General features: G+C 49.4%; 217 protein-coding genes, 2 tRNA genes, 7 pseudogenes and 1 riboswitch (2 of these 227 running past the window's edge). Of the genes and pseudogenes, 96 read left to right on the forward strand and 130 right to left on the reverse strand.

The window, feature by feature from the left end; translation table 11 throughout:
* Window positions 1-785, reverse strand: the beginning of a protein-coding gene (locus KNV97_RS12885) for a DNA internalization-related competence protein ComEC/Rec2 (RefSeq protein WP_218563290.1). Its footprint begins 1468 nt before the window's first position; 785 of the gene's 2253 nt are visible here — the first part of the coding sequence; it begins with the start codon at window positions 783-785; its stop codon lies off the left edge, out of view.
* Window positions 786-793: 8 nt separating this feature from the next.
* Here KNV97_RS12885 and KNV97_RS12890 point away from each other — a divergent pair, with 8 nt between their 5' ends.
* Complete coding sequence (locus tag KNV97_RS12890; protein ID WP_136484221.1) at window positions 794-1324, forward strand: DUF2062 domain-containing protein; 531 nt, start codon at window positions 794-796, stop codon at window positions 1322-1324.
* Between the two features lie 239 nt (window positions 1325-1563).
* On the opposite strand, the gene lolE is transcribed toward KNV97_RS12890, so the two are convergent.
* Genes lolE through lolC form a run of 3 tightly spaced genes read right to left on the reverse strand, consistent with a single transcriptional unit; the run spans window position 1564 to window position 4696 of the window.
* Window positions 1564-2808: a lipoprotein-releasing ABC transporter permease subunit LolE gene (gene lolE, locus KNV97_RS12895; RefSeq protein WP_218563291.1), complete on the reverse strand. Its 1245-nt coding sequence runs from the start codon at window positions 2806-2808 to the stop codon at window positions 1564-1566.
* Window positions 2809-3495 carry a lipoprotein-releasing ABC transporter ATP-binding protein LolD gene (gene lolD, locus KNV97_RS12900; protein ID WP_136484223.1) on the reverse strand — a complete coding sequence of 229 codons (687 nt, stop codon included), beginning with the start codon at window positions 3493-3495 and terminating at the stop codon, window positions 2809-2811.
* Entirely contained in the window at window positions 3488-4696 is a 1209-nt protein-coding gene (gene lolC / locus KNV97_RS12905) for a lipoprotein-releasing ABC transporter permease subunit LolC (protein WP_168796988.1), read from the reverse strand. Before lolC ends, lolD begins: the two co-directional genes overlap by 8 nt.
* A 175-nt stretch (window positions 4697-4871) precedes the next feature.
* On the opposite strand from lolC, the gene KNV97_RS12910 reads away from it, so the two are divergent.
* The 4 genes and pseudogenes from KNV97_RS12910 (at window position 4872) to KNV97_RS12925 (ending at window position 10360) form a co-directional block, all read left to right on the forward strand.
* Window positions 4872-5441 (forward strand): PilZ domain-containing protein, encoded by a 570-nt coding sequence (locus KNV97_RS12910; RefSeq protein ID WP_136484225.1) that lies wholly within the window; start codon window positions 4872-4874, stop codon window positions 5439-5441.
* Between the two features lie 8 nt (window positions 5442-5449).
* Window positions 5450-8912, forward strand: a pseudogene (mfd, locus tag KNV97_RS12915) (transcription-repair coupling factor).
* Between the two features lie 70 nt (window positions 8913-8982).
* On the forward strand, window positions 8983-9759 hold the full coding sequence (locus KNV97_RS12920; RefSeq protein WP_218563292.1) for a peptidoglycan binding protein CsiV: 777 nt from the start codon (window positions 8983-8985) through the stop codon (window positions 9757-9759).
* 63 nt (window positions 9760-9822) lie between these two features.
* Window positions 9823-10360 (forward strand): annotated as a pseudogene (locus KNV97_RS12925) (GNAT family N-acetyltransferase).
* A gap of 122 nt (window positions 10361-10482) precedes the next feature.
* Here the strand turns inward: KNV97_RS12925 and KNV97_RS12930 are convergent.
* From KNV97_RS12930 to hinT, 7 genes are all read right to left on the reverse strand, one after another.
* Entirely contained in the window at window positions 10483-11772 is a 1290-nt protein-coding gene (locus tag KNV97_RS12930) for an NAD(P)/FAD-dependent oxidoreductase (RefSeq protein WP_218563293.1), read from the reverse strand.
* A 362-nt stretch (window positions 11773-12134) separates the two neighbouring features.
* On the reverse strand, window positions 12135-12674 hold the full coding sequence (gene ycfP / locus KNV97_RS12935) for an alpha/beta hydrolase YcfP (RefSeq protein ID WP_136484230.1): 540 nt from the start codon (window positions 12672-12674) through the stop codon (window positions 12135-12137).
* Window positions 12675-12777: 103 nt separating this feature from the next.
* A complete protein-coding gene (locus KNV97_RS12940; protein ID WP_218563294.1) occupies window positions 12778-13629 on the reverse strand; it encodes a phosphotransferase in 852 nt (283 codons plus the stop codon).
* A gap of 40 nt (window positions 13630-13669) precedes the next feature.
* Window positions 13670-14260, reverse strand: a complete 591-nt coding sequence (gene lpoB / locus KNV97_RS12945; RefSeq protein WP_136484232.1) for a penicillin-binding protein activator LpoB — start codon at window positions 14258-14260, stop codon at window positions 13670-13672.
* Window positions 14261-14288: 28 nt separating this feature from the next.
* Window positions 14289-14678 carry a YcfL family protein gene (locus tag KNV97_RS12950; RefSeq protein ID WP_136484233.1) on the reverse strand — a complete coding sequence of 130 codons (390 nt, stop codon included), beginning with the start codon at window positions 14676-14678 and terminating at the stop codon, window positions 14289-14291.
* Window positions 14678-16027 carry a COG3014 family protein gene (locus KNV97_RS12955; protein ID WP_256612995.1) on the reverse strand — a complete coding sequence of 450 codons (1350 nt, stop codon included), beginning with the start codon at window positions 16025-16027 and terminating at the stop codon, window positions 14678-14680. Before KNV97_RS12955 ends, KNV97_RS12950 begins: the two co-directional genes overlap by 1 nt.
* A gap of 103 nt (window positions 16028-16130) precedes the next feature.
* Window positions 16131-16481 carry a purine nucleoside phosphoramidase gene (gene hinT, locus KNV97_RS12960; RefSeq protein ID WP_136484235.1) on the reverse strand — a complete coding sequence of 117 codons (351 nt, stop codon included), beginning with the start codon at window positions 16479-16481 and terminating at the stop codon, window positions 16131-16133.
* Window positions 16482-16734: 253 nt separating this feature from the next.
* Between hinT and KNV97_RS12965 the strand changes: the two genes are divergently transcribed.
* The gene (locus tag KNV97_RS12965; protein ID WP_218563296.1) at window positions 16735-18726 is read left to right on the forward strand and encodes a methyl-accepting chemotaxis protein; all 1992 of its coding nucleotides are present in this window, start codon (window positions 16735-16737) and stop codon (window positions 18724-18726) included.
* Window positions 18727-18901: 175 nt separating this feature from the next.
* Window positions 18902-20062: a DUF1887 family protein gene (locus KNV97_RS12970; protein ID WP_136484237.1), complete on the forward strand. Its 1161-nt coding sequence runs from the start codon at window positions 18902-18904 to the stop codon at window positions 20060-20062.
* Window positions 20063-20175: 113 nt separating this feature from the next.
* Here KNV97_RS12970 and fadR read toward each other — a convergent pair whose 3' ends face one another.
* Window positions 20176-21015 carry a fatty acid metabolism transcriptional regulator FadR gene (gene fadR / locus KNV97_RS12975; protein ID WP_218563297.1) on the reverse strand — a complete coding sequence of 280 codons (840 nt, stop codon included), beginning with the start codon at window positions 21013-21015 and terminating at the stop codon, window positions 20176-20178.
* A 667-nt stretch (window positions 21016-21682) separates the two neighbouring features.
* Here fadR and nhaB point away from each other — a divergent pair.
* Window positions 21683-23275, forward strand: a complete 1593-nt coding sequence (gene nhaB, locus KNV97_RS12980) for a Na(+)/H(+) antiporter NhaB (protein WP_136484239.1) — start codon at window positions 21683-21685, stop codon at window positions 23273-23275.
* Window positions 23276-23357: 82 nt separating this feature from the next.
* Window positions 23358-23879, forward strand: a complete 522-nt coding sequence (gene dsbB / locus KNV97_RS12985; protein WP_218563298.1) for a disulfide bond formation protein DsbB — start codon at window positions 23358-23360, stop codon at window positions 23877-23879.
* Between the two features lie 124 nt (window positions 23880-24003).
* On the opposite strand, the gene KNV97_RS12990 is transcribed toward dsbB, so the two are convergent.
* On the reverse strand, window positions 24004-27009 hold the full coding sequence (locus KNV97_RS12990; protein ID WP_218563299.1) for a DNA translocase FtsK: 3006 nt from the start codon (window positions 27007-27009) through the stop codon (window positions 24004-24006).
* Window positions 27010-27192: 183 nt separating this feature from the next.
* Window positions 27193-27687 (reverse strand): leucine-responsive transcriptional regulator Lrp, encoded by a 495-nt coding sequence (gene lrp, locus KNV97_RS12995; protein ID WP_004726475.1) that lies wholly within the window; start codon window positions 27685-27687, stop codon window positions 27193-27195.
* A 155-nt stretch (window positions 27688-27842) separates the two neighbouring features.
* Between lrp and ald the strand changes: the two genes are divergently transcribed.
* The gene (ald, locus tag KNV97_RS13000; RefSeq protein WP_136484242.1) at window positions 27843-28967 is read left to right on the forward strand and encodes an alanine dehydrogenase; all 1125 of its coding nucleotides are present in this window, start codon (window positions 27843-27845) and stop codon (window positions 28965-28967) included.
* A gap of 135 nt (window positions 28968-29102) precedes the next feature.
* On the opposite strand, the gene KNV97_RS13005 is transcribed toward ald, so the two are convergent.
* Window positions 29103-30290: a methyltransferase gene (locus tag KNV97_RS13005; protein WP_218563300.1), complete on the reverse strand. Its 1188-nt coding sequence runs from the start codon at window positions 30288-30290 to the stop codon at window positions 29103-29105.
* A 167-nt stretch (window positions 30291-30457) separates the two neighbouring features.
* Entirely contained in the window at window positions 30458-31432 is a 975-nt protein-coding gene (cysB, locus tag KNV97_RS13010; protein WP_136484244.1) for an HTH-type transcriptional regulator CysB, read from the reverse strand.
* 297 nt (window positions 31433-31729) lie between these two features.
* On the opposite strand from cysB, the gene KNV97_RS13015 reads away from it, so the two are divergent.
* Together KNV97_RS13015 and miaE are read left to right on the forward strand one after the other, a co-directional pair.
* On the forward strand, window positions 31730-32494 hold the full coding sequence (locus KNV97_RS13015; RefSeq protein WP_136484245.1) for a DNA repair protein: 765 nt from the start codon (window positions 31730-31732) through the stop codon (window positions 32492-32494).
* A gap of 71 nt (window positions 32495-32565) precedes the next feature.
* Window positions 32566-33342 carry a tRNA isopentenyl-2-thiomethyl-A-37 hydroxylase MiaE gene (gene miaE, locus KNV97_RS13020; protein ID WP_218563301.1) on the forward strand — a complete coding sequence of 259 codons (777 nt, stop codon included), beginning with the start codon at window positions 32566-32568 and terminating at the stop codon, window positions 33340-33342.
* Between the two features lie 140 nt (window positions 33343-33482).
* Here miaE and pyrF read toward each other — a convergent pair whose 3' ends face one another.
* The 13 genes from pyrF to tig all read right to left on the reverse strand — a co-directional run bounded on the left by pyrF (window position 33483) and on the right by tig (window position 48113).
* Window positions 33483-34178, reverse strand: a complete 696-nt coding sequence (gene pyrF / locus KNV97_RS13025) for an orotidine-5'-phosphate decarboxylase (protein ID WP_218563302.1) — start codon at window positions 34176-34178, stop codon at window positions 33483-33485.
* Between the two features lie 89 nt (window positions 34179-34267).
* Window positions 34268-35437, reverse strand: a complete 1170-nt coding sequence (gene lapB, locus KNV97_RS13030) for a lipopolysaccharide assembly protein LapB (RefSeq protein WP_218563303.1) — start codon at window positions 35435-35437, stop codon at window positions 34268-34270.
* 12 nt (window positions 35438-35449) lie between these two features.
* A complete protein-coding gene (locus KNV97_RS13035; RefSeq protein WP_136484249.1) occupies window positions 35450-35734 on the reverse strand; it encodes a LapA family protein in 285 nt (94 codons plus the stop codon).
* A 278-nt stretch (window positions 35735-36012) separates the two neighbouring features.
* A complete protein-coding gene (gene ihfB, locus KNV97_RS13040; protein WP_136484250.1) occupies window positions 36013-36297 on the reverse strand; it encodes an integration host factor subunit beta in 285 nt (94 codons plus the stop codon).
* Window positions 36298-36529: 232 nt separating this feature from the next.
* Window positions 36530-38200 (reverse strand): 30S ribosomal protein S1, encoded by a 1671-nt coding sequence (rpsA, locus tag KNV97_RS13045; protein WP_136484251.1) that lies wholly within the window; start codon window positions 38198-38200, stop codon window positions 36530-36532.
* A 104-nt stretch (window positions 38201-38304) separates the two neighbouring features.
* Window positions 38305-38985: a (d)CMP kinase gene (gene cmk / locus KNV97_RS13050; RefSeq protein ID WP_136484252.1), complete on the reverse strand. Its 681-nt coding sequence runs from the start codon at window positions 38983-38985 to the stop codon at window positions 38305-38307.
* 291 nt (window positions 38986-39276) lie between these two features.
* Window positions 39277-39588: a ComEA family DNA-binding protein gene (locus KNV97_RS13055; RefSeq protein WP_136484253.1), complete on the reverse strand. Its 312-nt coding sequence runs from the start codon at window positions 39586-39588 to the stop codon at window positions 39277-39279.
* Between the two features lie 135 nt (window positions 39589-39723).
* Window positions 39724-41583 carry a peptidylprolyl isomerase gene (gene ppiD, locus KNV97_RS13060; protein WP_218563304.1) on the reverse strand — a complete coding sequence of 620 codons (1860 nt, stop codon included), beginning with the start codon at window positions 41581-41583 and terminating at the stop codon, window positions 39724-39726.
* A 189-nt stretch (window positions 41584-41772) separates the two neighbouring features.
* On the reverse strand, window positions 41773-42045 hold the full coding sequence (locus KNV97_RS13065; protein WP_136484255.1) for an HU family DNA-binding protein: 273 nt from the start codon (window positions 42043-42045) through the stop codon (window positions 41773-41775).
* A gap of 190 nt (window positions 42046-42235) precedes the next feature.
* Window positions 42236-44590, reverse strand: coding sequence for an endopeptidase La (gene lon / locus KNV97_RS13070; protein ID WP_136484256.1), 2355 nt, complete (start codon window positions 44588-44590; stop codon window positions 42236-42238).
* A gap of 120 nt (window positions 44591-44710) precedes the next feature.
* The gene (gene clpX, locus KNV97_RS13075) at window positions 44711-45991 is read right to left on the reverse strand and encodes an ATP-dependent protease ATP-binding subunit ClpX (RefSeq protein ID WP_136484257.1); all 1281 of its coding nucleotides are present in this window, start codon (window positions 45989-45991) and stop codon (window positions 44711-44713) included.
* 83 nt (window positions 45992-46074) lie between these two features.
* Window positions 46075-46701, reverse strand: coding sequence for an ATP-dependent Clp endopeptidase proteolytic subunit ClpP (gene clpP / locus KNV97_RS13080; protein WP_136484258.1), 627 nt, complete (start codon window positions 46699-46701; stop codon window positions 46075-46077).
* A 107-nt stretch (window positions 46702-46808) separates the two neighbouring features.
* On the reverse strand, window positions 46809-48113 hold the full coding sequence (gene tig / locus KNV97_RS13085; protein ID WP_136484259.1) for a trigger factor: 1305 nt from the start codon (window positions 48111-48113) through the stop codon (window positions 46809-46811).
* Between the two features lie 514 nt (window positions 48114-48627).
* On the opposite strand from tig, the pseudogene KNV97_RS13090 reads away from it, so the two are divergent.
* From KNV97_RS13090 to KNV97_RS13100, 3 genes and pseudogenes are all read left to right on the forward strand, one after another.
* Window positions 48628-50480, forward strand: a pseudogene (locus KNV97_RS13090) (sensor histidine kinase).
* Entirely contained in the window at window positions 50473-51810 is a 1338-nt protein-coding gene (locus KNV97_RS13095) for a sigma-54-dependent transcriptional regulator (protein ID WP_136484261.1), read from the forward strand. Before KNV97_RS13090 ends, KNV97_RS13095 begins: the two are co-directional and overlap by 8 nt.
* Before the next feature lie 80 nt (window positions 51811-51890).
* A complete protein-coding gene (locus tag KNV97_RS13100; RefSeq protein ID WP_136484262.1) occupies window positions 51891-52070 on the forward strand; it encodes a hypothetical protein in 180 nt (59 codons plus the stop codon).
* 7 nt (window positions 52071-52077) lie between these two features.
* On the opposite strand, the gene KNV97_RS13105 is transcribed toward KNV97_RS13100, so the two are convergent.
* The 10 genes and pseudogenes from KNV97_RS13105 to KNV97_RS13150 form a co-directional block, all read right to left on the reverse strand.
* Window positions 52078-53439, reverse strand: a complete 1362-nt coding sequence (locus KNV97_RS13105; protein ID WP_218563305.1) for a TRAP transporter large permease — start codon at window positions 53437-53439, stop codon at window positions 52078-52080.
* 3 nt (window positions 53440-53442) lie between these two features.
* Entirely contained in the window at window positions 53443-54111 is a 669-nt protein-coding gene (locus KNV97_RS13110; protein WP_136484264.1) for a TRAP transporter small permease, read from the reverse strand.
* Window positions 54112-54180: 69 nt separating this feature from the next.
* A complete protein-coding gene (locus KNV97_RS13115) occupies window positions 54181-55179 on the reverse strand; it encodes a DctP family TRAP transporter solute-binding subunit (RefSeq protein ID WP_136484265.1) in 999 nt (332 codons plus the stop codon).
* Window positions 55180-55717: 538 nt separating this feature from the next.
* Window positions 55718-56830 (reverse strand): ABC transporter ATP-binding protein, encoded by a 1113-nt coding sequence (locus KNV97_RS13120; protein WP_136484266.1) that lies wholly within the window; start codon window positions 56828-56830, stop codon window positions 55718-55720.
* A gap of 5 nt (window positions 56831-56835) precedes the next feature.
* A pseudogene (locus KNV97_RS13125) lies at window positions 56836-57694 on the reverse strand (carbohydrate ABC transporter permease).
* Window positions 57691-58614, reverse strand: coding sequence for a carbohydrate ABC transporter permease (locus KNV97_RS13130; RefSeq protein ID WP_136484268.1), 924 nt, complete (start codon window positions 58612-58614; stop codon window positions 57691-57693). Before KNV97_RS13130 ends, KNV97_RS13125 begins: the two are co-directional and overlap by 4 nt.
* Window positions 58615-58711: 97 nt before the next feature.
* A complete protein-coding gene (locus KNV97_RS13135) occupies window positions 58712-59959 on the reverse strand; it encodes an ABC transporter substrate-binding protein (RefSeq protein WP_218563306.1) in 1248 nt (415 codons plus the stop codon).
* A 121-nt stretch (window positions 59960-60080) separates the two neighbouring features.
* Window positions 60081-61535: an ATP-binding protein gene (locus KNV97_RS13140; protein ID WP_218563307.1), complete on the reverse strand. Its 1455-nt coding sequence runs from the start codon at window positions 61533-61535 to the stop codon at window positions 60081-60083.
* Window positions 61536-61537: 2 nt separating this feature from the next.
* Window positions 61538-62263, reverse strand: coding sequence for a response regulator (locus tag KNV97_RS13145; protein ID WP_218563308.1), 726 nt, complete (start codon window positions 62261-62263; stop codon window positions 61538-61540).
* A gap of 118 nt (window positions 62264-62381) precedes the next feature.
* Window positions 62382-63851, reverse strand: a complete 1470-nt coding sequence (locus KNV97_RS13150; RefSeq protein ID WP_218563309.1) for a protein adenylyltransferase SelO — start codon at window positions 63849-63851, stop codon at window positions 62382-62384.
* Between the two features lie 612 nt (window positions 63852-64463).
* Here KNV97_RS13150 and KNV97_RS13155 point away from each other — a divergent pair.
* Window positions 64464-65831: an L-serine ammonia-lyase gene (locus KNV97_RS13155; protein ID WP_218563310.1), complete on the forward strand. Its 1368-nt coding sequence runs from the start codon at window positions 64464-64466 to the stop codon at window positions 65829-65831.
* Between the two features lie 5 nt (window positions 65832-65836).
* Here the strand turns inward: KNV97_RS13155 and KNV97_RS13160 are convergent, their stop codons facing one another.
* Entirely contained in the window at window positions 65837-66589 is a 753-nt protein-coding gene (locus KNV97_RS13160; RefSeq protein WP_218563311.1) for a hypothetical protein, read from the reverse strand.
* A gap of 252 nt (window positions 66590-66841) precedes the next feature.
* On the opposite strand from KNV97_RS13160, the gene KNV97_RS13165 reads away from it, so the two are divergent.
* The 3 genes from KNV97_RS13165 (at window position 66842) to KNV97_RS13175 (ending at window position 71135) form a co-directional block, all read left to right on the forward strand.
* The gene (locus KNV97_RS13165) at window positions 66842-68374 is read left to right on the forward strand and encodes a bifunctional GNAT family N-acetyltransferase/carbon-nitrogen hydrolase family protein (protein ID WP_136484275.1); all 1533 of its coding nucleotides are present in this window, start codon (window positions 66842-66844) and stop codon (window positions 68372-68374) included.
* Window positions 68375-68702: 328 nt separating this feature from the next.
* Window positions 68703-69185, forward strand: coding sequence for an oxidoreductase (locus KNV97_RS13170; protein ID WP_256612980.1), 483 nt, complete (start codon window positions 68703-68705; stop codon window positions 69183-69185).
* A 24-nt stretch (window positions 69186-69209) separates the two neighbouring features.
* Window positions 69210-71135 carry a putative bifunctional diguanylate cyclase/phosphodiesterase gene (locus KNV97_RS13175; protein WP_256612981.1) on the forward strand — a complete coding sequence of 642 codons (1926 nt, stop codon included), beginning with the start codon at window positions 69210-69212 and terminating at the stop codon, window positions 71133-71135.
* A gap of 102 nt (window positions 71136-71237) precedes the next feature.
* Here KNV97_RS13175 and KNV97_RS13180 read toward each other — a convergent pair whose 3' ends face one another.
* Window positions 71238-71993, reverse strand: coding sequence for a ferredoxin--NADP reductase (locus tag KNV97_RS13180; protein ID WP_218563434.1), 756 nt, complete (start codon window positions 71991-71993; stop codon window positions 71238-71240).
* Between the two features lie 172 nt (window positions 71994-72165).
* Between KNV97_RS13180 and KNV97_RS13185 the strand changes: the two genes are divergently transcribed.
* The 8 genes from KNV97_RS13185 (at window position 72166) to KNV97_RS13220 (ending at window position 82457) form a co-directional block, all read left to right on the forward strand.
* A complete protein-coding gene (locus KNV97_RS13185; protein ID WP_218563312.1) occupies window positions 72166-72645 on the forward strand; it encodes an acyl-CoA thioesterase in 480 nt (159 codons plus the stop codon).
* Window positions 72646-72740: 95 nt separating this feature from the next.
* On the forward strand, window positions 72741-73361 hold the full coding sequence (locus KNV97_RS13190) for a LysE family translocator (protein ID WP_218563313.1): 621 nt from the start codon (window positions 72741-72743) through the stop codon (window positions 73359-73361).
* 254 nt (window positions 73362-73615) lie between these two features.
* A complete protein-coding gene (locus KNV97_RS13195; protein ID WP_218563314.1) occupies window positions 73616-74248 on the forward strand; it encodes a recombinase family protein in 633 nt (210 codons plus the stop codon).
* A gap of 293 nt (window positions 74249-74541) precedes the next feature.
* Complete coding sequence (locus KNV97_RS13200; protein ID WP_218563315.1) at window positions 74542-76425, forward strand: beta-glucoside-specific PTS transporter subunit IIABC; 1884 nt, start codon at window positions 74542-74544, stop codon at window positions 76423-76425.
* Window positions 76426-76436: 11 nt separating this feature from the next.
* Window positions 76437-77876, forward strand: coding sequence for a 6-phospho-beta-glucosidase (locus KNV97_RS13205; protein ID WP_218563316.1), 1440 nt, complete (start codon window positions 76437-76439; stop codon window positions 77874-77876).
* Window positions 77877-78012: 136 nt separating this feature from the next.
* Window positions 78013-78999 carry a LacI family DNA-binding transcriptional regulator gene (locus tag KNV97_RS13210; RefSeq protein WP_218563435.1) on the forward strand — a complete coding sequence of 329 codons (987 nt, stop codon included), beginning with the start codon at window positions 78013-78015 and terminating at the stop codon, window positions 78997-78999.
* 195 nt (window positions 79000-79194) lie between these two features.
* A complete protein-coding gene (locus KNV97_RS13215; protein WP_218563317.1) occupies window positions 79195-80727 on the forward strand; it encodes a hypothetical protein in 1533 nt (510 codons plus the stop codon).
* Window positions 80728-81131: 404 nt separating this feature from the next.
* Window positions 81132-82457 (forward strand): tyrosine-type recombinase/integrase, encoded by a 1326-nt coding sequence (locus tag KNV97_RS13220; protein WP_074544455.1) that lies wholly within the window; start codon window positions 81132-81134, stop codon window positions 82455-82457.
* A gap of 193 nt (window positions 82458-82650) precedes the next feature.
* Here KNV97_RS13220 and KNV97_RS13225 read toward each other — a convergent pair whose 3' ends face one another.
* Window positions 82651-83979, reverse strand: a complete 1329-nt coding sequence (locus tag KNV97_RS13225) for a type II toxin-antitoxin system HipA family toxin (protein WP_072603483.1) — start codon at window positions 83977-83979, stop codon at window positions 82651-82653.
* Entirely contained in the window at window positions 83973-84212 is a 240-nt protein-coding gene (locus tag KNV97_RS13230; RefSeq protein WP_017788886.1) for a helix-turn-helix domain-containing protein, read from the reverse strand. Before KNV97_RS13230 ends, KNV97_RS13225 begins: the two co-directional genes overlap by 7 nt.
* Window positions 84213-84799: 587 nt before the next feature.
* Between KNV97_RS13230 and KNV97_RS13235 the strand changes: the two genes are divergently transcribed.
* From KNV97_RS13235 to KNV97_RS13245, 3 genes are all read left to right on the forward strand, one after another.
* Window positions 84800-86245 (forward strand): SIR2 family protein, encoded by a 1446-nt coding sequence (locus KNV97_RS13235; protein ID WP_218563318.1) that lies wholly within the window; start codon window positions 84800-84802, stop codon window positions 86243-86245.
* An 11-nt stretch (window positions 86246-86256) separates the two neighbouring features.
* The gene (locus KNV97_RS13240; RefSeq protein WP_218563319.1) at window positions 86257-86757 is read left to right on the forward strand and encodes a TIR domain-containing protein; all 501 of its coding nucleotides are present in this window, start codon (window positions 86257-86259) and stop codon (window positions 86755-86757) included.
* Between the two features lie 274 nt (window positions 86758-87031).
* Entirely contained in the window at window positions 87032-88015 is a 984-nt protein-coding gene (locus tag KNV97_RS13245) for a hypothetical protein (protein ID WP_218563320.1), read from the forward strand.
* 67 nt (window positions 88016-88082) lie between these two features.
* Here the strand turns inward: KNV97_RS13245 and KNV97_RS13250 are convergent.
* Window positions 88083-89194, reverse strand: a protein-coding gene (locus KNV97_RS13250) for an IS3 family transposase (protein WP_407701889.1) whose coding sequence is annotated in 2 segments (ribosomal slippage) — window positions 88083-88933 and window positions 88933-89194 — 1113 coding nt in all. Because the reading frame shifts where the segments join, the coding sequence is not laid out codon by codon here.
* Window positions 89195-89435: 241 nt separating this feature from the next.
* Window positions 89436-90338: a WYL domain-containing protein gene (locus tag KNV97_RS13255; RefSeq protein WP_218563321.1), complete on the reverse strand. Its 903-nt coding sequence runs from the start codon at window positions 90336-90338 to the stop codon at window positions 89436-89438.
* Window positions 90339-90511: 173 nt separating this feature from the next.
* Here KNV97_RS13255 and KNV97_RS13260 point away from each other — a divergent pair, with 173 nt between their 5' ends.
* From KNV97_RS13260 to KNV97_RS13275, 4 genes are all read left to right on the forward strand, one after another.
* On the forward strand, window positions 90512-91768 hold the full coding sequence (locus KNV97_RS13260; protein WP_218563322.1) for a nucleotidyltransferase domain-containing protein: 1257 nt from the start codon (window positions 90512-90514) through the stop codon (window positions 91766-91768).
* Between the two features lie 315 nt (window positions 91769-92083).
* Window positions 92084-92260 (forward strand): hypothetical protein, encoded by a 177-nt coding sequence (locus KNV97_RS22010; protein WP_013571341.1) that lies wholly within the window; start codon window positions 92084-92086, stop codon window positions 92258-92260.
* Entirely contained in the window at window positions 92260-93381 is a 1122-nt protein-coding gene (locus KNV97_RS13270; protein ID WP_218563323.1) for an SAVED domain-containing protein, read from the forward strand. The genes KNV97_RS22010 and KNV97_RS13270 overlap by 1 nt, the downstream gene beginning before the upstream one ends.
* An 11-nt stretch (window positions 93382-93392) precedes the next feature.
* On the forward strand, window positions 93393-94181 hold the full coding sequence (locus KNV97_RS13275; RefSeq protein ID WP_218563324.1) for a competence protein CoiA family protein: 789 nt from the start codon (window positions 93393-93395) through the stop codon (window positions 94179-94181).
* 197 nt (window positions 94182-94378) lie between these two features.
* Here the strand turns inward: KNV97_RS13275 and KNV97_RS13280 are convergent.
* Window positions 94379-94455 (reverse strand) — tRNA-Arg (locus KNV97_RS13280).
* Between the two features lie 202 nt (window positions 94456-94657).
* Between KNV97_RS13280 and folD the strand changes: the two genes are divergently transcribed.
* Complete coding sequence (folD, locus tag KNV97_RS13285; protein WP_136484282.1) at window positions 94658-95515, forward strand: bifunctional methylenetetrahydrofolate dehydrogenase/methenyltetrahydrofolate cyclohydrolase FolD; 858 nt, start codon at window positions 94658-94660, stop codon at window positions 95513-95515.
* Between the two features lie 110 nt (window positions 95516-95625).
* On the opposite strand, the pseudogene KNV97_RS13290 reads toward folD, so the two are convergent.
* The 4 genes and pseudogenes from KNV97_RS13290 to KNV97_RS13305 form a co-directional block, all read right to left on the reverse strand.
* Window positions 95626-96830: pseudogene (locus KNV97_RS13290) on the reverse strand (NupC/NupG family nucleoside CNT transporter).
* A gap of 316 nt (window positions 96831-97146) precedes the next feature.
* Window positions 97147-98085: a LysR family transcriptional regulator gene (locus KNV97_RS13295; RefSeq protein ID WP_136484284.1), complete on the reverse strand. Its 939-nt coding sequence runs from the start codon at window positions 98083-98085 to the stop codon at window positions 97147-97149.
* A gap of 96 nt (window positions 98086-98181) precedes the next feature.
* On the reverse strand, window positions 98182-99153 hold the full coding sequence (locus KNV97_RS13300; protein WP_136484285.1) for a lytic murein transglycosylase: 972 nt from the start codon (window positions 99151-99153) through the stop codon (window positions 98182-98184).
* Between the two features lie 24 nt (window positions 99154-99177).
* On the reverse strand, window positions 99178-99456 hold the full coding sequence (locus tag KNV97_RS13305; RefSeq protein ID WP_136484286.1) for a YcgL domain-containing protein: 279 nt from the start codon (window positions 99454-99456) through the stop codon (window positions 99178-99180).
* A 191-nt stretch (window positions 99457-99647) separates the two neighbouring features.
* Here KNV97_RS13305 and minC point away from each other — a divergent pair, with 191 nt between their 5' ends.
* Genes minC through minE form a run of 3 tightly spaced genes read left to right on the forward strand, consistent with a single transcriptional unit; the run spans window position 99648 to window position 101428 of the window.
* Window positions 99648-100310: a septum site-determining protein MinC gene (gene minC, locus KNV97_RS13310; protein WP_136484287.1), complete on the forward strand. Its 663-nt coding sequence runs from the start codon at window positions 99648-99650 to the stop codon at window positions 100308-100310.
* Window positions 100311-100345: 35 nt separating this feature from the next.
* Window positions 100346-101158, forward strand: a complete 813-nt coding sequence (minD, locus tag KNV97_RS13315; RefSeq protein WP_136484288.1) for a septum site-determining protein MinD — start codon at window positions 100346-100348, stop codon at window positions 101156-101158.
* A gap of 6 nt (window positions 101159-101164) precedes the next feature.
* A complete protein-coding gene (minE, locus tag KNV97_RS13320) occupies window positions 101165-101428 on the forward strand; it encodes a cell division topological specificity factor MinE (protein WP_136484289.1) in 264 nt (87 codons plus the stop codon).
* 49 nt (window positions 101429-101477) lie between these two features.
* On the opposite strand, the gene KNV97_RS13325 is transcribed toward minE, so the two are convergent.
* The 8 genes from KNV97_RS13325 to KNV97_RS13360 form a co-directional block, all read right to left on the reverse strand.
* Window positions 101478-103325, reverse strand: coding sequence for a M3 family metallopeptidase (locus KNV97_RS13325; RefSeq protein WP_218563325.1), 1848 nt, complete (start codon window positions 103323-103325; stop codon window positions 101478-101480).
* A 205-nt stretch (window positions 103326-103530) separates the two neighbouring features.
* Window positions 103531-104646, reverse strand: coding sequence for a ribonuclease D (gene rnd / locus KNV97_RS13330; RefSeq protein ID WP_136484291.1), 1116 nt, complete (start codon window positions 104644-104646; stop codon window positions 103531-103533).
* Between the two features lie 105 nt (window positions 104647-104751).
* Window positions 104752-106449: a long-chain-fatty-acid--CoA ligase FadD gene (fadD, locus tag KNV97_RS13335; protein ID WP_218563326.1), complete on the reverse strand. Its 1698-nt coding sequence runs from the start codon at window positions 106447-106449 to the stop codon at window positions 104752-104754.
* A gap of 107 nt (window positions 106450-106556) precedes the next feature.
* A complete protein-coding gene (locus KNV97_RS13340; RefSeq protein WP_136484293.1) occupies window positions 106557-107414 on the reverse strand; it encodes an alpha/beta fold hydrolase in 858 nt (285 codons plus the stop codon).
* 43 nt (window positions 107415-107457) lie between these two features.
* Window positions 107458-108018 (reverse strand): Slp family lipoprotein, encoded by a 561-nt coding sequence (locus KNV97_RS13345; RefSeq protein WP_136484294.1) that lies wholly within the window; start codon window positions 108016-108018, stop codon window positions 107458-107460.
* A gap of 38 nt (window positions 108019-108056) precedes the next feature.
* Window positions 108057-108356, reverse strand: a complete 300-nt coding sequence (locus KNV97_RS13350; protein ID WP_136484295.1) for a chromosome partitioning protein ParA — start codon at window positions 108354-108356, stop codon at window positions 108057-108059.
* A gap of 70 nt (window positions 108357-108426) precedes the next feature.
* Complete coding sequence (gene tsaB / locus KNV97_RS13355) at window positions 108427-109128, reverse strand: tRNA (adenosine(37)-N6)-threonylcarbamoyltransferase complex dimerization subunit type 1 TsaB (protein WP_136484296.1); 702 nt, start codon at window positions 109126-109128, stop codon at window positions 108427-108429.
* Between the two features lie 77 nt (window positions 109129-109205).
* The gene (locus KNV97_RS13360; RefSeq protein ID WP_218563327.1) at window positions 109206-111128 is read right to left on the reverse strand and encodes an ATP-dependent DNA helicase; all 1923 of its coding nucleotides are present in this window, start codon (window positions 111126-111128) and stop codon (window positions 109206-109208) included.
* Window positions 111129-111461: 333 nt separating this feature from the next.
* Between KNV97_RS13360 and purU the strand changes: the two genes are divergently transcribed.
* Window positions 111462-112295 (forward strand): formyltetrahydrofolate deformylase, encoded by an 834-nt coding sequence (gene purU / locus KNV97_RS13365; RefSeq protein WP_218563328.1) that lies wholly within the window; start codon window positions 111462-111464, stop codon window positions 112293-112295.
* Window positions 112296-112370: 75 nt separating this feature from the next.
* Here the strand turns inward: purU and KNV97_RS13370 are convergent, their stop codons facing one another.
* Window positions 112371-114374: an NADPH-dependent 2,4-dienoyl-CoA reductase gene (locus tag KNV97_RS13370; protein WP_218563436.1), complete on the reverse strand. Its 2004-nt coding sequence runs from the start codon at window positions 114372-114374 to the stop codon at window positions 112371-112373.
* Window positions 114375-114757: 383 nt separating this feature from the next.
* On the opposite strand from KNV97_RS13370, the gene sppA reads away from it, so the two are divergent.
* Together sppA and ansA are read left to right on the forward strand one after the other, a co-directional pair.
* Complete coding sequence (gene sppA / locus KNV97_RS13375) at window positions 114758-116608, forward strand: signal peptide peptidase SppA (protein WP_218563329.1); 1851 nt, start codon at window positions 114758-114760, stop codon at window positions 116606-116608.
* 152 nt (window positions 116609-116760) lie between these two features.
* The gene (gene ansA, locus KNV97_RS13380) at window positions 116761-117774 is read left to right on the forward strand and encodes an asparaginase (protein ID WP_136484300.1); all 1014 of its coding nucleotides are present in this window, start codon (window positions 116761-116763) and stop codon (window positions 117772-117774) included.
* A gap of 52 nt (window positions 117775-117826) precedes the next feature.
* Here ansA and KNV97_RS13385 read toward each other — a convergent pair whose 3' ends face one another.
* Entirely contained in the window at window positions 117827-118111 is a 285-nt protein-coding gene (locus KNV97_RS13385; protein WP_136484301.1) for a YeaC family protein, read from the reverse strand.
* 117 nt (window positions 118112-118228) lie between these two features.
* On the opposite strand from KNV97_RS13385, the gene KNV97_RS13390 reads away from it, so the two are divergent.
* Window positions 118229-119050, forward strand: a complete 822-nt coding sequence (locus KNV97_RS13390) for a DUF2989 domain-containing protein (RefSeq protein WP_218563330.1) — start codon at window positions 118229-118231, stop codon at window positions 119048-119050.
* 60 nt (window positions 119051-119110) lie between these two features.
* On the opposite strand, the gene msrB is transcribed toward KNV97_RS13390, so the two are convergent.
* Window positions 119111-119518: a peptide-methionine (R)-S-oxide reductase MsrB gene (msrB, locus tag KNV97_RS13395; protein WP_218563331.1), complete on the reverse strand. Its 408-nt coding sequence runs from the start codon at window positions 119516-119518 to the stop codon at window positions 119111-119113.
* A gap of 337 nt (window positions 119519-119855) precedes the next feature.
* On the opposite strand from msrB, the gene gap reads away from it, so the two are divergent.
* From gap to KNV97_RS13420, 5 genes are all read left to right on the forward strand, one after another.
* The gene (gene gap / locus KNV97_RS13400; protein ID WP_136484304.1) at window positions 119856-120851 is read left to right on the forward strand and encodes a type I glyceraldehyde-3-phosphate dehydrogenase; all 996 of its coding nucleotides are present in this window, start codon (window positions 119856-119858) and stop codon (window positions 120849-120851) included.
* 273 nt (window positions 120852-121124) lie between these two features.
* Complete coding sequence (locus KNV97_RS13405; protein ID WP_218563332.1) at window positions 121125-122009, forward strand: D-hexose-6-phosphate mutarotase; 885 nt, start codon at window positions 121125-121127, stop codon at window positions 122007-122009.
* A 195-nt stretch (window positions 122010-122204) separates the two neighbouring features.
* Window positions 122205-123029 (forward strand): 23S rRNA (guanine(745)-N(1))-methyltransferase, encoded by an 825-nt coding sequence (rlmA, locus tag KNV97_RS13410; protein ID WP_218563333.1) that lies wholly within the window; start codon window positions 122205-122207, stop codon window positions 123027-123029.
* 174 nt (window positions 123030-123203) lie between these two features.
* Window positions 123204-124124, forward strand: coding sequence for a ChaN family lipoprotein (locus KNV97_RS13415; protein ID WP_218563334.1), 921 nt, complete (start codon window positions 123204-123206; stop codon window positions 124122-124124).
* 168 nt (window positions 124125-124292) lie between these two features.
* Window positions 124293-124658, forward strand: coding sequence for a hypothetical protein (locus KNV97_RS13420; protein WP_136484308.1), 366 nt, complete (start codon window positions 124293-124295; stop codon window positions 124656-124658).
* Between the two features lie 68 nt (window positions 124659-124726).
* Here KNV97_RS13420 and KNV97_RS13425 read toward each other — a convergent pair whose 3' ends face one another.
* Complete coding sequence (locus KNV97_RS13425) at window positions 124727-125290, reverse strand: SOS response-associated peptidase (protein WP_218563335.1); 564 nt, start codon at window positions 125288-125290, stop codon at window positions 124727-124729.
* 549 nt (window positions 125291-125839) lie between these two features.
* On the opposite strand from KNV97_RS13425, the gene KNV97_RS13430 reads away from it, so the two are divergent.
* The 6 genes from KNV97_RS13430 (at window position 125840) to KNV97_RS13455 (ending at window position 130885) form a co-directional block, all read left to right on the forward strand.
* Complete coding sequence (locus KNV97_RS13430) at window positions 125840-126016, forward strand: DUF4223 family protein (protein ID WP_136484310.1); 177 nt, start codon at window positions 125840-125842, stop codon at window positions 126014-126016.
* A 250-nt stretch (window positions 126017-126266) separates the two neighbouring features.
* Window positions 126267-126794 (forward strand): cupin domain-containing protein, encoded by a 528-nt coding sequence (locus KNV97_RS13435; RefSeq protein ID WP_256612982.1) that lies wholly within the window; start codon window positions 126267-126269, stop codon window positions 126792-126794.
* Between the two features lie 641 nt (window positions 126795-127435).
* The gene (locus KNV97_RS13440; protein WP_218563336.1) at window positions 127436-127963 is read left to right on the forward strand and encodes a sorbitol dehydrogenase family protein; all 528 of its coding nucleotides are present in this window, start codon (window positions 127436-127438) and stop codon (window positions 127961-127963) included.
* Window positions 127963-129315, forward strand: a complete 1353-nt coding sequence (locus tag KNV97_RS13445; protein ID WP_218563337.1) for a GMC family oxidoreductase N-terminal domain-containing protein — start codon at window positions 127963-127965, stop codon at window positions 129313-129315. Before KNV97_RS13440 ends, KNV97_RS13445 begins: the two co-directional genes overlap by 1 nt.
* 55 nt (window positions 129316-129370) lie before the next feature.
* A complete protein-coding gene (locus KNV97_RS13450; protein WP_218563338.1) occupies window positions 129371-129544 on the forward strand; it encodes a GMC oxidoreductase in 174 nt (57 codons plus the stop codon).
* Window positions 129545-129547: 3 nt separating this feature from the next.
* Window positions 129548-130885, forward strand: a complete 1338-nt coding sequence (locus KNV97_RS13455) for a c-type cytochrome (RefSeq protein WP_218563339.1) — start codon at window positions 129548-129550, stop codon at window positions 130883-130885.
* A 115-nt stretch (window positions 130886-131000) separates the two neighbouring features.
* Here KNV97_RS13455 and KNV97_RS13460 read toward each other — a convergent pair whose 3' ends face one another.
* Together KNV97_RS13460 and KNV97_RS13465 are read right to left on the reverse strand one after the other, a co-directional pair.
* The gene (locus KNV97_RS13460; protein WP_218563340.1) at window positions 131001-132353 is read right to left on the reverse strand and encodes a sigma-54-dependent transcriptional regulator; all 1353 of its coding nucleotides are present in this window, start codon (window positions 132351-132353) and stop codon (window positions 131001-131003) included.
* A complete protein-coding gene (locus KNV97_RS13465; protein WP_218563341.1) occupies window positions 132350-133804 on the reverse strand; it encodes a sensor histidine kinase in 1455 nt (484 codons plus the stop codon). The genes KNV97_RS13460 and KNV97_RS13465 overlap by 4 nt, the downstream gene beginning before the upstream one ends.
* 363 nt (window positions 133805-134167) lie before the next feature.
* On the opposite strand from KNV97_RS13465, the gene KNV97_RS13470 reads away from it, so the two are divergent.
* From KNV97_RS13470 to KNV97_RS13515, 10 genes and pseudogenes are all read left to right on the forward strand, one after another.
* Entirely contained in the window at window positions 134168-134563 is a 396-nt protein-coding gene (locus KNV97_RS13470) for a DUF4168 domain-containing protein (protein ID WP_136484317.1), read from the forward strand.
* A gap of 226 nt (window positions 134564-134789) precedes the next feature.
* Entirely contained in the window at window positions 134790-134978 is a 189-nt protein-coding gene (locus KNV97_RS22015; protein WP_256612983.1) for a hypothetical protein, read from the forward strand.
* Window positions 134979-135012: 34 nt separating this feature from the next.
* Complete coding sequence (locus tag KNV97_RS13475) at window positions 135013-135555, forward strand: potassium channel family protein (RefSeq protein WP_256612984.1); 543 nt, start codon at window positions 135013-135015, stop codon at window positions 135553-135555.
* A gap of 354 nt (window positions 135556-135909) precedes the next feature.
* Window positions 135910-136647, forward strand: a complete 738-nt coding sequence (locus KNV97_RS13480; RefSeq protein WP_218563342.1) for a WYL domain-containing protein — start codon at window positions 135910-135912, stop codon at window positions 136645-136647.
* 195 nt (window positions 136648-136842) lie between these two features.
* Window positions 136843-137541 carry a DUF4145 domain-containing protein gene (locus KNV97_RS13490; protein ID WP_218563343.1) on the forward strand — a complete coding sequence of 233 codons (699 nt, stop codon included), beginning with the start codon at window positions 136843-136845 and terminating at the stop codon, window positions 137539-137541.
* A gap of 22 nt (window positions 137542-137563) precedes the next feature.
* Window positions 137564-137746 carry a hypothetical protein gene (locus KNV97_RS13495; RefSeq protein ID WP_218563344.1) on the forward strand — a complete coding sequence of 61 codons (183 nt, stop codon included), beginning with the start codon at window positions 137564-137566 and terminating at the stop codon, window positions 137744-137746.
* A gap of 29 nt (window positions 137747-137775) precedes the next feature.
* The gene (locus KNV97_RS13500) at window positions 137776-138714 is read left to right on the forward strand and encodes a DUF2971 domain-containing protein (protein WP_218563345.1); all 939 of its coding nucleotides are present in this window, start codon (window positions 137776-137778) and stop codon (window positions 138712-138714) included.
* A gap of 19 nt (window positions 138715-138733) precedes the next feature.
* Window positions 138734-138900 (forward strand): annotated as a pseudogene (locus tag KNV97_RS13505) (site-specific integrase); the annotation flags it as partial.
* A 19-nt stretch (window positions 138901-138919) separates the two neighbouring features.
* The gene (locus tag KNV97_RS13510; protein ID WP_218563346.1) at window positions 138920-140737 is read left to right on the forward strand and encodes an AAA family ATPase; all 1818 of its coding nucleotides are present in this window, start codon (window positions 138920-138922) and stop codon (window positions 140735-140737) included.
* 262 nt (window positions 140738-140999) lie between these two features.
* A complete protein-coding gene (locus KNV97_RS13515; protein WP_407701903.1) occupies window positions 141000-141362 on the forward strand; it encodes a phage integrase in 363 nt (120 codons plus the stop codon).
* A 1024-nt stretch (window positions 141363-142386) separates the two neighbouring features.
* Here the strand turns inward: KNV97_RS13515 and KNV97_RS13520 are convergent.
* The 23 genes from KNV97_RS13520 to KNV97_RS13630 all read right to left on the reverse strand — a co-directional run bounded on the left by KNV97_RS13520 (window position 142387) and on the right by KNV97_RS13630 (window position 159554).
* A complete protein-coding gene (locus KNV97_RS13520) occupies window positions 142387-142584 on the reverse strand; it encodes a hypothetical protein (protein ID WP_218563347.1) in 198 nt (65 codons plus the stop codon).
* Between the two features lie 2 nt (window positions 142585-142586).
* On the reverse strand, window positions 142587-143282 hold the full coding sequence (locus tag KNV97_RS13525; RefSeq protein ID WP_218563348.1) for a hypothetical protein: 696 nt from the start codon (window positions 143280-143282) through the stop codon (window positions 142587-142589).
* The gene (locus KNV97_RS13530; protein ID WP_218563349.1) at window positions 143273-143962 is read right to left on the reverse strand and encodes a hypothetical protein; all 690 of its coding nucleotides are present in this window, start codon (window positions 143960-143962) and stop codon (window positions 143273-143275) included. Before KNV97_RS13530 ends, KNV97_RS13525 begins: the two co-directional genes overlap by 10 nt.
* A 9-nt stretch (window positions 143963-143971) precedes the next feature.
* Window positions 143972-144508, reverse strand: coding sequence for a baseplate complex protein (locus KNV97_RS13535; protein ID WP_218563350.1), 537 nt, complete (start codon window positions 144506-144508; stop codon window positions 143972-143974).
* Window positions 144508-147669 (reverse strand): phage tail-collar fiber domain-containing protein, encoded by a 3162-nt coding sequence (locus tag KNV97_RS13540; protein WP_218563351.1) that lies wholly within the window; start codon window positions 147667-147669, stop codon window positions 144508-144510. Before KNV97_RS13540 ends, KNV97_RS13535 begins: the two co-directional genes overlap by 1 nt.
* A gap of 12 nt (window positions 147670-147681) precedes the next feature.
* Complete coding sequence (locus KNV97_RS13545) at window positions 147682-148284, reverse strand: phage tail protein (RefSeq protein ID WP_218563352.1); 603 nt, start codon at window positions 148282-148284, stop codon at window positions 147682-147684.
* The gene (locus tag KNV97_RS13550) at window positions 148271-149458 is read right to left on the reverse strand and encodes a baseplate J/gp47 family protein (RefSeq protein ID WP_218563353.1); all 1188 of its coding nucleotides are present in this window, start codon (window positions 149456-149458) and stop codon (window positions 148271-148273) included. The genes KNV97_RS13545 and KNV97_RS13550 overlap by 14 nt, the downstream gene beginning before the upstream one ends.
* Complete coding sequence (locus KNV97_RS13555; protein ID WP_218563354.1) at window positions 149451-149783, reverse strand: DUF2590 family protein; 333 nt, start codon at window positions 149781-149783, stop codon at window positions 149451-149453. Before KNV97_RS13555 ends, KNV97_RS13550 begins: the two co-directional genes overlap by 8 nt.
* Window positions 149783-151672 (reverse strand): phage tail tape measure protein, encoded by a 1890-nt coding sequence (locus tag KNV97_RS13560; protein ID WP_218563355.1) that lies wholly within the window; start codon window positions 151670-151672, stop codon window positions 149783-149785. Before KNV97_RS13560 ends, KNV97_RS13555 begins: the two co-directional genes overlap by 1 nt.
* Window positions 151673-151682: 10 nt before the next feature.
* Entirely contained in the window at window positions 151683-151826 is a 144-nt protein-coding gene (locus KNV97_RS13565) for a DUF6890 family protein (protein ID WP_218563356.1), read from the reverse strand.
* A 41-nt stretch (window positions 151827-151867) separates the two neighbouring features.
* On the reverse strand, window positions 151868-152131 hold the full coding sequence (locus tag KNV97_RS13570) for a putative phage tail assembly chaperone (protein ID WP_218563357.1): 264 nt from the start codon (window positions 152129-152131) through the stop codon (window positions 151868-151870).
* Window positions 152128-152406: a hypothetical protein gene (locus tag KNV97_RS13575; RefSeq protein ID WP_014205467.1), complete on the reverse strand. Its 279-nt coding sequence runs from the start codon at window positions 152404-152406 to the stop codon at window positions 152128-152130. Before KNV97_RS13575 ends, KNV97_RS13570 begins: the two co-directional genes overlap by 4 nt.
* A complete protein-coding gene (locus tag KNV97_RS13580; protein WP_218563358.1) occupies window positions 152407-152991 on the reverse strand; it encodes a 3TM-type holin in 585 nt (194 codons plus the stop codon).
* A 5-nt stretch (window positions 152992-152996) separates the two neighbouring features.
* On the reverse strand, window positions 152997-153419 hold the full coding sequence (locus tag KNV97_RS13585; protein WP_218563359.1) for a DUF5675 family protein: 423 nt from the start codon (window positions 153417-153419) through the stop codon (window positions 152997-152999).
* Between the two features lie 7 nt (window positions 153420-153426).
* Window positions 153427-153633: a TraR/DksA C4-type zinc finger protein gene (locus KNV97_RS13590; protein ID WP_218563360.1), complete on the reverse strand. Its 207-nt coding sequence runs from the start codon at window positions 153631-153633 to the stop codon at window positions 153427-153429.
* A 12-nt stretch (window positions 153634-153645) separates the two neighbouring features.
* On the reverse strand, window positions 153646-154101 hold the full coding sequence (locus KNV97_RS13595; protein WP_014205470.1) for a phage protein: 456 nt from the start codon (window positions 154099-154101) through the stop codon (window positions 153646-153648).
* Window positions 154102-154104: 3 nt separating this feature from the next.
* Window positions 154105-155226 (reverse strand): DUF2586 domain-containing protein, encoded by a 1122-nt coding sequence (locus KNV97_RS13600; RefSeq protein ID WP_218563361.1) that lies wholly within the window; start codon window positions 155224-155226, stop codon window positions 154105-154107.
* Between the two features lie 22 nt (window positions 155227-155248).
* On the reverse strand, window positions 155249-155917 hold the full coding sequence (locus tag KNV97_RS13605; RefSeq protein ID WP_218563362.1) for a hypothetical protein: 669 nt from the start codon (window positions 155915-155917) through the stop codon (window positions 155249-155251).
* A complete protein-coding gene (locus KNV97_RS13610; protein WP_218563363.1) occupies window positions 155907-156392 on the reverse strand; it encodes a phage tail protein in 486 nt (161 codons plus the stop codon). The genes KNV97_RS13605 and KNV97_RS13610 overlap by 11 nt, the downstream gene beginning before the upstream one ends.
* Window positions 156389-156808, reverse strand: a complete 420-nt coding sequence (locus tag KNV97_RS13615; protein WP_218563364.1) for a head completion/stabilization protein — start codon at window positions 156806-156808, stop codon at window positions 156389-156391. The genes KNV97_RS13610 and KNV97_RS13615 overlap by 4 nt, the downstream gene beginning before the upstream one ends.
* A gap of 115 nt (window positions 156809-156923) precedes the next feature.
* Window positions 156924-157634 carry a phage terminase small subunit gene (locus tag KNV97_RS13620; protein WP_218563365.1) on the reverse strand — a complete coding sequence of 237 codons (711 nt, stop codon included), beginning with the start codon at window positions 157632-157634 and terminating at the stop codon, window positions 156924-156926.
* Window positions 157635-157644: 10 nt separating this feature from the next.
* Window positions 157645-158652, reverse strand: a complete 1008-nt coding sequence (locus KNV97_RS13625) for a phage major capsid protein, P2 family (protein WP_218563366.1) — start codon at window positions 158650-158652, stop codon at window positions 157645-157647.
* Window positions 158652-159554, reverse strand: a complete 903-nt coding sequence (locus tag KNV97_RS13630; RefSeq protein ID WP_218563367.1) for a GPO family capsid scaffolding protein — start codon at window positions 159552-159554, stop codon at window positions 158652-158654. Before KNV97_RS13630 ends, KNV97_RS13625 begins: the two co-directional genes overlap by 1 nt.
* Window positions 159555-159725: 171 nt before the next feature.
* On the opposite strand from KNV97_RS13630, the gene KNV97_RS13635 reads away from it, so the two are divergent.
* Both KNV97_RS13635 and KNV97_RS13640 read left to right on the forward strand, forming a co-directional pair.
* On the forward strand, window positions 159726-161549 hold the full coding sequence (locus KNV97_RS13635; protein WP_218563368.1) for a terminase ATPase subunit family protein: 1824 nt from the start codon (window positions 159726-159728) through the stop codon (window positions 161547-161549).
* Window positions 161546-162577, forward strand: a complete 1032-nt coding sequence (locus KNV97_RS13640) for a phage portal protein (protein WP_218563369.1) — start codon at window positions 161546-161548, stop codon at window positions 162575-162577. The genes KNV97_RS13635 and KNV97_RS13640 overlap by 4 nt, the downstream gene beginning before the upstream one ends.
* Window positions 162578-162584: 7 nt before the next feature.
* Here KNV97_RS13640 and KNV97_RS13645 read toward each other — a convergent pair whose 3' ends face one another.
* Window positions 162585-163253, reverse strand: coding sequence for a hypothetical protein (locus tag KNV97_RS13645; protein WP_218563370.1), 669 nt, complete (start codon window positions 163251-163253; stop codon window positions 162585-162587).
* Window positions 163254-163331: 78 nt separating this feature from the next.
* Here KNV97_RS13645 and KNV97_RS13650 point away from each other — a divergent pair, with 78 nt between their 5' ends.
* Window positions 163332-163583 carry an ogr/Delta-like zinc finger family protein gene (locus KNV97_RS13650; RefSeq protein WP_218563371.1) on the forward strand — a complete coding sequence of 84 codons (252 nt, stop codon included), beginning with the start codon at window positions 163332-163334 and terminating at the stop codon, window positions 163581-163583.
* Here the strand turns inward: KNV97_RS13650 and KNV97_RS13655 are convergent.
* Both KNV97_RS13655 and KNV97_RS13660 read right to left on the reverse strand, forming a co-directional pair.
* Window positions 163578-163796, reverse strand: a complete 219-nt coding sequence (locus KNV97_RS13655; protein WP_218563372.1) for a hypothetical protein — start codon at window positions 163794-163796, stop codon at window positions 163578-163580. The genes KNV97_RS13650 and KNV97_RS13655 overlap by 6 nt on opposite strands.
* A 101-nt stretch (window positions 163797-163897) precedes the next feature.
* A complete protein-coding gene (locus tag KNV97_RS13660) occupies window positions 163898-164107 on the reverse strand; it encodes a hypothetical protein (RefSeq protein ID WP_218563373.1) in 210 nt (69 codons plus the stop codon).
* 799 nt (window positions 164108-164906) lie between these two features.
* Here KNV97_RS13660 and KNV97_RS13665 point away from each other — a divergent pair.
* Window positions 164907-165641 carry a DUF4760 domain-containing protein gene (locus KNV97_RS13665; protein WP_218563374.1) on the forward strand — a complete coding sequence of 245 codons (735 nt, stop codon included), beginning with the start codon at window positions 164907-164909 and terminating at the stop codon, window positions 165639-165641.
* 60 nt (window positions 165642-165701) lie between these two features.
* Here KNV97_RS13665 and KNV97_RS13670 read toward each other — a convergent pair whose 3' ends face one another.
* The 8 genes from KNV97_RS13670 to KNV97_RS13705 all read right to left on the reverse strand — a co-directional run bounded on the left by KNV97_RS13670 (window position 165702) and on the right by KNV97_RS13705 (window position 169980).
* Entirely contained in the window at window positions 165702-167828 is a 2127-nt protein-coding gene (locus tag KNV97_RS13670) for a rolling circle replication-associated protein (RefSeq protein ID WP_256612985.1), read from the reverse strand.
* Window positions 167815-168054, reverse strand: coding sequence for a hypothetical protein (locus KNV97_RS13675; protein WP_218563375.1), 240 nt, complete (start codon window positions 168052-168054; stop codon window positions 167815-167817). Before KNV97_RS13675 ends, KNV97_RS13670 begins: the two co-directional genes overlap by 14 nt.
* Complete coding sequence (locus KNV97_RS13680; protein WP_218563376.1) at window positions 168051-168278, reverse strand: hypothetical protein; 228 nt, start codon at window positions 168276-168278, stop codon at window positions 168051-168053. The genes KNV97_RS13675 and KNV97_RS13680 overlap by 4 nt, the downstream gene beginning before the upstream one ends.
* Window positions 168278-168478, reverse strand: a complete 201-nt coding sequence (locus KNV97_RS13685) for a hypothetical protein (protein WP_218563377.1) — start codon at window positions 168476-168478, stop codon at window positions 168278-168280. The genes KNV97_RS13680 and KNV97_RS13685 overlap by 1 nt, the downstream gene beginning before the upstream one ends.
* Entirely contained in the window at window positions 168475-168771 is a 297-nt protein-coding gene (locus KNV97_RS13690; protein WP_218563378.1) for a hypothetical protein, read from the reverse strand. Before KNV97_RS13690 ends, KNV97_RS13685 begins: the two co-directional genes overlap by 4 nt.
* A 73-nt stretch (window positions 168772-168844) precedes the next feature.
* Window positions 168845-169189 carry a hypothetical protein gene (locus KNV97_RS13695; RefSeq protein WP_218563379.1) on the reverse strand — a complete coding sequence of 115 codons (345 nt, stop codon included), beginning with the start codon at window positions 169187-169189 and terminating at the stop codon, window positions 168845-168847.
* A 9-nt stretch (window positions 169190-169198) separates the two neighbouring features.
* Complete coding sequence (locus KNV97_RS13700) at window positions 169199-169738, reverse strand: phage regulatory CII family protein (RefSeq protein WP_218563380.1); 540 nt, start codon at window positions 169736-169738, stop codon at window positions 169199-169201.
* A gap of 110 nt (window positions 169739-169848) precedes the next feature.
* Window positions 169849-169980, reverse strand: a complete 132-nt coding sequence (locus tag KNV97_RS13705; RefSeq protein ID WP_256612986.1) for a hypothetical protein — start codon at window positions 169978-169980, stop codon at window positions 169849-169851.
* A gap of 248 nt (window positions 169981-170228) precedes the next feature.
* On the opposite strand from KNV97_RS13705, the gene KNV97_RS13710 reads away from it, so the two are divergent.
* From KNV97_RS13710 to KNV97_RS13735, 6 genes are all read left to right on the forward strand, one after another.
* Window positions 170229-170831 (forward strand): helix-turn-helix domain-containing protein, encoded by a 603-nt coding sequence (locus tag KNV97_RS13710; RefSeq protein ID WP_322972741.1) that lies wholly within the window; start codon window positions 170229-170231, stop codon window positions 170829-170831.
* A 26-nt stretch (window positions 170832-170857) separates the two neighbouring features.
* Window positions 170858-171646 carry a WYL domain-containing protein gene (locus KNV97_RS13715; protein ID WP_218563381.1) on the forward strand — a complete coding sequence of 263 codons (789 nt, stop codon included), beginning with the start codon at window positions 170858-170860 and terminating at the stop codon, window positions 171644-171646.
* A gap of 41 nt (window positions 171647-171687) precedes the next feature.
* Window positions 171688-172431, forward strand: a complete 744-nt coding sequence (locus KNV97_RS13720; protein WP_218563382.1) for a hypothetical protein — start codon at window positions 171688-171690, stop codon at window positions 172429-172431.
* The gene (locus tag KNV97_RS13725) at window positions 172428-172832 is read left to right on the forward strand and encodes a hypothetical protein (protein ID WP_218563383.1); all 405 of its coding nucleotides are present in this window, start codon (window positions 172428-172430) and stop codon (window positions 172830-172832) included. The genes KNV97_RS13720 and KNV97_RS13725 overlap by 4 nt, the downstream gene beginning before the upstream one ends.
* Window positions 172833-172898: 66 nt before the next feature.
* Window positions 172899-173780, forward strand: coding sequence for an RES domain-containing protein (locus KNV97_RS13730; RefSeq protein ID WP_218563384.1), 882 nt, complete (start codon window positions 172899-172901; stop codon window positions 173778-173780).
* Between the two features lie 391 nt (window positions 173781-174171).
* Window positions 174172-175230, forward strand: coding sequence for a phage integrase (locus tag KNV97_RS13735; protein ID WP_218563385.1), 1059 nt, complete (start codon window positions 174172-174174; stop codon window positions 175228-175230).
* 118 nt (window positions 175231-175348) lie between these two features.
* Here the strand turns inward: KNV97_RS13735 and KNV97_RS13740 are convergent, their stop codons facing one another.
* On the reverse strand, window positions 175349-175789 hold the full coding sequence (locus KNV97_RS13740; protein WP_218563386.1) for a YcgN family cysteine cluster protein: 441 nt from the start codon (window positions 175787-175789) through the stop codon (window positions 175349-175351).
* Window positions 175790-175945: 156 nt separating this feature from the next.
* Between KNV97_RS13740 and KNV97_RS13745 the strand changes: the two genes are divergently transcribed.
* On the forward strand, window positions 175946-176194 hold the full coding sequence (locus KNV97_RS13745) for a YkgJ family cysteine cluster protein (RefSeq protein ID WP_136484402.1): 249 nt from the start codon (window positions 175946-175948) through the stop codon (window positions 176192-176194).
* Between the two features lie 66 nt (window positions 176195-176260).
* Here the strand turns inward: KNV97_RS13745 and recR are convergent, their stop codons facing one another.
* The 7 genes from recR to KNV97_RS13775 form a co-directional block, all read right to left on the reverse strand.
* Window positions 176261-176860 carry a recombination mediator RecR gene (gene recR / locus KNV97_RS13750; RefSeq protein WP_136484322.1) on the reverse strand — a complete coding sequence of 200 codons (600 nt, stop codon included), beginning with the start codon at window positions 176858-176860 and terminating at the stop codon, window positions 176261-176263.
* Window positions 176861-176875: 15 nt separating this feature from the next.
* Window positions 176876-177205 carry a YbaB/EbfC family nucleoid-associated protein gene (locus KNV97_RS13755; protein ID WP_136484323.1) on the reverse strand — a complete coding sequence of 110 codons (330 nt, stop codon included), beginning with the start codon at window positions 177203-177205 and terminating at the stop codon, window positions 176876-176878.
* Window positions 177206-177282: 77 nt separating this feature from the next.
* Window positions 177283-179358 (reverse strand): DNA polymerase III subunit gamma/tau, encoded by a 2076-nt coding sequence (dnaX, locus tag KNV97_RS13760; RefSeq protein WP_218563387.1) that lies wholly within the window; start codon window positions 179356-179358, stop codon window positions 177283-177285.
* Between the two features lie 13 nt (window positions 179359-179371).
* The gene (apt, locus tag KNV97_RS13765; protein ID WP_218563388.1) at window positions 179372-179917 is read right to left on the reverse strand and encodes an adenine phosphoribosyltransferase; all 546 of its coding nucleotides are present in this window, start codon (window positions 179915-179917) and stop codon (window positions 179372-179374) included.
* A gap of 135 nt (window positions 179918-180052) precedes the next feature.
* The gene (locus KNV97_RS13770; RefSeq protein ID WP_218563389.1) at window positions 180053-180457 is read right to left on the reverse strand and encodes a YbaN family protein; all 405 of its coding nucleotides are present in this window, start codon (window positions 180455-180457) and stop codon (window positions 180053-180055) included.
* A gap of 90 nt (window positions 180458-180547) precedes the next feature.
* Window positions 180548-180679, reverse strand: coding sequence for a hypothetical protein (locus KNV97_RS22025; protein ID WP_136484327.1), 132 nt, complete (start codon window positions 180677-180679; stop codon window positions 180548-180550).
* Window positions 180680-181146: 467 nt separating this feature from the next.
* Window positions 181147-182250, reverse strand: a complete 1104-nt coding sequence (locus KNV97_RS13775; RefSeq protein ID WP_136484328.1) for a response regulator — start codon at window positions 182248-182250, stop codon at window positions 181147-181149.
* Window positions 182251-182501: 251 nt separating this feature from the next.
* Between KNV97_RS13775 and KNV97_RS13780 the strand changes: the two genes are divergently transcribed.
* Complete coding sequence (locus KNV97_RS13780; protein WP_136484329.1) at window positions 182502-183377, forward strand: LysR family transcriptional regulator; 876 nt, start codon at window positions 182502-182504, stop codon at window positions 183375-183377.
* Window positions 183378-183475: 98 nt separating this feature from the next.
* Here KNV97_RS13780 and KNV97_RS13785 read toward each other — a convergent pair whose 3' ends face one another.
* From KNV97_RS13785 to fadI, 3 genes are all read right to left on the reverse strand, one after another.
* Complete coding sequence (locus tag KNV97_RS13785) at window positions 183476-184024, reverse strand: NAD(P)H nitroreductase (RefSeq protein ID WP_136484330.1); 549 nt, start codon at window positions 184022-184024, stop codon at window positions 183476-183478.
* A gap of 194 nt (window positions 184025-184218) precedes the next feature.
* Entirely contained in the window at window positions 184219-186357 is a 2139-nt protein-coding gene (gene fadJ / locus KNV97_RS13790) for a fatty acid oxidation complex subunit alpha FadJ (protein ID WP_218563390.1), read from the reverse strand.
* Window positions 186357-187664 carry an acetyl-CoA C-acyltransferase FadI gene (gene fadI / locus KNV97_RS13795; protein ID WP_218563391.1) on the reverse strand — a complete coding sequence of 436 codons (1308 nt, stop codon included), beginning with the start codon at window positions 187662-187664 and terminating at the stop codon, window positions 186357-186359. The genes fadJ and fadI overlap by 1 nt, the downstream gene beginning before the upstream one ends.
* A gap of 645 nt (window positions 187665-188309) precedes the next feature.
* On the opposite strand from fadI, the gene KNV97_RS13800 reads away from it, so the two are divergent.
* From KNV97_RS13800 to KNV97_RS13815, 4 genes are all read left to right on the forward strand, one after another.
* Window positions 188310-188816, forward strand: a complete 507-nt coding sequence (locus KNV97_RS13800; protein WP_240798158.1) for a sigma-70 family RNA polymerase sigma factor — start codon at window positions 188310-188312, stop codon at window positions 188814-188816.
* Entirely contained in the window at window positions 188809-189534 is a 726-nt protein-coding gene (locus tag KNV97_RS13805; RefSeq protein WP_136484334.1) for a DUF3379 domain-containing protein, read from the forward strand. Before KNV97_RS13800 ends, KNV97_RS13805 begins: the two co-directional genes overlap by 8 nt.
* 232 nt (window positions 189535-189766) lie before the next feature.
* Window positions 189767-191053: an outer membrane protein transport protein gene (locus KNV97_RS13810; RefSeq protein WP_136484335.1), complete on the forward strand. Its 1287-nt coding sequence runs from the start codon at window positions 189767-189769 to the stop codon at window positions 191051-191053.
* 300 nt (window positions 191054-191353) lie between these two features.
* Window positions 191354-192625 carry an outer membrane protein transport protein gene (locus tag KNV97_RS13815; protein WP_218563392.1) on the forward strand — a complete coding sequence of 424 codons (1272 nt, stop codon included), beginning with the start codon at window positions 191354-191356 and terminating at the stop codon, window positions 192623-192625.
* 114 nt (window positions 192626-192739) lie between these two features.
* Here the strand turns inward: KNV97_RS13815 and KNV97_RS13820 are convergent, their stop codons facing one another.
* Window positions 192740-193183: a low molecular weight protein-tyrosine-phosphatase gene (locus tag KNV97_RS13820; RefSeq protein WP_136484403.1), complete on the reverse strand. Its 444-nt coding sequence runs from the start codon at window positions 193181-193183 to the stop codon at window positions 192740-192742.
* A 265-nt stretch (window positions 193184-193448) separates the two neighbouring features.
* Between KNV97_RS13820 and KNV97_RS22160 the strand changes: the two genes are divergently transcribed.
* Both KNV97_RS22160 and cobO read left to right on the forward strand, forming a co-directional pair.
* A complete protein-coding gene (locus KNV97_RS22160) occupies window positions 193449-194747 on the forward strand; it encodes a methyl-accepting chemotaxis protein (protein ID WP_136484337.1) in 1299 nt (432 codons plus the stop codon).
* 256 nt (window positions 194748-195003) lie between these two features.
* Entirely contained in the window at window positions 195004-195609 is a 606-nt protein-coding gene (gene cobO / locus KNV97_RS13830; protein WP_218563393.1) for a cob(I)yrinic acid a,c-diamide adenosyltransferase, read from the forward strand.
* A 193-nt stretch (window positions 195610-195802) separates the two neighbouring features.
* Here cobO and KNV97_RS13835 read toward each other — a convergent pair whose 3' ends face one another.
* The 3 genes from KNV97_RS13835 to apbC form a co-directional block, all read right to left on the reverse strand.
* The gene (locus KNV97_RS13835) at window positions 195803-197929 is read right to left on the reverse strand and encodes an AsmA family protein (RefSeq protein ID WP_218563394.1); all 2127 of its coding nucleotides are present in this window, start codon (window positions 197927-197929) and stop codon (window positions 195803-195805) included.
* Window positions 197930-198062: 133 nt separating this feature from the next.
* A complete protein-coding gene (udk, locus tag KNV97_RS13840) occupies window positions 198063-198704 on the reverse strand; it encodes a uridine kinase (RefSeq protein WP_136484340.1) in 642 nt (213 codons plus the stop codon).
* Between the two features lie 175 nt (window positions 198705-198879).
* Window positions 198880-199956, reverse strand: coding sequence for an iron-sulfur cluster carrier protein ApbC (gene apbC, locus KNV97_RS13845; RefSeq protein WP_136484341.1), 1077 nt, complete (start codon window positions 199954-199956; stop codon window positions 198880-198882).
* Window positions 199957-200262: 306 nt separating this feature from the next.
* Between apbC and metG the strand changes: the two genes are divergently transcribed.
* Both metG and KNV97_RS13855 read left to right on the forward strand, forming a co-directional pair.
* Window positions 200263-202329, forward strand: coding sequence for a methionine--tRNA ligase (gene metG / locus KNV97_RS13850; RefSeq protein WP_218562141.1), 2067 nt, complete (start codon window positions 200263-200265; stop codon window positions 202327-202329).
* A gap of 217 nt (window positions 202330-202546) precedes the next feature.
* Window positions 202547-203353 carry a hypothetical protein gene (locus KNV97_RS13855; protein WP_136484343.1) on the forward strand — a complete coding sequence of 269 codons (807 nt, stop codon included), beginning with the start codon at window positions 202547-202549 and terminating at the stop codon, window positions 203351-203353.
* Window positions 203354-203476: 123 nt separating this feature from the next.
* On the opposite strand, the gene udp is transcribed toward KNV97_RS13855, so the two are convergent.
* From udp to moaA, 8 genes and pseudogenes are all read right to left on the reverse strand, one after another.
* Complete coding sequence (udp, locus tag KNV97_RS13860; RefSeq protein WP_218562142.1) at window positions 203477-204238, reverse strand: uridine phosphorylase; 762 nt, start codon at window positions 204236-204238, stop codon at window positions 203477-203479.
* A 278-nt stretch (window positions 204239-204516) separates the two neighbouring features.
* Window positions 204517-206901, reverse strand: a complete 2385-nt coding sequence (locus KNV97_RS13865; protein WP_218562143.1) for a zinc/cadmium/mercury/lead-transporting ATPase — start codon at window positions 206899-206901, stop codon at window positions 204517-204519.
* A gap of 410 nt (window positions 206902-207311) precedes the next feature.
* Window positions 207312-207728 (reverse strand): CBS domain-containing protein, encoded by a 417-nt coding sequence (locus tag KNV97_RS13870; RefSeq protein WP_136484346.1) that lies wholly within the window; start codon window positions 207726-207728, stop codon window positions 207312-207314.
* A 390-nt stretch (window positions 207729-208118) separates the two neighbouring features.
* Window positions 208119-208575: pseudogene (moaE, locus tag KNV97_RS13875) on the reverse strand (molybdopterin synthase catalytic subunit MoaE).
* 1 nt (window position 208576) lies between these two features.
* A complete protein-coding gene (gene moaD, locus KNV97_RS13880) occupies window positions 208577-208822 on the reverse strand; it encodes a molybdopterin synthase sulfur carrier subunit (protein WP_136484348.1) in 246 nt (81 codons plus the stop codon).
* A complete protein-coding gene (moaC, locus tag KNV97_RS13885; RefSeq protein ID WP_136484349.1) occupies window positions 208819-209298 on the reverse strand; it encodes a cyclic pyranopterin monophosphate synthase MoaC in 480 nt (159 codons plus the stop codon). The genes moaD and moaC overlap by 4 nt, the downstream gene beginning before the upstream one ends.
* A gap of 11 nt (window positions 209299-209309) precedes the next feature.
* Window positions 209310-209822, reverse strand: coding sequence for a molybdenum cofactor biosynthesis protein B (gene moaB, locus KNV97_RS13890; protein ID WP_136484350.1), 513 nt, complete (start codon window positions 209820-209822; stop codon window positions 209310-209312).
* 108 nt (window positions 209823-209930) lie between these two features.
* Window positions 209931-210920 carry a GTP 3',8-cyclase MoaA gene (moaA, locus tag KNV97_RS13895; RefSeq protein WP_136484351.1) on the reverse strand — a complete coding sequence of 330 codons (990 nt, stop codon included), beginning with the start codon at window positions 210918-210920 and terminating at the stop codon, window positions 209931-209933.
* A riboswitch (molybdenum cofactor riboswitch) is annotated at window positions 210909-211062 on the reverse strand. It overlaps the preceding gene by 12 nt.
* Before the next feature lie 188 nt (window positions 211063-211250).
* On the opposite strand from moaA, the gene KNV97_RS13900 reads away from it, so the two are divergent.
* Complete coding sequence (locus KNV97_RS13900; RefSeq protein ID WP_136484352.1) at window positions 211251-212156, forward strand: YvcK family protein; 906 nt, start codon at window positions 211251-211253, stop codon at window positions 212154-212156.
* Window positions 212157-212376: 220 nt separating this feature from the next.
* Here the strand turns inward: KNV97_RS13900 and luxU are convergent, their stop codons facing one another.
* The 3 genes from luxU to uvrB form a co-directional block, all read right to left on the reverse strand.
* Window positions 212377-212715, reverse strand: coding sequence for a quorum-sensing phosphorelay protein LuxU (gene luxU, locus KNV97_RS13905; protein ID WP_136484353.1), 339 nt, complete (start codon window positions 212713-212715; stop codon window positions 212377-212379).
* A gap of 6 nt (window positions 212716-212721) precedes the next feature.
* A complete protein-coding gene (gene luxO, locus KNV97_RS13910) occupies window positions 212722-214128 on the reverse strand; it encodes a quorum-sensing sigma-54 dependent transcriptional regulator LuxO (RefSeq protein ID WP_168796991.1) in 1407 nt (468 codons plus the stop codon).
* Between the two features lie 244 nt (window positions 214129-214372).
* Window positions 214373-216403: an excinuclease ABC subunit UvrB gene (uvrB, locus tag KNV97_RS13915; protein ID WP_218562144.1), complete on the reverse strand. Its 2031-nt coding sequence runs from the start codon at window positions 216401-216403 to the stop codon at window positions 214373-214375.
* A 576-nt stretch (window positions 216404-216979) separates the two neighbouring features.
* On the opposite strand from uvrB, the gene KNV97_RS13920 reads away from it, so the two are divergent.
* A tRNA-Asn gene (locus KNV97_RS13920) sits at window positions 216980-217055 on the forward strand.
* A 165-nt stretch (window positions 217056-217220) separates the two neighbouring features.
* Window positions 217221-217745 (forward strand): integrase arm-type DNA-binding domain-containing protein, encoded by a 525-nt coding sequence (locus KNV97_RS13925; protein ID WP_256611942.1) that lies wholly within the window; start codon window positions 217221-217223, stop codon window positions 217743-217745.
* Here the strand turns inward: KNV97_RS13925 and KNV97_RS13930 are convergent.
* Window positions 217734-219479 (reverse strand): EAL domain-containing protein, encoded by a 1746-nt coding sequence (locus KNV97_RS13930; protein WP_218562145.1) that lies wholly within the window; start codon window positions 219477-219479, stop codon window positions 217734-217736. The genes KNV97_RS13925 and KNV97_RS13930 overlap by 12 nt on opposite strands.
* Window positions 219480-220221: 742 nt before the next feature.
* Window positions 220222-221067, reverse strand: a complete 846-nt coding sequence (locus KNV97_RS13935) for a hypothetical protein (protein WP_218562146.1) — start codon at window positions 221065-221067, stop codon at window positions 220222-220224.
* Window positions 221068-221664: 597 nt separating this feature from the next.
* Between KNV97_RS13935 and KNV97_RS13940 the strand changes: the two genes are divergently transcribed.
* From KNV97_RS13940 to KNV97_RS13975, 8 genes are read left to right on the forward strand one after another with little or no spacing between them, the layout of a single operon-like run.
* Window positions 221665-222075: a DUF350 domain-containing protein gene (locus tag KNV97_RS13940; protein WP_240798153.1), complete on the forward strand. Its 411-nt coding sequence runs from the start codon at window positions 221665-221667 to the stop codon at window positions 222073-222075.
* A 10-nt stretch (window positions 222076-222085) separates the two neighbouring features.
* Window positions 222086-222673, forward strand: coding sequence for a DUF1190 domain-containing protein (locus tag KNV97_RS13945; RefSeq protein ID WP_218562147.1), 588 nt, complete (start codon window positions 222086-222088; stop codon window positions 222671-222673).
* The gene (locus KNV97_RS22265) at window positions 222651-222911 is read left to right on the forward strand and encodes a hypothetical protein (RefSeq protein WP_218562148.1); all 261 of its coding nucleotides are present in this window, start codon (window positions 222651-222653) and stop codon (window positions 222909-222911) included. The genes KNV97_RS13945 and KNV97_RS22265 overlap by 23 nt, the downstream gene beginning before the upstream one ends.
* A gap of 9 nt (window positions 222912-222920) precedes the next feature.
* The gene (locus tag KNV97_RS13955) at window positions 222921-224090 is read left to right on the forward strand and encodes a glutathionylspermidine synthase family protein (RefSeq protein ID WP_218562149.1); all 1170 of its coding nucleotides are present in this window, start codon (window positions 222921-222923) and stop codon (window positions 224088-224090) included.
* A gap of 12 nt (window positions 224091-224102) precedes the next feature.
* Entirely contained in the window at window positions 224103-224495 is a 393-nt protein-coding gene (locus KNV97_RS13960) for a DUF2170 family protein (RefSeq protein ID WP_136484360.1), read from the forward strand.
* A gap of 10 nt (window positions 224496-224505) precedes the next feature.
* The gene (locus KNV97_RS13965) at window positions 224506-225189 is read left to right on the forward strand and encodes a PspA/IM30 family protein (protein WP_136484361.1); all 684 of its coding nucleotides are present in this window, start codon (window positions 224506-224508) and stop codon (window positions 225187-225189) included.
* A gap of 54 nt (window positions 225190-225243) precedes the next feature.
* Complete coding sequence (locus KNV97_RS13970) at window positions 225244-225894, forward strand: DUF2491 family protein (protein ID WP_218562150.1); 651 nt, start codon at window positions 225244-225246, stop codon at window positions 225892-225894.
* 3 nt (window positions 225895-225897) lie between these two features.
* Window positions 225898-226935, forward strand: coding sequence for an ion channel (locus KNV97_RS13975; RefSeq protein WP_136484363.1), 1038 nt, complete (start codon window positions 225898-225900; stop codon window positions 226933-226935).
* Window positions 226936-226976: 41 nt separating this feature from the next.
* On the opposite strand, the gene KNV97_RS13980 is transcribed toward KNV97_RS13975, so the two are convergent.
* The 3 genes from KNV97_RS13980 to KNV97_RS13990 all read right to left on the reverse strand — a co-directional run bounded on the left by KNV97_RS13980 (window position 226977) and on the right by KNV97_RS13990 (window position 229132).
* Window positions 226977-228071, reverse strand: coding sequence for an AI-2E family transporter (locus tag KNV97_RS13980; RefSeq protein ID WP_218562151.1), 1095 nt, complete (start codon window positions 228069-228071; stop codon window positions 226977-226979).
* 305 nt (window positions 228072-228376) lie between these two features.
* Window positions 228377-228871 carry a phage holin family protein gene (locus KNV97_RS13985; protein WP_218562152.1) on the reverse strand — a complete coding sequence of 165 codons (495 nt, stop codon included), beginning with the start codon at window positions 228869-228871 and terminating at the stop codon, window positions 228377-228379.
* Window positions 228872-228883: 12 nt separating this feature from the next.
* On the reverse strand, window positions 228884-229132 hold the full coding sequence (locus KNV97_RS13990) for a hypothetical protein (protein ID WP_136484367.1): 249 nt from the start codon (window positions 229130-229132) through the stop codon (window positions 228884-228886).
* Window positions 229133-229539: 407 nt separating this feature from the next.
* Between KNV97_RS13990 and KNV97_RS13995 the strand changes: the two genes are divergently transcribed.
* Both KNV97_RS13995 and KNV97_RS14000 read left to right on the forward strand, forming a co-directional pair.
* Window positions 229540-229971 (forward strand): DUF2383 domain-containing protein, encoded by a 432-nt coding sequence (locus KNV97_RS13995; RefSeq protein ID WP_168796992.1) that lies wholly within the window; start codon window positions 229540-229542, stop codon window positions 229969-229971.
* 58 nt (window positions 229972-230029) lie between these two features.
* Complete coding sequence (locus KNV97_RS14000; RefSeq protein WP_218562153.1) at window positions 230030-230419, forward strand: hypothetical protein; 390 nt, start codon at window positions 230030-230032, stop codon at window positions 230417-230419.
* Window positions 230420-230563: 144 nt separating this feature from the next.
* Here KNV97_RS14000 and KNV97_RS14005 read toward each other — a convergent pair whose 3' ends face one another.
* Window positions 230564-230686: the end of a diacylglycerol kinase family protein gene (locus tag KNV97_RS14005; protein WP_218562154.1), read on the reverse strand. 1491 nt of this gene lie beyond the right edge of the window; the window shows 123 of its 1614 coding nt (coding positions 1492-1614); its start codon lies off the right edge, out of view; it ends in the stop codon at window positions 230564-230566.

The raw sequence follows: 230686 nt of genomic DNA on the forward strand, positions 1-230686 counted from the left end.
TGAATACGCATCAGCGTCAGGCCAAGCAGGTAACCGATGCCAAACGCCATACCGATATGCAGTCCGGAAATCGCCACCAGATGAATCAGGCCGCTGTCACGCAAAGAGAGCCACTGCTGGTCTGAAATCAGGTCACGCTCGCCAAATGTCAGTGCCAGCACCAGGCCCTTAGCCTGACTGTGCTCCATCCATTCCCGTACTTGCAGATAAAGCTCAGAGCGCCAACTGGCATTAGACACGATACGAAATGAGGATGCCCGTTGCACCGTTGCCCGGGCAACCCAACCCTGGCTCAAATAGAAAGATTCGAGGTCAAAACCGACCTGATTCAGGCGGCCGAACACAGGCTTTACCGTCACAGAAAATTCAAAATCATCGCCCGGATAAAGCAGCACGGGCGATATTAAGCGTATAGTTGGATATTGATACTCGGGCAGAGCTTGACCATTTATTGATCTGACTACCACACTTCCTTCATATCCGTAAGTAATTTGTTTAAAAAAGCTGTCAACTTCGCCTTTTATGGTAATATCTTGCCCTGCTTGAAAAATAGTGTTGGATTGAGATCTCACTAACTGTGCATGTGTTATGATAACCAGCACGGCGAACGCAATCCCTCCCACTCCTCTCAATCTGCCCGTCCATTGTGGCAGAGTAAGAGCAGCAAAGCACAATGCAAGGCATAAAAGTGCAACGCCCCATCCCGGCATCCACGGCCAGTAAGGCGCTGACAGTATGGTGAGCGAGAACGAAGCGAGCGTCCAGTAATTCGAAAAGAGAGTCATGTTCCCCGATGCCAAGAAAATACATTAAGCGGTTCATGCCTAACCCTGATGTCATCAGACGTCAAAAGGCATTAAAAGTTTTTGGCAATGTGCTGTATAACCCCAACCTGTGGTGTCTTAACCGACGCTCAGCGGCTGGTGCGTTTGCAGTTGGCCTGTTTATGGCGTTTGTGCCCCTTCCAAGCCAGATGATTATGTCCGCCGGACTTGCCATCGCCTGTGGCGTTAACCTGCCACTGTCTATCGCTCTGGTGTGGATCACAAACCCGATAACCATGCCGGTCATTTTTTATTTTGCGTATAAATTGGGGGCCTGGTTAATGAACGTACCACCCCAGCCGTTCCATTTTGAACTCAATTGGGACTTCATCATGCAACAGATGAGTACCATTGGACCTCCGTTTTTACTCGGCTGTGGTGTATGCGCTGTGGTGTCATCAATCATCGGCTACTTTGGTATCCGCGGTTTGTGGCGTTATTCTGTGGTGCGCAGCTGGCAAAAACGCCGCGTCACCAAACTGCCGCAAAATCTAACCTGATTTGCAGCTGGCTTGGCGTGATTTTGCCGGGGGTACGACCGAGCAGGCATTTTGCTCTGCAACGCTTGTTGAGAAAAACTTGCTGAACCAGACCTGTTAAGCGCGAACCGGTTAGGCAAATGGTATTCGCCATTACACAGTGAGCGGATATAACCAGCAGTCACTCCATTCAGCGCTGACTAACAGGCACAAAAAAAGGACCTTTCGGTCCTTTTTTGTGCCTGTTGACCCGTAAATAATTATTTACTGCTCAGTACACTGGCCGGATTGAGTTTGCTGGCCCGTTTCGCCGGATACCAGGTCGCAAGCAGACTGAGGACAATCGCCGTACCGGAAACCAGCAGCACATCGCCACTTTGTACCTGTGATGGCAGGAAATCGACGAAGTAAATGTCGCCGGACAGGAAGTGGTGACCAATCAGTGACTCCAGTCCTTTGATTAAAGTGGTCAGATTAAAGGCGACAAGTACCCCTAGGATACTGCCGACAATACTGCCCAGCACACCGGAAAAGACTCCCTGCCAGACAAAAATCCGTTTTACCAGGCCATCGGAAGCGCCCATGGTACGCAAAATCGCAATTTCTGCGGCCCGATCTTTGACCGCCATCATCAGCGTCGAAACAATATTGAAGCTCGCGACACCAATCACCAGCACCATGACCAGATACATGATGGTACGCACCATCTGAATATCGCGGTACAAGAAGCCGAATTTCTGTTGCCAGCTACGCAGATAGACATATTCGTTCAGGGTCTGACCGACATCGCGCACAATGCGGCTGGCATTGAGCACATCCGTAACTTTAATCGCCACTCCCGAGACAGCATCGCCAATCCGGGCATACTGCTGCGCATCTTGCAGCGGTAACAGAGCCAGACTGTGATCAATCTGACCATTGAGCGCCAACAAGCCACTGACCTGAACCCGCACCCGGCGCGGCGCCTGCACTCGGGCCGAGCCATCACTGGCGGGGATCATCAGAGTCAGATAATCACCGACACCGACACCAAGCTGATCGGCCACACCTTTACCGAGAATGACCTGCTGCTGTCCGGGAGCAAACTGCGCCCAGGCCTCATCAGTCACATACTCGGACAAACGAGACACCGCCCGCTCACGCTGCGGATCCACGCCGCGCACTTCGATCGCTTTAAGCTGAGTGCCTTTTTCCGCCAGCGCGGTAAATTTGACATAAGGCGCGGCGGCCACCACCTGCGGACTCTTGGTCGCCTGAGTCATCAGTGTCTGCCAGTCATTGATCGGGCCTTTCACGCCTTCAAATTCACCGTGCGGAATCACGGACAACACCCGGTTTTGCAGCTCACGTTCAAAGCCGTTCATCGCCGATAAGCCAATGATGATCACGGCAACACCGACTGCAATCCCAATCGTCGATGAGAGTGAGATAAACGACACCATCTTGTTACGCTGCTTGGCACGGCTAAAACGGCCACCGATAAACAGAGAGAGAGAACGAAACACTCACGCCCCCTCTGCATTGAGCAACAGACCATCTTGCATGTGCAACTGGCGATCCATTTTGGCCGCCAGCTCACCATCGTGAGTAACAACCAGAAATGCGGTGCCTGATTCGCGGTTCAGCTCGCGCATCAGATCGTAAATCGATAGCGCAGTTTTATGATCCAGATTACCGGTCGGCTCATCTGCCAGCACCAGGTCCGGCTTATTGACCAGCGCGCGCGCAATGGCAACACGCTGGCGTTCACCACCGGACAGCTCGGACGGGCGGTGCTCAAGACGATGTGACAAACCGACTCGGGCCAGCAGAGCTTCCGCTTCCTGTTTCGCGTGCGCCACTTTTTTACCACCGATCAGCAAAGGCATCGCGACATTTTCCAACGCAGTGAAATCAGCCAGCAGATGGTGAAACTGATAGACAAAACCCAGATGCTGGTTGCGAATTTTCGCCTGTTTGTTTGAACTCAGCGTACTAAGCTGCTGGTCAAGAAACTCGACCTGACCTTCGGACGCGTCATCCAGTGCGCCCAGAATGTGTAACAGGGTACTTTTACCCGAGCCGGATGAGCCGATAATCGACACCAGCTCGCCGCGCTTGAGTTCAAAACTGACCCCTTTCAGCACTTGCGTTGCCAGATCCCCTTCCTGATAGGTTTTGCAAACTTGGTGACAACGTAAAAGGTTATTCATAACGTAAAGCCTCGGCGGGTTTAACAGAAGATGCCCGGTAAGAAGGGAATAAGGTCGCCAGCAGGCTGAGACAGATCGCCAGCACCACCACGATACAGATTTGCAATGGATTAATCACCACCGGCAGTTCGCCTCCCATCGGGAACAGCGCAACCCCGGTCGATTCCATTACTGCGTTAAGATTTTTGGCCAGTAATACCCCAAGGGTACCGCCTACAATAGCGCCAATCACGCCGCTGCTGGCGCCCTGCACCATAAAGATGGTCAGCACCTGACGGTTCGTCATGCCCTGAGTTTTGAGAATCGCGACTTCAGACTGCTTTTCCATCACAACCATGATCAGTGCAGAAATGATGTTGAATGCGGCAACGCCAACGATAAGCCCCAGCATCAACCCCATCATGTTCTTTTCCATCCGTACCGCCTGGAACAGTTCACCTCGCTGATCACGCCAGTCGCTCCACTGCCAGCCCTCGGGTAAGGGTTGCTGGGCCAGATCGCCAACCACAAACGGGTCATCGAAGAACAAACGCCAACCGGAAACGGTGTGATCATCAAAGCGCAGCAATTTACCCGCGTCATGCAAATGTGCGATCATCAGCTGGGCATCCACATCGGAACCGGTATTAAAAATCCCGGCAACGGTGAAATTACGCTGGCTCGGAATGCGCCCAAGCGGTGTAAACTGACTGGCGCTGGTCACCATCAGGCGCACTTTATCGCCCACCGACACATCGAGGTTGCGTGCCAGCGTGTGACCGAGGAAAACCCGGTACTCACCTTCCTGCAACGCCGCCAGACGGCCTGCGATCAGGAAATCGCCAATCGGGTCGTCCTGGTCCGGTGCAATCCCGACCAGTAACCCGGCCGAGAGCTCAGACGCGCTCTGAATGACAGCTTCACTGCGTACCACAGGTTCGGGCTCGCGTTGCGTAGACAAGGTACGGATAAACTCAGGTGCCTGCTCAGTGAGCGCAGTTTTATCCTGCTGCTGCGAAATCACCGCCTGAGGCAGTACACCAAGAATACGGCTTTTCAACTGCGCTTCGAAGCCATTCATCACCGAAAGCACGGTCACTAAGGCCATCACGCCAATTGTAATACCGGCAGTGGACATGTAAGAAACGAATCGACTAAACCTGTCACCGGAGCGACCACGCAAATAACGCAGGCCGATAAAGGTCGAAATCGGATGAAACATAATTAAAACCAATCAAATAGGATGGCGCTACTGTAACGATAATCTGCGCAAGGTTGTAGTTTTTCTTTGCTAAATCTCTGTAAGAGCGCGCTTATTTCACACCAATAACAATGACATACCTTGATTAGTTGGACTGTATGACGATAATCAACACAGAGGTGAGAAGGAACCGACTATGACAGAACAAGAATATTTTACCGTACACCACGCACTGACAATCAATGTTGAGCCGTTAGCGGCTGACTATGACCTGCCTTCTCCCACCGATTTCGAAGCGGAAATTCCGGCACCTTTTGTTGTTGCCAGTGAATTCAGCCAGCTTGATCAACTCAGTGAAGCGGCGCGCCTGGAACTGAAAAACAGCGATTTCAAAAATGTCATCCAGTTACTGGAAACTCAGAACTCTAAACTCAATCTGTTGCTGAGTTTTATGCTGTCACAGCAGGATGACTCGCGCTTTCGTACTCATACTACCGGCTTTGGCGCCAGTCAGTTCACTTATAAGAGCCCTCAAGCCGTCAACCCGGGCCACTTGGTTCGTGCTAAGTTGTTTCTGGAATATCCGGCTGCCGCCATTTATTGTTATGGCCAGATAGTGACCTGCGAACCGGCTGACGACCACTTTATGGCAACGGTAAAATACACCCTGCTGCGCGACACGGACCAGGACCTGCTGATTAAAGCGGCCCTGCATCAACAACAGAAGCTGCTGCGTCAACGCTCCTTAGACCGAGAAAAATCATAACTGTTAACATGACTACACATACTCTTTTTTCTTTGCCGTCGGCCACTAGGGCGGGCGATAAAAAACACATTGGTAATCTGCACGGTGCCAGTCTGGCGCTGGCGATCGCGGAACTGGCCAACCAGCATCCGGGCCATACCCTGCTCGCAGTGCCTGATCCGCAAACAGCACTAAAACTGCAACAAGAAATCGAGCAATTCTGCCAGGCCGGTGTGGCGCTGTTCCCGGATTGGGAAACCCTGCCCTACGATAGTTTTTCTCCCCATCAGGAGATCATATCGGAGCGTATTTCTCGCCTGTACCAACTGCCGGGGCAAAGCTGTGGTATCACCATCGTTCCGGTCAGCACGTTATTGCAACGCCAGTCACCGCGTGATTTCCTGCTGCAACACACCCTGATGGTGAAACAGGGTGACCGTTTCTCGCTCGACAAACTGCGTGTGCAACTGGATAACTCCGGCTATCGCCATGTTGATCAGGTGTTCGGGCCGGGTGAATACGCCAGCCGCGGCTCAATCCTGGATCTGTTCCCGATGGGTAGCAGCGATCCATACCGGATCGACTTTTTCGATGACGAAATAGACACCATCCGCACCTTCGATCCGGAAAACCAGCGCTCGATCGAAGAGATCCGTGAGATTTGTCTGCTGCCGGCGCATGAGTTTCCATCCAACGAGCAGGCCATTGAAGAGTTTCGCACCCGCTGGCGCCAGCGTTTTGAGGCGCGCCGCGAACCCGAATCTGTCTACATGCAGGTATCGAAAGGCACCTGGCCGGCCGGTATCGAATACTGGCAGCCGCTGTTTTTCGAGCATACCGAAACCCTGTTCGATTACCTGCCCGAAGGCAGTCAGCTCATCACCGTCGGCGCGCTGGAACAGTCCGTGGATCACTTCCTCAACGATGTTGATTACCGCTACGATCAGCGCAAAATTGACCCACTGCGTCCGCTGTTACCGCCGCACGAACTGTGGCTGAAAAAAGACGAACTGTTTGCGCGCTTTAAAACCCTGCCGCAACTGACCGTTTCGGTTGATGTGGTGGAAGAGAAAGCGGGCCGGGTCAATCCGGATATCCGCCCGCTGCCGGATGTTGCCGTACAACATCAGCACAAAGAGCCGCTGGCTGCACTGCGTCAATTCAGTGAACAGTTTGCCGGCAAAATCATCTTCTCGGTTGAGTCGGAAGGTCGCCGCGAAGCTCTGCTGGAGCTGCTGCAACGTATCAAGCTACGCCCGATCAGCCAGCCTGATTTTGCCACGGCGTGCCATAGCGATGAAAAATTTGCCCTGATTCAGGGCTCGGCCGAACACGGCTTTATTTTCGGCGATCAGCAACTGGCGCTGATTTGCGAAAGCGACCTTCTCGGTGATCGCGTTGCCAAACGACGTAAAAAAGAGCGCAAAGCGACCAACAGCGATGCAGTCATCCGTAATCTGGCCGAACTTAAGCCTGGCCAGCCAGTGGTGCATATCGACCACGGTATCGGCCGTTACGTTGGTCTGCAGACACTGGAAGCGGGCGGCATGACCACCGAATACGTCACCCTCGAATATCAGAACGATGCCAAGTTGTATGTGCCGGTGTCATCGCTCAATCTCATCAGCCGCTACTCCGGCGGTGCAGAAGAAGGCTGCGCCGCTGCATAAACTGGGTGGCGAAGCCTGGGCTAAAGCGCGCCGTAAAGCGGCAGAGAAAGTACGCGATGTGGCCGCTGAACTGCTTGATGTCTACGCCAAACGCGAGCTCAAGCCAGGCTATAAATTCCAGCTTGACCGCGGCCAATACGCCACCTTCAAATCCGGCTTCCCGTTTGAAGAGACCGACGATCAGGCGATGGCGATCAACGCGGTGCTGTCAGATATGTGCCAACCAAAAGCGATGGATCGTCTGGTGTGTGGCGATGTCGGCTTTGGTAAAACCGAAGTGGCGATGCGCGCGGCTTTTGTCTCGACCGACAACAGCAAGCAGGTTGCGGTGTTAGTACCGACAACTCTGCTCGCCCAGCAACATTTTGAAAACTTCCGGGACCGCTTTGCGAACCTGCCCATCCGGGTTGAGGTGCTATCGCGTTTTAAATCGGCCAAAGAGCAGAAGCTCATTCTGCAGGATGTAGCCGATGGTAAAGTCGATATCCTGGTCGGTACCCATAAACTGCTCTCCAGCGAGATCAAATTTGCCGATTTGGGTTTGCTGATCGTGGATGAAGAACACCGGTTCGGCGTGCGCCAGAAGGAAAAAGTCAAAGCGATGCGCGCCGATGTCGATATTCTGACTCTGACCGCAACGCCGATCCCACGCACGCTGAATATGGCGATGAGCGGCATGCGCGATCTGTCTATCATTGCCACGCCGCCCGCGCGCCGCATGGCGATCAAGACCTTTGTCCGGGAAAGTGACGATAACGTCATCCGTGAAGCTGCACTGCGTGAAATCATGCGCGGCGGCCAGGTCTACTTCCTGCATAATCAGGTCGAGACGATTGAGAAAGTCGCCGCTGATCTGGAGAAGCTGATTCCGGAAGCGCGTATCACCATTGCCCACGGCCAGATGCGCGAGCGCGAGCTGGAACGGGTCATGAACGATTTTTACCACCAGCGCTTTAACTTGTTGGTGTGTACCACCATCATCGAGACCGGTATCGATGTTCCGACCGCCAACACCATCATCATGAATCGGGCGGATTCACTGGGCCTGGCGCAATTACACCAGTTGCGTGGACGGGTTGGCCGCTCGCATCACCAGGCGTACGCGTATCTGCTGACACCGCATCCGAAAGCGATGACCAAGGATGCGCAGAAACGCCTCGAAGCGATCGCCTCACTGGAAGATCTCGGTGCCGGTTTCACGCTCGCGACGCACGATTTGGAAATTCGTGGTGCCGGTGAACTGCTCGGCGATGAACAAAGCGGCCAGATTCAGTCGATCGGTTTCACGCTGTACATGGAAATGCTCGAACAAGCGGTTGAAGCGTTGAAGTCAGGCAAAGAGCCGTCGCTGGATGATTTGCTGCGTGAGCAAACCGAAGTGGAACTGCGCATCCCGGCCCTGCTGCCGGACGATTACATCCCGGACATCAACACGCGCCTGTCGATGTATAAACAGATCGCCAGCGTCGGCCACAGTGATGAACTGGCCGAGCTGAAAGTCGAGCTTATCGACCGTTTCGGTAAGTTACCTGATGCCGCAATGAATCTGCTCTCGGTTGCCGAATTGAAACTGGATGCAGCCACGCTGAAAATACGTAAAATTGAAGCACACGAGAAAGGCGGCTACATTGAGTTCTATCCGAATGCTGACATTAACCCGATGTTTTTGGTTAAACTATTGCAGTCTCAACCGAAACAATTTTCGATGGAAGGGCCGACCAAGTTCAAATTTGCCATACCTTTGGTCGATCGCCGAGAGCGAATTCAGTTCGTAGCAAATATGCTGGAAGAGTTTCAGCAAAATCTGCTACCAGCAGCTTAAACGTACCGGCGCAGCGCAAGCGCCGGACGCATAATGAACCAAGTGCGTTGCACTGAATGACGGAGTCATAATGAAAAAACTGATCCCACTACTGCTTTTGCTTGTCTCTATGCCAAGCTTGGCTCAACGACAGTTTGATATTGAAGTGATCATTTTCAAACGGGCAGTTGATGCAGAGAAAGTCAGTGAATCCTGGCCGGATGACCTGCCAGAAATTAGCATGAAACGTGCTGGCAGCTTTAACGACGCCAGTTATCGCCAGAGTAAAGGCGTGACCATGCTGCCTGCTTCGCAATATCAGCTTAATGATCAGGAACAGCGCCTGAAAAACCACGCCGGTTTTAAAGTGCTGATGCACACAGCATGGCGTCAGGGTGATGAAGGACGCTCCGCCGCACCGGTGTTTCATATCCGTGCTGGCCGCGACTATTCAGAACAGTTTCGCGCAGACGGCAGCCAGGCGGGACAAAGAAATGCGGCAATACCCGTTAATGATGTCATCGAACAGAGCGTCGCTAAACCTTTGTACGAACTCGATGGGACGCTGCAGATCTATGTTCAGCATTACTTGTACGCCGAAACCACTCTCGATCTGAAAGAGCCGAGTGTACGTGACGTTGTCATCAAAGACGCGCCGTTAAGCCTGGCACTAAACCCGCAAGACGAAGGCGCGACCGTGCAGTCCGGTAATCTGGAATCCGTCTCTCCGCAGGTAGAAACTGAGTCTTTCCTGAAAAGTTACCGCATGGACCAGAAGCGCCGCATGCGCAGCAGCGAAACCCACTATCTGGATCACCCACTGATGGGCATGATCATTCAGGTACGTAAAGTCGCCGACAGCCAGTAAAGATATCGGCATAAACGCCCCATGCGGGCGTTTATGTTATCGGCACAAAACTAGGTTATCACTATGAGCCCTGATTTTCAGATAGTCACCCAACACCTGCAACTGCGCTTAATCACACTCGATGAAACTGAGCAGTTAGCCAAGTGTGTGCGCCAGTCACCGTCGCTGCATCAGTGGGTAGACTGGTGCAGTGCTGACTTTTTCTGCTCAGGAAGCCGAGCGCTTTGTGCTGGCGACCCGCCTCAACTGGGTTAAGGCCGATTCTTACGGCTTTGGTATTTTCGACAAACGGCAGCAAACGTTGCTTGGCATGGTCGCCATTAACGAGTTCTATCACACCTTTAATATGGCCAGCCTTGGCTACTGGGTTGCTGACCATCATCAGCAACAAGGCGTCGGACGTGAGGCGCTGAACGCTCTGATTGAGTACTGCTTCAGTCACCTGAAACTGACCCGGCTGGAAATCGTCTGTGACCCGGACAATGTCCCCAGCCAGCGTCTGGCTATAGCCTGTGGTGCACAACAAGAGAGCCTGGCCCATAACCGCTACCTGTTTAACGGCCAGCCCAGAGATGGCATTGTGTTTGCCCTGATCCCCTGAAGCCGTCATTCTCTTTACTGCAACCAGAGTGAACCAAGAGCAGCTTACGACATAATAACCTATGAACTTAAGAATTTTGGATATAAAAAAAGCCCCTTCCGGGGCTTTTTACGTTTCAGCCATCAATGCAACTTCAGGTTTGGTCGCAGTACGCGGTTAATGCGTCCGACCAGCATCATCAGGCCGGTTTTAAACACACCGTGCAGCGCCATCTGGTGCATACGATACAGCGAGATATACACAACACGGGCAATGCGGCCTTCGACCATCATCGAACCTTTGGTCAGGTTACCCATCAGGCTGCCGACTGTGGAGAAACGGCTCAGAGAAACCAGAGAACCGTGGTCTTTGTACACGTACGCTTTCATTTCACGCCCGTTGAGCTTAGCCACGATGTTTTTGAACGCCTGAGACGCCATCTGATGCGCAGCCTGAGCACGAGGCGGAACGAATGAGCCGTTCGCCTGGGTGCACTGGGCCAAATCGCCGATAACAAAAATATTGTCATCACGTGTGGTCTGCAATGTGTCTTTCACCACCAGCTGATTAATGCGGTTGGTTTCCAGACCGGCGATATCTTTCATAAAATCCGGAGCTTTAATGCCTGCCGCCCACACCATGATTTGCGCCGAAATTTTCTCGCCATCTTTCGTCGTCAGGCCATCTTCGTCCGCCTGAGTAACCATAGTGGCAGTGCGCACGGTCACTCCAAGCTTAGTCAGCTCACTGTGAGCCGCAGCAGAAATACGTGGCGGCAGTGCAGGCAGGATACGTTCACCGGCTTCAATCAGGTTAACATTCAGCTTGCTGGAATCCAGATCGCCAAAGCCATAGGTACGCAACTCTTTCACCGCGTTGTGCAGCTCCGCCGACAATTCAACACCAGTCGCACCTGCGCCAACGATCGCGATATCGACGGTACCGTTACCGTTCTTCGCATGCAGCTTGAGGAACTCGTTGTTCATTTCGGTACGGAAACGGTGGGCTTGCTCAGGGCTGTCCAGGAAAATACAGTGTTGACGTACACCCGGCGTGTTGAAGTCGTTAGAAGTGGAACCGATCGCCATCACCAGCAGGTCATAGCTCAGTTTGCGGGTTGGCATCAGCAGTTCACCGTGCTCGTCGCGCAGTTCGCTTAACTGAATGGTTTTATTGTCCCGGTCAATGCCTTCCAGGCTACCCCATTGGAAATCAAAACAGTGGTTTTTAGCATGCGCACGGTAACTCAGTGCGTCCACGCCTTCATCAAGAGAACCCGTGGCTACTTCATGTAACAAAGGTTTCCACAGATGGCTTGAATTACGGTCTACCAGCGTGATTTCTGCGCGGTTTTTACGGCCAAGGGTACGTCCCAGCTTGGTTGCAAGCTCAAGACCACCCGCGCCACCGCCTACTACGATAATGCGTGTCACAACAACAATCCTCAAAAAACATAGATCAATTTTTATGGTTCGGCACGAAAACTCATACCGAGCGGAATCTGTTTAAACTGTCGTTTGGGTATCAATGCCTGTCTGAGGTTTCACTGTGTTCTATCGACACAAATATTGGCCTGAATATCGGCTAAAAGGCGTCTCGGGACGCGAATTTCGGGCAAGTTTGCTTTCTTGCTCTTGCTGTATTTTTTTGACGGCTATCAAATTTTTTTGTTAGTCCGACATTATATAGAGCTAAATGCGCCACGCAAGCCAATAATCACAGCTCGAAAGCGACACCAATAGATGAAAAAGCGGCCCATAACCCGGACCGCTGCAACTGATTTCAGCCAATATCATCAGGCATTTTTAAACGCTTTCATCGCCTGGAGATGATGGGAAATCTTCTTGAATTTGTGTGACTGGGCATCATCCCAGATGATCTGATAGTAATCTTGTAATTCAGCGGCTGTCTGACTGTTATCCAGTCGTTCATCATTGCGTGACAGCACCACCAGACAGCGACCTTTATTCTTAACCCGATACTGCTCAACACACTTGGTTGCGATGTCGTCGTACTCTTCCGGACGATCAATACGACCGACCATGTTACGTTCCGGATGCAGATTCGGGTTGAATATTACCTGTTTAATACCACACAGAAAGCCGATACGTTCAGACCAGTAGCCCCCCAGGCCAACACCACAAATGAGCGGATGCGGATCATCCGACTGCTCGATGGCTTTATGGACCTCTTTGAGCAGATGCTGCATATCATGTTTGGGATGTAAGGTACTGTAGTTGATGAAACGTACATCGTCGTCGATGAACTGAAGTTGCAAAACTTTCTCGTGGTTTCCCGGGCTGGTTGAATCAAACCCATGCAAATAAATAATCATACTATCCCCCAATTCCCTTAAGGCTTTAATCTACCACGAAAAGTAAGGCTTTGATGAATCTTTTACCGGATTGACGGCGCAAAGCCCGCAAAGCGTGATCCTATCAACAGAACGTTTCCTGCAAATGACACGCCTGTCGGTAGTACTCTTCATCACCCCACAACTGGTAAGCGAGCAGATACCACAGCAAAGCCATCATATTGGTTCTTGGCAGCCAGGCTTTCACCCCGCTGACCCACTTATCGACATCTTCAATTTCACGCAGCTGGCAATAACGGAACACCGCATCGAGTATCTTCTCTCCTGCCACATTGATGCTTAATGCCAAATCGAGGCGCGGATCGGCAATCCCGGCATACTCCCAGTCAATCACCTTGTAACCTGATTCGGTTTTGACCATGTTATAGCCCGCCAGATCAAAGTGACACAGGCACTGGGCAACCTCAGCCAGATTGGGGGGATTACGCCAGTCCTCATATAAGGCCCGGACTTGCTCCGTTTTCAGCTCTGGCTTTATCTGCATCCAGTAGTGATCAACCCGGGCGGTAAAACTAAACGGCACCACCGGAATATGATTGATGGCCAGTTCATGAATACGCGCCTGCATACGCAGCAGGCCATCAAAGGAGGGCTTATCGGTAAGCGAGTCACCTTCTATCCATTCCACCAGCAATCCCCACTCGTTGACCAGCATTGCGGCCGGACTGAGCTGGCTGGATTGGATAGCTTTAAGAATTTGGTATTCCTGATAACGGGAAATAGAAAAGGCTTTGGTGATGAGTGTCGTCGGCCGCCAGACATACGCTTTGCCTTGCGAACAGACCACTTTCCAGCAGCGATTGGTGAGGCCGCCTGTCAGCGTTTGCGCGTATTCAGGCGGAAAACTAAAAAAATGAGTCAACCCTTGCAGGGTCGGATCCAGCTTGCATGCTTCTTTCCATGACATTCTTGCCATGACTCACCTCATAGTATTCAGTCACCGGGTTACTGACGGTTTACAGTCCGAACAGACTCTTAGACTGCTGTTTACGAATTTCGGTTTCGTCTGCCCATTCAATCAGGCCAGTCTTCAGATCCATCAGACGCATGGTCATTTTGTAGTAAACGTCTTTGTCACTACCGGCATTTTTCACAATGCTCGACAGGTTGCCGTACAGCATGTATTCCGCGCCGACCATTTTACCAAACTGGATAGCGGTGCTCTGGTTGACCAGTTCATCATTGTTCTGGAACTTGAGCTGATCACGAACTGATTCGACACGGCCCATATCAACAAAACGGAATTTACCCGAGTTGAGAAGCTTAGTGCTGATAGTGTCAGTCACAGATTCGGTATCGATATGCTCACTGGTTTTGTTCTTAATCCGTTCAACAAACACAATCGGACGAGAATCACGGGTAATGGCGGCCACTGAGCCTGACATCATCATGCTGTCGACCATGTCCGCCGCTATTTTTTGCAGATCGGTAGAACCAAAATCCGCAGTAACGGTTTCAACCGCTTGTGCATCACCATAGCTGACTCGGTTAGCACAGCCACCTAACAGCATTACCAGACCCAGCAATGCAATAACACTTTTTTTCATGACGCTTCCTCTAAACTTAAACTACAAATTAATCATTTGCTGCACGAATTTGGACCCGGAACTGAGTACCGTCCGGTTTAACCGACACTTCAGACAGCGACACTGTTTCTTCACCATGGATCACGATCTGTTTCCAGGCACCAGGCTGAGTGTTCACTTCCAATCCCTGAGCGTCATACCAGTAAAAGCGGTATTGCAGATTCTGATCACCCCGGTAATTACTCAAAAGACGAACCACACCCCGGGTATGCCCGTTAACCATGCTGGATGAGATATCTTCGATATGCAGACGTCCGGCCAGAACGTTATCTCCGATCAGCACTCGCTGAGTCGCGCCGTCCACCCGTAAACCTGCGGTATTATCGGCACAGCCCAGTAGAGCCAGAGCGGCCAATACACTGACAAACCAATTTTTCATCACAATCTTCCCAGTTGTTTATGCCATATTGTGGCGTTACGCCCCTGACGCGACAGCCACACCAAGGTTGTACCCTGTTGCGGTACATTGAAAGTATAGGTACGCCCTTCCACCTCGAGAACTTGCTCACCAGCCGCAACAGTTTGCTCTGTCGCATTCACTGCCGCAGGCAGCGTCAGCCAGCTACGCGTATCCGGTTGCTCGGTTAGCGTGTTGAAGACGTTAAAGAGCAGATTGCCAATGCCGTCACCCTTGGTCGTTTCTTTACGAACCTGATCTTTGGCCACCACGCGTAATGCCTGACGAATCACCATTTTGGGCATGCGTTCGGACAAATCACGTTGCGCCATCAGATCCACGTCGGTCAGCCGCTCACTGTTCAGCGGCTGCTTATTCAATATTAGCGGTGCAAATTGAGACCGTGACTGCTTGGGATAATACGGTAACGCTATAGAGTACAACGCGGTATTGCCCCGGCTGTCAAAAAGCGGTAAAGATAAACGCCAGCTGTCGAGTGCCTGCACCACACCTTGTTCATCCAATACAATGACCCGGCCCTGTTGTTGCGACAAGGACGACACATCACCATAACGTGCTTTGAGTTGTTGCAAATCCTGCTGCATACCCAAGCGCCTGGCCACGCGCAAAGTGCCGTCGATCACCGCCCGGTTATCGGGTGCGACTGCCAGTGCGCGCCGGTAATCAACATAGGCGTTATTCGGGTCGTCCGCAGCCTCGTACAAAAGCGCCGATAAATAGAGCAAATAAGCGTTTTGTACCGCCTGCAAGGTTTTACCACCATCCGGATAACGGGCCAGCACACTACCAAGATTAGGCGTAACGCCTTTCTCTTCCAGCTCCTGCTGTGCCTGCTCAAGTTCGGCTTCACGAGTTTTACGCGCCTGTTCCTGCACTTGATTAGCGCGGCGCACTTCCACCAGAGCATCTTCTAAACTGTTGTTTTGAATATAGTTCAAACCCAAATAAAGATGCAAAAAACCCAGTTCATAATCAGCCGGCGTGTAGCTATTCAAGTTATCATTCACCGCCAGAGACCCAATACTGCTGGCGCTCTCACTCAGTGAAATGGTGGCTTGCTCCTGCTGCTCTCTGACTGCCTGATCCGACAGCTCTAATGCCGCCTGACTGTCCGGATACTGTTGGTTAAGAAAATAAACCCGGCCTTTTTCCAGGTTGTCCAGAATGCCACCGGCGACATAATCAGGCAGCTCTTCGCTCGCCTGCTGATAATCACCCGCTTGCAATGACTGGTAGAGATCTGAATTTTGCGCGCTGTAATGACTGAACAGATTGCCGGCGGTGAAATTGGCACAGGCACTGAGACACATACAGCTAAGCGAAACCGTCAGGTGTCGTAAATCAAACTTCACTGCACACTCCGCTTTAGGAAATGAAGACGGTTACCCGACTGGTACGGGTAACCGGCCGGAATTAGCTCATCAATAGCGGTCCTAGCGGGCGGCCACCCACCAGGTGCATATGAATGTGGTAAACCTCTTGGCCACCGTGTGAGTTACAGTTGACCAGCAGGCGATAGCCATCTTCGGCAATGCCTTCCTGCTCGGCAATTTTTTTTGCCACGGTAAACATACGGCCCAGCGCCAGTTCGTCAGCTTCCTGTACCTCGTTGACCGTCGGGATCAGTTTGTTCGGGATGATCAGCACATGGCTTGGTGCGCGCGGATTGATGTCACGAAACGCCGTCACTAAATCATCCTGGTACAGGATATCAGCCGGAATTTCTTTGCGAATGATTTTGCTAAAAATTGTTTCTTCAGCCATGAAGGTCTCCACCAGACGTGTTTGCAATAATCGTTGTTGGAATGAGTATGCGACAAGGCGGATCAAAGCTCAATAATAAACACTGTTCAGTTAACAGAAACCGAGATTGCTTTACACAAAAAACTGCTTTTGTCGCCCCGATCATGAAATGTGCGCGTCTCAATTCATAGAATGTGACTCATTTTATTAATTTTTAGACAGTTTTTCTGTCTTTGTGAGACTTCAGAACATGAATGTAACAAGGGAGAGACGTATGCAAGGTTCAGTCATCAGGCGCATGTACGCCGGCTTTGCAATCATCATTGTAATGTTTGCCGTCACGGTCGCCATTATGATGAGCGGTATGAGTCAGATTCATGCCAATTTTGAGGGCGTGTCCAAAACCGCCTTACCTTTAGTTTCACTGTCGAATAAAACCAGTGTTCAGTTGCTGACTGCCGACAAATCTTTCAAAGATTTTCTGACGACCCAGGATGCCGGACGCATGGTCAGCATGCGTCAGGATTTCGATAAAGCCAAACAGGCTTTCAGTCAGGTATTGGGGCAACTGGAACAGGCCAGCGCCAGTCACCCTGATCTGCAGGAAAAAATGAATGCCCTCAATGCGCTGGAAACCCGTTACTTCAGTGAAGCCAATGATGCGATGAACAACTATCAGGCCATGTTTGCCGCTCAGAGCAAAGTGCAAAAATCGGTGCGTGAATTCCAGCGCCTGCATTCAGAGCTGAGCACTGGTATGAAGGAATACGTGGATGATCAAAGCAGCATTTCCGTTAAGGTGATGGCCAAAAGCTATTTCATCAAGCTCAAAGATGCCGAGCTGATCACGTCTGATGCGTTGGCCAGTTCAGATATGGCGTTTGTCGACAGTGCGGTACAAAAAAATAATAAAGCCGTCAGTCACCTTAACTACGCCTATCGCGGACTGACCTCACAACTGCCTGAACTTAAAAAAGTATTTGATGAACCGGTAAAAAAATTCACTCAGGATATCGGTGAGAAAGGAGGTGTTCTTGACCAGCACAACGAATATCTCAAAGCCCGTGCGGCTCTATACGCCAATATCACCAACCTGGCCAGGGAAGTCGACAATGCGATGGCACTGCTCGACAGCTTTAACCAGAGTGCTTCACAGGATCTCGACCGGGCCCTGGCTGATGCCGGCCAAGTCTATCAGCAAGGCGTTTACAAAGCCGTTGGTATCGGTTTGCTTGTGGTCCTGGTGGCAGGCGCTATCGGTTACCACATCGCAAGCAGCGTTCGTTCACCACTCAAACAGATCCTGACCACACTGGAAAGCCTGACAGAAGGCGATATGACTCAGCGCATTCGCATCACGCATAATAATGAGTTCGCGCGCCTGAGCCGTCATATCAACTCGCTGGCTGACAGCCTGCAAGATATTCTGCTTAAGCTCAATGACGCGTCCGATAACCTGACCAAAACGGCAGGACACAACCAGGCCACCTCACAGCACGCGCAATCGCAACTCAACAATCAGCGTGAACAAACCGCCAATGTAGCGACGGCAATGACCCAGATGGCGCACTCAGTCCAAGAAGTCGCACAAAGTGCACAAAGCTCGTTGCAGATGGTGCAGCAAGTCGAAAACGCGGCCCAGTCCGGTCGTCAGGTGATGAGTGATAACATCAGTACCGTCAAGCAGCTTGAGGTCCGCCTGAATGACTCGGTGGCAGCAGTGACCGAGTTGCAGAACATGAGCAGCCAGATTGGTTCCATTCTGGATGTGATTCGCGGCGTAGCCGAACAGACCAACCTGCTGGCTCTTAATGCGGCGATTGAAGCAGCGCGTGCGGGTGAACAAGGGCGTGGTTTTGCCGTCGTGGCTGATGAAGTACGGGTACTGGCGCAACGCACTACCGACTCAACCACTGAAATCGAAAACATGATCAGCCGGTTACAAAGCAGTTCGAATGCAGCCAGCCAGGTGATTGAAAGCTGTAAACAAGGCATGGAACAATCGGTACATCAGGCCTCCAACGCCAACAGCACCATGGAAGAAATTCAGGCTCTTATCATGGAGATAAGCCAGATGAGCACCCACATTTCCCAGGCCGCGGCGGAACAGAGTGATACCACCAGCGATATCGCGCAACGCATTGAGGATATCAATCATATTGCGGACGAAAGCTTGCAGGCCATGAGCAACATCGCACACACCAGTGGCGATCTCACCCAACTGGCAGGGCAGCAAAGTCATCTGGTGCACAGATTCAAGCTTTAGACAATTCCCCGTTGGTTTTGTAAGGACCAGGTCAATTATCGCTATCAAGGGTGACTTTTATCCGCAGTCACCCTTGTTTTTTGTGTGGGGGATCGTTATATGAATAGTATGGCTTGCATCACGCTTTTGCTCTACCTATTCCAAAAATTTCGCAAGCCAAACATGAGGATAACGTATGGCCGTTCATGTTGGCATCATAGATCAGGATCCGGTTCGCCTGATCACTCCGTTACTGGATAACCGAACCCAGAGTCGTCATATCGTCTTTATTGGCGACAATTCGCAACAAACCATGTATCAGCGGTTGCACGCCGTATTAACTCAACGCGGCATCACGTCTGAATTCTTTGAAATTTCCAACGGCTCTAATATCTCCGAAATCAAGGCTTCAATTAAACACTTAGCGGAAGATCTTAAACAACGCAATCTGGAAGTCCGGCTTAACGCCAGTTGTGGCTTACGCCACCGCCTTTTATCCGTCTATGAAGTGTTCCGCACTTATCACTGGCCAATTTTTGTTGTCGAACCAAGCAGCGACCGTTTGTGCTGGCTCTATCCGGATGGCAACAAAGATACCCAGGTGCAGGATCGGATCACCATCTCTGACTATCTGACCATCTTTGGTGCGCGCGGCGAATTCAGCGAGCACAACCTGCCTCCGCAACTTGACCAGAAGCTGTATGAACTGGGCGAACGCTGGGCGAGCAACGCACTGGAATTGGGTCCGGGCCTGGCCACACTTAACTATCTTGCCACCACGTGTCGTAAAGAGCAGTGCCTCGATGTCGAGTTATCAGAAAAGCAACAAGGCTATCGTGAACTCAACATGTTGCTGACCGATCTGGTCGAGGCGAAGATCGCGACCTATGAGAATGGCATTCTGACCTTTGCGAACGAAGACGCCCGCCGCTTCTCTAACGGTGAATGGCTGGAAACCCTGGTTCATAGCACGGTACGCCAGATTCAGGACGACTTGCCAACCATTCAGGATCGCTCTCTCAACGTGCAGGTCTATCGCCAGCTTGGGGAACGCGAAGTACGCAACGAACTCGACGTCGCCACTGTCGTGAACAATAAGCTGCACATCATTGAATGTAAGACTAAAGGCATGCGTGATGACGGTGACGATACCCTGTATAAACTGGAATCGCTGCGTGATTTGCTTGGAGGTCTGCAGGCAAGAGCCATGCTGGTCAGCTTCCGCCCGCTGCGTTATAACGATATCACCCGCGCCGAAGATCTCGGCCTGGCACTGATTGGCCCGGATGAACTGAAAGATCTGAAAAACCATCTCAAAAACTGGTTTATGGCCGCCGGCGGCAGTGAAGACCTTTAATCGTCTTCAAAGTCGCAAAGTTAGCTGCGCGGCATCGATGTGCGTAAACCAAAACAAAAAGCCCGCGTTGATCGCGGGCTTTATTATGTGTATCGATGACAGCTCAGATAAACTCAGCTGTCATCTTCTGTAAAGCTCGATGGCAGCGTGGTCTTCATCTGGTTCCAGACCTGTGCGCTGGCAATACCGTACTGACGAATCAGATTTGGCAGTTGTTCGCGATCACCGCTCTCACATACGTCCAGCAGATCACGATAAAAACGCAATGCCAACTGGCGCGCTTCCGGGTTAGAGAAGTAGTAACTGCCTACCCGGTCGTAAAGCTTTCTCAAGCCGTTAAAAATCAGGCCGTAAATTTGGTTTCCTGAGTGGAACGCCAGACGCTGGAACAACATGTAATCGTAGAAGTTAAACGTTTTAGCCAGCAGCAGTTGCTGACGTTTCTCTTCATCTTTCTCACCGTCATCTTTAACTTGCTGTAGAATCTTCTCTGCATAAGGTGACGAGGCGATAAACTCATCCCAGGATTCAGACGCAACCAGCGCTTCACAAGATTCAATCACAGTGTGAATGGTACGAGCACTGTTTTCCTTATTTACTTTAAAAGCATAACGCATGAAAATCGGGCTGATGTTAGTACGAGCCGCCAGTAAGTCCTCAACGATGTTGGTCGCGTTATCCACGTCCAGCGTCATTAAGGTATCCAGAATATGCAAACCTGACGTTTCCATAAACTGGTTTACTTTGGTCGGTTTGCCGTGCTGGATGGTCAGCCATCCATCGCGAGCCAGACGCTGTAGCACTTCACGCAGCGTGGTTCGTGTCACACCAATCAATTCGGAGAGCTCTCGCTCGGCAGGCAGAATGGAACCCGGTGGAAAGCGACCATTCCAAATGCTTTCAATAATGTATTTCTCTGCAAAGCCTGCTGGGCTTTTTGCCTTGATGACCATTAAGTACTTATCCAGTTTTCTATTTTTTCGGGTCGAATGGCACTCATCATACCACTAGTTTTCATCCAGCGGAAACAAACCATTGGTAAACTGGTAACAACCGCTCAAATAGAGTAAAAACTTTATATGCACTTGATTTCGCTCAAAGTAAGCCCAATTTGCTCACAAAACAGCTGGTTAAATTTGTTTCAGAATGTATCAAAATAAAGTTTGTTTCACATTTAGTAAATATATAAAGAGAACTTGCTCACATAACTATTTTTTATTTATTTCAAAATAAACTTACTGAAAAGTGGTATTTTTAATCAGCTAAATGATATTTACTCAAACCTGCTCTTGCTCTAGCCTGCTCAATGAAATTTTCCGATGCTTTGTGTTATGCTAACGTCGCTTCAAACGATCTTTACTGCGAAATAGTTGAGGTAGGTATAGCATTTCGACCTTGATTATTGACTAAAAAACCGCCCGCTGTATTGTTGCTGACAACGTAAGGAAAGCGTATTTTTAGGGAATGACGGTTCAGGCAAAGAGGCAAAACTCGGCCATTTCTTGTTCTAAGTCATTGTTGATAAAGATTTTTGTTTAGACTTTCATCAGACGTTACTGCACAATTAAATGTGCAGCTACAGAGCTATGTCTATCTATAACTAATTTAAGAGTAATCACCATGCCCATGTCGCTTGGAAGCGCATTTATCAAAAATTTCTTAGGTAAAGCGCCAGATTGGTACAAAGTTGCCATCATCGCCTTTCTGATAATAAACCCGATCGTTTTCTTTTTAATAAATCCCTTTGTTGCCGGCTGGTTATTAGTCGCGGAATTTATTTTCACCCTGGCGATGGCATTAAAATGTTATCCGCTGCAACCTGGTGGTTTATTAGCTATCGAAGCCGTTGCGATTGGCATGACCAGTCCGGAGCAGGTAAAACACGAACTGGTTGCCAATATTGAGGTGCTGCTGTTACTGGTATTCATGGTAGCGGGCATCTACTTTATGAAGCATTTACTGCTGTTTATTTTTACCAAAATTTTACTTGGGATCCGCTCAAAAGCGATTTTATCGATCGCCTTTTGTGTGGCTGCCGCCTTCCTGTCAGCCTTCCTGGACGCGCTGACTGTTATCGCGGTAATCATCAGCGTAGCGGTAGGTTTCTACTCAATCTACCACAAAGTCGCTTCCGGACGGCCGTTTAACCAGCCCCATGACCATACTCAGGATGAACAGATCCCTGAACTGACTCGTGATGATCTTGAAAACTACCGTGCCTTCCTGCGTTCGCTGCTGATGCACGCTGGTGTCGGTACTGCACTGGGTGGCGTGACCACTATGGTTGGCGAACCGCAAAACCTGATCATCGCAGACCAGGCTGGCTGGTTTTTCGGTGAATTTCTGGTGCGTATGGCTCCGGTTACCCTGCCGGTATTTATCTGTGGTATCGCAACCTGCTTCCTGGTCGAGAAGTTCAAAGTATTTGGTTACGGCGCTAAGTTGCCGCCAAACGTACGCAAGATCCTGATCGACTTCGATACAGAAGAGCGTAAAACCCGTACTAAACAGGATGTGGCAAAACTGTGGATTCAAGGCCTTATCGCACTCTGGTTGATCCTTGGCCTGGCGATGCATTTAGCCGCCGTGGGGCTGATTGGTCTGTCGGTGATTATTATGGCCACCGCGTTTACCGGCGTGATTGAAGAGCATTCACTGGGTAAAGCGTTTGAAGAAGCCCTGCCATTTACGGCTCTGCTGGCGGTCTTCTTCTCTATTGTGGCTGTGATTATCGATCAGGGACTGTTCAAACCGATTATCGATGCAGTTTTGCATATCCAGGACAACGAAACTCAGTTAGCGCTGTTTTACATCGCCAACGGTCTGTTGTCGATGGTCTCGGATAATGTGTTCGTCGGTACTGTGTATATTAACGAAGTGAAAACCGCGATGATGGAAGGCGTGATCTCACGCGACCAGTTTGACTTACTGGCGGTCGCGATCAATACCGGTACCAACCTGCCTTCTGTGGCTACACCGAATGGCCAGGCAGCGTTCCTGTTCCTGCTGACTTCAGCCCTGGCACCGCTCATCCGTCTCTCTTACGGTCGCATGGTGATCATGGCTCTGCCTTACACTGTGGTACTGACCTTGGTAGGCTTAGCCGGTATCATCTACCTGGTGGAGCCGATGACAGCACAGTTCTACGATTTGGGCTGGATTACTCATCACAGCGTGCCGCATATGGAAAGCGTTGTCTCCAGCGGCCATTAAAAATTGATTGAATAGGAAACTATTCCAAGATACAAAGCTCTGAGTAATCAGAGCTTTTTTATTATTATCCAAGGACTGTCCTGTGAATATTTTATCGAGCCTTAAAACCTTTTCTGAAACTCGTCTGGCCTGGCTGTTACTGCTGCTGTTTGTGGTCTTTTTTGAGGCCTGTGCCCTGTTCTTCCAGCATGTGATGATGCTGGCACCCTGTGTGATGTGTATCTATGAGCGTATTGCCATGCTCGGCATCGGAGCTGCCGCACTGATTGGTTTGGTTGCACCGCAGAATCCGGCTATACGCTGGATCGGATTAGCCGTTTGGGGCGGCAGTGCATATTCCGGCCTCAAACTCGCTTTGCAGCATGTCGATTACCAGTTTAATCCATCACCGTTTAAAACCTGCGACCTGTTTGTTACGTTTCCGGACTGGGCACCGCTCAACCAATGGGCGCCGTGGATGTTTGAAGCGTACGGCGATTGCAGCAAGGTAGTATGGCAATTTTTAAGCCTGTCTATGCCACAATGGCTGGTGATCATTTTTGCCGCCAACCTGGCAGCCGTGGCACTCTTTATCGTGGTGCAATACGCCAAACCAAAACGCTGAGCAGCTTGATAAACAGATGTTGCTTGAGACCAGAATGACAAAAAGGCGCCGGATGAGGCGCCTTCTTTATTTGCTCAGAATTTTTATTGGCTCAGAATCAATGATCTGCAGCGATAGGGCTAACTCAGTCGCGGGGCGGCGCCGGAGCCAGAACCTCGCGGTTACCATTGTGACCTGGCGCGCTGACAATCCCCTGCGCTTCCAGCTGTTCTACGATACGCGCGGCACGGTTATAACCGATTTTGAAGCGGCGCTGAACACCGGACACTGAACCACGGCGGGTTTCCACCACGTGCTCGACCACCTGGTCAAACAGCGGGTCCACTTCTTCGTCACTCTCCATTTTTTCACCAGGCAACAAACCTTCCGGCCCTTGATCGCCATTGGTAATTTCAGTGATGTAGTTAGGTTTACCGCGTGCTTTCCAGTTATTCACCACCGCATGCACATCATCGTCTGAAGCAAACGCACCATGTACCCGAACCGTATGGCTTGAGCCAGGCGGTAAGTACAACATGTCACCCATGCCGAGCAGTGATTCTGCCCCACCCTGGTCAAGAATAGTACGCGAGTCCGTCTTAGTTGATACCGTAAATGCAACCCGGGTCGGAATGTTGGCTTTAATCAGGCCGGTGATCACATCCACTGACGGGCGCTGGGTCGCCAGAATCAGGTGAATACCGGCTGCACGAGCTTTCTGAGCCAGACGGGCAATCAGCTCTTCGACTTTCTTACCCACCACCATCATCAGATCAGCAAACTCGTCGACCACGACCACAATATAAGGCAGTTTCTCCAGCAGTGGCGCTTCAGGGTCCATGCTGTCACCAGGCTGCCACAATGGGTCATGGATCGGATGACCCGCTTCAGCTGCCATTTTAAGCTTGTCGTTGAAGCCTTTAATATTACGCACGCCCAAAGCAGACATCAGCTTGTAGCGGCGCTCCATCTCGCCCACACACCAGCGCAGGGCATTGGATGCGTCTTTCATGTCAGTCACCACCTCAGACAGCAGGTGCGGAATCCCTTCATAAATCGACAACTCGAGCATTTTCGGGTCAATCATGATGAAACGCACATCTTCCGGCGTGGATTTGTACAACATACTCAGGATCATCACGTTCACACCAACCGATTTACCGGATCCCGTGGTACCTGCCACTAATACGTGCGGCATCTTAGCCAGATCGGCCACCACAGCTTCGCCAGCGATATCCTGACCCAGTACCACAGTCGTTGGTGATTTAGACTGCTCAAACTGCGGGCTGTTAATCACGTCTGACAGATACACGGTCTGGCGGCTCATATTCGGCAGCTCAAGGCCAACGTATGGCTTACCGGGAATGACTTCCACCACCCGTACCGCCATCGCGGACAGAGAACGTGCTAAATCCATCGACAGACTGGAAATACGGCTAACTTTAACCCCCGGAGCCAAATCCAGCTCAAAACGGGTGATCACCGGACCAGGGAAGATATCGACAACCTCAGCCTGGATCTTGTAATCAGCCAGTTTGGACTCCACCAGACGGGCAATCTCTTCCAACGCTTCGCGGTCAATAAAGTCTTCCCGCTTTTCCGGATGATAGAGCAGTTCCAGAGTCGGCATCGGTTCAGCCGGCTTAGGCAGATTGACCTCTTGCTGAACCAGGAACGGGTTCTGTTTGCCGGCCATATTAGCCTGGGCCTCAGAGACCATAGTCTGGAAGGCTTTCACATCCTGATCCTGGTCGTCGTCCTCTTCTTCCAGCCACTCAGGTTGAGAGTCCTCAGCAGCATCCTGGTAGTCAGCAGACATCTCAGGCTGTTGCGACTCTTCGTCATCCAGCACATCAAAATTAGAAATCGTCGGCTCAATATGCGCGTCATCCTGCTCGACATCAGCGATGGTTTGATCGAATTCCTGCACATCAACGCGAGGTGCGCTGAACGGCTCTTCCTCAATGACAGGCTCTGCGGTGTATGCAGCAGGCTGTGACTGCACCGGCTCAGTTTGGTGCTCTTGGTTCACTTCATCCCAAGGCAAGGTATCGTCTGCCCAATCATCCTGCTCGCGGGCAGCAAATTCCAGCTCTTCAATCGTAGAACCCAACTGAGCCGTGCGCTCCGGCTCATCGGAGTCATCCTGCGCGTAATGGTAAACCGGTGCCGGCTTGCTCACAGGCTGAGCCTGAGCTGGCTGGCTTGGCGCTGGCTGCACTTTACGGACCGCAGGTTCGCTGCGTTCCGGCATATGAATATTAAAGCGGCGTTCATTGTCTGAAGCCCGCGGCGAACTAACCTGCGCTTGTGGCTCAGGATTCGCTTGTCGGGCAGGCTGCGCGCTCAACATCGGCTCTGACTTGCCGGCGAGCGGATCCGCCACTAAATCGTCGTCTTCTGAATCAAATCCATCCAACAAATGGTGATCGGCAGCAAAGGCAGGTTCACTGCGCTCGTCGATTCGGGCAGACATCAGCTGCGGTGAAACCAGTTCATCTTTTTCACCGCGCATGCGATTCAACAGACGATTAAAACCACGGATGCTCGCCTCACCAAGACGCTCAACAATACTCAGCCAGGAAATACCGGTCAGCAGAGTGAACCCCGCGCCCCACAGAAAAAGCAGCGCCAGTGTCGTGCCAAGCACGTTCAGAGTCGGCAGAGCCAGGCTGGAGAGTACATCCCCGACCACGCCACCGGAAGAGAAATACCAGATATCGTCAAAGTTGATATCCGCTAAGCCGCAACTGGTCAGCATCAGAACCACTAACCCCAGCAGGCGGGTACCCCACAACATAAAATCGATGTTTTCATCGGCATCGCGGTTACGCAGCAAAATCCAGGCTGTTGCGGTCAGGATGACCGGCAGCGGATAGGCCAGTGAGCCAAAAACAAAAAACAGGGTATCAGCCACCCAGGCACCGACGATACCACCGGCGTTCTGGATATCTGAGCCCCAGGCCGTTTGCGACCAGGAAGGATCCGCCGGATTGAAAGTCAACAGGGCGACAGCAAGAAGAATAGAAGCCAATACGGCCAGAATCAGACCGCATTCACGTAGACGTTGTGCACCATTGAGGCGAGAAGACTGAGGCTCTTCACTCGTCTTAATAATGGTCTCAACTTTATTGTTGTTCTCTTTGAACATAAACCAACTTGACTATGATGATGGCCAACCTGGCTAACACTATACGCAGGTTGGTCTGGTGAAAACAGTCCGAGCGGCAAAAGCCGCTCGGTTTGTTCGAAGATTTAACCATATCAAGCACAAAAACCCAATTGTACAAAGTCAGAATGTGGCAAGAAGTACCACTATTCTGACTTTTACTCTTTAGCGGGTCTTGATAACAAGCTGGTTAGTCTGCTTCACTTCTTCCATAACCACGTACGTACGCGTGTCGTTTACACCCGGCAAACGCAGCAGCGTATCACCCAGCAGTTTACGATACGCGCCCATGTCGGATACGCGAGTCTTGAGCAAGTAGTCGAAATCACCCGATACGAGGTGGCATTCCTGAATATCATCCAGTTTTTGAACCGCAGTATTAAACTGTTCAAATACATCCGGAGCACCACGGTTCAGCGTAATTTCGACAAACACCAAAAGCGAAGCATCAAGATATTGCGGATTCAGCAATGCTGTGTAGCCCGTAATATAACCCTGACGTTCTAAACGACGAACGCGTTCTAAACAGGGTGTTGGCGAAAGACCAACACGTTTAGACAATTCAACGTTCGAAATGCGACCGTCTTTCTGCAATTCATTCAAAATATTGCGATCGATACGGTCTAGATCCTTGGACGGCCTTTTATAGTTGTCTGCCATTTTTTATTCCACCTTATTACTTCCTTGCAAAAAAATATACTACAACTTTTTAATATTCGGTATCAAATCCCACATAACGCTGACTATACTAGCAATAAATTCGATACAAAAACCTGCTGATAGTCAATACAACCACGTAAAGATAAGGAGTCAGGATGATCATTGGCGTACCGAAGGAAATCAAAAACCACGAGTATCGTGTGGGCATGATTCCGGCAAGCGTGAGAGAAGTGCTCTCACACGGCCACCAAGTGTTTGTCGAAACAAACGCCGGAGCCGGTATCGGCTTTTCAGACGATGATTACATCGCCGTAGGCGCATCCATTCTTCCTACTGCCGCCGACGTTTTCACGCAGGCAGATATGATTGTAAAGGTTAAGGAACCTCAAGCTGTCGAACGAGCTATGCTCAGAGAAGGACAAATATTATTTACTTATTTGCACCTCGCTCCAGATTTTCCACAAACTGAAGAGCTAATCAAGAGCAAAGCTGTCTGCATAGCCTACGAGACTGTAACAGATAATATGGGTCGCTTACCACTATTAGCACCAATGTCTGAAGTCGCCGGGCGCATGTCTATTCAAGCGGGTGCACTTGTACTCGAAAAATCACGCGGTGGCAGTGGATTATTACTCGGTGGCGTCCCGGGTGTCGCCCCGGCCAAAGTGGTTATTCTCGGTGGTGGCGTCGTGGGTGCCAACGCGGCGCGCATGGCCATCGGTCTGCGTGCAGATGTGACGATTCTCGACCGTAATATCGATGTATTACGCCATCTTGATCAAGAGTTCCAGGGCCGGGCCAACGTGGTTTTTTCTACTGAAGATGCCATTGAACACCATGTGCTGAATGCTGATCTGGTTATCGGTGCGGTCCTTATCCCGGGAGCGGCAGCGCCCAAACTGGTGACTGAGCAGCATATCAAGGCCATGAAGCCTGGCTCTGCGGTAGTTGATGTCGCAATCGATCAGGGCGGCTGTTTTGCCACTTCCCACCCGACCACCCATGCCGACCCGACGTTTATCGTCGATGATGTGGTGCACTATTGTGTCGCCAATATGCCCGGTGCGGTCGCGCGGACTTCAACCTTTGCCCTCAATAATGCAACCCTGCCCTATATCATCAAACTGGCTAACCTGGGTTACCAGCGTGCACTGAGCCAGGATCCCGGCTTCCTCAAAGGGTTGAATGTGATATACGGGAAAGTGACCTGTCAGCAGGTCGCCGAAAACTTTAACCTCGACTACGTAGACCCGGCACGTGCGCTGACCATGATTAGTTAAACGAATGCGGTTCAGTTAAGCAAAAACAATTCAGCTAAACGACGACGCTCCTGCCGCAATGGAACGGCAGGAGCGTCGCGTTATTCGATAAATTAGTTATTAATTATGAGAAAAAAATCTGACAAGCCGGCTTCATTACCCGGACTTAACGGCATGGATCAGGATATTACGCGGCGTTGTGGCCCGGTCGCAGAATTCGCTCAGGGTTACCTGGTAACCTTGCTCGTTCAGGTAAAGCGCTTTATCCAGCACTAACCACATTTCCAGCAAACGTCTGAATCCCTGCTGAACCAGACTCAGTCGTTCCATTAACCAAAAGCGCTGCTCACCACGCTGCTGATAGCCCGCATAATCGACCTCAGGCAAACTAAGCTGTTTTTGCTGCGCCGCCCACTGGCAGAAAGCTTCAAAGCCTGCACTCAACTGAGATTTTTTAATGCTCGGCACAGGCAGGTATTGCTCCATGCTCAGTTCATACCTGAGCAGTTCATCCAGTCCGAGCCGATAACTCATCTCAGCAAAACGGTGACGTCGTACCCGTTCGCCTCCAGTGACCGTTTCCTGAAGCGGAATACGCAATTCGCTCCGTGAAAGATGCAGAGCTGAATTCCGGGCGAATTGTGATAGTGGCTGATACGTTTCATCTTCAATCAAATGGTAACAGCACGGGGATAAGGTAATCGCACTCAGTGATGCCCGGCTGGCATATTGCATCAGACGAACATGCAGATCGCCGCAGGCGTGCAACGCCACCGCGTGCTGCTGCCGATGAAAAACGGCCTGACTCGCGCCATCAAACGCATCGCCCTGAATAAAGTGCATCTCCAGTTGCAGTGCGTCCGCGTCTGCCTGACCACTCTCACACAGCGCTTGCTGAAACTCAAAACTGGTCACGCGCTGCTGACTGTTTTGTGCCAGCACCCGGCCCAGATAACCTTTACCGGAACACCACTCCAGCCACTCACTACCGTGATGGTGTGCTAACGCTGCCCCGCCCATTAACCGAACCTGATCGTATTTACGGCCCGGAACACCCTGCTCAATAGCGGTCAGCTCGGGCGCACTGTGCTGAATCTTGTGCAGTGCCGTCAAAGTATGGAAATCAGTAAGATTGGCAATAAACGGCGCCAGTTGCTCAATCAGCGTATCCGGCTGCGCTTTGAACGTCTCTATCTGGCGCTCAGAGAGGCCAAGTAACCACTCTTTCAGCTTTGGCTCTGACCACGGCAGTGCAGGCTCTGCACTGTGATGAAATGGCTCGAAACGCCAGTAATTCTGGGTATGAGTCAGAAAGGTATCGAGCTGTTGAAATAGAGTTTGCATACGCATCGGTGTCGCCTTGCCGCAGGGAACGCTATTGTATGAATCCCGGCTACAAGATCAATCATTGCACCGCACAATCCGCACGGCGGTCGTTGACGAGCAACGATAATCGTAAACCAACCCATTCAATTGTTCGTAAACCAACTCAGTACTTAGCAAACTAATCGTCAACGTACCGGCAGGTCGATGTCGCGGAACATCTCTTCAATCTCGGCACCCGATTTAAGTGAAATGGCTTGTTCAACCACAGGACGAGTCAGATGAGGGGCAAAACGCTCCATAAAATCAAACATATAAGAACGCAGGAAAGTACCGCGACGAAAACCGATACTGGTTACGCTCGGACCGAAGATATGGCTGGCATCAATCGCAACCAGATCTTTGTCCTGCTCTTTGTCCACGGCCATACTGGCAATCAGGCCGACACCAATCCCCATGCGGACATAGGTTTTAATCACGTCAGCATCGGTGGCCGTGAACACGACCCGCGGACTGAGACCAAAACGGTGAAACGCGGCATCCAGCTCTGAGCGGCCGGAAAAGCCGAACACATAAGTCACCAGCGGGTAAGCGGCCAGATCAGCGACACTGACCAGCTCCTTCTTTGCTAAAGGATGGTCTTTGCTGACCACAATCGCACGATTCCAATGATAACAAGGCAACATAATGGCATCCTGATACAGGTGCATGGCCTCGGTCGCAATGGCAAAATTGGCGCTGCCTTTGACTATCGCTTCTGACATCTGCGCCGGACTGCCCTGATGAAGATGCAGCGAGACTTTCGGATAGCGGGCAGTGAACCCCTTGATGACGCCCGGCAGCGCATAACGGGCCTGAGTGTGGGTGGTGGCAATATTTAAGGTACCCATTTCAGGATGGGTGTGTTCACCGGCCACCGATTTAATACTTTCCACCCGCGACAAAATCTCAGTTGCGATTCTGACAATATCTTCGCCGGCCTGGGTTACCTGAGTCAGGTGCTTACCACTGCGTTCAAAAATCTGGATACCCAGTTCATCTTCCAGCAAGCGAACTTGCTTACTGATGCCGGGCTGAGAGGTATAAAGACTTTCGGCGGTAGCTGATACGTTCAGATTGTGATTGACCACTTCAACAATGTATTTCAACTGCTGCAACTTCATAACCGACCCTGTAGATTTTGAGCGACGCACGTCATCGCAAATTCATAGTTTATAATTATTAGTTATAACGCGTTGAGAACATAATTCAAAGAGGAACGGCGAAATTGTTTTTGAAAACACTGCCCTTTTCGAGCAACTGAAGAAAAAACTGCCACCGGGCACCCAAAGTTACCAATCCGTTAAAGCGTCTGCGCAATAAACAGACGATAATACGATTTATAAAATTGTTGGTGTAGTAGAAAGTTAGGATAGTGTATCCTTTGTCAATAGGCCTTTGAAAATGAAGACACGGATTATATGAATATCGGTTTAATTATCGCTCTGATTGCCATCTTATTGGTGCTGGTTTTGGGCTATAACATCATGCTTCAGTACAAAGTCAAAGTTGAAACCGCGAAGAAGCAAGAGTCATCCCGTTACCTGACCATCATCGATGCCACTGAGGATCTCATCGGTAATGCGCACCATTTGCCCTACAGCAAAGAGTTATTGGTGTGCCTTAACAACCGGATTCTCGACGCACTGCAAAACATGTACGAACTCGACCCGAAGAACAAGCAACTGGCGCAGCGCATCGAGAACATGAAGGAGCAGATCAACAATCTGCAGCAAAATCATTCCGGCAGTGAGAGTACAACCTTTAAAGTGCCAAGCAGCGATAAACAGGCGATTGTGATGCTCAAACTGGTGAAGCGTCTGCGCGATACTATTCGCAGTGAACACAATAAAGGCCGTTTTGAAACCCAGGCCTATGTGGCAGAAAATGCACGCCTGGAGACCATTCAAATTCGCATCAACATCGAGAACGTGATTAAACGCGCCAACGACTCGATTGTGCGTGGTCAGCCAGGAACAGCAGTACAACTGCTGCGCAAAGGCCTTGATGTTCTGAGTTCGAAGAGCGACAGCTACTCGGTACAGGCTCGGGAAAAGCTGCAAACCATGTACGACGATCTCGAAAAACGTCGCCAGAGCAAAAATGCGGCGGATTTGGAGAAGAAAGAAGAAAGCGAACGCCAGCACGACATGGACATGCTCTTTGGCGAAAAGAAAAAATGGTAATATACTAGCCGTTTTCGAACCGATTAATTAACACAAAGGTCGCCAAGGCGGCCTTTGTTATTGTTGCGACCATGATAAATACCCCTGCGATTGAAAAACTTCTCGAGCCTATCCATCAGTTTCTGCATTGCGAGACCCCGGTTGAATGGATAGAGGAAGCGCGTAAGCCGGACAACCTGCCGGTCATTCTGCTTGATCACCTGATGTGTGAGCTCAAGGCAGGCCAGTCAGCCATGTATCTGATTCGTAAGTATGCGGTAGACCAACAGAGCCAGCACTCGCTGCTCGACTGGTTTAAACCTTATGAAGACTTTACCTACCGCAACATTGGCAGCATTGAGACGCTGAAAGGCAAAAGTCAGATCTCCAAGGCCATCATGGCCAAATCAGATTCGCCCTACAGCCAGGAGCTGATTGATAAGATGGTATTACTGATCAAAGAAGAATTGCACCACTTCTATCAGGTACTGGAAATCATGCACAGCAGAGGCATCAGTTACGAATCAATTCCGGCCAGCCGCTACGCCAAAGGATTGCTGTCGCATATGAAAACCCATGAGCCGCAAACCCTGATCGACAAACTGATCATCGGTGCGTACATTGAGGCCCGCTCATGCGAGCGCTTTGCGCGCCTGGCACCTCACCTCGATGATGATATCGCCAAATTTTATATCTCGTTGCTGCGCTCAGAAGCGCGTCATTATCAGGATTACCTCAGTCTGGCTGAGCAGATTGCCGGGACAGACATTTCACAGCGCATTGCCTATTTTGGCCAGATAGAAGCAGAATTGATTCGCTCGCCGGACAGTGATTTTAAATTTCACAGCGGTAAGCCAGTGTTAAACTGAGGCCTGTGTTCAACAGAAGCCCGTGTGAAACAGAAGCTAGTGTGAAACACAAGACTCACTGCCTGGCTATGCAAAGCCAGGCAGTAAAAAGGTCAGCCTGTGAGCTGACCTTTTTCGTTTTGTCCGAGCCTGGCAAAGATTTACACCAGCGAGGCGTTAATCGCCGTCAGAACTTTGGCCGGATCGGTGGCCTGAGTGATTGGACGACCGATAACCAGGTAATCCGACCCCGCCTGAAGCGCTTCATATGGCGTCATAATACGGCGCTGGTCACCCGCTTCAGAGCCCGCAGGGCGAATACCCGGAGTCACCAGTTTGAACTCTTTACCCAGGCCCTGTTTCAGCACTGACGCTTCCTGTGCCGAACACACCACGCCATCCAGACCCGCATTCTTGGTCAGAGTCGCCAGACGCATCACTTGCTGCGCAGGTGCGACATCCAAACCGATCCCGGCCAGGTCGCTCTGTTCCATACTGGTCAGCACAGTGACTGCGATCAGCAACGGACGATCTTTACCGTAGGGCTCAAGAATTTCGCGTGATGCGGTCATCATGCGTTCCCCACCGCTGGCGTGAACATTGACCATCCAGACACCCAGTTCAGCAGCAGCACGAACCGCTTTGGAACAGGTATTTGGGATATCGTGGAATTTCAGATCCAGAAAAACCGAAAAGCCCCTTTTGTGTAGTTCACGAACGAATTCCGGACCAAAGAGCGTAAACATCTCTTTGCCGACTTTTAACCGGCAACTGGCAGGGTCGATCTTGTCGACAAATGCCAGGGCATCCGCTTGGTTGTCATAATCCAGTGCAACGATCACTTTCTGGTCGTTCATTTCTACTCCTAAGATATGCTTTTAGCCTATAAAAATGCAGCTCATACAAGCTGCAAATCTGAAACAACCGGCGTAAGGCCAATCATTATTTATTCTCCGTCCAAGCCTCGAATCGGCTTGATCGAACCCCACCCCTTACATGAAGGACAGTGCCAGTATAGTGAATGGGTAGAAAAACCGCAGCGGCGGCAACGATAATGCGGTTTGACTTTGAGCTGCTCACCAACCAACTTTTGCAAAGTCGACAAACTGGCCTTGGCACGGCCCTCTTCCGCTTCGGCAATATGGTAATCGATCAGGCGATAAAAGCCTTTCATGGTCGGGTTTTTAACCAGCTGACGGGTTAATAGCTCCTGTGCTGAAGCCACGCCTTCATGTTGCGCGACCAGTTGAGCCAGCATCAGCTCCGCAGATACCCCTGCCTTGTTGGAGATACATTCACGCAGAAACTGAACCAGTTCCTGCTCACGGCCGAGGTGGTGATAGCATTCCGCCAGTGTCGGCAGGACTTCACCAATGAAATCGATATCCTGTTCGAGTACCTTTTCCATGTATTGAATGGTTTTGTCATACTCTTCATTCTCGAGATGCAGCTTACCCAGAGAGATGCTGGCTCGCACGCATTTAGGATCTTCCTGCAAGGCCTTTTTAAACAGGTTAATCGCTTTGCTGTTATTGCTGTCTGCTTTTTCCAGCATGGCCAGCTCACACCAGTAATGGGCAATGCTGGTTTTCATCCGTTTACGGCCCATCTTGACCAGTGCCTGCGCGGCATCAATAGCTTTATGCCATTCACGGGTTTGCTGGTAGATAGACGCCAGTTGCTGCAGCGCCGACTCACGATGTTCCGGCTCATCGACCAACTGCTCAAAGATTTTCTCAGCCCGATCCAGAAAACCGGACACCATGTAATCTTTAGCCAGTTGCTGCAGCGCCAGATTTTTCTGGTCTATGGTCAGCCCGGAGCGGGAGATAAGATTCTGGTGGATGCGGATAGCGCGATCCACTTCGCCGCGCGAACGAAACAGGTTACCCAACGCCAGGTGGGTATCAATGGTTTCATTGTCGACTTGCAACAGTTCAATAAAGTGATCAACCGCTTTGTCTGACTGATCAGACAACAGCAAGTTAAGACCCGTCACGTACTGACGGGAAATTTGGTGGGAATGTTTCTGCTTGTCTTGCTGGGCACTACGATTACCCATATACCACCCGTAAGCGGCAGCAATTGGCAATAACAAGAAGAGGATTTCTAACATCTAAAAACGACCTTATTCGATATTCGCTTTCTGCTCTGAAACGTCGTTGGCCGATGACTGTTTTTTCAGCTTTCTGTTTAGCTTGCGAATTTCAAGTTGTGATTTTAAATGCATGCTGCCAAAAATGAGCCAGGCAATCAGAAAACCAACCACAAACACTGAACCCAGAAGGGTAGATAAATGGAACTCGCCCTGTGCCAGCAGATAATTGAAAGTCACTATCTCCTGATTCTGCGAGCCTAATGCCAACGCAATCAGGAAGAGAGCAAGTAACACCACGATTTTTATTATTTTCATAATCCATTACCTATCTATTCACGAATACAAGCACCCTGATTATGCAGGAAAACAGCCTGACAAACCATGGCTATTATCGGTACTTCAGCGCTTTTAAACGTATTTTTGCAGCGTATGTAGACGCATTAACCGCTGCCCGATAAAGAGTGTGTTTAATTCAACACCAATCCGGGATCTCACCATAGTCTGGATAGCACTGACAGGCCGGCACGACATCAGATCGCAAAAAAGCGGCACACTGAGACAGTATGCCGCTTTAACAAAATTCGCTACTTAAATCAGATAGCTTCGTTTACACGCTCACGAAGCTCTTTACCTGGTTTGAAATGAGGAACGTACTTACCTTCCAATTCCACCTTCTCACCGGTTTTCGGATTACGTCCGACTCGAGGCTCACGATAGTGCAAAGAGAAACTACCGAAACCACGAATTTCGATGCGTTCCCCATCTTCTAAGGTTTTCGCCATGTGCTCAAGAATGTCCTTCACCGCGTCTTCGATCTCTTTCGCAGATAAGTGGGTTTGCTCGGCACAGAGTCTTTCAATTAATTCAGACTTAGTCATAGTTTCCCTCTTCGAGTTTTTACCTGATTATAGTCAGTATTCTCAGTTCCAACAAACACTTGCTTAATATTGTAGGAAAAGATTTCAAACTTAACTAAATCTTTTCATCACTCAAATCAGCCGTTGACTGTGTCAGCACGCTGTAGAGCTTAAAAACAGAGGCTTTCAAGTGTGTGGTCAAGCAAGATAAAAAAGGAGCCTTACGGCTCCTTTTTATTCAGCGATAATTAAATTATTCGCCTTTAGCTGCTTTGAAAGCGTCAGCCATTGCGTTACCGAATGCGCCGTCATCTTGCTTGTTGATAGATGCCATTGCTTCTTGCTCTTCAGCTTCGTCTTTCGCTTTGATAGACAGGTTGATTACGCGGTTCTTACGGTCAACACCAGTAAATTTCGCTTCAACGCTGTCACCAACGTTCAGGATCAGAGTCGCATCTTCTACGCGGTCACGAGAAACTTCAGATGCACGGATGTAACCTTCAACGCCGTCTTCCAGCTCGATAGTTGCGCCTTTCGCGTCAACTGCAGTTACAGTACCGTTAACCAGAACACCTTTCTTGTTGTCTGCAACGTAAGCGTTGAATGGGTCATTTTCCATTTGCTTAACGCCCAGAGAAATGCGCTCACGCTCTGCGTCTACTGCTAGAACTACTGCAGAGATTTCGTCGCCTTTCTTGTATTCACGTACTGCTTCTTCACCTGGAACGTTCCAAGAGATGTCAGACAGGTGAACCAGACCGTCGATGCCGCCGTCAAGACCGATGAAGATACCGAAGTCAGTGATAGACTTGATCTTACCAGTTACTTTGTCGCCTTTAGCTTGTAGCTCAGCGAATGACTGCCATGGGTTAGCTTTACACTGTTTCAGGCCTAGAGAGATACGACGACGTTCTTCGTCGATATCCAGAACCATAACCTCAACTTCGTCGCCAACATTAACAACTTTAGATGGGTGGATGTTCTTGTTAGTCCAGTCCATTTCAGAAACGTGTACCAGACCTTCAACGCCTTCTTCGATTTCAACGAAGCAGCCGTAATCAGTCAGGTTAGTAACACGACCAGTCAGTTTGTGACCTTCTGGGTAACGCTTAGCGATTGCTACCCATGGATCTTCACCCAGCTGTTTCAGACCTAGTGATACGCGAGTACGCTCACGGTCGAACTTAAGAACTTTAACTGTGATTTCATCACCAACGTTAACGATCTCAGATGGGTGCTTAACGCGTTTCCAAGCCATGTCAGTGATGTGCAGAAGACCGTCAACACCACCAAGGTCAACGAATGCACCGTAGTCAGTAAGGTTCTTAACGATACCTTTAACTTCAGTACCTTCTTGCAGAGTCTCAAGAAGTTCGTCACGCTCAACGCTGTTTTCAGATTCGATAACAGCACGACGAGAAACAACGACGTTGTTACGCTTCTGGTCCAGCTTGATTACTTTGAACTCTAGCTCTTTGTTTTCCAGGTGAGCAGTGTCACGGATAGGACGTACATCAACCAGTGAACCTGGCAGGAATGCACGGATACCGTTCAGTTCAACAGTGAAACCGCCTTTAACTTTACCGTTGATGATACCAACAACAGTTTCAGCTTCTTCGTAAGCTTTCTCAAGAACGATCCAAGCTTCGTGACGTTTCGCTTTCTCACGAGAAAGTTGAGTTTCACCGAAACCGTCTTCAACCGCGTCAAGTGCTACGTCTACTTCAGAACCAACTTCAACTTCAAGTTCGCCAGCAGCGTTCTTGAACTGTTCAGCAGGGATTGCAGACTCAGACTTAAGACCAGCGTCAACCAGTACGTAGCCGTTTTCGATAGCAACTACAGTACCTTTAACGATAGTACCTTGTTGGAATTCAGTCTCGTTTAGAAACTCTTCAAAGAGTTGAGCAAAAGATTCAGTCATTTAATTAATCTTCAATAAGTAAACTACCACGGGTGTCCTACCACATGGGGTTATTAAATTCGCCGGTCATCATCCTTGCGACCAACGCTCTTAACTGACGTGGTTTATTCCGCCAGCTTCGATTCGATATATTGTAGTGCCTTTTCTACCACTTCGTCGATAGACATTTCGGTAGAATCAAGCAACAGCGCATCCTCTGCAGGGCGTAATGGAGCCACTGGGCGGTTACGATCACGATCGTCACGCTCTTGGATTTCGCTTAAAAGGGCGTCAAATTTAACATCAAGCCCTTTCAGTTGCAACTGCTTGAATCGACGACGTGCACGCTCTTCGGCACTGGCGTCCAAGAAAATTTTCACTTCAGCCTGCGGGAAGACAACCGTTCCCATATCGCGGCCATCCGCAACCAGACCTTTTTCATCGGCAAATGCACGTTGACGGCGCAACAATGCTTCACGAACACGTGGTAAAGCAGCGACTCTTGAGGCTGCCATTCCGGTTTCTTCTTTGCGCAGCTCTTTCGACACATCCTCGCCTTCCAGAATCACTTTGACGAGATCGCCTTCCGCAATAAACTGGACATCGAGGTGCGTTGCCAGCGGCACAAGTGCATCTTCTGATTCGATATCGACACCGTGATGAATGGCAGCCAGAGCCAGCACACGATAAATGGCACCAGAATCTAAAAGATGAAAACCGAGTTTGTTAGCCAACAGCATGCAAAGCGTACCTTTACCCGCTCCGCTTGGTCCATCAACGGTAATCACCGGTGTTTGAGAGGACATGTTTTACTCCACTTTGTTTTTGTTCGCGACGGATTATGTCTGCGATTTACCGGCGGCAAATTATAGTTGGAATCGTCTCCGGGTGCTAGGCAGGATTGGGTAAACGGTTATATTTTGCTACAAAACAGAAAACAAAAACTCAGATCTGGGATCTGAGTTTTTTCTCATTATGGGCTGTGGCAGGTAACAGACAATAGCAACAGAGCAAGACTTTAGAAAAGAGCAGTCGCAACGTACTCTTGACCGCAAAAACCTGCACATGGCCCAATAGCGGATCTTCTGACTAAAGGCCTAGAGCAGAATGCGCGCTTCGTTTTTCGCCACGGTGGCCTCCCCTATCCCCTTAACCTTGGTCAGATCCTGCTTGGTTTGGAACTGTCCGTTAGCCTGTCGGTAATCAACAATGGCTTGCGCTTTTTTCAGCCCTATCCCGGACAACAGCGTCGCGATCTCTTCGGCAGAAGCTGAGTTAACATTCACCGTGATTTCGATACCCTGTGACGTTTCGGCTTGCACCGGATTCTCTTCTGCGGCAGCCAATGCATTCGCAGCAGGCCAGCTCAACGCCAGTAAGGCAGACAACAGTAAAGATTTAAGTTTCATCGTGGACTCTCCTTGTTAGGTTATGAGCCCCGATAATAGGGGAAGCGGAGAGGCGCATCTAACGCCAACACGACAAAGTAAAATGGGCTGCATTCGCAGCCCATTCTGTTAAACATCTCAGTTACATTACAGCCATTACTGGCTCGCAAGGTAATATTCGATATCGGTATTATCACGCAGTACGCTGATCACACCAGACAAGTCCTGCTGGGTGCCGATACGGGAAAGCTGAGCGCCAATCTGATCCTGATACTGCTCATTCACTTTCGCTTCCACTTTGTTCAGCTCAACCACCACGACGTTGCCATCGAAATCTGTGGTCTGCGAGTAAGTCACAGCATCCTGCTCTGGCTTAGGCATCGCATAAACCGTTTCAGCCAGTGGTGAACTACGATCAATCATCTCAAGCTCGCCAAACGCCAGGTTATGCTCTTGCAGCAGAGATTTGTCACCCTGTTTCAGTGCATCAACCAGATTCGTAGCCAGCTCTTCGGCCTGCTCCTGACCTTTTTGCTTAGACAGTTCAGCAACAACCTGATCTTTTACTTCATCCAGTGGCAGAACCACCTGCGGACGCGCTTCTTCAACACGAACCACAACCACATGTTCAGGAGCGACTTCAATCACTTCTGAGTTCAGGCCGTCTTCTTTCACTTCCGGAGAGTCAATCGCCTGAATCACGCTTGGGTTATTCAGCACTGATGGCAGATCCTGCTCAGAGACAAAATCGGTCTTTTCGATTTTGGCTGACACTGCTTTGGCGGCGTCATCAAGTGAATCCGGCGATTCAAAAGCTACTTTCTGCAGCTCAGTTTGCAGTTCGTAGTAACGATCAATTGCCTGCTGGTCGGTCAGCTCAGTTTTGATCTGCTCAGCCACTTCGTCATAAGGTTTGGCAACCGGAGCTTTCAGCTCATCAAGCTTGATGATGTGGTAACCAAAGTCAGATTTGACCAGACCAGACACATCACCGGCTTTTTGCAGGGCAAATGCCGCAGCATCAAATGCCGGGTCCATCGTGTCACGTTCGATCCAACCCAGTGAACCACCGTCCTGTGCGCTGCCGATGTCTTCCGATTTTTCTTGTGCCAGTGTCGCGAAATCTGCACCGCCATTCAGCTCGTCAAGAATCGCCTGCGCTTTTTTCTCATCGTCGCCCTGAATCAGGATGTGGCTGACTTTACGCTGTTCTGCCGAAGAGTACTTGTCGAGGTGCTCCTGGTAGTACTGTTTGGCCTGCTCGTCGCTGACCGCCAAATCGCTCTTGAGCTGCTCGGCAGAAAGTTCGATATACGCCAGTTTTACCTGCTCCGGACGAGTGTAGTTATCCGGATTCTCTTTGTAGTACTGGGTAATCTCTTCATCCGTCAGTTTCACGTTTTTAGAAAACTCCTGCGGAGACAGGGTAATGGTGCGGATGTCACGCGTTTGAGCAACCAGTTCACCTTGCGCAGTGACTTCACCCTGCAGGGTAAATTCGCTGCCCTGCAGCGCAGAAACCAGCTGGTTACGCACCATGTCGCGGCGCAGATACTCAGCAAACGAATCCGGTGAGAAGCCAGCACGACGTAACGCAGACTGGTAAATATCCTGGTCAAATTTGCCTTCGTTTTGGAACTGAGGCATGTCCAGAATCGCCTGACGTACCTGGTCATCACTCACGCGCAGACCCAGAGATTCAGCATGCTGCTCAAGCAGCAGGTCGTTAACCATGCGATCCAGGACAGATTTACGGAATGATGCGACGTACGACGGGTCCGCCAGCAGGTTGGAGAAGTAATCACCCAACTGCGACTGCATACGGTTACGTTCGTTTTGGTAAGCTTGTTCAAATTCGCCGCGCGCAATCTCGGTTCCGCCGACTTTGGCTGCTGCATTATTGCTGCCGCTAATCAGGTAGTTACCTACCCCTGCGAAGATAAAAGAAAGGATGATTAATCCAAGGATAATTTTTACCGCGATGCTGTTCACGCCTTCGCGTAATCGATCCATCATAGTTTTACTGCTCTCCGGGTTTGAAGTGACACACTTCAGCCAAAAATTGAATAGCGCGATAATATCAGAAAAAGAAATGCGCATCAGTATGATGCGCATAATTTCAAAAGGTTCGAATTAATTTTGCCTCTAAACGGCCAAAATCATTCTGTTTGATTAAAAACTGATGGGTCGCAACCGATGAACCGATTAGTTGCAAGCGTCTTTCAACGCTTTACCAGCTTTGAACGCAGGTACTTTAGCTTCTGCGATTTGGATTTCTTCACCTGTTTTAGGGTTACGGCCAGTGCGAGCTGCACGAGTGCGAACTGCGAATGTACCAAAGCCAACCAAAGCCACCTGATCACCTGATTGAAGAGTGTCACTAACTGCGTCGATGAATGCGTCTAGTGCGCGACCAGCTGAAGCTTTTGAGATATCAGCATTTGCTGCAATTTGTTCTACTAATTGTGTTTTATTCACTGTGAATTCCCCTTCGGCCACCAATTATTATTTTGTTCGGTGCCTATTTCGTTCCATTAATGTAAAAACTGGCCTAAAGCCTTGTTACAACTGGGCTCAAGACTTAGTGAGTAACGTTAGCGCCCAAAAAAAACGCTGACAAGCCTTTTTAGACCTATCAGCGTAAACTTTTACTTATTTTTGCTGCACATCACTCTTTTTTAGCGCCAAACTCGACACCAGTCGGGTCATTTTCCAACGCTACCTGCAGCACTTCATCAATCCAGCGCACAGGAATCACCTTAAGATCTGCGATGACGTTATCCGGAATCTCTTCCAGGTCGCGCTCGTTATCTTTAGGAATCAGCACAGTTTTAATACCACCACGGTGAGCAGCCAGCAGTTTTTCTTTCAGGCCGCCGATAGGCAGTACTTCACCACGCAGAGTGATTTCACCCGTCATCGCCACTTCCGCTTTCACCGGATTACCGGTCAGGCTGGAAACCAGCGCAGTGCACATCGCCGTACCCGCGCTCGGGCCATCTTTCGGGGTCGCACCTTCAGGGACGTGAACGTGAATATCACGCTTCTCGTAAAAATCAGGATTGATACCCAGTTTGTCAGCACGTGAGCGAACCACGGTCATGGCTGCCTGGATAGACTCCTGCATCACATCACCCAGCGAACCGGTCTGCGTCAACTTGCCCTTACCCGGCATTGACTGCGCTTCAATCGTCAGCAGATCGCCGCCGACTTCAGTCCAGGCCAGACCAGTCACCTGACCCACACGGTTGAATTCATCCGCTTTACCGTAGTCAAAACGCTGTACGCCCAGGAATTCCTTCAGGTTTTCCTGATTCACCACCACTTGCTTGGTACCGCCGTTCAGCAGAATCTTCTTCACTGCCTTACGACAGATTTTCGAGATTTCGCGTTCCAGGTTACGCACGCCCGCTTCACGGGTGTAGTAACGAATCACACCAATGATGGCTGAATCTTCAATCTCGATTTCACCGGCTTTGAGGCCGTTACGCTCAATCTGTTTGTTAACCAGGTGGCGCTTGGCGATGTTGAGTTTTTCATCTTCGGTATAACCCGACAAACGAATCACTTCCATACGGTCCAAAAGCGGGCCTGGAATGTTCATTGAGTTGGACGTTGCCACAAACATGACGTCCGACAAATCGTAATCCACTTCCAGGTAATGGTCGTTGAACGAGTTGTTCTGTTCCGGATCCAGTACTTCCAGCAGAGCTGACGCCGGATCGCCTCGCATGTCGGATGCCATCTTGTCGATTTCATCCAGCAGGAACAGCGGGTTTTTAACCCCGACTTTCGACATTTTTTGGATCAGTTTACCCGGCAGTGAGCCGATATAGGTACGGCGGTGACCGCGGATTTCCGCTTCGTCACGCACGCCACCCAGCGCCATACGCACATACTTACGCCCCGTCGCCGATGCAATAGAACGACCCAACGACGTCTTACCGACACCCGGAGGACCAACCAGACACAGAATCGGACCTTTCAGCTTATTGATTCGGCTCTGCACGGCGAGGTACTCAAGGATGCGTTCTTTCACACGATCCAGACCATAGTGGTCTGCATTAAGGATCTCTTCCGCTTTGGTCAGGTCTTTTTTCACTTTGGAACGTTTGTTCCAAGGCACGCTGACCATCCAGTCGATATAACTGCGTACCACGGTCGCTTCGGCTGACATCGGCGACATCATTTTGAGCTTTTGCAGTTCCTGCTCGGTCTTCTCGCGTGCCTCTTTAGGCATCTTCGCGTCTTCGATTTTCTTCTGCAGAGCTTCAAACTCATCCGGCGCGTCATCCATCTCGCCGAGTTCTTTCTGAATCGCTTTCATTTGCTCATTCAGGTAGTACTCGCGCTGAGATTTTTCCATCTGCTTTTTAACTCGGCCACGGATGCGTTTTTCAACCTGAAGCAGGTCGATTTCTGACTCCATCTGACCCATCAAAAATTCCAGACGTTCCGACACGTCCAGAATTTCCAATACTTTCTGCTTGTCGACCAGTTTAAGTGGCATGTGCGCAGCGATAGTATCAGCAAGGCGAGCGGCCTCATCGATACCATTCAGTGACGTCAGCACTTCCGGCGGAATCTTTTTATTGAGCTTGATAAAGCCTTCGAACTGATTGATCGCACTGCGAACAATCACTTCCTGCTCTTTTTCATCAAGTTCTGGTGTCAGCAAGTACTCGGCGTCTGCCGAGAAGAACTCGCCTTCATGAAATTGGTGAATTTTAGCGCGCTGCTGACCTTCCACTAACACCTTCACGGTACCGTCAGGTAGCTTCAACAACTGAAGAATGGTGGCAACCGTGCCGACTTCGAACAGATCGGCGATTTTAGGTTCGTCAGTCTCCGGTTGCTTTTGAGCGACCAGAAGAACCTGCTTGTTGTTATCCATTGCCTCTTCTAGGCACTGAATCGATTTTTCGCGACCAACAAACAGAGGAATCACCATATGTGGATAGACCACCACATCGCGCAGAGGTAGTACTGGGATCTCGATACGCTCGGAACGTTCCAAGTTCATATTTTTCTCTCTTCTGCTTTCTATATATCGCAGTATATGGGGGCTAACTGACTGGATTCAATGACAGAATAAAAAAAAGGAGGTAATAATTACCTCCTTTTTCTCATTTAGTGACGGGATTTACTCTGCGCCGGCAGCCTGGCTTTCACTACCAGAGTAGATCAGCAGCGGGTCAGACTCGCCGTTGATCACAGACTCATCAATCACCACCTTCTCAACTTCGTTCATCGAAGGCAGTTCATACATGGTCTCCAGCAGCACGTTCTCAAGGATAGAACGTAGGCCACGTGCACCGGTTTTACGTTTCATTGCGCGAGCGGCAATGGCACGCAGTGCATCTTCACGGAATTCCAGGTCCACGTTTTCAAGCTCAAACAACGCCGAGTACTGTTTAGTCAGTGCGTTCTTAGGCTCTGACAGGATCTGAATCAGCGCTTCTTCATCCAGTTCAGTCAGCGTCGCCGTAACTGGCAGACGACCGATGAATTCAGGAATCAGACCGTATTTCACCAAATCTTCCGGTTCAACCTGAGTGAAAAGTTCACCCACGGATTTGCTTTGATCTTTCGAACGGACTTCTGCGCCAAAACCGATACCGGTCCCGGTTGCCACACGTTGTTCAATCACTTTATCCAGGCCAGCGAATGCACCGCCACAGATAAACAGGATCTTAGACGTGTCTACTTGCAGAAACTCTTGTTGCGGGTGCTTACGACCACCTTGTGGCGGAACGGAAGCGACGGTACCCTCAACCAGTTTCAGCAGCGCCTGCTGCACACCTTCACCAGATACATCACGGGTGATAGATGGGTTTTCAGCTTTACGTGAAATCTTATCGATTTCATCGATGTAGACGATACCACGCTCTGCTTTCGCAACGTCGTAGTCACACTTCTGCAGCAGTTTCTGGATGATGTTTTCAACATCTTCACCCACATAACCTGCTTCAGTCAGCGTCGTAGCATCTGCCATCGTGAACGGTACATCAAGGAAACGAGCCAGCGTTTCAGCCAGTAGAGTCTTACCACTACCGGTCGGACCGATCAGCAGAATGTTACTCTTGCCCAGCTCTACGCCTTCACTTGTTGTATCACCGTTACGTAAACGCTTGTAGTGGTTATATACTGCAACCGCGAGCACTTTTTTAGCGTGTTCCTGGCCAATCACATAGTCGTCCAGATGTTCACGAATTTGACGTGGCGTAGGAAGCGCCGACGACTCTTTCTTAGGCAGAACATCTTTAATTTCTTCACGGATAATATCGTTACATAAGTCGACACATTCGTCACAAATGTAAACAGAAGGACCTGCGATTAGCTTGCGAACTTCGTGCTGGCTTTTGCCACAGAAAGAGCAGTACAGCAGTTTACTACTACCACCCTCTTTGCTTTTGTCTGTCATTCGCTAACCTCTTAGCCTTTACTCTCTATGGTTTGAGTGTATAACAATTTGAACCAAATTGCGTTAAACAATTCCCAGAACTGTTACTCGCCACGATGGGTCAGAACTGCGTCCACCAGACCATAATCTACTGCCTGCTGGGCAGACATGAAATTGTCTCGGTCAGTATCACGTTCAACCACTTCCAGAGGCTGGCCGGTATGTTCTGCCAGCAAGTGGTTCAGCTTGTTCTTAATGGTCAGGATTTCCTGAGCGTGGATCTGAATATCCGACGCCTGACCCTGGAAACCACCCAGTGGTTGGTGAATCATGACACGCGAGTTCGGTAACACGTAACGTTTACCTGGCGCACCGCCAGCTAACAGGAACGCCCCCATTGAACAAGCTTGACCAATACACAGTGTGCTCACGTTTGGCTTAATAAACTGCATGGTGTCATAGATTGACATACCCGCAGTTACACTGCCACCCGGAGAGTTAATGTAAAGGAAAATGTCTTTATCAGGGTTTTCAGATTCTAAGAAAAGCAGTTGAGCCACGACAAGGTTCGCCATGTGATCTTCTACTTGACCAGTTAAAAAAATCACGCGGTCTTTTAATAAGCGAGAATAGATGTCGTATGAGCGCTCACCACGAGAAGTTTGTTCGACCACCATGGGTACTAGCGCGTCAATGATTGGCGACATTGCATTTTTTTCTTGGTAGCTCATAGTCTTATGTCCCTAAAATAAATGGCCCGGATGATGGGCAATCACACGGACCATTGTTAGCAGAATAGTTAACGTCTCGTCAACCTTTCTACACGAGAACTTGCTTATTAAGCAGCAACTTGAGGGTTCATTAGCTCGTTGAAGCTAACTGCTTTCTCAGTTACGTTTGCTTTAGCAATGATTGCGTCGATTGCTTGCTCTTCTAGAGCAACGTTACGCATGTTGTCCATCATTTGTGGGTTTTGCTCGTAGTAAGCAATCACTTCTGAAGGATCTTCGTAAGCAGTCGCCATCTCTTCGATCAGCGCTTTCACTTTCTCTTCGTCTGCTTTCAGTTCTTCAGCTTTGATCACTTCACCCAGCAGAAGACCTACTACTACGCGACGTTTTGCCTGCTCTTCGAACAGTTCACGTGGCAGTTGGTTAGCCGCTTCAACGTTACCACCGAAGCGCTGCGCAGCTTGCTGACGCAGTACGTTGATTTCTTGATCAATCAGAGCAGAAGGAACGTCGATGTCGTTCTCTTTTACCAGACCTTCCAGAGCTTGATCTTTGATGCGAGCTTTGATCGCTTGCTTCAGTTCGCGATCCATGTTCTTACGAACTTCAGCTTTCAGTGCGTCAACGCCACCTTCAACCACACCGAACTTAGCAACGAATTCGTCGTTCAGTTCTGGCAGTTCCTGAGCTTCAACTTTGCTTACTTTGATTGCAAACTTAGCTGCTTTACCTTTCAGGTTTTCTGCGTGGTAATCTTCTGGGAAAGTCACGTCAATTTCGAATTCCATACCAGCAGTCTTACCTGCGATACCGTCTTCAAAACCTGGGATCATGCGGCCTGCGCCCATTTCCAGAGGGAAGTTTTCAGCTTTACCGCCTTCGAATTCAACGCCGTCGATAGAACCAACGAAATCGATAGTTACGCGTTTGCCTTCTGCTGCTGCTTCGTCAACTTGAGTCCAAGAAGCTTGCTGCTTACGCAGAGTGTCCAGCATTTCAGTTACGTCTGCATCCGTGATTTCTGTAGTTGGTTTTTCTACAGTGATGTTTTCCAGGCCTTTCAGTTCAACTTCTGGGTAAACTTCGAAAGTCGCTGTAAATACTAGATCTTCGCCTTCATTGTTAGCTACTGGAGCAAACGTTGGTGCGCCCGCTGGGTTGATCTTTTCTTTTACGATCGCTTCGATGAAATGACGTTGCATAACTTCACCAAGAACGTCTTGACGTACTGCTTTACCGTACATCTTAGCAACCATCTTCATCGGCACTTTGCCTTTACGGAAACCATCGAAACGACGGTTTTTCGCGATGTTGCGTAGTTCAGCTGATACTGCATCTTCGATGTTAGCAGCAGGAACAGTAATATTAAGACGGCGCTCTAGGCCTTCTAGCGTTTCAACAGTAACTTGCATTGTTTATAAACCTCAAAACTGGCTCAGTATTCCTGAGCGTCATGAGCCAGAACCCGGTTCTGGCTGCATCCTTGTGTGGTACCCGTAAGAGCACTTAACTGTAATTATTGAGCATCGGTATTCAAGCGCTTGTGGCCTCAATACCGGACTAATGAGTGATATCTTTGCCGCAATAAGCAGCCAACGGTATCTCTGATTAGTCTCAGGACAAAAAATTTAGACGCCGCATTCTACCGACCAGAAGTATGGCTGTCGAGCTAATCCCCGGTCAGAGAAAGGTCAATGTCTTAAAAAGTCAACTGAGTGCTAAAAAATCCATCAAACCAAAGTGTGATTGCCATGAAATGGGGACAATAAAGGCTTTTTCAAGGGAATCGAGGCTTTTTTTTCTGCAAAAGCCCAAAAAGAGATCTTGCTCTTGTTTTGTGCTCGCAATTTACCATCTTTTAAACCACTCAACAGCCAACTCCCAGTATCATGGAGGCCGGGCTTAAACACCACGCGGGACAACAGGATGTTATCGATTCGCCGACTCAGTATACTGTTTTTTATCGTATTTATTACGGTCACCGCGGTTTGCGCCCATTTGGCCTGGCGTTATCAGTATCAGAGCCTGCTTACCGAGCAGCAATCGGAGCTGGATAAGTTTTCCAGTCACATCGTCACCAAGCTGGACAAGTACGCTCACATCCCGCGTCTGCTGTCAAAAGACAAAGAGTTAATTGATGCCCTGCTCAATCCGCACAATACGGCTCAGCTCGAAATCACCAATCGCTATCTGGAGCAGGTCAACGACGTCATCCAGGCCGCAGACACTTACCTGCTTGACGCTTATGGCAATACTTTAACGGCCAGCAACTGGAACCTTGAACGCACCTTCATCGGACGTAACTTTGCCTGGCGTCCCTATTTTTATCAGGCCATTCAGGGCAACAGCAGCCAGTATTTCGCCCTGGGCTCCACCTCAGGTGAACGCGGTTACTACTACGCCTATCCTGTGGTATACGCGGCTGAAATTCTCGGTGTGGTGGTAGTGAAGATGGACTTATCAGCGATCGAAGAGAACTGGCAAAGCCGCAACAGCTATTTTGTCGCCACCGATGTCAATCAAGTGGTTTTCATGTCCAGCCAGCCTGACTGGCTGTTCAAAAGCGTCGCCACCCTCAATGAACAGACCCGCGATGCGATCCCGCAACAGCCGTCAGTATCTCAATCAGCCCATCATTTCTCTTGGCCTGCAAGGCGATTTTTCTGCCGCGCAAAGTGAATGGAAAAACCCCAGCCAGGGCTGGATGAAAGGCGACTTTATCGTATCAAGCCGGCGCCTGACCTCACCACAACTGACCATCCATGTCCTGTCGCCCAAGATTGAGGTGTTCTGGGACGTATTCGGACTGATCATGATTTTAACCATGTTGTTTATCATTGTTTATCTGGCGCTGTTGCTTAATCAGCACCGTAAACAGCGTCAGCGCCAGATTGACCAGTTGCAGCTCGAAGCAAAACAGAAGCTTGAGTTCCAGGTCATGGAGCGGACTGCTGAACTGCATGCCGAAATCCGGGAACGGATTAAGACCGAAGACGCCCTGCGTCAGACTCAGAATGAGCTGATCCAGGCTGCGAAACTGGCCGTCCTCGGCCAGATGTCGGCCAGCATCAGTCATGAACTGAACAATCCGCTGGCGGCGATTCGCAGTTTTGCCGACAACGGACGCCGCTTTCTCGCCGGCGGCAAACCGGAGCGTACCGATGAAAATCTGACCCGCATTTCCGCTCTGACCGAACGTATGGCCAAGATCAGCGAACAACTCAAATCGTTCGCGCGTAAAAGCAGCAGTGAAGAACGGGCTGACGCTCAATTACAACCGATTGTGGTTTACGCCAAAGAGCTGATGCAGGCCCAGTTTAAGTCGCAAGGTGTTAAATTTGAGGTCAGCACGCCACCGCAACCGGTCTGGGTCAGTATCAACCCGATACAACTCGAGCAGGTGCTGATTAATCTACTGACTAATGCAATGCAGGCTGTGGCAGATCAGGCGCAACGACAGGTTCATCTCACCTTAACCCGGGATAATCAGCGGGCCTATATCCATGTTGACGACAATGGCCCGGGCATCAGTGAAGACAAACGGGCTCAGCTGTTTGAGCCCTTTTTCACCACAAAGCAGAATGGTCTCGGACTCGGGCTGTCTATCTCACAACAGATTGTCCAGAGTATGGACGGTGAACTCGATGTCAGCACCGCGCCGCTTGGGGGGTGCCCGGTTTACGATTCGTCTTCCGATCATTGCACCCCGTCAGCCAAGCCTGACCCCCTCTGCTGATTCAATACCACAAGTAACTACCCAAGGAAGTCAGGATGTGTGACGTATTTTTCATCGATGACGAAACCGACATTCGTATCGCTATCGAACAGAGCTTTGAACTGGCGGATATTGAAGCGCGCTATTTTGCCAGCGCAGAAGAAGCATTACTGGCAATTAAACAAGGGGAAATGCCCCTGGTTGTGGTCACCGATATCTGCCTGCCGGGGCTGAGCGGCCAGAACTTGCTGACCTCGATTCATCATCAGGATCCGGATGTGCCGGTGATCCTGATTACCGGCCACGGTGATATCTCAATGGCTGTTCAGGCCATGCACGACGGTGCCTACGATTTTATTGAAAAACCGTTTTCTCCTGAAAGGCTGATTGAAACCGTCAACCGGGCGATAGATAAACGCAAACTGACCTTAGAAAACCAGCAACTTAAACGCAGCCTGAAAGCGAGCCAGACCCTGGGGCCGCGCATTATCGGTGATACCGACAGTATCCAGTCCCTGCGTGATACCATCGCCACCGTCGCCGACACCGATGCCGACATTCTGCTGTTTGGCGAAACCGGTACCGGTAAGGAACTGATTGCCCGTTCACTGCATGAGCAGAGTTCACGCCGAGAGCAAAACTTTGTCGCGGTCAACTGCGGGGCGGTGCCGGAAAATCTGATTGAGAGTGAATTATACGGCCATGAAAAAGGCGCGTTCACCGGCGCTGACAGCAAACGAATCGGTAAATTTGAACACGCCCAGGGCGGTACTCTGTTCCTGGATGAAATCGAATCAATGCCGATGCAGGCGCAAATTCGCTTGCTGCGGGTGCTACAGGAACGGGTGATTGAACGGGTTGGCTCCAACGAATTGATCCCGCTAAATTTTCGTGTCATTGCTGCGACCAAGGTCGATCTTAAACAAGCGGCGATGGAAGGTTCGTTCCGCCAGGATCTCTATTACCGTCTCAATATCGTCACCCTCGATCTGCCACCGTTGCGCGAGCGTAAAGAGGATATTGCGACCCTGTTCCACCACTTTTTACTGGTGGCAGCCGCGCGTTATGGTAAAGCGGCGACTGCGCTCAATGCCCAGGATCTGCAAACTTTGATGAACCATGACTGGCCGGGCAACGTGCGCGAACTGCGTAACGTTGCCGAACGCTTTGTGCTACTTGGTAAACTGGCGCAATTGGATGATGCTCCGGTCGTCAGTAGCTCCGGCAGCCTGGCCGACCAGGTGGCAGAATTTGAAAAAGTTGCGATCGAAAAGGCGCTGATTGAAAGTAACGGCAGTATTAAGCTCACCATGGAACAACTCAATATTCCGCGTAAGACGCTGTACGACAAAATGCAGAAATATCGTATCGACAAAGATAACTTTAAAAACTGAGTCGCCTACTTCACCCTGTCGGTGAGAGGTTATACTTAACCTATCGGGGTCCTAGGATCCGCAGCCACCGGTACGCCGTCATGAAAAAGTTACCTCTGGGTTATATTACCGATACAGTTCTGCATGACGGTGTCTATTACCCGGAAAAACGCTTTCATCGTGAACGCCGCACTCATCTCCAGAAATGGCGCTTTTACGAACGCAGAAAAATGCCCGGAAGCAGACGCCATCCGGGCAAAGTCATCGACGAAATCATCTGATTTGAAATTACTTCGTCAGGATTTCCGGCCCCATCAGTGTGGTTGGCAGCCAGGTAGAAACCCAAGGCACATAAGTGACGATGATAAGGAACAGAAACATCACCGCAACCCAAGGCAGGGCGGCTTTGACGACCCGCATCATCGACATTTTCGCTACCCCGGCGGTCACGAACAGGTTGAGACCAACCGGAGGGGTAATCATACCGATCTCCATGTTAACCACCATGATGATACCAAGATGAATCGGGTCAATGCCCAACGCCATCGCAATCGGGAACACCAGCGGCGCGACGATAATCAGCAGGCCTGACGGCTCCATGAACTGACCACCAATCAGCAGCAGAACGTTGACCACGATCAGGAAGGTGATGGGTCCGAGACCGGCGGACAGCATCGACTCAGTAATCATTTGCGGTACACGTTCTTCGGTCAGCACGTGTTTCAAAATCAATGCGTTGGCAATGATAAACAGCAGCATAATGGTCAGTTTGCCCGCATCATACAGCGTCGCTTTGGTGTCTTTGTGCACCAAAGCCTGAAACACCTTGATCAGCGCCGGTTTAGTGTTGGTTTTATCGGCAAACGGGCCCATATCGCAGTAAACAAAGTTCGCAATCAAGAAGGCGTAAACGGCGGCCACGGCGGCGGCTTCAGTCGGAGTAAAGATACCGCCGTAAATACCACCCAGGATAATAACCACCAGCAATAATCCCCAGCTGGCATCTTTAGCTGCCGCGAAGGCTTCGCTCCAGCCAACAAAAGGCTGCTTAGGCAGGTTCTTTACCCGGGCTGTAATATAAATGGCGATGATCAACATCAGTCCTGCCAGCAAACCGGGGATCACGCCCCCCAGGAACATACGTCCCACAGACACATTGGTTGCCGCAGAGTAGACCACCATCACAATCGACGGCGGGATCAGAATCCCTAACGTACCGGCGTTACAAATCACCCCGGCAGCAAACTCTTTGCTGTAGCCGTTTTTGACCATACCAGCGATAACAATACTACCGATAGCCACCACGGTGGCCGGTGATGAACCGGACAGCGCCGCGAACATCATACACGCCACAACAGAAGCGACCGCCAAACCACCACGGAACCAGCCGACCATCGCAATCGCAAAGCGAATGATACGTTTCGCCACACCACCGGTAGACATAAAACTGGAGGCCAGAATAAAGAAAGGGATCGCCAGCAGTGTGTAGTGACCTTCAAACGCATTAAACAGAGTCTGTGCCACCGAAGCCAGCGAAGCTTCTGAATGCCACATCAAAAACAGAATACTGGATAAACCCAGTGACACAGCAATCGGCACGCCCACCAGCATGAAGCCAATCACCATGATAAAAAGCATAAGAATAGCCATGGCTTACTTCTCCTTACCGTTCGCGTCAGGCTTGGTGCCCATCACATCACCCGCATCTTTCAGCTCTTCTTTCAGAGCTTCCAGCTCCTCTTCCGCTTCATGACCGGCAATCAGACGATCCAGTTTTCCGGTCAGGATTTGATAGGCGATTTGCAGAAAACGGAAAGTCATCAATGCCATCCCCAATGGCAGGGCCATATAAGGAATGAAACGCGGCATTTTTTCGTAACGTTCACCCTCGTTGAACCAGTCAGCCAGGAACTGCAGCATGTCGGGCATCGGAATATCATCGGTTTCATACCAGGCGCGTTCGCTGATAAACGGATACCAGTAATTCCAGGAGCCAATCAGCAACAAAATAGAGAAAGCGAGACAGCAGGCAACCGAGAACAGAGCCAGCAGTTTACGCCCCCCTTCCGGTGCCAGGTTGATCACCACATCAACCCCGATATGGAAATGTTTCTTCACGCCGTAAGAAGCACCAACCAGAACCATCCAGGCGAACATGAATACGGTTAGCTCAAGCGCCCACAGAATGTTGTCGTTAAAAAGATAACGTAAAATAACGTTGACGAAAGTCAGCAGAGTCATGGCACCCAGGAAGAAGGCGATCAAGGTTTCCTCCGCCTTATCCGTCCATTGACCTACTTTTGCAAAGAAGGACTGTTGCATAAGATACATCGCTCTGATAATTGAGTATGGCGGGCAAATGGCCCCGGCGCATTCCCGGGGCCGCTTGCTTTACTTCTGATTTGACGCCAGGGCAGCGTCAATCAGGTCCGAACCAATATCTTTTTCAAACTTCTTCCAGACCGGTTTCAGAGCGTCAACCCACTGCTCACGCTGTTCCGGAGTCAGCTCACGCACCACACCGCCTGCTTCAACGATGTACTGCTTGTTCTGCTCTTCCACGCGGTTAGATTCAGCGTTACGGGTTTGAGTCACTTCCTGAAGGATAGTAGCGAACTGATCACGTACGTCTGCTGGCAGACCATCCCACCATTTGGTTGAGGTCACCACCAGGTAATCAAGAATACCGTGGTTAGTTTCAGTGATACCGTCCTGTACTTCGAAGTACTTCTGGCCATAGGTGTTTGACCAAGTATTTTCCTGACCATCGATAACTTTGGTTTGCAGGCCGCCATACACTTCAGCAAACGACATTTTCTGCGGGTTAGCGCCCAGTTGTTCAAACTGAGCCACCAGCACATCCGATGCCTGAACACGGAACTTGAGACCTTTCGCATCTCCAGGCACCAGCAGCGGTTTGTTCGCAGAAATTTGTTTCATGCCGTTGTGCCAGAATTCCAGACCTTTCACGCCACGACGGTTCATCGCATTTTTCAGCGCTTCACCCGACTCAGAGTTCTGGAAACGGTCTACGGCATCAACATCATCAAAAAGGAAAGGGAGATCGAACAAACGGAACTTTTTGGTGAATTTTTCAAACTTCGACAGTGAAGGTGCGGCCAATTGAACATCGCCATTGAGCAGCGCTTCCAGCACTTTGTCATCATCGTACAGAGTCGAGTTAGGGAACACCTGCATACAGGCTTTACCATTCATCTCTTCGTTAACGCGTTTTTCCAGCAGCGAAGCAGCGATGCCTTTCGGGTGTTTATCGGTGTTGGTCACGTGACTGAACTTGATCACGATTTCACCCGGATCACAGTTTGCGGCAGCGTTGAAGCTGGTGACAGCAAGAATAGAGGCAGTTAACAGAGTAAGAGGCTTGAACATTATAATTCTCCTTAGTTTCATTTATCAGCCCCATCTATGGGTGCTGGTTATTCACTAAGGAGCAATTAGCAGGCCAATATGCTACATTTTATTAACATTACTTATTTTACAAACAGTTACACTCTGTTACCTGATTTTTAACAATGACTAAGCCGCTGAAAGTCAGTACAAATGGGTGGAATCTGACCCATAGAAAAATAGTGATTGGGTCATTTTCCATCCATATCCTTATCCCTGCGGATATCGGCTATTCAGGCTATTGACGTTCGACTAAAACGTATCAACATTCTACGTGCCGACAACGACCAAGATGATAACCATTTGAAAAAATTATGCTAAACAGGACAAAGCGGGGAAATATGAGGGAATGAGGGAAACGTTAATAGTGCCGAGAGTGAAGAGGTAAGTGCACTCTCCGTCCGGGTCGCAAGCCTGACCCGGCAACACCCCATAATTAACCCAAGTCTCCCCCGAGTACCTGAGTCATTGATTGGAGAGTGCACTTAAACTGGCGGGCTGGTATCACAGCACCAGCCGGTTAAAAATGAATGCGCTGCTCAGTCGCAGCGTCGAAAAACACGGCCTTTGACAAATCAAAATGCAAAGTCGCCGTTTGTCCAGGTTTGACCTGATACTCAGGTGACAAGCGACACGCCACCTCTTCATCATTCACTTTAACCATAGCAATAATATCCGGCCCTGTCGGCTCAAGTACTTCGAGCAGCAGTTCAAGTCCGGTCGATGTTTGCTCATCCTTACCCGGCTGCTCAGTGATATGCTCCGGGCGTACGCCGATGACAATTGAGCGGCCAGCTTGCTCACGCAGCGCCGCTGGCAGCTTGATTTCATGCTCTCGGGCATCACTGCCACGCACTTTAATCACTGGCTGTTGCTCACTGTTCCGTTCCACCTGAGTATGAATAAAATTCATCGAGGGTGAGCCCATAAAGCCGGCAACAAACATGTTGTTCGGATGATTGTAAATCTCCTGCGGCGTTCCTAACTGCTGCAACTCGCCATCTTTCATTACCGCAATTCTGTCCGCCAGCGTCATGGCTTCTATCTGATCGTGGGTCACATAAACAATGGTTGTTTTTAACTGCTGGTGCAGACGCTTAATCTGATGACGCATATCCACTCGCAGTTTCGCATCCAGATTCGACAAAGGCTCGTCGAACAGATACAGCTTAGGCCGACGTGCCAATGCGCGTCCCATCGCTACCCTTTGGCGCTGACCACCGGATAATTGCGATGGTTTACGCTCCAGAAGATGGCTGATTTGCAGCATTTCGGCGACTCGATTCACTTCCGCATCGATCGCCTCTTTGGCCATTTTGCGGATCTTCAAACCGAAAGCAATATTATCGCGCACCGTCATATTTGGATACAATGCGTACGATTGAAATACCATTGCGATGTCACGATCTTTGGGTTCAACATTGGAGACATCTACGCCATCAATCACAATTTCACCTGAGGTAATATTCTCCAGACCCGCGATGGTATTCATCAACGTTGACTTACCACAACCGGATGGGCCAACCAGAATCAAAAACTCACCGGACTCGATACTGATATCAATTCCCTTCAGGGTTTCCTGTTCCGCATTGCGATACGTTTTGCGAATCTGTTTTAAATCTAATGCTGCCATGCGGATTATCCTTTTACTGATCCTGCGGTCAGACCGCGTACAAAATATTTCCCGGCCAGCACGTACACCAGCAGCGTCGGCAACGCTGCAATGATGGCGGCGGCCATATCTACGTTATATTCCTTCACTCCGGTACTGGTGTTGACCAGGTTATTCAGAGCAACGGTAATCGGCTGTGTATCGGAGCCGGAATACACCACACCAAACAAGAAATCATTCCAGATGGCGGTGAACTGCCAAATAATGGTGACCATGATGATCGGGGGTTGAAATCGGCAGTAAGATGCGGAAAAAGATGGTAAAGAACCCTGCGCCATCCAGTTTGGCCGCTTTGACCAGTTCATCCGGCACCGCAATATAGAAATTACGGAAAAACAAGGTGGTAAAAGCCATCCCATAAATCACATGCACGATGACCAGCCCCGTGGTGGTGTTCGCCAGACCAAGCTTGCCCAGCACCGCCGCCATCGGCAGCAGGATCACCTGAAACGGGATAAAACAACCAAACAGTAGCAGGCTGAAAAACAGGTTAGAGCCGCGGAATTGCCACTTCGTTACCACATAGCCATTGAATGCACCCAGCAGGGTCGAAATCAGCACGGCCGGGATCACCATCTGAAACGAGTTCCAGAAATAACCTTTAATGCCGTCACAACTAACACCGGTACAGGCGCTGTCCCAGGCTTTTAGCCAGGCATCCATCACCCACTCCTGAGGCAGTGAAATCAGGTTCCCGGCACGAATATCCGGCAAGGATTTGAATGACGTCAGCACCATCACCAGCAGCGGCATCAGATACATCAGACAAAATGCCAGCAATAACGCATAGATTCCTAAACGGGCGAAATTCATTGAACGGTTCATGATTTTTTCTCCCTTAATTCGGAATAAAGGTATGGCACCAGAATGGCGAGAATACCGCCCAGCATCATCATCGCACTGGCCGCACCCAGGCCAATCTGACCACGGGTAAAGGAGTGCGCATACATAAACAGCGCAGGCAAATCGGAAGAATAACCAGGGCCACCGGCCGTCATAGCGGTCACCAGATCAAAGCTTTTGATGGCGATGTGCGAGGTAATGATCACCGCACTGAAAAAGACCGGGCGCAGACACGGCAGCACAATTTTCCAGTAAATGACCGGCAGACTGGCACCATCAATTTGCGCCGCTTTGATAATCGAGGCATCGATACCACGCAAGCCGGCCAGAAACATGGCCATTACAAAACCGGAGGATTGCCACACTGCCGCGATCACCAGGGTGTAAACCGCCATGTCTGAATCCACCAGCCAGTCAAACTGAAATCCGGTAAACCCCCAGTCATGCATCAGTTTTTCAAGCCCGAGCCCCGGGTTAAGAATCCATTTCCAGGCGGTACCGGTCACGATAAAAGAGAGCGCCATCGGATAGAGATAAATGGTGCGAATCGCCCCTTCCTGACGGATATTCTGATCAAGAAAGATGGCCAGAAAAACGCCGAGTACGATGGCAATCAGCATAAACAGCAGACCAAATATTCCCAGATTAGTAATCGAGGTCAGCCAGCGATCGTTGTCCATCAGTTTGCTGTACTGAGTGAAACCGACAAAATTAAAACTGGGTAAAAATCGGGAGTTGGTCAGTGACAGCGCGGCGGTCCAGAAAATAAATCCATAAATACACACCAAAGTAACCACTATGGTCGGTGACAGGACGATTTTCGGCAGCCAGTGCTGCAGTCTGTCGGCAAAGCTTCGCTTTGGCGCAGAATAAGTCGTTGGACGCTTCAAAACATGCTCCATAACTTTCCTTGTAAGAAAACAGCTTGTGACAAGACAGAGCGCAGATGCTCTCTGTCTTGCACAATTCAACAGTAACGGTTGGAGATTGAAGCAGCGCTTACATGGCTGCTTTCACAGCCTTAGCCAGTTTCTGCGCCGCCTGTTTTGGATCGGCATCGCGGTCATTGAAGAAGTTAGTCACGACGTCAAAGATGGCACCCTGAGCATAGCTGGTGGTCGACATACCGTGCGCCATACTCGGTACCAGCCCACCATCTGTAGACGATGACTTGAACTCTTTCATTGAGTCCATCGCACACTGGTCGAATTTCGCCATGTCCATATCCGTACGGACCGGAATTGAGCCTTTATTGAGGTTAAAGACTTCCTGGAACTGAGGTGAAATGATGGTTTTGGCCAGGGCTTTCTGTGCTTTGATGTTTTCTGCATCTTTCAGCTCAAAGAAAGCAAAGCTGTCCACGTTATAAGTAAATTCCCCTTGCGTGCCCAGAGCGGGGAAGCACAGGTAGTCCTGACCAGGCACCTTACCCGCTGCGGTAAATTCGCCTTTCGCCCAGTCGCCCATGATCTGCATCGCAGCATCACCATTGATCACCATAGAAGTCGCAACGTTCCAGTCTCGGCCTGGTGAGTTGTCATCGATGTAGTTGTGCAGTTTTTTGAATTGAGTGAACACCTGAACCATCTTATCGCCGGATAAGGCATCCATATCCAGATCAACGAAAGCTTTCACATAGTCTTGCGGTCCGAGCACATCCAGAGCAACCGCTTCAAATACAGTCGCGTCCTGCCACGGTTGACCACCGTGCGCCAGAGGGATGAAACCGGCCGCCTTGATTTTGTCTGCTGCAGCAAAGAATTCATCCAGATTGGTCGGCACTTTCGCTCCCGCTTTCTTGAACACTTCCGGGTTGGCCCACATCCAGTTCACACGGTGCACGTTGACCGGTACTGCCACGTACTCGCCGTCATACTTCATCACCTGGTTGATCATCGGCGGAATGATGTCATCCCAGTGCCCTTCGGCAGCCACATCATTCAGATTGGTCAGAAAACCCAGCCCTGCCCATTCCTGAATATCATGACCTTTAATTTGCGCCGCTGATGGCGGATTCCCGGACACCGCGCGGGTTTTCAGTACCGTCATGGCACTTTCACCACCACCACCGGCTACAGCAAAATCTTTCCAGGTGTGGCCTTCTTGCTCCATCAGCTGTTTCAAAACGGCGACGGATTTCGCTTCACCACCGGATGTCCACCAGTGAAGTACTTCGACTTCACCAGCCTGAGCCAGTGACGTTGCGGATAGCAGAGAGAGAGTCAGTAGAGTTTTGGTTAGTTTCATTCTGGTTATCTTCCATGTTTGGATTTGGCTGTCGGCGCTTAAAGCGCTCTACAACCAGCATAGATAACTCTAAAACTTTGTCTGCAACATACAGTAACAACAAGGTAACAGATGAGTTACATTAGACATCAATGTTAGGGGGAACAAAGACTTGCACTAATAGGCCGCCCTGCAGCGAGTTGGCAATAATGAGATCTCCGCCGTGTCCGTGCAAAATGTTACGGCATATCCCCAACCCTAAACCATGCCCCTCTTCATCATCAGCCAGACGAAAATAGGGTTCAAAAACCGCTTCCAGTTTGTCAGCCGGAATACCGGGCCCCTGATCCTGCAAAGTGATGACGATCCACTGCGGCGTTTCCCTTAGCGTCACTGTCACTTCCTCACCATATTTCACCCCGTTATCAATCAGGTTACTAAGGACACGACGCATCGCGAGCGGTTTGACAATCAAAGGCTCCATCGTTACCGGAGTAAAATGGACCCGTTCCCGCTCAAAATTGTAGCCTTCCGCAATGCTCTGAATCAGCTCGCTGAGATCAATGTAATCATTATTTTCATGCAATTCAGTATCACGTACACATTGCAAGGCGCCTTTGACCATCATCTCCAGTTCATCCAGATCACGATTAAATTTGGCGCGTTTAACATCGCTCTCCAGCAGCTCCGCGCGCAGTCGTAAACGGGTGATCGGGGTCTTTAAATCATGGGAAATGGCGGCAAAGAGATGCTCACGGTCAGCGACATAACGCCGGATACGCTGCTGCATCCGGTTGAAGGCGCGGGTCGCCATTACCAGCTCACTTGCTCCCTCTTCACGCAGCGGCCGCTGGGCGATATCCATACTGAGATCATTGGCCGCCCGGGCGAGATTTTTCAGCGGCCGGACCTGACGCCGCACCAAAAGATAAGTCAGCAGCAATAAAATCGTGGTAGACAGCAGCAGGAACAGCAGTTGCTCACGGCCGAGCAGATTATCATCCAGATTGACATAAGGTGCGGGCAACAAGGCTGCGATATACAGCCACTCATGGCTGGCCAGTTCAATCTGGACCACCATGACCGGCGGATTGAGCGGCTCCAGCGTCAGAGTGTGATGCGCCCAGGAACGAGGCAGATCATTCAGATAAATGTCATTTTTCAATAAGCGCAGGTGCTCGGGACGGGTAAAATCGACCCGAATCTCACCAACGTTGTTGAGCTTTTGCTGCAACACCTGACGCACAGCACTGACTGACGCCAGTTTAAAGCGGGTATTTTCAATCGGGTCAACGAGCAGCTGCTGCTTATTGAACGAAACAAAGAAGCGGGTGCCGCCCATATTGCGGATCTGGTCCAGCACGATATGACGGTAACGCACCGGTAAGGACTGGAAAAAGGTTACGGTCGAGGCAAACATACCGGCCATGCTGGAAGATGCCGAGCGTATCCCTTCCAGTTCATTCGATTTGGACTGGCTGTACCATATCGAGGTTGCCAGCCCTTGTGCCAGTAACACCGCCAACAACGTCAGCAGCAAGGTACGCGCCACCAGCGAGGTCGGCTTAATAAACTGCAATATCCGGCGGACAGACATCGTCAGTACTCAAAGCTGACCGGCACAGACAGAAGATAGCCATTGCCACGTAACGTTTTGATGTAGTTAGGGTATTTGGCACTGTCCCCCAGCCGTTGCCGCAAACGGCTCAATTGGACATCAATACCGCGTTCAAATGGCAGGGCTTCCCGGCCCCGGGTCGCAAAAGAAATGGTGTCGCGATCCAGAACCTCATTGGCCCGGGACAGGAACAGCATCAGCAGAGCAAAATCGCTGCCCGATAATTCATGTTCCTCACCACTTTGCTGATGGGTCATACGATGCGATAAGGTATCGAGTCGCCAGTCACCAAAAGCGATGCGCTTGGGTAACGGATCGGCCGATTTATCTTCACTGACTTGGGCCCGGCGCAGCAGAGCTTTAATGCGTGCCATTAACTGACGCGGGCTGAAAGGTTTGGCGATGTAATCATCAGCGCCAATTTCCAGGCCGATGATCTGGTCGGTTTCATCGGAGACTGCGGTCAGCATAATGATAGGCACATCGGAACTGCGCCGGATTTTCTGACATAACGTGAAACCGTCATCCCCTGGCAACATGACATCGAGCAGCACCAGATCCGGATAACCGTGCTGCTCGATATGAGCGAGTAACGCCCGTCCATCGCATACTGTCGCGACCTGATAACCTGATTTACTCAGATACTCGTCCAAAAGCTCACAGATTTCGCGGTCATCATCCACGACAACAATACGTGTGCCTTCCATTGCTCACCTGTCTTGTACAAATTTTTAACAAGCAGTGTATCGGGACGGATAGCGAATGATTATCGATATTTAACGGAAATTTGATGCCGTTCTAAACCAAGATCACATTTTCAGCCGCTCATGATGAGCAGCTGATTTCCAGCTTCTTACCCCACTCCGGCGGCAGACGGGCGTAATCTTCATACTGCGGCTGATCCTCAAAAGGCGTCTTGAGAATTTCTGCCAGGCGGTGCACCTCACTAAAGTCTCCCTGCTCTGCCTTATCTATCGCCAGTTGCGCCAGATAATTACGCAAGATGTACTTCGGATTAACACGGCGCATCGCACTGCAGCGCTCACCAGAGCTGAGCGGTTGCCCTACTGCGTCCAGCTCTTGCTCACAACGGCTCAAATAACGCTGCAGCCAGGTTTGTGCTGCCTCGCGATCGATAAACAGGTCCAGTACTGCCTGCTGAGCATCACGATCTAACTCAGATAACTGACGCATGAAGCGGGTGTAATCAACTTTGTGCTTTTCCAGTAGCCCGAACATGTCGTCAAACAGAGCGCCGTCATTCTCCAGTCTGCGATTGAGGCCAAGCTTGGCACGCATCAGCGCACTGAAATGGCCATTAAGCTGGGTTTCGTAGGCACTCAGCGCCGCTTCCAGATCCGAACGCTCAACCAGCGGCGACAAAGCCTGAGCCAGCGCAGACAGATTCCACAACGCCACTCGCGGCTGCTGATCAAACGCATAGCGGCCCTGGTAATCAGAATGGTTACAAATGAAATCCGACTGATAATCATCCAGGAAGGCAAACGGACCGTAATCGAAGGTCTGTCCCAGAATCGACATATTGTCGGTATTCATAACACCATGGGCAAAACCGACCGCCTGCCACTGGGCAATCATCTGCGCGGTGTGATCAACCACCTGATTGAATAGAGCGGCATAAGGGTCCGCTTCATCGGCACAATGCGGGAAATACCATTCAATCACTTTGTCGGCAAGCAGCCGTAGCTCTTCATGTTGGCCGGTGTAAAAGAAGTATTCAAAGTGACCAAAGCGAATGTGGCTTTGGGCAACGCGCACCAACAGCGCGCCGCGCTCTTGTTTCTCGCGGTAAACCGGAGTGTCACTGTGCATTAGTGCCAAAGCCCGGGTCGTAGCAATCCCCAAACCCGCCATCGCTTCACTGCACAAATACTCGCGAATTGATGAACGCAGAACCGCACGGCCATCCCCCATACGGGAATACGGCGTCAGACCGGCACCTTTAAGATGGATGTCAAATACCTCTCCTTGCCGGGAGCGCATTTCTGCCAACAGCAGGCCGCGTCCGTCACCGAGATCCGGGTTATATACCCCAAACTGGTGGCCGGCATATTTCATCGCCAGTGGTGCAAACGCTTCAGGCATTGCCTGTCCGGACAGAGCCTGGAGCAACTCATCGTTCGGTTGTGCTGGCAGGTCAAACTGCCTTGCCAGTTCTGCGTTCCAGGCGACCCAACCGACATTCAGCAGCGGTTGTGGCTCAACCGGGGTATAAAACACCTCAGGCATCGCCCGAAAACGGGTGGATAATGTGACGCTGTCCCAAACCGACATACTTATTCTCTCATTGACTGTTTGGGTAAAACGTTAGCAAATACCCGACTGCAATACTAGGTTTTACGAGCCGGCCAGCACTGAGCGGCAAAGTTTAACTGCGCCGGGACTAGCTTGCGCTCACTCGCACGGCGGGCACTTCGCTCTGCGGCAAAGCGGATGTCAGGAGCAACTCAATCGGGTCACAGTGCACACTTTCCTGTTGGTACTAAAAACCAACAGGCCCGCGGCAATACTGCTGCGGGCCTGTTTCTGTCTGCCAGCCGTGTGGCCATAGGGCGCTATGCAATCATTGGTCTGCAAACGTGATAATTACACCACACTGAACACGGCAACAATCGCAAAGAGGGAGAACAGAATGGTTCTGCCTACCACACCTAACACGCTGGGTTGAATCATTTCTTGATGCATTTTGTCTCCCTTTAAATGTGACAACCTAATGACAATATGATGAAATTTTGCGCTGTTCTCAAGCATTTTAGATATTAAATTTTTGTTACATCCATTGTGATAAAAGGCGTCGACCACGATCATTACGGTCTATTCTTGAAAGTGAATCTGCGTCAGATATATGGCCAGCAGCCTGTTCATTTATTGATTAAAGGTGTCCGTATGTTATCGATCTTTGATATTTTCAAAATTGGGGTTGGTCCTTCCAGCTCGCATACCAATGGCCCGATGATCGCCGGCCATCACTTTCTCAGCCTGCTCACTCCGCAACAGCGGGTGAAACGAGTGCAAATTGATTTGTACGGTTCGCTGTCATTAACCGGCAAGGGTCACCACACTGATAAAGCCGTTATTCTTGGCTTGCTGGGTAATCAGCCAGACACCATAAAAATGACCAGTGCCAACAATGCGTTGCAACGCGCGCTTGACGAAGGGGTTCTTCTGCTCGGTGGCCAGCACGAAATAGGCTTTGATTACGCTGGTGATTTGCTCTTTCATACCAGCAACCTGCCGCTGCATGAGAACGGCATGACTCTGACCGCATTCGACTCTCACGGCCAGCCGATAGGCTTTGAAACCTACTACTCTATCGGGGGCGGATTTATCGCGACAGCCGACGAACTCGAACATGGCACCAAGACACCTAAAGTCCTGGTCGATTATCCGTTTGACTCCGCCGAAGCCCTGCTTAAAAAAGCGGAACGGCATGGTTTGAGTCTGGGCGGGCTGGTGCTGCGCAATGAACTGGCTTTCCATACCCAAAAAGAAATTGATGACCGCACCGATCAGATCTGGAAAGTCATGTCGCTTTGCATGCAAAGGGGATTTGAGACCGAAGGCATCCTTGATGGCGGCCTGAATGTGACGCGTCGTGCGCCGGCTCTGCTCAAAAAGCTCGAGGCGAATGCCAAAATTGAAAACGACCCGATGGAGATCATGGACTGGATAAACCTGTACGCCTTTGCGGTCAGTGAAGAAAATGCCGCCGGTGGCCAGGTCGTCACCTCCCCCACCAATGGCGCAGCAGGCGTCATTCCGGCAGTACTGATGTACTATCACCGCTTTATCCGCCCGCTTGATACCAAACAGCTGAAAGACTTTCTTGCGGTGGCCGGTGCCATCGGCATCCTGTACAAAACCAATGCCTCTATTTCCGGTGCCGAGGTAGGCTGCCAGGGTGAAATCGGCGTTTCATCCTCGATGGCTGCTGCCGGTCTGACATCCCTGCGCGGCGGCAGTAACGAACAAATGTGCATTGCGGCGGAAATCGCGATGGAGCATTCGCTCGGCATGACCTGTGATCCGATTGGCGGTCTGGTGCAGGTACCCTGTATCGAACGCAATGCGATGGGCGCGATGAAAGCCATCAATGCCTCGCGCATGGCGCTCAAACGTACCAGTAAATGTTTAATCTCATTGGATAAAGTGATTGATACCATGTACCAGACCGGCAAAGACATGAATAAGAAATACCGTGAAACCTCCCTTGGTGGCCTGGCATTAATTCATCTCGCACCGCCATGTGAGTGAAACGCTTAAACAGATTTATAGGATGACGTTCTGCCAGGATGATTGAGAATTTTCTCAATCGCCTGGCGCTGCACGATCCATTGATAGCTGAGCGATAGAACACAAATCTCATACGCCCAGGCCAGATAAGCAACCGGACCAATCAACACAGCCACCGCGACATGGTCAAAACTAGCACTGACCAACAGCAGAGCCAGCAGCGCTGGCAGCAAGCCGATTAAGACAAACAGAGCACCGCGATACTGACGAGAGACCTGCCAGGCAAAATATAAACCATACTCTTTATCCTCAACCGCCGTGGCGGGAATGGCCAGCCCCCAGCGCGAAATCACCCAGGCCAGCGGAACCATCAGCATCAACTCTGAGCCAAGTTGTAACCACAGCACCTCGCTCTGCGTCAGCATACCAGCCAGCAAACAGATCAGCCCCACCAGCATGATGACCAGCACATAGCCCAGAATACGAACTTCGGGCTTCGCACTCAGAACCACATTCTCCGGCTGCGCTTGCGACTGACGCATTAAAATAGCCCGGTGCCAGCGTACCGTGGCCCAGACCAACACCGCAATAAACACCATTATGTTCAGCAGCGTTGCCAACAGGCCGTCGTCAGACTGAAAATACCACACTCGCAGCGCCGTTAGCATGCTCACTAATAAACAAGGCCAGGAAAGACATAACAGCAGACGCCATTGCCGTTTCATCAGCGTTGCCGAGCTGACTAACATATAAAGAATAGGAAGGTGGTCATTTTTCATGTCAGGTTCCCTGAACGTACCTGTATAAACTATGACTCACATCGCCTTAGTTTACACTTCAAGCTAAGTGACCTTATTCAAGATTATATAACCAGTAAGTAATATATTACTTACTAATAAACCGATCCGGCCTGCCCTTTTCTCAGGACAAGAGCGCGTTAAAATTAGCCACAGCGCTTGAATTGACCTAACAACTTGTTCAGTATGGATTAAATAACGGAAAGAATAAGAAGCCACTGAGGAATAAAGTGCATGAGTAGCGATACACCACGTTTAACATTACGTGTGATAGAAAAAAGCGATTACCCCGAACTAGCAGAACTGATGGATTTGGTTTTCCATGATGTGGGTGGGGCCTGGCCACGCATGACCATTATGGACTTGATCCACCAGTTCCCTGATGGTCAGATATGTATTGAAGACAACGGTAAAATCATCGGTGCCGCACTCACCATCAAAGTCGACTACAACCGCTTTTCCCTCCCTCACGTCTACACTGACATCATCAACGAACACAACGTCATCCAACACAACCCCAACGGCGATGCCTTGTACGGGCTGGATGTTTTCGTTCACCCGGATTATCGCGGCCTGCGTCTCGGCCGACGCCTGTATGCCGCACGTAAAGAGCTGTGCCGCAGCGACAACCTGAAAGCCATTCTGGCCGGCGGACGTATTCCCGGTTACATCAATTACGCGGATTCGATGAAGGTGACCGACTACATTGAGAAGATCAAACGCCGTGAGCTGTACGATCCGATCTTGTCGTTCCAACTCGCCAATGACTTCGACGTCAAACGTATGATGCGCCATTACCTGCCGGAAGATGACAGCTCGCGCGGTTATGCGACGTTACTGGAATGGGACAACGTTTTTTATGAGGAAGATGTTCATTCGATCCACGATATCGAAAAAACTCTGATTCGTATCGGTATCATCCAGTGGCAGATGCGTGCCATGTTAAGTGTTGAAGACCTGATGGATCAGGCGGAGTTTTTTGTTGACTCACTCTCCAAGTACCAGGCGGATTTCGCCCTGTTCCCGGAGTTTTTCAACGCCCCGCTGATGGGATTGCAAAATGACCAAAACAGCGTAGAAGCGATTCGTTTTCTGGCATCGTTCACCGACGAAATTAAAAGCCGCTTCTCGCGTATGGCGGTCGAGTACAACATCAACATCATCGCAGGCAGCATGCCGGTGATGCAGGATGGCCAGCTGTATAACGTGGCTTATCTGCTGCATCGTGATGGCTCTATCGACGAACAGTACAAGATTCATATTACTCCGCACGAAAAACGTGACTGGGTAATCGACGGCGGCAACCAGGTCCAGGTGTTTGATACCGATGCCGGCCGGGTGGGGATTTTGATCTGTTACGACAGTGAGTTCCCCGAGTTGGGACGTATGTTGGCCGAACAGGATGTGCAAATCATTTTCGTGCCGTTCTGGACTGATACTAAAAACGGATACCAACGTGTTCGTCTGTGCGCTCAGGCGCGTGCGATTGAGAACGAATGTTATGTCGCGATTGGCGGCAGTGTGGGTAACCTGCCCCGGGTCGACAACGTTGATATTCAATATGCCCAGTCAGCGGTATTTTCACCATCCGACGTGTTCTTCCCGCACGATGCGACCATTGCTGAAGCCAGTCCCAACACGGAAATGATCATCTTTGCCGATGTGGATCTCGACAAACTAAAGCAACTGAACACTGAAGGCTCAGTGACTAATATTCGCCACCGACGTCTCGATCTTTATGGAAGTTTCACCCAGCCCAAATCCTGATAATTGATTGACGACGTTCACATAATTCTAACAAAGTATAACGAACGGAATTTATAACATTCCGTTCGTTTTTTTCAATTTGGGAACCAAAATATAATTACAATCATTATATTAGGTTCACGCTTGTGTAAAATGCAACCGGCTTCGCAATTTGCAAAAACAAAAAACCTTAAAAATCATAGCGTTATACCGATTACCACTTAAGAGTTATAGACTATGCTCACTCTTGCATTAGGTTTTGAATCCTTTTATAAGAATCAGTTAATAGAAAACCCAAAACCATCACCCCTGAAAATACCATCTATTGCTGTTCGTTAAGGAGCCCAATATGAGCACATTTAAACTTTTTCGTCCGTTCATAGCTGCGCTGCTATGTACCTGTTCTGCATTGAGTTTCGCCAATGAAAACGATGCAATCCTGACCGTAAATGATCACGGCAAGAAAGCCTATTTCACCCTTGAACAGCTATTGGCTCACGCAGATCAGGAGATCATGACGGATACGCCATGGACCCAGGACAACACCAAGTTTGTCGGGGTATCAGCCCGAGAATTACTGAAGCTTATCGGACGAGATAATGCGGATCTGAAAGTGGTCGCATTGAATAATTACTGGTCAACCATTCCCTACAGTGATATCGAAAAATACAATCCACTGTTCGCGGTGAAAAAAGATGGCGAAGTGATGAGTGTGCGCGATAAAGGGCCAATCTGGGTTATCTATCCGCTGACGGATTTTGACGAACTGAACAATGAAGTTCTGCACAGCCGTATGGTTTGGCAAGTCAGCCAAATTGAAACGATGAACTAACTGCCGACAGGATTGAGTTTATCTGTGAATATCAGCCGTCATATTGCATTTTATATCGTATTTGTTTTTGGACTGTTTCTGTTTTCCATCTGGACACTGATTTCATTCCATAATACCTATAACCTGCTGACTAAACATACCCAGCTGTCCGCCTGGTCTCTGTCCCAGCTGGAAATAGAGACCTTGGAGTTTTCCAATCAGCTGGATCTGTTTTTGCTGCGCGACAGACGCTCGTTACGTCAACTCAATCTTAAGTACGATATTCTGTGGAACCGTTTCGATACCTTTCTGACCAGTGATGAAACTGAAGCGGTTCGCCTGCAGGGCAGCGCTCAACCTATCATTTCCGCTGCGTTCGACATCCTACGTAAATATGAAGCAGCAGTCATTGCTGGCAGAGTCGAAGCGCTCAATCAGTTTTCTGATGAACTGAAGTCATACATGCCGCTGATTCGCAACCTGATCATTACCACCCTGACCGGGGAAGAATCAGTGCGCAGCCGCGCCATTATTGAAGAGAACAAACAGACGGTTCTGTACAACATGGCGTTGATTTTGGTGGTTCTGGCCTACCTCTCTTTTCGGGTCTATCGCGATACCCGCTACCAAAAGTTCATGGCCTGGCACGACCCTCTGACCAAACTGAAAAACCGCAACTTTCTGTTAAAGCAGATTCGTAGTCTGGGCAAACAGCGCGCCGATTTTTCACTGGTGCTGCTGGATATTTGCCATTTCCGTGAAATTAATGACGTGATCAGCTATGAATACGGAGACCGGATTCTCAGTGATATCAGCCACATCATCAACCAACACGCTGAGCATTATCAACTGCTGTGCGCGCGGGTTGGCGCAGACCAGTTTGCTATTGTGGTTGACCGTCTCGATATCAATCTTGATATGTTCATCGCCAGCCTGCGCAGTGAACTGGATAGTAAACTGCAATTTCTCGACCCTTCACGCCGGATGCACATCGCGATTGGTATCGCATCCAGTGATCAGGTTGAACACACTCACCCTCAGCAGAGTAAAAAATTCAGTGTCTTACTCAACAATGCCGATTTAGCGTTAAACGTAGCGAAGAAAGAAGCCGCACAGCGGATCATCTACTTCACCAAAGAACGCGATCTGGCACACCGTAAAAAACGCGAACTGTGTGATGAACTGAAAGTGTTGCTGTCCATAGACGATCAACAGCAACTGTTTATGGTCTACCAACCGATAATCAATCCGGGCTGTGCACGTCTGGGATGCGAAGCTCTGTTACGCTGGGATCATCCGACCTACGGTTTCATTAATCCGGAGTACCTGATTCGCATTGCTGAGGAATCAGGCCAGGCCAAAGCTCTGGGGCGCTGGATTATGGAGCAGGTTTACCGGGCTCTGTCCACGGACTGGCATCACTTCGATGCGCGGATTGATGTCGCGATCAACCTTTCAGACTCGCTGTTTGATGAAGAGTTGTCTGAGTTGGTGCAGGAGATTTTTAGCAGAGAGAAAAACTATCTCGACTCGATTGTGCTGGAAATTACCGAAACCATGACACTGGATGAAATTGACCGCAGTGTCAGTATTATCCGCCGTTTGGAAGATCTCAATATTCGTCTGGCTCTGGATGACTTCGGAACCGGTTGGTCATCCCTGTACAACCTCAATCATTTGCGTTTCAACAAGCTGAAAATCGACAAATCGTTTGTGCGTGATTTATGCACCATGGACCAACAGAAATTCTTTATCTCTGCCATCGTGACTCTGTCTCATCAGTTAGGCATTAAAGTCGTCGCTGAAGGGGTCGAAGATGAGATCCAACTGCATCACCTGCAGCAACTGGGGGTCGACGAATACCAGGGCTACTACTTTTCCAAGCCCATCAGCAAGCAACTGTTTGCTCTGTTTAGCCAGCAGTATTTCGCCAACCCCAGGGAGAAAGTGCTAAGCAGCCACTACGCGTAACTACTTTAAGCGACTGATTCAGTTGTGAGAGACTAATTCCGTTTTGAGAGACGGATGCAATAGCGCTCTATTTTCTGCTCGTCGCTTTCTAATCATCGCTTTTTACCAGTAGCGTTCATGAATGATATTGCCGCCAGTAGCCTGACGATAGCGTTCCAGGCCCTGGTTTTGCAGTGACTTAATCGTGTCTTTAATCATATCCGGATTGCCGCATAACATGGCAAAGCTGTGCTGTGGTGACATCCGGACTCCGGCTGCATCTTGCAGCGCAGCGCTGTCAATCAGAGCAGGGATTCGCCCTTGCAGCGTATTTTCCACCGGCTCGCGGCTGACCACCGGATGATAACTAAGCTGGCCCTGATACTCATTCAATAGCTTGTGAATCAAAGCCTGATACGCCAAATCCCGGGCAAATCGCACCCCATGTACCAAAATGATTCTGCGCGGCGCAAGTTGCCGCCCCTGCAACAAGGAAAGAAAAGGTCCGATCCCGGTCCCCGTCGCTAACAACCACAAATCCTGAGTCTGCTCCGGGACAAAAGCCCGGGTCAAATCGCCGTGCGCACTGTCACCGACCCAGATGCTATCGCCCGCAACCAGAGCCTGCAGCGAGGGAGAAAGTTTCCCTTGTGGCACAGTCGTAATCAGAAATTCATGCCCGTTTTGTGTATCCGGGGCATTAACCAGTGAATACGCACGGCTGATTAACTCACCATCAGCTGTTTCCAGGCCCAGCTTAGTAAACTGACCCGCGACAAAATCCAGTGGGGTATGAGAGACGCGCAATGAAAACAATTCATCGGTCCAGTCAACACGTTCAACAACCTGGGCGCGATGATATCCGGTATGTGAACTCATCATTGTTCCTCCTCACCAGTGAGTGGATCTTCACGTTACGCCTGACACCTAAATATGTAAAGTTTTAAGTTTACATATTTAGGTTAATATTTTGTTAACGACCTCACCGACAACCCTATCCGATAAAGCTTAGAATAATTAGTCTAAATTACCGCTATTAAGGAACCAAGGTATGAACGAGCTGCTGAATGATTTCCCGGTTGTCACTGAGATCCCGGTCGCCTGGGGAGAGATGGATGCGCTGCAACACGTCAATAATGTGGTCTATTTTCGTTATTTCGAAACCGCACGTATCGATTATTTCCACCATATCAATCTGATGGATGAACTCGCCCGTGACAACATAGGTCCTGTGCTGAGCGAAACCCATAGCCGTTACAAGATTCCGGTAACCTATCCGGACACCCTGCTGGTTGGCTCCAGAGTGTGTGATATTCACTCCGACCGCTTTAGTATGGAATATCAGATTGTCAGTAAGAAACTCGGTAAAGTGACCACCACAGGCACAGCGACGGTGGTGATGTTTGATTTTAACCACGGCAGTAAAGCGCAATTGCCGGACAGTATCGTCAGTGCTATTCGCCGTCTGCAAGGCTCAGATATGGCCGTTCCGGTACAGAGCCTGAGTGAAAACGATAACGCAGAGCGATAAGAGTAAAAAAACGGCCCGCAACGCATTTGGTATATTGCTTAACCGAGTAGCACGGATTATTGTTGGCCTTTCAACAACATCTTTTAGGCTTTGCTATGAATACCGCCCTGCTCGGCATGTTTATTCCGACCTTTTTCTTTGTTTCTATTACTCCGGGGATGTGCATGACTTTAGCGCTGACTCTGGGAATGAGTATTGGCTACAAACGCACCCTGTGGATGATGATTGGTGAACTGGTCGGTGTGGCTGTGGTCGCAGTCTCCGCAGTGGTCGGTATTGCCGCCATCATGCTTAACTATCCGTGGCTGTTTGTGGCCTTTAAAACCGTAGGCGCAGCTTACCTGTTCTACCTTGGCATTCAGATGTGGCTATCTAAAGGCAAGCTGGCCCTCAGTGCAGAAACCGGGGCCACTTACCAAGGCAGCCAATGGGGCCTGGTGGTGCAGGGATTTGTCACCGCAATCGCCAACCCGAAAGGCTGGGCATTTATGATCTCGCTGCTGCCTCCCTTTATCGATCAGTCCGCCAGCCTGGCGCCGCAGCTGATATTTCTGGTCTCTATCATCATGCTTTCTGAGTTTGTCTGTATGACGCTGTACGCCACCGGAGGAAAAGGACTGAAACGTGCGCTGAGCAAATCCCAGAATGTACGCCTGATGAATCGAATCGCCGGCTCACTGATGATGGGCGTCGGTATCTGGCTTTTTGTCAGCTGATTGCCCCGCATCCCACCAATTTCTCTTGTAACCAGCGGCCCAGGCCGTTGGTTTTGTTTTGCAGCATAGGTTGAGCAGACCAAACATAGGTTAAGCGGACCAAACATAAGTTAAGCGCACCAAACATAGGTTAAGCAGCCATGGTTCCGGCAAATATGCTTCAAGCAAACATGGCTTGATGAAGCGCAGGTTTACATAAGATGACGAATCGGTATATTTATGAGCTATAACATCAAATAGACCCAAGTGCCGTGATGACCCAATATACCTATTCACGCTTTTCTCCGCGAAATCCGGATTTTCAGCGTAATAAGCAAGCGTTGCAGGCTGCGTTTCCCGCAGCGATTCATATCGAAGATTCAGCGCGCGGCCGGATGGCTCCGCTGGAACGACCGGATTTCGCCGCTCTGCTGGCGTCGCTGCAGCCCGGCGATGTACTGATCGTCAACTGGCTGACGAGTATCAGCCGTGACTTTCAGTTATGTCAGCAAGTGATTGCCCAGCTAATAGAAAAGAGAGTCACGCTGCAAACCCACCAGCCTGCACTGGTCATCCAGCCTGACAGTGAAAGCGCCACAACCATCTTGGCATTGCTGTATGGTTACGCATTAGCTGATACCCGCTACAGGCTACAGGCGGCAGAATTAAGCCGGCAAGTGCTACGCGACGATCCTAAAGCATGGCAGGAAAAATTCCGCGGTCGTCCGGCGGACAAAAAAAAGCACCAGCAGATAGCTGCCTTGTTGTGGGAAGGCAAGACGCTCGATGAAATCGCACAACGCTGTCAGTGCAGTTTATCGACCGTGAAACGGGTCAAACGTAAAATCCGCCATTTTGATGAATCCGACTCACTGCGCGACCGGACTAAGAAACCCGCCAACCATTAACGCTTTTTTGGGTGACGTCAAACAATCGCTAATCCGTTGAAAGTCACCCGAAATTAAAATCAAACAATTTCAGCACCTTAACTACATTTCTCACGCTTCACACCTCCTCTCTTCACTCTGATTTGACGAAAAAGCGATCAAGCTCGCAGAACAATCGCAATTTGATAACAGGCACACACTTCAGTTTGAAACCGGTTGCAGTAACCGGTTTCAAACTATACGCTGCAACCGGTTTCAAAAAATAAACACAACAGAAACAGCCTACTAAACGTTAAACAAAAAGGTGATAACTCATGGCTACCATCCGAGATTATGCCCAGCTGGCGAAGGACATCCTGTTCCACGTCGGCGGACAAGAGAACATCATTAGTTTTACCCGTTGTGCCACCCGCCTGCGCCTGGTTTTAAAAGAGGTTCCCGATTCTGCTGCCGACCAGATTAAATCCCTGCCCGGTGTCATCACTGTCGTGATCAGTGGCGGTCAGTTTCAGGTCGTCATTGGCACGCACGTTGCCGATGTGTACGAAAGCTTATCAGGCCTGGTTGACCAGAGCCTGCTGCAAAACAATGACAGCAAGGTGCGTATTTTCGATGCGGTTATCGCATCGATGTCCGCCATCTTTGCGCCAATCATTTTCGTCCTCGCCGCAGCCGGTATTTTGCAGGGCGCACTGATCGTCACCCGCCATTTTGCACCGGGCGTCAGTGAGAGCGGTACCTTCGCGGTGCTGAACTTTATGTCCTGGACCCCGTTCGTGTTCCTTCCTGTGTTCATCGCCATGACGGCCGCCAAACATTTTCGCTGTAACCCTTTTATTGCGGTGCTGTGCAGCTGTGCGTTGATCAACCCGTCATGGGGTGAGATGGCTGCGCAAATCGCCAATGGCGAGCTCATCACCTTCCTGTCGATCCCGCTGGCTAAAACCGTCTATACCGCTTCCGTTTTGCCGCCGATTTTCATGGTGTGGGGCATGTCTTACGTGGAGCGCTTTGCCAAGCGTGTCATTCCGGCCGTGGTCAGCGAACTGTTCACGCCGCTGGTCTGTATGCTGGTGATGGTTCCTCTGACTCTGATCCTGATTGGTCCGGTTACCAGCGCTGCCGCGAGCGGTATTGCAGCAAGCTATAACTGGCTGTTTGATACCTTCCCGCCGCTGGCTGCCGCTCTGGTAGGTGGTGTCTGGCAGATGATCGTGGTGTTCGGTGTACACTGGGGTATTACCCCCGTCGTCATTTCCAACTTCGATACCTATGGCCGCGACTCCTTCCAGGCCTTTCAGTCAATTGCCGTGATTGCCCAGATGGCCGCTGCATTTGCCGTCGGCTTTAAGTCACGCAATAAACTGTTCAAAACCACCTCGTTCTCAGCAGGTATTACCGGGATTTTTGGTATTACCGAGCCCGCGCTGTACGGTGTCACGCTCCGTCTGAAAAAGCCGTTTCTGTGCGGCTGTATCGGTGGTGCTATTGGCGCTGTCGTCACCAGCCTGTTTGGCAGCTACTACTACGCTTATGCGGGTCTGCCTGGCCTGCTGACAATTGTCAACGCCATCAGTCCGGAGAACCCGATGTCCTTTATCGGTCTGCTGGCGGGTGTTGCGACTGCGATTGTCGTCACCACCACACTGGTGTACATGATTGGGTTTGAAGATCCTCAGTCTGAATCGGACCCGAAAGCAAAAGCGCCAACCAGCGAGTCACAACCTGCTGTGGAACCCGCAGCCAAAGCTCTGACCCTGCTCAGCCCGGCCAACGGAGCCCGTATTGCCCTGAGCTCAGTCAATGACGAAAGCTTTGCGCAAAAGCTGCTGGGTGATGGTATTGCCATCGTGCCAAGTGAGGGATTGATCACCGCCCCCTGTGACGCTGAAGTCTCTTCGGTTATCGAAAGCCAGCACGCGGTCGGGCTGACCTGCAGTAATGGCGCCGAGCTGCTGATCCATGTCGGCCTCGATACCGTCAATCTGAAAGGACAATACTTTAAAACTCTGGTTAGTGTCGGCCAGCAAGTGCGCGCCGGTGATGCCCTGATTGAATTCGACAAACAACCGATTGAACAAGCCGGTTACGATCTCACTACGCCGTTCATTATTCTCAACAGTGACGAGTTTTCACTGCAGTTTCTTGCTGATGACGGTCAGATTTCCACCGGTCAACCTATGATTCAAATGTCTTAACAGGAGTAGTTATGAACAACACATTTCCAAATGATTTTCTCTGGGGCGGCGCGGTCGCGGCACACCAGCTGGAAGGTGGCTGGGACCAGGATGGCAAAGGTGTCAGCGTAGTCGACGTACTGACTGCCGGAGCCCATGGCGTACAGCGTCGTATTACCGATGGCGTGCAGCCGGATGAGCAGTACCCTAACCAGGTCGCGATTGATTTTTACAACCGCTACCCGCAAGACATTGCACTGTTCGCCGAAATGGGCTTTAAGTGCTTCCGCACCAGTATCGCCTGGACGCGTATTTTCCCGAATGGTGACGAAGCTGAACCGTGTGAAGCCGGACTGAAATTCTACGACGACCTGTTTGACGAGCTGCTCAAATACGGCATCGAACCGGTCGTGACCCTGAGCCATTTCGAAATGCCATATCATCTGGCTAAAGAGCACAAAGGCTGGATGAGCCGCAAGGTGATCGATTTCTTCGTCAAGTATTCTATGACCGTGATTGAGCGCTACCAGCACAAGGTCAAATACTGGATGACCTTTAACGAGATTAATAACCAGAAGAACACCTCGGCGGATATCTTCGGCTGGATGTGCTCCGGGGTGAAATTTTCTGAATACGAACGCCCGGAAGAAGCCATGTATCAGGCGGTGCACCACCAGTTTGTTGCCAGTGCCATGGTGGTCAAGCAGGCCCATGCGCTTAACCCGAATCTGCAGGTCGGCTGTATGTGTGCCATGGTGCCTTTCTACCCGTTCTCTTCCAAACCGGACGATGTGATGCTGGCCGAAGTGGCGATGCGTGACCGTTATTTCTTCTCTGACGTCATGGTGAAAGGCCACTACCCGTCTTATGCCAAACGCGACTGGGCACTGAAAGGCTATCAGATTGCCATTGAAGAGGGCGATGAAGCCATACTCAAAGAAGGCAAAGCCGATTACATGGGTTTCAGTTACTACATGTCAAACACGGTTGATTCCACGGTGCGTAACTCAAACGGTGAGAGCATGGACGGCAGCAGCGAGTTCTCGGTGAAAAACCCGTATGTGAAAGCGAGTGACTGGGGCTGGCAAATTGATCCGGTTGGCCTGCGCTTCTCTCTCGCTTCGCTGTATGAACGTTACGAAGTGCCGCTGTTTATTGTCGAAAACGGCTTTGGCGCCGTAGACACCATCGATGAAAACGGCGAAATCAACGATGACTACCGTATCGATTATCTGCGCGAGCACATCCGCGAAATGAAAAAAGCAGTCACTATTGATGGCGTTGACCTGATGGGTTACACCCCTTGGGGCTGCATTGACCTGGTCTCCTTTACCACCGGCGAAATGAAAAAACGCTACGGCTTTATCTACGTGGATAAACACAACGATGGCAGCGGCACGCTGGAACGGATGAAGAAGAAGTCATTCCACTGGTACAAAGAGGTGATTGCTTCCAATGGGGAGACTCTCTAATATTGCTGACCTGACGCCAAGCCATTTCGCTTGGGGACACAAGCCTTAACCGCAATATGCAGTCAGCACCGCCAGAACAGTCAGCCCCCCGCGACGGTTCTGGCAGGTGTGGCACTGATAATGAATGGAAAACACTATGGTGACCATGCAGGACGTAGCCAGACGAGCTGGCGTATCGAAATCGACCGTATCACGCGTGCTGAACGGCAAAAACATCGTGCGTCCCGAAGTCACTCAGGCGGTATTTAAAGCAATAGAAGAGACAGGTTACCGCCCTAACCTGCTGGCCAGGCAGCTCGCCACGCAAAGGACTCACTTTATCGGCTTTGTCATGACCAACGCGCTGTATAACGGCCCGTATTTCTCCTCTTTGGTCTATCATGCCGCCGCTTTCAGTGAACAACATGGCCACCAGCTGGTTCTCGCCGATGGCAAACACAGCGCCGAAGATGAACGCAACGCAATTAATTTTCTGCTCGATATGAAATGCGCCGGGATTGTGGTTTATCCAAAGTACCTGAGCGACCGGGAACTGACCGAGATTATCCAAGCGACCCCCACCCCGATTACTGTGCTTAACCGCAGTCTGGAACCCTACAGCGTAACCACCGATCACTACCACAGTGCCGTCATGATGATGGAGCATATCCTGCAGCAGGGCCATCGTCGCATCGCCTTTATCCGCGGCAGCAACGGCTCAGTAACCGGAGAGATCCGCTATCAGGCCTATTGTGACCAACTGGCACAGCATGGTTTAACGCCAGATCCTCAACTCGTCGTTCAGGGTGACTGGACTCCCGAAAGCGGCTATCACGCTGCACAGCAACTTATCGCCCGCAAGACAGATTTCAGCGCCGTATTATCCGGCAACGATGATATGGCGCTGGGCGCGATGAAAGCCCTGATGGAACTTGGATACACGATTCCACAGGATATCTCGATTGCCGGGTTTGATAATATCAAGATGGGTGAATTTGTCACACCGAGCCTGACGTCCGTCAGCGTCCCGCTGGAGCAGATGATTCAAAAAGGAATTTTACTCGCTTTGGGTGAAAAAGAATCCGCCAACGCGCTTAGCCTGGCCGGAGAACTCAAGATCCGCGACTCAATTGCCGCACGCTAAGCGCCGGTTCAAAATATCAGCCGCAGTGGAAGAGTTTTGCCACTGCGGACATCAATGACTTCCCCCGGCGGAAAAGCTCTGCCACCATCAGACCTAAAAAGCGAAAAAACATAATATTAAATTGATTTTACTGAAATATTTTTCAGGTACGCTTTTTGCTTTCATCTGATCATTATTTGTATTGAGAGACCTCTGATGAATGCTAAGCTAACCATAACAGCGAACTTACTGGCTGCAACCCTACTGACCGGATGTGGCGGCGGTGGCGGTGGCGGTGGCGGTTCCACGCCAGCTCCGGTAGCGTATTTCAATGTCAGTTTCGTACGTTTACAAGCTGTAGGTGCTGATGCCAACGCAAGTTGCCAGAATTTCGGCTTTAGCGATGACCAGCAAGAGAAAGCGATTGGCTACCGAGCAACTGCAGATTCGGAAACATCCCGCTTTTCTATCGTGATCCATAATGCAGATGGCTCTGTGGTTAACACCTACTCATCTGATCAAATTGGTGCCTCCTCAACCAGTTACCGTTTCCGCCAATCTGCAGTACCTAGTGACGGTTTTGTCAGCTTTGTTGTTAAATCTGAGCTCGGCTCTTACCGTGCAACCACTTTTGCCAAAAATCTTTTGCCTTCCAGCTTTCAACTTGGCCTTCGTTCAAGCCTGGCTTCTTCGACTTGTATCGCTTCAACCAGCACCGCAGAAGTAACACGCTCAGCTTACATTAATGATAGTGACAACCGGAATGATTACTACGGTTTCAATACCTACAGTCAAGATCTGACATCAATCGATAGCCACTATTCCGTGGGGGGCTTCCTTTCTGAAGGTGAGCTTGATTTGACCTCACTCAGCGGTAAACAAGTCTTTGCAGTTCGTTATTCAAACAGTCTTTCTGATGGCAGCCGAGGCGACCTTGGAGCATTGCAAAGTTTTAAGCTGCTATCTCTGAGTAATATTAGAGAAGGTTCATCGAATCAGATTCTACTGGACAATGTGGATGATTCTGGCAGAACCTGGACAGCACCAACGGACAGCAGCATCAGTCTGTCACAAGCGAATATGTTTGTTTATCGCACTGGTACAGGAGCACTGATGTGGCAACCGATGTCTGCATCAGCAAGTACCAGCGCTTACAGCTATGACAGTTCGATTGGTGACAGTAATTACTACGTGAATCTGACAGGATCACTGGACACCTGGTCAATGTCGCATACCGAAAATGTAACCACGCCTTCGGCGGACCATGACTCATCAGCTACAATTACAGGACTCAACCTACCAAGCGCCGCAAACCCAGTGCTTTATAACTGTGGAAGCGCCTCTAACGCTGGTGGCCAGTGCTTAACCATACCAGACAACAGCTTTAGCCAAGATAACACTATTGTGCGTATTGCCCGCTACTTGGGTACGGATGCTATCCATACCGTATATGCTAACTACGGCACTGATGTTCCGGTGATGAGTTTCGATGATCTCAATGAAACATTACAGGACTTTTTACTAGGTGCCGCTGGCATTGCCGAAGTTTCTCTGTTTAAAGCAGATTCAGACCAGAACTATGACAGTTTCACATATGGTCATAGCGGAGCATACGCAATTGCAGGGCTGGAAACATCAACCACTCGCTTTAGCGATCCGGTCACTTTGCTCAGCTCCGTCCAACAACAAGAAGCTTATCAGGACGAACTGAAATACCAGCCGCACACCTGGCTGAGTGCTTCGTTCTAAACTGAAAACAGCGCCTGTGGGCGCTGTTCTTTTATTGCGGTTCAGATTACGCTGATAATTGCCACACCAGTGTCAAACTCAGTCGCTAGCATCACAAAGTTAATCGATGAGCTAGAATGCAAAAGGCCCCGACAGAAACTGCCGGGGCCTTTTTAAATAAATGGCACGCCCTGTAGGATTCGAACCTACGACCACATCCTTAAAAGGGACGTGGTTTTATGGTTTTAAACGATAACACAAGATTAACCAACAAAATAAAATCAATCACTTACAGAAAACCCAGATAGTAATCATACTACTTAAGATTACATACAACTACACTAAATCACTTCCTTACTTGACTAGTTACTTGACTAACTTTACTGTTAGTCAAGTTGCGCTAGTTCGTGAGTTGAGGTGATGAAATGTTAACTGTAAAAGAGATAAAGGGATTACAGCCGAAGAAAAGTCCATATTACGTGTGGGACAAAACAGGAGAACGAGGAAAAGGTCGGCTCGGAGTTCAAGTCATGCCCTCAGGTTCAATCAACTTCAAATTCCGCTACTTCAAAGGCCCTAATAATGCTCAGTTTATACCTCTCGGGAAATTTCCAGGTATGACCCTTTCCCAAGCTCGTGACCTTTGCAAAGAATATAGTGACCTATTATCTCAAGGAATCGATCCAAAAACCGAACGAAAGAAACAAGCCGAAGAAAAAGCCAAGGAAGAGCGTGAACAAAAAGAATTAGGAACGTTTGAGCAACTCATCAATTTTCATACGCAGCACAAAAAAGATAAAGGTAACCGCTCATATCAAGACGAATATCAAAAAATCGTTGCCAACGTATTCCCTTATGTCGACATAAATAAAAAAGCTAAGGACTTTGAAGCCGAAGATTTTCTCGACGCTTTAGCAATCCCTATAGACCAAGGTTACGATTCGAAAAGCAACAAAATCCGTTCAATTCTTCATGCTGCTTTTAACTTTGCTTTGGAGTATGACAATGACCCCAAATATCGCAATCGAGGCGCAAAATTCGGAATAAAAAGCAACCCTATATCTAATATCCCAACACAATCCGAAAAAGTCGGAAACCATTACCTGTCATGGAAAGAAGTAATTCACCTTCTTTATGACATGGAACATCGGTATGACGATTTAAACCTCGCATATCAAACTAGGCAGGTATTAAGGCTTTGTTTCTATCTCGGAGGACAGCGCCCACACGAAGTAGTAACGATTAAGTGGGCGAATATCAATTTTGCTCAAAGAACAGTTCTAATCACTGAAGCTTTCCAAAAAACTAAGAAGAACCACATGGTTCCACTCACTGAATCTGCGATCAAAATACTAGAAGAAATTAGAGAACAAACAAGCAGTACTAATAGCCCATTTGTTTTCTATAAGAAAACAAATACTGATGAACATATGCCAACTAACACAATTGCTCAAGCGCTAATTACGTACAAAAAAGTGACAAAAGTGAGGTCGTTTGTCGCTAGAGACTTTCGTAGAACGGTAAAGACTTTAGGTGGCGAAATCAAAATCTCAAAAGAGTATCGTGACCGTATACAGGGACATGCCATTAATGATGTGTCAGGCAGACACTACGACATGTACGAATACATCGATGAAAAGCGTTCAGGGCTAGAGAAATGGGAAGAGGCGCTCAATTCACGCCTTGAGGATTATAAGCTCATATACTTTGAGAAAGAGCTTCCTTGGAAGAAGGAGAACCTAACCTCCTAATACAACTAATTTTATCTACGAAACCGCCAAAAAAGACTCGATAGCTCAGCCACTGTACCAAGCCTTTGCCCTTTTCGAATTACAGGCGTGGCTTACAACTAACAAAGCGAGCGGTAGCTTGACCATCCCCAAAAATATCAAAACAGTCGTGCAATAACTTGCACGACTGTGAGGCTTTTCTTTAAATACTGATTTATTTTTTTGTCAATTGAATCTTCTTGACGGTCTTTAAGACACCGTTAAATATCTTATCTCTTACGCTTTCATTGATATCAGTTGGTAGCGAGTTTCCGACAGAATCAATCACCGCCCTTGCCGTCGATTCGAACTCATCAAGCAATAAGCGAACCTTTTCTCGCCTAATGTTCGGGACGTTCATAGTGTGAAAGGTATCTTCAAAATGGCGCGGTTGAAGTTGGTGCCACTTCCATTTTCGACCACTAGTACCACGTAAGCTCATTGCCATCTTGATCTTACGCTCACTCAAACCACGCCCACCTGCCAGTGGATGTGCCGAAATAATGTCATACAGTGGTGCAAGCTGATATCGACCAGATGCGGCTATACTTACAGAGAAATTCTTTCCATGCCCGTCAATGGCAGCTAGTAGCCAAAACAATATCTGAGAACGTGCAAAAGTAACGGTATCGTTGATTTCGTATGAGTATCGCAAAATATCAATAGATTCTTCTATGCCGATACCACCGTCAATTTCATATTTTCTAGCTGAGGGAATCCCTTTTGCCTGGCAAAAATCCTCATGGGGCAAGCGCAAGTAATAGCTGTTATCAGAAGATAATTTTCGGTCAAATCGCTCAACAGACAAGGCACGAACATCACCAGCACGAATAATGTCACAGTTTGCCGTTTGAATGCCGAACGCCTTTGCTAGCCTCATACAAATCAACTCATTATCTACACTAGCAGACAAATCAATAACATTGTTCTGAGAAACAATTTCACCTATTGGCAGCTTGATAATATGCGTAGTTGGAGTCATTCCCTGTGGTAGCATCCATCTTCCATCGTGAAACAGTAAGGCTGTCTTTTCCTGCGCTCCCGCTATCGAGATCCTAAAATCATCTTCCTCTTTCAGCATCCCCAAAGGAGCGTCCTCCATATATCCCTTTAGGATTCTAACCAATTCCTTTTCGGATAACGCCTTTGCGGTTATAACTCGATGATCATCTACATCAAAGCCTTCTGGAACTAGCGTGATAGCACCAACAGCATCTCGACCAACCTTAGCTAATAGGTCGAATGGCTGTTTAGTATCTGCTTTATAGCGAGCAGCTATTCTATCTCGTATCTGCTGATTATCTGGCAGCAAGTTATCAAAGAAGTTAATAACCTCACTGCCAGTATACATACCCTTCCTGAGAGGCATAGAAAGCGAGATAGGACGACCATTTGGTGCTGAAACCCAATCCGAATCGTAAGTGAAAACATGTGCGCCGTTTGTGCGCTTTTCAAGTACCCCAACCTTTACGCCATTCATGTAAGCATGAAGTCGATTCACCATTCGTCAACAGCCCCTTTAGTTTCAGTAATGTGCTTGCCTTTAGGCACAATATGCATTTCTAGCCCATTGATAGACAGGAGCTTGAATAATGTTTCTATCGTGGATTTTTCAGGGTTGCTTTCAAAATTTGATACCGTTGCTTGCCGCAGACCAAGATCTGTTTGCTTTAGGCCGTTGTCCTTTCGGGCTTCGCGTAACGCATTGCCGAGGGCTGTCGGTGTGTTAACTAGCATTATGATACCCTTAGTTAGATATGGAGGTAATGTGCATTATATACTCCACGGGGTATATGACGCAAATATACTCTGCAGGGTATATAAAAACAATATACTTCACAGAGTATATTTAATTGTTATACTCTAAGCAGTATATAAGCAAAAGTTAGTCAGAAATCTGTCCAGAGCACATATCATCCAAGAGTTTCAAGCGCAGTAGCTTAGTGAAATAAGCCAGTCGTAAATAGGTCAACTACATTGTTTGCGATATCTGATGTAAAGCTAAAACTCAAGAGCGCACTATCGTTCGCAACTCAGAAGAGATCCTTCTTGGTTGCCTAAATCACCTTTGCCCCAATTCTTCTCAGAACCAGTGAGAGGATGACCTAGCCAGTACAACAATAGACCAAGTTAATCTAATCCGTACTTTGATCTCTTATACGGAATTTTTCCGTAATTCGACCCCACAACTATATGCCGATTCACATAATAGGTTGATACCAGTTGAGTTTCATAGTAAACGGCAGCAACATAGACAGAATACAAAAACGGAAAAAATCCGTCTATGAAGCGTTATGCGCAATTATTAACAATGGAGTTATCTATTGAAACCTAGCACTGAACAACAACGTCAACGATTTGTGAAAGAGCTACTTAAGGATCTCAGCGAAGAGAATTTAGCTATTTTTGCTGGTGCAGGGCTATCGGCTCCAGCAGGGTTTGTTAGTTGGTCAGAATTGCTTCGGCCAGTAGCAGAAGAGCTCGAACTTGAAATTGAAAAAGAAACTGATTTAGTCGCTTTGGCCCAGTACCACTGTAATTCAAACCTGGCTAATCGTGGAAAACTAAATCAGTTACTCATTAATGAGCTATCTGACAATGCAACAATTACCGAGAATCATCAAATACTTGCAAGGCTTCCAATATCAACATATTGGACAACGAATTACGATAAGCTCATTGAAAATGCTTTAACAGAAACAGGAAAAATTCCTGATACAAAATATAGAATTAAGCAGTTGAGCTTTACTAAACGAGGGCGAGATGCCGTTGTTTACAAAATGCATGGAGACATTGAGCATCCTGATGAGGCTGTACTTACAAAGGATGATTACGAGGCATACCACGTCAAAATGCAGCCATTCATAAATGCACTTAGTGGTGACCTCGTAGCAAAAACATTTTTGTTCCTGGGTTTTAGCTTTACTGATCCAAACTTAGATTACATCTTAAGTCGTGTACGCGTTGCTTACTCTACGGATCAGCGGCAGCACTATTGCATTCAAAAACTTGTTGAGCCAGAGGATGGTGAACCAGAAGCTGACACGGAATACCGAGCTCGAAAGCAAGAGCTATTTATTCAGGACTTACTTAGATTCGGCATAAAAACAATATTGGTATCTAGCTATGCAGAAATAACGGATATTCTCAGGCAATTAGAGTGGGCTTTTAGAAGAAATACAATTTTCATTTCTGGTTCAGCGCATGAGTATGGCAGGTGGGAGCCCTCAGTTGCGGAAAACTTCATTTACTCTCTAGCAAAAGAAATATCAAGCTTAGGATTTAGAATTGTATCTGGTTTCGGTTTAGGTGTTGGTAGCTCTGTAATTACTGGGGCTCTAGAACATGTTTATATGAACGGGCGGCGCTTGGATTCTGACCAATTAATACTTAGGCCATTCCCTCAGACTGAAGTTGGTACTCGACCAATCGCGCAAGTTTGGCACGACTACCGAACAGACATGATTTCATATTCTGGTATAGCCATTTTTCTATTTGGGAATAAATTGAAAGATGGAGAGGTGGTAGTTGCTGATGGATTGATCAAGGAATTTAAAATAGCAAAGTCAAATGGTTTGCTATTAATCCCTGTAGGAGCAACTGAATATGCAAGTAGAGAAATTTATTGCGAGCTTCTGAAAGAGGGGTATTTTGACAGTGATGCTTTCCCTGAAAGTGCAAGAAAATTTATAGACAAAATTTGCGACAAGGAATCTGAGTTGACCACGATTCAGAGTGAAATAATTGACTTACTAAAATCATTAAAATAAGGACGCTTAACATGCCTAAACGTAACTGTTTTTACAGCTTTCACTATTTGCCTGATAACTGGCGTGCGGGAACAGTACGAAGTATTGGAGCAATCGATGGAAATAAGCCTACATCAGATAACAATTGGGAAACAGTTAAAAAAGGAGGGGATGCGGCGATAAAAAAATGGATTGCAAATGAAATGTCTGGAAAGTCATGCGTTGTAGTTCTTGTCGGCAGCAATACCGCAGATAGGAAGTGGATTAATCATGAAATAGTTAAGGGCTGGGACGATGGCAAAGGAGTCGTAGGAATATATGTCCATGGACTTAAAGATAGTGGTGGTAACACCTCATCAAAAGGTAGCAACCCGTTTGATTATATTGGTTATGGCAACACAGGGAAAAAACTATCATCAATAGTGAAGTGCTACAACCCTACAGGGACAACCAGCCAAGAGAAATATGATTGGATCAGCAAACACTTGGCAAATGCTGTAGAAGAGGCAATAGAAATTAGGAAAAATAACTAAATTGGATTTTTCTCAATAACGCATAACAAGGCGCTTCTGTCGGACAAATTTTACGCTGCGCTCCAAACTTGCCGCAGAGCGCAGCGTTACTTTTCCATACGTGAACTAATCCGTTGCATCCTAATTTAGTAATATAACTGACTGATTTTTTGTCCAGAGACGTGCTAACTCAACCATGTCTAGCACGGTTTCTCCTCAAAATATATATGGAATCCAAGTATTTACAAAGTGGGGCATAATTGCCTTCTAAAAGTTGAAGAAAGAGGTAAGCATTTTGGAACAAGATTTGAGTATTACTCTGGAAGGCTTTGATACAAAAGAAAATGCAGATTATATTGGAAACAATACTCTTGAAACTATCAGGATTCTTGAGAAAAATTATGAGCTTGATATTTCAAAATTACGCAAAGTAGTCATTTCAGTAGACTTTCCATCTGCTTTACAAAGAATAACTTCAGAATACCAACATCGTCTACCAAGTTCGTATACGGATAGTAGCCAAGCTGTAGCTATTGCAAAAACAATTGCAAGAATGGGAAGTAATGGGCAATGCGATGAATATGCATTAATTCTGTCGGTTGACTTTTTCCGCGAGTGGTTTCAAGAAGGTGGAGTTGCTTCAATAGATAAAACCAATATATATCCTGTCTTTCATCGCCTTCATCATGAGCTTGTACATATCCACGAAAAAAACACCTTGGCTCATTTAGATCAAAGAAAAATAATTGGGAACTATGATGACGCCCTTTTGATGTTAGCAACTAGTGCTTGGTCAGAATATTTGGCTAACTTTTTGTCTTCTACCACTGCTCCAGACGAGCCTATAATTGATACACTCGAGACTTTAGAGAGAGTTCTCAATGAAGTCCCTAGTGAAATTTCAGCGTATGTTCACAAACGCAAATTGGGCTTAGTGCCATTGGATGAAATGCACTTTGCTGTACGAGATAGAGTAAAACTTATTGCAAATATGTATGCGTATTCTCAGGGGTACATCGATGGGGTCAATATCGATGTTGAGGAGAACTTCCCTGAACTAAATAAACTTTTCTCTGATTCTATATTATCAAAACAACTTTCTAATCTTGGTAAAGAATTATTTACCCTAAAGGCTACTTACGATAATAGACAACTAAAAGATTATGATGCCTTTAGTCGCATCACGGATGTTATAGACTCTATTTACAGAGCTTTTGGATTACAGCTTAAACGCACTACTGGCGAAAATGGTGCGGATTTATATATACATATAAGCTAACCCTAACAATACCCATGAATAATGAGATACCAAAACTTTTCTAAGTGTAGTTGTAAACCTCCCTTCATTAGTTACATCCATAATTAGAGGTTTCGGACTGTTCATGTTTCATCAAGTATTCCCATGGTGTCAGATCCTTGAGCGCATCATGGGGACGTTCTTCGTTATATTCTGTCATCCAGTTCTCAGTCAGCTCACGGACTTCGTTCAAGGTTTTGAAGACATACATGTTGAGAATTTCCGTTCGATAAGTCCGGTTGAATCTTTCAATAAAGGAATTCTGCGTGGGTTTTCCAGGTTTAATGAATTCCAGAGCGATACCATGCTCCTCTGCCCAACTAGCCAGAGTAACTGAGATGAATTCTGGACCGTTGTCCATACGTAGCTTATTGGGATAACCCCGCCAGGCAACCACACGTTCCAGTACCCTGACGACGCGCTGTGATGGCAGGTTCAAGTCAATTTCGATAGCGAGGGCCTCGCGATTAAAGTCGTCCACCAAGTTGAACGTACGGAATCGCCTACCGCATTGCAGGCTGTCACACATAAAATCCATAGACCAGCAATGGTTTGCCTGAGCTGGAACAGCCAAAGGCTCAGGATTTCTCGATGGTAGCCGACGCTTACCACGACGACGCTTATTCAGCCTTAGTTCACAGTAAATCCGGTGCACGCGCTTATGATTCCATCCATGGCCCCAACGGCGCAGTATTTTATACAGCTTGCTGAATCCATACGCGGGATAACGCTCCGCTGCTTCTATTAGCTTGGCAATGACTTTATTATCTTGCGTTTGATCAGGCTGGTATCGATAGACTGAATCACTGATGCCAACAACGCGACATGCCAGGCGTAAACTGGCTCCATGCTGCTCTCGCGCATAGTCTACTAGTTCACGCCTTATCGCTGGCTTTACAGCTTTTTTTCAATGATGTCTTTGAGTATTCGATGCTCCAGACTTAGGTCAGCAAACATGGCTTTGAGTCGCCGATTTTCATCTTCTAGGTCTTTCAGTCTTTTAATGTCAGACGCTTCCATACCACCGTATTTGGATTTCCAGTTGTAGTAAGTCGCCTCTGAAATACCGTACTCACGGCAGACTTCTTTAACCAGTCTGCCTGCTTCCACTTCCTTTAAGATCTTCACGATCTGTGACTCTGTGTAACGGGATTTTTTCATCAGAAGTTCTCCTTATTGGCTCAGTTTACGCCGAAGAACTCTAAAAAGGTATGCCACTATTTTAGGGGAGGTTTACAAGGCCACCGTCTCTATTCCCCGATACAAAGTAGTCAGCATCACGCTTTTACAGATTCAAACCAGTCCAAAGCCATTGAAGTAAAAAGAAATTCAATCAACAGGTCGAGAAGTTGTTTTTAACCGAACAATCTCAAGTTATCGGATTCAAATTTATTAGTGTGGTTTAGGCCTGTTCCATTTGTTTTATCATTTCCAAGTTGCTTAGCTCGAACTTATAAAAACGACTTTGCTTATCCTCTCGCTTTTCTTCATTTGACCGAGCATCGATATACCACTTTTTCTCAACAATCCATCTAAATGCAGCTTTCTCTGTAACATAAACCTCATCTTTATCTTCAGGTATACCAAAGTCAGTTCTTACTTTTTGCTTGTCCATCTCTGACAACGAGGGGTGGAGTTTTAAGATCAAAGGTAACCTTAAGTTCCACAGCTTATCTTGAGCTAAAGCCTCATGATCATGCTGCCTAGACTCCTTAGAATCATGCTCTTCAACCACATTCCTAACACGAGCAAAATGGAAGTTTTTAAATTTATTCTTTTTGACTTCTGAACGATCAAATGCTCTGAACATCCAACTGGTTCCATCATACATAATTGCCAACGGAACCAAGGTTCTAGTTTGATGATTAGAGCTGTTTTCAGAAAGATAGTTGCAGGAAATCGCATACTTACCCGATATAGCCCGAGTAATCATAGCGACTTCATTGGTATTCATTTGGTTGGGAAACTTGCCAATCTTTTCATAGGCAAGCTCAGTAACACCGAAGATCTTGTTGCTATTAAATCCATTGGCAAGCATGCCAAGCGCCAATTCACCATCTATATCTGTCAATGGCTCGAAGGATTTCCTGATAATCGTATTCGTTTTTTGAGTTTTGTTGTTTGGCCTACGTTTGGAGTATTCAGTAAGAACTCGGGAAGCGGCTGCTTCTGCAATTCCAAACGCATCTTTAAGATCAGCCCGACTAACACGCCCTGTAAAAAACAACTTAAAGTCAATATAAGCTAAACGAGCGTTAATAGAGGTTGTCTCTGATGTGATGTCTGCTTGAGAACTGTTTTCCATGATGCGTATCCATTGTTCAATCTAGCCAAATCGTAGCAAAAAAATTATTACGTGTAATTACAATACACAACAAATACACAAAAAGATCATTGACACGTATCATTTCGATCTATCATAATAATCTCAATCGGTATAATCGGTTATTAACCAACCAAAACCACCAGGAGCTAGCTGTGCAAGATCAAGGTTTCAAATCACTAAGACAACTAAGTGCAAGCGACAAAGAATTTTGTTTCGAGATGATCTCTCATATCACATCGAACCTAGACTTGACCGAAACACAGTTGTCTCAATTGAAGACGGCTTACCGAGCAATCGGATCCTACTTGGCAAACCAGGGGGGCAAGCTAGCGGAATGCCACATTTATGCTCAAGGTAGTGTTGGTATTGGCACATCCGTAAAACCGATTGATGAAGACTCAGACATGGATATAGATCTCGTGCTCCACTTACCAAGTCAGCACTATCCAACAACTACTGATGAAGCCAACGAGCTACTCTTCAATTTGATACGAGTGCTGAAAGACTCTCAACGATACGGCGACAAAATAGAGAATATGCCAAAACGCAGATGTGTCACTCTGCAATATGGAGGTATCGAAGGACAGGGGTTCCACATGGACATAACCCCTAGCATGCCTGAAGATATGAACTCGCCAAACCATAAGAGCAAAGTAAGAGTTGCAGACATCAAGGATGCCAATAGTCCTTCTCATCCATACGGATATAGGAAATGGTTCCGAAGCGCGTGTAGTAAAGAGATTCGTTGGAATAGAAAAAGCAACTACAGATCTAATAGTGATATATATGCGGGGACAGTAGAACCGTTACCTGGTCAGGGTCGAAAGACTGTACTTCAGATTGTAGTTCAGCTTCTCAAGCGACATAGAGATATGTGGAAACAAAATAAGCAGAACGTTTATGGCGATTGCGCTCCAATAAGCATAATTATTACGACTCTAGCAGGTCTAGCTTATGAAAAGTGCTCAAACTCTAACAAGGAGTACCACAACCCATTTGATCTGATGTTAGACGTACTTGAAGAAATGCCAAACTTCATTTCCCATCAATATCAGTCTGACGGTACTGTAAAGTACACTATTCGCAACCCAGCACTTCCTACGGAGAATTTTGCAGATAAATGGCATGAGAAACCGATGTTACCCCAAGCATTTAAAGCGTGGTATATGCAGGTTACTGAAGACTTAGCAAAACTACTTGAATTAGATCAAGGGCTTGATAAAACCATTGAGCGATCAAGAGAAATGTTTGGTTCTCAAGCAGCAAGAGGCATCCAAGCCAAACTTGCGGACACTCTGACTGAACGACGAGCGAAAAATCGTGCGGTAGTTTCTTCTATTGGCTTAGGAGTATCCAATGCAGCCACTGCCACCCCCGTACCTAAACACAACTTCTACGGTGATGTATAGATGTGCCATCACCTTCAAAGGCAGCTTAACGCGCTACAAAAACGTTACCATGGCGGCAAAGGTAGAATACTCAAAGGTAAAACGGGTTTAAAACTGGAATGGAGACAAGTACTACAACCTTCTCGACTTAGCCGAGAATACCTAATTCTTGTTAAATGGGCTGGGTTAGGTTGTATTCCTGAGGTCGAGGTGTTGTCCCCGAATCTAAGAGATCTAGCAGGAGGGAAGCGCTCACCTCATGAGTTCTTCTCCAAAGAGAATACTAAACCCTGCTTAATGTTTAACAGCGGTAGCTCCAAAGACTGGGTGCCTAGTATGTTAATCGCTGAATCAATCATCCCATGGACACAAGAATGGCTGTGGTACTGGGAGCTTTGGTTATCAGATGGAGAATGGCGTGGTGGTGGTGTTCACCCTGGTGAACTAACTATTGAGCAATATATGGATCAAATCAACAACTCTCACCATCAACCAGCAAACAAGGGAAAGTAATGAACCTTTTGACTTACATCGTTGTTCAGACCATCAACTGGCTATTCAGAAAACGCTCTCCTGCCCTGTTAATTTTCAGGACAGGAGCCTATTTCTTCCCGATAACATTGATGGGAGGCGTAGCATTCAATGTTCAATACGTAACAGCTAGCCAACTCATTAGCCTTGACGTTGCTGGTTCTGATGTCCCTGCTTTGCTCGTTTCTATCGGTTTTTATTTCAGTATACTCCTAATGGCAATTGGGCTAGCTTGGGAGATAGTCCGCTCAGTTATAGAACACCGACAATTGGCTAAACAAATTGTATTCGCTATTGAGCAAAGAGGACTCGTAAACACATCTGACTCCCCACTATCAGAGCACGTTCAGAAAAAATACAAAGGCCGAAATATATCCAATACAGTAATAGATATCCGAGACAGTCTTGCTAATGGCAAAGTAAGCCAACCCAAATTAGCACTTAAGAAATTCCTCAATCTAGAGCACTCTATAGAAGAGCGAAGAAATAGTGTTGCTGCTGAAGATTTTCACATTGTTTATGGTGGTTTAGTTCCTGTTCCTTTTGCTTTCCTATCAGGATATTTGTTGGATGATGAGTCTCATATTGAAGTACTCGACTGGGACCGACAACTATCAAGCTGGAAAGAACTCGATCCGATTAGTGACGACAATGAGAAGTTTGAAAAGACAATAAAGCATGCTGACAGCAAAGAATCTATCGTTCTTGCTGTATCTTTCTCTTACCCTGTTGATGAGAAAGCTATTGACCTCTGTTTTCCAAAGATGCCACAGATACATTTGAAACTAAGGGAAAAGCGTTTTGATAATCACTGGTCAAGTAAAAAGCAAAGTCGTTTAGCTTATGATTTGATCGAAGAAGTTAAAAATCTCATGGAAGAAGGCTATAACGATATACACCTCGTATTAGCTTCTCAAAACAGCGTAGCATTCAAATTTGGTCAAGCGTACGACCGACGGAACCTTCCTCACATTACGATTTACCAATACGAAAAAGATAACAAAACCCCTTACCCTTGGGGGGTATCAATTACTAACTTACCCCACGCAGAGCCATCTATTAGACTGACCGAGTTTAATGATAACTTAGAGCAAGCCGTATAAGAGGTCTTTATATGTCTTCATTTCAAGTCCTTATGCCTTTCGCTCGCAGTAACAGTTCAAACCGAATAGTGGGGATTGAGCAAGTGGAGCGTGGCGATGATTGCAACTGTCATTGTTTATCATGTGGAACCCCAGTTACTGCGAGGTTGGGAAGTATCAACCAATGGCACTTTGCACACCGTACCGATAAAAATACAACAAGTTCTGAGTGTGAATTCTCCCCCGTTACTGCATTGGCGCTGATTATAAGGCAACAGCTCCCAACTCTAGTTAACTTTGATTTAGATGAGTGGGATTTTAATGATGTGCAATGGGAAGTTGAATGTACCAAGTCTGGAGTTCAATTTGATGCATACACTAAAGACTTAACCTCTAACATATCGGTAGTCATGGATATCCCTTTCGAGAGCAGTCCTCATTTATTACCAGAAGCAGTACCTCACGATATCGACATTATCCTGAGAGTAAATACGCATAAGTTGGCTAACGATCTTTACCCAACTAAAAGTCCTATCAGGCTTCTTAACTCTGAAGGCGTTTTTAGCTACCTTTTAAAGCACTGGGAAGAACTTGTCGAAATGCTTCGTTGGCCTCAGTCAACCATAGAACAACCATATGAAGATACAGAGGTTGCAGAAAACAGTATAAAGACCAATGATCCTATCTGCCTATGCTGTGGTGAGAAAACAGCAAGATATGGACGAGGGCTTCTTTGTGAAGAGTGTGTTTGGAAAGAGGTTGGTAGCCAATTTAATTCAATCAGTGAGATGGTTGTGTTTTATAGGAAAAACTCTAATTAAATAGATCAATCAGCCTCACAATGGGGCTGATTTGCATTTTTAGTCTCAAATACCTAGCTGCGAGAAGCAAGCGAACTTATGTATTCATTACAGATGACTACATTAAGCTTCACGCTTACTTGACTAGTTACTTGACTAAAAATAGCAGAAACGAAAAAGGGCGTAGCAAGTACTAACCTGCTACGCCCCGAAATAAATGGCACGCCCTGTAGGATTCGAACCTACGACCACATCCTTAGAAGGGACGTGCTCTATCCAGCTGAGCTAAGGGCGCGCTACAGGGAAAGGATTATACGAGTTCAAATGTGTAAATCAACGGCTTTCACTAACATTCTGTTTCAAATGACTAAAAATTTGTCACTTAGTGGGTAAGCGTTGAAAAACACAACAAAGCAAACGTTTGCTTATAGATGTTATCTCAAATTTCTGCGACAATGCGCGCGAAAATTTTCGCTACGAATGTGTAAAGGAAAGTCATGACCGCTCAAAATATTGATGGGACACTCATTTCTCAAACAGTCCGCTCCGAAGTTGCGGCCCGTGTTAAGGCCCGTACTCAGGCAGGGCTACGCGCTCCCGGACTGGCTGTTGTGTTAGTGGGTGAAGACCCGGCTTCTCAGGTGTATGTCGGCAGTAAACGCCGCGCGTGTGAAGAAGTTGGCTTTGTATCTAAGTCGTATGACTTACCGGCCTCAGCCACTGAAGCCGAGCTGCTGGCCCTGGTTGACCAACTGAACGAAGATCCTGAAATCGACGGTATTCTGGTTCAGCTGCCACTTCCAGCCGGAATTGACAGCACACATGTGCTGGAGCGTATTGTTCCTGAGAAAGACGTTGATGGTTTCCATCCGTACAACGTGGGCCGTTTAGCGCAACGCATTCCAAAAATTCGCTCTTGTACGCCAAAAGGCATCATTACCCTGCTGGACCGTTACAATATCCCGCTGCGCGGCAAACACGCTGTTGTGGTCGGTGCATCGAATATCGTTGGCCGCCCAATGACACTGGAACTGCTGCTGGCAGGTTGTACCACCACTACGTGTCACCGCTTCACTAAAGATCTGGAGCACCACGTACGTCAGGCTGACGTTCTGGTTGTCGCTGTGGGTAAACCTAACTTTATACCGGGCGCCTGGATTAAAGAAGGTGCGGTGGTGATCGATGTCGGTATCAACCGTCTTGATACCGGTAAACTGGTTGGTGATGTGGAATATGATGTTGCGCGCAGCAAAGCCAGCTTCATCACTCCGGTACCAGGCGGTGTGGGTCCGATGACGGTTGCCAGCCTGATTGAGAACACCATGCTGGCGTGCGAGCAATACCACACCAAGTAAGTGCCGTATCTCAGTCGGTCAATGTCCGAGTCAGCGCTGCGGCGCTGAACAGTAAAAAGCACCCCAGCCATGCTGGGGTGCTTTTTATCCGGATAAAGGTCAGAGGCGGCTTACAGTGACAAAATCACACCGGCAATTGCCGCACTCATCAGGTTCGCCAGTACACCGGCTGCAATCGCGCGAAAACCGTATTGCGCGATAAAAGGACGACGCTCAGGAATCAGGCTACCCAGGCCACCAATCAGGATCGCCATACTGGAGATGTTGGCAAAACCACACAGGGCAAAGGTCACGATGGCCTGAGAATGCGCACTGAGCTGGCTCTTGACATCCATCAACTGGATAAAGGCCACAAACTCGTTCACCACGATCTTGTTACCGATCAGCGAGCCCGCCACCATGGCTTCACTCCATGGCACACCAATTAACCAAGCCAGAGGTGCAAACAGGTAGCCCAGCAGCAGTTCAAAGCTCAGCTGCATGCCGAACAGATCGCCTACCCAGCCTAGCAGACCATTTAGCATCGCAATCACACTGACAAACGCCAGCAGAGTCGCACCAACCGCAACCGCAATGCGCAGACCAGACATGGCACCATCTGCGACCGCTTCCACCACGTTGGTCGCTTGCGGCATTTCAGGTTTAAGATCTTGTGCCTGAGCCAGCAACGGCTCCTGCTCTGGAACCAGCAGTTTCGCCATCAGAAGACCGGCTGGCGCTGACATAAACGCCGCCGCAATCAGGTAGCCAAGATCCACACCCAAAGATGCGTAGCCGACCAGAGTTCCCCCGCAACAGAAGCCAGACCACAGGTCATCACCGCAAAGAACTGTGAATCGCTCATCTGTTTCAGATAGGGTTTCACCACCAGCGGCGCCTCCACCATACCAACAAAGATGTTCGCGGTTGCCGACAAAGATTCCGCACGGCCAGTGCCCAGCAGTTTCTGAATACCGCCACCGATCAAGTTGATGATGCGCGGCATCAGACCAATGTGGTACAAGCCAGAAATAAGCGCCGAGAAGAAGATAATGATACCCAGCACGTTGATGGCAAAAACAAAACCGACGCTGCCGGTCGCAATGCCACCAAACATAAAGTTGATACCTTCCTGACCATAGTTGATCAGGTTCGATACGCTCTGGGTAACCGTATTCAGCACCTCTTTACCTGCCGGTACGTAAAGCACTAACAGCGCGAACACAACCTGCAGCGCAAAGGCCAGACCAACGGTACGCAGCCGAATATTTTTTCTGTCAGTAGAAAGTAACCACGCAATCACCAGAATTGCGCCAACACCAATAAGAGAAGACATACGCCATCCAATCACAAAAGGGAAACAGGAAAGGCGCCGGATTCTATAGCAGGAAAACGTGTGCGCAACCGATGTTTGTTAATCAGGTGTAGGGATGCAACAAGCTGACGACGTGTTAGAAATAAGCCATTGATCTGCAATAACTTAAACGTTTGCCTTGGCTTTTATTTTCTATATGGAAAAAATGTTTTGAGACTGGGAAATAATGCTTTGAGGCTGGGAGCCGTGTTTTGAGGCTGGAAATCGTGTTTCACTCACGACAGGTCGCCGTTTGCTAACCAAACCGATCCGCCGGAACGCTGCGCGATCAATGCGATCAGAGCCGGACATAAGGCGCAAGACGGGCGTCCCAGTAGCAGGGCTCCCCGATCCGCTGCTTGAGGAAATCGATCACCACTGAGGTTTTCTTGGGCAGATGTTTACGACTTGGGTAAACCGCATAAAATGGCATATTCTGGCAGGCCTGCCAGTCCGGCAGCAACTGAATCAGTTGACCATTACGAAACTCGTCACGAATCAGATAGGTTGCCAGGTAAGCAATGCCCCAACCGGCGACCGCCGCTTCGCGTACCGCTTCGGCCAAATCCACCGAGTAGTTACCCGCCACCTTGATATTGAGCTGCTGCGCCCCCTGACGAAAAGCCCAGCTGGTGTAATCGCGTTCCCAGCTCCGGTAAATCAGGCAATTGTGATCTTGTAAATCATAAGGCGTCTGCGGGCTGTCGTGATGCAACAAGTATTCCGGCGACGCCGCCACCACAAACTGGCAATCGGCCAGACGGCGGGCAACATAGCCCTCCGGTAAATGCTCATTACTGGTAATCCACAAATCCAGCCCTTCATTGAGCATATCTATCTTGCCATCAAACAGATGCACTTCGACCTTCAGGCTCGGATACAACTCTCTCAGCTCCTGCAGGGCTGGCAGTACATGTAAACTGCCAAATGACTGGGACAAGCCAAGGCGCAGCAGGCCGGACACTTCCTCACGCTGACTGTCGAGCTCACTCTGGGCATCACTGACCAGTGCCACCAGTTGCTCGCTGTGACGATACAACGCCTGCCCGGCTTCGGTGACTGTAAAACTGCGCGTGGTGCGCTGCACCAGCTTCATCCCCACCGAGGCTTCAAGCTGGGCCAGTTGCTTACTGACATGTGACACCGATACACCCAGGCTGTGGGCTGCCGCAGTAAAGCTCTGATGTTTAATCAGCGTAGCAAACATCACCATCTGACTGGCCCGTTCAGCAAACACTATGGCACCTCAGGCAGCGGAATAGCCGCAAAAAATGGCAAAGACATAACAACCTTTTTAGATAAATAAGGGCTCTGATGAGCCCTTAACATGAAACTAAAATTTAATCCGGTCGGCGAGATGGCTGACCGCGAGCGCAAAGTAGTACGAGCGGTTCCATTTCATCAACACGTTGTAGTTATTATAAACCAGATAAATACGGCCGCTTTCGTCGTCCGGCATGATCAGCCAGGCTTTGATGTCGTTATCCAGTTTTGGCAGAGGCTTGCCATCATAACGGGTCACGCCCAGTTTGCTCCATTCCTGCAGCAACTTACCTTTGTCAGCTTCACGCCCTTGTAGGTCATGCTCAAAACCGTGCGGGATCTTGACCTGGCGGCCCCAGGTAAATTTGTCATCCCAGCCTGAACTGCTTAGATAGTTGGCGGTTGACGCAAACACATCGGCTTTGGTGCCCCAGATGTCTTTCTTACCATCTCCGTCGCCGTCAGCGGCAAAAGAGAGGAAGGAGCTTGGCATAAACTGACATTGCCCCATCGCACCCGCCCAGGAACCTTTCATTTTATCTGCGCTGATATGACCCTGTTCGAGGATTTGCAGGGCCGCCATCGCCTCTTTGCGGAAAAACGCCTCACGGCGTCCTTCGTAAGCCATGGTCGACAAGGCATCAATCACACTGTAGTTGCCCATATGACGGCCGAAATTACTTTCGACGCCCCACAAAGCAACGATAAAGCGCGGCTGCACACCATATTGTTTGCCGATACGCTGTAGCTCGTCGTAGTGCTCGTCGTACAATTCCTGCGCTTGTTTGACTTTCCAGTCCGGTACCGCGCGCGGAATGTATTCATCCAGAGTGAGTTTTTTTTCTGGCTGATTGCGATCAGCCACCACAGCGCGTGGCTTGTACTCGACGCCGTCAAACGCCTCAGTCAGTATCTGTTCTGAAATACCTTCCTGACGCGCCTGCTGTTTAAGACCTTCGACATATTGTTCAAAGCTGACCTCATTGGCCAGAACGGGTGTTGCAAGGGTGAATCCCAGAATAACTGACAGTAATTTTTTCAAGATGCCCTCCCCGAGTCATCCCGCTCAGTGTTTGGTTTGAGCTTTTCGTTGTTTGTGTTGTTCTAACAGGTTCTCTGGTGGTGGCGGCAATTGCAAGAAGAAGCCTTGTTCGTCAAGCGAGGCTTTGACCTTCTCCACATCAACCAGCGCTAACTGGCGCTTTTCCAGATTCACCAGCATAACAAAGACAGGTTTACCAAACATCTGCATCAAAGTGTCAGGAACCTGTGAAAAGTCATCGCGTTTCGGAATGTAAAGGTAAGTACCTTCTTTCTTAGAACTTTTATAGATAGAACAAAGCATGAGGAGCCTTTTATTAACCTAATGGCGGTTTTTGTTTATAAATGGTCAACTTTTACCAAAATTGTGCCCAAATCACTCATTTGACCGCAAGACCGCTTGCTGCGTCAATGCGCTGAATATAACATGAGTCACCTAGTCTCAGGCAACGCTCTTTGTCATGCAGCCACGAGTTTATTGAGGTCAACGTTACAATGTCGAATACCCATGACCTGAAAGGTAGCAGTTTTACTTTATCGGTTTTACACCTTTCTGATAATCACATCGCCAGTGCGGTCGATTTTCTGAAACAGAAGGTGTCACAGGCGCCTGCATTTTTTGCTAATGCACCTGTGGTGCTCAATATTGCCAAAGTCGAACAGGATCTGGACTTTCCGGCCCTGAAACAGGGCATGAGTGAAGCCGGCCTGATCCCGGTTGGTGTGACCGGGTGTAAAGACAAGCGTTGCCAGTTACAGGCATCAGAGGCCGGGTTTGCAGTGATGACCACCAGCAATAACCCGAATAAAGCGCCGGCAAAAATGGCACCGACAAAAATAGTCCGTACGCCGATCCGATCCGGTCAGCAGGTCTATGCTAAAGATGGTGACCTGGTGATCCTTAATCACGTCAGTCCGGGTGCGGAAGTCATTGCCGACGGGTCTATTCATATTCATGGCACACTGCGTGGCCGGGCAATAGCCGGGGCCAGTGGCCAGAAAGAAGCTAAAATTATCTGTCATGATTTACAAGCTGAGCTGGTATCTATCGCGGGTAATTACTGGCTGAGCGATAAAATTGAAAGTGAGTTCTGGCAGAAAAAAGTGATGCTCAGCATGACTGATGACTCACTGCATTTTGAAGTACTCACCATTTAAAAAAATTCGTAAAAAATTCGGAAGGAAAAACTCAAATGGCACGCATCATTGTCGTTACGTCAGGAAAAGGTGGGGTTGGTAAGACCACCTCCAGCGCAGCTATCGCGTCAGGTTTAGCGCTGCAAGGTAAAAAGACCGCGGTAATCGATTTTGATATCGGTCTGCGTAATCTGGATTTGATCATGGGTTGTGAGCGCCGCGTAGTCTACGACTTTGTTAATGTGATCAACGGAGAAGCCACGCTGAACCAGGCGCTGATTAAAGATAAGCGCAACGAGAATCTGTTCATCTTGCCGGCTTCACAAACCCGCGACAAGGATGCACTGAGTAAAGAAGGCGTACAGCGCATTCTTAACGAACTGAAAGAGATGGATTTTGACTTCATCGTATGTGACTCACCGGCCGGTATTGAGCAAGGCGCTTTGATGGCATTGTATTACGCCGATGAAGCGATTGTGACCACGAACCCGGAAGTCTCATCGGTGCGCGACTCTGACCGTATCCTGGGTATTCTGGACTCTAAATCACTGCGTGCTGAACAAGGCCTTGAGCCAGTGAAACAGCACCTGCTGCTGACCCGCTACAGCCCGCTACGTGTCACTCAGGGTGAAATGCTGTCGGTGCAGGATGTGGAAGAAATTCTGCATGTGCCTCTGGTTGGTGTCATTCCGGAGAGCCAGGCGGTACTGAATGCGTCTAACAAAGGTATTCCGGTCATTTTTGACGATCAGTCGGATGCGGGCCAGGCTTATCAGGACACAGTGTCACGTCTTCTGGGTGAGCAAGTGGAATTCCGTTTCCTGACCGAGCCGAAGAAAGGCATCTTTAAACGACTTTTTGGGGGCTAAACCGTTATGTCATTACTTGAGTTTTTTCGACCACAGAAGAAAACCTCAGCCAACCTTGCCAAAGAGCGTCTGCAGATCATCGTGGCCGAGCGCCGCAGCCAGAATGATCCGGCTCCGAACTACCTGCCGCAGTTGAAAGAAGACATTCTGCAGGTGATTGCCAAATACGTAGCGATTGACCCAAACATGGTCGAGCTGTCGTTTGAACACAAGGGCGACGATCTGGCTGTGCTGGAACTGAACGTTAAGCTACCGGATGACGAGAAGTAAGTGACAAAGAGCCGACCTGAGGTCGGCTCTTGTTTTTCTGCTATCCGGCTCAGCAGTGATAATGCTTGGCAATATACTGCTCAAACTGCTGGCATAACTCTTCATCAGACTGCTCATTCGACGCAATCTCTTGTGCGCCGTTGACAACCTTAATGGCTGCATTGAGCGATGCGACCGGTGCCCGCTCACGTGTCGCCAGCGCGGTTATCTTATCCTGCTGGACCTGCCAGGCCTGCTCTGGCGATAAATTACACACATCCGCCAGGTACTTGGCATTAAAGCCCTCTCCGGTCAGGCTCTTGATTGTGTCATTGTGCGACTGACTGTTTCCGCAATGCCAGTAGTTTTCGGCCAGTAGCGGACCAATACGCGGGTTATCGGTCAGATAACCCAATGTGTCGAGGAAATAGGCACGGGTCTGGTAAACCGCCATGTGCGCCAGCAGATAACCGTGATAGGCACAAGCCGATTCATCGGACAGCAGATGCGGAATCGCCAGCAGCGGTCGCGGACTGCACCCTAAACCGACAATACGCTGCTCCGTTTCACGCGCCAGTGCGGTAATGCGTTGCGGCGTTAGCTCTGCATCGCTGAGCTCATAGAGCGCACGTTCAAAGTACGGCACCAGCAGAATACTGCGCTCCTCATAAGCTTTAAATGGCTGGCGGCTGAAGACCATGCTTTTAATCACTTCATCCGGCACCGCCTCACCTTTAGCGTTAAGAGCGTAGGTTTTCAGCCAGTCAGCATCGGTCAGCAGACTGTCGCAGAACATTGACTGGGTTTCAGCATAGGCCATGGAGGTGGGCGCAAACTCCTGAGAAAAACACGGAGCGTTCATTTTCACGTTGGCAAAGTGCGCCGCGTGACCACCTTCATGGAACAGAGTGTTAATACCGTCGTAGCCGCTGCCGACCTGATCCGGCTTAGCGTTACTGGTGAAATTGACTTTTGCCGCCACCCAGTGGCCCTGGTCATAAAACGACGGAATCGGCCCGTGGCAAAAACCGTTCGGATATTTGCCTTTGCGATCGAGCAGATCCAGAGTCAGCTCAGCACCGGAATAATCAATATTCAAACGACCAAACGATTCTACCCAGCGCCGTAGGGAACGGGAAAACGGCACGTAAGGGTCCAGTTCACGCATCACATCGCCAGCAAAAGAGAAGATGAAGTTATGCCCGCTCAGCGACTGCTCACCTTTCTCATCGGCCAGGTTATTCAGGCTGCGCAAATGGCTGTCACGGGTACGCAGCTCAAAGTCATCCAGGATGGTAAACAGCTGCTCAGTGGTCATTTTTTCTTTTTTCGCCACCGAGTAATCAAAAAAGGTGGCGTAACCCAGGCTGCGGGCAAATTCATTGCGCAGCTTCACCAGTTCAATAAAACCATTCTCCAGCAGCCACTGCTCCAGACCGAGCAGCGCCTGATGAGCACTTTCACGTACAGCTTCGTTAGCATGGGTACGAATAGTGGACGACAACGTCACAATCGAGGCTTCAACCTGCTCGCCCTGTTCATTACGGTAATAGAGCGGATGCTGCTGCTTTTTCTCAAACAGGTCAGACTCAAACTGAATCAGCCTGGATTTAAACTGCTGAGCCGATTGGGACTCCAGCGCATGAGATTCAAACATCGCCAGCCAGCCCTTAAGGCCGGTCAGAGTCTGCTGTTTCAGTTCAGGGTCGGCAATATTGTGGGCCGCATCAATCTGTGCCCGGATGGTGGTTATCTGCTCACCAGCACTGAGAAACTGGGTCCAGGCGGTTTGTGCCTGAGTCGATCCATCATGATCATCACTGATCCCCATATAGGTATCCCAGAAAAAGTCTTCTTTGACCCGATGAAGTTGCAGATAACGCTGATTGAGATCGTTGAGATATTGAGTCGCTGTCATTGGATTCCTTTTCAACCTTAACCGCCGTGCTCCAGTCAATACGCCAGCACCGCGCGATAAAGAATAATCAACCGAATCCATATCATAGCACAGCGAGGTCAGTGCTTTGCGATCCGGCAGGCAGAACCGGATACCGTTCGATACGCCAGAAAAGCAAAACCGGCCTCAAGGCCGGTTTGTCACGATATGCGTTCAGAAACTGGCCTTACACCAACGCCAGTAACTTGTTACCGAGCAGCGGCTGACGCCAGCTCTGCATCAGATCAGGCAATTTGGCCGGATCTTTATCTTCAAACCACACCCAGTTCAAAAGCTGGTTGATCTGTTTTTTAGACGCCAGGAACTCAGCCGCCAGACCTGAGGTTTGTGAAACATTTTTCACTTCATCTTTCAGCTTTTTGAACAGCTGCTTATAGCCCGGATAATCCATCAGCGGCACGATTTTAGCCGGGTACTGATCCGGTGGCGTTTGCTGCGCGGCTTTCACCAGGGTAATGATTTTGCTGCTGTGACGACGAATCACATGCGGGTCAATCCCCTCTTCTTCCATCCGTTTCGGACTGCGCAGCGCCAGACGGGCGATGGTCAGCAAATCGTTTTCACGAATCACAAAGTTGAGCGCCAGGTCGCGTTTCACCGCTTCATTATAACGCCAGGTCGCCAGAGGCTTAAGGACCGCCAGTTCACGCGGTTTAAGTTGCCAGGCTCCCTTAATATCCAGGTAGGCACACTCTGGATCGCTGACCCGGACACGCTTGTCCGACAACAGTTCAGATTCCTGCTGCGCCGCTTCCCACCAGCCGGCTTTCGTCACTCGTTCCAGCAACTGTTCATACATCGGCAGCAGATAGAACACATCCGCTGCTGCGTATTCCAGCTGCTTTTGCGACAGCGGGCGGGCCAGCCAGTCGGTACGCGATTCGCTTTTATCCAGTTCCACGCCTAACAGATCCTGGGCCAGTGCCGCAAAACCGGTCGACAGACCATAGCCCAGAAACGCGGCCATGATTTGGGTGTCAACCATAGGAAACGGCACACAACCGAAGCTGTTTTTAAACACTTCAATGTCTTCACCACAAGCATGCAGTACCTTGAGTACCGAGGTATCCTGCAACAACTCCACAAACGGAGACATCTCGTCCAACGCCTGCGGGTCAATCAGCGACAGGTTCTCGCCATCGAACAACTGAATCAGGCCCAGCTGCGGGTAAAAAGTACGGGTGCGGACAAATTCAGTGTCCAGCATCACCACGTCTGCGTCGCGTGCCAGGCTGCAGACACGTTGAAGATCATTGAGTTGATTGATTATCTGATAATTCACAAATGGCTCGCTTTAAGGCTCCCTGCTGAAATCGCCCTGACTCCATGGGAATAAAAATGCCGACAATTAAAGCCGGCATTGTAACATTAAATGGTGATATGTGCGTTACGCGCTTTTTCTCTGCTCCGCGTGCTGCGCTTCGTTTTCTTCACGCAAAACCCGGCGCAGGATTTTACCGACGTTACTTTTCGGCAGTTCATCGCGAAACTCGACCAGTTTCGGAACTTTATAGCCGGTCAGATGCTGGCGACAGTGAGCGATTACTTCATCTTTGGTCAGGCTGGCATCGCTTTTCACCACGTAAACCTTGACCACTTCACCGGACACTTCGTGCGATTGCCCGATCGCCGCCACTTCCAACACCTTGCTGTTAAGCGCCACTACATCTTCAATCTCATTCGGATAGACGTTAAAACCGGACACCAAAATCATGTCCTTCTTGCGGTCAACAATGTAAATCATGCCCAGCTCGTCAAAGCGCACGATATCGCCGGTCGACAGCCAGCCGTCCTGATCGATCACCTCTCTGGTCGCTTCCGGACGCTGCCAGTAACCCTGCATCACCTGCGGACCACGCACCTGAAGCTCACCGGTCTGATCAAACGGCAGCACATTGCCCTCTTCATCGACGATACGCGCTTCGGTCGAAGGCACCGGCAGACCAATCGCACCGGAGTAGTCCACCAGATCATACGGGTTACCAGTCACCAGAGGCGAACACTCGGTCAGGCCATAACCTTCCAGCAAATGGATACCGGTGATCTTTTTCCACTTCTCCGCCACCGCGCGCTGCACCGCCATACCACCGCCGACCGACAATGTCATATTGCTGAAATCGAGCTCGCGGAAATCTTCATTGTTGACCAGCGCATTGAACAGGGTATTCACCCCGGTAATTGCGGTAAACGGATGCTTTTGCAGCTCTTTAACAAAGCCGGGAATATCGCGCGGGTTAGTGATCAGTAAATTCTGCGCGCCCATTTCAATAAACAGCAGGCAGTTCACCGTCAGGGCAAACACGTGATAAAGCGGCAGTGCCGTCACCACCAGCTCACGCCCTTCCCGCAGTACCGGCCCATAGGCACCTTTGGCCTGCAGCACGTTAGCGACCATGTTGCGGTGAGTCAGAATGGCCCCTTTGGCCACCCCCGTGGTGCCGCCGGTGTATTGCAGAAAGGCAATGTCTTCGCCGGACATGAAGGGTTTGACGTATTGCAGACGACGCCCTTTGTGCAGCGCTTTGCGCATCGAGATTGCACCGGGCAGATTGTACTTCGGCACCATGCCTTTGATGTACTTGACCACAAAATCAACCACCGTGCCTTTGGCACGCGGCAGCATCTGACCCAGGCTGGTCAGCACCACATGCTTGACGGCGGTATTGGCGACAATCTGCTCTAGCGTATTGGCAAAGTTGGAAACAATCACGATTGCCCGCACATCAGCATCGTTGAGCTGATGCTCCAGCTCGCGAGGGGTATACAGCGGGTTAACGTTCACGGCAATCATACCCGCTCGCAGGATGCCGAACAGCGCAACCGGATACTGCAACAGGTTAGGCATCATTAGTGCGACGCGGTCGCCCTTTTTCAGCTTGAGTTCGTTCTGCAGGTAAGCCGCAAACGCCCGGCTTCGCTCCTCCAGTTTACGGTAGGTCATCACTGACCCCATGTTAATGAACGCAGGCTGATCGGCATACTGGCGGGCAGATTGCTCGAACATTTCGACCAATGACAGATATTGGTCCGGATTTATGCTTTCCGGTACATCACTTGGATAACGTGAGAGCCAAGGTTTATCCACGGTAAAACTCCTCGTCATAGGCTGGCATTATTATCGTTTATCATTATTAGAATGATGCTATTACAGCACAGCCGGCGAGCTTGAGCACGAAAGTCTCAAACACTTGTTTAAATTTTGTTAACTAAGCCTAAAATTAGTTCTGCGACGAGGCCGGGTTGCTCAAGATGGCAATGGTGACCACCAGAAATAGTAAACATCTCCAAGCGATCATCGGGGTAAATGCGGCGATCCTCTTTTAAATGAGGGTAACCTCGCTTACCCAGAATAACACGCTGTACACAGCGTATCTGCGCCATTATCGCCTCAGCGTGCTCAGGGGACATGCGATATAATGACTCACCTTTCAGTGCGCTGTCGTGGCGCCAGCGCCATTGTCCGTCCACTTGGGCAATGCCTCGTTCCACTACCGGCGTGATTAAGGGCGCGGCAATCTGATTGGCTTCGGCCCGTCGCTCGACTGCCTGATCAAAGCTGCGATAGCCGCGCTCCGGTTTACGCCGTAGACGCTGGCGGCTGAGCACGCCGCGCCGTAAACGCTCAACACTGAGTTCAGGCGCTTCGGACAAAGGGGCCAGCCCTTCAATCTGAACTAATCCTACCACTTGGTCAGGAAAGGCGGCACTATAGCAACTTGCGATCAATGCACCAAGTGAATGACCGACTAATATCCGTCTGTTTGGCGAAAAATGCGCCAAAAATTGGTATATATCGTCAATATAGTGATGAAATGGATAAAAGTGGTTATCCGCTTTATGGCTGGATAAACCATGACCGGGCAGATCCACGGCACACAGATGCGCGGTTGGCCAGACCTGCTGCAGCTCTGCCATTACTGAGATAAAACTGGCGGCATTGTCCATCCAGCCATGTAAAAAAACGACCGAGAACTCGGCCGTTTGCAGATCACCGGTTTCCAGCGCAGCAAGCTGACCACCGGCTATCGGATAAGAGGTTGAACGCAGCATTATTTCACTTCTTGAATCGCTCTATTTGATTCCCTGCATCGCTTTATTTGACTTCCTGAATGACACGCCCGTCACGAGGAAAATCATCAAAATGACGACAATAGAAATTGCGGCACGGATAATGGTAAGGCCCGATATCGTCAATCACTACCCGCTCAGTCACTTTCCACAGATAATAGCCACTGGCTTTCATCACCGGCAGCATCTGCTCGAATTCACCGACTTTGCCCATTTCCGGCGATGTAGTGGTGCCGACCAGGGTAATCAGACGTCCCTGACCGTAGGTGATCGGATCAAGAAAGCCGTTCACATACGCGACGAATCGCCCCTGCGGCTCGCTGGTCAGACTCGGACGCCCCACATCATCAATCGGCAGATTAACGATTTCAATCCGGGTTTTATCAGCCAGGTTCGTGACACTGGCAATCACACCACCGAGACGAACTTCGGCCTGACTGGCCGGATCAATCTCACTCCAGCGCGAGTAATCACTGATCACATTGTCGCTGTTTGCCGTGAGCTGGGAAGGTAAAGTGGCGCAGGCTGACAACAGCAGAGCTGCCGCCAGTGCGGTAATAACAGACTGAATCTGGAAACGTTTCATAATGAGCCCCTATTCGATCAGACAGGCATATCTCGCCATCAGATATAGATATCGACTCCGAGTAACTGTGCCAGTTCCTCTTTTCTGGAGTGATTCATTATATCCATATACTCTTCGAGCGCCTTTCTCGATCGCCCTTCCGGCAAATCATACTGTACCTGAGCACGCTGGAAATCAGACGCATCCATATGGCGGATAGAGTGAGACACCGCCGTGGCAACCTTGCTGGTCTGGGCGACCTCGGACGCGGCATGGTCAGCCTGCGGCTTCTTCTTCGCTTTGGATGTCCGGTGGCCGCCCGGTATCCTTGCGGGAGGCAGACCGTTAATTGAAACCATACTGTGCGCTCCAGTTAAATGACGTTCACCTTCATTGTGGCCCAGGGGGCTGCATTATGCATTCTGTCCGTTATTCACGACCCGGCAGTTTTTTCCATGCCACAGTATCACGCAGATAGACCGGGCTGGAGTCCTCCACTGCGACGGTGTGACCTTGCTCAAACGCCTGCTTGGCCAGAATCACCATATCCTGCGCCTGCGGATAAAGCACTTCACTGCTCTGAATCGTCAGCGGTAGCGTCGCCAGTTCCTGCGGATAAGCATCCCAACCGGTCCCCACCGTGGCCCAGGTCTGTGCATCGGCGGCGATATTGTCAGCCAGAGCCTGAGGTGGAATCACACACTCTTCATCCACCGTCTGCCAGCTGCCGTCGGCCTGACGCACATAGCGTCCCCAGTACACTTCACTCATACGTGCATCAATCGCACACGCAACATGGGTTGCCCCCTGAGTCCGGTAAGCTCCCTGAGCCATTGCCGCCAGAGTCGACACGCCGATCATCGGCAGGTCGGCACCAAAAGCCAGTCCCTGCGCAATACCGATACCAATCCTAACCCCGGTGAAACTGCCAGGGCCACGACCAAACGCCAGCGCGTCTAACTCTTGCAGTGTTAAACCCGCTTCTTTCAGCACCTCATCGACCATCGGCAGAATCTTTTTGGTGTGATCACGGGGAGCCACTTCACTGCGAGAATACAGTTTATCGCCCACCAGGAGTGCGACCGAACATGCTTCGGTTGCGGTATCGATGGCAAGAATTTTTGCGCTCATGAATATCTCTAAATTATTGCTGTAGTTAATAAATCCAAACAAAGTCGCCCGGGCAGGATACCCTTACTTTCACTGGCCTACTTTGCCTGATGTATATGTTGCAGAAAGTCCTTCACCACTTCCAAGTCCCGGGTTCTCGGGATGGGCGGTAAACTACTGAGGAAGATACCGCCATAATCTCTGGTGACCAAACGGTTATCACAGATGATCAGCGCTCCCTGGTCTTTCTTATCGCGAATCAGTCGTCCGACGCCCTGTTTCAGGGTGATGACCGCCTCGGGTAACTGAACCTGTGCAAACGGATCGCCGCCACGCAGACGACAATCTTCAATTCGTGCTTTAAGCAGCGGATCGTCCGGTGCCGTAAACGGAAGTTTGTCGATGATAACACAGCTTAAGGTATCGCCTCTAACATCGATCCCTTCCCAGAAGGCTCCAGTCGCCACCAGCAAAGCATTCCCCAGCTCCATAAATTCCGCCAGGGTCTTTTGCTTACTGGTTTCGCCCTGCATCAGCACTGGCAGAGAGAGCTGTTCGCGAAATCGCTCACCCAGTTCACGCATCATACTGTGTGACGTGCAGAGGAAAAAGCAGCGCCCCTGGTTTTGCTCAATCACAGGTGCCAGCATAGAGACCAGTTTATTCGCAAGACCGGGACTGTTCGGCTCAGGCAGATAGCGCGGCACGCACAATTTGGCCTGCTGCGCATAATCAAACGGGCTGGGCAGAGAAAACTGCGCCGCCGGCTCTAATCCGAGCCGATGGGTAAAGTGGCCAAAATCGTCGTTCACTGCCAATGTCGCGGAGGTGAATATCCACGCGCCCTGCTTCATTTCCATCTGTTCGTGAAACTTATCTGCCACGGTCAGCGGGGTAATATGCAGGCTAAACTGACGCGGTGTGGTGTCGTACCAGTAGGAATAACCGGTAATCGAGACATCACATACCCGCTCAACGCGCCCTTTGATCAGGTTAGCCCGTTCAAAAGCGGTATCGAGCAGTTGACTGCGGCCCAGGGCCAGTTTGAGCACGTCGATGGCAAAGTCCAGACTCTCCCGCACCCGCTCTACTTCGCGGACAATGGACGGCGACTGAATCGCCTCGCGCCAGTTGCCGCGAAAACCGGTATCACCCAGCGCGATGCGCAAATCCATCGCTGACTGCACCAGCTTATCGCCGACTTTTTGTAGCTGGCGCATATCTTTCGCTTCGGTGCGATAACCAATCTCGATGTCTTTGGCCAGCTCCTGAATCTGACGGCTGGATACCGACTGACCAAAATATTGGCTGGCGATATCAGGCAGCTGATGTGCTTCATCAAAGATAAACACGTCCGCTTCCGGGATAAGCTCCCCAAAGCCGGTTTCTTTTATCGCCAGGTCTGCCAGAAACAAGTGATGGTTCACCACCACCACATCGGCATCCAGAGCTTTGCGGCGGGCTTTGGAGACAAAGCAGTCCTGATAGCTGGCACACTCTTTACCCAGGCAGTTATCGTTGGTAGAGGTGATGGTCGGAATGATCATGCTGTCTTCCGGCAGCTCATCACAGTCACCCAGGTCACCGGTTTTGGTCTCCGACGCCCAACTACGCACTTTGACTAACTGGGTCAGCAATGTCGGGTCCGTCTGATTGGTGTGACTTTCCACCATCTGGCGACTAAGCCGGTCGAGACAAAGATAGTTCGCCCGACCTTTCAGCAAAGCAACACTGCCGTGAAAACCGAGCGCACCGACCATTAAAGGCAGATCGCGGTGAAATAACTGCTCCTGCAGGTTTTTCGATCCGGTGCTAATGATCACCTTCTTGCCACTCAGCAGAGCTGGCACCAGATAGGCGAAGGTCTTACCGGTTCCCGTCCCCGCCTCAACCACCAGCTGCGAGTCGTCTGCAATGGCTTTAGCCACTGCTTCAGCCATATCGATTTGCGCCTGACGAGCCTGAAAGCCGGGAATGGCTTTACCCAGAGCGCCCTGCTGAGAAAAGGTTTTTGCAATCATCCTGCGAGCTGTCGAAAGAGAGAATGCGGCGATTATGGCAGTTTTCCCCCCGGGTGCGAATCCGATTCTATCGGCGTGATCTTAGCGGGTTACATCACCGAACCAGAAATAATGTGACCAAGCGCCCAGATAGTGGTTGAAACCATACGGAGAATCGATTAATTATAAAGACTGCTTGGGCAGCCTTACCGTTCCGGCTTGCCTACCCTGTAATACCTCTGACCTCATTGAAGTCGTGCTCGGACCACCAGCCGGTGAACCGACTGCCGCAGACCACTTCACCTCAGAAAGGTGTACATAACCAAAAAAGAAAATGCACGGAAGTTGTCATTAATGGAAAAGAAAACGCTGCTTACGCATTGTACCGATGCGCCGGGTCTGATCTCGAAGATCACCAATATTTGTTACAAACATCAACTCAACATCATCCACAACAGCGAATACGTGGATAACACCAGCGGCCACTTTTTCATGCGCACCGAGCTTGAGGGCTACTTTAACGATGAAACCCTGCTCGCCGACCTGGACAACGCACTGCCACAAGGTGCCAAACGCAAACTGATCAGCTCAACCCGCAAACGTGTGGTGATTCTGGTCACCAAAGAGTCGCACTGTCTGGGCGACATTCTGATGAAAAATTTCGATGGCAGCCTCAATGTCGATATCGCTGCGGTTATCGGTAACTATGATGTGCTGCAGGGACTGACGGAGAAGTTTGATATCCCGTATCACTGCGTGTCACATGAAGGCCTCAATCGTCAGGAACACGAGCAGAAGATGCTGGAAGTGATCAACCAGTACGATCCGGACTTCGTGGTGCTGGCCAAATACATGCGTGTGCTGACTCCTGCTTTTGTTGAGCAGTACCACCACAAGATCATCAACATTCACCACAGCTTCCTGCCAGCCTTTATCGGCGCACGCCCCTATCAACAGGCTTACGAGCGCGGTGTGAAGATCATTGGTGCCACAGCGCACTTTGTCACCAACGATCTCGATGAAGGTCCAATCATCAAGCAGGATGTGATTCCAATCGACCACACCTTCAGCGCAAAAGACATGGCGCAGGCAGGACGTGACGTTGAGAAGAGCGTGCTGAGTAAAGCGCTGAGCAAAGTGGTTAACGACCACGTCTTCGTGTACGGCAACAAAACCGTTATTCTATAACGCCAGTGACCGAATCCGAACCAACAGAGGGCGCCAAAAGGCGCCCTCATCAGTAATGGATACAGACAACGCCTGTCAAAGCGTCAGCGCTAGCGTGACTCCCTGACGGATGGCGCGCACAGCATCCAGCTCACCGGCCACATCCGCTCCACCGATAACATGCAGCTTATCGCCCAGCTGTTGCCACTTGTCCTCAAACGGACGTACCGACTCCTGACCGGCACAAATTACCACTTTGTCCACTTCCAGCAGCTGTGGATTACCATTTAACGAAATATGCAGTCCCTGGTTATCGATACTTTCATAACTGACTCCGCCCATCAGATGCACGCCGCGTTTTTCCAGAGTGCGTTTATGGATCCAGCCTGTAGTTTTACCCGGCCCTTTGCCAACCCGGCCTTTGCGCCGCTGCAGCAGCCACACTTGTTTATCACTCAGCATCTCCGGATACGGGTACAACCCGCCCGGATAGGCAATGTCGGTATCAATGCCCCATTCGTGCAGCCAGTCGTCGAGTTTATAAGCCGCAGGCTCAGTAATCATGGTTGCTACATCCACCCCAATACCACCAGCGCCGACAATGGCGACCTTGTCTCCGACCGGAGTTTTGTCACGGATTAGGGTCTGGTAATCCACTACCTTATCCGGATCATCAATGCCTTCAATCGTCACTTTACGCGGCGTAACCCCGGACGCCATCACGACCTCATCGTATTCATCCAACATCGAATAAGTCACTTCGGTATCGAGGTGCAAACGCACGCCGGTCTGTTCAATCCGGTTAGCAAAATAGCGAATGGTCTCCCGGAACTCTTCTTTACCCGGGATCTGCATGGCGAGGCGAAACTGACCTCCTATCCGGTCATTGCGCTCAAACAAATCCACCTGATGGCCACGTTCCGCCAGCATGGTCGCGCTGGCAAGTCCGGCTGGCCCTGCGCCGATCACGGCGATGTTTTTCTTCACAGCCGCCGGAGTGACCGTCAGCTCGGTCTCATAGCAGGCCTGCGGATTGACCATGCAACTGGCGCGCTTAGCCTGGAAAACATTATCCAGACACGCCTGATTACACCCGATACAGGTGTTAATCAGATTAGCCTGACCTTGCTCTGCTTTCGCGACAAAATAGGGATCGGCCAAGAATGGACGAGCCATCGAGACCATATCGGCCTGCCCGCTGGCAAGAATCTGCTCGGCCTGACCCGGGGTATTAATGCGGTTACAGGTAATCACCGGCACCTTGAGATGCGGTTTGATTTTTTCGGTCACCCAACTGAAGGCAGCACGTGGCACCTGAGTTGCAATGGTAGGAATGCGTGCTTCATGCCAGCCGATACCGGTATTAATCAGGGTGACACCAGCCTCCTCAAGCGCTTTGGCCAGTTGAACGACTTCTTCAAAGGTGCTGCCTTCTTCTACCAAATCAAGCATCGAGAGGCGGAAAATAATAATAAACTCTTCACCGACTGTCGCACGAATGGCCCGTACAACTTCAAGCGGGAAGCGAATTCGGTTCTCATAACTGCCGCCCCAGGCGTCATAACGCACGTTGGTACGCTTACAAATAAACTGGTTGAGCAGATACCCTTCCGATCCCATCACCTCGACCCCGTCATAACCCGCTTGCCGGGCCAGCAGCGCACTGTTGGCAAAGTCATCGATGGTGGACCAGATCTGGCGCTCGCTCATTTCTCCCGGCGCAAAACGGGCAATCGGCGCTTTGATAGCGGAGGCGCTGAGAGAAAATGGATGCATCGCATAACGGCCGGCATGCAAAAGCTGCAGGGCAATTTTTCCGCCGTGATGGTGCACCGCTTCGGTCACCACCTGATGCGCTTTTGCATGTTTGGCACTACTGAACTGAGCACTGAAAGGGTGCAGACGACCACGCAAGTTCGGAGAGAATCCGCCGGTCACAATCAGTCCGACGCCACCTTTGGCGCGTTCGGCGTAAAAAGCAGCGAGCTTTTGCAGACCTTCCTTGTGCTCTTCAAGGCCAGTGTGCATTGAGCCCATCAGGACCCGGTTGCGCAACTGAGTAAATCCAAGATCTAAAGGCTGAAGCAGATTTGGGTACATGGCAGCGTCACTTTTATCGTTATCTTTAATGGTCTGACCAGAATATGCAGTCATTTACCAAAAATCAAACAGGCGTTTACATTTCTGTAACCACGATCAATCTTGCGGTTGTTTGAGTATAATGAATAACGTAGGATGACGAGGATACCCAAGTGACTGGTCTTAAAGGCGAACCAAGCCGTCTCTCCTTTGCTGAGATCAATTCTGTGTGAGACTGCCCCTCCGGCGGGGCTGGACGTTACACTGTGCGCCATAATGCTGTGGATGCGCACTGCCGCTTAACCGCTTGTTCACTTTAAGCGGTAGTTCACTTGGTTGTCTTATCCCGGAATTACCCGCGTATCATCCTCAGCAAGCCATTTACTTGTTGCGTTGGAGACAAGATGAAACAAACATTTCGATTTATAGGCCTGATTTTCAAAGGTATTTGGAAATTAATCACCTTTGTCAGACTGGCTCTGACCAATCTGCTTTTTCTCCTCAGCCTGGCAGTTATCTATTTCATTTACATTCATGCTGATTCACCAGCGCCGACCGTCAGACAAGCCTCGGCTTTGGTTCTGAACCTGTCCGGCCCCGTCGTTGAGCAGAGTACTTACATCAATCCACTCGACTCGTTTGCCGGTTCTGTGCTGGGTGATGATCTGCCGAAAGAGAACGTCTTGTTTGACATCGTCGATACCCTGCGTCAGGCCAAAGATGACAGTCACATCAGCGGGCTGGTACTGGCGCTGCGCGACCTGCCGGAAACCAATCTGACCAAGTTGCGTTATATCGCCAAAGCGATCAACGAATTCAAAGCATCCGGTAAGCCGGTGTACGCGGTTGGCGATATGTACAACCAGAGCCAGTACTACCTGGCGAGCTATGCCGACAAAGTGTTCCTGGCTCCCGACGGCGCCGTGATGCTGCGTGGCTACAGCGCCTACAACATGTACTACAAGACTCTGCTGGAAAATCTCGACGTTAACACTCACGTTTTCCGTGTCGGCACCTATAAATCCGCTATCGAGCCTTTTATTCGTGACGACATGTCCGATGCCGCGCGAGAATCGGCGTCACGCTGGCTAAGCCAGTTGTGGGGAGCCTATGTGGACGATGTGGCGACCAATCGCCAGATTGATGCGAAGACCCTGACCCCGAGCATGGATGAATTTCTGGCGCTGCTAAAACAGTCCTCCGGTAATCTGGCCGATCTGTCACTAAAAGCCGGCCTGGTCGACGAACTGGCCACGCGCCAGCAAGTGCGCGCACAACTGGTCGATGCCTTCGGCAGTGACGGTGAAGACAGCTACAATGCGGTCAGCTACTACGAGTACCGTTCATCAGTCAAACCTAAATTTGACATGAATGCGGACGATATCGCAGTGGTCGTGGCCAGCGGCACTATTATGGATGGTGATCAGCCACGCGGCACAGTCGGCGGCGATACTCTGGCCTCACTACTGCGAGAAGCGCGTATCGATGACAAAGTGAAAGCAGTCGTGCTGCGTGTCGACAGCCCGGGCGGCAGTGCATTTGCTTCGGAAGTGATTCGTAACGAAATCGATGCCATTAAAGCAGCCGGCAAGCCTGTGGTCATTTCGATGTCGAGCCTGGCCGCTTCCGGCGGTTACTGGATCTCTATGGGCGGTGACCAGATTGTGGCTCAGCCAACCACACTCACCGGTTCAATTGGTATTTTCAGTGTCATCACGACCTTTGAGAAAGGGCTCAACAAGCTTGGCATCTACACGGATGGTGTGGGCACCTCGCCGTTCTCCGGCGTCGGCATCACGACGGGTCTCAATGACGGCATTAAACAAGCACTGCAAATGGGCATTGAAAACGGCTACCAACGCTTTATTTCTCTGGTGGCAGAGAACCGTGACATGTCAGTGGATGCTGTTGATAAAGTTGCTCAGGGCCGGGTTTGGACTGCTCAGGACGCACAAAAATATGGCCTGGTCGATAAACTGGGTGATTTTGATGACGCAGTAAAACTGGCAGCGCAACTGGCTAATCTCGACAACTACAACCTGTATTGGGTCGAAGAACCGCTCAGCCCGGCGCAGCAGTTTGTGCAGGACCTGTTTGCTCAGGTGCGGACCAGCCTGGGAATGGATTTCGCCACTATGTTACCAGAAGCGCTGCAACCGGCAGCGAAGCAGCTAACTGCCGATGCCAGTCTGATGAGCAGTTTCAATGACCCGAAAGGTTATTACGCGTTCTGCCTACCCTGCCAGGTACAGTAGTAACAATTGACGAAAAATAACATCAGATACCGTACGTAACACTGATCTTACCACTCGTTAAACTGGGGGTGCTTTGTTAGAAACGCCCCTTTTTATTGGCTAAGATTTCGCTATAATCCGCGCTCTGTTCCCTACAATAAGTGGTTTCCCCCATGACAAGAAAACATATCTATATCGCTTACACCGGCGGTACAATCGGTATGAAGAAATCCGACCATGGCTACGTTCCTGTTGCTGGTTTTATGGAAAAGCAGCTGGCTGCCATGCCGGAATTCCATCGTCCGGAAATGCCGGAATTCACCGTGCATGAATACGATCCGCTGATCGACTCGTCAGATATGACCCCGCAGGACTGGCAGAAAATTGCCGATGACATCCGTGAAAACTACGAAAAATATGATGGCTTCGTGATCCTGCATGGTACTGACACCATGGCCTATACCGCCTCGGCACTGTCATTTATGCTGGAAAATCTGGGTAAACCTGTCATCGTCACAGGCTCACAAATCCCGCTGGCAGAACTACGCTCAGACGGTCAGGCCAACCTGCTCAATGCACTGCACATCGCGGCCAACTACCCGATCAACGAAGTGACCCTGTTTTTCAACAACCAGTTGATGCGCGGTAACCGCAGTACCAAATCCCATGCTGACGGTTTCAACGCCTTCACATCACCGAACCTGCCGCCTCTGCTGGAAGCCGGTATCAATATTCAGGTCAGCAACAACGTCAAACTGGACGTCAAACCTGAAGGTGCATTCCGCGTGCAGAACATTACGCCACAGCCAGTCGGTGTGATTACCATGTACCCGGGTATCTCCCATGAAGTGATTCGTAACACTCTGCTGCAGCCGGTTAATGCGATGATCCTGCTGACCTTTGGTGTCGGTAACGCACCGCAGAACAAAGAACTGCTGGCTCAGTTGCATGATGCGTCTGAACGCGGCGTGATCGTGGTGAACCTGACTCAGTGTCTGGCCGGTAAAGTCAATATGGGCGGCTACGCCACCGGTTGTGCTCTGGCCGATGCGGGAGTCATCAGCGGTTTTGATATGACGCCGGAAGCGGCGCTGGCGAAACTGCACTACCTGCTCAGCCAGAATCTTTCTTACGAGGAAGTGAAAAACCAGATGCAGCAGGTGCTGCGCGGTGAGATGAGCTTGTAATTCGAACGACGGTGTTCCAAGCCAGGCCCTAGATCCTAGGGCCTAAACCCTACTACTCTTGGTTGGGATTAACCCGAACGATATCTTCCTGCCCCTGTTGAAAACGCTTTTTCAACTCTGCCTTTGACTTAAACATCATCTCGCCACCGGCACTGATACTCATGTGATCCGCATCTTTATTGTGCTTAGATTGATACAACATCACAGCTTGCATACAGTAATCTCGCTGCTCCGGAGAAAGTAGTGTACCCTCAGGCCACTTACCCGTTTCCACGGCGAATACCAGGCGTTCATACGCTTCGGGAGTGATGGCATCGATTAATTGATTAGCATCCATGATGATTTCCTACTTACTACTGTGTGATAAATTACGTGCTTGGGTCACAGTAACGACCTGGCGTATTCAGTCAAGATTAGCTAAATAAATAAGTGTATCGGATCACAAGCCATAATTATGAACAACGTCAAAACTCTAGTTATCTTGTCTTTGCCCCTGATCCTGAGCGGTTGTTTTGAAAACCGCAACAACACCGACAAACTGTGTGCGGACAATCCGGGGCTGCGCTGCGAACTGCTTAATATCGATGACGGCCAGTGCCGTGTCCCGCGCACGGATCTGATTTGGCAGCGTTTTGAAGTACTGAAAAAACCCAGCGTCGACAATAAAATTCACGAGTACCAGCTGGTCAGTGAATACCGTAAATGCCTCGAACTGGCCGCGCAGATTCTGCCTATCGACCAAACCGAACTGAAACAAAAACGCTTTTCCGCCCTGATGCACAGTGGCGATGAACAACAACGTCTGGTGGATGAACTGCACCAGATGCGTACTCCGCAATCCCTCTATTTTCTCTGGAGCCAGATCGGCGATAATCAGGCGCGACGCGAGTTTTTGCAGATGGAAGGTAAGCCTGAACTGGATACCGCAGAAATGCAGTACGCTCTAGCCACCTTCTACACCAGCCGGGATCGCGAGAAAACTATCCAACTACTTAACCGCGCTCTGGAACTCAGCCAGGGACAAGCAGTGAATACCGAGATCTTTAAATCTTTGGCCAGTACCTATCAGGTACTGAACGACAAAGAGCACGCTTATGTGTGGGCCATGGTGGGTAAAGAGTATGGCGTCCCTCTGGCTTCGAAAGCAGAGCTGGACTTGTTGTATGGATTTGATGACGAGAAGTTTGAACGGCTGGAGAATGTCGCGGCTGAAGTTGTCAGTGCAATTAAAGCCGGCCAGTTCTCCAGCCATATGGTTCCTAATTCATTAGAATAAATTCCTAACTCATTGGAATAATGTAACCTTTTAACATCTCATTGCGCAGAATGGCGTCGGTTAGTTACTTTTGTTGAAAATTAACGACACTGAGTTAACACAGTAACGCTCCCCGGTCGTCTTCGGTCCATCGGGGAAAACATGCCCCAAATGGCTGTCACAGGCTGCACAACGAATCTCAGTTCTGCTCATTCCGTGACTATTATCATCTAAATATCGGATAGCACCGTCATGCGCAGGCGCATCAAAACTCGGCCAGCCACAGCCAGAATCGTATTTGTTCTCTGAGTGAAACAGTGCGGCTTCACAGCAGGTACAGTTATACAGACCGGTGTCCTTATTGTGCAGTAACTTACCGCTGAATGGCGGCTCGGTTCCCTGCATTCGACATACGTAATACTGCTCCTCGTTCAGGCGCTCACGCCAGTATTCATCAGGCTTCTCGACGGTTTCAACTGTTGGATTCACGTTATTTTTCTTCCTTATACACTACCTAGTTATGTGCTTTTTTTAGATAAAAACTTGCGCGTGGCGCGCTTTGTGGCACATACTTTCTCACCATAACATGGCGCGCTTTCTATTGGTAAGCGACCAACGATAATTTAGGGATTTTACATCAATTTGGTAGAGGACTCGCAGAGTCCAGTGTAAAAAATAGTCATTTGCAACCTAATGTTAAAAAAAGCGGTGCTTTTTTTTGACTTTAAACAAGTTAAGTCGGATTATCTGTTGCAGATGTTTACTGGATTTTGTAATTTTACTACCAGTTATCTTTAATCAGAAATTAAGTTGTGGAGCAACTATAATGACTATCAAAGTAGGTATTAACGGTTTTGGCCGTATTGGCCGTTTCGTTTTCCGTGCAGCACAAGAACGTAATGACATCGAAGTGGTAGGTATCAACGACCTGATCGACGTAGATTACATGGCATACATGCTGAAGTACGACTCAACTCACGGCCGTTTCAACGGTACTGTTGAAGTTGAAGGTGGTAACCTGATCGTAAACGGCAAAACTGTACGTGTAACTGCAGAACGCAACCCAGAAGACCTTAAGTGGGACGAAATCGGTGTTGACGTTGTTGCTGAAGCAACGGGTCTTTTCCTGACTGACGAGACTGCACGTAAGCACATCACTGCTGGTGCGAAGAAAGTTGTTCTGACTGGCCCTTCTAAAGACGCAACTCCAATGTTCGTTAACGGCGTAAACTTCGACACTTACGCGGGTCAAGACATCGTTTCTAACGCTTCTTGTACTACTAACTGTCTTGCACCTATCGCTAAAGTACTGAACGACAAGTTCGGTATCGAATCAGGTCTGATGACTACTGTTCACGCAACTACTGCAACTCAGAAAACTGTTGACGGTCCTTCTGCGAAAGACTGGCGCGGTGGTCGTGGTGCTTCTCAGAACATCATCCCATCTTCAACTGGCGCGGCTAAAGCAGTAGGCGTTGTACTTCCAGAAGTAAACGGCAAACTGACTGGTATGGCTTTCCGCGTACCAACTGCTAACGTTTCTGTAGTTGACCTGACTGTTAACCTGGTTAACGGTGCTTCTTACGAAGACATCTGTAAAGCGATGAAAGAAGCTTCTGAAGGCGAACTGAAAGGCGTTCTTGGTTACACTGAAGACCAAGTTGTTTCTCAAGACTTCATCGGCGAAACTTGCACTTCAGTATTCGATGCTAAAGCTGGTATCGCACTGACTGATAAATTCGTTAAAGTTGTATCTTGGTACGACAACGAAATCGGTTACTCAAACAAAGTTCTTGACCTGATCGCTCACATCTCTAAGTAATGTAAGCATTAGCGATAAGCTTGTCTTTGAAAGATAAGACGTGAAGAAAGGCGGCTCTCGAGTCGCCTTTTTTGTCTCTGATTTTTGTCGGGATAGCAACAGATTCCGTGATTGATACGCTAATCTATATCAATCAAAACACTAATTTACATCAATTAGTACGCTGAGTTATACCAATTGATACACTGAGCGATGAGCCGTTGTGCACCGTGCGCAGCCAATGACCTTGCGAGCCTGTGACATTACAGTTCGCCAAAATCAGGAGCGTTACTTATGGATTTACACTCTCTGCCTGCCCTTACCGTCCTTTCCGATTGCGTGACCATTGTCGAACATGACCAGGTAAAAATGGTGCGTATCATCCACGATAAAGCGTCTGCGGCGATTGCGCTGCACGGCGGTCACGTAGTCTCTTTCCAACCTGCGGGTCAAGATGACCTGATTTGGATGAGTGATGCTGCTCTGTTTGATGGCAAGGCTGCATTACGAGGCGGGATTCCGGTGTGCTGGCCATGGTTTGGCCGTCTGGCAGCGCCAGCCCACGGCTTTGCCCGTACCAGTGAATGGCAGTTGCTCGAACATCGTGAAAATGAGTATGGCGTCATCCTTGTCCTCGGCTTGAGTGACAGCGATACCACTCAGGCTATCTGGCCGTACCAATTTGATTTGCGCCTTGAAGTCGAAGTCACAGAGCAACTCAAGGTCAGCCTGAAAGTGACCAACCAGGACGAAAAGGCCTGGACGTTCTCAGGCGCTCTGCACACCTACCTGAATGTCGGCGATGTGCGTCAGGTAAAAACCACCGGAATGGGCAGCGAATATATCGACAGCCTGCAAGACGCCAAGGTATGTCAGGGCGGGGAGACTCTGGTTCTGACCGATACCATTGACCGCGTTTATACTCAACCGGTTGCGCAGATCGAAGTGCAGGATCCGCTGCTGGGTCGCTCTTTAGTGGTGGAAAACAGCGGCCACAACTCTGCGGTTTTGTGGAACCCGTGGGCACAAGGTGCTGCTGCCATGGCCGATATGACGGATGATGGCTACCAAACCATGTTGTGTGTCGAATCTGCCCTGCACTCGCCTTGTCTGTCCGCAGGCCAGACTCTGCAGCCTGGCGAAAGTCATACTCTGACGACCACAATTTCAGTACGCTGATTGTCCGTTTCACAGACCCGATTGTCTGTTTCACAGGACGGGTTCTCAGTTGACGCCGGTTAAAAAAGGCAAGAGGACAGCACACGCTGTCCTTTTTATCGGCTGATTTTGTGGTCATTCCCGATTGAATTATCCCAATCATTCCGGCCTGAATTGGTATAGAATGAGCGCTTTAATTTTTCAGCCGAGATGACCATGTCTTATCAGTGTCCCCTTTGTCAGCACTCTTTGCAGCTAACCGACCGTACTTACACCTGTGATAACCGCCATCAGTTCGATATGGCGAAAGAGGGCTATGTCAACCTCATGCCGGTTCAGCACAAGCGTTCCAAAGATCCGGGTGACAACAAGGAGATGATGCAGGCAAGACGCCGTTTTCTCGAAGCCGGACATTACCATCCGATGCGTGCGGAAGTCGCGCGTTTATGCGCCGAAGCTCTGCAAGGCAGCGAACACCAACTGCTCGACATCGGTTGCGGCGAAGGTTACTACACAACATTTGTGGCCGAGGCACTGCTTGCCCAGTCATCGCAAGCCCAAGTACACGGCCTGGATATCTCTAAAATAGCGATTCGTTACGCAGCCAAGCGCTATCACAACTGCCAGTTCGTGGTTGCCTCCAGTCACCGACTGCCGTTTGCAGACCAGTCTCTGGACGCAATTGTGCGTATTTACGCCCCTTGCAAAGCTGAAGAGCTGCAACGCTGCGTAAAAGACAACGGCGTAGTCATCACCGTAACCCCGGCAGGCCGCCACCTGTACCAGTTTAAGCAAGGCATCTATCAGGACGTGCGCCTGCATGAAGAAGAGCCGGAGCAGATCGATGGCTTTGTGCTGGAAACCCAGCAAAAGCTTAATTATCCGATGACGCTTAATGGCGAGCAGGCCTTTGATCTGCTGCAAATGACACCGTTTGCCTGGCGCGCCAGTGAAGCATTCAAAGCAGAAGTGAAATCAGCGACGCAGTTCGAGTGTGAAGCCGACTTTATGATTCGCGTCTACCGGAAAACAAATTACTAATTCACCGCACTGGGCCCGTGCTCCGGCAGTACTATTCATTGACTCTGGAAACATGGCACCTTGACTTCAGCAGTAGCAGCGCAGGACATGCTCTCCATCTCAGCTTCACATGGTGCGTTTGCAATTCCTTGCCGACTCACTCACCATGCAGTGAACCTAAACGGAGAGTTTGCGATGCGCGCTATTATTTACTGGTTGAGCAGTATGATATTGCTGGGCTGTACCTCGACCCGGCCTGTCCAGCATTTTTATGATTACCAACTGGCCACGCCGCACGGCAAGCCTCTCACCCTGACGCCACTTCCCGCAACCTTGGCAGCCGCCGACGTGATACTGGTCGGCGAATGGCACACCCACCCCGGCATCCATCGTTTCCAGACGGATTTGTTATATCATCTGCTGCAACAAAAACGACCGGTTGCTCTGTCGATGGAACAATTTGATCGCTCCGCTCAACCGACCCTTAATCAGTATCTGCGTGGTGACATCGGCGAACAATACCTCATCAAACAAACGAAAGCCTGGCCGAATTACCAAAGTGACTATCGTCCTCTGGTCGAGCTGGCCAAACAATATCAGGCTCCGGTCATCGCCGCCAATGCGCCGCAAGATATTGTACGCTGTATCGGGCGGCAAGGCCCCGAATACGTTGATCGTCTGGACAGCAAGCAGAGAACCTGGATCGCTCGCGAGGCAGATAGCTCTGATTCACCTTATAAACAGCGCTTTATGGCCTCGATGCACCATGGTACAGAGCAACAAAACGAACGTCAGTTTGCCGCGCAAATCACCTGGGATGAAACCATGGCAGAGAGTATCAGCGATTATCTGCTTACCCATCCCGGACATCAGGTCATGCATATTGCCGGACTGTTTCACACTCAACAGGGGCTAGGTATTGCCGCGGCACTAAAGCGCCGCCTGCCGGATATCCATATCCTCATTATCACCCCGGTGAGCGAGATAACAGCCGACCACAGCGACTATCAGCTGCAGGTGTTAGCGCCACCCGTACGCTATATCCAGCCAGAGCATCAACGCCAGGCATTTCAAGCCTTAGCCCAACGTAACGATGATCTGCAGTGCAAACCTTAAGGCTCACCTTAGATAAAGTCACGGCCTCTGGCGTGTCTCTCTCGTGGTTAAGGCACATTCTTTGCTTATTGAAGTCATCATGACCCCTGCGACAATCTGAGAAAAAAGTGCAAAAGTTTTTCCTCGCCCTGTCGATATTATGACTGTAGCAAGATTAAGGAGAGATGTATGAATCCAGTAGGTGTAGGCGCAGCGCAGCTGCACACTACTCAGACGGTGAAATCTCAGGCTCCGGTAAACACCGAAACCAAGGCTGAAAACCAGTCAGCCGCACCGCTCAAGGTAGAACAAAATAAAGTGACTTTGTCTGATGAAGGTAAAGCCTTGCTGGCTGCTCTGAAAGATATCGAACAGGGTGAAAAGCCGGACATCAAAGACAAATCGCTTGGCGACAAAGTCGAGTCTTTCACTTACGGGGCTCTGGGCATGGACCGTCCCGACGATGTGAAGAAAGATGATGATTCGTCCTACTCGGCAGGGAAATATCTTTCTGCAGCGGCCACAGTTGGCAGCTTGCTTCTTTTACTGGCATAAAGAGAAATTGACTCGCATAACTCGTGATTGGCGTAACGGGCGGGAGTATGAAGAACTGACTCCATCATTTACTCCGCCCTAATCGCCAGTGGCTGAGCATACACTTCAGTCAACAGCGCAAAAAACTGCTCAGGATGCCCCGCGATCCAGGTCATCGCCGCTTGCGGTTGAATCAGCAGCGGCATCCGTGCGTGATAATCACGACACTCCGGATTCGCTGACGTTGTTAAGGTCACCAAACGTTGGCCATTCTCCAGCACAATACCCGCCATGTAGAGCACATCATCGTGTCTGGAAGCAAAGTGAAACTTGTGTTTTTTGCCCTGTTCTTCACGCCATTCATACCACCCCGAGCAAGGTACAACCACCCGGTGCTGTTCAAATGCTGCGGCAAACGTTGCTTTCACCGCCACCGTTTCAGCCTGAGCATTCATAATCAGCGATTTGGCCCAGTAAGGCTGAGTACCCCAGATCAAGTCAAGTTGACCGACTTCGCCATGACTTACAGCCACCGTCGCTACGGTTTGCGTCGGTCGCAAATCATGATTTGTTCTGGCGGTAAAACGGATGCCGAACATCTCACTAACCAGTCGGTTGAGCGGATCATCGATAACATTCAATCGGCCACACATATGTTTGTCTCTTTATGATGCCAATAGTAAGTGTAGAAGAAAATAGTGCAAAGAATGAGGTCGTGAAATAACAGCCTGGGCAATTCATGCCCACTAGCACTATTTTAAAATAACGGAAAAACTCATCCCCCCTAACGGAAAATTTATTTCCGTACGGTAAAAAGGCCAGAAAAATGCACGCAAACCAATAAGAACAACAGACACTAATTAAGAAATACCTTAATTAAATATACACACCTTGAAAACCAAATAACTAATTAACAACAATAAAAACAAGCCCAAAAATTAAACAAAACAGCTTAATTTACCGTACTGTAAATGGTAAATATATTGGTTATAGACAACAGATGTATTATTAACATTATCAGTAATAAGTCATGAAATGATTACATTACTTCGTAAATCCACTGCATAAATGATTAATCAATAATTAAAATATTCATTATCCGGAAGTAATGTAACGATTATATAATAAAACTAAATTAAGACATGGACATTATTATTCATGTAATCTAATTTGCGCACTTCAACAAACCAAGGAGTATTATAATGAAATCTTTTTCTAAAGTTGCAAAATTAACGTTGGTTGGTGCTGCGTTGGCTATTCTTGCTGGTTGTACTGGTACCACTTACAACAAAGAGAAAAACTGCTCAGAAGATTACCTAATCCACCCTGCGATTTCTATCCCTTCAGTAATCGGAGCTTGTGACTCAGTTAATAAATAACTGTCACTACATGCTGATTTTGCAAAAACCCGCTCTCAAGGCGGGTTTTTCTGTTTACTGCTCCTTGCCCACTCAATATGCCCGACCAGCGCCTCCGCTTTCCACGCTTTGATCCTCGCTCCCGCGCGTGACCACAGCCAAGGTACACTTGATCCCATCACACCACTCTTATATTTTACCTCTCTGACCCTTCAACCAGCCTGACTATCCGCTTGATTGGCGCCGGACAGGTCTACTCAGGATAAAAATCATGCACATCAACGCCGACTTTGCTCTGCCTGTATTCATCACCCCCCAACAATATCAATGGGTATTGTCGACCCAATCCGGCGTCGAGCGCATGATGCTGGACAGAATCGGAGCGGAAAAAGCCCGCGCCACCAGCATAGTAAAATACGCACCGGAATCTGTCTTTCCGCAACATGCCCATCCCGGCGGAGAAGAAATTCTGGTTCTGAGCGGTACCTTTTCTGATCAGAGCGGAGATTATCCGGCGGGGTGGTACCTGAGAAACCCACCCGGTACCGCGCACAGTCCGCATAGCAAATCAGGGGCAACCATCTTTGTAAAACTATGGCAAATGGGTGCCGCAGACACTGAGACGGTACGTATCAATACCCTTGATGCACAAAACTGGTGTCAGGCCGATGACGGGCGCCAGATCTGCCCACTTTATGACAATGGCTTGGAACGCGTCAGCCTGCAAAAACTGAACGCGCAACAGCCAATTCCTGGCTGCGCAGGCCACGCCTTCAGAATGGTTAATATTGGCAGGTGATGTACGCAGCTATGAGCAGATTTACGGGGCCGGCAGTTGGATCAGATTGCCGGCTGGCCATGTTATAGATTTGATGTCAGGCCCGGATGGTGTCACCTTTTATGTCAAACAGGGTGAATTTGCCAATATTGAATTCGCTACTCAATATTGACGCCATTATTCGGTGTGAGTGTTACCGCTCGCTAAGGCCTGTCCTTTGGTATTAAATCAATAGTATTAGTATGGTTTATTATCCATTTCCTCAACCATAAACGTCACTTCGCGACTTATGTTTCAGTGGTCCAATTTGATTGACAGATCCAGAGGAGTAGACTTGCGCCGCGCATTAATAATGAAATGCGCCGCAAAAATAAGACGATTAATCAAATAATCGTCCATATAAATATAAAAAAACCTCTCATAACCCTACGTTATTGATCTGCTCTTAATGCGGTTAAAATAGTCGGTTACCCTGTTTAAACACGGTGATCCGCTCCGTGCTGCCAGTGCATATTGGCCAACACATAAAAAAGACTCTGCTACACTCATTATTGTCGCACTGCGAACTATTCTCACAAGTTATAGTTTCATCGGCAAAATAGTTCAGCACTTCATCATTATTATTCTAAAAAACATTTAAATGTTAGGAATCAATGGAAGCTATGAATAAAAAATCTCCCCACCTGGAGACATCGGCTCAACAGATGTCACGCAGGAACATACTCAAAGGGGTGGCGTCAATCGGCTTGCTTTCGCTTGTTGCTCCGCTGCCTCTGAGCGTACTGGCTCAGGAATCGGCCTCCGCCGATCCTATTGCTTTGTTCACTCTTGTGTCAGAACGACTGACTCAGCATCAGAACCTGTCTCCCATCCTCTCTGAACGTTTCTTTCAGGCACTGCAGGCGCGTAACCCAGATTTTGAAGCCCATCTGAAATTATTGGTTAAAGAGATGGCGCAAATCGAGACTCGCTTGCTGGCGACTACGCTGTCGCCTTCGGCGCAGCAAACCGCCAAGTCCATCATTTCAGCCTGGTATACCGGTATTGTCGGTGCCGGACTTGATGCTCAGGTCATCACGTACCGCCACGCGCTGCAATTTAATGCCGTCGATGATGTCCTGGAGATCCGTTCTTACTGCCCTAACAAGCCCGGATTCTGGGCCGCTAAACCAATCGAGAGGAAAGCATAATGACCACCACCCAACAAGCAGATGTCGTCGTTGTAGGTTCAGGCGTTGCGGGCGGACTGGTCGCGCACCAACTGGCGCTGGCCGGTAAATCCGTCATCATTCTCGAAGCCGGTCCGCGTTACTCGCGTGGCGAAATTGTCGAACGTTTCCGTAACCAGCCGAACAAAATGGACTTCATGGCGCCGTACCCGTCAACGCCCTATGCGCCTCATCCGGAATTTAATCCGGACAACGGCTATCTGGTACAAAAGGGCGAGCAGGCCTATGACGCGCAGTATATTCGTGCGGTCGGCGGTACGACCTGGCACTGGGCCGGTTCGGCATGGCGTTTTATCCCGTCCGACTTCAAACTGAAATCGATTTACGGTGTTGGTCGTGACTGGCCACTGGAATACAAAGACCTTGAACTATGGTATCAGCGCGCCGAAGAAGAGCTTGGCGTTTGGGGGCCAGCGGATGAAGAACTGGGGTCACCGCGCTCCAAGCCGTATCCGATGGCCCCGCTGCCAATTTCTTACAACGAAAAAGTGATTAAAGATCGTCTCAATGACAATGGATTTTATGTCGTCACTGAGCCGGTCGCGCGTAACAGTCGCCCGTACGACAACCGCCCGACGTGCTGCGGTAACAACAACTGTATGCCGATCTGTCCGATTGGTGCGATGTACAACGGCATTACCCACGTTGAGAAAGCCGAAGCCGCCGGTGCCAAGCTGATCGATAAAGCGGTGGTGTACAAGATTGAAAAAGGTGCCGACAACCGTATTGTTGCCGTGCATTACAAGACCCCGGACGGTGAATCGGTCAAAGTCGAAGGAAAATACTTCGTTCTGGCCGCCAACGGAATCGAAACACCCAAACTAATGCTGATGTCCGATGTGGGTAACAGCTCAGACATGGTTGGCCGTAACCTGATGGACCACCCGGGCACCGGTATCCGCTTCTTCGCTGACGAGAAATTATGGCCAGGTCGCGGCGCGCAGGAGATGACCTCAATCATTGGCTGGCGTGACGGTGATTTCCGCTCTGAATACGCGGGTAAGAAAATTCACCTGTCGAACCTATCTCGTACTGATCAGATGACGCAGGAAATTCTGGCGCAGGATCGTCTGCTCCTGGGTAACGTGCTGGATAATGAGATCCGTGATAAAGCCGCTCGATACGTCCAGTTCGACAGCTTCCACGAACTGCTGCCGCATCCGGAAAACCGCATTGTCGCCAGCAGTTCAAAAGACGCAATGGGCATTGCCAAACCTGAGTTCTACTACGCGATTGATGACTACGTTAAACGCAGTGCGGTTCACACCCGTGAAGCTTACACTAAGATTGCTCAGCTGATGGGGGGGCACTGAGATCCAGTACAGCGACGACTTCTCGAACAACCAGCACATTTGTGGCACCGTTATCATGGGTGACAACCCGAAAGACAGTGTGGTGGATAAAGACTGCCGAACTCACGATCACGATAACCTGTTTATCGCCAGTTCCGGCACCATGCCAACCGTGGGCACCGTCAACTGTACCCTGACTATCGCCGCATTGTCGCTGCGTATTGCAGCCACGCTGAACAAGGAGGTGTAAGCCATGACACTGAAACGGTTAATCCTGTCAGTAATTGCACTGGCTGTCATCGTCTTTGGCCTGATTGTCACTGGTATCTGGGGGCCAAGCGGTCACAATCCGGCACCGGAGCAACAAGTACAAACCACGCAAACGCCGCCAGGCATGAGCCGGGGTGAATACGTGGCGAAAATGTCTGACTGTACGGCCTGTCATACCACCGAGAAAGACAAACCTTTCGCCGGCGGTCTGGGCATGCCACTGCCAATCGGTACACTGTATTCGACTAATATTACCCCGGATAAAGAAACCGGTATTGGCAATTATTCGCTCGACGACTTCAAGCGCGTGCTGCGTGAAGGGGTGCGTAAAGATGGCGGTCACCTGTATCCGGCCATGCCGTATACCGAGTACACCAAGCTGTCCGACAACGACATCGCAGCCATGTACGATTACTTTATGAACTCGGTGCAACCGGTCAAACAAGCCAACCGTCCGAATGATATTCCTGCGCTGCTGTCGATGCGCTGGCCACTGGCTATCTGGAACTGGATGTTCCACGAGCAAGGCGCTTACCAGACGCAGCAGGACAAAGGAGCAGAGTGGAACCGTGGCGCTTACCTGGTGCAAGGTTCAACCCACTGTGGTACCTGTCACACTCCGCGCGGCGTCGCGATGCAGACCACGGCCAATGATGAAACCGAAACCGGCTTCCTGTCAGGCGCTGATCTGGCCGGCTGGCATGCATTCAATATCAGCAATGATAACGCCAATGGTCTGGGTGACTGGAGCAATGACGAGATTGTCCAGTATCTGAAAACCGGTTCAGTGGCAGGCAAGGCTCAGGCGGCAGGTCCGATGGCTGAAGCGGTGGAAAACAGCTTCCGTTTCCTGACGGATGATGATCTCAATGCCATCGCAGTTTACCTGCGCTCAGTACCGGCCGTGTCTGAGGGCAGCACATCACGTTATGCACAGGGCGAAGCGGTGGCTCAGGATCTGCAACTACGCGGTCTGCCAATCGAAACCACGCGTGAAGAGATGCCAGGAGAATACCTCTACATGGCCAACTGCAGCACCTGTCACGATGCGGACGGCAGCGGCTCTCCGGATGGTTACTACCCGTCGGTGTACCACAACAGCGTGGTGGGTAGCGAGAAAAGCGGCAACCTGATCCAGGTCGTACTGCACGGCGTGAAACGCGATACCAATGACGGTGAAGTGTTTATGCCCGCCTTCGGCCAGCATCTGTCTGATGACCAAATCGCCACTCTGGTTAACTTCCTGACCGATACTTATGGTCAGGGCAACGCTCAGGTTGAGCCACAAGATGTCGCCGAACTGCGCGCCACTGCCGAGTAAGTGCTCAGTCAGTGAAAAGCAAGTAAGTGATGAGGGAGCAGGTGTCTGCTCCCTTTTTTGTTAGCGTGTATTGACAACAATGATGTCGCGCAATCAGTCTCTTATTTGACTGCCCTCAATCTTTGGAAATTGACTCTTCGGCCTGCGCCTCTTCCAGCCAGCGGTACAAGGTCCGGCGTGTCACGCCTAGGATCTGTGCCGCCTGCGCTTTGTTACCCTGGGTCTTTTGCATCACGTAGTGCACATAGTCTTGCTGCAGCGACAACAGTGGCGGCATGGCCTCAGACGATAAGCCCTCAAATACATTTTTCAACGCAGAGTCCTGCGACTGGCGCATACGTTGCGGCAGATGTTCCGGCATGATCTCTTCACCATCACAAAATACCGCGGCACGTTCTATCGCGTTTTGCAGCTCGCGCACATTACCGGGAAAACCGTAATTGAGCAGGAGTCGCCATGCCGCCTGACTGAGTTGATGTGCCTGCGTTTTACCCTTTTGCTGTTGCTGAGTCATAAAGTAACGGGTGAGCAGTGCAATGTCATCGCCGCGCTGACGGAGCGGTGGTACCTGCAGGGTGAAGGTTTCCAGCCGGAAAAACAGGTCTTCACGGAACTGATTCTCAGCCACCATGGCTTCCGGATCTCGGTGGGTAGCAGCGATAATGCGCACATCAACCGCCACTTCTTTATCACTACCGACCGGACGCACCGTGCCTTCCTGTAATACCCGCAGCAGTTTCGCTTGCAGCGCGAGCGGCATTTCACCAATTTCATCCAAGAGTAGCGTACCGCCCTGCGCTTCGCGCAGCAGGCCCTGCCGGGACTTGCCCGCACCGGTATACGCCCCGGCCGCATGTCCGAAAAACTCGCTTTCTAACAGCTCGTTGGGGATACCGGCACAGTTCACTGCCAGAAACGGCCCTTGCTTGCGCTCACTCTGCTGATGAATCGCTTTCGCCACCAGCTCTTTACCGGTGCCACTCTCACCCAGCACCAGCACCGGACTGTCAGCCCGCGCAACCTGTTCGATACTTTTGAACAGACTTTGCATCACAGTACTTTCACCCAATATGCCGTGAAAACGGCGTCCGCCGATACTTTCTTTTAACTGACGATGCTCTAGTAAGCGGCGTACCGTTAGCAGGCAGTGGTCCATATCAAACGGTTTGGTCAGAAAGTCGTCCGCCCCGGCTTTAAGCGCCTGCACGGCCTGGTCGACCGAACCAAACGCCGTGATGAGCAACATCGCCGGCGCATTGTTCATCGCCTTCACCACAGGCAGCAGAGTGATACCGTTACGCCCCGGCAGACGCAAATCAGAAATCACCAAATCAATATTGGTCGTGGCCAGAAGTGGCTCGGCGGCTTCTACACAATCGACCACCGTAACCTGATAGCCTTCGGCTTCAAGCTCTTCACACAACAATTCCGCCAGATCGGCATCATCTTCCACTAATAAAATATTCATGCTTTCACTTCCTCAGGAAAACGCAGTGACACTTGCAGACCGCCCGTCTGAGCATGGCTTAAACGCAACTCACCGTGATGATCGCTCACGATATTATGCACAATCGCCAAGCCTAACCCTGTGCCCTGCCCTTTGGGTTTGGTGGTAAAAAACGGCTCCAGCAGTCGCTGTGGATCGAGTTCAGCGTCAATACCAGCGCCATCATCCCACACCGACAGAGACCAGCTATCCGCATCGCTTTGATAACTCACGCCGACCTGAGAAACGGCCGCCTGACAGGCATTGCGCAATAAGTTCACCAACAGCAGCTCAAAGCGGGCCGGATCGACCGTGACGCTGACCTCAGGCGGGATATCCACTGTAATTTTCGGAGGCACAGATGCCAGTTCATGTTTGATTGAATCCACCGCAGCCTGCACCGATTCACGCAGCTCAATCGCTTCACGCTGTGCACCGCTGCGTGAAAAATCCAGCAGTTGATGGACAATGCGGGTCAGGCGCTTCACCTGGCCACGAATGGCACTGAGTTCATGTTGTGCAGACTCTTGCTGATGATGCCGGCTAAGACGACGTGCCCGGCCATCAATCACATTGAGCGGCGCGCCGAGTTCATGCGCGATACCACTGACTAAACGCCCCAAAGCCGCCATCCGTTCCTGACGTTCCAGCTGCTGGTTTAGGGTTGCTTCCTGTTGGCGGTGTGCGGCAATCGCCTGCTGAGCCTGTTCGATATCATCCAGCATCTGGTTAAACGCCTCGGCAATCGTGCCCAGCTCAGTGGCACCCGATTGCGGCGCCCGCACTCCCAGCTGTCCGCGGCCCACATCCGCCATGACGTTGGTTAAGTTCGCCACCTGGCGGCCGACCGCCTGCCGATAGCCGAGCAGTACAATACCCAGCGTCAGCAACCCCACTACACCCCAGCAGCCCCACGCCCAGAAAATGATGCGGTCCATGGTGGCAGAGAAATCACTGGCGCGGCGAGTCACTTCCACCATGCTGGAGATTTTGCCGGTTTCATCGGTCACCGGCACAAAATGGGAAAACACCCGGCGACCGGCCTGATGCTGGTAGGCATCACCATCCTGACCAACGCGCACCAACTGTTCAGCCAACGGGTTATCGGTACTGTCTTCCTGGCCGGCAATACCGGCTGCTGCGATACGCTGACCATCTTCGTTATAAACCGACGCGCCATACACCTGCCCGAGAGAAAACACCGCATCCAGCGTACGCCGAACCGTGGCTAAATCCCCCTGGTTAATCGCTTCACCGATGGGCACCCGGATCGCGCGCGCGATCAATTTAATGTCATCTTTGAGCTTACGCGTCTGCTGCTCAGCCATGTAATGAGTACCAATTCCTATCGAGGCTCCGGATAGCGCCCATAACGGCACAAACACCAACAGTAATATGCGCATGGTTAAGGTCATGCGATACTTTTTCTTCACAAGTGCCTCCGTACCCGTCTTTATTCAACTCAATCTCCCTTACGGTGACTGTCTCTTAAGGTCACTTTCTTAAGGAAAACCGCTGTTCAGGGGCAGGATGCCCATAATTTGCTGAGTCGATGCATTTACTTCGGGCCCCTGTTTGTCCCCGCTCACCCGCTTCACGCGAGTGTATACTTTTGTCACAACCGACAGATTCAACCGTATCACAAGGACACATTACGGCTAACAATACGCAGGTCAAATTCATGTCAAAACTACAATTAATTCAATATAAACAAATAGATAACTTTAGATTTGAAAAATTGGCAAGGTTCTCGCAATAGTTAGAGCGAATCACATAAAACGGAAGGAAGTTCTATTATGCGCAAACTAACCATGACCGCCCTGATGACTGCAATGCTAGCCTCTGTCACTGCCACCTCGGCATTTGCTGCCCAAGAGGGACAGGCACAGCAGCAACAACAGCAAGCTGCTGCACCGCAGCAAGCTCAACCGATTGAAGTTAACGACGAGCAACTGGAGCAGTTTGCCGAGGCTCAGGCATCCGTCAATGAGATCCGTGTTGACGCGATGACCAAACTGAAAAACAGTGAAGATCCAAAAGAAGCACAAGAGATTCAGCAGCAAGCCAACCAGGAAATGGTTGATGCCGTGCAGGACACCGGTTTGTCCGTAGAAGATTACAACCTGATCGCGCGTGCCGTGCAGAACGACACTTCACTGCAATCGCGCTTACAGCAGATGAGCGAAGGTTAATGACCCATTGGCGTACCTTCGGGTACGCCGTTTTCTTTTCCTTTCTTAGCTTTGCCCGTTCAGTAAAATCCGGCTACGACAGTGTCACCCCGGCACTCACTAAGCAATGCTGCCGCCACTGCACAATAACTCTGATAAAAAACGGTTTTTTTTCCGATATGCAACTCTGCATTTAATGATAAAATTTGTGTTCGCGTAAAGTCCGGACAAATTGGAATCATTTCTTTTGAGCTCAGCAAATCCCGAATATCCGCCGCTCGTCTCTGAGTTAGGGCCCTTTCAGATCTTCACTCTGTTCCTGTCGATATATGTTCTGCTGGAATTATTAGTCGAAAGCGCGTTTACCCTGCCATCCGACACTCTTGAGATCCTGCATTTTACCGACAATATCGTCTGCCTGTTTTTTTCTCGCTGACTTCTGCATTCGCTTTAAGGCTGCAGACAGTAAAATGCGCTTTATGAAATGGGGCTGGATCGATCTGCTCTCCAGTATCCCGATGCTGGATACTTTTCGCTATGGCCGAATCGTGCGCGTAGTGCAGGTCCTGCGTATTCTCAGAGCCGTACGTTCAACCAAATTCATTATCGGCTTTTTATTTCGCAACAAGATGCACGGCACCTTCACCCTGGTTTCTCTGGTGTCGATTCTACTGGTGATCTTCGGTGCCGTCGCCATGTTGCAGCTCGAAAAAGGCATGCCCGGATCCAACATCCACAACGCCACCGAAGCCATCTGGTGGGCATTCGTCACCATCACCACGGTCGGTTACGGCGATTATTATCCGGTGACTTTCGAAGGGCGAATTGTCGCAGCTGTGCTGATGACCGGCGGCGTCGGCCTGTTCGGTGCCTTTACCGGCTTTGTCGCATCCTGGTTTCTGGAAGAAGATCAGGAAGACCAAGGCAAACACATCATTAATAACCTGCGCGATGAGATTCAGGATTTGAAAAGTAATATTGCCGAACTGAAAGCGCTGATCGAGAAAAAATAATGGCGGGGCTTGAGTCGAATGACAACACTCTGAGTTGATATATCAATTCATAACCAAAACCTTAAGCTCAATATCGCGAGTCATTCGCATTTAGACCTTATAGGGCATGCAATGACTATTGAGAAACAAGACATAGTGATATGCTTATGAAATCGGTCTGATAAGCATTTTCATAACATACATGAACATAGACACTGCGAGGCAATCACATTCAACTCTTACCGAGAAAAAAGTTAGATGTGATATTTGCTGAAGGCACAGTAGAAGTAACAGAAAAAGACATCAAAGTGGTTGCCGCGTAGCGGTGACACCGACGAAAGAACAAATATTAAGTAGTTGGTGAGGAGAATGACAATGGAATGGTTGGTTTTAGGTTTAATAGTTTTTGCTATCTATTGGGTTCGTAAATCAAAGAAAACAATGCATAACACCGAGAAGGTCGCGGTAACACCCAGTAAAAAGACTGCACCAGCCCCTACCACAAAAGTTACACCGAAAAAATCAATCACGCCTGAAACTGCCGAAGTTGAAACACTCACACCACGCAGAGAAAAAGCACTATACAACCTAGCCAATAAAATTCTAGAAGATGACATTGTTGATCTAGAAGAATCTAAAAAGCTGCGTGCATGGTTTAAGCGCTACCCTGAATCGAAAGAAGACCCAAGAACTAAAGAACTGGCGGCAACTGTTGAACTTTACCTGGAAGACAAAGTACTCGACAACGATGAAGCTCTTCATCTATTCGTCCTTCTAACCGATTTCTGTGATGGGTTCGAGGAACGCGAACAAGCCAACGAAAAACCGAAGAAGAAACCAGCCCCGACATCCGGAAAGCGAATCAATATAGAGAAATCATCCGGATTATCATTTCTTAATGAGCTAGAACCAGGCGCCCAATACTTTATGAACTACAAGGACGCTGCAGGGAAAGTATCTGACCGCGAGATTGTTTTAAGAAAAATTGAGCAGAACGCCAGTGGCGATACATACGTCAAAGCTTTCTGTTTGATGAGGAATTCTATTCGCACGTTCAGAGCAGATCGAATTACTGGTATCTGCAATGTCGATACTGGTGAGGCGTTTGTTTAGTAGATGCTAGGCACGGTACCTGATTGATATCGATGGCACATTATCGATCAACCACATCCAACATTTACCAGGTAAAAAGCTTGCAGTGGTGTTGGGTGAAACTACTGTTGAAGTGACAATTCAATCAACGTGATTGGCCGCATGGCGGTGACACTGAGAAAAGAATAAAAATTATTAGTTGGCTAGGAGCAAACAATGGTTTTTTCATGGCAATGCCCATACTGCAATCACAATGCTACGATTACAAACGAGCAGCATTCAACTGTGCACCATACCTTTCACTTAAATAATAAACACGATGAATCATTGCGACTGTTGACCAATGCCATTGTGTGTCCAAATCCAATTTGCCGTGAATACAGCATCACAGCCGAACTTGGAATTGCCAACCGTTCCGCTCTTTATAAGCTGGAATACTCCTTGGCATCTTGGACCTTAAGGCCTCTATCTAAAGCTAAACCACTTCCCGACTACATACCTAAAGCCGTAATCGCCGACTATGAAGAAGCCTGCTTAATTAAAGACTTGAGTCCAAAATCTTCCGCAACTTTGGCTCGTCGATGCTTACAAGGCATTCTGCGAGACTTTTGGAACGTTAAACCAGCACGACTAGTCGACGAAATCAAAAGTATTCAGGACAAAGTAGATCCTATTACCTGGCAATCAATTGATGCAATTCGCAACGTCGGAAACATAGGTGCGCACATGGAGAAAGACATTAACGTTATCGTTGATGTCGACCCTGATGAAGCACAACTACTGATCGGTTTGCTCGAGCATCTAATCAAAGAATGGTACATCAACAGACATGAGCGCAAGCAGCAGATGGAAGCGCTGATTGGAGTTGCTAAGCAAAAGCAAGAAGCTAGGCACAATACAAAAGTTGAAGAATAACCCTAAGCATGAAGGAACGACTATGAGCTTTCAACTCAAAGCACTAGAACTACTAGGCGCGAAGGAGCACCTGCGTGATTACCTCAATGACCTTGTCAACTGGGTAGAATTCATCCGCCGTTACGACATGGCCAAAGATGAGCAACGCTACTGGCGTAACTACTTCGGCCTTGAGCATACTTTTGAAAACGAAATCGAGTTGTAAAATCTATAATTAGCAAGCAAGGACAGGCAATGAAGCTTTACAAATTCATGACTTATCGACGAGACTTTTTTAGGACATACTCACTTCGATTCACGTCATACAAATCGTTAAACGACCCATTTGAATGCCTTCCTGCTATATCTGATTTGAAAGAAGTTGGTGCAAAAATTGGGTTAGGCGACCTCGGACAAATAGATAGCTTCTTAGATAGCTACCATCCTGACCCCAACTCTATCGGCCCCAAGACATCATCTGAGTACTATAGAAAACTAATGGGTGCTCATGACGAAGGTTTATGGGGCATTCTAAGTTTAAGTCGAACGAAAAAAGATATATTACTGTGGTCACATTATGCTGATGAGCATCGAGGAATAGCAATTGAGTTTAACGGAGAACACGATTTTTTCAGTAACACCGATGATACAATTTCAAGCCGAGTCTACTATAGCAAATCCAGAAAACTAGAAGATAATAGACTTTTTGATGCTATCGATGTCGGTAAGTTCTTTAAGAAATACTCTTCATGGCGATACGAAAAAGAATATAGAGTACTTAAGAGGCTCCCCAAGGCAGATCGGATTTATTTTCTCAACAAAAAGCATCTAGTAAAGGCCTTTCAGGCACTAAAATATGATCCCAAGCTAAGAGAATTTGTTTCTAATCACTTGATTCCTTTGTGGAAAAAACAAAACACTACAGGAGTCGATAAAGGCGAAGGATATAGGATTGAAGATCTCACACAACTTTGCCCTAGACGTTTGCAAGACTTGTCAGCGAGTGTTCCTTCGACGCTGTTTCTTTTCGATGTTCCATTTGAAGCCATTACCGCGGTTTATTTAGGTTTTAGAATTTCTGACAAAGATAAAGCAGAGATCGAATACCTGCTTAAAAACACACATGTCAAAATATACAAGTCCACCATGGACGAAGAACACTTCAAACTGAACTTTCAACAGCTCATTACATAAAGTTATTATTAGTAGGTTCATGTCGAATCGAAATCTCAACGATGGCAACAAAAAACCTTGGCTTTGCGAGTTTTACCCACAAGATCACGCTGGTAAGCGCGTGCTTAAACGCTTCGCCACCAAAGGGAAGGCGCTTGCTTGTGAAAAACATTTGTTCTTTGCGAAGTTGACGGCAAACCTTGGTTAAGAAGAGAAGTAATACAAGATGAAAATTACCAACCATATCAACAAAATCGCGTTTTTTTCTGGTAATACATATCCACAACAGTGGCATATAACGTCAGCTAAACAAATAAATTTCTACATCGGTCCCAACAATTCAGGGAAAAGCCGAATATTGAGAAACTTATTTTCCTTAGAAAAAAACCACCCCTTCTTCGATTCGGATCTACTTACAATTGACACAATTGTCGACAAATGGAAAAATCAAGATTACCGCCTAGATGCTCAATTAAGAAACCAAACTGGGTTCGACATTGGTCGGTTTATTGAAGCTGCAGAAAACCTTTTAGAATCGCAAACTCTACTCTGTTATAAAAATATATCTAATCTTACACTAAAAAAATTATCGCCTTCGAGAGGTTCTACCGTATCTGAAAATTACGTGAATCAAAACTTAGTGCAAGCTTTTATAAATAAAGATGAGATAGCTAAGAATGTATTGCACAAGTTCTCGGAAATATCTTGGAATTCCGTATATATACCTACAATTAGAAGCCTTCGCCATATTCATGATGAAGACCTTTTTTGTGATAGGACGGTTAAAGATTACTTTCCTAAGTCAAATATAAAAAATGTAAATCTATTTACTGGTCACAGTCTTTACGAAGATCTCAAACGTCATCTGTTGGGTACTCATCAGCAAAGACAACAAGTACGAAAATATGAGTTATACCTTTCTCACAACTTTTTCTTTGGTCAAGATATTTCACTGGTTCCGAGAATCGGTGAAGATATTGTTTACTTCAAGGAAGGTGACAGAGAAGAACGCCAGATATTCAATCTAGGTGACGGAATCCAATCAATAATAATGTTGACTTATCCCGTATTTATGGCAGAGAGTCCGACGATGTTCTTTATAGAAGAGCCCGAACACTATCTTCATGCCGGACTCCAGAGAACACTGATCGAAACATACAGTGGCCACGAAGAACATATGTTTTTCATGACAACTCACTCCAACCATTTCTTAGACATAGCACAAGAACGAGATGACATTTCGATTCAACAAGTTCATCAGGAAAACGGGGAGCCAATCGCCACCCCTGCCAGCAAATTTGAAGAACTACTCTCAGGATTGGGCGTTAGGGCATCATCTGTTCTTCTGGCAAACTGTTCAATCTGGGTCGAAGGTATTACGGACAAACTCTACCTAAGGACCTACCTCAAGAAATATATTGACGAGTTGAAGGAAAAGGGTGACGAAGAACGAGCGAATAAGCTTTCAAGCTACCATGAAAACTTACACTTCGTATTTACAGAGTACCAAGGAAGCAACATCACCCATTGGTACTTTGGCGATGACGAGCACTCGGACTCAACCTCTACTACACCTGCGAAGAAACTGAACAACAAAATACTCTTAATTGCAGATGCAGACATTGATTCAAAAGGTGATCGAGTAGAAACACTAAAGCAAAATTTAAGCAACAACTTCGTCCTGTTGCGTTGGAAAGAGATTGAAAATTATATCCCTCATTCAATATTGCTAAAAACTGCTCAAAAACGATGGGACACCTTTAATGGGAAAGATGATTGTACCTTCAACATAAGCAATATTAACGCCGATAGGTTCGAAACGGACAAAGAGGGTATCGGAAGAATACTTGAACGGTACGTCAATAAGCCAAAAGGGGCTGAACGGAGTTTCTACTCAGATAAGTCTGGCACTATCAAAGATAAAGTTAAGTTCTGCCAAACAGCAGTAGCGATTATGCAAGATGGAGAGTGTGAATGGTCACTTACCGATGAACTCAATGAGCTTTGCGAAGTAATCTGGAAACACATTGAAGCGAGTAACTAGTTAAAAGCAGAAACAATCAAAACCACAAAGCAAAGAATGAATGGCAGCTTATCAATGAAGTTATTTGCAACGTCGCGGAAGCCTCTGGCCAACTACGTACGTTGCTATCTTTGTTTTCCATAATGCAAGTTCCCTAGATATGGTTAATATTGATCCTACACTAAACTCAAATGACCATTCTTGTTCGCACTCACCGATTTTAAGCATTGAAGACCCCACCCGACCCATATACTGTTTATAAAAACAGTATATGGGTATATTTATGTCTATTCGTAATCTAAAAGACGGCCACAAAAAACCGTGGCTTTGTGAGTGCTACCCGCAAGGCCGTACTGGTAAGCGTGTCCGTAAACGCTTTGCTACCAAAGGCGAAGCGCTTGCGTATGAAAAGTTTGTACTGCGAGAAACCGACGATAAACCCTGGCTTGGTGAAACAGCCCAAACCCGCAGCCTGTTGGATATGATTGATTTGTGGCAAGAAAGCCATGGTCAGTCGCTGGCTCACTCGAAATACACCTACAACAAGCTGAAAGTGATTGGCTTAGGCGTTGGTGACCCGCTCTATCACAAGTTTACTCCTGCTATGTTCACAGAGTACCGAGCTCGGCGTTTAGCTGTTTCATAACCCATGAAAAACCCTTGATACGCCTACTATCTGTTCGGGTGATTCAAAATGTGATCTTACTAAACACCATCCTGCAACCAATTTAAAATCAATTAGTTAACAGAGCACCAATTACTGATTGTCCCAAAAATGTCCACACCGTGAATTTATGGGTATCTGGCAAAATCGCGTTTTCTGTCATTGCTTTGTTCTCTTTTCCCGTCCACTTTTCCAGCTTCATGCAATGAACAAATTTGAAAAAACAGTTTTGCTTTCAGATTAGCGCTAAAGCCTTGCTATACATGGCTTAGCCTCCAACCAAAGAGATCTTTAATTTTCTACACCAGATCTTCAAAAGCTGACGAAAAACACATATCAACATTACAAATCAACAATTTACAACAAAATACCAGATCTTTTCAGATCGTCATTATTGCAATTTATCGAAAAAAATCGCAATTGTTGAAATTCTATTAGGCGCAATATAAGCCCTTTTCAGCGGCTTTTCATATTCCCCGAAGCCCTTATAGCAAAAGGCTTTATCGCGTGTTCTACGCCTTTCCTAGCCCCGTAGATTTTCACTAAATCAAAATTGCGAAAAAACCAGATCGAAAACGTCGCAGGTGGGGAGGAGGAGTGCGGATTCCGTGAGTGAAAGACTCGATTTCGTCTCACTGCCCCAAACAAATGTCCGAGCAAAGTGAAAATGTGGACCTCAGTTTGAAGCCTTTGACAATAGTAAGTAAGGTGTGGGATTGTATTTTTAGTTGGGATCGGAGCGTAACGCCCTTGTGGTGATAAGTTCTGTGAACGTTACAAACGACGTTTCACTATGCACTTGCATCATGCGAGGGACTGATCATGACTTTTTTTAGATATACCTTAATTTTGTTGAGTATTGGTATTTTTTGCTATCTCTCCGTAACCGAGAATGCTTTCACTCAAGAATTCGTTGCACTGGTAACTGCTTTGGCCCTGTTGAAATAGATTATCAATGCATAACAAAGGGGCGCATAATGCGCCCCTTTGTTTACTCAATAAGATCCTATGTGACCTTGTAGGTACCGGCAGAACTGCCACCGGTGACAGGCACCTGGGCGTTTTGGGTTATCTCATCCACAACTGCATTGGCGATCGCTTCTGCCATTCGGCCAGCCATGGCGAATTCTCCTTCCAGCACAAATCCCTTGGCTTTCATTTCGGTTTCTATCTTCTGTTTTAGTGACGCTTTGCTGAGTGCCATGGTTACTTACCTGCAAATACTGTTTTGGACACATCGACGTGCGGTTTACCCGTGAACGGGCAAATGGTGGCACCGGTACACACCCCCGTCCCGCCATTCATTTTGATGGTATCGGCATCTTCGGTGATGTTCTTGGCTTTAATCGTTAGGTCTTTGCCTACGGTCAGTTTGTCGTTGCCAGTGATTTCAGTTATCCGATCCTCCAAGGCTTTGATGCGCTGATTCAGACACTCAATGATGTCGTCCTTGTCGGTCTTACGTTCAAAGTTGCCTTGCTGGTCGACGAGCTGGTACACGCCCTTTCTCTGTTGGTAACGGCTTTCACCCGCTTTGATACCAGGTAACTTGAACCCAAGTGGCAGCACGCAACGGATAAATGGCTTATCCGGCTGACCAAACATGAACCCCAGTTCAACGATGCTGCCAATCGCCGGCGGTTCTAGCCGGCCAGCGTGATCACCTAAGCCAGGTACTGGGAGTGGTACCGCCTGCAGTGGTGGTTTGTCTTCGTATTCCATCCCCTTTTCATCGAGCAGTTGAACATCAACAGCGTAGTGCGGATAAAACCGATCGGACAAATCGCCCTCTTGTGGTAATTCCGGTAGCGCCACGACTTTACCCCAGCGTGGCAGGTGCCAACGGCCTGTCAGTTCAGGAAACAGGCGATAGATGATGCGTTTAATGACATTTACGTCCATGTGAGTTTGACCTCCGTCCCTTCAAATTCCACGGCAACCAAACGCAAGCCATTCACCACCACGCCCGGCTTGAGCTTTGGGATAGCCGGTAACCTGGCGGATTTATTAGCAGTGTGACGGGTCATCAATGCAGTAGGAATGGTGACGGGCTTATTGGCCCAGAACGAATCCGACCAGCGACCGACAAAAATTTGCCCGTTGCCTTGCTGCTGCCAGAACAGGTCATCGATACCAAATGCCTGGGATAACTCATCAATGATGCGGTACCCGTTTCCATCACTATAGAAGCAAGGTATCGCGGTTTTGCTGTAGGCCCGCTCAGGGACGACAAACTGCAGCCCGGTTTTGTTGGTCACTTCGCTGAGCAATTGCATCAGTGTGGGGTGACGCATGATGATGTTGAGCGGTTTGTAGAGAATGGCGGCCAACTCACGACAGAAGAGCTTTGACCAGCCTTTTTCGGTTGGCTGCACGCGTTCGACGTAACCCAGAAAGACCCGGGTGATGGCATCGCCCCAGCCTAAATCCACCGCAATAATAGTATTGGGCTCAGGACTTCCTTCAACTGAGAGTTCACACCGCCCGGGTGTGTTTTCGCTAAAAGCGATACGATGCCCTTTGACCTGAACTTTCTCGCTCCCGAGATATGCCCGGCAAAGAAATTTGCTGTTGGTTGCCATATGCCCCCACTAGGCTAGATAGTTATCCAGTCCTTTTAATATGTTCTGAATAAAAGAGAGTTCGACTTCTGTCCCTGGCGGCACGTCATCATTTGCGCCAGGCGTAACGGGTGTGCTGACGCCCTGCACTTTCTGCTGGGCGGCCGGCTGCTCAGGTTGACGCTGCTCCACGCGCTCCGGTACCGAAAGATGCTCGATGAGCTCAAAAGAAACGCTCCACTGCCGGAGCGAGTCTTGTTCGTCCGCCCGAACCGCTCCCTGAAATTTCACCTGGCGAATTTTGAGTGCTGCCGCGGTTTGGTTACTGATGCGGTAAATAAGCCGCGCGCCCTCTTCCTGCGCTTCGGCCATGCTGAACAAATTGGTCAGAAGCTGTGATTTGGTAAAGGGGACCACGCCCCGCACTGTGAGTATTTTACCTTTGCTGCCGGTTTCTGCCTGGTCAGTGGCCGAGGTCTGGCCGGACATATCCTGTCCGGCGAGTTGTTGGCGTACGCTGAGGCGCAGGTTCTTGAGCGGGAGCTGGGTGCCGTTTAGGGTTAGCATTAGATTTCTGAATACTCCCTCAATTGCAAGTACTCCAGTTCAAATGTCCCTGAAGCAATAGAACCATTACTAAATGAGCCCCCACAATAAGCCGTAGCAATTTCACCAATCACAGATTGTTCAGTAATTGTTCCTTTGTAGAGCTGCGTTAAATTCGAGCGCAGCACCGTCACATCAATGCCGAAGTCAACCCTGAGTTTAAACTGGACAATGATGGGTTTATTCTGGATTTCACTGAGGCTAATGCCCGTTTCCAATAGTGGTATCGATGGAAGTCCATAGTTTGCTGGGCTTAAGAATGTAAAACGCACATTGCTGTCTTCTGAAGCATTGGCATAAAAAATAAGAACACCACCAGATGAGTACATCTTGTATTTATCAAACTCATCTGGATAGTTAATCGCATCATCCATTTTATTCCACGACAAAGCGACGCCTGTGCCTTTTGGGAAGTTAGCTTCAAAACGAAATTCCACAACATCACCGGGTCTTTGAAGGGAATAGGTATTAAACCCTTTTAGAGAGGGTGAGATAATGTTGCGGACGTAGTTGTTCGTAACATCCGTATCAATTGGCGGATGAATAACACGCCCGCGACCTGCAACGACATCACGCCAATGTGACTTATCCATGTAGCTAAAGCCATTGTTGTAGTGCATCACCGGATATCGGTTTTCCTGACGATCAGCAATAAAGTCTAGCCATCCAACAGCCAGAAAGTCTGTGATAATGTCATCGTCAAATAGAGTCTTTGCGGTAGTTGGCATGAACAACCGTATCCGATTTAATCCGTATCGCAACTTACCAACGAAACATGGAAAATCGGAACGTCCACTTCCCGTGTTACCAATACATTCTGGAGAGACGTCATCAAAAATGGTGACTTTATGGTAGTCATCAGCGGTAAAAAGCTGAGACTCAACAATTATTCTTGGTAAGTCCTCACGATTGGCCGCATGGAAAGCCATAAAGCTGTTTTTGTAAGCACGATAGATGAGGGAATGATCTCGTCGTTCATTCCAAACCCATAAATCAATCACATTGCTTCCCAGAACTTTATCAATGTCATCGCTTTGAATCACTCCGTTCTGATAAAGCTTATTGGCCCCACGATGTCGGTCTGCCGCACTAATATCGTTTTTGCTCAATGCATAACGCATGGCTGAGTGCACGACATCAAAACAGTGACGGTCTTCAATCAATGTCGGAACATTGTCGCGCTCTGCAGTTTTGAAGAGAAACTCTGCCTTTTTTAAATGTCCCAAGTCGTTGAGATGTAATCCGTCTGAAGACGCCGATGAAAAGGCGATTTTGTCCCCATTGTTGTAAATCCAGTGTTTGATCGCTTGGTTCACATCGATAAATTCAATTCCGTATTCGTGCGCGATTCGACGTTTTACTTGGTCTATTAACTCATTGACCTGGTTGTTATTGCCATAGTCACCGCTTTTTGCCGTGTTATTACTCGGCGGACATGACATTAAAGCTGGCTGAACACCACGAGCAAAAGCATCTAAAATCAACGCTTGATTCTCAATGTACGTCCGGCGCTCTAAAAGCTCAGAGTCCTTCGAAGCGTTGGAATCATTCAAACCAAACATAATTCCAACCCATTCAACGTCCGCATAGGTTGCATTACCGTAAATCGCATTGTGAACATTGTTCACGGCCCAACCGTCTTGAGCTTGCTTACCTCGATAACCCGCATTGTAAACTCGAATACGGCTGTTTAAATGAAACTCACGAAGCATTCTTTGCAAGACATTGGTGTACGCATTCGGCACTTCGGAATCATCGTGGTCATAAACAATGCCATCAGGCACGGCCTCGTCTATCAAACGGTTGATATTCCACTTAGTTGCCCCTATAACACCATCGATAGTCGTAATACGACCATCGGTCGTTGAATCGCCAAAAAAGCAAATTGGGGCTTTTTGCCCTGACGCCCAGCGGGCGGCCTGCCCTTGTAATGAGGTCAATCGCTTAGGCTTGGCAAAAGACAGACCTGCATTGAGTAGTGCTCGAATTCGCGCTGGGCCATTCTTGTTTGGCTGCCACCCGGCCTGCTCTGGGGTGATGGTCAGATTGCGACGAACCCAATAACCAGAGGCATTGGTCGTCTCAAAAACGGTGGCATCATTGGCTAAATGAGGGGGATTAGTCATCCAAATTAAAGACCCACCCCCGCCGTCACCTTTTTCAAAATAACCAAGCAATTCAATCTGCTGACCAACTATGCGCCCAGGGTACTTTTTCAATTCCTCTACATGTGAAATGACAGTTGCAAAGCTTTGAGTTACCCAACTTCTATCCGCGCTTTCCCCCTCAGGCCGTAAATCACTCACACTTCCATCGCCCAACACCTGGGCTATCTTGCAAACAAAGTGCTTCACGCCATTAGCGTTGGTGTAGTCGTCTTTCTCATCGGCAGTGACCACAAAATCAAACAGGGTCACTTGCTCACCGTTGGGCGTACCTTCTCGATAGGCATCGACATAGATGAACGATGGCTTGTTGGGGACCTGAACGTTGCGATCAAACTCCAGCGTCACGCGGTTACCTGACACATAGCCGGCACCGGCTTTGATGTTGAATGCGGTGCCTTGAGGCGTGACCAGGAAACCGTCTTCAATAAACCAGTCCTTACCGTTCTGGTCGATGATCGCCTGGGCGACATCGGTGTCCATTTTCTTTAGGCGCTCAGTCGCGTTGTACTGCCAGGTTGAGGCATCTACCGTGATATTGGTGATTTCAGCGATGTCTTTGTATTCCAGTACCACAGAGCGCACGAGCGTATTCCCCGCCACGCCCGGTTCATCGGCAGTTTTCGGTGTTAGCGCATGATGGTCGACGGTCACCAGGACGCCATATTCTGAGCAATAGGCGCCGGTCCAGTTAAAGTCAAACGGCCCTACATCGCTGGTTAATGTCGTGCTGTAAATGACCGAATCAGCCGATAGGCGACCGCGCTGTTCCACGCCTTCCTGGTGAACAATAAAGTCGTCAGGTACCACGTCATCCGGTTGCGGGAACTCGGGACGATTGGGTACATTCGCAAAAATCATCTTGTCGATGATGAGCGGCTTCTCTTCTGCATTAAGCTGAGCCAACAGCGCTTTGCCGGCGGCGGTGAGAATAGACTTGTCAGTGGTGTTTGCCATGTTATTAAATCCTTAGCCCTTCACTGTGGCCTGGTAGTATTCGCAATCGACATTGAGCACGTTGGGTAATCCGGCAACGTTCAGTCGGGTTTTGACGTGTGATGTGGAGTAATGCGCTTCGATGTTCTTGCTGCGCGCGGCCAGCGGCATTTCAACGTAACTGGTGTATTGGTAACGGCGACAAGTGCGTCCGTACTGACGGACCACCGTGTCTAAAAGTTTCGGGACATTGGTTAAGTCCCCATCACGGATTTTCAGGCTGATCACATCCCAGTCGACATTGACCAACCGTTCATCCTGAGCAATGTGCGGATAGCCCAGCTTATCGAACATGTCTTCCCAGCCAGCGACCGAGCCAGCATCGCGGGCAAAGCCATAGGCATGAGCAACCCGAATACGAAACAGCGCTTCCGGCTCCTGGCCTAATCGCTCTACATCGCGCTGCCAGGCGAGAATATTCACCAACGCAATCGGCGCGGTTAGCGGGTCATGTTGCTGTAGCGGCATTTCAAAGGCGGCTTTAACGTGGCCCCAGTAGCGATGCAGTGCCCGGGCTATCTTGGCGAGCTCACCTGTGCCCATCCAGTAGCTGAGTTTGATATCAGGTATTTTCAATTGAGATCTCCAACGCCTGGATACGAGGGACCGACAGGTTGTTGATGATGTCCTCGTTATCAAACTCCAGTGACTCAATCTGCGGGAACTGGCTGTGCAACTCCTGGCTCAGCTTGGAGAAACTGAATCGCAGAACGGGGTTAGTCACCGTGGGTGCGTAGTCCACGTTTTCACGAAAGGCCGCGCGAATGAATTGCTCAACATCCGCCTTGAGTATCTCGCGGTCTTCCAACGTCAGCGAGCGCAATGGCCACACCCGGCAGGTAATAACGTGCTCAGTGTCTGGCATCGACATGACCTGCAAATCATCGCCGTGGCCGTGTTGCCCCTGGCTACGGATGTAGTCATTTAAATCAGCCAGCATTTCAGGGGAAGGTTCACCGGTGTCCAAAAGGATCAGCGCGTTGGCGGTACCGGGTCCACGCGGGGCGTTATGCTCGAAATACACATTGTCATCGTTGATGCCAGCCCGGCTGGTCAGCAGTGCCCGGTAGGCCGCATCGATATGCCAGCGAGCGACCGCACTCCACTGGTTACGGATACGAAGGCGCAGCTCATCATTACTCTCTTTGTCAGCGCCGGCTTCAAGCAGCCATTCCGCGGGATTGGTCGCCGCAGCAATACCTGGGATCGCCGTCGGCAGAATGTGGTAGTACCCTTCCCCCAGGTTGTAAGCCGCGCCTTCGCTTTCCGCTTCCACCTCGGCCATAATCATGGTTTCGTTATCCGGCAAAGTGGTATCGGCTAGCACCCGGACCCGGTAGATATTGCCGTTAATGGCCTCGGTCTGAATCCAGGTATCTTGCGGAATGACCAGAGCCGGCCCTTGCGCGGCCGCGCGTTGAAAGGCAATTAACCCTTTGGCTTTGGTTGCGCCTTTACGAGTCAGTTTGCACTGCCAGGCCAGTAGGTCGAGCCACTGGTCGACGGCGGTCGCCACAAACATGTTCGGCAACACGTAACCGACCAGTAAGGTGGTGATAAGCCACATCGTCACTTTCACCACGGCGGACTCGATCAAACGCCAGAACGGGGAGAACGGCGAGTCATTCGAAATGGTGCTGCCCTCTTTGGCCAGTTCCTCTTTGAGCACCTTTTTCCATCCCGCTTCATCGGTTGGAATGCCCGACTGCTTCACCAGTTCGTTGTAATCGGGTTTTGGAATATCAGCCACTGATGACCTCCAAATCTAAGTTGCCAAATTCTGCTGTCTTAGCAAAAACGTAAATCGTGCCATCGGTTGGCTCTTCCAGCCGCACCGTGCCCGGCACCAGGCGAACATCCTCTTCAACCAGCAATTCCAGCTGAGTGCGGATATCCGCTTTCTTTGAGGGACTGCGCTCTGCAATCAAATCGACCGCCAGATGACTTTCCATAATCGCGTGCTTAATGTCCTGCGCGATGACCGCCCGGTCCTGAATCAATACCGGGTTGCGCCCGGCATCGAGGACCACGTCACCGTTTTCAATCAAGATGTCCTGATAGATGTAGTCCGCCATTAGCCTGCCGCCATCTCAAGTTCACTGGCCATATCCTGAGGACTGGTCATATAGGTTGGGTAAATCTCTACACCGCCGTAATTGGTTGAGCTGGTCTGATAATTCGCGATGCTCTTCGCTGCGCCACCGGGTTGAATTTGCGCGGTCGGGGTCGCGCTCTGCACCGATGTCGATTTGACCTGCAGCTTTTCATCGTCGCTGCCCAGTCCCGGGATCCAATCCACCAACCCTTTTACCGTGTCCCAAATGCCGGCCAACTGGTCCGAAAACCAACTGAATACTCCACCGAAGATATTGCGCATGGCATCGGCCATCTGTCCGATGAAGGCAAAGCCACTGGTATCGGTAAAGCCGCTCATCACCCATTGCCAGCCTGCAGAAACGAAATCAAACAAGAGGCGAAAAGGGGCGGTCAGTGCTTTGATGGCAAACTCCAGCACCTGAAACCAGGTGGTATCACCAAACGAAGCTTTGAGATCATCCCAGTAATAAATCAGAGCGCCAACCGCGGCGGTCGCCGCTATCACCCCCATCACAATCAACATGATGGGGTTCGTTGCCATCGCGATGTTGAGCGCCAGCATGGCAACACGCATGACCGCTAATCCTTTGGTGAACACAAACCCCACGCCAGAAAGCAGCTTCATGGTCAGCATGTAGGTCGCCATGGCCTGTTTGCCCACGCCCATCATCAAGGTAAACGCACCGCCGGCCGCGGCGGCGCCGAGCAGTGCCAGCGCACCAAAACCAATGTATTTCGTGATGTTCGGGAAAAGCTCGGTCCATTCGATGATTTCCAGTGCACCATCCGCAAGGCTTGAAACCACTGGCAGCAGTGACGGCAGCAGCGCAGCCCCAAAGGCGGTGCGAACCGCAAACACACCTTGTTCTAGGCGTTCCCATTGGTCGGTCATAGCACCGGCCATTTGCTCGGCGACATCCAGTCCTTTCACTTTGCCCAGCGCATCAATGGAGCTTGCCAGGCCATCCGTGTTTTGCATCAGCAACTGGATCATAGCGGTCGCCTCTTGGGTTCCGAATGCCTTGCTCAGCTCGGCCGCTTCTGCAACAGAAATGGTTTCTCCGTAGCGAGCTTTGAGCTGATTCAGAATGTCGACGATAGGCAGCAACTGCCCTTGCGCATCGGTGAAGGTCATGTTGAGCGCGTCCTGCGCCTTAGCGGTTCCCGCTAAGAACGCGCGATACTTGGTCCCCGCCTCACTGCCGCTCATCGTCGATTGCAGTGTGCCCAGGACCGCCATTTGCTCGGTCATGCCCACACCCACCGAGGTGGCCGAAGCGCCAACCGACGTAAAGGCCGCCGACATCTGATCACCAGTGGTTTTAAACATCTGCACCGCCTGCGCCGTTTGGCCACCCAGCATATTGACCCAGTCGGCTTTCCCCATTTGGTTCGCCGTGTTCTGGAAGATGCCGTACATGGTCCCGACGTAGTTAGTGATGGTCGCGGTGTCCGCTTTGGTCGCCGCCGCCAATACGCCCGACGCCCGGGTAAATTCAGACAGCTCATTCCCGGCCAGACCCGAAATCGCTGACTGAATATCGTAAGACGCCGCCACAAAATCGGTCGCGGATTTTCCGTACTCCACCGAGAACTTCATTGCAGTTTGGGTCAACGTTTTCAGCTGGTCATCAGCGACGCCCAGTGATTTCACTTCCCCCAGTGCACGGTCCATTTCAATGGCCGGCATCAGCGCCTGCTGCAGCGCAAAACCTGCACCCACCATGCCCGTTGCACCGGCCACCATGGTATGCGTACCCTGGCGGTAAGTGTTGGTGACATCGTTGATTTGGCGTTGAATGTTGCCCAGCGGTTTGGATATCTGGTCAACAAGTCCAACGGTAAATCTGAGTGCTTCTGGTAACATGCTTTATCCGTTATCCGCTAAAGGCTTTGGCCACCCCGTTCGCTGTCGATGCGGTGAGGTTTTCCCAGTACTTCTTTTCTAACCACACCGCGCGGGCAATGTTGGTTTCATCGTCCGGCTCACCCGGCAACCACTTACGGCGCCAGATGAGCATTTGTTCCAGTTCGTTGCCGTCGATGCCCCGGACCAGGGCATCTATTTTTTTACTTTGATCTGCAGTTTCGGCGTGTACTCTTTGAGCAGCTCACCCACAATCTGCAGCGCCGCACCCGGGTTCGCTTTGGTGAGATGACGCAGCGGCTCTTTGCTCTCGTCGTCCACAATCATCACCAGGAAGTTATGGGCTGAGCTGGCAATTTCACCTTGCGCCAGTTCGTTCATGTAGTCGTTGTATGCGGCTTCCGTTGGGGTAAAGCTCAGGTCCTGGGTGCCAATGGTCAGTACAATGGTTTTGCTCATGCGATTTCTCTCTTTTTGTCTAACTTGTTTTCCAGACGGTCGAACCGTCCGTTAATTGAATCTTTCAGATCGTCCACGGCTTCCCGCAGTTCATGTTTGGTGGCGTACTTCTCGGCGACATCCCCACGTTGATTGGCAATGGCCAGCTCGTTGTTGTGTGTGCGCCGCTCCAGCTCCCGAGTGGTCGCCGCCGACTTTTCCGCACGGGTGAACACGAAACCAATCAACGTGAGTAGAAAGCCGGCCATTGCCAGTAAGATGCGCCAATCGTCCATCTAGCCTCCTTTCACAGCCTGCTTCATGCCGCTGAGCATCCCTGTCGGCGCTTGGCCCGCGGCCACCTGTTTATCCAGCGACCGCTTGTGAATGTTGATACCCAGCACCGCCAGCGCGACGGAAATCAGTGGTGTGAGTGCCACAATGGCGTTGATGACGTTGGCGGTTTCTGCCGGCTCAAGCACCATCACGGCAAACAAGCCTAAAAACATCAGCGCCCAGGAAAAGCAGAGCGTATAACCCCACATCGGGCGCCACCGGCGCACAAAAGGATCGCAGTTGGCGTATTCCGCCTGGGTCACCGACGCTTGCTGACTAATAGCCAGTTTTCGCTCACCGCTTTCGAGTTCGGCATGCTGCAAGGCCAGCTCACGCAGCTTGATGCGCTCATCGGATTCCAGCTGTTTAATGGCCAGCAGTGCATCCGGGTTATTCACCAGTGCCTGCTCAATCGCTTCCGGCGTGTTGTCTACGCCTAAAGCGCTCGCCACCATGCTGCCAACAGCGCCGCCGGCAGGCCCGCCGAGCAATGTGCCGACCATGGGGGCAGCACTGCCAATCAGAGATTTCACTTTGTCCCACATGGTAATCAGTCCTTTACAATGGTCAGGTTGGCCGGCTCGCCCGCCAGCTCAGCCATCAGGCTGTTGAATGCCGCAGTGGAGTTCATCACCGCCCACTCACCGCCAACGAAACCGAAATCCACACCCGGTGCTAAACATCCTTCCAGCTCTTTCGGCGAGTTGGCCTTGTGGATCAGAATATGGGTGCGCAGGCTGGGGCCATAACGCGTCACCCCGAGCGCTTCACTCTCCAGCGCGTAGCAGTCACCAAACTTGGGTGATTGATGGGGATACAGTGCATAACTGCCTTCCGGAATACAGGATTGTGACGGCGCGTTGTTCAGCCAGGCCCGCTCAACCACACAACACACCACGCTGCCGTCAGCCCGGTGGAGGGTGGAATAGGTGCCGTGGCTGAAATAGCGACGTTTAAGTACAAAATGTTTCATGGGTGATTTACTCCCGTTCACTCTGGCACTGGGTGCAATACTGGCAACCTGGTACCTTTTGGCGGCGTTTTTCGGGAATTGGGTCGCCACATTCGCCGCATTCTTGTGCGCTTTCCCGTTGTTGAGTTCGCTTAGCCCCTGCGAGTTGACGGGCAAGCGCCATTTGCTGGAATTGGGTTTCAACACCGCAGGCGTGGTCAATAGCATCTGGCATCGTGTCCCCTTCTTACTGAACCAGGTCTTCGGTTTCATCCGGACGCAGGTAAGGCACGCCGTTGATATTGATGAAATCCGGGCTGGTTACTTCAAAAGGCAGCTTGTGCAACAGAGCGCTGCCGCCATTGGTATCGATATCCAGCAAGTCAGAGATTTTCAGACGGCAACCGAAGGCTTCCACTTTCAGTTCGTCGTTGTCGATCTTGCCGTAGAACAGGGCGTCAAAGTCTGGCAGGCCACGCCATGAGCCCGACTGACTGGCCGCTTTGCTCAGCAGGTTGAACTGCTGCGTGGTTAGCTCCATTTCACCGCTGGCTTCCACATCGCCATCCACCCAGCCATCCGGCACACCGGAGGTTTTATTGACGGCGGAGTTATCCGTGATCGAGAGCGTGACTTTTTGCGCTTTGAGCTTGTAGTCACCCAGAGAGAAGTGCATGTTCTTGCCAGAAATTCGCATGCTCATAAATTACGCCTCCGAGTCTGCAGGGTTAGAGAGATCGAGTGCGATGTTCACCGCGATTTCTTTCGGGCAGTTATGCGGGCGAACCATCAACCCGATCTGCACTTTGGTTTTGGTGATCCATTCAATGGTCACATCACTGTCGCGCGGAACCATGATCTCACCCGGGAACGTAATGCCGCCGATCTCCATTCCTTTCGACATGTCGCGCATGTCTTTGCGGAAATAGGTGCGGTTCAGTTCAATGCTGGGCGGAGTCGAATTGAGGATTCGATCAGCGATGCGGCGAATGGCTTTGATACGAACGCGGCGATTCAGCTTGTGTACCGGGCGAACGTATTCCAGGTATTGGTAATCGCCGCCTTTGGCTTCCAGCGTGGTCGCATCGCTCCAGTACACCCCTTCCAAATCGGCATACCATTGCGGCAGCGAATAACGGGCATCGGCCAGCGTAGCCACAGTGCTCATTTCCAGCGGTTTATCGTTGCTGTCGACCGGCATGCCACCCAGCCCCAGCACTTCACCGGTCGCAACACGCATCGGGCTGTCTGCCACGGTCACGCTGCGGTCACACAAGCGGCCACCCAGCACACCCACGTTATTCCCGTTCAGTTGCGGGACCGGCGTCACCAGGTTCGCCGCCACATCTTTCACCAGGTTCAGCATGGCCGTTTCATACACTGACCAGGTTTGGCTCTCTGCATCGATACCCGGGCATGCCGCCAGGAAGAACACCCAGCGGCCCAACTTGCTGGTCAGCTCGGTGGCTTTGGCCTGCATCTCGCCAAACTCGGCAGACGTGTTCACTTCGTCGCAGAGGCAAATGCCTTCAAAGGAATCGGTGCGATTGGCGATGTCCACCGCTTCCTGCCAGGTGTCATCCGCACTCAGGCCAAAAATAGCGGCAGTCCAGTTCTGTTTGCCGTTCAGTTGCGCCGCGATGACGTTCGCACCGAGTGCGTCGTCCGCCACTACGTCGTCTAAATCGGTCATGTTGTTCACGCGCGTCACCACACCTTGCAGTTCGGCCTTATCGGTGCGCCCGATGTAAAGCAGGTGGCGTTCGATTTCCGGGATCCCGCCTTGCCCTAAATTGAGGTTGTTAACCTGTACCTTTCCGGTTGCCATTGGCTATTTCCTTACAAAGTGGTTATTTCTTTACGCGCGCTTTCTCGATGTTTCGAATGATGCGCTCTCTCACTTTCTGCGTTTTGCTGCCGAGCATTTGCCGCTGTGGGGTATGCACTTTCCATTTCTGCTTACCCTTGCGCTTACCGGTTCGCATCATGCGGATGATGAGCCCGGCCTGGCCTAACGTGAGCCGCTTTTCCAGGTTACGGACACTGGGCTTATTCCAGCCTTTCCCGTCCCGGCGGCGTATCCGGTACCCGAGGCGGCGCAACGCGATGGCCTGCGCTTTGGTACACGGTGCGCTGTAATCGGGTTCACCCCGGCGTTTGTTCTGCGCCTTGATGTGCTCATGCGCAGTGACAGTTTCCATCATGCCGGCCTGATGCACCGCCGCTTTGCGCGCTTTGCTTTTCCGGCTCCAGGTTAAGTCCAGCACCGTGGCATCATGCAGCACGTAGGGCTCTAACCCGTTTGAGAATGAGGTCAGAACCGCTCCCTCACCCTGTTTTCGTTTTTCGAATTTCTGGTTGTCGGTGTCCTTTTGCCGGCGGATACGGCTGCGGGTCATGCGCTTTTCCCAGCGACCCAGGTCTTTCAAGAGCCAGAATCGTTTGCGCTTAGTCAGTGCCAACGCCTCCAAGGCTTTGCGGGCACTGATCGCGTCCTGGCCGATTAACTCAATCTGCATGACTCAGCTCGTATTCTTTCGCTGTGTCGATAGGCACAGCCTGCACCCGATATTTCACCCCGCGCCAGGTAATGAGCCCTTGCTCATCCGGGATCATTTCAATCGGTTCCATCATTTCAATTTCGACCAGCACGTCGGCCGTTTCATGATTGATGACATCGACACTGATTTCCGGGTCACTCAGTTCGTGAATGTCTCGCTCGGTGTCGTAGTCCGAGAGCCAGCAAGCGACTAACGCAAACAGATTGCGCGGGTCTAGTTGCTGATGCGGAAACTCCTCAACCGAAATCACCGCTTCATAGCGCCAGTACGCCGCAATGTGCCCGCCGTTGCCCCGGTCCTCGCCATCGACCACAATCGCGGCCCGCTCCTGCCAGGCTTCGATTTTGTTGTCGAGCACATTGCTGTTGAGGTGACTGACGATGTAGTCCGTCAGGTGCTCCAGCTTGGTTTTGACGTACGCCGATTCACTCATATCGATGCAATCCCATTCGCACTGCGGCCCAGTAAAGCCCGCACATCTTTGTTGCTCTGGCTCAGAAAGCGGTCTTCCTGCTCCGGCTCATCGGTCGCCACACTTTCGCCCTCTTTGCGACGGTCCTGAGTGGCGAACTCTTTGAGCAATTCAGCATGAGCGCGGCCATACACCGCCCGCTTATAAATCATGGTTTTGCCCGCGCCCCATTGGGGCGGCTCATCATCAACCCGCAGGCTATCGAGTCGCTGCTGGATATTGCCCGCCGCAATAGTCACTGCAGCGACCATGGATTCATTCGCAAAGGTGTGAGGAATGCGGCGCAGAGCGCGAAACTCATCCGTCGATAAATCCGGCCATCCCTCTCCGGGAATGGCGGTGCTGTCTGCGCTGTTGACCTTGCCGCCAAAACTCATGGCGTTCTCCTTTGCGATTAAATAAGTGCGCCTCTAGCCACTGGGTCGACGGGTTACCATGCACCTTTACGGTGATAGCACCCTCGCCAGCCGAGGCGCGGTGGCGTAGGAGTCGTTACAACTTGCCTTCCTGAATGGCGCGGATGCGCATATCAATCTGGTCAATCTTGGTTTTGACGCCGATTTTGTTGTGTTTGTCGTGGGCAGTAATCAGCAAGGCTTTGGCCTTTTCGAGTCGCTCGATATTGCCCAGTTGGCTGGGTTGGGGTTCACCTTTTTCGTTGAGCAGTAACCCGTAGCCGGCAAACTTGTACCATTTGGCTTCCAGCTGCTCCGGCAGCTTCCACTCCTGGTCGATTTTCTCGAACACTTGCGAGAAGTACGGCTCCACCGACTGGCCGTTGGCCATTTGGGTTTCAGCCCACTGCAGCACAAAGTCGGCACACACGACCGCCCAGCTGGAACGCTTGAAGTTTTCCGGGGTCGGTAAGTCCAGCTCAATCGCTTTGAACAACCACTCAATCGCGGTACCTAGCTCACCGGTATCAAACAGCCAGACAATCAGATCGGTGAAAATCGGGTTCTGGTAACTTTCGCCGGCTTCCAGGTACGTTTCAGCCATCGGCTTGTACTTCGGAATGAGCACGTCACGCTTGTGGTTTACCTTCTCCGCGATTTGCACCATGCCTTTCAGCGTGAGTTTGTCCTGCTCGAACTCGATGAGCTGCAGGTGCAAACTGTCTGTATTGGCGGCGGTGATCGCTGCAGCCGCTTTAGAGGGTTGTGCCAGCAGCTTCATACGCTGGCGTTGTAGTGGACTGACCATGAACTGCCCCTTACGCTGCCGCTGGTTCAACAACGGTCACCGCTTCAATGGCGGCAAACTTTTTCATGTTGCCGACGGCGTAGCCTTCCATACGAATATGGTTTTGCTTGTAGCAAAGCTCATCTTCATCGTTCACCTGGCGGCGCCACTGCGTGCCTTCCTGAGTCAGGATCTGCAGGTTCTTCGGCGTGGTGACCCAGATTTGGTTACCTTTGAAGAACGAAGGTGTGTAGGCCTTGCGACCCGCGATGGTTTTCGCCAGTGCCTGCGCGGCTTTGTGCTCAGTGGGTACCGTTGCCGATTCCAGTAAGCGGTGCTGCTCAGCGGCCACCAGGTCATGACCCACCAACACAACTAGATCAGGGTCGTTGCGGTGCTCTGGGGCGATGGTGGTATTGATCAGGTCCTGCACCAGGGAATCGAGGTTCTTGTAGGAATCTTCCGTGGCGCCGGTCGCATCCAGTGACGCTGCAGCCAGAACCTGGGCCGGTTTCTTCTCTTTAACGACGGTCAGCCAGCCTTTATTGACGTCCTGACCAAGCGGATTCGCGACGGGATCGGTAACAGCCGCAATCGAGGTACCGTTGAATCCGATACGCAGCATATCCAGTGCAAAGCGACGCGAAATCGAGGCTTTCATCAACTTGAGCCACTCATCTTTCGAACCAGAATTTGCCCATTGCGTCATCAGTTCCCAAAGGATTTTGGCGCCGGAATCGGTTTTGGTCAGCTCGTAGGTGTTCCCTTCCTGGTTCACATCCGCCAGGAAGCGTTTGCCATCGCCGCGACCGGTCGCCAGACCATCACCGCCAACATCGATGACCTGGCCTTTGATTTGAGAAACCAACTGCAGCGAAATCATGCCAAGGAACGAATCCGATTCCATGATCGCCTGGCGAAGTTTGGTTTCCATCACCGGCGTGATGTTGAACATCTTAGAGCCGGCAGCTGCGCTGGCGCTTTCAACAACGGCGGAAGTGAATTCCTGTAAGTACTGCGTAGAGACGGCGTTTAACATTAAAACACCTCCATTTTGTTACTGGCGCCGGTGTCTTCCGGTCCCTGCCCATCCGGGCCGGTGTTGCTCAGTTGGTTAAATTTGTTTTCCAGCTCACCTTGTTTGGTGGCAATGCCATCCAGTTTGTCGGTCAGTTGGCTGAATTGCTCCGGCGTCAGGCCTGAAGTCTGTTCGCCAGAGGTTTTTCCTTCCGGCGTATCATCGCCTTCTGGATCTGCCGCTGGCGTTTGCTGGGTAGAGAGTGTGTTGAACTTCTCTTCCAGTTCACCTTGTTTGGTGCCGATATTGTTAATCGCACCCATCATTTGGCTGAACTGCTCTTGGTTCATGGGTTCTTCGTCCTCTGGCTGAGAATCGGGAGTGTGCTCTGGCTGATCGCCGGACAGGAAAAAGCCTTTGCAGAGTGAGAAAAAACGCTCGGAGCGGGTGAAACATGTTGAGAAGTCAATCTCTTCCAATGCATCCGTCTCGATCACGGTTTCTTCGCCCTGACGGCGTGAAAATTTGAGTTGCGTTGTACCTGTGGAGGCAGGAGAGTCAGTCACAGCTAGGCCTGTTAAATAGCAACGCCCTTCGCTTTTGTAATCCGGGTTAGGCTCAATGGAGGTAAACAGCTTCTGTCCATCTTTGTTCGCTTCAATCAGGTAATGATTGGGCGTCAGCTTGGCAAACAGACGCAGTTTCCCGTCTTTCTCTTCGGCTTTCAGTGCTTCAACAATGCCCCAGTTTTTACCCTCGAAGGGTGCCCATTGATTGCGGAAATGCTCCGGCCAAATCAAAGCGGGGTACTCATCTTTGGAATACAGTTCGGCCATGTCGTTAATCCAAGACTTATCGATTTTTCGACCGTCTACGGTATTGCCTTCGGTGGCGACGATGACCCAATCACTGGTTTTCGGCATGGTTGAACACTCTTAATCACTGCGGTTTTTCGTTGATGTGTGGCAACCATACGCCGATAAAAACGGGCTTTCAGCCAGTTGTGTTCGGGTGAATTCGGATAGAGAGAAAACTGGAATTAGTCGGAATGAAGGTGGGCGAATCGGGCGGTTTTGAGGGCGTATGATTCAGGCATGGCATACTCTCCTGAACTCAGACAAGCCGCCCGAGCGCTTTATTTAAAAGCCTGGACGCCACGCGAAATCGCTGCCGAACTGAACCTGAACAGTGAACGAATCATCTATTACTGGGCAGATAAGTTCGGCTGGCGCGATATGCTGCGTGAACAAACCGTCGATGAGGCGATATCGAATCGTATCCAGACCTTGCTCGAGTTGGAGAACCCAACCAAAGGCCAGTTGGATATGCTCGATCGTCTGGTCGAACACCACGTTAAACTGAAGAAATTCCGCGCCAGCAACCCGCCGCCGGCACCACAAGACAGTGATCAACAAGCGGAGCCAACGGGGAAACAAAAAGCCTCACCGAGTAAACAAGCAGACCCAGCCGGCCAACGCTCTGGCCCGAGCAAAGCCAAGCGCGGCAAAAAGGTGAAGAACGACGTCAGCGAACTGACCGAAGAACACTTTAAGCTCTGGCACGACTCGCTGTTTGACTATCAAATCGTGATGCGCAATAACCTGCATCAGCGTATCCGAAACATCCTCAAATCACGCCAGATTGGCGCGACCTACTACTTTGCCGGCGAAGCGTTAGAGCAAGCGATTCTGACTGGCGACAACCAGATATTCCTCTCTGCCTCACGGGCGCAGGCCGAAGTGTTCCGCCGTTACATTGTTGCGCTCGCCAAAGAGTTTTTGGATTTGGAGCTTTCCGGTAACCCGATGACACTCTCCAACGGGGCCGAACTGCACTTTCTCTCGACCAACGGTAAAACCGCGCAGAGTTACCACGGCCATGTGTATGTGGATGAGTATTTCTGGATCGGCAAGTTTGACGAGCTGAACAAAGTCGCCTCAGCGATGGCTACGCATAAGAAGTGGCGCAAAACCTACTTCTCCACACCATCATCCAAAATGCACGCGGCCTACCCCTTCTGGACCGGGGATAAATGGCGCGGCGATAAAACCACCCGTAAGAACATCGAGTTCCCGACTTTTGATGAGCTGCGCGACGGCGGCCGCTTGTGTCCGGACCGACAATGGCGCTATGTGGTTACGATTGAAGATGCCGCCGCCGGTGGCTGTGACCTGTTCGACATCGAGGAGCTGCGCGAAGAATACAGCGAGCATGACTTCAACAACCTGTTCATGTGTATTTTCGTCGACGGTGCCAGCTCGATATTCGAGTTCAACAAAGTGCAGAAATGCATGGTGGATGCGGGGATCTGGCAGGACTTCAAAGCCAGCGCGAAGCGTCCTTTTGGTAGCCGTGAAGTGTGGCTGGGTTATGACCCGTCACGCACCCGCGACAATGCGGTGCTGATGGTGGTCGCGCCACCGATTGTCGCAGCAGAAAAATTCCGGGTACTCGAGAAACACACCTGGCGCGGACTCAGCTTTCAGCACCAGGCGAGCGAAATCGATAAGGTATTTGAGCGCTTCAATGTCACTTACCTGGGGATAGACATCACCGGTATTGGTGCCGGGGTGTATGACCTGCTCAGCAACAAGCACCCGCGGGAAACCGTGGCGATCCACTATTCCAACGAGAACAAAAACCGCCTGGTGATGAAGATGATTGATGTCATTGACGGCCAGCGCCTGCAGTTTGATGCCGGCATGAAAGAAACCGCGATGTCGTTCATGGCCATCAAACGCACGTCGACCAACAGCGGCAACATGATGACGTTCAAAGCTGACCGCAGCGAGCTGGTCGGCCACGCCGATGATTTCTGGGCACTGTCACACGCACTCATCAATGAACCATTGGATCACACCACCAAACGCAAATCGCGCTGGGCATTCACCGGCGACCAAGGGAAATTAGCAGCATGACCGAACAACTGGTACACACCGACACCGCGCAGACTTCCGGCAACTCATCCGTTTACAGCTTCGACCCCAATCCGGAGCCGGTTGATAACAGCAGCTGGATGACGCGCTATTGTGAGCTGGTTTACAACGACTCTGACGATTACTGGGAGCCACCCATTTCACTCAGAGGACTGGCCGATATTGCCAACGCCAACGGGTACCACGGTTCATTACTCAAGGCCCGCGCCAACTACGTAGCCGGGCGCTTTACCGGCGGCGGTAACCTGCCGATGTATCAGATGAATAATGCCTGCTGGGATTACTTTGGCCTGGGGATGGCAGCGTTTGTGAAAATCCGCAACTACCTGAAGCAAGTGATTGGCCTGGCCCCGCTGCCCATGGTGCACATGCGAAAGCGCAGGAACGGCGATTTTGTGCAGTTGCTTCCGGAGTACAAGCAGAAAACATTCAAAGCCAAAGACGTGATTTTTATTCCCCAGTATGACCCGCAGCAACAGGTGTATGGCCTGCCCGATTACCTGGGCAGCATTCAAAGCAGTTTACTGAACCGCGATGCCACCCTGTTCCGCCGCCGTTACTACCTGAACGGCGCCCACATGGGTTTCATCTTTTACGCGACGGACCCGAACCTGAGTGAAGAAGATGAAGAAGCACTCAAGAACAAGATCGCCAGCTCGAAAGGCATTGGTAACTTTCGCAGCATGTTTGTGAATATCCCGAACGGGAAAGAGAAAGGTATTCAGCTGATCCCGGTGGGCGACATCGCCACCAAGGATGAGTTTGAGCGCATCAAGAATATCACGGCTCAGGATATCTTTGTCGGCCACCGCTTCCCGGCTGGCATGGGCGGCATGATTCCACAAACCGGATCAACGATTCCTGACCCACTGAAAGTGAGCCAGGTATATGACCGTTATGAAGTGATTCCGGTATGCAAACGGATTGCGGATGCGGTGAATAGTGACCCGGAGATTCCACGTTCGTTGCAGTTGCAGTTTGATTTAACAATCACCCACGGGCCAAATTAGACAGACATCAAGGATAAAGGTAAGCCTCCGCTTTACTTTTATCCTTTCTAATAATCGCATACATTTTGATGTAAGAGATCAATGGGTAAGATTGACACAGATAGAAGGTCGCAGCAGATAGAGTAAAGGCATCAATAACAAGTAGGATTAAAGTATCCCCAAATCCTACATTATGACTCAAAACACCACCGGTTATTATCCAAACCGTAGATAACAACACCCCTGCTAGAATCACGCAGGCTATCCGCACTGTGAAATGAATGAAGCAACCAGGTTTCAAGAATAGACTATCTTTCTCTGTACAATAATAAACCACCTCACAACATCCTCTTAGATCACTACTACCCAATGTAAAAATCCCATAAACGTAGTTGTTTGACCTATCGATTAGTGCCTCTCTGAGCTCTCGTTTAGCATATCCGTAGCCGTTTTTCTCAAAACGTTTGGCAGCCAATTCGCTCTCTAAAAACTCTTTCGTTTTCGTATCTAAATTGTCACCTTTCAACGCATCTTCTAATGAGTCCAGAACTGTTCTCTGACGTCTCAGATACCAAGAGCGCATTGCAATTAATGCCCCCCAAATTGAACTTAGAATAGGTAACAAAGCCCCCAACGTGCTGATGTATGTTCCTGAGAAAAGCTCATGAAAAAACGTATTAATATTTGTTGGATCCATTAGGTTCCCCTTACTAGTTTCGATTCTTCCTACTACAACGTATAATTAAATCGTCAGTCAATAAGCTAGGTGTTTCTTATGAGAGTGTTGTGTCCAGAGTGCGGCGAGAAGGCCCGTATACAGAAATCAAACCGTTTAACCAACAGTGTTGCAGACCTGTATTGTGCATGCGGTGATCCAGAATGTGGGCACACGTTTGTAATGAATCTTTCGTACAGCCACACTCTAAGCCCATCCGCGAAGACAACCAGCCAAATTGCATTTAACCTGGTGAAAGCTTTGCCGCCGGAACAGCGGCAACAGCTTAAACACCAGCTCAGTATGCTATAAACGAAACGCCGGACTTTCCTGCTCTTCAGCCATCGCAATGATAGATTGGATGGCTTTTGTTTTTTCTGAATCCAGCAAACCTGGGTTGTCGGCCACCAACAACTCCAGAACGTAACGCCCCGCTTTTACGCGCCCTGCCCCTGCTTCACTCAACGACAATCCATCGATAATCAGTTCTAGTGCCTGCTGGAATCGCTCTTTTTTGTCTGACATATCAACATCCTTACCAACCTCACCCACAATATACTGTATATAAACACAGTATTTCAACGATCATTTTGTGACTAAAAGTACAAAGAACTGTTTGATATCTTTCAGTTACGCCGTTGAAACGAAACCAATTGGATAGATCCAAAGGCTTTCAAAATGTCGTCATCTTCACCATCAATAAAATCATTGCTCAGTAACAACCTCATTAGAGAGTCCGTACCAAGCTGTACTTTTTCCGTCTCATCAAAACTATTGAGTGCAAAGTAAACTAGGTTCAAGATATTCAATATCTCTTCTTTCTTTGTGTATTTCATCAAACTCCCCTTTTCTTTTTCTTCTAACAGCTTACCGAATCCATAAAACTTTCCGAAATGACCAAAAATATCCTAGCCATATAGACTTAAGCGCAATCTATGTAGTCGATTGAGAAACCTTGTGCCTAAAATGCGGATTACTTTTCTATTTAGGAACGATATCAGCAGCCGTTCTGAACTCTCTTGGTCTAATCACATTTCACAGCGGATTTGCTCTTCGTGTGCTTTGACTCAAACACAGACTCTCCAGGAACTGAAGCAAATGCAGTACCCAAGGCCGTTAAACCAAGCTACGACAGGTTGCCAAACGCGCAAGTCATGGAAATCGGATTAATTGAAATTTTTTCGGTCATATGAATGTGGCGAAGGGGAAATCTTCATCTACGTCATATTCAAGAGAATGAGTTGTTTTATGATGGTTTTAACAAAAGCAAAAGTTACGCGGTACGAACAGAAAACGAACGTTCATCAGTATGCGTTTCGGAACATACGTAGTCGTACGTTAGTCACAGTATGAAATGATATTCAGGTGTATATGGGCTTGTATGTGCGCATCATAGCGTGAAACACTTTGTCGTAATATTAGACAGTGTGCTATAGTTAGTCGGTCCTGGTGGTCCCACATGTACCACTAAAACTGGGGAGACTACGCAGACATTACTGCAAAGGAGCTCACAATGATGAAGAAAATTTACCAAGAAGAAGACTGGGGCTTTGACATCAAAGGCTGAGGTCTTTAGAACTTTGTAAGAAGGAAGGTTAGCACCTTCCTTTTTTATTGTCCAAAAGGTGACCTAAATTGGAATCTCTGATTTCACAACTCATACGGCTGTGGGATAACTATCCTGTATTCTACGTAGCCTTCTCAGCTTTGGTAGTTGCAGTTCTCAACCTCCAAGCGAGCAGTAGAACGTCCAAAGTGAAAAATTCTCTGGATTTTGAAACATCATATAAGCATAAGGACCATATAAAAAAGGTTTCTGATGATGTATTAAAAATTTTAAAGAGTACGGCGTCAAATACCGAGCTCACAGAGAAACTTTTCAAAATCGCTATCTTAGAAGGCCGAGAAGACGAGACCGGAAATGCAGACTACCTCAATATCAACGATTTCCTCAATGAATGGGAACGTTGTGCGAACGGTATTTACTATGGGGTATATGATGAAAAGTTCCTGTATGGAACATACGCTAGCACTGTAACTGTAGCAGTCACCAAACTTCTACCTTTCATACTGATCAGGCAAAGTGGCGTTAGAGAACGCGTTTACATAAAGATCTGCTGGCTAGCCTTAAGATGGCATATTCAGAGAGAGAAAGAAAAAGGAACAATCTGCCATCCCAAACTATTAAGAGCATATGACGCCCTTTCGATTCACCATCACCGTATCTACAGCAAGAGTTATATGCATCTTTACTATGCAATCGCCCATACGATAACTAGACAACCAACTCCCAAATACTTGCTACTAGAGGCGAGAACATCATTGATTGAGTACGTACTTGAACACAATAAACCTAAATCTAAAACCTGAATTCAAGGGCTCTATCAACATTCTGAATATCAAGCAAAGCTTAACTAATTACGTAATTAGTTAAGCTTTGCACACGTGTTGGGTCCATAACTGATCGTTCCACATCCGCATCGAGTATCCCACATCCAGGGCGTATTGCTCTTCCATACTTTTCCAGTAAGCGATCTCACCCTCGGTTGGTTCCTCTCGCGCGGAATAGTCCCCGGCGACGGCTTTCCAATAGCACCGGTTATCCAGGAAGGCGCTGAAGTTATCCTCGTAACGCGAATCTGCCTCGTGTTTGATGTCACTCATATCTATATCACGGCAGGTCATTGGCCACCCACGGGCGCCAGCTGCCCAAAGCATAAATGAATCCACCTTCTTTTTGGCTTGCTCCCCTTCGAACGTGATACAAAACCGATTGTAAGCACTGACGTGAACGCCCCGGCTTTTCAGAGTCTGGTTAAGCTTCTCTGCCTGTTTTTCTAACCGGATAATCCGTTGGTACAGCTTGTTCTGATGTTCCTCTGGTGCGCACTTCTGTTTGGCGATGGACTTCGCTTTGATAGTTTGAGCCTTGGCAGCACTGAGCTTGCGAATTTGGCGCTGTATTGGCTTCTTCCACATATCAAGCTTATGGCCCAATTCTCTGATAATGGCTGTCATGTTATCGGCATCGAACGAGGTCAACACCTCCCAATCTGGCGCGCGTGAACACTTGGCGATGTTGTACCGGTTACCCCTTATCAGCCCCTGATCTGCGTTAGCACCTTTGGCGGCATAACCCACGGCTTTGATGATGTATGAGCCTGCAGCTTTAGGTTTGCGAATACGCTCCAGCTTAGCGAACCCATGGCCCCAAATTTTTTCTAGACGAGCAGACCAGGCACTAAACAGATGCTTGGGTACATTCCATCGCAGCAACACGTGAACATGTGGGTTCGGCTCACCGAACTCATTGGCCGGGCACTCCGCCACCCAGATGTAATGGAAATCGGCCGGCAGATTGGTTGGGCCCTGATCGCTTGGCTGCGCATGCATCGGCACTTTGCACTTTTGTAAATCGCAGTACCTGGCGCCGCTTTCCGGATCCGTTCTGACTGTGTGCTCAGCCACCCAGCCCCGTTGATACATTTTCTTGGCGCCATCGAGAAACCGGGAAAGCTCTTTACCAATCGTCGTTTCGAGCGTTTTCTCCATCGTGAAGGCTTGCTCCGGTTTGTTCTTGATGTCGCAATACGGGCCTGCAATCACTCCATCCCTGTTCATCACTTTGACCTTCGGAGTGTCCTTTGACGGAATGGTCCAATACTCGCCACCAATTTCAGTGACCGGATCCCAAACCTTCTTCTCACCGCGCTTCGCCCTGGTAGTAACCATGTTCCGCTTGTAGACAATCGGATGGTTGGCGCCCATCGTCCGGCACTCTTCCGCATCGAGCATACCTCCGAATAATGCGAGGCGTTGAGCCTTGGTGAACGTCAGTGTCAGAAATGTCGTGAACCCGCCATGGCAGGCCGCGGTATAAGCGCCGGCTTCAAATATACGACTGACAGCGCGAGGCTTCAGCCTGTCAGTATATCTTTCGCCGGTGTTCGCTTCCGGAGCAGAGCTGGATGGTGTTTCCGTTATCGCCTGAAACTTGAAAGTTTGGTTCCAGGAACGGTGCATCAAGTACATCGAAATCGGTGTTTTACCGGTTTCACCCTGCGCAAGCCTGCCATTCTGGTTGAGGACTACCGGTTTAGAACGCTCTGTCGACTCATACAGCAGGTCGTGATTCCAATGTGCATCCGGGCCAGAGATTTCAGATTCAGGGCGCAGTGACTTGCCCAGAGCCATCAGCTTGCGGTTTTGGCGCTCTCGTCTCTCGCGATAATCTTCTGTCGGACTTTTGCGCCCTTTGACTAGCCTAAGTCCTTCGTCCCTGCGGGACGCCGCTTCGCGGTCGTGTTGGGAGCGAGAATTCAGAGCGCGATACTTTTCAGTGCGCTCTAAAACATCCAGTTCGCGTTTCGATTTCCGGTTCAAAACCCGGTCGTAAAGCGGTACATTTTTAACCAAACCACTATCAAGCAATGCCTGTTCCTGGTCGGTGTAAATTTTGGAACCTAAAAAACCAGCATTATAGCTGGCTGAATTTTTCACGATTCTGTCGAGGGGCATCACTACCCCACCGATATAGAGAAGATCAGATTGATTCATACTCCATCCCTAACTTTTCTTTCGCAATATCAATAAACCGTTTTTGCCAAACAGGGTCGTTAGTAAAGCGATTGAGGTCTTCCAATTTAATGTTCATGGTTACACCCCAACTACATGGACCAGCAAAGTAGACAACCGCGCACTTTTCGAATGTCGCCGTTCTGCCTTCATAGACTTGAATGGTGTCTGCATCTATGGTCAAGGAAGCAATCTTCTTATGTTTCATACCGCCTCCAACTCCTGAGTTGTGACCAGCATAAAACCGGCTTTGCCCTGCCCTTTGCTGATCACCCCGTTTAACAGGTGAGTGCAGCTAAGTTCGGAGCACGCCTGGTTAATGGCATCATCCATCGAATCGAAATCGCCAATCAGAATGTTGGCGACTTCCTGCGTTTCCTCATGGCGGATCACTCCGCCATCCGGGCAAAGCATTACTGCAGCGTATTGCATCAGTTACTCTCCTTAATCGTACTCAGGTATTGATTCGCTTCATCGATAAACACACGACCACCTTCAACCGTTAATTCCGCATCGGTGATGCTGTGCCCGGAAGCAAGCGTGATGTCGTAACCGGCTTCAATGCAGTTGCAACACTCTTCTAATCGATCTCTCAACATTTCAATAAGCTCACTCGCTTTACTTGGATTCATGCATCCCCCTCTTCTTCCAGTTCATCACGGCGTTGGGCGATACGCTCAATGAGTTTGTCCTCGACTAACAGCAAATCCATCAGGGCTTGTTCATCATCAAGCAATATGATGTTGTGGGCGTGTTCCGTGGTGTTGTGAGAGAAAATCACCACGTTCAACATCTTCATCGATGATGAATACTCAATCCGGACACTGATAACATCCGCACTCTCGATCGCGAGCGCATACAGGTTGTTGATGGTCGACAAAATCGCCCGTTCAAAGGCGGCTTTGGTTACAGGGTTGTTCATCATCTTTATGCTCCTACGCTGAGACGAAAAAAAGGCCCCCATCCTTTTGGAATGTGGGGCAAACACCTGGCTAGGTTTAATGGGTATGGCTGAACTGGTAGTGCTTCAGGCGGCGAACATCGCCCAGCTTGCTGTCGAACTCGACCGTCATATCTTTCAGGTACTGCATACCTAAACGGATTTTGTGCAGCTCAAGGTCATCGAACGATTCAAACTGGCGAGCGTAATCGCGCGCTGGCAAGCCACCGGCGATCAAAACCAAACCGCGGCTTTTGTCCGGCAGCTTGTTAAACATGTCTTGCAGTTGGCAACGTGTTGCCGAACCGTTGAACAGAGATTTGCAGGCCGCGATACTTTCGTGTGCCGGCGGGGTTTGATGGGTTGTTGGTTGTTGTAAGTTTCTGGCTAACTGACTATTCATCATCACTCCTCAGGACATGCCCGGTATTGGCGCACCGTTGGCGAAAAAATCCAGCCCCATCGATAACAATGGAGTTGCGCCAGTCGTGCGGTTTTCTAGATCGGAAATCATCAAAACAAGGTTGCCGAGCGCGGCGTGCGCTTTGGCCAGTGTTTTGTTTTTGGTGGAACGCGGCAGGCGCTCTGCGGTGCACATTTGCATTGCATCGCCAGAAAGCTCGCCGCTCAGCGCGTTGTTGAGTAACGTGCGCTCAATGAAGTTTTTCTGCTCTGATTCCTGTGGCAGTGCCACGGTCACGGTGCCCAAATCGCTATAAAGCACGTTATGGATGGAGTAATCGCCGGAGTGATAACACAACCAGGCTAACTCGATGGCGTAAAGCTTGTGCGGTTGCTCAGGGTTGAGCTTGTTGCGCAGCATGGTTTCACCCATTTCCATCTTTCTGGCTAATGCGGCCATGTTGTGGTTGGTTGCAAATGCGCAACACGCCTCGTCAAACGCGTTTTGTTTGGCGTCACGTAATCTGCACATGGCGATGTTCGCGTCCATGTTTGACAATCCTTATAGCAACGTTGGAATGCAAATGACTGCCCAGGCGAACAAATGAAGCCAAAGCGGGCAGTATGATTTGGTTGGAATCAGGTAGGACAAACGCATGATCAAACCTGCTGCATCGCGGCCTGCTCGGCCCACTTATACAGGTTCACCAATACAGTTGATTTGGCTGAAGGCTTATCCATAACAGGGATTCGGCCTGCATTGCGCAAGTTGTCGAACGTGGAAGACGTCATTCCTGTTCTTCGAAGAAATTCACGTTTAGTCACATAGGGTGTATCTATGGCTATTTGTATGCTGGCCATGGTGGTATCCTTATGAGTTAGCGCTTATTTGTGGTTATCTAGGCGCAGTTATTGAACACACAAGAATCTTAGATCGACAAAAGAAATAATTCAATTGCCTTTTATCGATCTAAATCAACAAAATGAAAAGTTGATTATGAAAGACAAAAAAATTCTTCCTTTTGATTATCTAAAAGGTGATGAGTTTACAGAGAAGCTTAAGAAAGTTACTGGTTGTCGAACTTTTCTCGACATGGCTGAACTTTTTGGATGTACCAAAAGCAACTTTTAGTGCTTGGAAACTTCATGACAGAACGTCACATGAGTTGATGGTGCGACTACATTTGGCGATGGGAATTCCAATTGAAGAGCTGGCATTGAAGCCCGAGGATCGTGAAAGCTTTAAGCGTACATCGAACTCGCTTGCGCCAGTACAGAGCCAGACATCAGAAACTCAAACGCAGCACAGCTCAGTTGTCATCAAAAGCTACTGCCTTACCAATGGCAAACTGCTGAATACTGGCGAATTGCCGTATCCAGTTCGTCGCATAAATGGCTTTGGTCTAGAAAACGCAGACCTAATTGAAATTGAAACCAATCAGAGTGTTGTACTTATCGATAAAAAAGAGAACGACGCAATGAATGGCAATTATCTGATCGGTATCGATGGTCGTTACTCAATCAACCAAGTTCAACGCCTACCCGGCAAGCTGGCTATCGCATTCGATGGACAAACGATTGAAGTTCAGGATGGTGATATCGAGGTGATTGGGAAGGTTGTGTTAGAAACAAAACTTAAATAATAAAAATTGTCTAGGGAACTAACAAAATGGATAAGGTGGTTAGTACAAAACTCAAGTTGGGAATCATTTTAATCCCTATAGTCTTCTCTTGGTTCACGCTAAAAAAAGGATATAGCCCATTAGCTCGGGTAGTTTCCTTCTCTTGGCTGGCCTTAACTCTAGTCGTAGTTATGTCTGGAAATGAGCAAACTGGCGTGCTGATTGGTGTTATTGCACTAGGAGCTTTTACATACGCTATTATCTCACTTTTCATATTCGTATTTAATAAAGTCACACAGCGAAAAGAAAAAATGCTTTCGATCATCAATGATGACGAACAATGGGCTGAATACTGCATCAGGAAAAATCTAACTCCATCTGCTCAAAAGTTCGTTTTAAAAACTTATGGTATTGAAAAAGAACCTGTCGAACTTCCAACTGCTGACATAAAGGTAAAAGTATCGGTTAGCAGCACATCAACATCAGAGCACGAGCGTGAGTGGAAATCATACGACAGTGTTGATACATGGAAACAAGACTGTAAAGTTCTTTGGACTGGTACAACAAAAGACATTGAGTTTTCATACTCTAGCTCTTGCTCAAGACCTAAAGAACGCAGAACCTTAACTCCCCAAGAGTTCGGCATTGATGGTAATGGTAGCGGCTACATAAAAGGTATTTGCCATAAATCGAATGAACAGCGCACATTTAAGCTTCATAACTTCGAAACGAAAATCAAGGTAGGAAGTCAGCGATTTGACCCCGATGAGTGGGTAGAAAAATACCTCCACTTAGATACTTACGATTTGTACCAAAAGTACGGCGCTAGCATTTAGTAAGCGAGCACATTATTAGCAGGTCTTCAGGGGAAGAACTAATGGAATATATATTTACTGAATTTCAAAATCTATTCACTTCAAAGGATTTGGCGATAATAGTTCTTTTAGCGTTAGTAGTGAAAATAGCCATTCAGTTTACTCAGATTTTCAAGATTAAGGTACAGACTGAAAAGATAATAAAGGAAAGACTCGACTTACTCAATAAGTCGTTAAAATTTAAAGAATCCTCCCAAGACCTCCACCGTTATCAGAGCCTTAGAAATGAAATAAGAAACCTTAGGACACAAAAGAGGCTTTTGCGATATACGTATCGAAAAAGGTTAACTTCACTATCCGATATAGCTTATGACACCATTTCAATCTTCTTATCTGTCGAAAGTATTACCGATACCAGCAAGACTAAAACGAATACTGTAGTCGGTATGATGCTCAAAGAGCGGGCAAGCACAGCCAACAAAATTAAACTGCTTCTTTCTGGCAGCGTTTTAGTTTATCTAGTTGCTTCAGTGATATCGATAATTGAGTTCAACTGGTTAGCCATTACTTTTCCTACCACTTTATTTTTGGCGTTGCAGACAGATCAGTTTTTGATTACCTATCGTATTCGTAAAGGCTGGTACGGTCGTAACGAATATGAAGCAAGAGAAATTATTGAATACATTCTATCTCACGCTGACAAAGATGATTTCAATAATGACGGCGGGCTTAAGAAGTTAATGGATGAACCAAAACGCACCGAATACAAAGTAGAAAAAGACGTTAAAGGATGGGTAAATGCATGATGAATATCGATGATATTACTCAACTTTTTAGAAAGTCGCTCAATTTATTGTTTGTAGCAAATAAGCAAGGCACATCGCTAGGCGTTGTGATGGGAGTGCTATCCGATGGCATCATTGGAACCTTAATGCCAACACTCAAAACTATCTCTGGACTCGATTTTGGTACTGTAGAAATTTGGCATTTAATTGCCCTTTGGGTAGTCGCGTTCAACATCAAGCCTTATCTAAACCGACACAGCCCCGATCCTAAAATTGACGCAGCCATTAGCAAAATTAAAGACATGGAAGCGAGCGGTCAAATCACCAAAGCACAAGCCAAAATGCACTATCACGAATTGAGTTTAAGAGTTCTAGAGAGTGTAAAAATGTCAGGGCCTCAAGAGGCATCGAGAGAAGGCTAGGCACTGCGCCTTTGATACAAAACAAGACGCTTATCAGTACACCTATGATTCAATGAATGATAAAGTTTGAAACTTAAATCCGCTAATTTCAAACCTTATCAAGATGAAGAACATGAAGGAGCAAATGTGACGGAGCAAAAATGGGTTCTTGATTTGGATTACATGCACAATTTAGCTGTGGATATTAAAGCTAGCCGTTCTGAAAAGTTTATTCGGGATGGCATAAGTTACGCACTCCAGTTTTATGAAATAATTAACTTTAGCTTTAAGTATGAGAGGTCATTCGTTAGAGCAAGAGTTGCAGAAAATGGGCACGGGTTTAACAGTACGTCAGAAATCTACTACCCTCCACGACATTTAACTGGTGTCGGTCGTATCAATGAAGAAGGTAATCCATTTCTATATTTAAGCCTTACCACTGACGTTGCGTTAGCTGAAATCGGAGCCAAAGAAGGGGATGTAGTTCAGGTTAGTGCTTTCGAGCCGAAGGATAAGCCTGTATGTGTTGGAATCATTGGTGAAAAGTACAAAGCTTCAAGAGGGGTAGGGAATTTTTTACCTAAGGAATCCACTGAATTTCTAGCTAATCTTGTGAAAAAGTTAGAAAAAGAAGATAGAAAAAAAGCAATGGCCTATTTGTATCCTGACATGTTTTTTGACGAGATAATAACCAACCCTCAAGCCTCACAAGATGACTACATCCACTCCCGAATATTAGCAAGATTGATGTTTGAGAAGCAGAAATCATTAGATGGCATTATGTACCATAGTGTTGCTAGCGATGGTGGGCTAAACATAGCACTTCCATGTGATAAAGCTGATAGCCTACTTGGTCTTGCACATACCATTCTTATAAAAGTTAAGAAAGCATACTCCTATGGTCTGTTCGACATTGAGTTGTTGAAAAAGCCAAAGATTATCCTTCAAGATGGAACTATCATTTGGTGACTTTAAAAAGTTCGTATTGTTTGAAGTACTCCATTTTTACTCGGAATTGAGTTAGGCAGTTTATCTGTACCTATGTGAAGCATCCCTCTTTTAGTAGAGCTTGTAACAAGCTTTTGTCCAATTGCGAGTTATGATTTTAGCAGGCCGACTGCACGATCTAGTCGCAACTAACCAGCGGATATGTAAGATCGAGTATGAGTCATTACAACTGAGTACGTTGCTATCTTTGTTTTCCATAATGCACGATCCCCAAAAATGACTGATATTGGATTGATTCTACACTAAATCACTAAGCTCAAATGACCGTTCTTGTTCGTACTCACCGATTTTAAACATTGAAGATCCCACCTGACCGATATACTGTTCATATAAACAGTACATTGGTATATTTATGTCTATTCGGAATCTTAAAGACGGTAACAAAAAGCCGTGGCTCTGCGATGTTCGCCCGAGCGGTCGCAACGGAAAACGGGTAAGAAAACGCTTTGCCACTAAAGGTGAAGCTCTTGCGTATGAAAAGTTTGTACTGAGAGAAACAGACGATAAACCCTGGCTTGGTGAAACAACCCAAACCCGCAGCCTGCTAGATATGATTGATTTGTGGCAAGAACGCCACGGTCAGTCGCTTGCTCACTCGAAATACACCTACAACAAATTAAAAGTTATTGGCTTAGCCATTGGCGACCCGCTCTATCACAAGTTCACTCCTGCTATGTTCACGGAATATCGCTCTCGTCGTTTAGCGGGTGAGGTTGCGGATTTAAATGGGCGTAAAATTGCTGTCTCTTTTCGCACCTGTAACAACGAGCAAGATTTGCTGAATGCAGTCATTGTAGAACTGCAACGCATGGGCGAATGGAAAGGTGAAAATCCGCTACATTCTGTTCGCCAGTTCAAGCTGCATGAATATGAAATGGAATTCCTGACTGTTGAAGAAATGGAAGATTTGATCACTAAAGCAGAAAATCACGAATACCATGATGATTTACATAAGGTCATTAAGTTATGCCTTGCAACAGGTGGTCGCTTTCGTGAAACGGCGTCACTTACTGGTTCCCAATTGAGCCAATACAAAGTGACCTTTACTCAAACCAAAGGCAAAAAGAACCGCTCTGTTCCTATTAGCCCAGAGTTGTATGAAGAAATTTATAAACCCGGCTCTGGCCCATTGTTTGCGATTGGCTATTCAACCGTGTACCGCTTCATTTCCAGAAACATTCCTCGGCTAAAACAACAAGCCGCCCACGTCCTGCGCCACACGTTCGCCAGCTACTACATGATGAATGGCGGCAACATTATTGCCTTACAACGAATACTTGGTCATGCCGATATAAAGCAAACGATGCGTTATGCTCATCTGGCACCCGATCACTTAGAAGATGTTGTCAGTAAGAACCCGCTAACGAGTTTGAGAAGGGAGTTTTCAGCAGAGAAAGAACCTGCCGAATGACCACAATTTGTGGACAAAAAATGTCCACATCGTGACCACAAATTTTAATAATATATGGTTTTATTGGGCTTTATTTGGGTTCATTCGATTCATAACCCATTGAAAACCCTTGATACGCCTACTGGCGCGAAGGGTGGTTCAAAATGTGATCTTCCCAGTCCACCACGTCAATCTCGTACACCACTTTATTGCGTACGCTTTCGCCGGCGGCGTGCATGGCGGCTTTGGAGCCGGTGATCAGCGGGTGCCACTTTGGTAGGGTTTCACCGTCGGCCAAAAGGCGGTACGCGCAGGTGTCCGGCAGCCAGTGGAATTCATCGATCTTGTCGCGAGTCAGCTTGAGGCACTCTTCGCCTGAGCTGAAACGGTTCGGGTAATCTTTGCAAGAGCAGGTTTCGCTGTTTAACCAGCTGCACGCGACATTGGTGTAATACACCTCGTCTGAGTCTTCGTCCATCAGCTTGTGCAGGCAGCATTTGCCGCAACCATCACACAGGGATTCCCACTCTGCTTCGGTCATTTGATCCAGGGTTTTGCTTTGCCAAAATGGAGTGCTCATAACGTCTGTTTTTCCTGTCTTGTTTCAGGGGGACGATTTATACCCTCCTGCCCTACAAAGTTCAAGGATAAATATTCTGCGATCCCGCTGCGAGCCGCGACGATTTCTGTTAGGATCGCCGCCCTTATTGAGCGAACACACAAAAGTAGGTAAATGATGGAATGTAGACTGGGTTGCGGCGCATGCTGTATTGCGCCGAGTATTTCTTCCCCGATTCCGGGTATGCCCGATGGTAAGCCGGCCGGTGTGCGCTGTATTCAGCTCAATGATGACAATTTATGTAAGCTGTTTGGCAAGGCGGAGCGCCCTAAAGTATGCCACCAGTTCAAACCGTGCCCGAGTGTGTGCGGCAGCACTAATCAGCAGGCCCTGGACAATATCACCGAACTGGAACAGCTGACCTGAGCCTCACGCTCAAACGCAGCTCAGATTGAGAGATTAAAAAACCGCGCCATGATGCGCGGTTTTTTATTACAGTTTTTGTCGGCCCAGCAGCGAGTGAGACAAGGTGGTCCCGTCGACCAGCTCCAGTTCACCGCCCACCGGTACACCGTGGGCAATACGGCTGGCTGAGACATCGTGCTCGCGGCACAGCTCTGCGATGTAGTGCGCCGTTGCTTCACCTTCCACCGTCGGGTTGGTGGCCAGAATCACTTCGGTCACGTCACCACGTTGCAAGCGAAAATCAAGTACGTCCAGGCCAATATCACTCGGCCCGATACCATCCAGCGGTGACAGGTGGCCCATCAGCACGAAATAGCGACCGGAGTACTGACCTGTGGCTTCTACCGCCGCAATATCTGCCGGGCTTTCCACCACACAGATCTGGCCGTTTTCCTGACGCTTCGGATTTTGACAAATATGGCAAATGTCCTCCTCAGTAAAGGTACGACATTCGCTGCAATGGCCGATTTCAACCATTGCCTGACTCAGAGCATCTGCCAGTTGCAGGCCACCTTTGCGGTCTCTCTGCAACAAATGAAAGGCCATACGCTGCGCTGACTTAGGACCAACCCCAGGCAGACAACGTAAGGCCTCCATCAAATGCTCCAGCATATGACTGGTGCGCATTAAACTGACTCGTAATTAAAACGGCATTTTCATACCCGGTGGTAGTTGCATACCTCCGGTAACGCTTGCCATTTTTTCTTTCTGAGTTTCTTCAACGCGACGCGCCGCATCGTTAAATGCAGCTGCAATCAGGTCTTCCAGCATTTCTTTGTCGTCTTCCATCAGGCTGTCGTCGATTTCGACACGACGTACGCTGTGACTACCAGTGATAGTGACTTTAACCAGGCCAGCACCAGATTCACCGGTGATTTCCATGTTTGCAATTTCTTCTTGAAGCTTTTGCATGCGATCTTGCATCTGTTGGGCTTGCTTCATCAGGTTGCCCATTCCGCCTTTACCAAACATCTTTATCTCTCTGGTTTATCTCATTGTTTCACATACTGTGGGGGTAATTGAGCGAAATCTCAAGTCCACAGTCGCAGTTATATCGGTCTAACACTGTCTTTATCGAGAGCAGCGCTAAAACGGCGTTCAATAAATTGTACGTTGGGATCTGCCACAAGGTTATCAATCGCTTGTGAAAGTTTGCTCTGATACAGGCGCTCTCTCAATTCCAGCGGCGTTTCGCCCTCTTCACCAATAGTCACCGACAATTGACACTCTTCATTAAGTTGGTCATTTAATGCCTGCAGAAGTTCACTCTGGGCACGGTCGGTGTTGAGGTGGGCATGAGTCGCACGCAGAGTCAGCTCAATGGTTGCCCCCTGTTTACGGTAAGTCGAGTTAAGTGCTAACTGCTCCACCAGCTTAGGCGTATTGAGGCGCTGGATAAGGGCAGCCCACTCATCCTGGGCATTCGCCTCATCGATAAGCTTTTGCGTCATCTCCGGCGTTTTTTCATGCTCCAGCGCGCGTTTAATCTGGGTTGGAGTCAGCTCATTTTTTTGTGGCGCTTCAATCGGCGCTTCTTGCATCGGGCGCCACTGGTAAGCTTCATCACTCGGCTCTTGATCTTCGCTCTGCTGCGCAGTATTGGGCGACATCTGCGCGGCATGCTGACCACGCAGGGCTACACGCTCAAGAACCGAAACCGGCTTGGCAGATGTCGCATCAGACTTTTTTGTATCATTACCCTTTTGCGCTAGCCCCTGACGCTGCGAGCGCAGTTGATGGCGCAGCCCTGCAACCGGTGATGCCGGCGGAGCTTGTTGTGGGGTAACCTGAACCTGCTGCGCTGGCTGAGGTGCCGGTTCTGAACTATCAGATGGCATTGGCTGCTGATAGCCACCGCTTTCCGTCGAATTGGCTGGCATGCTTTGCGGATTCGCAGGCATGCTTGGCTGAGTAGCCGGAGCATAGCCGGATGCCGGTTCTGAAGGCTGCGTCGCCGCTTGAGCCTGAACCGCCTGCGGCGGCATTTGTGCCTGCGGCTGAGCGGCCGGCTGCGGCGCAATTACATTTGCCAGCGAGGCCTGTGATGGACGAAATGCCATCATACGCAGCGCAATCATCTCAATCCCGATACGCGGGGTGGGTGACAGCGCCAGATCATCCCGGCCTTTGAGCGCGATTTGGTAATAGAGTTGGACATCCTGCGGCGCCAATGCTTTGGCGAGCCACTGGATTTGCTCAGCATCCGGCTGCGCTTTATCGACACTGGAAGGCAGCGCCTGATACATGGCAACACGGTGCAATTGAGTCGCGAGCTGTTGCAACAGACCATCCCACTCAACCCCGTTTTGCGCCAGAGCGTCGATACGCTCCATCACGGTTTGTGGTTGCTGACTGCTGATGGCCTGGAGCAGATGGAGTGCCTGATCGGTATCGAGCGTGCCGAGCATATGTGCCACAACATCTTTCTGTACCTGACCATTACCCAAAGCAATGGCCTGATCGGTCAGGCTGAGCGCATCACGCATACTGCCATCGGCAGCGTGCGCAATCAGTGACAGGGCTTTCGCCTCACTGTCGACCTGCTCTTGCTGCAGAATATGACTGAGCTGCTCAGTAATGGTGTCAACGTTGATCGGTTTGAGGTGAAACTGCAGACAACGCGACAAAATGGTGACCGGCAGTTTTTGCGGATCGGTCGTCGCGAGCAGGAATTTCACATACTCAGGCGGCTCTTCAAGCGTTTTAAGCAAAGCGTTAAAACTGTGGCGCGAAAGCATGTGTACTTCGTCAATCAGGTAGACTTTAAACCGGCCACGGGCCGGTTTGTATTGCACGTTATCCAGCAGTTCGCGCGTATCTTCAACTTTGGTTCGTGAAGCAGCATCGATCTCTAACAGGTCAACAAAACGGCCCTGATCAATCTCTTTACAGGTATCACACTCACCACAAGGGGTAGCCGTAATGCCCGTTTCACAGTTCAGCCCTTTAGCAAACAGACGACCTATGGTCGTTTTACCGACACCGCGTGTTCCGCTGAACAGGTACGCATGGTGGAGACGGTTCTGTGCCAGAGCATTTTCTAAAGCTGTTAATACATGTGCCTGACCCACGACTTCTTTAAATTTTGTGGGCCGCCACTTTCGCGCTAAGGCTAGATAACTCATGAAACCTTCCGATTTAGTGACCTTCAAATTCACAGATGCTGTAAACGTTCAAGCCTAAACCTTCCAGCCGCTTGTCACCACCAATTTCTGGCAGATTGATTACGAACGCCGCATGCTCCACTTCACCGCCCAGTTGACGAATCAGTTTTGCTGTCGCTTCGATGGTACCGCCGGTTGCCAGCAGATCGTCCACCACCAGTACTTTGTCGCCTGACTGAATAGCGTCTACGTGAATTTCCAGTGTGTCTGTACCGTATTCCAGATCGTAAGTCTGACCCACGGTTTCACGTGGCAGTTTGCCTGGTTTACGAACAGGAACAAAACCTAACCCCAGCTCCAGAGCCAGTGGCGCACCAAACAGGAAACCACGTGCTTCTGTGCCCACTACCTTGGTGAACCCCATCTCTTTGTAACGATCAACAAACAGCTGGATAGTCGCCTGGTAAGCTTTAGCATCTTCAAGCAGACTGGTCACGTCGCGGAACAAAATGCCCGGCTTTGGATAGTTCTCAATGCTTTTGATGCTGGATTTAATCAGTGAAAGAGTTTCGGTTGTCATAACAAAATTAACTTTGATTGGCCCGACGCGGCATCTCTCCGCTTGGGGTATTTACGGTTTCTGCACTGTAAAAAACTTTCCATGTGCCGAAAAAACAAACGCCCACTCGAAGAGCGGGCACACTTCTCCACAATGCTAGTGATTTTCTTGTTGGTTAGCAACCAGCTCGTGAGTAGGAAGACGCAGAAACACGATAATCAGCACCACTAAACCGACCAACAGCAGACTCTTTAACCAAAGATGAGGAACAACAGCGATAGAAAGCGCAAAGCTGAGGACAATAAATACGCAACCGCGTTGCTTAACCTGCTTCGATACTGCTTTGTTCTGCTGCCAGTTGATAATGATCGGCCCGAACAGCGAATGCTCATGCAACCAGCGATGAAATCTGGGGCTACTGCGGAAAAAACACGCACTGGCCAGCAGAATAAAGGGCGTGGTGGGAAGAAGAGGAAGTACGATACCCAGGACACCCAGGCAAACGCTCAGCACACCAACAACATTGAGTACAGCATGTCGAATATTGATGGTGAACCTCACTTAACTATTGTGCGCGCTACCTGGTCAAAAGCATGGTAGCGCGTTGGTGGAATGAGCGGCAGGCAGCCGTCATTCCAACCTTAACCGATATCAGAACCCGGCGTAACCATTGACCACACGAAGCCAGGTCAGGGTCGCAGGTAAGGTCGGTACTAACAGGGCCAGGATGAAACCTAAAAAGTATAAAACATTATAAGGTTCTTTAAACTCTTTGTCTGCCATGATTCGCTTCTCTGTTGTAGGTGACTTTTTGTTATTGCCGACTTGTTATTGCCGACTCCCGTCTCCAGTAAACCAGCTTATCCCCGACTTTATGGCGACTTACTGCGGAAATAGGCTTGCTACAGCCGGCGTTATCCCAAACCGCACGCCAGGCGGTGGTTAATTATTGACGCTGACTATAACTTAAACAACCCACCATAAACACTGACTATAAACAGGGATATTAGTAACCGGTTAACTGGCTCACATTTGCCTTTGCACGTGATAACCCTGATGCAAACCAGCTCAACTGCTGAAAAGAAAATGCAGGGCCAAAGCCCTGCATCTGACAAAATATGATTGACGTACACTACCCATATTACCAAAGCAACTAAGTTACCTGAGGTAGCTAAAAGGGTAACTAAAAGCAACCAAAGCAACCGAGCCAGTGTCCATCGCTCTGGCCTGCTGTCAGTTGCAGTCTACGATCAGTTATTGCTGCCCTGATAAATGTCCAGCACAAAGCTACAGGATCCGAGACAACTCAACGACAGCTGACAGGCATCGTGAATCAGTAAGTCTTTGGTAATGAAGTTTTTAAGGCAGTTTTCACCCAGGTTCACTCCCGCGGCTATGTGCTGCGTCATGTAACCGTTCGACCACTGGCTATCCAGCCCGGCGGGCAAGAGAGACAAGGTTCCGTCTGACAAATTAGCAACCCCAAACAGAGCCGCGACGGGCTCGGCGCACTCGGAGCATTCCAGTCCACGCTCGACAATCTCCGCCAGATCTTTCAGATCGGCACTAAAACTGCGCAAGTTACGTAAGTAATCATTAAACAGGGCACGGACCAGCAAAGTACTTGCCACCCCTTTGTCGTGGCTACTCGATGAATCCACCACATAAAACGCAAACTGACCATTCATCAGCCACGCATAGTCAAACACTAACGGCATCACATCCGCTGACTGCAACAGACGATAGCTGCATTTCCACGCGCCCTGCGCAGTGTCTTTTTCCGGCAGCAACGCATGTAACAGATCTTTGGCCGCACTCGGGTTGTCTCGCAAATACTCCAGATGCCAGTGCAACTCCTGCTCTTCAGGAATATCACCGCCGCCATCGACCTGGAACCACTGACTGGCAAAATCGCGTTGATCCGCCAAATGGTTACAGGTGTCCTCGAGCGTACTCTCAATGGCACAACTTAAGTGTTCATGATTGCCAATCGGCTTGGCGAGGAAATCTTTAATGCCATAACGCAGCGCTTTGGCAACGTCGGACATTTCGTCGGTGGCCGACACCACAATCATGGGCAGCGACGGATACTCCAGGCTGACCTCTTCCACAAACTCAATACCGTCCAGCACGGGCATCGACAAATCACACAGCACCAAATCCGGTTCGGTCTTCCTCAGTTTCCTCAGCCCGTCCAGTCCGTCTTCAGCTTCCATCACTTTATAGCCTTGCGCAGACAGGTAACCGCTGGTGATACGCCTGAATATCGGGTCGTCATCCACCAGCATAATTAACTTCTCATCTGGCACTTTGGCAGCCGAAATATCTGGCGTTTCGATGTGTGTTTTGTACATAGCTCCCTACCCCACTATGCGTTTGCAATGTGTTTGCTGTTCACAATTTGAATTATTGTTATAAGATGGTTTCTCACGTTACTTAAAAGTAGCCTTGAAATAAGATTTATACAAATATTCCACTTTGCACCTGGGTTGCATACTATATGTATGGAATATCACAAATCGTCCAACAAGTTGACATCACTCAATCTTTGCCTTTGGATATCCGTATAAATTACTCAAATTCGTAAAATAATGTGTCAGGAACGATGAAACTAGATGATCTAAACCTTTTTCGACTGGTTGTCGAAAACGGTAGCTACACCGCCACTTCTCGTAAGACGATGATACCTGTAGCGACCATTACCCGACGCATTCAAGCGCTTGAAGATTCGCTGAATCTAAGACTTTTGAATCGCCACGCTCGTAAACTGTCGCTGACCGAAGCCGGTGAACGTTTCTTTAAAGATTGCTCACCCTTGCTGCAGCGCCTGGCTTCCATGACGGAAGAGATTACCGATGAATGTCGTGGTGCCTCCGGTAAAATTAAGATTTCAGCGCCCTACAATTTGACCAAACGCATGATGATGCCGATGTTCAATGACTTCATGCGCGAGTATCCTGAAATCAATATTGAGCTGACCACCAGCAACCATGCGGATCAGCTTGACCCAACCGAATGGGATGTCATTTTCCGGGTCGGACCACAACGAGACTCTAGCCTGATCGCCCGTAAAATCAGCGATGTGAAAGATATTTTGGTCGCAAGCCCGGAGTACCTGGCCACCAATCCGGCGCCAAAACATGCCGAAGATCTGGTGCGTCACTCACTGCTGAAAGGCTACCCGCTGATCAAGTGGCAACTGACCAGCACCAAAGGCGAAGTCGTCACCAACAACGACAAAGGACGCTTTCAGGCCAACGCACTGAATGTCGTGCGCAGCGCCTGCTCCGAAGGTTTAGGCATCACTCTGATGCCAGACGTCATGCTGCGCGAATTTATTGCCGACGGCAGCCTGGTTCGGGTGCTGGAAGACTGGAGTGCTAACCCGCGCGACATCTATATGCTCTACAACCATAAAGACCATCTGCCGGAGAAAGTGCGCTTGTTCATAGATTTCGTGATTGCCTACAACATTCACTAACAGGCTACAGTAACCCAATAAAATGCCAGTAACTTAGCGTTACTGGCATTTTTTGTTCTGGTCCGAACAGAAGGCATACAGGCTGACATTCAGCGCAGTTATAGGTATTCCACAAACTGGCTCAGCTCACGTTCCGGAGCTTTCATCGGAGTGCTGGTCGGGGTCCCAAGATACAGGAAACCGACGATTTCATCTTCACCTTCCAGACCAAATGCCGCACGCACATCGGCATGGAACATCCAGTTACCTGAACGCCAGATCCCCTGATAGCCTTGTGCTACCGCTGCCATTTGCATCGCCTGCACCGCACAGCCAGCCGATAAATGCTGCTCCAGTGCCGGAACTTTCTCATGCGGCGTGACCTTGGCAATCACCGTAATGACCATCGGGGCACGAAACGGCGCATTCTTCAGTTTGGTGACCACGGCTTCTTCACTGTTTTCTGCCAGCGCTGCCTTAACCAGAATATCGGACAGTTTCTGCAAACCGCGCCCCTGAGCAATCACAAAGCGCCACGGGGTCAGATTGGCGTGGTCCGGTGCACGCAGGCCCGCGCGAATGATGTTCTCCAGCGCTTTACCTTCCGGCGCAGGTGCTTCCAGTTTGGCGACCGAGCGACGGTTTAACAGCAGTTCAAGAGCGTCCATATTGGGTCCTTCTTAGGTTCTTGATTATTCGGGTAATGCTAGCACACTCGGCAGACAAGTTAGAATACCAGCCATCACGCATCACCGCCTTTATTGGAAAGCGTAAGCCGGGAAACGTCAGCCAAGGCAAAGTCGGAGCAAATAAAAAAGCGGGGCCGATACTGGCCCCGCTGATGTCGGATCATGCCCGCTATTTATGTCGCCACTGATCCCGCATAAAAGCTCTCACCCAATCCTGCCCGGGTCACCAGCCCATCACAAGGCGCAAAGCGGTCACCGTATTTTTCAGCGTGCTGGTTCATTATCTCAACCAGAGCTTTAATCCCAATCTGATCGATATAACGGAACGGACCACCGAGAAATGGCGGAAATCCAATCCCGAAGATAGCGCCGATATCACCGTCACGCGGACTGCGGATGATGCCCTCATCTAAGCAACGTACCGCCTCATTTAACATCGGCAATATACAGCGCATCGCGATATCTTTATCACTCAGCTTCGATTGCGGCGTCAGTTTAAGCAGCTTATAGACCGATTTATCCACCTCTTTCTTTTTGCTGCCTTTATAAAGATAGAAACCTTTACCGGCTTTACGCCCTTTGCGGCCATCCTTGAGCAGAGTGTCAAAGACTTCCGGACCTTTAAATCTCGGACCAAGCTCATTAATCAGAATCGGCATGATCTTGGCGCCAATGTCGACACCCACTTCATCGAGCAGCGTGATAGGTCCAACCGGGAAACCAAAATCAAGCAACGCAGAATCCAAACGCTCAATCGGCTCACCGCCCATCAGGATCTGCGCGGCTTCATTCATGTAAGGTGCAAGAATACGGTTCACATAAAATCCGGCACAGTCTTTGACTACAATCGGCGTTTTACCCTGCTTACGCGCCAGCTCGACCACAGTCGCGATGGTTTGATCCGATGTGGTCGCGTGAGGGATGACTTCCACCAGCGGCATTTTCTCCACCGGACTAAAATAATGCAGGCCGACAATCTGTTGCGGGCGCGCAGCTTTCTCCGCTATCTGACCAATCGGCAGAGAAGAAGTATTGGTAGCGAAGATGGTGCTATCCTGTGCATTGGCTTCAATATCCGCCACCATTTGCTGCTTAAGTTTCAGATCTTCAAATACCGCTTCAATCACCACATCAGTGTGGTTAAAGGCAGTAAAATCGGTTCCACCACTGAGCAGGGTCATTTTAGCCTGCAACTGCGCCTGGCTCAGAATGCGGCGCTTACGCTGCTTAGTGAACAACTTATAGTTGTAACTTAATGCGTTAAGCACACCGTCATTAGACACATCTTTAATTCGTACCGGCAGCCCGGCTTTCGCAACACTGACGTGGCTGATCCCCGCGCCCATCAGCCCCCCGCCAAGCACACTAATCCGGCGCACTTTAGCGGGTTTAGCGTCGCCGCCATGGTCTTTTTTCATTTCTGTGGTAGCGAAGAAAATCGAGCGCAGTGCTTTGGACTCAGAGGTCATCACCAGTTCACCGAAGCGCTTGGCCTCAAGTTCCAGGCCAGGCTGCAATCCCTTTTCCAGACCATGTTGGATCACTTCCAGAATCGCTTTGGCGGCAGGATAATTATCGCGTGTCTTCTGCCGGGTCTTTTTCTCAGCCTGATCGAAGATCACTTTACGGCCGACACCGGTACGCGACATCAGACGTTCTTTTGCCGACAGCTTAAGCGGAGACTTTCGCTTACCCTTGTTGTCGATAAAGCTTCTGGCCACATCGAGTAACACCGATTGCGGCACACACGCATCCACCACACCAAGCTTTTTGGCCTTTTGGGCACGTAATTGTTTACCAGTCAGAATCAAATCTAATGCTGGCAGCAAACCGATTAAACGCGGTAAGCGCTGGGTCCCACCGGAGCCAGGCAGCAGCCCCAGCATGACTTCCGGCAGGCCCAGCCGGGTTTTATCATCATCGCTGCAAACCCGGTAATCACAAGCCAGAGCGAGCTCCAGACCACCGCCGAGACAAGGGCCATGAATCGCCGCCACTACCGGGAACGGCAGCTCACTCAATTGCTGAAACATCTGCTGCCCTTGCACTGCCAGTGCCTGGGCTTCCGGAGCAGATTGACACGCCTCCAGCATGCGCACATCAGCACCTGCGATAAAGTTGTCCGGCTTGAGTGAATGCACAATCAAACCTTTGAGCTGATTTTTCTGGCTGTCGAGCCGGGCAAAAACGGCAGCCATTTCATCGGCAAACGCAGCCTGCAAGGTATTCATTTTTTCACCGGGAACATCAATCGCCAGCCAGGCAATGTGCTGTTCATCCACACTCAGCTGGAACGCTTTCGCTTCACTCATTACTCCACCTCCAGAATCATGGCTGCACCGAGGCCACCAGCTGCACAGGCGGTATTGAGCGCCAACCCACCGCCGCGTCGTTTCAACTCATGCAGAGTCTGGGTGATCATGCGAGCGCCGGTTGCGGCAAACGGATGGCCGTAAGCGATAGAGCCACCCAGTACGTTAAATTTATCCATATCCACTTCACCAATCGCCTGACTGCGCCCCAGCTTTTGCTGGGCAAACGAATCACTGGCGAACATTTTCAGGTTAGCCAGTGTTTGCGCGGCAAAGGCTTCATGCATATCAATTAAGGTCAGATCGCCCAGGGTAATACCTGCTCTGTCCAGCGCCAGAGGTGTGGCATACGATGGCCCCATCAGCATGTCCTGTTCGACGCCAATCGCAGAAAAGGCGTAGGAGCGCAGATAACCCATGATCTCCATACCCAGCTCTTTAGCCTTTCCTTCCCGCATGAGTAGGATTGCCGCAGCACCGTCGGTAAGTGGTGTACTGTTGGCTGCAGTCACACTGCCGTAATCGCGATCGAATGCCGGACGCAGTTTGGCATAACCCTCCAGGGTCGAGTCATGACGAATATTGTTGTCGCGGTCGATCCACTTTTTATACGGCTCAGGAAACGCCGTCATCACTTCATCACGAATTTTCCCTTCCTGCCATGCCTTAGCAGCCAGCGTATGAGAACGATGAGCCAGAGCATCCTGATCATGGCGGGAAATCGCATGTGACTTCGCCATCTGCTCAGCGGTTTGTCCCATTGATAAACCGGTCGAATACTCCGCGACCGCAGGAGGTACCGGCATCAGATCTTTCAACGAAAGGGATTTGAGAACCTGCAGTTTCTGGCCCAGAGTTTTGGTTTTACTCAAAGCCAGTAAACCGGAAGCAAGCTTTTTAGACACGCCAATCGGCAGTACAGAAGAAGAGTCCGCACCGCCGGCAATACCGATGTCTATTGTGCCGGCCATAATGCTCTCGGCGACATTCACCGCAGACTGAAAGCTGGTTGCACAGGCTCGGGTAACGCTGTAAGCGTCAGTATGGATGTTCATTCCGGTGCCGAGCACAATTTCACGCGCAATATTGGGCGCAGCAGGCATCTGAATAACCTGACCGAACACCACTTGCTCAATCAATGCCGGATCCAAATCGCAACGTGCCAGCATTTCGCTGACCACCATTTTGCCCAGATCCAGCGCCGGAACCTGCGCAAACTCGGTACTTTGCCGTGCAAAAGGCGTACGTAGCCCCGCAACGATAGCCACACGCTCTCCCGAACGTGTTGTGACTTGCTGAGTGCCCATTGTTTCTCCTTCCAATAAGAGGTCTGACCTGAACCCATTGTAACCAAGTTGTTAACACAATCAAACGAGCGTTTAAATAAACGTGATATGCACACTGAAACACACGATTTCTTGTTTACTCTCGCACAATCATCCCAGTTGTTAGTAAAGAGATTGAAAGTTTTTCAATAAACAGACAGAGAGCACGTATGCAGGTAACCTGACGCTGTGCCGGTAACCGGTACCGTCGGTTGGCAAATGACCGGCAAAAAAAACCACACAGAACTGTGTGGTCGGAATGTATTCAAGCAATTAACTTACGCCAATTGAAAAGTAATCAGTTTCCTGATTAGGAGAAAGTAAAGTCAGCCTTCAAAAGGAAGTGTCATCTTGCTCAACACGCTAGCCACAAGGACTAACTAGATGACGTGAACCACTATAGCGCGCTCAGCACAGCACATTTTGAATTAGATCAATTTTATCGTGGTTTTGAAGGGGCATTACTGCCTAAACTTGATTCAGAACAATCTCTGACCACATTTCACAACCGAGCCGGGACTCAGCCTGGTAAGTAAGCTGAGCACATACGGTTCGCGCACGGAGAATTTTGTGTCATTACTGAAAAAAATCGGAAAGAAATTTTCCAAACCTCCGGTCAATACCGGTATGGACAGACAAAAAAAATATGAAGCACTGGTTCGTGCTTACCACCGCGATCTCTACCGCTATGCCTACTGGCTGTGCCAGGATCAAAGCGTGGCTCAGGATCTGGTGCAGGAAACTTGCCTGCGCGCGTGGAAATCACTCGATAGCCTGCAAGATGAAAAGGCGGCAAAATCCTGGCTGATCACCATCTTACGCCGGGAGAATGCGCGTCGTTTCGAACGCAAGCAATTCGATTTGGTCGATTTGGATGATTATAGTAGCGAAGCCAAAGTCTCTGATGATGCACATCATCAACAGGAATGGCTGCAGGCACAAATCATGAAACTGGACATCGATTACCGCGAACCGCTTTTTTTGCAGGTAATCGGTGGCTTTAGTGGCGAAGAAATCGCCGATATACTGGAGCTCAATAAAAACACGGTGATGACTCGTTTATTCAGAGCCCGCAATCAATTGAAAGACATGTTAGATTCCGCAGACAACTACAGAGGGCAGCAAAATGGATGAATTAGAATTCCGTCGTCGCATTCTGTCCGATCCGAAGCATCGCGATAAAGAGATACAACAGGCCATCTCGGCCAGTGACAGTCACGCCAGGTATGCGGAAGATATTCTCAATCTTGATGCGAAAATTGCCGAGGCGATGCGGGTCGATGTGCCCGACAGCCTGGCGGATCGTATCTTGTTCAGCCATAACGCCGTCAATGATAATGTTGTGCGTCCACGCTTTATGCGCCGCGCCATGGCAATGGCCGCCTCGGTCGCATTTGTGTTCGGCCTTCTGGCTGGCCAACTGAACTGGGGTAACCTGTTGGTGCCACCTGCCCAGGCCAGCCTGGCAGAGATGGCGGTCAGCCACGTGTTGAATGAAGAAGGATTTGTAGCTTCGATTGACGAACAGGTCAGCTCACGGCAAATCAACGCCAAGATGCGCCCGTTCCATTATCAGTTCGACAAGAGCTTTCCGTACCACGTCTACTACCTTAACCACTGCGGTTTCGGAGACTCCAACGCCTTGCATGTGGTATTCCAAGGCGAAACCGGCAAAGTCACGCTGTTTTTGACCCATATGCCCGCTGAAGGCAAAGTCAATTTCAACCAGAATGGCATGACAGGCGTGATTAAACCGGTTGGTAATATGAGCCTGATACTGGTTGGTGGCGAGGGTGAAAACGTCGACAAAATCGCCCGCCATCTGATGCCGATGATAAAATCATCAAAATAATCTTTCCGACCCGCTCTATTGAGCGGGTTTTTAAATGTTAAAATAGAGTTAAAACTCTAAATTTTTACATTTATCCGCATTTTCGTGCCAATTAACCTCCAATTCTGTAACTTTACCGTCCAATTAGACAATGGTCGGATTTCTATCTTATATACTAGCGTCTAGTATCAGCCACCAACTGAGCAATTGCTCAAACTAACGCCCGAAGAGGCGAAATAAAAAGGAAAAAAGCATGAACAAGACGCGTCTGTTTAAGCAGTCACTATTAGCAGTGACAATCTCTCTGGCTACGCAGCAAGCAGTAGCTGCGGGCTTCCAGCTCAATGCACAATCGGCAACCGGCCTTGGCCGTGCGTTCGCCGGTGATGCCGTAATCGCGGATAACGCATCTGTATTAGCGCGTAACCCGGCCGCCATGGCGCTGTTCGATGAAACATCTCTATCGCTGGGCTTTGAGACCATTACCACTCTCATCGATGTCAAAGACGTTCAGTACACAGGAGTTTTAGGTAATACGCCATCTGTAGAAGATACAGATGATGTAGGTTCAACCTCAGTCGCGCCAAACCTGTACCTGATTGTGCCAGTCAACGAACAATTTGCCTGGGGTCTTAGCGCTTACTCCAACTTCGGTACTAAAACCGAATTTTCAGACAATTATGCGGCATCTGAATACGGTGGCCTGACCGATGTGAAAAGTATCAACTTCGGCTTATCCGGTTCTTACCGCCTGAACAAGCAATGGAGCTTCGGCGCCGGCTTGGATCTAATCTATGCTCAAGGCACGATGAAGCGAGTTGCCGGTGAGGGCTTCCCTCCGTCAACCGTTGTTGTACCACCAGCAACAGTCATCCCAGGTCAGGGCACTTCGCTCTTGGACGTGGATAAAGCGGATGGCTGGGAGGTTGGTTTCAACCTTGGTACGGTTTACGAACTGGATGAAAACAACCGCTTTGGTCTGTCCTACCGTTACAGCCCAGACTTTGAAGCTAAAGATGACGAAGGCCAGAAAATTACCCTGCCACTGCCGGACATCGCTGAATTCTCTGGTTTCCATAAGATCAAAGACACCAAGTTTGCCGTGCACTACAGTGTGCAATGGATCGGCTGGAGCGATTTTGACAAAATCGAATTCCGTAATCTGGATTCCTCACGTTCCGCGGTCGGTGCAACCTCAAACGGTAGCTACGACAAATCCTACAACTGGCAGGACGGCTGGCACTACTCTCTGGGTGGTACTTACTACCTGAACAAAGACTGGACCCTGCGCGCCGGTTACATGTACGACACCAGTGCTCAGGATGAGAAGGCTTCTATTTCGGTTCCTGATTCCGACCGCCAGTGGGTATCTGCAGGTTTTACCTACAAGATTGATGACAAATCCAATGTTGATTTTGGTGCCACTTACCTGATGGGTAAAGACGTTGATGTTGAAGAGAATGATTCTGGTACAACACTGACTGCAACCACTCATGCTGACGCGATCCTATTGGGCTTACAGTACAGCCGTACTTTCTAAGCTGACTGAGATCCGCAACACCACGTTAAAGGGCTGGCTTACCAGCCCTTTTTTGTTTTCAGAGTCCTACTGTTCACTCTTTCAGTGCACATCCGTTCGCCTAAAGACCAACTACACCCTACATGTGTACGCTGAAAATCCGATACCCCTACAATCAATATCAGTTAATTTAACCAAATATCGTACGTTTTGCGGTGTATTTATTCAAACAGCCACTTTGTGACAATTTTAATTTTTAAAGTAAAAGCTCTACCCGTAAGATCGCAGATCCACTTTCAGATAAATTCAGCGAACATGATAATGACAAAAAATAAAACTCTACTCTCTTCTGCTATTGCATGTGGTTTATTGAGCGTTTCAACTGTCACTCAGGCAGCTGGCTTCCAATTAGCCGAATACTCCGCCACCGGACTAGGACGCGCTTACGCCGGTGAAGCCGCTATGGCGGACAACGCCAGCGCCCAGTGGCGCAACCCGGCCATGCTAACGTATCTGAAAGGGACCCAAGTGTCAGTCGGTGCGGTTTACGTTAATCCGAATGTGGATGTCGACGGCAGCGTTTCTCACGCTCTGCTGGGCAGCACAAACGCCAGTGCCAGTGATTATGCCGATGACGCTATCATCCCTAACTTTTACTTTTCTCAGCAGATCGACGATCGCTGGGCCATCGGCTTTGCTCTGGGCACCAACTACGGCATGAAAACTGACTTATCTGGTTTCAACGCCAGTCACTTTGGTGATTCAGCCAACATTGAAACCATGGAAGCCAACCTCAACCTGGCGTATAAATTAACTGACGCGGTCAGCGTTGGCGCCGGTGTTCGTTATGTTGAAGGTGAAGGCCATTTTGGTGCCAGCGCACCGACCCGTAACGCATTGTCACTGCCGCAAGGCACGACCCTAAAGTACATGGAAGGAGATGATGAGAGCTGGGGCTGGCAGGTTGGTACTGCATGGCAGATCAATGACGCACACCGGGTAGCCATCACTTATAAATCTGAAGTCGTGATGGACTTCGAAGGACATGCTGAAGGCATCAGCTATGGTACGCATAAACCGGGTAAGCTGTCTGTCACGCTGCCGGCGACCGCCGAACTGGCGACCTTCCACCAGTTGACACCAAGCTGGGCGGTGCATACCAGCATCAACTGGACCGACTGGAGCACATTTGATCAGCTGACGGCCGAGTTTAACGACGGCAGTTCAGATTTGATCAAATCCGAAAACTGGAAAGATAACTACCGCTTTGCCATTGGTACCACCTACGCCCTAAACCAGGATTGGGTAGTGCGTGGCGGTATCGCGTATGACCTTTCCGCGGTCAGTGATGAACATCGCACTGCGACGATTCCGGAAACCGATCGCACCTGGCTGAGCATCGGTGCCGGTTATAACGTCACCCAACAACTGACCATCGACGCTGGCTTTACCTATATTTTTGCCAAAGATGCTTCCATGTCTGAGCCACGTGATGCATCCGACCAGACGGCAGCAGCGATTGGCGGCGCCTTCGATGCCCAGGTCACAGGCAATGTCTGGATCGCCGGTGTGCAAGCCAGTTACCAGTTCTGACGTCCTCTTTTTCGCTTATCCCCAGGCCCGATGCGGGCCAGAAGGATGACAATAAAACGGCCTGCTGTGATAAGCGGGCCGTTTACATGTTGGAGCCGGGCCAAATCATTTGATCTAGCACTGACCTTTACTTTTCAGTTTGTGCAACAAACTGTCAGACGCCTCTTCAATCAAATCCAGCACCAGTTCAAAACCATTCTCGCCACCATAATAAGGATCGGGAATTTCATCATATTCTGAACGCCCATGGCTTAAGAACAGCGACAACTTATGCTGATGCTCTTTCGGGCAGCGATTAGCGAGGTCGTTGAGGTTTTCACTGTCGGCAGCCAGAATCATATCAAAACGGGCAAAATCCTCATCGGTTACTTTACGCGCCTGCATGCCTTCAAACGAGTAGCCACGCTTCTCTCCAGCAGCCCGTGCACGCGCATCCGGCGGATTCCCCTGGTGGTAACCGATCGTCCCGGCAGACTCAACATGCAATTGAGCGCCAAGCTGCTGCGCTTTTGCTTTCAGTACGGCTTCGGCTGTCGGCGAGCGGCAAATATTGCCCATGCAGACAACCAGAATTGATAAATCATCTGAGTTGTTCATTGTTGTCCATTCACTTATCCAACATTCCATCTTCCAATGAAACCGAATGCCTCGCGCAGGTCAAACAAGCAAGGCGGTTTTTTTAGTTATTCGTGTTATCGCTCACGAATAACTACTTAGTCGATATGCAGTTCACGTCAAAATAATCATCTGATGGATTTGATAATACTGCCATTCAGGTCGATATTTATCATTTGGGCCAAAATTAAGTTGTTGAGGGAAAAACATGTTTGGGTCAAACAAAATTAAAAGTGCCTATCGCGCATTAGAAAGTGAAAATTGTCAGTTACACAGCTTTAAAGAGTCCATTAAGGAGCAGGTTCCCTATATCGAATTTACTCCCGATGGGCACATTCTGTTTGCCAACTCACTGTTTCTGAATGTGGTCGGTTATCGCCTGGAAGATATCCGGGGACAGCATCACAAAACACTCTGTTTTCCGGAAGACACAGAGACCGAAGAATATAAGAAACTGTGGCAAGACCTGCGAAGTGGTCAGCCGGTGCGCGGACGCTTTATTCGTAAAAACAGTCAGGATCTGGCCATTTGGCTCGCCGCCACCTATTTCCCGGTTAAAGTCGAGGGCAAGGTTGCCTACATCGCCAAAGTGGCCTCCGACGTGACGCAAGAGCAACAAGAGCTCGAACGTAACCAGGCTCTGATCAAAGCCATGGATAAGTCGTTAGCCGTAATAGATTTCACTCCGGACGGCACCATACTCAATGCCAATAAAAACTTTTCACTCTGTATGGGGTATGACCGGCAGGAGATCATCGGCCAGCATCACCGCATGTTTTGCGATCAGGAATTTCTCACCCAAAACCCCAATTTCTGGAAAGATCTCGGCGCAGGAAAAATCCAGTCAGGCCTGTTTAAACGCGTAGATAAATATGGCCGGACTGTGTGGCTGGAAGCCACTTATAACCCGATTTTTAATCATGAGAACAAAGTGGTAAAAATCATCAAACTAGCCAGTAACATTACCGAGCGGGTTGAACAGGCGATGGTCGTTCGCGATGCTGCGAAAAAATCCAGTCAGATCGCAGAAGAGACTGTCGCCATTGCCCGTCAGGGGCAGGACTCGGTCGCCTCGATGCTCGCCAACTCAAAACAGATTAATGAAGCGGTCGATATGGTCACTGAACTCATCAACCAGCTCAATAATCAGTCCAAGCTGGTTGAAGCGATTGTCTCCACCATCAGCGATATTGCCGGACAAACCAACTTACTGGCGCTCAATGCGGCCATCGAAGCCGCCCGGGCAGGCGAGCAGGGACGCGGCTTTGCCGTCGTCGCCGATGAAGTGCGTAAACTGGCTTCTCGCACCTCACAATCCACCACCGAAATTGCATCAGTGATCGAAACTAACTCAACCATTATCAACCACATTGATGACAAGATTAAGGTGGTGCTCAGCAAGGCGTTGCATGGTGAGCAACAGGCAAATAGCGTGTCGGAAGTGATCGAAGAAATCATTGTTGATGCCGATTTGGTATCTGAGACCGTGAAAAAACTCGCCATTTAGAGAGGACGTTGACTACGTGGCTTTGTCTGTTGCCAAAGTCTGTCAGTCACCTCTGGTGACGATAAGAACAGGCAGCCTAGCCTGCCTGTTCTTGCATTCAACGCTGGCACTGACCAGACAACAACTCGCCTCATCTATCTCCATACGAATCGTTGGTTTTTGCCATGCCTGAGTTACGCTATGATATGGGCCATAGTGATGATAGCGCTTAACGTTATCACCCCGATATCAATGAAATAAATCAAAAGGATTGCGCATGTCCAACGATGACATCAAACAAGAACGCCATCAGGCACGCCAGCAGAAAGTAAAAGAGAAAGTCGACGCACGAGTTGCAGCGGCTCAGGAAGTCAAAGGCCTGCTGCTGATCATCACCGGTAACGGTAAAGGTAAATCGACGTCAGGCTTTGGCACCGTCGCGCGTGCGGTTGGACATGATAAAAAATGCGCGGTTGCCCAGTTTATTAAAGGGACGTGGGACAACGGCGAACGCAACCTGCTGGAAAAACTGGGCGTTGAATTCCAGGTCATGGCCACCGGCTTTACCTGGGAAACCCAGAATAAAGAAAGCGATACTGCGGCTGCACAAATCGTGTGGCAGGAATGCAAACGCATGTTGCAGGATGAGTCTCTGGATGTGGTTCTGTTTGACGAGCTGACCTACATGGTGAACTACGGCTACATCGAACTGGACGAAGTGGTGGAAGCCCTGCAAAACCGTCCGCACATGCAGTCCGTGATCATCACCGGACGTGGCGCGCACCGTACTCTGATCGAAATAGCCGATACCGTTTCCGAAGTAAAAAACGTGAAACACGCCTTTGAATCCGGCGTCAAAGCACTGCAAGGCGTAGACTGGTAATCGCAGGTCACCGTTCAGCTGTGCGGGCACTGGGCACTCGCGCGGCTCAGAGTAAACCGTCGCCCATCTCAATGGGCCGGTTCAGAACAAAATTGGTTCGTTACAAAATCGGTTCATAACAAAATCGGTTCATTACAAAAGAAAGGGGCTGGAAATTCCGGCCCCTTTGTTTATCTTCCGCAATGGTCATTGATCAGTTGAACAGACCTTTCAGTAAGCCATCAACGGCCTTCTTAGTCTTTTCATCTTTGATCTTTTCATCCAGTTTCTCGTTCAGTTTTTCCAGACCGCGATCCACTTCTTTCTTGGCTTTTTCCTTCAACACATCGTCGAACACCAAGCGGAACTTAGGATCAGCCCACTGCCCTGAGACATTGATTGGAATGGTCACGTCACGCAGTTCATCCAGATTCTTACCGCCCTGTCCCTGCAGCGTACCAACAATCGAAGTGCGCACCAGAAAATCGACCGTTTCCTGAATGTAGTTCGCTTTACCTTCACCGTGAATACGCAGCAACGGTGATTGCATATTGAGGTCATTGGTCGTCACTTCACCCTTGCTCAATTTCAGCGTCGCGGTCATCGCACTGAAGTCGGTTTTCTGCACCGCTTTGGTTTCGTCAACCGCTTCGCCTTTAAAACGTGCGTAGTTGGTGCGGATCATCTGCGCAATGTTGATGCCATTAACCGCACCGTCAGCAAAGTTGATCCCGACGGTACCGGCCAGGTTCTGCTTGATACCGGTCGGCGTCAGGCTTTTACCCTGCAGATTCATCTCAATGTTACCGGTGCCTTCCAGACGATCATTATCGGCGACATCTTTGAGCAGAGGCTGCACTTTCACCCCGCTGACACTGTTTTTGACCGTGTAAGAGGCTGGCGACTGGCGCGCATCAATGCGTGCGTTCGCCGCGATACGACCTTCATACAGATTGGCACTGAAGGACTTAAGATCCACGATGCCACGGTTGACGGCAAAACTGGTTTTGACGTTCTGCATCTTGGCGTTACTGGCCTTAAATTTATCGATCACGATATCACCGGCAACATCCAGCGTTTTCAGCGCAGACAAATCCGGTTCCGCTTCCGCTTGTTTCGCAACCGCTGGTTTACTCTCCCCTGAACCCGCCGCTGCATCAGAGTCAGCCGCCTTTTGATTCAGTCCCAGGAACTCATCCAGATCGATATCCGGGCTGTGCAGGTTAAAACGTACTTTCGCGATGTCGCCCAGAACCACGTTGGCTTTGCCATCGAACTGCAATGCATTGGCGGTCAGTTTTTCCAGCACCAGATTGAGCGTGCTCTTGGTGACATCAAACGCCACATCCGATTGCATAGTCACTTTCATCGGTGACTGCGGTAACGCTGCACCTTCCAGGTTGGCCGTCATATCGAGTTGATTCACCGCCACTTTGGAAATGTCTTTATCAACTTCGACCGATGCGCCACCACTGGCATCCAAATCCATATCCGCTGCTTTGCCTTTGACCGCGAAAGTCAGTTTATTGGCTTTATCAAACTCAAAAGTGTCCAGCGTCACTTTGGCGGAATCAATCTTAGTCGCCGCATCACTGAAGTTGGCGTCCAGATTAATGTTGCGCAGCGCGTACTGTGTGAAATCTTGTGACAGTTTGATTTCGGCCTGACCACTGGCACCAAACTGTTGCTGGTTCATGCTGCCTTTAGCGGAGAAATCCACGCTGGTCCAGGTATCGGCAGCAAATTCTGACACGGCAAGCTGAACATCATACAGCTTGGTCATGGTGCCGGCCTGCTGATCCTGGATTTCCAACAGCGCGTTGTTGACCGAAACGCCAGCCAGGTTAATGCTCCACGCCTGCTCAGTTGACGCTTGCTCGCTCGGTGTCGCAGATTCGGTATTGGCTTGAGAAGGCGAATCGTCCGTCTGTTTTGACGCTGTATCCTGCGCTTTGCTCAGGCTATCGAGGTTGGTGCGACCATCTTTCAGCGTTTCCAGATGAACTTCGGCCCCATCAAGACGAATATTGCCGATATGCAGTTGTTTATCGAGCAACGGCATAACAGAGACGTCGATGCCGACACTGTCTACTTTGAATAAATTCGGGCTGCTAAAGCCCTGAGGATTCTTGAGCTCCGTTTTGCCCAGCTCAAAGCCGATAGCCGGGAAAAACTGCCAACCGATGTCACCTTCGATCACCAGATCAAGGCCGGTCTGTTTTTTGGTTTGCTCAACCAAAAGTGGCTTAAACTGGTTTGGATTGACCAGTGTGACCAGTGCTGCGATCGCCCCTAGCACGACGACAACTAACACCCCTACTACCAGGAACAGTTTTTTCATCTGTTTGTTTCCTTGTATGACGGATAAATGTGGTAAAACAAGTAAACTCGTATTACGGATAAAGAAAGTGGCACTTAAAGTGCCACTAAACTTATCAGAAATAAAGAACGCTATTGCTAAGCATCGGTTAAATTTACGATTTTAGCAACTTTGCGATGTGCGCTTTCAGTACATCGATAGCAATGCGGTTTTTACCGCCACGAGGCACGATGATGTCGGCGTACTGCTTGGACGGTTCAATAAACTGCATGAACATAGGACGCACTGTCTTCTGGTACTGAGAAAGCACGGAGTCCATGGTACGGCCACGCTCTTCAACGTCACGTTTAACCCGGCGCAGCAGACAGATATCCAGCGGCGTATCCATAAAGATGCTGGCGTGCATCAGATCACGCAGACGAGGATCCGTCAGCAGCAGGATACCTTCCAAAATGATCACCTTCTTTGGCGTCAGCGGAGTCGTTTTTGCCGTGCGGGTATGTTCTGTGTAGCTGTATTCTGGTACTTCAACCGCTTCACCACGGGTCAGTTGCTGCAAATGCTCACACAGCAGATCATGATCCAGCGCATTCGGATGGTCGTAGTTGGTTTTGACACGCTCTTCCATGCTCAGATGGCTTTGGTCTTTATAATAGCAATCTTCCGTGATCACACCGATTTGATGGTCGCCTACTTTCGCACTCAGCTCGTTATAAATCGTTCTGGCGATCAGACTTTTTCCAGAAGCAGAGGCGCCCGCGATACCGACGATGACGCATTGATTATTATCAGACATGGTTGTGCACTCGATACAAATAGAAGAGGAAACTTGGGTAAACCGCCTGATTATAGGGAGTTCACAGGGTAGATACCAGTTTGTATTGGAGCAAAATGTCAGTAATTTTCAGGATTGAACAATATTAGTGCAGAGCAAACGATTACATTCGCTCTGCAAAATAATGTGATCTACATCAATCGACTACCGTGAAGCTGATCGGGTCCGGTTTGGCGCTGCCGTGCCAATACAAACTGGCGCAAATTCGCTCAGCCAAATCGAGATAAATCGCGCTATGTTCACTGTCCGGACGCGCGACGACGGTCGGTTTACCGGCATCGATATCTTCACGTACGTGCAAATGCAATGGCACCTGCGCCAAGAGTGACAAGCCGTACTCACTGGCCAGCGTCTGCGCGCCGCCGACACCGAAAATATGCTCTTTACCACCACAGTGACTGCAGATGTGGTAACTCATGTTCTCGACCAGGCCGACCACAGGTACTTCGACTTTGTCGAACATCGCTGCCCCTTTACGCGCATCCGCCAAAGCGAGATCTTGAGGGGTGGTGACGATCACCGCGCCGGTTACCGGGATCTGCTGCGCGAGAGTCAATTGGATATCACCGGTACCCGGCGGCATGTCGATGACCAGATAATCCAGATCCGGCCATTCGGTCTCATTTAGCAGCTGCGCCAGTGCTTTGGAGGCCATCGGTCCGCGCCAGATAGTAGCGTCAGACTGATCCACCAGATAGCCAATCGACTGGGTTGCGATCCCATGCGCCATGACCGGTTGCATCCACTTGTTATCGCGCACTTGGGGCTTAGCATTCAGCTGGGCAAACATCATCGGCACCGAAGGGCCGTAAATATCCGCATCCAGCAGACCAACTTTCGCGCCGCAAGCCGCAATAGCCAGCGCCAGGTTCGCCGCCGTGGTCGACTTACCGACTCCGCCTTTGGCCGAGGTCACTGCAATCACGTTTTTAACCCCTTTGATCGGGTTCGCGACTTTAGTCTGCATCGCTTTCGGCTTAACCACCACATCGTACGCAAACCCGGCCACCTGGCCTGAAGCTTGCTGCTCAGCAATCCATGCTTTGAGCTCTTGCACCACGGAATGCGCCGCAAACGGCAGTTCAATCTTAAACTGACCCGACGCTGCAACGGTCACCAGACCCGGCGCAGCGGCCCAGTCCGGCGTTAAATTCGGATGTTGAAACTGAGATAACCAGGCACAAAAGTCCTGTTTGGACGTAAACGTAAGCATAAGCCCTCCTTTTCGCATCATGCTATCACTCTCCCGCCTTAAGCAGAACCCACAAACAGTCAGGGCATTGGCTTGATCACCAAAAGAGCATCAGCCTTTGTATATCAAAGGTTTCTTTTTATCCCAAACTCAATAAACGCTCAGCTCCAGCCCCGACCCGACACTGACAACCTGCGACGTCCGCACGGTAATACTGAGCACAACCTTTGCCCGCCTCGGCACCATTCATACCTTGGCGTACAGGGCGTCATCAGGTAATATTGTCCATCACATTAAATACCTATCAAACAAAGCGAATAATTAAGTATGGCAACTGAACCAAGAAACTTTCCTGCCAGGAAAATGCTGGTAACTTGTGCCCTTCCGTACGCTAACGGTTCGATCCACTTAGGTCATATGCTTGAGCATATCCAAGCGGATATTTGGGTTCGTTACCAACGCCTGCGTGGCAACATTGTAAACTTCATCTGTGCTGACGATGCTCACGGCACGCCGATCATGCTTAAAGCGCAACAGATGGGTATGACTCCGGAAGAGATGATTGCCGCGGTCAGTGAAGAGCATCAGAAAGATTTCGCTGGTTTTGACATCAGCTTTGATAACTACCACAGCACACACAGTGAAGAGAACCGTGAACTGGCTTCTCATATCTACCTGGAGCTGAAAAAGAACGGTTTTATTTCCAGCCGTACCATCTCTCAATTGTTTGACCCTGAAAAAGAGATGTTCCTGCCGGACCGTTTCGTTAAGGGCACCTGTCCGAAATGTAAATCAGAAGACCAGTACGGCGATAACTGTGACGCCTGTGGCGAGACTTACAGCCCGACAGAGCTGATCAACCCGCGTTCTGCCGTCTCTGGCGCCACGCCGGTCATGAAAGATTCTGAGCACTTTTTCTTCGACCTGCCTCAGTTCGAGAGCATGCTGAAAGAGTGGACTCGTTCTGGCTCACTGCAGTCAGAAACCGCCAACAAGATGCAGGAGTGGTTTGAGTCAGGTCTGCAACAGTGGGATATCTCCCGCGATGCACCTTACTTTGGCTTCGAAATTCCTGGCGAGAAGAACAAGTTCTTCTACGTATGGCTGGATGCTCCGATTGGCTACATGGGCTCGTTTAAGAACCTGTGTAATAAACGTGATGACCTGGATTTCGATGAATACTGGAATAAAGACAGCCAGACTGAGCTGTACCACTTCATCGGGAAAGACATTGTTTACTTCCACAGCCTGTTCTGGCCGGCCATGCTGGACGGCAGCGGCTACCGTAAGCCAAACAACGTCTTTGTGCACGGTTACGTGACCGTGAACGGCGCGAAAATGTCGAAATCAAAAGGCACGTTCGTTAAAGCCAGCACTTACCTGAAGCATCTGGATCCAGAATGCCTGCGTTACTACTACGCCGCTAAGCTCAACAGCCGTATCGATGACCTCGACCTGAATCTGGAAGACTTCACCCAGCGTGTCAACGCTGATGTCGTCAACAAGATCGTGAACCTGGCATCACGTAACGCAGGTTTCATCACCAAGCGTTTTGACGGCAAACTGTCGGCTGAGTTTGCAGAACCTGAGCTGTACAACGAATTCGTTGCGGCTGCGGATCGCATCGCAGAGCTGTACGAAGCGCGCGAATTTGGTCGTGCGATTCGTGAAATCACGGCCTTAGCGGATAAAGCCAACCAGTATGTGGATGAAAAAGCGCCTTGGGTTGTCGCCAAGCAAGAAGGTCAGGATCAGGCACTGCAGGACATCTGTACTGTCGGTATCAACCTGTTCCGCGTGTTGTTGACTTACCTCAAGCCAGTGATGCCTAGCCTGGCCGCTCGTTCTGAAGCCTTCCTCAATCAGGAACTGACCTGGGATGGCGTTGCACAGCCGCTGACCAATCACGATATCAGTGCTTTTAAAGCTCTGTTTAATCGTATTGATCCAAAGCACATCGAAGCCATGATTGAAACGTCGAAAGAAGAAGCTGCAGCCGAGAAAGCCGCCGCAGAAGCCAATGCGCCAAAATCTGAGCAAACCGAGCTGAGCAAAGACCCGATTGCTGATGAAATCGAATTTGATGATTTCGCCAAAGTGGATCTGCGTATTGCGAAAATCGTGTCATGCGAATCGGTGCCAAAAGCGGATAAACTGCTGAAGTTCCAACTCGATATCGGCGGCGAAATGCGTCAGGTATTCTCGGGTATCAAAGCCGCTTACAACCCGGAAGATCTGGTCGGTAAATACACTGTTGTCGTTGCCAACCTGAAACCTCGTAAGATGAAATTCGGTATGTCAGAGGGCATGATTCTGGCCGCTGGCCCTGGTGGCAGCGAACTGTGGATCCTGGAGCCGCATGAAGGTGCTCAACCTGGCATGCGCGTAATGTAACCAGCTGTTCTGTAAGAACATTTAATTGAAGAACTCCCACTCTCTGTTGAGGTGGGAGTTTTTTTTATTGAACCCGCTCACATTTTTAGTTCATCGTGCACACATTTAGTGCAAAATAAAGTTTAAAAACTTGTTAATTCGTTGATTTTAAAGAAATAAAAAATTGGCATCAACCCTGCACTGGTTTAGGTACAGAAACAGTAACAAGGAGTTGGTTATGTTTGTCTTAATATCAATGCTGATTTCTATCGGGATTTTAGGCCTGATGTTTTTCTTTGCCAAACAAAGAGAGTCAACCCTACAACGTAAATACGAGCTGCTGGTTGATCTGCGCCAGGTGCTCTACCTCTGCCGCCAACATCGCAGTGCGACTCATCATGCGCTAATGTTTGGTGAGCACCGAGAGACCGAACTGAATCATCTGCATGATCTAATCCATGAGAAATCTAACCATCTTATTGCTATCGCACACTTCGACAACAAACCTATGTACCGCATTTTACAGTTGAAGTTGAAAACGCTGATGAAAGAGTGGTCCGATCGCAACATAGCCCGCAACCAGATGGTACATGGTAAAGCGATTCGTCACTGTATGTTCCTGATGGATGAGGTGATGCTAGCCTGGCTGGTTGAATCCAACCGCGAAGATCTGAGTGACGAATACCACATGAACTGGCAGCAAGTGATTGATACCATGGAAGCACTGACTCAGCTGCGCATCTCTATCGAGGATATGCATAGCACCGAGGGGCGTGCCCGCATGCAGCATTACTGCGATGTGGTACGACGTAAACTCAATCAGCTGGCGCTGATTAGTCCACTCTCTATCGCCGCACCTGCGTGTTCAAAAGCGATGCACACCCTGTCCGAACTGCATGACAATCCATCCTATGAAATTGATGCAGAACGTCTCTATCAGCTGACCTCCGACGTGTCACTCAGCATCGCGCATGTGTATGACCATATGCTGGCCGAGCTGACCGAGAGCCTGTACATACCGCTTCCCAAGCTGGTGATTGCATAGTCTGTTGATTAATAAAGTAAAACAGATGGTAGAGTCAGCAAAGATAATAACCACTAACACGTTCATTTGGCATAAAAAAAGCGCCCTTGCAGGCGCTTTTCCTTTTCATCGTATCGGTCACAATCAGCTCAGCATCTTGCGCGCCGCTTCGACCACAACTTTGATCGAACGAGCTTCTGTCTCTTTCAGCGTCGCATGATCAGGAATCTCTTGTTGAGTACGGTTGATAATAACCCCGGCCACACAACCGGCTTTGAGGCCTGAGCTGGCACACATGGTCAGCAGAGTCGCTGATTCCATCTCAAAGTTAAGCACCCCCATCTCCTGCCACTCTTTCATCGAGCCCTGGAAACGGCGAACAACGCGACCGGTAAAGGTATCGTAACGCTCCTGACCCGGGTAGAAGGTATCGCTCGATGCAGTCACGCCCATATGCACTGTAGCGCCACTCTCTTCAGCCGCCTGTTTCATCGCCGTCGCGACAGCAAAGTCCGGGACTGCCGGAAATTCCATCGGCGCGAAATGCAGGCTGGCACCATCCAGGCGCACTGAACCTGTGGTCACGATCATATCACCGACATTAACATGGGGTTGAATCGCCCCTGTGGTACCGACACGCAGGAAAGAACGCACGCCAAGCTGCGCTAACTCTTCAACCGCAATCGAGGTCGAAGGACCACCGATACCAGTAGAACAAACCACAACCGGCTGGCCATCAAGCTCTGCACGATACAGGGTGTATTCACGTTGGCTGGCGAGAAACACAGGGTTTTCCATCAGGTCTGCAATTTTTTGTACACGGGCAGGATCACCAGGGATGATCGCCAGAGTTGCACCATTCAGATCTTCTTGAGTAACACCAAGGTGGAACACAGCTTGAGACATAAGTTTCTCCTAGATTGTGGCTTATTCAGCGCATAGGTATAGTTGGGTACAGAGCCACTTTAGCCGACTCACTGGCGACAATGAGTGACTAAAGTCACAATACAATGAATACGAACAACTTCATTTTCACAATAAAGAGATAGAGATCACGTTTAACCGTAATTTAGGTACAAATAAGCACCAGTTCAGAACAATCACACCAGCCACCGACTTTCTGTCCCGCCAAGTATAGACCATTGCCAGACCACCTTTGGCACGGCCAGAAACCCGCGGATGACTTACTGTTTAAACTTGAGTAAACGCAGTGCATTCAGGGTGACCAATGCCGTTGCACCACTGTCTGCCAGTACTGCGACCCACAATCCGGTAACACCAAACAGACTGGTCACCAAAAACAGCCCCTTTAAACCCAGCGCCAGAGTGACATTCTGAGTGATATTATCCATCACCGCGCGTGACAGCTTAATCATCCCAGCCAGTTCCGTGAGACGGTTATGGGTAAGCGCCGCATCCGCCGTTTCCAGTGCGACATCTGTCCCACCGCCCATCGCGATACCAATATGGGCCGCCTTCATCGCCGGCGCATCATTGATTCCGTCCCCAACCATAGCGACCCGCCGACTGTTTGCCAGCCGGGCAACATGCGAGACTTTATCCTGTGGCAGCAAACCCGCCGCGAACTCAATATTAAGCTTTTCGGCAATCGCCGCCGCACTGACTGCATTATCACCAGTCAGCATCGTGGTACGAATACCGAGTGCCTGCAATTCACCTATCGCCCGGCATGCATCTTTGCGCAAAGCATCCTGCCAGGCGATCAGCCCGATAGTCTGCTTGTCCTGCAACACCACAACCACTGTCTTGCCCTGCGCTTCTAGCTGGCGGATATTTTCCTGCAGGTCCGCCCCTGCGACTTGGTCGAGATAAGCCGGTGCGAGAATCTGATAATGGTGACCGCCGAGTTCACCGCTGACTCCGCGGCCAACTTGCACTTGTTTATCAGTGGCATGCGGCACGGAAATGTGACGTCGTTCAGCTTCTTGCACCACTGAAATCGCCAGCGGATGTCTGGATCCGATCTCGATCGCCGCGACACAGCGCAACAAAGCCTCAGGGCTCCAGTCCTGCACAGGCACCACATCCGTCACTTGCGGTTTCCCCTGAGTCAGTGTGCCGGTCTTATCAAATGCCACAGCTTCTACCCGGCCCAGGCGCTCCAATGCCGCACCGCCTTTGATTAAAGCACCGCGGGAAGCGGCGGCTGCCAATCCGGAAGTAATGGCTGCCGGTGTCGAAATTACTAAAGCACAAGGACAGGCGATGAGCAGCATAGCCAGGCCGCGATAAATCCAGGTGTCCCACGGCTGGGCAAACATCAGCGGCGGAACCAGTACCACCAAAAGCGCCACTGCCATCATTAACGGTGTATACCAGCGGCTGAATGAATCCATAAAACGAGCCACCGGCGCTTTATGCGATTCCGCCTCTTCAATCAAATGCAGGATGCGGTCAATGGCATTGTCACCGGGACTGGATGTAATGGTCATCTCGATTACCCGATCGACCACCACAGAACCCGCCGCTAACGCATCTCCGGCGATATGTTCCACTGGCATTGGCTCTCCGGTCAGAGCGCTTTCATCAATACTGGCCGCCGTATTCATCAGCTGACCATCAGCCGGTAGACGACCGCCCGGTGCCACTTCCACCCGATCACCCGGGCGCAATTCAGAGACCGCCACTTCGACACGTTGCCCTGAGCGGAGACAAACGGCTGTTTCCGGCACCAGAGCCATTAACGCCTGCACACCACTGCGGGCACGTGATGCGGCAAAACCTTCCAGTCGCTCACCAATTAAAAATAGCAGCAATACCATCGCCGCTTCAGCAGTCTCGCCCAGATACAACGCACCTAATGCCGCCACTGTCATCAGGGTTTCAATCGCAAAGGGGGTTCCGCTGCGCATCAGCCGCCATGCTTTGGTCGCAATCGGCACTAATCCCACCAAGCAGGTCGCGGCAAACAACCAGCGTCCCATCTCAGGCTGCCACCACTGCACCCCAGCAGCAATCAACATCATCAGCACCAACATGACGATGCGGCCCGTGTCCGGCTGCAGCCAGGTATTCGTCGGTTTATCTGCAGCGGCAGACTGACTTTGACCGCTGCTGCGGATATCAAATCCGGTCTTGATCACGGTTTGCTCAATCGCCTGAGCGGTCGCCGCATCATTAAACTGCACCACCAGCTTTTCAGTGGCAAACAGCACTCTTACATCGACAATATCGGCTAACTGACCAACCGCATTTTCGATTTTGCGGGCACAGGACGGGCAATCCATCCCTTCGACCTGCCAGCTCTGACGGTAGTTACTGTGATGCGCGGTTGTTGCCTGATCCTCGGCCACTTTTGGCTGTGTTTCATCATGATGTGAGTGGTCACAACAGCCGTGGTGATCTTGCTGTTGGGCGTGATTGCTTTCACCCTGTGACTCACCGCTTTGAGACTCATCGCTTTGTGACTCTCGGCTCTGGCTCTGCGAATCAGCACTCTGTGGCTGAGAACAATGATGCTCAAAGCAGCAAGACGTTGCCAATTTGGATGTAGCAGGATTGGGATCTTTGGAATGCGTTGCGCCGCAACCCTGATGTGACAGGCTCATGTTGGTCTCCTCTTATCGGCTATCAGGTCGCTGTCTCTTTCCGGCTGGCATTGCTGCTGCACACCTTTACCGCATGCAGCCTTGCCGTACTTTAAACGTCAGTTCAACAATAGATGGAAAGCGACATTTGCTAACAGCATACACCTTGGAGCTAACTCCAGGGTCAAGCCTTTCTGGTAAAAAAACACAAACGATGATGACAAAACATAAAGGCGATGCTTAAAAGCATGAGGGAGATGGTGAATAGGCACGAGAAAGATAACTAATAAGCATGAGAAAGATAGTTATTAAGCACGAGAAAGATAGCTAATAAGCACGAGCGTAACAGGGACAAAAAACGGGCACCGTGGTACCCGCAGACTGTTTAACAGCATTGACTGACCACCAGCAGCGCTGGCTCGGCGTAATCGTTATACCGGATGCTTGAAGCAGGTCGTGAGATTTTTGCCAATTGCCAACAGCACATCCCTTCGGGTTATGATACCAACCAACTTATTATCATCGACAACCGGATAGACTTTCGGTTTACCCACTTTCATCATCTGCGCCAGTTCGATGATCGACATTTCCGGCGAAACTGAGAGGACTTCTTCATGCATGCAGTCGCTGACAATATGCGTATCCTGACAGTGGTAGCTGACTTTAATCAGCTTTTCCAATAAGTCTTGTTCGGACAAAAAGCCTATCACCCGCTCCCTGTCATCAATCACAGGCCCACCCAAATGGTTCGAATGGATTACCCTATCCAGCGCTGCGGTTAATGACATTTCAGGTCTAAATGTCACCGCTTTTTTAGTCATATAGTCTCTTACTTTTAGCGAATCCATGTCTGTCTCCTTAGCACACCGCTCCCTAAAGCTACTTATAGGTTAAGTGTTGACTAATTTCTTGATTTTACTAAATGGAAACTGTCAATTTTGTTGATAGTTTTTTCCAATCAACTCAGAACGCAGGCAGAAAAGAGATCATGGAGATGCATAAACCCAAATAATAACAACAGCTAAAGCAAACAGAGATAATCAGTAGGCAAAACAAAAGCGGCAGAGAGTTCTGCCTCTCTGCCGCTTTCCAAACCAACATTGTCGCCGTTAAATTGTCATCCGTTAAAGAATAATCGATCCGCTTAAAGGCTATTGATCCGTTTAAAAGCAATCGATCCGCTTAAGAGAAATATAGCCGTTTAAGGACAATATTAGTTTAAACGAAATAAATCGGGCTCATTTTTGCCAGCGTTGTGCGGCTTTATTATCCGAATCTCGTGATTCAACCCAACGCGTGCTGTCGGTCGTGCGTTCTTTTTTCCAGAACGGCGCTTTGGTTTTGAGGTAGTCCATCACAAACTCACATGCCTCAAAAAGCCGCACCGCGATGGGCACTGCTCACACCAACAAAAACGATTTGATCGCCGATATCGAGATCGCCAACCCGGTGAATGACACGCAACTGCAGCAGTGGCCAGCGACTTTGCGCCTCGTCGCAGATTTCCAGCAAGGCTTTTTCCGTCATCCCGGGATAATGCTCCAGGTGCAAACCGGTCACATTGTCGCCCAGATTCATATCACGTACTTTACCGATGAAGGTCACCACTGCACCAGCTTGTGTACCCTCAGCCAATACCGCATACTCGTGCGCCACTGAAAAATCGTCGTGCTGTACGGAAACTCGGTTATCCATTTCAGCCCCCAGTCACCGGCGGGAAAAATGCCACTTCATCACCGTCTTGCAGAGCTGAATCGAGCGCCACAATCGATTGATTGACTGCCGCTAAAAGCTTGCCTGGTTGTAACGCCAGCTCCCATTTACCTGGCTGGGCCGCCAGATGGGCACGTAACGCTTCAACTGTTTCAAATGCCCCCTCAACGGTCAGACTGTCACAGTCCACCAGCTCGCGCGTTTGAGCAAAAAACAGAACTTTAATCATGCATCCACCTTAAAGTGCCCGGATTTACCGCCGGTTTTTTCCAGCAAACGGACCTGTTCAATCACAATATCTTTCTGTACCGCTTTGCACATATCGTAAATGGTCAACGCAGCCACAGAGGCCGCTGTCAGCGCTTCCATTTCCACGCCAGTTTTACCCGCCAGTTTGCACACCGATTCAATCCGGACCAAATTGTCAGCTTCTATCGCCTCCAGTTGTACTTCAACTTTCGACAGCAGCAGAGGATGGCACAGCGGGATCAGCTCCCAGGTCTTCTTCGCGGCCTGAATACCGGCAATACGCGCCGTGGCAAACACGTCACCTTTATGGTGCTGGCCCGAAACAATCAGCTGCAGGGTTTCGGGTGCCATGCGTACAAAGGCTTCGGCACGAGCTTCGCGTACAGTGTCCGTTTTGCCTGACACGTCGACCATGTTGGCCTCACCGGAAGCATTGATATGAGTAAACTGGTTCATCCGCCTCCCCCTTACACTGACAAGTGTGGCATGAAGTTACACGGACGATGGCTGGCATCCATTTGCTGGCGGATAATCTTGGTCCAACCGGTACGGCAGGCGCCAGTCGAGCCAGGCATTGCAAAAATTACTGTGTGGTTAGCAAAGCCTGCCAGCGCGCGTGACTGAATCGTCGAGGTGCCGATTTCCTCATAAGAAACCATACGGAACAGCTCACCAAACCCTTCCACTTCTTTATCAAACAGTGGCTTAAGCGCTTCCGGAGTGCTGTCGCGCGAGGTAAAACCGGTACCGCCGGTAATCATTACTGCCTGCACGTTTTCATCCGCAATCCATTGGGAAACAATCGCACGGATCTTGTACATATCATCAATCACGATCTGCTTATCCGCCAGTTTGTGTCCGGCTTCCTGCAGTTGTTCCGCCAGATAGCGGCCTGAGGTATCTGTCTCTTCAGTACGAGTATCTGATACGGTCAGGACGGCAATGTTAGCCGCTTGAAATTTGTTTTCTGCGTGACCCATTTGTTCACCTTTCAGTTCTTTGAAATGACATTAAGCTTTGAATGAAATTTAGCCTTGTCGGCAAGGCCATCATAAATTTGTGCTTTTGAACCGCTCACCGTCGGCCGTTTAGCCGCCGATAGAAGCGAGATGAGGCGTCATGCCCGGATTTCCGTCATGCAGAAAATGGCTGACCGATTTGGTTTGCAACTGGGACTGAATACGTTCAATCAGCTCATTCTTCTGCTCGTCCTGTTGTAAAAGGTCACGCAGCTCGACGCCATGCTCACCAAACAGACATAAGTGCAGCTTACCCAGCGCAGAAATACGCAACCGGTTACAGCTGGTACAGAAGTTTTTCTCATACGGCATGATTAAACCAATCTCGCCCTGATAATCCGCATGGACAAACACCTGAGCCGGGCCGTCATTATTGGCGCGCGCCTTCAAAATCCAGCCATCAGCGATCAGCTGATTACGAATGGCCGTGCCGGATACATGATGTTTGTTGAACAGATCATCCATCTCACCGGTCTGCATCAACTCAATAAAACGCAATTGAATTGGACGATGGCGAATCCAGTCCAGAAACTTAGGCATGTCCTGAGTGTTGAGATCTTTCATCAGCACCACATTGACTTTAACCTGTTCATAGCCCACCTCAAAGGCGCGTTCGATCCCTTGCATCACCTGATGAAAGCGGTTTTCGCCGGTGATCTGGTGAAACATACGCGGATCCAGGCTATCAAGACTGACATTAATATGGGTCAGCCCTGCTTCTTTCCATTGCGCCACATTGTTGGCCATACGGTAACCGTTGGTAGTGGTCGCGACCTTCTCGATACCGGACGTTGATGCGACGGCATGAATAATATCGGTAAAATCTTTACGCAGACTAGGCTCTCCGCCGGTAATACGGACTTTAGAAGTCCCGCATTCAGCAAACGCGCTCACCACACGTTCGATCTCTGGCAGAGTTAAAAAAGAGGAGTTTTTATTGCCCGACGGATGATAGCCGTCAGGTAAACAGTACGTACATTTAAAGTTACAGACATCTGTAACCGACAAGCGCAAGTAATAGAACTTGCGTTGAAATCTATCTTCGAATTGTTGCGCCACGATACACCTTTCCAAACACGGGAGGCAACGTCATTTCTAACTATGCCCTTGTGACACGAAGTCACTGGCCGAGACAGCTTATCTGACATATTTTTGATATATAGCAGACTTAGCTGAACTAAGCTCGGAGTTATGGCAACTAAAGAGAAACAGCTAAAAAGCGCTCAATAGCAGCATATTGGTAAAATACTTAAAAAGTATAAGTGATTCCACCCTCGGTGGAAAAAAAACTTATCCGGGGCGCAAATTACCCCGAAATAAGTATCCGTAGGGCGGCCTTTGCTCTACATTGTCTTGGGTTGTAATACTAAATACGAACAGCAGAATACAATGACGCTTTACAAGAATAAAAAAGTGGTCGCTATCGGTGGCGGGCACGGCTTAGGACGCATGTTGGCTGCGTTGAAAATATTTGGCTCAAACGCAACCGGTATTGTGACCACAACCGACAACGGCGGCTCAACCGGACGCATCCGGGATTGTCAGGGCGGTATTGCCTGGGGTGATACCCGCAACTGTATCAATCAGTTGATTACCGAACCGTCTATCAGCTCGATGATGTTCGAATATCGCTTTAAAGGCTCAGGCGAACTCGACGGCCACAATCTGGGGAACCTGATGCTAACCGCCCTCGATAACCTCTCGGTCAGACCGTTGGAAGCCATCAACCTGATTCGGACCATGTTGAAAGTTGATGTCAATATCGTCCCTATGTCAGAGCATCCTTCTGATCTCAAAGCCTTGTCCGTTGATGGCCTATGGGTTACCGGTGAGACCAGCGTTGATGAGATGGAGCAGGATCTAAAGCGTCTCGACCTGACGCCAGCAGTACCAGCGACCCGGGAAGGAGTCAGCGCGATAGAACAAGCCGACGCCATTATCCTCGGTCCAGGCAGTTTCCTGACCAGTATCATGCCACCATTGCTGTTGCCGGAAATCGGTCAGGCCATTGAAAACAACACGTCGGCCAAACTGATTTTTGTCGAGAATCTGTCGCCGGAATATGGCCCGGCAGGACGCATGTCACTGGAACAAAAACTGAGCTGGTGCGAGCGAGCCTGTCAGGGGCGGCGTATTGATGTCGTTTTAGGTGGTAAACCGCATCAGGCACCTTTAACCGATGCCTGGAACTGCGTGACCCGTGATCTGGCCTCACCCAACCGTGACTGGCGCCATGACCGGCTTAAACTACGCCAAGCTATCGAAGAACAACTGGCATTAATGCCGCTGAGTTAATAGCCTAAAGCTGAATTGGTTGTAGCGATTAATGAGGCTGGCAGAAACTGATTGGATTGGCAAAAATGCAGATCTGCATTAACTCATTGATACCAAAGTCATTGCATCCACATTGCCGCAATTCATAGCCGCCTAAACAAGCAGAGCCGCAAATTTGCGGCTCTGCTTGTTTAGGCGTGATTATCATCCTGAGATCAACACCCTTAGCGCAGCGTGTATTTCAGCAGGCAAGCTGTGAATAACGCTGATGAGTACGCTCAAGCAGTTCAATCATACTGGCGGTATCATGCGCTTCATCGATGCCCTCACCGGACTTGGCACGACTGTCGATCTCAGCGGCTTTCGCACACAACAGCTCGGCACCAAAACTCGCCGCGCTGCTTTTCAAAGCATGGCTGATCTCTTTCAGGTACTGCACCTTATCATCCAGCTGATCGCTGCTGAGATTTTGCTGGTACATATCAAGTTCACCAAGAAAAATTTCGACCAAAACCGGCACATTCTCTTCACCGATCTCCCGCGCCAGACTGTCTACCTTAGTTTGATTCAACACTTCCATATAGACCTACTTTTCATTTTCCTTTTCTTGTTCTTTTTCGTTCCAGGTCTGCAGCTTACGATAAATGGTCGATGGACTAACATCCAAATAACCCGCCGCACGCGGAATATTACCATCACACGCTTCGATAGCGTTTTCAATCGCCTGTTTCTCTGTCATCCATAATGGGAAAATTTCATGCACAGAAATGCGACCCTGACCAACATTTGGCAAGATATTTTCCGATTCAATCGGCTGACTCAGCGGCGGTGGCAGCATTTCAAGCGCGATCTCACTGCCTTCATTCAATACCACCACATTACGCAGCACGTTCTGCAGCTGGCGCACATTGCCCGGCCACTCGTACTTTCTGAACCGTTCGACCACACCCGGAGCCAGGCGGACAAAGCCTTTGCCTTCTTCTTTAGACATGTAGCCCAGCAGGGAATAAGCAATTTCAATCACATCGTCACCACGCTCACGCAGTGGCGGTAAATGGAGCGGAATCACGTACAAACGGTAGTATAAGTCTTCACGAAAACGTCCTTCCTGCACCTCTTTCCAGGGGTCGCGGTTGGTTGCACAGACAAAACGGACATCGACACTTTTCATTTTCGATGAACCGACTTTCTGAAAGGTACCGGTCTGGATAAAGCGCAACAGCTTGGTCTGTAAGTCCAGATCCATTTCACACAATTCATCCAAAAACAGAGTGCCGCCGTCTGCCAGTTCAGCCGCACCCTGACGATCGGTGGCAGCACCGGTAAAGGCACCTTTTACGTGGCCGAACAACTCACTTTCGATCAAGTCTTTTGGAATCGCAGCACAGTTAATCGCGATGAACGGCTTGTCACCGCGCTTGCTGGCGGCATGGATGGCTTCGGCACACACTTCTTTACCTGTACCGCTTTCACCGGTGATAAAGATACTGGCTTTACTGCTCGCAGCCGAGTCAATCGTGCGATAGACCGCTTGCATATTGTGACTGCTGCCGATGAAGCCCTGATAGTTCTGATTGGTGCTGTCGGTGTCATTTTTAAGCTTGCTGGCCTTGCGGATCGCATTATTTACTGTGACACGCAAACGGTCCGCTTCACACGGTTTGATAAGGAAATCCTGAGCACCGTGGCGCATCGCTTCCACTGCGGTATCGATAGAGCCGTGCGCTGTCATGAAAATCACCGGGACATCCGGCGATTGCTTCTTCACTTCGTGCAGCACATCCATACCCGTCATATCTGGCAGGCGTAAATCGAGCAGGATCAGATCCGGAGTCCGTTTCGCGATACTTTCGATCGCGTCACGCCCGGTACCGACAATATTGATATCGATCTCCAGAGGAGTCAGATAAGAACGATACAGCGCCGCGACCGAAGCCGTGTCTTCGACCATCAGCAAATACTTTGACTTTTGATGTATATCGTTAAGTTGCATAACCTAGCCATTTATTTTTGCATTTTGCTTAATAATTGCATTTGAAATTGCATTTTGCAAACAAAAGGCAGATGAACAGCCAAAATAAGGTCAACATTCCGCCACTTAACCGCTTTTGTAACGCTGGCATACAAAATGCTTAAATCTGTATGACCCGCAAGGGTCACCTAGCCAACTGACGTTGTTAGTGAATACGATATTCACGATATAACAGCCAATAGACGATTACTATTGGCTTTTTTTTTTAGCTGTTGACGATAAACTGTTGACGCAACTGCTCAATCTGATCCCGCTTCTCTGCTGCCAGCTCAAACTCAAGATCCTGAGCGTGCTTGTACATTTGCCCTTCCAGCCTGCTGATCTCTTTTTCCAACTGCTGTGGTGACATAGTATCGTAGCTGGCTGACGTTTCCGCAACCTTGCCCAAAGGCACCACTTTGCTGGTTTTCTGCTTACGCGACTTGGTGATATCACCTAACTCCATAATGTCTTTAACATTACGCTTGAGCGCCTGAGGCTTGATGCCCATCTTCTCATTGTGCGCCTGCTGTTTCTCGCGTCGACGATTGGTTTCATCCATCGCCAGCTTCATTGAGTTGGTAATACGGTCTGCGTACAGAATCGCCTTGCCTTTCAGGTTACGTGCGGCGCGGCCGATCGTCTGGATCAATGAACGCTCTGAGCGCAGGAAGCCTTCCTTGTCTGCGTCCAGAATCGCCACCAGCGAAACTTCCGGCATATCCAGTCCCTCGCGCAACAGGTTGATGCCGACCAGCACGTCAAACTCACCCAGGCGCAAATCACGAATAATTTCGACCCGCTCTACCGTATCAATATCTGAGTGCAGATAACGCACTTTGACCTCATGCTCATGCAGATATTCAGTCAAATCCTCTGCCATACGCTTGGTCAGTGTAGTGACAAGCACCCGCTCATCCTGGGCGGCACGCATACGAATTTCTGATAACAGGTCATCGACCTGAGTTGCAACCGGACGGACTTCCAGCTGTGGATCAAGCAGTCCGGTCGGACGCACAACCTGATCGACCACTTCACCGTCTGATTTTTCCATCTCATATTTGCCGGGCGTCGCGGACACAAAAATCGTCTGCGGCGCGATCGATTCAAACTCTTCAAACTTGAGTGGACGGTTATCCAAAGCCGAAGGCAGCCGGAAGCCGTATTCCACCAGGGTTTCCTTACGCGAACGGTCACCCTTATACATGGCGCCAATCTGCGGCACGGTGACGTGGCTTTCATCGATGACCAGCAAACCGTCATGCGGCAGATAGTCAAACAGGGTCGGAGGCGGTTCGCCTTCCGAACGGCCGCTCAGATAGCGTGAATAGTTTTCAATACCGGAACAGAAGCCGAGTTCATTCATCATTTCGATGTCAAACTGAGTACGCTGCGAAATACGCTGTTCTTCAAGCAACTTATTGTTATCAAGCAGATACTGGCGTCGCACCGCCAGTTCTTGCTTGATCTGCTCAATGGCTTCAAGAATGCGCTCGCGCGGCGTGACGTAGTGAGTTTTCGGGTACACAGTAAATCTTGGCAAATCCCGCTGTTTGATAACCCCGGTCAGAGGGTCAAACAGACTGATGCATTCAACTTCGTCATCAAACATCTCGACCCGCACCGCTTCCTGCTCGGATTCCGCCGGGAAAATATCGATCACTTCGCCTCGCACCCGAAACTGGCCGCGTTCAAATGCCACATCATTACGTGAGTATTGCAGCTCAGCCAATCGGCGCAGCATATCGCGCTGGTTAATCACATCACCACGGCGTAAATGCAGCATCATTTTCAAATAGGAATCAGGATCGCCCAGACCATAAATCGCAGACACAGACGCAACGATAATGGCATCTTTACGCTCGAGCAGGGCTTTAGTGGCCGACAGACGCATCTGCTCAATGTGTGCGTTGACTGCCGCATCTTTTTCAATAAAAGTATCGGTCGTCGGCACATAAGCTTCTGGCTGATAGTAATCGTAGTAAGAGACGAAATACTCGACCGCATTGTTGGGAAAGAAACTCTTCATTTCGCCATACAGTTGGGCCGCCAGGGTCTTATTGGGCGCCAACAGGATGGCCGGACGCTGAGCCTGAGCAATCACATTAGCCAAGGTAAAAGTTTTCCCCGAACCGGTGACACCAAGCAGGGTCTGGTGGGCCAGTCCGGCGTCTATCCCCTCTAATAACTGTCGAATCGCTTCTGGCTGATCACCGGAAGGTTGATATTCAGACACCAATTCAAATGCTTTGCTCATGTCGTCCTCATCAGGCCTGTTTTTCTGTACAGGTTATTGTCGCCGTTCGCGCCGGGCAATGGCAAGCGAATATTGGCAGCAATGGCCGTTAAGATTAGATACGCAATTGTTGTGCTGCCGTTCGACGAAATCACACAAATACTGTTGGCATATGCTGACGGGGTTTGTTATTATCTTCCACCCCATCAGCCGTTCGGCACATAGTTCCCTTTAAAATAATCCACTGGTTTTCCCCAGTTCACCCCATTTTGACTTTTTTCAGCCCTGACGCATCCCGCCACCTAGCAAAGATACAAACAGTGCATAACCTATAAAAAATCAAATAAAACAACAATTTAAAACAAAAAAGCAAACGATTACATTTAGAGTATTCACTTAAGCTTTGCCGATAAATATAATTACTAAGAATCCATTAACACACTTATCCACAAAATTAGTGGATAACTAAATCCAGCGTAAGCCCGGTAAGGGATACAGAAAAGTAAAGCCTTTCTCGCAAAAAAATCTTATCTTTTTCTCGGAGAAAGGTTGACACATTCCGGCCAGCTGGATACCATCCTTCCCGCTTTAAGCAATTCCCCCTTAGTTCAGTCGGTAGAACGGCGGACTGTTAATCCGTATGTCGCAAGTTCAAGTCTTGCAGGGGGAGCCAAATTCCAGAAAAAAGACGTCCTAGGACGTCTTTTTTTGTATCTAAACCTAGCTATTTCAAGGGATTGCATTCTCTTAACGTCTTTTCCCGGCTCGTATTAGCTTAGAAGTTTTGGGACACAAATAGGTACATTGTCCGTATGTTCCAATTTACGGTGTACCAATCATGGCAAGAACAACTCAATCTTTAACAGATAAACAAATCTCTAACGCTAAACCACAAGATAAAAAGTACACGCTCTTTGATGGTAACGGTCTTCGTCTACGTGTAAAACCAAACGGCACAAAGACGTGGCTATTCAACTATACACGCCCACACAACGGTAAACGCGCTAACATGACGTTTGGCAGTTACCCTAGCCTTTCCCTAACAAACACACGAAAGAAAGTTCTAGGCGCGATAGAAACGCTGAAAAGGATCTGCCAACGTGTGAACGAAATGATGAGTTTTGCTCAGAATAAGGGACTTATTGAGTACACCCCTTTAGCCAGAATCAGTTCTGCGTTCTTGAAACCTACCGTTACCAGTATGAAATCAATCATTGCCGACGAACTTCCTGAGCTAATGATAACCCTAGGACGGGCCAGTATCATGTATACAGAGCAGCGATATGGCCTCTTTGGCTCTCGGCATTTATGTTACCTCAGGCGCAGAGAAGTAGGTAAACGAAAGACAACGCTACAATTTTAGCCGCTTCAAGAGATAGTGGGTAATGTCCGTTTCCGTCACCAAGCCTTTATAGCGGTTATCGGTGACCAGTACGATGGGCAGAGAAAGAGCGCTCTCTCTTAGTAACGGGAGCACATCCGTAAGCAGCGCCTGTGCGTCCATGATGGTCAGTTGCGTATTCATCATACTGGCGACGGGCTTATTCCAGATGCCCGCTTCTTTCATGGTTTCATGTTCCGTTCCCATGGCCGGAGTCAGATGAAGATTGAGCTGAGCTTTGTCCACCAATCCGACACATTCCCCTTTGTTGATAACAGGGACCACATTAATGGCGTCGGGTTTTAAGTACTCGTTAGCCAGGATGAGAGGCTCACCGGGGTCTAAACGAGGCAGACTTTTGCTGGCAATATTAAGCAAGGTGATGGCTTCTTCATCCGCATCCGAGCTATCCGTCAGGCCATCGGCATGCAGTTGTCGAAGTATCGTCTCGAGCTGTTTCTCCGCCTCCTGCAGGTCGCCATAATCAACCGGCTTAGCAAACAGGTAGCCTTGCATATAGTCCACCCCTAGGTAAGACAGCAAACGGGCTTCGTCCGGAGTTTCGATACCTTCTGCAACCACCTCAACGTCTAAGCGGTGGCATAGTCTGACCAACAGCTTAATGACCTGATAGTATTCCCCCCGCTCATGGCTGCGTTCAATTAGCTCGCGACTGACTCTGAGGTACTGAAATTGTCCTTGGCTCAATAAGTCAGCCAGCCGGAATCCCTCAGACAAGTCGTCCAGCGCAAACTGTACGCCCCGCTGACGAAACTCCGGAAGTATCGTTGAGACATCGATCGTTGCCGCAGGGCTTTTGATTTCATTCACATCGATGACAATTTGCCGTAGCTTGACCTGTTCCTGCTTCGCAAGCAGCACCATGCATTCCAAGACTTCGGACAAACTCTGTTGGGTATTCGGCGAAAGGTTGAGGTTCAGGAAACGACCGGACTTATTCAGCCACGGCGCGCACTGGGAAAACGCATTCTGATAAGTCAGTAAGTCCAACTCTGATATGAGGTTTAAATCCTCTGCCAGCCCAATCAGTTCTGTGGTTGTAGCGTTAAGCGCTGCATCCAGGTTAAAACGGCACAGCGCCTCATAGCCTGCCACCACCCAGTCCTGACAACGTATGATGGGTTGGTACTGAACGCCTATCTCTCCTTTCTCGATGGCATCTCGTACAAGGTCTTCCAGTAGCACATAGCGCTTAATCGTGAGTTGCAAATCGGTATCGTAGAACTGAATACGGCTTTTGTGTCCGGCTTGCTGAGCCAATGTCGCCTGAGAGGCATGCACGACTGCCGTCTTCATGGAATGGGTGTCCTTTCCCAACACCGACAAACCGACTTTCCCGGAAATTAAAAACCGATACACACGCTCATCGGCCTGCTTCACTTCAGAAAAGAAATGGCGAATGCTGAAATGAATCGCGCGAGCCTGACTCTGGCTAATACATATCGGTTCGCACAAGTAGACCAACAGGAAACTCTGATTCAGATTCCCCACCACCTGAGCACTTTTCACTGTTTGCATGACTTTGTGGAAAACGTCAAACGCTCTAGGGTCCAGACTGGCGGGCTTAATGGCAAGCACCAGCGAGATGTTCTGATATCGTGCAGTGTGCATTTTGGACTCTGCAGCCGAGATAAACGCAGACTGGTCCATGGTACGTGACGATTCGGATTGCGTTGACGTTGATACGGGGGCCATCAGTGACTCCTTCGTTCTGCTCTCAGCTGCAGAATTCCATTGCGAGCTGGTGACGTAAAATTCGAACTTATCGCTCTGCCGAGAGTTTCAGACTCCACGTCAGTTCGTCCACTTCTTTGGAAACCTGACCTTGAAGATAACGGTACTGCGTATGGTTATAGCTGGCTTAGAGCAGCGCCAGACGTTCGCAGGCAGCGTAGTATCGGTCCCAACTTTCAGCATGGCTGTGTCATGGTTCACCTCTTACATCCATGTCGGTCGTGAGTGGTTATGTTATGACTGTAGACGAACGACGTTCTCTTCGTAAATCAATTTTGGAAGAATGGCGTGATAATTGTGCGTTTAATCATTGAAAAAGAGCCGCCAAACGTCGGCGGCTTTGAGGTTTTATCAATCGTGATGGTGAATAGGGCGTCTATTCCTCAGTATCGACAAGCGTACATGGGTGCCGTGCTGACAAAACGTGAGCATGTGGTCGTTAAACTATTAGTGAAAGGAAAAACGCCCCCCGATGTTCCCATGTATCGAGAGAGCGGTAGCCTTTTTTAGTATGGTTTCTCTCTTTCTAACCAACGTATCCCAAACAAAAATAGGGCATAGCTTGCGAGGTGTTCCCCTCCCAAACTATGCATTCTTGTATTGGTCAGCTTCCGCCGCTTCAACCGCCAACAGGTTAGCCCTTTCAGTCCCTTCAATACCCGAATGCGATTTGACCTTAAGACGTTGCTGCAGGGCGGACCGATTACTTAGACTTCATCCTGATTAAGCGCAGCTGTTCGACTGAGTGACTCGAATGATCGTCACAATCAATAAACTCCGCACAGATAGTGATCATCATCGGGCCATTTGCTTGCTCCGCAGACATTAAAATATTGCCGCTTTTCAGCTCGAGATTAGGTAGATTCCGCGAAGACTTCATGACCAGTTCTGGCCCATCCAGGCTTAACGCCGGATTACTATGATAATCACCACTGACGAGATCAATAATTACCGAAACATCGGCTAAAGGGGCGAGCTTGTGTTTATCGACTTTTGCCAACTGGTTAAAACTTCGTTTCACCCACTGTTCCAGTCGTCTGTCCAAATTCACATTCTGGGATTCATTGATATTTAAGCTGATTGTGTGCGCAGAATAACTGGTCATCTCAGTGCTATACAGCAGGTTACCAGACAGCAAACCCAGGGCCATCGGATTGAAACGCTGCAGATAGGCTTTACGAGCCAGAGCATAAAGTAACCACGCAATAAAACCACCGAACAGGGCACCTAAAAATAAAGAGAACGTTAAGCCGGCCCCCTCACTCAAGGTTAAATGAGCGCGATAACCAATTACTCCGGCCACATCTTTCGGGCTGAGAGTAAAGTAATAAATCCCGTATTCAATTAAGTAATATCCGAGCACAAAGAAAAGCGCTCTAATCATAAATTTGTAGATTTTAGCCACAAAAGAATAAGTACACTTCTCGATATGTTTCATACTCATTGGATAGCCATCACCATAAAGTACAAATCGAGTAAAAGCCCAATAAAAACCCAGAATTGAACTGGCTAATATCCCTTGGACAAACAGCACAAACCACTCTGCCATAATGTTTCCTTATACGTAGTAAAATCAAATAAAATAACGACGCTGGATCGCATGACTTTTTGTTTATCCATTGATAAAAACGACCAAAGATAAAACCGTCCCATAGCCATTCTTTCGTCAATGTCTGTCTCAGTCACCGCCGTTCGTATTCAAGAATCAGACCGCTTCATATGTAAAATAGAATGAGTGATTAATCAGAGTCGTCATTTCGGTAAATAGCCTTAAAACTCGCCTTAGTGATGTTTTATTCCGCTCTGCAGCCGATTGTTGTGTAAATCCCATTCAAAACAGGAAATACCATTGCTTGCTGTAGCTTCACCCATCGAGAGAAAACTTGCCCGCCAACACAAAAAATTGCCCACTCCAGGCAACTTCTTACCTCACCAGAATAAAAAATCGCCAAATTCATGCAAATAAATCGCTTTGATTATGGCATAACATTTGAATAGTTAAGCGCATAATTTACAAGGTAAGTTATTGGCAAATCTCATGTTTAATTTGGTCGCCACTGAGCAGTTATTCATATTAGCCTGGCCGTTAATAACTTTATTGAGTTCATTCGGTTAAATTTCACTCAACTCTATGGAAATCACTTCAATGCAATACATCGATCTCGCGGCACTTGGGAACTTCAGTGCTTACATCGGTACCTCTATCGTCGCGTTACTTATCTTCAAATATCTGGTCGTGTTAATTACCCCATACAATGAATGGAAGTTGATCAAAGAACAGAAAAATACAGCTGCAGCAATTGCACTAGGTGGTTCCGTTATTGGTTACGCGATTGCAATTAATGGTGTACTTAGAAATGCGGTTAACTTCTATGACTTTATTACCTGGGCTGTAGTGGCACTTATTACGCAGATCATCATGATCACCATTGTACGCTTTGTATTTATGCCTAAGTTTGTTGCACGCATTGAAAATGATGAAACCGGCGCAGCGGTCATTGCGGCAGCAATGTATATCGCGGTGGGCTTACTGAATGCTGGTTGTATGACTTACTAAGGATAACATCATGAAAACCAAAGGTAACGTCAATATACCCCGCCATTTAATAGGTAAAAGAAAACCGATTGTGATGTTCCTGGGAGTGGGTACGGCATTGACTCTAAGTGGCTGTGACACGACTGACTACCCATACTATGCATTTACTTCGACAGAGAGCTGCAATACCGTCCTGCCCGGCCAGTGCGAAGCGGCCTATCGAAGAGCAGAACAAGAAGCCCGACGCACAGCGTTAAAATATATGCTGGAAAGTGAGTGTCGTCGTGACTTCGGCGACAACGTCTGTTTTCACGCAACGGGGGCATGGCAGCCACATATCGCAGGCTTCATCACCAACAAAAGTCCTACAAACGATTTCACGCAACCGTTTTTCACATCTCGCAATCCGGATTCTCCATTTTTTGGCAAGGCATTTACCGCCGATGGTCTGGTATTTGATGATTTGAAAAACGTAGACGGGAAAAATCTCTATTTAGAGGGGGCCTTAAAGCAAAGTCTGCCCAACTCTCATGTCGATCGCTCCTCCGCTGGTAACCAGGCCGCGACTGCTCTGGCCGCAGCAGCCGGGGGGCTATATGGCGTCCCAGGCACTCAATAAGAACGGCACTCAGGCCAACTACCGCCAATGCGCCGATTCAGGACGTGATGACTGCTATACCACGACATCAGGTACTGCGTATGTAGCAACAACTCCCGGCAACAAAACGTACCGCTCCCCGAGCCAACTGGAAAAAACGTCAAAGAAGACGACTTATAAACATATGCAGACGGTCAGGACCCGCAGCAGCGGGGGGTTCGGAAGCTCTGGTCGCTCATTTGGCGGATTCGGAGGTTAATCTTTCATTATGCTGCAACGTGATATTGAACCCAGGCAGAACTGGCAGGAAAGATTATGCGAATTAGGGTTTGATTTTTATGAGGTGTCCAGCCAACACCCTTACTGGACCGATCATCAATACTTTCAGCTTAACCGCACACAAATCGAACAGATCGATTCGGTCACAGAAGAATTGCATCAGTTAACAATCAAGGCCATTGAGTACGTTTTTGAGCATGATTTATTGCATCTTTTTGGACTGCCTGAAAAACATCATGCCCTATTACGTCATTCGTGGGAGACGGATAAAACCTATCTGTACGGGCGCTTTGATTTTGCCTGGAATGGCAAGGATGCGCCTAAGCTGCTGGAATATAATGCTCAGACACCGACTTCGTTATTCGAAGCGTCTGTTGCCGCCTGGGATTGGCTGAAACAGAATGTTGATGCGGGTCGCCTGCCTTCGCAAGCTGACCAGTTCAATATTCTTGATGAGCAGCTGATTGTTCAATTCAGCTTACTCAAGACAACGAAAAATCCGCAATCCCCTGTCCTTCATTTCGCCTGTGATGAAACCTCATCGGAAGACGTGCGCACTGTCACTTATATGGCCGCTTGTGCTGAAGAAGCCGGCTGGGAAGCGGTGATCGTCGATATCAACGCCATCCAACTCACCGATGACGAAAGATTCGCAGACCACAATTCCAAGCTGATTAACAACTTATTCTCACTGTATCCGTACGAATTCGCACTGTTGGATGAATACAGCGATTACCTGGCTTGCAGCCATTGCACCTTCATCGAGCCGCTGTGGAAAGTGCTTTTGTCATCCAAAGCTCTGCTGCCCATTTTGTGGCAGCTCCACCCCGGACACCGCAATTTGCTCGAATGCTACTTCGCCGACGATCCTCGAGCAGAGAGTCTGAAAAACAAAGTGATTAAACCCATTTTCAGCCGCGAAGGCGCCAATATCGGCATTTACTGTCAAGGTGAACAAGTTGCAGGCACCTCCGGTAATTACGGCCGCGAAGGTTTCATCTGCCAGCAATATGCGCCTTTAGCCCGCTTCGATGGCAGCCATTGTGTTGTCGGCAGTTGGGTGATTGGTCAGGTCGGTGCGGGTATCTCATTTCGCTTGTCGGACAACCTTATCACCAATGACGTTGCACGCTTCGTCCCTCATCTGATTTTAAACTAAGGACTTTTATTCATGGCAATTCACGATATCCAAACTTACCTCGAGACAGCCGATCATGATTGGCATGTATCTCAACAAGATGGCAGCCTAATCATCACCAACAGCGATGACCTGACCGCCATTTTAGTGCTGGCAGAGCAGCAAATGCTGATTGAATCATTGCTTTTCCCGACCTCGGCAATTCAAGACCAGGCTCAATTTGACGACCTGCTGATGTACCTGCAAAAGCATCTTCCCCTGACCACAGTGGGTAAAACCCGATTACAGGGCGAGACCTACTACACCGCTTTTGGCTCTCTCTCCACCGATTCCAAGCTTGAGAACATTGAACTGGAAATCACCATGCTGTTCCAGAACGTTAATGAGCTATTGCACTTCTCTTCTGAGCATTTAACTAACCAATAAGGGCGAAATCATGGCATTTTCACGTTTACTTACTGCGTTTCGCGGTTTTCTTAATGATGCGGCCGAAGCAGAAGCCGATAAACATATGGTGACCGAGCAGCGCCAAAACATCCGTGATGCGAAAAAAGAACTCGATCAAATGGATCTCAACATCGCCACTACCAAAGGTCAGCGTAAACTTGCAGACAATGAGGTTGCCGAACTGACACAAAAAATCGACAACTATGAATCGGATGTACGCAACTTTGCCGCGCAGAATAAGATGGATCTCGCCACTGAGATTGCCGGACATATTCCTCAGTACCGTAAACAACTGGAAGCCGCTCAAGGCCGACGGGATATTTTGCTCGGCAATGAAACTAAAATGATCGCTATCGCCCAAGACCTCAAAGAGCGCGTGACCGCAATGGAACAAGAGCTGGCTCAAATTGAAAGCACGGCCCAGATGCAGAAGGCACAAGCCGCAACACTGAATGCCGTTTCTGGATTAGATTCCAAAGCAAAAACTGCACTGGAATCTATGGAGCGTATCAAGCAGAAACAGCAGCAAAAAGCTGCGCAGCTGGAAGCCGCGGCTGAAATGGCTGATGCGCGAAATGCACCCAATGATCTGGATGCCAAAATTGCCCTGGCAAAATCTGAGGCGACGTCGAATGCTCAATCAGAGCTAGAGCGTATTCTCGGCAATCCATAAACACTCCCCTAAGCCACTGGCGAGCAGAAGCTCGCCTTTTAGTCGGACCAACTCATGTTAAACACTCTGAAAAAAATCTTCGCGTTTAAAAACAGCTCCGCTTCTTCTGCGCCAGCCCCGCTCCCTCCGCAGGTACTGGGCCTGAAACTAGGCGGCTCGTTTACCATAGATGCGCTTAAACTTAAGCTGGCAGAGCCAATGCTGACCATCGAAGGGGCAGCCTCTGATCACATCATAGAAGCCGTTGGTGAAGTTCAGCTGGACCCACAGAGAAAGCTGCTGCGTTTTTACACCGATGATGAAGGACTTCTCCAGATTCAGCTGTTTGGTGAGCACATTGAAGAAATTATCCTGTGGTACTTTTATGATGTCAAAGCGATCAGCACTCCGCAGTGGAGCAAGGTATTGAATAATCAGGTGGCTAAATCGCACTATGCATTGGAGGATCAAACCTTTACTCAATTCTGGGAAGGGAATACACCGGTTGTACTCACCGAAAAGACCTATCACCTGGATGGTTCTGTCTCAGAGACCGACCAATTTTGTATGGCTTATACGCGCGAAATTGACAGTCAGCAATGCCCTCGCGAGCTGTTGCTGATTAGTGCGGAGGAAAAATATAACTCAGTGACCAACGACTTCGATCGGGAACTGGTCCGTTCGACCGGTTTTGCCCTCAGTAAAACCGATATCCAAGATAACTAGATCATGAAAATGAACAAAACGTTTATTGATTTGTGGGATAAGTATTTATCAAAAGTTGCTGACAATATTAATCGGCTCAACGTATCCCTGATTGCACTGGTATTTATCCTGCTTGTTTATGGCGCTCTGCACCTGCTAGGAGAAACACACCTGGTCGAAACTCCCGCGCGATTTCTTTATTTCATCGTTGTCGTAGCGTCGACGGTCGGGTTTGGTGACTACAGTCCTCAGACGGAAGGCGGACAACTGTTCACCGCGTTCTTTATTATTCCTATCAGTATTACCTTATTTGCTGTGGTTGCTGCAAAATTAGCGGCTAAAGCGGCAGCGTTGTGGTATCGCAAAATCAAAGGCAGACACACTATGAACTATAAAAATCACATTGTTATTCTGGGCTACAACCGCGAAAAAACCCCTCTTTTGATCCGGCAGTTGAAACGCGAAGAACAGAGAAAAATCGTACTGGTCTCGCGTGAGGAACAAGAAAACCCATTGCCTGAATTTGTTGATTTCATCAATGTAACCTCATTTACCAGTGCAGAAGAACTGAGTCGTTCCAATATAAGTCACGCATCCTGTATCGTGGTTGATACTGATAAAGACGATACAACCTTAACTCTGGCGTTGTTTGTGACGGGTCTGAATAAAGAAGCGCACTTAGTCGCGCACTTTACCGATGATATCAAAGGACAAATACTGAAAAGTATGTATCCCAAATCGGAATGTATTTCTAATCTAAGCACAGAACTGCTGGCGAAATCTGTCATCGACAGTGGCTCATCTCTGGTGCATAGCGAGCTGGTTTCTGCTCACCAGGGGCAGACTCAATATGCGATTCAGGTTCCCGACACCGTCGCACCGTTTCCACTGAGTGAGGTATTCCTGTTGTTCAAAACTCAGGTCGAAGCCACCATTATTGGTTTGCGCCGATTCGAAAGTGAACAAATATTGTTAAATGCCAAACTCACGACTGAAGTGCGCCCCGGAGACACCCTTTTCTACATCAGTGACGAACGTATTCAGTTCTCTAGCTGGCCTTAAATCGCAAAAAATGCCCCGGCCTTGGGCCTTGGCAGCTTATCTCAGCAAATTTTTTCCGCAGCCGACTTATCCGGGGAGAGGGTTTGCTGGGTATTTGAACATGACGACTCATTGTGCAGCACCTGATACCAGGCGCCGAACAGCCAGGTTCTGGCCAGGAAGATATCGACGCAAACCAACAGGGGGACGGCAATCAACACACCCATTGCGCCCCACATCCAGCCCCATAGCACCAGCCAGACAAAAATAACCAAAGGATTCAGATTAAATTTGTCGCCGAGTAGTGTCGGGGTCACAAACTGGCTTTCAACGATGTTGAGAGCCAGGTACGCGGCCATGATGATCAGTGCGTATTGCAAGGAATCAAACTGCAGAAAACCGACCAACCCCAAGCAGGCGACTGAAATCATTGGCCCGAGGTAGGGTGCAAAATTCATCATGGCAGCGAATGCGCCCCACAAAAACGCATCTTCCATCCCCAGCATCGCCAGTACAGTGCCGACCGCGACTCCGAGGCCAATATTGACCGCGGTGATGGTGCTCAGGTAGCGGAATAAGCTGGTCTGGATCTCGCGTACCACTTCTATCGCGACCCTTTTGTCTGCAAAGCTGGGAAGCTGGCGTAAAAACTGTCGCAATAACGTACGTCCATAGCTAAGCATAAAGAACGCCATGAACAGCGCGATAAACAGCTGAGTCACTATGGTCGGGGTCGCCTTCACCACTTCTTTGGCGACAGACAAAGCAGTATTGGCTTTGATTTCTCCCACATTGGCCTTTTCAATCACTTCCATAAAAGAATCATCGCCACCTGCATTGGCAGCAGAAGTGTGATTGAACTGCTGTGACATCTCTTTCATCACCGAGGGCAGTTTAGACCACCATTGCTGGGCGGGCTCGGCCAGAAAGCCAGCGCTGAGAGACAGTGCCGCTAACAGGGTCATCAGCAGCACCACCACGTTAATCAGGCGCGGGATCCCTATTTTGCTTAATCTTGTCACGATCGGAGCACAGAGCAGTGACACAAACCCGGCGATAAAAATGGGTAACATCAGAGATTGGGTAAAATAGAGTCCGATGAATAGGCTGATCACCGCCATCGTTCGGATCAGTGCAGCAGAATAGTTGTGTTTCATCGTCGACTTCCTGTTATTTTTCACCGTTTTGGCTTAGCTGGTCCGACGCTAGCGTGGATCAGGCTGACGTGCCCGGTAAGCGGCCACTTTTTTGCGTATCTGCGGTGCCAGCATACGGGTAATCTGTGAACCCAGGGCGATTAGCGGCCGGAAGCGGCTACGGGTCAGACACACTGCGGCCAGGCACAAAATCCCCCCCGCTTTGTAGCGGATACGCGGTGGCGTAATTAAGCAGTGAGCGGGTGAACAAATTCCATGACAGCCGACATTGACGGCTCAGCATTCTCCCTTCACTGCGCTTCAACTTAATCGCCGCTTGGCGTTTGCTTACTGACCACATCCCAGCCCTCCTTAACCTGCGCAACGGTATGACGAAATCCAACCAAACTGGCCAGTCTGGCCTGCTGCCAGATAAGTCCGGCCAATACAACACCCAGCGCCACCACAAATCCGGCGTACCCAGCCAACAGGCTGAGAGTAAAGTGGTACACCACCAGCCCGACCCCTGCACACAAACTCAGAACAAAAAACACCGCCAAACAAATCAGCAGTAGTTGCAGTACTATCATCTGCCGAATCGCCGCCAGGCTGGTCTTCAGCTCAAGCGAAAATAGCTCAGTGGTGGAATCCGCCCATGCCAGGAACCGTTGCTGACACAGGTTCAGTTGTTGCCACAAACTGTGCAGATCATTGACAGGGTCGGCTCCGTCTTGAGCGCTGCCTTTGGGCTGGGCAGACTCACGGGAAGGGGATTGGCCACCCTCATCGGTGGCCATAGTCGGTTGCTGTTCAGGCTTCATATCTATATGGGATTACTTGATGAGCTTTGAGATAGCCCAGCCGGCCAGGAATGCACAGCCCACACTGAGCAGAGGACGTTCTTTGACAAAATTCCCCGCCTGATCGGTGGCTGATCTCAGGCTTTCTTGTCCGGCTTCGATCTCCTCCATCACTTTTTCTTTGATTTGACCGACCGCCTCCAGAGTCGCCTCTTCTGTCTTGTGATAAGCGTCTTCGATTTTTTCCTGGGGTTCATCTTGCTGTTTTCTTGCTGTTGCCATGAGTTCCTCCACTTAATGCAAAATCTTACTGTTTCATCACTACTTGTTGAGCTGAATAACAACTTAAACTGCCAAGTATTTCTGCCGGCTTATGGATTGCTCATAAGCCTTATCCTAAACAAAGCCAAATTCATGCCAGGTTTAAAATGACCGAATAACGGATATTTAAAACAAGTAAATCCAGCAGTACTTGTAATATTTTCAGTCAACGTAACGCAAAACGTGTAAAAAATTCCATCCCCCACTGCCAACTGTTAATCAACACCGGTCTCAGGCCCGAAAATAGTGCCCTCAGATGATTTACCAAGGCTGGCACAATACATGCCTTATAGTAATAGTAAGCAGAAATATTGAGTAAAAAAATGTCACTGCGAACAGAAAACCATCAGAGTGAATGTGGAGGCATTATGAAAAATCAAGATCTCGACTTTATTATCAACCTGATTGAAAGCGGTAATAATATCTACGCGAAAGCAATCGACAATATCGATAACCAAGGCTTGGCAAGAGAGCTGAATGAGATCATCCGCATCAAGGAATACGCGGCATTGCAACTGAGAGCGCACCGGGAGCCTGATTCGGACGTTGAGGAGGAAGATACTCCCTCCTATGCCATCAAAGCGCGTGAGTGGTATACGGATACGGTTAAAGATGTCAGCTTTGACAAAGAAAAAATGTATTTAAAGCAGCTACAAATGATTGAAGAAAAAACATTGAATGAGGTGAGCGACGTATTACGCAACGCTCAACCAGGAGATCGACAAGAAGTGTTATTCACCGTTCAGGAAGAACTCATTTCCTGTCAGAAGAAAATAGCCAATATAGCGATTATTGACTAATTCAAAGTTTGAATTGGTCGTAGATAATGGTTAATAGTGACTCGTTATGATTATTTTAATGAACAATCATCAAGAGATAACCGATATCATTGAAAAATTAAACCACCATTACATGGCGAGTATTAATCTCGCCAATAATAACTTGCACTCCAGCCTGGACCGCAGTGTGAACCGCTTTCGTCAGGTCGAGAAATCGATGCTGGATAAACTGGCACCATTTGAGTCATACCGGCGGGAAACAGATACCGGACAGTCCGGCAACAGAGTGACGCCCTTCGCCAGTCACGAGGTCATGTATCAGGCTAATCTCAGCCTGGTCACCTTTCTCAAACACAAACTGGCTGCGATCGAAAACGATGATATTCGGAGTTTTCTCTCTTATTGGGTCGCCGCGTTACAGATGGAAAATGACGAAATGGCTAAATACTTACCAGTTTCGTCCCTCTGACTACAAGTCGTAGTGAAAAAGCCAGGTGCTAACAAAAAATCTCGCCAGCGTAATCATCTACCCTGGCGAGATTTTTTCACGTTCCCACCTTATCAATAGCAACAGCAACAGCAACAGCAACAGCAACAGCAACAGCAACGGCTGTTATGGCACACATACCTGTAACGACTGGGGCTTGATCTCAATCGTCAATTTATCGGCACTGTACAGTTCACCATCCACGACATAATCCATCTTTTTATCGGCGCTAATTTCAACCCGCTGCGC

This window comes from Vibrio ostreae (assembly GCF_019226825.1).
Classification (GTDB): domain Bacteria; phylum Pseudomonadota; class Gammaproteobacteria; order Enterobacterales; family Vibrionaceae; genus Vibrio; species Vibrio ostreae.

Excerpts from the sequence above, each read along its gene's own strand:
- KNV97_RS12890 (WP_136484221.1), top strand. The coding sequence starts at position 794 with ATGCCAAGAAAATACATTAAGCGGTTCATGCCTAACCCTGATGTCATC.
- lolD (WP_136484223.1), bottom strand. The coding sequence starts at position 3,495 with ATGAATAACCTTTTACGTTGTCACCAAGTTTGCAAAACCTATCAGGAA.
- lolC (WP_168796988.1), bottom strand. The coding sequence starts at position 4,696 with ATGTTTCATCCGATTTCGACCTTTATCGGCCTGCGTTATTTGCGTGGT.
- KNV97_RS12910 (WP_136484225.1), top strand. The coding sequence starts at position 4,872 with ATGACAGAACAAGAATATTTTACCGTACACCACGCACTGACAATCAAT.
- KNV97_RS12920 (WP_218563292.1), top strand. The coding sequence starts at position 8,983 with ATGAAAAAACTGATCCCACTACTGCTTTTGCTTGTCTCTATGCCAAGC.
- ycfP (WP_136484230.1), bottom strand. The coding sequence starts at position 12,674 with ATGATTATTTATTTGCATGGGTTTGATTCAACCAGCCCGGGAAACCAC.
- KNV97_RS12940 (WP_218563294.1), bottom strand. The coding sequence starts at position 13,629 with ATGGCAAGAATGTCATGGAAAGAAGCATGCAAGCTGGATCCGACCCTG.
- lpoB (WP_136484232.1), bottom strand. The coding sequence starts at position 14,260 with ATGAAAAAAAGTGTTATTGCATTGCTGGGTCTGGTAATGCTGTTAGGT.
- KNV97_RS12950 (WP_136484233.1), bottom strand. The coding sequence starts at position 14,678 with ATGAAAAATTGGTTTGTCAGTGTATTGGCCGCTCTGGCTCTACTGGGC.
- KNV97_RS12955 (WP_256612995.1), bottom strand. The coding sequence starts at position 16,027 with ATGTGTCTCAGTGCCTGTGCCAATTTCACCGCCGGCAATCTGTTCAGT.
- hinT (WP_136484235.1), bottom strand. The coding sequence starts at position 16,481 with ATGGCTGAAGAAACAATTTTTAGCAAAATCATTCGCAAAGAAATTCCG.
- KNV97_RS12965 (WP_218563296.1), top strand. The coding sequence starts at position 16,735 with ATGCAAGGTTCAGTCATCAGGCGCATGTACGCCGGCTTTGCAATCATC.
- KNV97_RS12970 (WP_136484237.1), top strand. The coding sequence starts at position 18,902 with ATGGCCGTTCATGTTGGCATCATAGATCAGGATCCGGTTCGCCTGATC.
- fadR (WP_218563297.1), bottom strand. The coding sequence starts at position 21,015 with ATGGTCATCAAGGCAAAAAGCCCAGCAGGCTTTGCAGAGAAATACATT.
- nhaB (WP_136484239.1), top strand. The coding sequence starts at position 21,683 with ATGCCCATGTCGCTTGGAAGCGCATTTATCAAAAATTTCTTAGGTAAA.
- KNV97_RS12990 (WP_218563299.1), bottom strand. The coding sequence starts at position 27,009 with ATGTTCAAAGAGAACAACAATAAAGTTGAGACCATTATTAAGACGAGT.
- lrp (WP_004726475.1), bottom strand. The coding sequence starts at position 27,687 with ATGGCAGACAACTATAAAAGGCCGTCCAAGGATCTAGACCGTATCGAT.
- ald (WP_136484242.1), top strand. The coding sequence starts at position 27,843 with ATGATCATTGGCGTACCGAAGGAAATCAAAAACCACGAGTATCGTGTG.
- KNV97_RS13005 (WP_218563300.1), bottom strand. The coding sequence starts at position 30,290 with ATGCAAACTCTATTTCAACAGCTCGATACCTTTCTGACTCATACCCAG.
- cysB (WP_136484244.1), bottom strand. The coding sequence starts at position 31,432 with ATGAAGTTGCAGCAGTTGAAATACATTGTTGAAGTGGTCAATCACAAT.
- KNV97_RS13015 (WP_136484245.1), top strand. The coding sequence starts at position 31,730 with ATGAATATCGGTTTAATTATCGCTCTGATTGCCATCTTATTGGTGCTG.
- miaE (WP_218563301.1), top strand. The coding sequence starts at position 32,566 with ATGATAAATACCCCTGCGATTGAAAAACTTCTCGAGCCTATCCATCAG.
- pyrF (WP_218563302.1), bottom strand. The coding sequence starts at position 34,178 with ATGAACGACCAGAAAGTGATCGTTGCACTGGATTATGACAACCAAGCG.
- lapB (WP_218563303.1), bottom strand. The coding sequence starts at position 35,437 with ATGTTAGAAATCCTCTTCTTGTTATTGCCAATTGCTGCCGCTTACGGG.
- KNV97_RS13035 (WP_136484249.1), bottom strand. The coding sequence starts at position 35,734 with ATGAAAATAATAAAAATCGTGGTGTTACTTGCTCTCTTCCTGATTGCG.
- ihfB (WP_136484250.1), bottom strand. The coding sequence starts at position 36,297 with ATGACTAAGTCTGAATTAATTGAAAGACTCTGTGCCGAGCAAACCCAC.
- rpsA (WP_136484251.1), bottom strand. The coding sequence starts at position 38,200 with ATGACTGAATCTTTTGCTCAACTCTTTGAAGAGTTTCTAAACGAGACT.
- cmk (WP_136484252.1), bottom strand. The coding sequence starts at position 38,985 with ATGTCCTCTCAAACACCGGTGATTACCGTTGATGGACCAAGCGGAGCG.
- KNV97_RS13055 (WP_136484253.1), bottom strand. The coding sequence starts at position 39,588 with ATGAAACTTAAATCTTTACTGTTGTCTGCCTTACTGGCGTTGAGCTGG.
- ppiD (WP_218563304.1), bottom strand. The coding sequence starts at position 41,583 with ATGATGGATCGATTACGCGAAGGCGTGAACAGCATCGCGGTAAAAATT.
- lon (WP_136484256.1), bottom strand. The coding sequence starts at position 44,590 with ATGAACTTGGAACGTTCCGAGCGTATCGAGATCCCAGTACTACCTCTG.
- clpX (WP_136484257.1), bottom strand. The coding sequence starts at position 45,991 with ATGACAGACAAAAGCAAAGAGGGTGGTAGTAGTAAACTGCTGTACTGC.
- clpP (WP_136484258.1), bottom strand. The coding sequence starts at position 46,701 with ATGAGCTACCAAGAAAAAAATGCAATGTCGCCAATCATTGACGCGCTA.
- tig (WP_136484259.1), bottom strand. The coding sequence starts at position 48,113 with ATGCAAGTTACTGTTGAAACGCTAGAAGGCCTAGAGCGCCGTCTTAAT.
- KNV97_RS13095 (WP_136484261.1), top strand. The coding sequence starts at position 50,473 with ATGTGTGACGTATTTTTCATCGATGACGAAACCGACATTCGTATCGCT.
- KNV97_RS13100 (WP_136484262.1), top strand. The coding sequence starts at position 51,891 with ATGAAAAAGTTACCTCTGGGTTATATTACCGATACAGTTCTGCATGAC.
- KNV97_RS13105 (WP_218563305.1), bottom strand. The coding sequence starts at position 53,439 with ATGGCTATTCTTATGCTTTTTATCATGGTGATTGGCTTCATGCTGGTG.
- KNV97_RS13110 (WP_136484264.1), bottom strand. The coding sequence starts at position 54,111 with ATGCAACAGTCCTTCTTTGCAAAAGTAGGTCAATGGACGGATAAGGCG.
- KNV97_RS13115 (WP_136484265.1), bottom strand. The coding sequence starts at position 55,179 with ATGTTCAAGCCTCTTACTCTGTTAACTGCCTCTATTCTTGCTGTCACC.
- KNV97_RS13120 (WP_136484266.1), bottom strand. The coding sequence starts at position 56,830 with ATGGCAGCATTAGATTTAAAACAGATTCGCAAAACGTATCGCAATGCG.
- KNV97_RS13130 (WP_136484268.1), bottom strand. The coding sequence starts at position 58,614 with ATGGAGCATGTTTTGAAGCGTCCAACGACTTATTCTGCGCCAAAGCGA.
- KNV97_RS13135 (WP_218563306.1), bottom strand. The coding sequence starts at position 59,959 with ATGAAACTAACCAAAACTCTACTGACTCTCTCTCTGCTATCCGCAACG.
- KNV97_RS13140 (WP_218563307.1), bottom strand. The coding sequence starts at position 61,535 with ATGTCTGTCCGCCGGATATTGCAGTTTATTAAGCCGACCTCGCTGGTG.
- KNV97_RS13145 (WP_218563308.1), bottom strand. The coding sequence starts at position 62,263 with ATGGAAGGCACACGTATTGTTGTCGTGGATGATGACCGCGAAATCTGT.
- KNV97_RS13150 (WP_218563309.1), bottom strand. The coding sequence starts at position 63,851 with ATGTCGGTTTGGGACAGCGTCACATTATCCACCCGTTTTCGGGCGATG.
- KNV97_RS13155 (WP_218563310.1), top strand. The coding sequence starts at position 64,464 with ATGTTATCGATCTTTGATATTTTCAAAATTGGGGTTGGTCCTTCCAGC.
- KNV97_RS13160 (WP_218563311.1), bottom strand. The coding sequence starts at position 66,589 with ATGAAAAATGACCACCTTCCTATTCTTTATATGTTAGTCAGCTCGGCA.
- KNV97_RS13165 (WP_136484275.1), top strand. The coding sequence starts at position 66,842 with ATGAGTAGCGATACACCACGTTTAACATTACGTGTGATAGAAAAAAGC.
- KNV97_RS13170 (WP_256612980.1), top strand. The coding sequence starts at position 68,703 with ATGAGCACATTTAAACTTTTTCGTCCGTTCATAGCTGCGCTGCTATGT.
- KNV97_RS13180 (WP_218563434.1), bottom strand. The coding sequence starts at position 71,993 with ATGAGTTCACATACCGGATATCATCGCGCCCAGGTTGTTGAACGTGTT.
- KNV97_RS13185 (WP_218563312.1), top strand. The coding sequence starts at position 72,166 with ATGAACGAGCTGCTGAATGATTTCCCGGTTGTCACTGAGATCCCGGTC.
- KNV97_RS13190 (WP_218563313.1), top strand. The coding sequence starts at position 72,741 with ATGAATACCGCCCTGCTCGGCATGTTTATTCCGACCTTTTTCTTTGTT.
- KNV97_RS13195 (WP_218563314.1), top strand. The coding sequence starts at position 73,616 with ATGACCCAATATACCTATTCACGCTTTTCTCCGCGAAATCCGGATTTT.
- KNV97_RS13200 (WP_218563315.1), top strand. The coding sequence starts at position 74,542 with ATGGCTACCATCCGAGATTATGCCCAGCTGGCGAAGGACATCCTGTTC.
- KNV97_RS13205 (WP_218563316.1), top strand. The coding sequence starts at position 76,437 with ATGAACAACACATTTCCAAATGATTTTCTCTGGGGCGGCGCGGTCGCG.
- KNV97_RS13210 (WP_218563435.1), top strand. The coding sequence starts at position 78,013 with ATGGTGACCATGCAGGACGTAGCCAGACGAGCTGGCGTATCGAAATCG.
- KNV97_RS13215 (WP_218563317.1), top strand. The coding sequence starts at position 79,195 with ATGAATGCTAAGCTAACCATAACAGCGAACTTACTGGCTGCAACCCTA.
- KNV97_RS13220 (WP_074544455.1), top strand. The coding sequence starts at position 81,132 with ATGTTAACTGTAAAAGAGATAAAGGGATTACAGCCGAAGAAAAGTCCA.
- KNV97_RS13225 (WP_072603483.1), bottom strand. The coding sequence starts at position 83,979 with ATGGTGAATCGACTTCATGCTTACATGAATGGCGTAAAGGTTGGGGTA.
- KNV97_RS13230 (WP_017788886.1), bottom strand. The coding sequence starts at position 84,212 with ATGCTAGTTAACACACCGACAGCCCTCGGCAATGCGTTACGCGAAGCC.
- KNV97_RS13240 (WP_218563319.1), top strand. The coding sequence starts at position 86,257 with ATGCCTAAACGTAACTGTTTTTACAGCTTTCACTATTTGCCTGATAAC.
- KNV97_RS13255 (WP_218563321.1), bottom strand. The coding sequence starts at position 90,338 with ATGGAAAACAGTTCTCAAGCAGACATCACATCAGAGACAACCTCTATT.
- KNV97_RS22010 (WP_013571341.1), top strand. The coding sequence starts at position 92,084 with ATGTTAATCGCTGAATCAATCATCCCATGGACACAAGAATGGCTGTGG.
- KNV97_RS13270 (WP_218563323.1), top strand. The coding sequence starts at position 92,260 with ATGAACCTTTTGACTTACATCGTTGTTCAGACCATCAACTGGCTATTC.
- KNV97_RS13275 (WP_218563324.1), top strand. The coding sequence starts at position 93,393 with ATGTCTTCATTTCAAGTCCTTATGCCTTTCGCTCGCAGTAACAGTTCA.
- folD (WP_136484282.1), top strand. The coding sequence starts at position 94,658 with ATGACCGCTCAAAATATTGATGGGACACTCATTTCTCAAACAGTCCGC.
- KNV97_RS13305 (WP_136484286.1), bottom strand. The coding sequence starts at position 99,456 with ATGCTTTGTTCTATCTATAAAAGTTCTAAGAAAGAAGGTACTTACCTT.
- minC (WP_136484287.1), top strand. The coding sequence starts at position 99,648 with ATGTCGAATACCCATGACCTGAAAGGTAGCAGTTTTACTTTATCGGTT.
- minD (WP_136484288.1), top strand. The coding sequence starts at position 100,346 with ATGGCACGCATCATTGTCGTTACGTCAGGAAAAGGTGGGGTTGGTAAG.
- minE (WP_136484289.1), top strand. The coding sequence starts at position 101,165 with ATGTCATTACTTGAGTTTTTTCGACCACAGAAGAAAACCTCAGCCAAC.
- KNV97_RS13325 (WP_218563325.1), bottom strand. The coding sequence starts at position 103,325 with ATGACAGCGACTCAATATCTCAACGATCTCAATCAGCGTTATCTGCAA.
- KNV97_RS13340 (WP_136484293.1), bottom strand. The coding sequence starts at position 107,414 with ATGCTGCGTTCAACCTCTTATCCGATAGCCGGTGGTCAGCTTGCTGCG.
- KNV97_RS13345 (WP_136484294.1), bottom strand. The coding sequence starts at position 108,018 with ATGAAACGTTTCCAGATTCAGTCTGTTATTACCGCACTGGCGGCAGCT.
- KNV97_RS13350 (WP_136484295.1), bottom strand. The coding sequence starts at position 108,356 with ATGGTTTCAATTAACGGTCTGCCTCCCGCAAGGATACCGGGCGGCCAC.
- tsaB (WP_136484296.1), bottom strand. The coding sequence starts at position 109,128 with ATGAGCGCAAAAATTCTTGCCATCGATACCGCAACCGAAGCATGTTCG.
- KNV97_RS13360 (WP_218563327.1), bottom strand. The coding sequence starts at position 111,128 with ATGATTGCAAAAACCTTTTCTCAGCAGGGCGCTCTGGGTAAAGCCATT.
- purU (WP_218563328.1), top strand. The coding sequence starts at position 111,462 with ATGGAAAAGAAAACGCTGCTTACGCATTGTACCGATGCGCCGGGTCTG.
- KNV97_RS13370 (WP_218563436.1), bottom strand. The coding sequence starts at position 114,374 with ATGTACCCAAATCTGCTTCAGCCTTTAGATCTTGGATTTACTCAGTTG.
- sppA (WP_218563329.1), top strand. The coding sequence starts at position 114,758 with ATGAAACAAACATTTCGATTTATAGGCCTGATTTTCAAAGGTATTTGG.
- ansA (WP_136484300.1), top strand. The coding sequence starts at position 116,761 with ATGACAAGAAAACATATCTATATCGCTTACACCGGCGGTACAATCGGT.
- KNV97_RS13385 (WP_136484301.1), bottom strand. The coding sequence starts at position 118,111 with ATGGATGCTAATCAATTAATCGATGCCATCACTCCCGAAGCGTATGAA.
- KNV97_RS13390 (WP_218563330.1), top strand. The coding sequence starts at position 118,229 with ATGAACAACGTCAAAACTCTAGTTATCTTGTCTTTGCCCCTGATCCTG.
- gap (WP_136484304.1), top strand. The coding sequence starts at position 119,856 with ATGACTATCAAAGTAGGTATTAACGGTTTTGGCCGTATTGGCCGTTTC.
- KNV97_RS13405 (WP_218563332.1), top strand. The coding sequence starts at position 121,125 with ATGGATTTACACTCTCTGCCTGCCCTTACCGTCCTTTCCGATTGCGTG.
- rlmA (WP_218563333.1), top strand. The coding sequence starts at position 122,205 with ATGTCTTATCAGTGTCCCCTTTGTCAGCACTCTTTGCAGCTAACCGAC.
- KNV97_RS13415 (WP_218563334.1), top strand. The coding sequence starts at position 123,204 with ATGCGCGCTATTATTTACTGGTTGAGCAGTATGATATTGCTGGGCTGT.
- KNV97_RS13420 (WP_136484308.1), top strand. The coding sequence starts at position 124,293 with ATGAATCCAGTAGGTGTAGGCGCAGCGCAGCTGCACACTACTCAGACG.
- KNV97_RS13425 (WP_218563335.1), bottom strand. The coding sequence starts at position 125,290 with ATGTGTGGCCGATTGAATGTTATCGATGATCCGCTCAACCGACTGGTT.
- KNV97_RS13430 (WP_136484310.1), top strand. The coding sequence starts at position 125,840 with ATGAAATCTTTTTCTAAAGTTGCAAAATTAACGTTGGTTGGTGCTGCG.
- KNV97_RS13435 (WP_256612982.1), top strand. The coding sequence starts at position 126,267 with ATGCACATCAACGCCGACTTTGCTCTGCCTGTATTCATCACCCCCCAA.
- KNV97_RS13440 (WP_218563336.1), top strand. The coding sequence starts at position 127,436 with ATGAATAAAAAATCTCCCCACCTGGAGACATCGGCTCAACAGATGTCA.
- KNV97_RS13445 (WP_218563337.1), top strand. The coding sequence starts at position 127,963 with ATGACCACCACCCAACAAGCAGATGTCGTCGTTGTAGGTTCAGGCGTT.
- KNV97_RS13450 (WP_218563338.1), top strand. The coding sequence starts at position 129,371 with ATGGGTGACAACCCGAAAGACAGTGTGGTGGATAAAGACTGCCGAACT.
- KNV97_RS13455 (WP_218563339.1), top strand. The coding sequence starts at position 129,548 with ATGACACTGAAACGGTTAATCCTGTCAGTAATTGCACTGGCTGTCATC.
- KNV97_RS13460 (WP_218563340.1), bottom strand. The coding sequence starts at position 132,353 with ATGAATATTTTATTAGTGGAAGATGATGCCGATCTGGCGGAATTGTTG.
- KNV97_RS13470 (WP_136484317.1), top strand. The coding sequence starts at position 134,168 with ATGCGCAAACTAACCATGACCGCCCTGATGACTGCAATGCTAGCCTCT.
- KNV97_RS13475 (WP_256612984.1), top strand. The coding sequence starts at position 135,013 with ATGCGCTTTATGAAATGGGGCTGGATCGATCTGCTCTCCAGTATCCCG.
- KNV97_RS13480 (WP_218563342.1), top strand. The coding sequence starts at position 135,910 with ATGGAATGGTTGGTTTTAGGTTTAATAGTTTTTGCTATCTATTGGGTT.
- KNV97_RS13490 (WP_218563343.1), top strand. The coding sequence starts at position 136,843 with ATGGTTTTTTCATGGCAATGCCCATACTGCAATCACAATGCTACGATT.
- KNV97_RS13495 (WP_218563344.1), top strand. The coding sequence starts at position 137,564 with ATGAGCTTTCAACTCAAAGCACTAGAACTACTAGGCGCGAAGGAGCAC.
- KNV97_RS13500 (WP_218563345.1), top strand. The coding sequence starts at position 137,776 with ATGAAGCTTTACAAATTCATGACTTATCGACGAGACTTTTTTAGGACA.
- KNV97_RS13510 (WP_218563346.1), top strand. The coding sequence starts at position 138,920 with ATGAAAATTACCAACCATATCAACAAAATCGCGTTTTTTTCTGGTAAT.
- KNV97_RS13515 (WP_407701903.1), top strand. The coding sequence starts at position 141,000 with ATGTCTATTCGTAATCTAAAAGACGGCCACAAAAAACCGTGGCTTTGT.
- KNV97_RS13520 (WP_218563347.1), bottom strand. The coding sequence starts at position 142,584 with ATGGCACTCAGCAAAGCGTCACTAAAACAGAAGATAGAAACCGAAATG.
- KNV97_RS13525 (WP_218563348.1), bottom strand. The coding sequence starts at position 143,282 with ATGGACGTAAATGTCATTAAACGCATCATCTATCGCCTGTTTCCTGAA.
- KNV97_RS13530 (WP_218563349.1), bottom strand. The coding sequence starts at position 143,962 with ATGGCAACCAACAGCAAATTTCTTTGCCGGGCATATCTCGGGAGCGAG.
- KNV97_RS13535 (WP_218563350.1), bottom strand. The coding sequence starts at position 144,508 with ATGCTAACCCTAAACGGCACCCAGCTCCCGCTCAAGAACCTGCGCCTC.
- KNV97_RS13540 (WP_218563351.1), bottom strand. The coding sequence starts at position 147,669 with ATGGCAAACACCACTGACAAGTCTATTCTCACCGCCGCCGGCAAAGCG.
- KNV97_RS13555 (WP_218563354.1), bottom strand. The coding sequence starts at position 149,783 with ATGGCGGACTACATCTATCAGGACATCTTGATTGAAAACGGTGACGTG.
- KNV97_RS13560 (WP_218563355.1), bottom strand. The coding sequence starts at position 151,672 with ATGTTACCAGAAGCACTCAGATTTACCGTTGGACTTGTTGACCAGATA.
- KNV97_RS13565 (WP_218563356.1), bottom strand. The coding sequence starts at position 151,826 with ATGCTCATCTGGCGCCGTAAGTGGTTGCCGGGTGAGCCGGACGATGAA.
- KNV97_RS13570 (WP_218563357.1), bottom strand. The coding sequence starts at position 152,131 with ATGAGCAAAACCATTGTACTGACCATTGGCACCCAGGACCTGAGCTTT.
- KNV97_RS13575 (WP_014205467.1), bottom strand. The coding sequence starts at position 152,406 with ATGGACGATTGGCGCATCTTACTGGCAATGGCCGGCTTTCTACTCACG.
- KNV97_RS13580 (WP_218563358.1), bottom strand. The coding sequence starts at position 152,991 with ATGTGGGACAAAGTGAAATCTCTGATTGGCAGTGCTGCCCCCATGGTC.
- KNV97_RS13585 (WP_218563359.1), bottom strand. The coding sequence starts at position 153,419 with ATGAAACATTTTGTACTTAAACGTCGCTATTTCAGCCACGGCACCTAT.
- KNV97_RS13590 (WP_218563360.1), bottom strand. The coding sequence starts at position 153,633 with ATGCCAGATGCTATTGACCACGCCTGCGGTGTTGAAACCCAATTCCAG.
- KNV97_RS13595 (WP_014205470.1), bottom strand. The coding sequence starts at position 154,101 with ATGAGCATGCGAATTTCTGGCAAGAACATGCACTTCTCTCTGGGTGAC.
- KNV97_RS13600 (WP_218563361.1), bottom strand. The coding sequence starts at position 155,226 with ATGGCAACCGGAAAGGTACAGGTTAACAACCTCAATTTAGGGCAAGGC.
- KNV97_RS13605 (WP_218563362.1), bottom strand. The coding sequence starts at position 155,917 with ATGCAGATTGAGTTAATCGGCCAGGACGCGATCAGTGCCCGCAAAGCC.
- KNV97_RS13610 (WP_218563363.1), bottom strand. The coding sequence starts at position 156,392 with ATGAGTGAATCGGCGTACGTCAAAACCAAGCTGGAGCACCTGACGGAC.
- KNV97_RS13615 (WP_218563364.1), bottom strand. The coding sequence starts at position 156,808 with ATGAGTTTTGGCGGCAAGGTCAACAGCGCAGACAGCACCGCCATTCCC.
- KNV97_RS13620 (WP_218563365.1), bottom strand. The coding sequence starts at position 157,634 with ATGGTCAGTCCACTACAACGCCAGCGTATGAAGCTGCTGGCACAACCC.
- KNV97_RS13625 (WP_218563366.1), bottom strand. The coding sequence starts at position 158,652 with ATGTTAAACGCCGTCTCTACGCAGTACTTACAGGAATTCACTTCCGCC.
- KNV97_RS13630 (WP_218563367.1), bottom strand. The coding sequence starts at position 159,554 with ATGCCGAAAACCAGTGATTGGGTCATCGTCGCCACCGAAGGCAATACC.
- KNV97_RS13635 (WP_218563368.1), top strand. The coding sequence starts at position 159,726 with ATGGCATACTCTCCTGAACTCAGACAAGCCGCCCGAGCGCTTTATTTA.
- KNV97_RS13640 (WP_218563369.1), top strand. The coding sequence starts at position 161,546 with ATGACCGAACAACTGGTACACACCGACACCGCGCAGACTTCCGGCAAC.
- KNV97_RS13645 (WP_218563370.1), bottom strand. The coding sequence starts at position 163,253 with ATGGATCCAACAAATATTAATACGTTTTTTCATGAGCTTTTCTCAGGA.
- KNV97_RS13650 (WP_218563371.1), top strand. The coding sequence starts at position 163,332 with ATGAGAGTGTTGTGTCCAGAGTGCGGCGAGAAGGCCCGTATACAGAAA.
- KNV97_RS13655 (WP_218563372.1), bottom strand. The coding sequence starts at position 163,796 with ATGTCAGACAAAAAAGAGCGATTCCAGCAGGCACTAGAACTGATTATC.
- KNV97_RS13660 (WP_218563373.1), bottom strand. The coding sequence starts at position 164,107 with ATGAAATACACAAAGAAAGAAGAGATATTGAATATCTTGAACCTAGTT.
- KNV97_RS13670 (WP_256612985.1), bottom strand. The coding sequence starts at position 167,828 with ATGAATCAATCTGATCTTCTCTATATCGGTGGGGTAGTGATGCCCCTC.
- KNV97_RS13675 (WP_218563375.1), bottom strand. The coding sequence starts at position 168,054 with ATGAAACATAAGAAGATTGCTTCCTTGACCATAGATGCAGACACCATT.
- KNV97_RS13680 (WP_218563376.1), bottom strand. The coding sequence starts at position 168,278 with ATGCAATACGCTGCAGTAATGCTTTGCCCGGATGGCGGAGTGATCCGC.
- KNV97_RS13685 (WP_218563377.1), bottom strand. The coding sequence starts at position 168,478 with ATGAATCCAAGTAAAGCGAGTGAGCTTATTGAAATGTTGAGAGATCGA.
- KNV97_RS13690 (WP_218563378.1), bottom strand. The coding sequence starts at position 168,771 with ATGATGAACAACCCTGTAACCAAAGCCGCCTTTGAACGGGCGATTTTG.
- KNV97_RS13695 (WP_218563379.1), bottom strand. The coding sequence starts at position 169,189 with ATGAATAGTCAGTTAGCCAGAAACTTACAACAACCAACAACCCATCAA.
- KNV97_RS13700 (WP_218563380.1), bottom strand. The coding sequence starts at position 169,738 with ATGGACGCGAACATCGCCATGTGCAGATTACGTGACGCCAAACAAAAC.
- KNV97_RS13705 (WP_256612986.1), bottom strand. The coding sequence starts at position 169,980 with ATGACGTCTTCCACGTTCGACAACTTGCGCAATGCAGGCCGAATCCCT.
- KNV97_RS13710 (WP_322972741.1), top strand. The coding sequence starts at position 170,229 with ATGAGTTTACAGAGAAGCTTAAGAAAGTTACTGGTTGTCGAACTTTTC.
- KNV97_RS13715 (WP_218563381.1), top strand. The coding sequence starts at position 170,858 with ATGGATAAGGTGGTTAGTACAAAACTCAAGTTGGGAATCATTTTAATC.
- KNV97_RS13720 (WP_218563382.1), top strand. The coding sequence starts at position 171,688 with ATGGAATATATATTTACTGAATTTCAAAATCTATTCACTTCAAAGGAT.
- KNV97_RS13725 (WP_218563383.1), top strand. The coding sequence starts at position 172,428 with ATGATGAATATCGATGATATTACTCAACTTTTTAGAAAGTCGCTCAAT.
- KNV97_RS13735 (WP_218563385.1), top strand. The coding sequence starts at position 174,172 with ATGTCTATTCGGAATCTTAAAGACGGTAACAAAAAGCCGTGGCTCTGC.
- KNV97_RS13740 (WP_218563386.1), bottom strand. The coding sequence starts at position 175,789 with ATGAGCACTCCATTTTGGCAAAGCAAAACCCTGGATCAAATGACCGAA.
- KNV97_RS13745 (WP_136484402.1), top strand. The coding sequence starts at position 175,946 with ATGGAATGTAGACTGGGTTGCGGCGCATGCTGTATTGCGCCGAGTATT.
- recR (WP_136484322.1), bottom strand. The coding sequence starts at position 176,860 with ATGCGCACCAGTCATATGCTGGAGCATTTGATGGAGGCCTTACGTTGT.
- KNV97_RS13755 (WP_136484323.1), bottom strand. The coding sequence starts at position 177,205 with ATGTTTGGTAAAGGCGGAATGGGCAACCTGATGAAGCAAGCCCAACAG.
- dnaX (WP_218563387.1), bottom strand. The coding sequence starts at position 179,358 with ATGAGTTATCTAGCCTTAGCGCGAAAGTGGCGGCCCACAAAATTTAAA.
- apt (WP_218563388.1), bottom strand. The coding sequence starts at position 179,917 with ATGACAACCGAAACTCTTTCACTGATTAAATCCAGCATCAAAAGCATT.
- KNV97_RS22025 (WP_136484327.1), bottom strand. The coding sequence starts at position 180,679 with ATGGCAGACAAAGAGTTTAAAGAACCTTATAATGTTTTATACTTTTTA.
- KNV97_RS13775 (WP_136484328.1), bottom strand. The coding sequence starts at position 182,250 with ATGTACAAAACACACATCGAAACGCCAGATATTTCGGCTGCCAAAGTG.
- KNV97_RS13780 (WP_136484329.1), top strand. The coding sequence starts at position 182,502 with ATGAAACTAGATGATCTAAACCTTTTTCGACTGGTTGTCGAAAACGGT.
- KNV97_RS13785 (WP_136484330.1), bottom strand. The coding sequence starts at position 184,024 with ATGGACGCTCTTGAACTGCTGTTAAACCGTCGCTCGGTCGCCAAACTG.
- fadJ (WP_218563390.1), bottom strand. The coding sequence starts at position 186,357 with ATGAGTGAAGCGAAAGCGTTCCAGCTGAGTGTGGATGAACAGCACATT.
- fadI (WP_218563391.1), bottom strand. The coding sequence starts at position 187,664 with ATGGGCACTCAGCAAGTCACAACACGTTCGGGAGAGCGTGTGGCTATC.
- KNV97_RS13800 (WP_240798158.1), top strand. The coding sequence starts at position 188,310 with ATGGACAGACAAAAAAAATATGAAGCACTGGTTCGTGCTTACCACCGC.
- KNV97_RS13805 (WP_136484334.1), top strand. The coding sequence starts at position 188,809 with ATGGATGAATTAGAATTCCGTCGTCGCATTCTGTCCGATCCGAAGCAT.
- KNV97_RS13810 (WP_136484335.1), top strand. The coding sequence starts at position 189,767 with ATGAACAAGACGCGTCTGTTTAAGCAGTCACTATTAGCAGTGACAATC.
- KNV97_RS13815 (WP_218563392.1), top strand. The coding sequence starts at position 191,354 with ATGACAAAAAATAAAACTCTACTCTCTTCTGCTATTGCATGTGGTTTA.
- KNV97_RS13820 (WP_136484403.1), bottom strand. The coding sequence starts at position 193,183 with ATGGGCAATATTTGCCGCTCGCCGACAGCCGAAGCCGTACTGAAAGCA.
- KNV97_RS22160 (WP_136484337.1), top strand. The coding sequence starts at position 193,449 with ATGTTTGGGTCAAACAAAATTAAAAGTGCCTATCGCGCATTAGAAAGT.
- cobO (WP_218563393.1), top strand. The coding sequence starts at position 195,004 with ATGTCCAACGATGACATCAAACAAGAACGCCATCAGGCACGCCAGCAG.
- KNV97_RS13835 (WP_218563394.1), bottom strand. The coding sequence starts at position 197,929 with ATGAAAAAACTGTTCCTGGTAGTAGGGGTGTTAGTTGTCGTCGTGCTA.
- udk (WP_136484340.1), bottom strand. The coding sequence starts at position 198,704 with ATGTCTGATAATAATCAATGCGTCATCGTCGGTATCGCGGGCGCCTCT.
- apbC (WP_136484341.1), bottom strand. The coding sequence starts at position 199,956 with ATGCTTACGTTTACGTCCAAACAGGACTTTTGTGCCTGGTTATCTCAG.
- metG (WP_218562141.1), top strand. The coding sequence starts at position 200,263 with ATGGCAACTGAACCAAGAAACTTTCCTGCCAGGAAAATGCTGGTAACT.
- KNV97_RS13855 (WP_136484343.1), top strand. The coding sequence starts at position 202,547 with ATGTTTGTCTTAATATCAATGCTGATTTCTATCGGGATTTTAGGCCTG.
- udp (WP_218562142.1), bottom strand. The coding sequence starts at position 204,238 with ATGTCTCAAGCTGTGTTCCACCTTGGTGTTACTCAAGAAGATCTGAAT.
- KNV97_RS13865 (WP_218562143.1), bottom strand. The coding sequence starts at position 206,901 with ATGAGCCTGTCACATCAGGGTTGCGGCGCAACGCATTCCAAAGATCCC.
- KNV97_RS13870 (WP_136484346.1), bottom strand. The coding sequence starts at position 207,728 with ATGGATTCGCTAAAAGTAAGAGACTATATGACTAAAAAAGCGGTGACA.
- moaD (WP_136484348.1), bottom strand. The coding sequence starts at position 208,822 with ATGATTAAAGTTCTGTTTTTTGCTCAAACGCGCGAGCTGGTGGACTGT.
- moaC (WP_136484349.1), bottom strand. The coding sequence starts at position 209,298 with ATGAACCAGTTTACTCATATCAATGCTTCCGGTGAGGCCAACATGGTC.
- moaB (WP_136484350.1), bottom strand. The coding sequence starts at position 209,822 with ATGGGTCACGCAGAAAACAAATTTCAAGCGGCTAACATTGCCGTCCTG.
- KNV97_RS13900 (WP_136484352.1), top strand. The coding sequence starts at position 211,251 with ATGACGCTTTACAAGAATAAAAAAGTGGTCGCTATCGGTGGCGGGCAC.
- luxU (WP_136484353.1), bottom strand. The coding sequence starts at position 212,715 with ATGGAAGTGTTGAATCAAACTAAGGTAGACAGTCTGGCGCGGGAGATC.
- luxO (WP_168796991.1), bottom strand. The coding sequence starts at position 214,128 with ATGCAACTTAACGATATACATCAAAAGTCAAAGTATTTGCTGATGGTC.
- uvrB (WP_218562144.1), bottom strand. The coding sequence starts at position 216,403 with ATGAGCAAAGCATTTGAATTGGTGTCTGAATATCAACCTTCCGGTGAT.
- KNV97_RS13925 (WP_256611942.1), top strand. The coding sequence starts at position 217,221 with ATGGCAAGAACAACTCAATCTTTAACAGATAAACAAATCTCTAACGCT.
- KNV97_RS13930 (WP_218562145.1), bottom strand. The coding sequence starts at position 219,479 with ATGGCCCCCGTATCAACGTCAACGCAATCCGAATCGTCACGTACCATG.
- KNV97_RS13935 (WP_218562146.1), bottom strand. The coding sequence starts at position 221,067 with ATGGCAGAGTGGTTTGTGCTGTTTGTCCAAGGGATATTAGCCAGTTCA.
- KNV97_RS13940 (WP_240798153.1), top strand. The coding sequence starts at position 221,665 with ATGCAATACATCGATCTCGCGGCACTTGGGAACTTCAGTGCTTACATC.
- KNV97_RS13945 (WP_218562147.1), top strand. The coding sequence starts at position 222,086 with ATGAAAACCAAAGGTAACGTCAATATACCCCGCCATTTAATAGGTAAA.
- KNV97_RS22265 (WP_218562148.1), top strand. The coding sequence starts at position 222,651 with ATGGCGTCCCAGGCACTCAATAAGAACGGCACTCAGGCCAACTACCGC.
- KNV97_RS13955 (WP_218562149.1), top strand. The coding sequence starts at position 222,921 with ATGCTGCAACGTGATATTGAACCCAGGCAGAACTGGCAGGAAAGATTA.
- KNV97_RS13960 (WP_136484360.1), top strand. The coding sequence starts at position 224,103 with ATGGCAATTCACGATATCCAAACTTACCTCGAGACAGCCGATCATGAT.
- KNV97_RS13965 (WP_136484361.1), top strand. The coding sequence starts at position 224,506 with ATGGCATTTTCACGTTTACTTACTGCGTTTCGCGGTTTTCTTAATGAT.
- KNV97_RS13970 (WP_218562150.1), top strand. The coding sequence starts at position 225,244 with ATGTTAAACACTCTGAAAAAAATCTTCGCGTTTAAAAACAGCTCCGCT.
- KNV97_RS13975 (WP_136484363.1), top strand. The coding sequence starts at position 225,898 with ATGAAAATGAACAAAACGTTTATTGATTTGTGGGATAAGTATTTATCA.
- KNV97_RS13980 (WP_218562151.1), bottom strand. The coding sequence starts at position 228,071 with ATGAAACACAACTATTCTGCTGCACTGATCCGAACGATGGCGGTGATC.
- KNV97_RS13985 (WP_218562152.1), bottom strand. The coding sequence starts at position 228,871 with ATGAAGCCTGAACAGCAACCGACTATGGCCACCGATGAGGGTGGCCAA.
- KNV97_RS13990 (WP_136484367.1), bottom strand. The coding sequence starts at position 229,132 with ATGGCAACAGCAAGAAAACAGCAAGATGAACCCCAGGAAAAAATCGAA.
- KNV97_RS13995 (WP_168796992.1), top strand. The coding sequence starts at position 229,540 with ATGAAAAATCAAGATCTCGACTTTATTATCAACCTGATTGAAAGCGGT.
- KNV97_RS14000 (WP_218562153.1), top strand. The coding sequence starts at position 230,030 with ATGAACAATCATCAAGAGATAACCGATATCATTGAAAAATTAAACCAC.